The organism is Streptomyces sp. NPDC045967, assembly GCF_056430495.1.
The window spans coordinates 513,852-741,609 of the sequence record NZ_JBWKLE010000002.1 but is presented as its reverse complement, the minus strand read 5'-3'; the positions used below and the strand labels follow the sequence as shown (position 1 = coordinate 741,609).

187 protein-coding genes and 6 pseudogenes (2 of these 193 only partly in view) are annotated in these 227,758 nt (G+C 74.5%); 82 read left to right on the top strand and 111 right to left on the bottom strand.

Annotated elements, in window-relative coordinates:
* Nucleotides 1-264, bottom strand: partial view of a carbohydrate ABC transporter permease gene (locus AC07FY_RS06860; RefSeq protein WP_479001620.1) — the start only. Its footprint begins 585 nt before the window's first position; only the first 264 of its 849 coding nucleotides appear in the window; its start codon is at nt 262-264; its stop codon lies off the left edge, out of view.
* Between the two features lie 254 nt (nt 265-518).
* Nucleotides 519-1,838: an ABC transporter substrate-binding protein gene (locus tag AC07FY_RS06855; protein ID WP_479001481.1), complete on the bottom strand. Its 1,320-nt coding sequence runs from the start codon at nt 1,836-1,838 to the stop codon at nt 519-521.
* 322 nt (nt 1,839-2,160) lie between these two features.
* Here AC07FY_RS06855 and AC07FY_RS06850 point away from each other — a divergent pair, with 322 nt between their 5' ends.
* Nucleotides 2,161-2,664, top strand: coding sequence for a hypothetical protein (locus AC07FY_RS06850; RefSeq protein ID WP_479001478.1), 504 nt, complete (start codon nt 2,161-2,163; stop codon nt 2,662-2,664).
* A gap of 310 nt (nt 2,665-2,974) precedes the next feature.
* On the opposite strand, the gene AC07FY_RS06845 is transcribed toward AC07FY_RS06850, so the two are convergent.
* Both AC07FY_RS06845 and AC07FY_RS06840 read right to left on the bottom strand, forming a co-directional pair.
* Nucleotides 2,975-3,265, bottom strand: a complete 291-nt coding sequence (locus tag AC07FY_RS06845; protein WP_479001475.1) for a hypothetical protein — start codon at nt 3,263-3,265, stop codon at nt 2,975-2,977.
* A 313-nt stretch (nt 3,266-3,578) separates the two neighbouring features.
* Nucleotides 3,579-3,989, bottom strand: coding sequence for a rodlin (locus AC07FY_RS06840; protein ID WP_479001472.1), 411 nt, complete (start codon nt 3,987-3,989; stop codon nt 3,579-3,581).
* Between the two features lie 124 nt (nt 3,990-4,113).
* On the opposite strand from AC07FY_RS06840, the gene AC07FY_RS06835 reads away from it, so the two are divergent.
* Together AC07FY_RS06835 and AC07FY_RS06830 are read left to right on the top strand one after the other, a co-directional pair.
* Complete coding sequence (locus AC07FY_RS06835; RefSeq protein WP_479001469.1) at nt 4,114-5,643, top strand: AMP-binding protein; 1,530 nt, start codon at nt 4,114-4,116, stop codon at nt 5,641-5,643.
* A 9-nt stretch (nt 5,644-5,652) separates the two neighbouring features.
* Nucleotides 5,653-6,075 (top strand): hypothetical protein, encoded by a 423-nt coding sequence (locus AC07FY_RS06830; protein ID WP_479001467.1) that lies wholly within the window; start codon nt 5,653-5,655, stop codon nt 6,073-6,075.
* A 32-nt stretch (nt 6,076-6,107) separates the two neighbouring features.
* Here AC07FY_RS06830 and AC07FY_RS06825 read toward each other — a convergent pair whose 3' ends face one another.
* Entirely contained in the window at nt 6,108-6,287 is a 180-nt protein-coding gene (locus AC07FY_RS06825; protein ID WP_479001465.1) for a hypothetical protein, read from the bottom strand.
* Nucleotides 6,288-6,366: 79 nt separating this feature from the next.
* On the bottom strand, nt 6,367-6,789 hold the full coding sequence (locus tag AC07FY_RS06820) for a YciI family protein (RefSeq protein ID WP_479001462.1): 423 nt from the start codon (nt 6,787-6,789) through the stop codon (nt 6,367-6,369).
* Between the two features lie 124 nt (nt 6,790-6,913).
* Here AC07FY_RS06820 and AC07FY_RS06815 point away from each other — a divergent pair, with 124 nt between their 5' ends.
* A complete protein-coding gene (locus tag AC07FY_RS06815) occupies nt 6,914-7,345 on the top strand; it encodes a GNAT family N-acetyltransferase (protein WP_479001459.1) in 432 nt (143 codons plus the stop codon).
* A 128-nt stretch (nt 7,346-7,473) separates the two neighbouring features.
* Nucleotides 7,474-8,211, top strand: coding sequence for a hypothetical protein (locus AC07FY_RS06810; RefSeq protein ID WP_479001456.1), 738 nt, complete (start codon nt 7,474-7,476; stop codon nt 8,209-8,211).
* Here the strand turns inward: AC07FY_RS06810 and AC07FY_RS06805 are convergent.
* A complete protein-coding gene (locus AC07FY_RS06805) occupies nt 8,147-8,857 on the bottom strand; it encodes a lysophospholipid acyltransferase family protein (protein WP_479001453.1) in 711 nt (236 codons plus the stop codon). The genes AC07FY_RS06810 and AC07FY_RS06805 overlap by 65 nt on opposite strands.
* A 256-nt stretch (nt 8,858-9,113) precedes the next feature.
* Between AC07FY_RS06805 and AC07FY_RS06800 the strand changes: the two are divergent.
* The 3 genes and pseudogenes from AC07FY_RS06800 to AC07FY_RS06790 form a co-directional block, all read left to right on the top strand.
* Nucleotides 9,114-11,567: pseudogene (locus AC07FY_RS06800) on the top strand (discoidin domain-containing protein); the annotation flags it as partial.
* Entirely contained in the window at nt 11,541-12,017 is a 477-nt protein-coding gene (locus AC07FY_RS06795) for a discoidin domain-containing protein (RefSeq protein WP_479001617.1), read from the top strand. The pseudogene AC07FY_RS06800 and the gene AC07FY_RS06795, both read left to right, overlap by 27 nt.
* Nucleotides 12,018-12,176: 159 nt before the next feature.
* The gene (locus AC07FY_RS06790) at nt 12,177-14,648 is read left to right on the top strand and encodes a D-alanyl-D-alanine carboxypeptidase family protein (protein ID WP_479001450.1); all 2,472 of its coding nucleotides are present in this window, start codon (nt 12,177-12,179) and stop codon (nt 14,646-14,648) included.
* 104 nt (nt 14,649-14,752) lie between these two features.
* On the opposite strand, the gene AC07FY_RS06785 is transcribed toward AC07FY_RS06790, so the two are convergent.
* The 4 genes from AC07FY_RS06785 to AC07FY_RS06770 form a co-directional block, all read right to left on the bottom strand.
* Nucleotides 14,753-15,547, bottom strand: coding sequence for a hypothetical protein (locus tag AC07FY_RS06785; protein ID WP_479001447.1), 795 nt, complete (start codon nt 15,545-15,547; stop codon nt 14,753-14,755).
* On the bottom strand, nt 15,547-16,824 hold the full coding sequence (locus AC07FY_RS06780; protein WP_479001444.1) for a VWA domain-containing protein: 1,278 nt from the start codon (nt 16,822-16,824) through the stop codon (nt 15,547-15,549). The genes AC07FY_RS06785 and AC07FY_RS06780 overlap by 1 nt, the downstream gene beginning before the upstream one ends.
* 69 nt (nt 16,825-16,893) lie before the next feature.
* A complete protein-coding gene (locus AC07FY_RS06775; RefSeq protein WP_479001441.1) occupies nt 16,894-18,525 on the bottom strand; it encodes an FAD-dependent monooxygenase in 1,632 nt (543 codons plus the stop codon).
* A gap of 131 nt (nt 18,526-18,656) precedes the next feature.
* On the bottom strand, nt 18,657-19,067 hold the full coding sequence (locus tag AC07FY_RS06770; protein WP_479001439.1) for an organic hydroperoxide resistance protein: 411 nt from the start codon (nt 19,065-19,067) through the stop codon (nt 18,657-18,659).
* A 125-nt stretch (nt 19,068-19,192) separates the two neighbouring features.
* Here AC07FY_RS06770 and AC07FY_RS06765 point away from each other — a divergent pair, with 125 nt between their 5' ends.
* Together AC07FY_RS06765 and AC07FY_RS06760 are read left to right on the top strand one after the other, a co-directional pair.
* On the top strand, nt 19,193-19,669 hold the full coding sequence (locus AC07FY_RS06765) for a MarR family winged helix-turn-helix transcriptional regulator (protein WP_479001436.1): 477 nt from the start codon (nt 19,193-19,195) through the stop codon (nt 19,667-19,669).
* Between the two features lie 48 nt (nt 19,670-19,717).
* Complete coding sequence (locus AC07FY_RS06760) at nt 19,718-20,755, top strand: PHP domain-containing protein (RefSeq protein ID WP_479001433.1); 1,038 nt, start codon at nt 19,718-19,720, stop codon at nt 20,753-20,755.
* On the opposite strand, the gene AC07FY_RS06755 is transcribed toward AC07FY_RS06760, so the two are convergent.
* Nucleotides 20,742-21,665, bottom strand: coding sequence for a UbiA family prenyltransferase (locus AC07FY_RS06755; RefSeq protein ID WP_479001431.1), 924 nt, complete (start codon nt 21,663-21,665; stop codon nt 20,742-20,744). The two genes, AC07FY_RS06760 and AC07FY_RS06755, sit on opposite strands and share 14 nt — an antisense overlap.
* A gap of 76 nt (nt 21,666-21,741) precedes the next feature.
* Here AC07FY_RS06755 and AC07FY_RS06750 point away from each other — a divergent pair, with 76 nt between their 5' ends.
* From AC07FY_RS06750 to AC07FY_RS06740, 3 genes are all read left to right on the top strand, one after another.
* Nucleotides 21,742-22,803: a type III polyketide synthase gene (locus tag AC07FY_RS06750; protein ID WP_479001428.1), complete on the top strand. Its 1,062-nt coding sequence runs from the start codon at nt 21,742-21,744 to the stop codon at nt 22,801-22,803.
* A gap of 68 nt (nt 22,804-22,871) precedes the next feature.
* On the top strand, nt 22,872-23,426 hold the full coding sequence (locus AC07FY_RS06745) for an isoprenylcysteine carboxyl methyltransferase family protein (protein ID WP_479001614.1): 555 nt from the start codon (nt 22,872-22,874) through the stop codon (nt 23,424-23,426).
* Nucleotides 23,423-24,448, top strand: coding sequence for an NAD(P)/FAD-dependent oxidoreductase (locus AC07FY_RS06740; protein ID WP_479001425.1), 1,026 nt, complete (start codon nt 23,423-23,425; stop codon nt 24,446-24,448). Before AC07FY_RS06745 ends, AC07FY_RS06740 begins: the two co-directional genes overlap by 4 nt.
* A 64-nt stretch (nt 24,449-24,512) precedes the next feature.
* On the opposite strand, the gene AC07FY_RS06735 is transcribed toward AC07FY_RS06740, so the two are convergent.
* Nucleotides 24,513-25,535, bottom strand: coding sequence for a hypothetical protein (locus AC07FY_RS06735; RefSeq protein ID WP_479001422.1), 1,023 nt, complete (start codon nt 25,533-25,535; stop codon nt 24,513-24,515).
* 397 nt (nt 25,536-25,932) lie between these two features.
* Between AC07FY_RS06735 and AC07FY_RS06730 the strand changes: the two are divergent.
* Nucleotides 25,933-26,440: pseudogene (locus tag AC07FY_RS06730) on the top strand (carboxylesterase family protein).
* Nucleotides 26,437-26,910, top strand: a pseudogene (locus AC07FY_RS06725) (HAD domain-containing protein); the annotation flags it as partial. The pseudogenes AC07FY_RS06730 and AC07FY_RS06725, both read left to right, overlap by 4 nt.
* Nucleotides 26,911-26,912: 2 nt before the next feature.
* On the opposite strand, the gene AC07FY_RS06720 reads toward AC07FY_RS06725, so the two are convergent.
* The 5 genes from AC07FY_RS06720 to AC07FY_RS06700 form a co-directional block, all read right to left on the bottom strand.
* Nucleotides 26,913-28,772, bottom strand: coding sequence for a hypothetical protein (locus AC07FY_RS06720; RefSeq protein ID WP_479001419.1), 1,860 nt, complete (start codon nt 28,770-28,772; stop codon nt 26,913-26,915).
* Nucleotides 28,769-32,548 carry a DUF5682 family protein gene (locus AC07FY_RS06715; RefSeq protein ID WP_479001416.1) on the bottom strand — a complete coding sequence of 1,260 codons (3,780 nt, stop codon included), beginning with the start codon at nt 32,546-32,548 and terminating at the stop codon, nt 28,769-28,771. Before AC07FY_RS06715 ends, AC07FY_RS06720 begins: the two co-directional genes overlap by 4 nt.
* Entirely contained in the window at nt 32,545-33,699 is a 1,155-nt protein-coding gene (locus AC07FY_RS06710) for an ATP-binding protein (protein WP_479001413.1), read from the bottom strand. Before AC07FY_RS06710 ends, AC07FY_RS06715 begins: the two co-directional genes overlap by 4 nt.
* A 530-nt stretch (nt 33,700-34,229) precedes the next feature.
* The gene (locus AC07FY_RS06705) at nt 34,230-39,227 is read right to left on the bottom strand and encodes a DNA-binding protein (protein ID WP_479001410.1); all 4,998 of its coding nucleotides are present in this window, start codon (nt 39,225-39,227) and stop codon (nt 34,230-34,232) included.
* Nucleotides 39,224-40,090, bottom strand: coding sequence for a DUF4132 domain-containing protein (locus AC07FY_RS06700; protein WP_479001408.1), 867 nt, complete (start codon nt 40,088-40,090; stop codon nt 39,224-39,226). The genes AC07FY_RS06705 and AC07FY_RS06700 overlap by 4 nt, the downstream gene beginning before the upstream one ends.
* Before the next feature lie 199 nt (nt 40,091-40,289).
* Between AC07FY_RS06700 and AC07FY_RS06695 the strand changes: the two genes are divergently transcribed.
* A complete protein-coding gene (locus AC07FY_RS06695) occupies nt 40,290-41,021 on the top strand; it encodes a GmrSD restriction endonuclease domain-containing protein (RefSeq protein ID WP_479001405.1) in 732 nt (243 codons plus the stop codon).
* On the top strand, nt 41,018-41,308 hold the full coding sequence (locus tag AC07FY_RS06690) for a hypothetical protein (protein WP_479001612.1): 291 nt from the start codon (nt 41,018-41,020) through the stop codon (nt 41,306-41,308). Before AC07FY_RS06695 ends, AC07FY_RS06690 begins: the two co-directional genes overlap by 4 nt.
* Before the next feature lie 43 nt (nt 41,309-41,351).
* Here AC07FY_RS06690 and AC07FY_RS06685 read toward each other — a convergent pair whose 3' ends face one another.
* A complete protein-coding gene (locus AC07FY_RS06685) occupies nt 41,352-41,885 on the bottom strand; it encodes a GNAT family N-acetyltransferase (protein ID WP_479001402.1) in 534 nt (177 codons plus the stop codon).
* A gap of 264 nt (nt 41,886-42,149) precedes the next feature.
* Between AC07FY_RS06685 and AC07FY_RS06680 the strand changes: the two genes are divergently transcribed.
* Nucleotides 42,150-42,896: a VOC family protein gene (locus AC07FY_RS06680; protein WP_479001609.1), complete on the top strand. Its 747-nt coding sequence runs from the start codon at nt 42,150-42,152 to the stop codon at nt 42,894-42,896.
* A gap of 31 nt (nt 42,897-42,927) precedes the next feature.
* Here AC07FY_RS06680 and AC07FY_RS06675 read toward each other — a convergent pair whose 3' ends face one another.
* The gene (locus tag AC07FY_RS06675) at nt 42,928-43,770 is read right to left on the bottom strand and encodes a class II glutamine amidotransferase (RefSeq protein WP_479001399.1); all 843 of its coding nucleotides are present in this window, start codon (nt 43,768-43,770) and stop codon (nt 42,928-42,930) included.
* A 167-nt stretch (nt 43,771-43,937) separates the two neighbouring features.
* On the opposite strand from AC07FY_RS06675, the gene AC07FY_RS06670 reads away from it, so the two are divergent.
* The gene (locus AC07FY_RS06670; protein WP_479001396.1) at nt 43,938-44,126 is read left to right on the top strand and encodes a DUF6381 family protein; all 189 of its coding nucleotides are present in this window, start codon (nt 43,938-43,940) and stop codon (nt 44,124-44,126) included.
* 145 nt (nt 44,127-44,271) lie between these two features.
* On the top strand, nt 44,272-45,129 hold the full coding sequence (locus tag AC07FY_RS06665) for a DUF1206 domain-containing protein (protein ID WP_479001393.1): 858 nt from the start codon (nt 44,272-44,274) through the stop codon (nt 45,127-45,129).
* Between the two features lie 20 nt (nt 45,130-45,149).
* On the opposite strand, the gene AC07FY_RS06660 is transcribed toward AC07FY_RS06665, so the two are convergent.
* Entirely contained in the window at nt 45,150-46,514 is a 1,365-nt protein-coding gene (locus AC07FY_RS06660; protein ID WP_479001390.1) for a M64 family metallopeptidase, read from the bottom strand.
* Between the two features lie 138 nt (nt 46,515-46,652).
* Here AC07FY_RS06660 and AC07FY_RS06655 point away from each other — a divergent pair, with 138 nt between their 5' ends.
* Nucleotides 46,653-48,032, top strand: a complete 1,380-nt coding sequence (locus AC07FY_RS06655; RefSeq protein WP_479001387.1) for a helix-turn-helix domain-containing protein — start codon at nt 46,653-46,655, stop codon at nt 48,030-48,032.
* Here AC07FY_RS06655 and AC07FY_RS06650 read toward each other — a convergent pair.
* Entirely contained in the window at nt 47,995-49,506 is a 1,512-nt protein-coding gene (locus AC07FY_RS06650; protein ID WP_479001384.1) for an MFS transporter, read from the bottom strand. The two genes, AC07FY_RS06655 and AC07FY_RS06650, sit on opposite strands and share 38 nt — an antisense overlap.
* Nucleotides 49,507-49,705: 199 nt before the next feature.
* On the opposite strand from AC07FY_RS06650, the gene AC07FY_RS06645 reads away from it, so the two are divergent.
* Nucleotides 49,706-50,206, top strand: a complete 501-nt coding sequence (locus AC07FY_RS06645) for a DUF6328 family protein (RefSeq protein ID WP_479001381.1) — start codon at nt 49,706-49,708, stop codon at nt 50,204-50,206.
* Between the two features lie 75 nt (nt 50,207-50,281).
* On the opposite strand, the gene AC07FY_RS06640 is transcribed toward AC07FY_RS06645, so the two are convergent.
* The 6 genes and pseudogenes from AC07FY_RS06640 to AC07FY_RS06615 form a co-directional block, all read right to left on the bottom strand.
* Nucleotides 50,282-50,533 carry a DUF6158 family protein gene (locus AC07FY_RS06640; RefSeq protein ID WP_479001378.1) on the bottom strand — a complete coding sequence of 84 codons (252 nt, stop codon included), beginning with the start codon at nt 50,531-50,533 and terminating at the stop codon, nt 50,282-50,284.
* Between the two features lie 217 nt (nt 50,534-50,750).
* Nucleotides 50,751-53,795: a TIM-barrel domain-containing protein gene (locus tag AC07FY_RS06635; RefSeq protein WP_479001374.1), complete on the bottom strand. Its 3,045-nt coding sequence runs from the start codon at nt 53,793-53,795 to the stop codon at nt 50,751-50,753.
* Nucleotides 53,796-53,960: 165 nt separating this feature from the next.
* Nucleotides 53,961-54,167, bottom strand: coding sequence for a hypothetical protein (locus AC07FY_RS06630; protein WP_479001371.1), 207 nt, complete (start codon nt 54,165-54,167; stop codon nt 53,961-53,963).
* A gap of 193 nt (nt 54,168-54,360) precedes the next feature.
* Nucleotides 54,361-54,816 (bottom strand): annotated as a pseudogene (locus tag AC07FY_RS06625) (glycine betaine ABC transporter substrate-binding protein); the annotation flags it as partial.
* A 4-nt stretch (nt 54,817-54,820) separates the two neighbouring features.
* A pseudogene (locus tag AC07FY_RS06620) lies at nt 54,821-54,988 on the bottom strand (glycine/betaine ABC transporter ATP-binding protein); the annotation flags it as partial.
* Between the two features lie 178 nt (nt 54,989-55,166).
* Nucleotides 55,167-56,153: a SigB/SigF/SigG family RNA polymerase sigma factor gene (locus AC07FY_RS06615; protein WP_479001368.1), complete on the bottom strand. Its 987-nt coding sequence runs from the start codon at nt 56,151-56,153 to the stop codon at nt 55,167-55,169.
* Between the two features lie 146 nt (nt 56,154-56,299).
* On the opposite strand from AC07FY_RS06615, the gene AC07FY_RS06610 reads away from it, so the two are divergent.
* Entirely contained in the window at nt 56,300-56,749 is a 450-nt protein-coding gene (locus AC07FY_RS06610; protein ID WP_479001365.1) for a MarR family transcriptional regulator, read from the top strand.
* Here AC07FY_RS06610 and AC07FY_RS06605 read toward each other — a convergent pair.
* Together AC07FY_RS06605 and AC07FY_RS06600 are read right to left on the bottom strand one after the other, a co-directional pair.
* Nucleotides 56,675-57,580: a GntR family transcriptional regulator gene (locus AC07FY_RS06605; protein ID WP_479001362.1), complete on the bottom strand. Its 906-nt coding sequence runs from the start codon at nt 57,578-57,580 to the stop codon at nt 56,675-56,677. The two genes, AC07FY_RS06610 and AC07FY_RS06605, sit on opposite strands and share 75 nt — an antisense overlap.
* Nucleotides 57,581-57,694: 114 nt before the next feature.
* Nucleotides 57,695-59,314, bottom strand: coding sequence for an IucA/IucC family protein (locus AC07FY_RS06600; RefSeq protein ID WP_479001359.1), 1,620 nt, complete (start codon nt 59,312-59,314; stop codon nt 57,695-57,697).
* Between the two features lie 119 nt (nt 59,315-59,433).
* Here AC07FY_RS06600 and AC07FY_RS06595 point away from each other — a divergent pair, with 119 nt between their 5' ends.
* The 4 genes from AC07FY_RS06595 (at nt 59,434) to AC07FY_RS06580 (ending at nt 65,146) form a co-directional block, all read left to right on the top strand.
* The gene (locus AC07FY_RS06595) at nt 59,434-60,954 is read left to right on the top strand and encodes an IucA/IucC family protein (protein WP_479001356.1); all 1,521 of its coding nucleotides are present in this window, start codon (nt 59,434-59,436) and stop codon (nt 60,952-60,954) included.
* An 88-nt stretch (nt 60,955-61,042) separates the two neighbouring features.
* On the top strand, nt 61,043-62,494 hold the full coding sequence (gene argG, locus AC07FY_RS06590; RefSeq protein WP_479001353.1) for an argininosuccinate synthase: 1,452 nt from the start codon (nt 61,043-61,045) through the stop codon (nt 62,492-62,494).
* Between the two features lie 151 nt (nt 62,495-62,645).
* Nucleotides 62,646-64,157: an FAD-binding oxidoreductase gene (locus AC07FY_RS06585; RefSeq protein WP_479001350.1), complete on the top strand. Its 1,512-nt coding sequence runs from the start codon at nt 62,646-62,648 to the stop codon at nt 64,155-64,157.
* 8 nt (nt 64,158-64,165) lie between these two features.
* Nucleotides 64,166-65,146 carry a serine protease family protein gene (locus AC07FY_RS06580; protein ID WP_479001347.1) on the top strand — a complete coding sequence of 327 codons (981 nt, stop codon included), beginning with the start codon at nt 64,166-64,168 and terminating at the stop codon, nt 65,144-65,146.
* Here the strand turns inward: AC07FY_RS06580 and AC07FY_RS06575 are convergent.
* On the bottom strand, nt 65,100-65,492 hold the full coding sequence (locus AC07FY_RS06575; RefSeq protein ID WP_479001344.1) for a hypothetical protein: 393 nt from the start codon (nt 65,490-65,492) through the stop codon (nt 65,100-65,102). The two genes, AC07FY_RS06580 and AC07FY_RS06575, sit on opposite strands and share 47 nt — an antisense overlap.
* A gap of 191 nt (nt 65,493-65,683) precedes the next feature.
* Between AC07FY_RS06575 and AC07FY_RS06570 the strand changes: the two genes are divergently transcribed.
* From AC07FY_RS06570 to AC07FY_RS06555, 4 genes are all read left to right on the top strand, one after another.
* The gene (locus tag AC07FY_RS06570) at nt 65,684-67,030 is read left to right on the top strand and encodes a sensor histidine kinase (protein ID WP_479001340.1); all 1,347 of its coding nucleotides are present in this window, start codon (nt 65,684-65,686) and stop codon (nt 67,028-67,030) included.
* Nucleotides 67,027-67,713: a response regulator gene (locus AC07FY_RS06565; protein ID WP_479001337.1), complete on the top strand. Its 687-nt coding sequence runs from the start codon at nt 67,027-67,029 to the stop codon at nt 67,711-67,713. Before AC07FY_RS06570 ends, AC07FY_RS06565 begins: the two co-directional genes overlap by 4 nt.
* A 160-nt stretch (nt 67,714-67,873) precedes the next feature.
* Nucleotides 67,874-68,917, top strand: a complete 1,044-nt coding sequence (locus tag AC07FY_RS06560) for an alpha/beta hydrolase (protein ID WP_479001334.1) — start codon at nt 67,874-67,876, stop codon at nt 68,915-68,917.
* Nucleotides 68,914-70,143: an acyltransferase family protein gene (locus tag AC07FY_RS06555; protein WP_479001331.1), complete on the top strand. Its 1,230-nt coding sequence runs from the start codon at nt 68,914-68,916 to the stop codon at nt 70,141-70,143. The genes AC07FY_RS06560 and AC07FY_RS06555 overlap by 4 nt, the downstream gene beginning before the upstream one ends.
* 73 nt (nt 70,144-70,216) lie before the next feature.
* Here AC07FY_RS06555 and AC07FY_RS06550 read toward each other — a convergent pair whose 3' ends face one another.
* A complete protein-coding gene (locus tag AC07FY_RS06550; protein ID WP_479001328.1) occupies nt 70,217-70,639 on the bottom strand; it encodes a DUF350 domain-containing protein in 423 nt (140 codons plus the stop codon).
* Between the two features lie 216 nt (nt 70,640-70,855).
* On the opposite strand from AC07FY_RS06550, the gene AC07FY_RS06545 reads away from it, so the two are divergent.
* Complete coding sequence (locus AC07FY_RS06545; RefSeq protein WP_479001325.1) at nt 70,856-72,769, top strand: ABC transporter ATP-binding protein; 1,914 nt, start codon at nt 70,856-70,858, stop codon at nt 72,767-72,769.
* Nucleotides 72,770-72,776: 7 nt separating this feature from the next.
* On the top strand, nt 72,777-73,154 hold the full coding sequence (locus AC07FY_RS06540; protein WP_479001323.1) for a VOC family protein: 378 nt from the start codon (nt 72,777-72,779) through the stop codon (nt 73,152-73,154).
* A 65-nt stretch (nt 73,155-73,219) separates the two neighbouring features.
* Here the strand turns inward: AC07FY_RS06540 and AC07FY_RS06535 are convergent, their stop codons facing one another.
* A complete protein-coding gene (locus AC07FY_RS06535; protein ID WP_479001320.1) occupies nt 73,220-73,567 on the bottom strand; it encodes a hypothetical protein in 348 nt (115 codons plus the stop codon).
* Nucleotides 73,568-73,773: 206 nt separating this feature from the next.
* Between AC07FY_RS06535 and AC07FY_RS06530 the strand changes: the two genes are divergently transcribed.
* Nucleotides 73,774-74,280, top strand: a complete 507-nt coding sequence (locus AC07FY_RS06530) for a gluconokinase (RefSeq protein ID WP_479001318.1) — start codon at nt 73,774-73,776, stop codon at nt 74,278-74,280.
* Between the two features lie 49 nt (nt 74,281-74,329).
* On the opposite strand, the gene AC07FY_RS06525 is transcribed toward AC07FY_RS06530, so the two are convergent.
* The 3 genes from AC07FY_RS06525 to AC07FY_RS06515 form a co-directional block, all read right to left on the bottom strand.
* Nucleotides 74,330-75,316: a hypothetical protein gene (locus AC07FY_RS06525; protein ID WP_479001315.1), complete on the bottom strand. Its 987-nt coding sequence runs from the start codon at nt 75,314-75,316 to the stop codon at nt 74,330-74,332.
* A 106-nt stretch (nt 75,317-75,422) separates the two neighbouring features.
* Nucleotides 75,423-76,193: a serine hydrolase domain-containing protein gene (locus tag AC07FY_RS06520; RefSeq protein ID WP_479001312.1), complete on the bottom strand. Its 771-nt coding sequence runs from the start codon at nt 76,191-76,193 to the stop codon at nt 75,423-75,425.
* 148 nt (nt 76,194-76,341) lie between these two features.
* Entirely contained in the window at nt 76,342-79,902 is a 3,561-nt protein-coding gene (locus tag AC07FY_RS06515; RefSeq protein WP_479001309.1) for a S8 family serine peptidase, read from the bottom strand.
* Nucleotides 79,903-80,108: 206 nt separating this feature from the next.
* Here AC07FY_RS06515 and AC07FY_RS06510 point away from each other — a divergent pair, with 206 nt between their 5' ends.
* Both AC07FY_RS06510 and AC07FY_RS06505 read left to right on the top strand, forming a co-directional pair.
* Complete coding sequence (locus AC07FY_RS06510) at nt 80,109-81,608, top strand: MFS transporter (RefSeq protein ID WP_479001306.1); 1,500 nt, start codon at nt 80,109-80,111, stop codon at nt 81,606-81,608.
* 159 nt (nt 81,609-81,767) lie between these two features.
* Nucleotides 81,768-83,414, top strand: a complete 1,647-nt coding sequence (locus AC07FY_RS06505) for a GMC oxidoreductase (protein ID WP_479001303.1) — start codon at nt 81,768-81,770, stop codon at nt 83,412-83,414.
* Between the two features lie 68 nt (nt 83,415-83,482).
* On the opposite strand, the gene AC07FY_RS06500 is transcribed toward AC07FY_RS06505, so the two are convergent.
* The 5 genes from AC07FY_RS06500 to AC07FY_RS06480 form a co-directional block, all read right to left on the bottom strand.
* Nucleotides 83,483-83,962, bottom strand: a complete 480-nt coding sequence (locus AC07FY_RS06500) for a carboxymuconolactone decarboxylase family protein (protein ID WP_479001301.1) — start codon at nt 83,960-83,962, stop codon at nt 83,483-83,485.
* Entirely contained in the window at nt 83,959-85,041 is a 1,083-nt protein-coding gene (locus tag AC07FY_RS06495) for an NAD(P)H-dependent amine dehydrogenase family protein (protein ID WP_479001298.1), read from the bottom strand. Before AC07FY_RS06495 ends, AC07FY_RS06500 begins: the two co-directional genes overlap by 4 nt.
* A gap of 84 nt (nt 85,042-85,125) precedes the next feature.
* Nucleotides 85,126-85,284 carry a DUF6126 family protein gene (locus AC07FY_RS06490; protein WP_479001295.1) on the bottom strand — a complete coding sequence of 53 codons (159 nt, stop codon included), beginning with the start codon at nt 85,282-85,284 and terminating at the stop codon, nt 85,126-85,128.
* A gap of 14 nt (nt 85,285-85,298) precedes the next feature.
* Nucleotides 85,299-85,922 carry a helix-turn-helix domain-containing protein gene (locus tag AC07FY_RS06485; protein ID WP_479001292.1) on the bottom strand — a complete coding sequence of 208 codons (624 nt, stop codon included), beginning with the start codon at nt 85,920-85,922 and terminating at the stop codon, nt 85,299-85,301.
* A gap of 93 nt (nt 85,923-86,015) precedes the next feature.
* Nucleotides 86,016-87,551, bottom strand: coding sequence for an ATP-dependent DNA ligase (locus AC07FY_RS06480; protein WP_479001289.1), 1,536 nt, complete (start codon nt 87,549-87,551; stop codon nt 86,016-86,018).
* Between the two features lie 172 nt (nt 87,552-87,723).
* Between AC07FY_RS06480 and AC07FY_RS06475 the strand changes: the two genes are divergently transcribed.
* Both AC07FY_RS06475 and AC07FY_RS06470 read left to right on the top strand, forming a co-directional pair.
* Nucleotides 87,724-90,441 (top strand): alpha/beta fold hydrolase, encoded by a 2,718-nt coding sequence (locus AC07FY_RS06475; RefSeq protein ID WP_479001286.1) that lies wholly within the window; start codon nt 87,724-87,726, stop codon nt 90,439-90,441.
* Nucleotides 90,438-91,301: an ABC transporter permease gene (locus AC07FY_RS06470; protein WP_479001283.1), complete on the top strand. Its 864-nt coding sequence runs from the start codon at nt 90,438-90,440 to the stop codon at nt 91,299-91,301. The genes AC07FY_RS06475 and AC07FY_RS06470 overlap by 4 nt, the downstream gene beginning before the upstream one ends.
* Before the next feature lie 183 nt (nt 91,302-91,484).
* On the opposite strand, the gene AC07FY_RS06465 is transcribed toward AC07FY_RS06470, so the two are convergent.
* The 4 genes from AC07FY_RS06465 to AC07FY_RS06450 all read right to left on the bottom strand — a co-directional run bounded on the left by AC07FY_RS06465 (nt 91,485) and on the right by AC07FY_RS06450 (nt 96,594).
* Nucleotides 91,485-92,435, bottom strand: a complete 951-nt coding sequence (locus tag AC07FY_RS06465; RefSeq protein WP_479001280.1) for an aldo/keto reductase — start codon at nt 92,433-92,435, stop codon at nt 91,485-91,487.
* Nucleotides 92,436-92,531: 96 nt separating this feature from the next.
* Nucleotides 92,532-93,689: a galactokinase gene (gene galK, locus AC07FY_RS06460; RefSeq protein WP_479001277.1), complete on the bottom strand. Its 1,158-nt coding sequence runs from the start codon at nt 93,687-93,689 to the stop codon at nt 92,532-92,534.
* Nucleotides 93,686-94,783 carry a galactose-1-phosphate uridylyltransferase gene (galT, locus tag AC07FY_RS06455; protein WP_479001274.1) on the bottom strand — a complete coding sequence of 366 codons (1,098 nt, stop codon included), beginning with the start codon at nt 94,781-94,783 and terminating at the stop codon, nt 93,686-93,688. Before galT ends, galK begins: the two co-directional genes overlap by 4 nt.
* A 14-nt stretch (nt 94,784-94,797) precedes the next feature.
* On the bottom strand, nt 94,798-96,594 hold the full coding sequence (locus AC07FY_RS06450) for a glycoside hydrolase family 35 protein (RefSeq protein WP_479001272.1): 1,797 nt from the start codon (nt 96,592-96,594) through the stop codon (nt 94,798-94,800).
* Between the two features lie 166 nt (nt 96,595-96,760).
* On the opposite strand from AC07FY_RS06450, the gene AC07FY_RS06445 reads away from it, so the two are divergent.
* A complete protein-coding gene (locus AC07FY_RS06445) occupies nt 96,761-97,996 on the top strand; it encodes a LacI family DNA-binding transcriptional regulator (protein ID WP_479001269.1) in 1,236 nt (411 codons plus the stop codon).
* Nucleotides 97,997-98,282: 286 nt separating this feature from the next.
* Here AC07FY_RS06445 and AC07FY_RS06440 read toward each other — a convergent pair whose 3' ends face one another.
* Complete coding sequence (locus tag AC07FY_RS06440) at nt 98,283-99,101, bottom strand: sugar phosphate isomerase/epimerase family protein (protein WP_479001266.1); 819 nt, start codon at nt 99,099-99,101, stop codon at nt 98,283-98,285.
* Entirely contained in the window at nt 99,098-100,231 is a 1,134-nt protein-coding gene (locus AC07FY_RS06435) for a LacI family DNA-binding transcriptional regulator (protein ID WP_479001263.1), read from the bottom strand. Before AC07FY_RS06435 ends, AC07FY_RS06440 begins: the two co-directional genes overlap by 4 nt.
* A 222-nt stretch (nt 100,232-100,453) precedes the next feature.
* Here AC07FY_RS06435 and AC07FY_RS06430 point away from each other — a divergent pair, with 222 nt between their 5' ends.
* The 7 genes from AC07FY_RS06430 (at nt 100,454) to AC07FY_RS06400 (ending at nt 108,058) form a co-directional block, all read left to right on the top strand.
* A complete protein-coding gene (locus AC07FY_RS06430; protein ID WP_479001606.1) occupies nt 100,454-101,578 on the top strand; it encodes a Gfo/Idh/MocA family protein in 1,125 nt (374 codons plus the stop codon).
* Nucleotides 101,575-102,732 carry a dihydrodipicolinate synthase family protein gene (locus AC07FY_RS06425; protein ID WP_479001260.1) on the top strand — a complete coding sequence of 386 codons (1,158 nt, stop codon included), beginning with the start codon at nt 101,575-101,577 and terminating at the stop codon, nt 102,730-102,732. Before AC07FY_RS06430 ends, AC07FY_RS06425 begins: the two co-directional genes overlap by 4 nt.
* Complete coding sequence (locus AC07FY_RS06420) at nt 102,729-103,586, top strand: sugar phosphate isomerase/epimerase family protein (protein ID WP_479001257.1); 858 nt, start codon at nt 102,729-102,731, stop codon at nt 103,584-103,586. Before AC07FY_RS06425 ends, AC07FY_RS06420 begins: the two co-directional genes overlap by 4 nt.
* A 541-nt stretch (nt 103,587-104,127) precedes the next feature.
* Nucleotides 104,128-104,526: a VOC family protein gene (locus AC07FY_RS06415; RefSeq protein WP_479001255.1), complete on the top strand. Its 399-nt coding sequence runs from the start codon at nt 104,128-104,130 to the stop codon at nt 104,524-104,526.
* A 166-nt stretch (nt 104,527-104,692) separates the two neighbouring features.
* On the top strand, nt 104,693-105,253 hold the full coding sequence (locus AC07FY_RS06410; RefSeq protein ID WP_479001252.1) for a DUF4352 domain-containing protein: 561 nt from the start codon (nt 104,693-104,695) through the stop codon (nt 105,251-105,253).
* A gap of 310 nt (nt 105,254-105,563) precedes the next feature.
* A complete protein-coding gene (locus tag AC07FY_RS06405) occupies nt 105,564-106,898 on the top strand; it encodes a glycoside hydrolase family 18 protein (protein ID WP_479001249.1) in 1,335 nt (444 codons plus the stop codon).
* A 269-nt stretch (nt 106,899-107,167) separates the two neighbouring features.
* A complete protein-coding gene (locus AC07FY_RS06400; RefSeq protein ID WP_479001246.1) occupies nt 107,168-108,058 on the top strand; it encodes an aldo/keto reductase in 891 nt (296 codons plus the stop codon).
* Here the strand turns inward: AC07FY_RS06400 and AC07FY_RS06395 are convergent.
* Both AC07FY_RS06395 and AC07FY_RS06390 read right to left on the bottom strand, forming a co-directional pair.
* Nucleotides 108,021-109,031 (bottom strand): PfkB family carbohydrate kinase, encoded by a 1,011-nt coding sequence (locus AC07FY_RS06395; RefSeq protein WP_479001243.1) that lies wholly within the window; start codon nt 109,029-109,031, stop codon nt 108,021-108,023. The two genes, AC07FY_RS06400 and AC07FY_RS06395, sit on opposite strands and share 38 nt — an antisense overlap.
* Nucleotides 109,028-109,678, bottom strand: a complete 651-nt coding sequence (locus tag AC07FY_RS06390; RefSeq protein WP_479001240.1) for a bifunctional 4-hydroxy-2-oxoglutarate aldolase/2-dehydro-3-deoxy-phosphogluconate aldolase — start codon at nt 109,676-109,678, stop codon at nt 109,028-109,030. The genes AC07FY_RS06395 and AC07FY_RS06390 overlap by 4 nt, the downstream gene beginning before the upstream one ends.
* 88 nt (nt 109,679-109,766) lie before the next feature.
* On the opposite strand from AC07FY_RS06390, the gene AC07FY_RS06385 reads away from it, so the two are divergent.
* Together AC07FY_RS06385 and AC07FY_RS06380 are read left to right on the top strand one after the other, a co-directional pair.
* Entirely contained in the window at nt 109,767-110,561 is a 795-nt protein-coding gene (locus AC07FY_RS06385; protein WP_479001237.1) for an IclR family transcriptional regulator, read from the top strand.
* A gap of 139 nt (nt 110,562-110,700) precedes the next feature.
* On the top strand, nt 110,701-112,350 hold the full coding sequence (locus AC07FY_RS06380) for a sigma-70 family RNA polymerase sigma factor (RefSeq protein WP_479001234.1): 1,650 nt from the start codon (nt 110,701-110,703) through the stop codon (nt 112,348-112,350).
* A gap of 18 nt (nt 112,351-112,368) precedes the next feature.
* On the opposite strand, the gene AC07FY_RS06375 is transcribed toward AC07FY_RS06380, so the two are convergent.
* Complete coding sequence (locus tag AC07FY_RS06375) at nt 112,369-113,223, bottom strand: RNA polymerase sigma-70 factor (RefSeq protein WP_479001231.1); 855 nt, start codon at nt 113,221-113,223, stop codon at nt 112,369-112,371.
* 142 nt (nt 113,224-113,365) lie between these two features.
* On the opposite strand from AC07FY_RS06375, the gene AC07FY_RS06370 reads away from it, so the two are divergent.
* Nucleotides 113,366-115,807, top strand: coding sequence for a helicase associated domain-containing protein (locus AC07FY_RS06370; protein ID WP_479001228.1), 2,442 nt, complete (start codon nt 113,366-113,368; stop codon nt 115,805-115,807).
* 37 nt (nt 115,808-115,844) lie between these two features.
* Here the strand turns inward: AC07FY_RS06370 and gad are convergent, their stop codons facing one another.
* Nucleotides 115,845-117,236: a glutamate decarboxylase gene (gene gad / locus AC07FY_RS06365; RefSeq protein WP_479001225.1), complete on the bottom strand. Its 1,392-nt coding sequence runs from the start codon at nt 117,234-117,236 to the stop codon at nt 115,845-115,847.
* Nucleotides 117,237-117,500: 264 nt separating this feature from the next.
* Here gad and melC1 point away from each other — a divergent pair, with 264 nt between their 5' ends.
* Nucleotides 117,501-117,908, top strand: coding sequence for an apotyrosinase chaperone MelC1 (gene melC1, locus AC07FY_RS06360; protein ID WP_479001223.1), 408 nt, complete (start codon nt 117,501-117,503; stop codon nt 117,906-117,908).
* Entirely contained in the window at nt 117,905-118,753 is an 849-nt protein-coding gene (gene melC2, locus AC07FY_RS06355) for a tyrosinase MelC2 (protein WP_479001220.1), read from the top strand. The genes melC1 and melC2 overlap by 4 nt, the downstream gene beginning before the upstream one ends.
* On the opposite strand, the gene AC07FY_RS06350 is transcribed toward melC2, so the two are convergent.
* Both AC07FY_RS06350 and AC07FY_RS06345 read right to left on the bottom strand, forming a co-directional pair.
* Nucleotides 118,708-119,412 carry a response regulator gene (locus AC07FY_RS06350; protein WP_479001217.1) on the bottom strand — a complete coding sequence of 235 codons (705 nt, stop codon included), beginning with the start codon at nt 119,410-119,412 and terminating at the stop codon, nt 118,708-118,710. The two genes, melC2 and AC07FY_RS06350, sit on opposite strands and share 46 nt — an antisense overlap.
* Nucleotides 119,409-121,022 carry a sensor histidine kinase gene (locus AC07FY_RS06345; protein ID WP_479001215.1) on the bottom strand — a complete coding sequence of 538 codons (1,614 nt, stop codon included), beginning with the start codon at nt 121,020-121,022 and terminating at the stop codon, nt 119,409-119,411. Before AC07FY_RS06345 ends, AC07FY_RS06350 begins: the two co-directional genes overlap by 4 nt.
* 106 nt (nt 121,023-121,128) lie before the next feature.
* On the opposite strand from AC07FY_RS06345, the gene AC07FY_RS06340 reads away from it, so the two are divergent.
* Both AC07FY_RS06340 and AC07FY_RS06335 read left to right on the top strand, forming a co-directional pair.
* Nucleotides 121,129-122,484 carry a cation:dicarboxylate symporter family transporter gene (locus AC07FY_RS06340; RefSeq protein WP_479001212.1) on the top strand — a complete coding sequence of 452 codons (1,356 nt, stop codon included), beginning with the start codon at nt 121,129-121,131 and terminating at the stop codon, nt 122,482-122,484.
* Between the two features lie 264 nt (nt 122,485-122,748).
* The gene (locus AC07FY_RS06335) at nt 122,749-124,524 is read left to right on the top strand and encodes a S8 family peptidase (RefSeq protein WP_479001209.1); all 1,776 of its coding nucleotides are present in this window, start codon (nt 122,749-122,751) and stop codon (nt 124,522-124,524) included.
* A gap of 72 nt (nt 124,525-124,596) precedes the next feature.
* Here AC07FY_RS06335 and AC07FY_RS06330 read toward each other — a convergent pair whose 3' ends face one another.
* Nucleotides 124,597-125,277: a (2Fe-2S)-binding protein gene (locus AC07FY_RS06330; protein ID WP_479001206.1), complete on the bottom strand. Its 681-nt coding sequence runs from the start codon at nt 125,275-125,277 to the stop codon at nt 124,597-124,599.
* Nucleotides 125,278-125,655: 378 nt separating this feature from the next.
* Between AC07FY_RS06330 and AC07FY_RS06325 the strand changes: the two genes are divergently transcribed.
* A complete protein-coding gene (locus AC07FY_RS06325) occupies nt 125,656-126,342 on the top strand; it encodes a GNAT family N-acetyltransferase (RefSeq protein ID WP_479001204.1) in 687 nt (228 codons plus the stop codon).
* A 69-nt stretch (nt 126,343-126,411) separates the two neighbouring features.
* Here the strand turns inward: AC07FY_RS06325 and AC07FY_RS06320 are convergent, their stop codons facing one another.
* Complete coding sequence (locus tag AC07FY_RS06320; RefSeq protein WP_479001201.1) at nt 126,412-127,437, bottom strand: TolB family protein; 1,026 nt, start codon at nt 127,435-127,437, stop codon at nt 126,412-126,414.
* 248 nt (nt 127,438-127,685) lie between these two features.
* On the opposite strand from AC07FY_RS06320, the gene AC07FY_RS06315 reads away from it, so the two are divergent.
* Nucleotides 127,686-128,957 carry an alpha/beta hydrolase gene (locus AC07FY_RS06315; protein ID WP_479001198.1) on the top strand — a complete coding sequence of 424 codons (1,272 nt, stop codon included), beginning with the start codon at nt 127,686-127,688 and terminating at the stop codon, nt 128,955-128,957.
* Here the strand turns inward: AC07FY_RS06315 and AC07FY_RS06310 are convergent.
* Nucleotides 128,935-130,419, bottom strand: coding sequence for a carboxylesterase/lipase family protein (locus AC07FY_RS06310; protein WP_479001195.1), 1,485 nt, complete (start codon nt 130,417-130,419; stop codon nt 128,935-128,937). The two genes, AC07FY_RS06315 and AC07FY_RS06310, sit on opposite strands and share 23 nt — an antisense overlap.
* A gap of 198 nt (nt 130,420-130,617) precedes the next feature.
* Here AC07FY_RS06310 and AC07FY_RS06305 point away from each other — a divergent pair, with 198 nt between their 5' ends.
* A complete protein-coding gene (locus AC07FY_RS06305) occupies nt 130,618-130,902 on the top strand; it encodes a chaplin (RefSeq protein ID WP_479001192.1) in 285 nt (94 codons plus the stop codon).
* Nucleotides 130,903-131,022: 120 nt separating this feature from the next.
* Here AC07FY_RS06305 and AC07FY_RS06300 read toward each other — a convergent pair whose 3' ends face one another.
* From AC07FY_RS06300 to AC07FY_RS06280, 5 genes are all read right to left on the bottom strand, one after another.
* On the bottom strand, nt 131,023-131,886 hold the full coding sequence (locus tag AC07FY_RS06300; protein ID WP_479001189.1) for a tyrosinase family protein: 864 nt from the start codon (nt 131,884-131,886) through the stop codon (nt 131,023-131,025).
* A gap of 15 nt (nt 131,887-131,901) precedes the next feature.
* The gene (locus AC07FY_RS06295; protein ID WP_479001186.1) at nt 131,902-132,267 is read right to left on the bottom strand and encodes a tyrosinase family oxidase copper chaperone; all 366 of its coding nucleotides are present in this window, start codon (nt 132,265-132,267) and stop codon (nt 131,902-131,904) included.
* A gap of 276 nt (nt 132,268-132,543) precedes the next feature.
* Nucleotides 132,544-133,677 (bottom strand): acyl-CoA dehydrogenase family protein, encoded by a 1,134-nt coding sequence (locus AC07FY_RS06290; protein WP_479001183.1) that lies wholly within the window; start codon nt 133,675-133,677, stop codon nt 132,544-132,546.
* Complete coding sequence (locus AC07FY_RS06285; protein ID WP_479001180.1) at nt 133,674-134,867, bottom strand: acyl-CoA dehydrogenase family protein; 1,194 nt, start codon at nt 134,865-134,867, stop codon at nt 133,674-133,676. Before AC07FY_RS06285 ends, AC07FY_RS06290 begins: the two co-directional genes overlap by 4 nt.
* The gene (locus tag AC07FY_RS06280) at nt 134,864-135,841 is read right to left on the bottom strand and encodes an NADPH:quinone oxidoreductase family protein (RefSeq protein WP_479001177.1); all 978 of its coding nucleotides are present in this window, start codon (nt 135,839-135,841) and stop codon (nt 134,864-134,866) included. The genes AC07FY_RS06285 and AC07FY_RS06280 overlap by 4 nt, the downstream gene beginning before the upstream one ends.
* A 188-nt stretch (nt 135,842-136,029) precedes the next feature.
* Between AC07FY_RS06280 and AC07FY_RS06275 the strand changes: the two genes are divergently transcribed.
* Both AC07FY_RS06275 and AC07FY_RS06270 read left to right on the top strand, forming a co-directional pair.
* Entirely contained in the window at nt 136,030-137,181 is a 1,152-nt protein-coding gene (locus AC07FY_RS06275; protein WP_479001175.1) for a hypothetical protein, read from the top strand.
* Between the two features lie 50 nt (nt 137,182-137,231).
* Nucleotides 137,232-138,176 (top strand): SDR family oxidoreductase, encoded by a 945-nt coding sequence (locus tag AC07FY_RS06270; RefSeq protein WP_479001172.1) that lies wholly within the window; start codon nt 137,232-137,234, stop codon nt 138,174-138,176.
* Here the strand turns inward: AC07FY_RS06270 and AC07FY_RS06265 are convergent.
* The 4 genes from AC07FY_RS06265 to AC07FY_RS06250 form a co-directional block, all read right to left on the bottom strand.
* Nucleotides 138,173-139,009, bottom strand: a complete 837-nt coding sequence (locus tag AC07FY_RS06265) for an enoyl-CoA hydratase/isomerase family protein (RefSeq protein WP_479001169.1) — start codon at nt 139,007-139,009, stop codon at nt 138,173-138,175. The genes AC07FY_RS06270 and AC07FY_RS06265 overlap by 4 nt on opposite strands.
* A gap of 56 nt (nt 139,010-139,065) precedes the next feature.
* Nucleotides 139,066-139,830 carry a PIG-L deacetylase family protein gene (locus AC07FY_RS06260; protein ID WP_479001166.1) on the bottom strand — a complete coding sequence of 255 codons (765 nt, stop codon included), beginning with the start codon at nt 139,828-139,830 and terminating at the stop codon, nt 139,066-139,068.
* A 55-nt stretch (nt 139,831-139,885) separates the two neighbouring features.
* The gene (locus tag AC07FY_RS06255; protein ID WP_479001603.1) at nt 139,886-141,190 is read right to left on the bottom strand and encodes an alpha/beta fold hydrolase; all 1,305 of its coding nucleotides are present in this window, start codon (nt 141,188-141,190) and stop codon (nt 139,886-139,888) included.
* A gap of 142 nt (nt 141,191-141,332) precedes the next feature.
* The gene (locus AC07FY_RS06250) at nt 141,333-142,421 is read right to left on the bottom strand and encodes an S-(hydroxymethyl)mycothiol dehydrogenase (protein WP_479001163.1); all 1,089 of its coding nucleotides are present in this window, start codon (nt 142,419-142,421) and stop codon (nt 141,333-141,335) included.
* A gap of 141 nt (nt 142,422-142,562) precedes the next feature.
* On the opposite strand from AC07FY_RS06250, the gene AC07FY_RS06245 reads away from it, so the two are divergent.
* Nucleotides 142,563-142,853 carry a hypothetical protein gene (locus tag AC07FY_RS06245; protein ID WP_479001161.1) on the top strand — a complete coding sequence of 97 codons (291 nt, stop codon included), beginning with the start codon at nt 142,563-142,565 and terminating at the stop codon, nt 142,851-142,853.
* Nucleotides 142,854-143,112: 259 nt separating this feature from the next.
* Complete coding sequence (locus AC07FY_RS06240) at nt 143,113-143,817, top strand: transglycosylase SLT domain-containing protein (protein ID WP_479001158.1); 705 nt, start codon at nt 143,113-143,115, stop codon at nt 143,815-143,817.
* Here AC07FY_RS06240 and AC07FY_RS06235 read toward each other — a convergent pair.
* The 6 genes and pseudogenes from AC07FY_RS06235 to AC07FY_RS06210 form a co-directional block, all read right to left on the bottom strand.
* Nucleotides 143,811-144,749 (bottom strand): squalene/phytoene synthase family protein, encoded by a 939-nt coding sequence (locus AC07FY_RS06235; protein ID WP_479001155.1) that lies wholly within the window; start codon nt 144,747-144,749, stop codon nt 143,811-143,813. The genes AC07FY_RS06240 and AC07FY_RS06235 overlap by 7 nt on opposite strands.
* 89 nt (nt 144,750-144,838) lie before the next feature.
* Nucleotides 144,839-146,494, bottom strand: coding sequence for a serine/threonine-protein kinase (locus AC07FY_RS06230; protein WP_479001152.1), 1,656 nt, complete (start codon nt 146,492-146,494; stop codon nt 144,839-144,841).
* Nucleotides 146,495-146,521: 27 nt separating this feature from the next.
* Nucleotides 146,522-148,303 (bottom strand): peptide-N4-asparagine amidase, encoded by a 1,782-nt coding sequence (locus AC07FY_RS06225; protein ID WP_479001149.1) that lies wholly within the window; start codon nt 148,301-148,303, stop codon nt 146,522-146,524.
* Between the two features lie 194 nt (nt 148,304-148,497).
* Nucleotides 148,498-148,764, bottom strand: a complete 267-nt coding sequence (locus AC07FY_RS06220; RefSeq protein WP_479001146.1) for a GlsB/YeaQ/YmgE family stress response membrane protein — start codon at nt 148,762-148,764, stop codon at nt 148,498-148,500.
* Between the two features lie 100 nt (nt 148,765-148,864).
* Nucleotides 148,865-149,815 (bottom strand): hypothetical protein, encoded by a 951-nt coding sequence (locus AC07FY_RS06215; protein WP_479001144.1) that lies wholly within the window; start codon nt 149,813-149,815, stop codon nt 148,865-148,867.
* Nucleotides 149,812-150,614: pseudogene (locus tag AC07FY_RS06210) on the bottom strand (phosphatase PAP2 family protein). The gene AC07FY_RS06215 and the pseudogene AC07FY_RS06210 overlap by 4 nt, the downstream one beginning before the upstream one ends.
* Nucleotides 150,615-150,763: 149 nt before the next feature.
* Between AC07FY_RS06210 and AC07FY_RS06205 the strand changes: the two are divergent.
* The gene (locus tag AC07FY_RS06205) at nt 150,764-151,396 is read left to right on the top strand and encodes a TetR/AcrR family transcriptional regulator (RefSeq protein ID WP_479001141.1); all 633 of its coding nucleotides are present in this window, start codon (nt 150,764-150,766) and stop codon (nt 151,394-151,396) included.
* A 130-nt stretch (nt 151,397-151,526) separates the two neighbouring features.
* On the opposite strand, the gene AC07FY_RS06200 is transcribed toward AC07FY_RS06205, so the two are convergent.
* Together AC07FY_RS06200 and AC07FY_RS06195 are read right to left on the bottom strand one after the other, a co-directional pair.
* Entirely contained in the window at nt 151,527-152,063 is a 537-nt protein-coding gene (locus AC07FY_RS06200; protein ID WP_479001138.1) for a TerD family protein, read from the bottom strand.
* Between the two features lie 145 nt (nt 152,064-152,208).
* Entirely contained in the window at nt 152,209-153,309 is a 1,101-nt protein-coding gene (locus tag AC07FY_RS06195; protein WP_479001135.1) for a hypothetical protein, read from the bottom strand.
* A gap of 209 nt (nt 153,310-153,518) precedes the next feature.
* On the opposite strand from AC07FY_RS06195, the gene AC07FY_RS06190 reads away from it, so the two are divergent.
* Nucleotides 153,519-154,334 (top strand): glutamate ABC transporter substrate-binding protein, encoded by an 816-nt coding sequence (locus AC07FY_RS06190; protein ID WP_479001132.1) that lies wholly within the window; start codon nt 153,519-153,521, stop codon nt 154,332-154,334.
* Between the two features lie 66 nt (nt 154,335-154,400).
* Here AC07FY_RS06190 and AC07FY_RS06185 read toward each other — a convergent pair whose 3' ends face one another.
* Nucleotides 154,401-154,967: a DJ-1/PfpI family protein gene (locus AC07FY_RS06185; protein ID WP_479001129.1), complete on the bottom strand. Its 567-nt coding sequence runs from the start codon at nt 154,965-154,967 to the stop codon at nt 154,401-154,403.
* A gap of 223 nt (nt 154,968-155,190) precedes the next feature.
* On the opposite strand from AC07FY_RS06185, the gene AC07FY_RS06180 reads away from it, so the two are divergent.
* The gene (locus tag AC07FY_RS06180) at nt 155,191-156,006 is read left to right on the top strand and encodes an endonuclease I family protein (RefSeq protein WP_479001126.1); all 816 of its coding nucleotides are present in this window, start codon (nt 155,191-155,193) and stop codon (nt 156,004-156,006) included.
* 81 nt (nt 156,007-156,087) lie between these two features.
* Here AC07FY_RS06180 and AC07FY_RS06175 read toward each other — a convergent pair whose 3' ends face one another.
* Nucleotides 156,088-157,152: an alkene reductase gene (locus AC07FY_RS06175; RefSeq protein ID WP_479001123.1), complete on the bottom strand. Its 1,065-nt coding sequence runs from the start codon at nt 157,150-157,152 to the stop codon at nt 156,088-156,090.
* Nucleotides 157,153-157,288: 136 nt separating this feature from the next.
* On the opposite strand from AC07FY_RS06175, the gene AC07FY_RS06170 reads away from it, so the two are divergent.
* Nucleotides 157,289-157,810: a MarR family winged helix-turn-helix transcriptional regulator gene (locus AC07FY_RS06170; RefSeq protein WP_479001120.1), complete on the top strand. Its 522-nt coding sequence runs from the start codon at nt 157,289-157,291 to the stop codon at nt 157,808-157,810.
* Nucleotides 157,811-157,859: 49 nt separating this feature from the next.
* Here AC07FY_RS06170 and AC07FY_RS06165 read toward each other — a convergent pair whose 3' ends face one another.
* The 3 genes from AC07FY_RS06165 to AC07FY_RS06155 form a co-directional block, all read right to left on the bottom strand.
* A complete protein-coding gene (locus tag AC07FY_RS06165) occupies nt 157,860-159,458 on the bottom strand; it encodes a beta-N-acetylhexosaminidase (protein WP_479001117.1) in 1,599 nt (532 codons plus the stop codon).
* A gap of 120 nt (nt 159,459-159,578) precedes the next feature.
* Nucleotides 159,579-160,016, bottom strand: a complete 438-nt coding sequence (locus AC07FY_RS06160) for a GlcG/HbpS family heme-binding protein (protein WP_479001114.1) — start codon at nt 160,014-160,016, stop codon at nt 159,579-159,581.
* Nucleotides 160,017-160,060: 44 nt separating this feature from the next.
* Complete coding sequence (locus tag AC07FY_RS06155) at nt 160,061-161,293, bottom strand: MFS transporter (RefSeq protein WP_479001111.1); 1,233 nt, start codon at nt 161,291-161,293, stop codon at nt 160,061-160,063.
* 191 nt (nt 161,294-161,484) lie between these two features.
* On the opposite strand from AC07FY_RS06155, the gene AC07FY_RS06150 reads away from it, so the two are divergent.
* On the top strand, nt 161,485-161,937 hold the full coding sequence (locus tag AC07FY_RS06150) for a MarR family winged helix-turn-helix transcriptional regulator (RefSeq protein WP_479001108.1): 453 nt from the start codon (nt 161,485-161,487) through the stop codon (nt 161,935-161,937).
* 251 nt (nt 161,938-162,188) lie between these two features.
* Here AC07FY_RS06150 and AC07FY_RS06145 read toward each other — a convergent pair whose 3' ends face one another.
* From AC07FY_RS06145 to pdxR, 4 genes are read right to left on the bottom strand one after another with little or no spacing between them, the layout of a single operon-like run.
* Entirely contained in the window at nt 162,189-162,728 is a 540-nt protein-coding gene (locus AC07FY_RS06145; RefSeq protein ID WP_479001105.1) for a hypothetical protein, read from the bottom strand.
* Nucleotides 162,725-163,417, bottom strand: a complete 693-nt coding sequence (locus AC07FY_RS06140) for an RNA polymerase sigma factor (RefSeq protein ID WP_479001103.1) — start codon at nt 163,415-163,417, stop codon at nt 162,725-162,727. Before AC07FY_RS06140 ends, AC07FY_RS06145 begins: the two co-directional genes overlap by 4 nt.
* 8 nt (nt 163,418-163,425) lie before the next feature.
* Complete coding sequence (locus tag AC07FY_RS06135; RefSeq protein WP_479001100.1) at nt 163,426-163,890, bottom strand: LAETG motif-containing sortase-dependent surface protein; 465 nt, start codon at nt 163,888-163,890, stop codon at nt 163,426-163,428.
* A 53-nt stretch (nt 163,891-163,943) separates the two neighbouring features.
* Entirely contained in the window at nt 163,944-165,500 is a 1,557-nt protein-coding gene (pdxR, locus tag AC07FY_RS06130; protein ID WP_479001098.1) for a MocR-like pyridoxine biosynthesis transcription factor PdxR, read from the bottom strand.
* Here pdxR and AC07FY_RS06125 point away from each other — a divergent pair.
* Nucleotides 165,499-166,470 carry an EamA family transporter gene (locus tag AC07FY_RS06125; protein ID WP_479001095.1) on the top strand — a complete coding sequence of 324 codons (972 nt, stop codon included), beginning with the start codon at nt 165,499-165,501 and terminating at the stop codon, nt 166,468-166,470. The genes pdxR and AC07FY_RS06125 overlap by 2 nt on opposite strands.
* Here AC07FY_RS06125 and AC07FY_RS06120 read toward each other — a convergent pair.
* Nucleotides 166,467-166,841, bottom strand: coding sequence for a YbjQ family protein (locus AC07FY_RS06120; RefSeq protein ID WP_479001093.1), 375 nt, complete (start codon nt 166,839-166,841; stop codon nt 166,467-166,469). The genes AC07FY_RS06125 and AC07FY_RS06120 overlap by 4 nt on opposite strands.
* A 212-nt stretch (nt 166,842-167,053) precedes the next feature.
* On the opposite strand from AC07FY_RS06120, the gene AC07FY_RS06115 reads away from it, so the two are divergent.
* Nucleotides 167,054-167,548: an SH3 domain-containing protein gene (locus tag AC07FY_RS06115; protein WP_479001091.1), complete on the top strand. Its 495-nt coding sequence runs from the start codon at nt 167,054-167,056 to the stop codon at nt 167,546-167,548.
* A gap of 15 nt (nt 167,549-167,563) precedes the next feature.
* On the opposite strand, the gene AC07FY_RS06110 is transcribed toward AC07FY_RS06115, so the two are convergent.
* The 4 genes from AC07FY_RS06110 to AC07FY_RS06095 form a co-directional block, all read right to left on the bottom strand.
* A complete protein-coding gene (locus tag AC07FY_RS06110; protein WP_479001088.1) occupies nt 167,564-167,920 on the bottom strand; it encodes an NTP pyrophosphohydrolase in 357 nt (118 codons plus the stop codon).
* A 9-nt stretch (nt 167,921-167,929) separates the two neighbouring features.
* Entirely contained in the window at nt 167,930-170,212 is a 2,283-nt protein-coding gene (locus AC07FY_RS06105) for a phosphatase domain-containing protein (RefSeq protein ID WP_479001086.1), read from the bottom strand.
* A 113-nt stretch (nt 170,213-170,325) separates the two neighbouring features.
* Nucleotides 170,326-170,760, bottom strand: a complete 435-nt coding sequence (locus tag AC07FY_RS06100) for a VOC family protein (protein ID WP_479001084.1) — start codon at nt 170,758-170,760, stop codon at nt 170,326-170,328.
* Between the two features lie 49 nt (nt 170,761-170,809).
* Nucleotides 170,810-171,760, bottom strand: a complete 951-nt coding sequence (locus tag AC07FY_RS06095; RefSeq protein WP_479001082.1) for an SLAC1 family transporter — start codon at nt 171,758-171,760, stop codon at nt 170,810-170,812.
* Between the two features lie 243 nt (nt 171,761-172,003).
* Here AC07FY_RS06095 and AC07FY_RS06090 point away from each other — a divergent pair, with 243 nt between their 5' ends.
* The gene (locus AC07FY_RS06090) at nt 172,004-172,456 is read left to right on the top strand and encodes a DoxX family protein (protein ID WP_479001080.1); all 453 of its coding nucleotides are present in this window, start codon (nt 172,004-172,006) and stop codon (nt 172,454-172,456) included.
* A gap of 21 nt (nt 172,457-172,477) precedes the next feature.
* Complete coding sequence (locus AC07FY_RS06085; RefSeq protein ID WP_479001077.1) at nt 172,478-173,074, top strand: YdeI/OmpD-associated family protein; 597 nt, start codon at nt 172,478-172,480, stop codon at nt 173,072-173,074.
* A 69-nt stretch (nt 173,075-173,143) separates the two neighbouring features.
* On the opposite strand, the gene AC07FY_RS06080 is transcribed toward AC07FY_RS06085, so the two are convergent.
* A complete protein-coding gene (locus AC07FY_RS06080; protein WP_479001074.1) occupies nt 173,144-173,542 on the bottom strand; it encodes a DUF5997 family protein in 399 nt (132 codons plus the stop codon).
* A gap of 57 nt (nt 173,543-173,599) precedes the next feature.
* Here AC07FY_RS06080 and AC07FY_RS06075 point away from each other — a divergent pair, with 57 nt between their 5' ends.
* The 3 genes from AC07FY_RS06075 (at nt 173,600) to AC07FY_RS06065 (ending at nt 176,527) form a co-directional block, all read left to right on the top strand.
* Entirely contained in the window at nt 173,600-174,406 is an 807-nt protein-coding gene (locus tag AC07FY_RS06075) for a LysR substrate-binding domain-containing protein (protein ID WP_479001071.1), read from the top strand.
* 117 nt (nt 174,407-174,523) lie between these two features.
* Nucleotides 174,524-174,895, top strand: coding sequence for a VOC family protein (locus AC07FY_RS06070; RefSeq protein ID WP_479001068.1), 372 nt, complete (start codon nt 174,524-174,526; stop codon nt 174,893-174,895).
* A 138-nt stretch (nt 174,896-175,033) separates the two neighbouring features.
* Nucleotides 175,034-176,527: a cellulose binding domain-containing protein gene (locus AC07FY_RS06065; RefSeq protein ID WP_479001065.1), complete on the top strand. Its 1,494-nt coding sequence runs from the start codon at nt 175,034-175,036 to the stop codon at nt 176,525-176,527.
* Nucleotides 176,528-176,537: 10 nt separating this feature from the next.
* Here AC07FY_RS06065 and AC07FY_RS06060 read toward each other — a convergent pair whose 3' ends face one another.
* Nucleotides 176,538-177,185, bottom strand: a complete 648-nt coding sequence (locus AC07FY_RS06060) for a hypothetical protein (protein WP_479001062.1) — start codon at nt 177,183-177,185, stop codon at nt 176,538-176,540.
* Nucleotides 177,186-177,357: 172 nt separating this feature from the next.
* Here AC07FY_RS06060 and AC07FY_RS06055 point away from each other — a divergent pair, with 172 nt between their 5' ends.
* Nucleotides 177,358-177,816, top strand: a complete 459-nt coding sequence (locus tag AC07FY_RS06055) for an ATP-binding protein (protein ID WP_479001059.1) — start codon at nt 177,358-177,360, stop codon at nt 177,814-177,816.
* Nucleotides 177,817-177,962: 146 nt separating this feature from the next.
* Nucleotides 177,963-179,195 (top strand): serine hydrolase domain-containing protein, encoded by a 1,233-nt coding sequence (locus tag AC07FY_RS06050; RefSeq protein WP_479001056.1) that lies wholly within the window; start codon nt 177,963-177,965, stop codon nt 179,193-179,195.
* Nucleotides 179,196-179,323: 128 nt separating this feature from the next.
* Here the strand turns inward: AC07FY_RS06050 and AC07FY_RS06045 are convergent, their stop codons facing one another.
* The 3 genes from AC07FY_RS06045 to AC07FY_RS06035 all read right to left on the bottom strand — a co-directional run bounded on the left by AC07FY_RS06045 (nt 179,324) and on the right by AC07FY_RS06035 (nt 181,755).
* On the bottom strand, nt 179,324-179,986 hold the full coding sequence (locus AC07FY_RS06045) for a DUF305 domain-containing protein (protein ID WP_479001054.1): 663 nt from the start codon (nt 179,984-179,986) through the stop codon (nt 179,324-179,326).
* A gap of 74 nt (nt 179,987-180,060) precedes the next feature.
* Nucleotides 180,061-180,468 carry a DUF6153 family protein gene (locus tag AC07FY_RS06040; protein ID WP_479001051.1) on the bottom strand — a complete coding sequence of 136 codons (408 nt, stop codon included), beginning with the start codon at nt 180,466-180,468 and terminating at the stop codon, nt 180,061-180,063.
* Nucleotides 180,469-180,603: 135 nt separating this feature from the next.
* A complete protein-coding gene (locus AC07FY_RS06035; protein ID WP_479001048.1) occupies nt 180,604-181,755 on the bottom strand; it encodes a carboxylate-amine ligase in 1,152 nt (383 codons plus the stop codon).
* 217 nt (nt 181,756-181,972) lie between these two features.
* Between AC07FY_RS06035 and AC07FY_RS06030 the strand changes: the two genes are divergently transcribed.
* The 3 genes from AC07FY_RS06030 to AC07FY_RS06020 all read left to right on the top strand — a co-directional run bounded on the left by AC07FY_RS06030 (nt 181,973) and on the right by AC07FY_RS06020 (nt 186,784).
* Entirely contained in the window at nt 181,973-182,773 is an 801-nt protein-coding gene (locus tag AC07FY_RS06030) for a hypothetical protein (RefSeq protein ID WP_479001045.1), read from the top strand.
* 107 nt (nt 182,774-182,880) lie between these two features.
* Complete coding sequence (locus AC07FY_RS06025; RefSeq protein ID WP_479001043.1) at nt 182,881-184,137, top strand: Gfo/Idh/MocA family protein; 1,257 nt, start codon at nt 182,881-182,883, stop codon at nt 184,135-184,137.
* 235 nt (nt 184,138-184,372) lie between these two features.
* Nucleotides 184,373-186,784, top strand: a complete 2,412-nt coding sequence (locus AC07FY_RS06020; RefSeq protein WP_479001041.1) for a polysaccharide lyase 8 family protein — start codon at nt 184,373-184,375, stop codon at nt 186,782-186,784.
* A gap of 21 nt (nt 186,785-186,805) precedes the next feature.
* On the opposite strand, the gene AC07FY_RS06015 is transcribed toward AC07FY_RS06020, so the two are convergent.
* Nucleotides 186,806-188,791, bottom strand: coding sequence for a heavy metal translocating P-type ATPase (locus AC07FY_RS06015; protein ID WP_479001039.1), 1,986 nt, complete (start codon nt 188,789-188,791; stop codon nt 186,806-186,808).
* A 96-nt stretch (nt 188,792-188,887) separates the two neighbouring features.
* On the opposite strand from AC07FY_RS06015, the gene AC07FY_RS06010 reads away from it, so the two are divergent.
* Nucleotides 188,888-189,259 (top strand): ArsR/SmtB family transcription factor, encoded by a 372-nt coding sequence (locus AC07FY_RS06010; protein WP_479001600.1) that lies wholly within the window; start codon nt 188,888-188,890, stop codon nt 189,257-189,259.
* On the opposite strand, the gene AC07FY_RS06005 is transcribed toward AC07FY_RS06010, so the two are convergent.
* On the bottom strand, nt 189,160-190,710 hold the full coding sequence (locus tag AC07FY_RS06005; RefSeq protein WP_479001036.1) for an MFS transporter: 1,551 nt from the start codon (nt 190,708-190,710) through the stop codon (nt 189,160-189,162). The two genes, AC07FY_RS06010 and AC07FY_RS06005, sit on opposite strands and share 100 nt — an antisense overlap.
* Nucleotides 190,711-190,802: 92 nt before the next feature.
* Nucleotides 190,803-191,447, bottom strand: a complete 645-nt coding sequence (locus AC07FY_RS06000) for a TetR/AcrR family transcriptional regulator (RefSeq protein WP_479001033.1) — start codon at nt 191,445-191,447, stop codon at nt 190,803-190,805.
* Nucleotides 191,448-191,509: 62 nt separating this feature from the next.
* On the opposite strand from AC07FY_RS06000, the gene AC07FY_RS05995 reads away from it, so the two are divergent.
* Nucleotides 191,510-193,126 (top strand): FAD-binding oxidoreductase, encoded by a 1,617-nt coding sequence (locus AC07FY_RS05995; protein WP_479001030.1) that lies wholly within the window; start codon nt 191,510-191,512, stop codon nt 193,124-193,126.
* Nucleotides 193,127-193,148: 22 nt separating this feature from the next.
* Here the strand turns inward: AC07FY_RS05995 and AC07FY_RS05990 are convergent, their stop codons facing one another.
* Both AC07FY_RS05990 and AC07FY_RS05985 read right to left on the bottom strand, forming a co-directional pair.
* A complete protein-coding gene (locus AC07FY_RS05990) occupies nt 193,149-193,715 on the bottom strand; it encodes a tetratricopeptide repeat protein (protein WP_479001027.1) in 567 nt (188 codons plus the stop codon).
* Nucleotides 193,619-194,074, bottom strand: coding sequence for a hypothetical protein (locus AC07FY_RS05985; protein WP_479001025.1), 456 nt, complete (start codon nt 194,072-194,074; stop codon nt 193,619-193,621). Before AC07FY_RS05985 ends, AC07FY_RS05990 begins: the two co-directional genes overlap by 97 nt.
* Before the next feature lie 499 nt (nt 194,075-194,573).
* On the opposite strand from AC07FY_RS05985, the gene AC07FY_RS05980 reads away from it, so the two are divergent.
* Nucleotides 194,574-195,248 (top strand): Crp/Fnr family transcriptional regulator, encoded by a 675-nt coding sequence (locus AC07FY_RS05980; RefSeq protein ID WP_479001024.1) that lies wholly within the window; start codon nt 194,574-194,576, stop codon nt 195,246-195,248.
* An 83-nt stretch (nt 195,249-195,331) separates the two neighbouring features.
* Here AC07FY_RS05980 and AC07FY_RS05975 read toward each other — a convergent pair whose 3' ends face one another.
* Genes AC07FY_RS05975 through AC07FY_RS05965 form a run of 3 tightly spaced genes read right to left on the bottom strand, consistent with a single transcriptional unit; the run spans nt 195,332 to nt 200,423 of the window.
* Nucleotides 195,332-197,848, bottom strand: coding sequence for an ABC transporter ATP-binding protein/permease (locus tag AC07FY_RS05975; protein ID WP_479001022.1), 2,517 nt, complete (start codon nt 197,846-197,848; stop codon nt 195,332-195,334).
* Nucleotides 197,845-198,846 carry an ABC transporter permease gene (locus AC07FY_RS05970; protein ID WP_479001019.1) on the bottom strand — a complete coding sequence of 334 codons (1,002 nt, stop codon included), beginning with the start codon at nt 198,844-198,846 and terminating at the stop codon, nt 197,845-197,847. Before AC07FY_RS05970 ends, AC07FY_RS05975 begins: the two co-directional genes overlap by 4 nt.
* Nucleotides 198,843-200,423, bottom strand: coding sequence for an ABC transporter substrate-binding protein (locus AC07FY_RS05965; protein ID WP_479001016.1), 1,581 nt, complete (start codon nt 200,421-200,423; stop codon nt 198,843-198,845). The genes AC07FY_RS05970 and AC07FY_RS05965 overlap by 4 nt, the downstream gene beginning before the upstream one ends.
* A gap of 161 nt (nt 200,424-200,584) precedes the next feature.
* Here AC07FY_RS05965 and AC07FY_RS05960 point away from each other — a divergent pair, with 161 nt between their 5' ends.
* Together AC07FY_RS05960 and AC07FY_RS05955 are read left to right on the top strand one after the other, a co-directional pair.
* A complete protein-coding gene (locus AC07FY_RS05960) occupies nt 200,585-201,301 on the top strand; it encodes a PIG-L deacetylase family protein (protein ID WP_479001013.1) in 717 nt (238 codons plus the stop codon).
* An 81-nt stretch (nt 201,302-201,382) separates the two neighbouring features.
* Entirely contained in the window at nt 201,383-201,766 is a 384-nt protein-coding gene (locus tag AC07FY_RS05955) for a VOC family protein (RefSeq protein WP_479001010.1), read from the top strand.
* A gap of 154 nt (nt 201,767-201,920) precedes the next feature.
* On the opposite strand, the gene AC07FY_RS05950 is transcribed toward AC07FY_RS05955, so the two are convergent.
* From AC07FY_RS05950 to AC07FY_RS05900, 11 genes are all read right to left on the bottom strand, one after another.
* Nucleotides 201,921-203,156 (bottom strand): cytochrome P450, encoded by a 1,236-nt coding sequence (locus AC07FY_RS05950; protein ID WP_479001007.1) that lies wholly within the window; start codon nt 203,154-203,156, stop codon nt 201,921-201,923.
* Nucleotides 203,157-203,289: 133 nt separating this feature from the next.
* Entirely contained in the window at nt 203,290-204,486 is a 1,197-nt protein-coding gene (locus AC07FY_RS05945) for a cytochrome P450 (RefSeq protein WP_479001005.1), read from the bottom strand.
* A 119-nt stretch (nt 204,487-204,605) separates the two neighbouring features.
* Nucleotides 204,606-205,004 carry a DUF3224 domain-containing protein gene (locus AC07FY_RS05940; protein WP_479001002.1) on the bottom strand — a complete coding sequence of 133 codons (399 nt, stop codon included), beginning with the start codon at nt 205,002-205,004 and terminating at the stop codon, nt 204,606-204,608.
* A gap of 46 nt (nt 205,005-205,050) precedes the next feature.
* Complete coding sequence (locus AC07FY_RS05935) at nt 205,051-205,464, bottom strand: nuclear transport factor 2 family protein (RefSeq protein ID WP_479000999.1); 414 nt, start codon at nt 205,462-205,464, stop codon at nt 205,051-205,053.
* A 60-nt stretch (nt 205,465-205,524) separates the two neighbouring features.
* A complete protein-coding gene (locus AC07FY_RS05930; RefSeq protein ID WP_479000996.1) occupies nt 205,525-206,283 on the bottom strand; it encodes a thioesterase II family protein in 759 nt (252 codons plus the stop codon).
* Nucleotides 206,284-206,306: 23 nt separating this feature from the next.
* On the bottom strand, nt 206,307-207,575 hold the full coding sequence (locus AC07FY_RS05925) for a beta-ketoacyl synthase N-terminal-like domain-containing protein (protein ID WP_479000993.1): 1,269 nt from the start codon (nt 207,573-207,575) through the stop codon (nt 206,307-206,309).
* Nucleotides 207,572-207,832 carry a phosphopantetheine-binding protein gene (locus AC07FY_RS05920; protein WP_479000990.1) on the bottom strand — a complete coding sequence of 87 codons (261 nt, stop codon included), beginning with the start codon at nt 207,830-207,832 and terminating at the stop codon, nt 207,572-207,574. Before AC07FY_RS05920 ends, AC07FY_RS05925 begins: the two co-directional genes overlap by 4 nt.
* A 22-nt stretch (nt 207,833-207,854) precedes the next feature.
* Nucleotides 207,855-209,084: a hydroxymethylglutaryl-CoA synthase family protein gene (locus AC07FY_RS05915; RefSeq protein ID WP_479000988.1), complete on the bottom strand. Its 1,230-nt coding sequence runs from the start codon at nt 209,082-209,084 to the stop codon at nt 207,855-207,857.
* A complete protein-coding gene (locus AC07FY_RS05910; protein WP_479000985.1) occupies nt 209,081-209,431 on the bottom strand; it encodes an acyl carrier protein in 351 nt (116 codons plus the stop codon). Before AC07FY_RS05910 ends, AC07FY_RS05915 begins: the two co-directional genes overlap by 4 nt.
* A complete protein-coding gene (locus AC07FY_RS05905; RefSeq protein WP_479000982.1) occupies nt 209,428-210,453 on the bottom strand; it encodes an LnmK family bifunctional acyltransferase/decarboxylase in 1,026 nt (341 codons plus the stop codon). The genes AC07FY_RS05910 and AC07FY_RS05905 overlap by 4 nt, the downstream gene beginning before the upstream one ends.
* On the bottom strand, nt 210,450-227,758 hold the 3' portion of the coding sequence (locus tag AC07FY_RS05900) for an SDR family NAD(P)-dependent oxidoreductase (protein WP_479000979.1). 3,256 nt of this gene lie beyond the right edge of the window; the window shows 17,309 of its 20,565 coding nt (coding positions 3,257-20,565); the start codon falls outside the window, past its right edge — the gene reads right to left on this strand; it ends in the stop codon at nt 210,450-210,452. Before AC07FY_RS05900 ends, AC07FY_RS05905 begins: the two co-directional genes overlap by 4 nt.

Genomic DNA, 227,758 nt, shown 5'->3' with positions numbered 1-227,758 from the left:
GGCCGAGTCGATGAGCAGGGCAAGGACCAGGGCCCCGCCGATCATGACGGGGATGTAGAGGGCGCAGTACACGGTGATGTGCAGGAAGCCCGCCTGCAGGGCGGGGGCGGTCAGGGCGCGGACGTAGTTGCCGAGGCCGCTGAAGTGGGTCTGGGTTCCGCCGAAGCCGAGGCCGGAGGACTGCTCGCGGTAGAGGCTCAGGTAGGCCGCATATCCGATGGGCGCGACCATGACGGCGAGGAAGAGCAGGACGAAGGGTCCGATGAGCAGGGCCGCGGCGGTGCGTTGGCCGCGCCTGCTCCGGCCGGGGCGCCGCGTGCTGGTGGAACGCCGCGTGCTGCCGGGGTGCCGCGTACTGCTCGGGTGCCGCGTGCTGCTGGGGGCGGGCGGTGCTGTCACCGGGGCACCTCCTGGGCTGGGGACGGACGGGGCGGGTCGGGGGCGTGGGCGGTGCGCGGGCGGGTCCCGGCGGCGGGCCGCGCTGTGTGGCGCGGACGCGGAGGGGCCGGGCCGGCGGGCTACTTCGCGAGCTTCAGACCGCGGTCGGCGATCAGCTTCTCGGCCGTGGCCTGCGCCGTGTCGAAGGCGGCGGCGAAGTTGCCGTCCCGGGCCCTGGCGAGGGCGGCGACGAGCTCGACCGAGGTCGCGTTGTGGACCGGACTCCAGACCCAGCCGGTGGCGATGCGCGGGACCTGCTCGGAGGCGGTGGCGTAGATGTCCTGACCGCCGAAGAACGTGGTGTCGAAGGATGCCTTGGCGCTCTCGCGGAGCGCCTCGCCGGCGGGCAGGGCGCTGGAGGTGCCCGTGCTCAGCCGCGCCTTGACGGCCTCGGGGCTGGTGGTGGCCCACGTGATGAACTCGGCGGCGGCCTCGGCCCGCCTGCTGTCCTTGATGATGGCGAAGGACGAGCCGCCCACCATGCCGATCCTGCCGTCACCCCAGCCGGGAAGGGCGACGGAGGCCCACCTGCCCTCCTGCTCGGCCTGCTCTGTCTTCAGGCCGCCCGCGCTCCAGGAGGCGCCGAGGCGGGTGTACACCTTGTTCTCGGCGGCCGCCTTGGTCGACTCCGGGCTCCACGCCTTGTGGTGGAAGACGAGGTCGTTCCTGACCAGGTCGCCCCAGTACTCGGCGACCTTCTTGGTGGCGGCGTCGTTGATGTTCACCTTCCACGCGTCGCCCTCGGTGCCGTACCACTTGGCGCCCGCCTGCTGGGCCAGACCCGCCCAGGTCGCCGCCTCGTCCCCCCAGAACGAGGTGATGCGCGCCTGCGGGTCCACCCTCTTGATCTCCTCGGCGGCCGTTCTGAACTCCGCCCAGGTCGTGGGCACGGGGATCTTGTGCTGTTCGAAGAGGTCCTTGCGGTAGTAGAGCATCTGCGGGCCCACGTCGAAGGGCGCGGCCCACTGCTTGCCGCCGAGGGTGACCAGGGCCCGCACCTGCTCCGGCTGCTTCTTGACGGTGGGTCCGAGGAGCTTGGAGGAGTCGGCGAGCAGCCCCTGGGTGACGAGGTCGGGGACGGCCTGGTACTCGACGTTCATCACGTCGGGGCCGTTGCCCGCCTTCACGGCGGCGGCCAGCTTGTCGTAACCGCCGGCCTGGCCGGCGGGCACCTCGGCGAACGTGACCTTGACGGTGTCGTGACTGGCGTTGAAGGCCTCCGCCGTCTGCTTCGTGCCAGGCATCCAGGACCAGTAGGTGATCTCCACCGGCCGGGCGGCGGTGCCGCCGGCCGTGGCCTTTCCGGAATCCCCGCCCCCGCAGGCGGTGGCCAGAAGCCCCAGGGCGGTGAGGGACGCGGTGGCGGCGGCTGCGCGGAACGAACGTGAAGTGCGCGTCATGGCACGGCTCCTACGAGGCGTCGTACGGAAAGGAGTGGGGCGAACGGGCACCATCGTTTGTCCGAAACCGATCACAGTCAAGGGTGAACGCACACAACAATCAGGCAGCGAGGCCGTTTTGAGGCAACACCGATCGATACGCTCAATACGTTCACCCCAAGGAGCTCCATGCAGCCGCAAGGGCGGCTTCGAGCCAGTCGTTGAGCTGCACCTGACAATTCAAGGTCCCTGTGCCACGCTCCGTGGCGCACTCCCGCGAGGCCCCCGGGGCTTCGCATCCCCCCTCGCATCACCCCACAAGGACGTGGCAAGGAGGAGCGACATGAGGCACATCCCCATGCTCACCGCACTCGCCGCACTGGCGGTCTCGGCAACCGTCGCCGGTGCCCCGGCGTCGGTCGCGGCAGGACCCACCGCCGACCAGAAGGCGGACGGCGTCATCGTGGTCGCCGGCAACACCTGCACCTGGACCAACGCGAGCACCAGCGCCGTCCCGCCGAGCGCCCTCACCGTCGACCGCACGACGATCAACGCCCCCGGCGGCAATCTCGCCTGCAGCGGCGGCATCACCGCCACCCTCAACAACAACCCCGCCTTCACCTTCGACGACGCCGGTGCGGTGGCGAGGACCGACGCCATCGACATCACGGGCAGGCAGAGCTTCATCTCCTGCCGGTACAAGGCGACGAACCTGGTGTGGGACCGCGACGGGACCACCCGCAAGTACATCAACCGGGCCTTCACCGCCGGCAAGACCTCGGGCAGCTTCCTGTGTCCGGGCTCGGTCACCACCCCGGCCGGGGACGCCTCCATGCTGTTCCACTGAGCGCGGGCCGCCCCCCGGGCCGTGCCCCGTCCGGCGCGCCTGCCAGACGGGGCGCGGCCCCCTCGGCCTCCACGGCCGGCGACCGCCCCACCTCCCACGGCAGCCTGCCCACCGTCATCTCCGGCACCGACGTGCCGTCCACGGTGGTCCGCCCCGGCCGGCACTGCTAGGTTGTGAGCTTCCCCAGCGCCGACGCCGCCGGCTGGGCCCACCGGAGTCGGTGATCCGGAGCCTGATCGAGTACGCGGGCCGGTGCGCGCCGACTACGGGGTGTCCGCCGACGGCTCCTGAAAGGCTGCGCCGGCGGGTTTCACTGCCGTCGGCCCGCCGCGCCCGTTCCGCTTTCCGGCGCGATCAGGGCCGTCAGCCCCGGGTCGAGTTCGGATCCGTCGACCAGGACGGCCTCGACCGTGCGGGTGTCCGGGTCGATATCGGCCTCCATCCCCTCCCCGACGTAGCGCGGGTAGCCGGAGGCACCCGTCCTGCCGGTCGCCTCGACCACCGCCGAGCGCAGGGGGTGGTCGGCCTGGGGGGCTCCGGTCCGGTTCTTGACGTGCTCGGGTACCAACAGGATCTCGAAGCGGTGCGGCTCGGTGGTCATGGCCCGACGCTAGACACCGGGGCTCCGGGCATGCAAGAACCCGCGGGCTCCGCGGGGAGCACGGCGGGCAAATGTCACGAGGTCGGCTCTGTGGGGGGCCGGACGGCCGCTTCCCGCACGTCCCGTTCACGCCGCAGAGCCTCTCGCCGGCCCGGCGAGAGGCTCTGAGACGTGAGGACCGGTGCCCGCCCCGGGCGGCCTCGGGGCCGCGGGGGCGCCTGCGCGGGAGTGGATCCGCCGATCCGGAGGCGCAAGCCGGGGCCCCGTGGGCACTCGCGCGGGCGTCCGGGGCCCCGACTCGAAAGGGGGAGCGTCAGCTGCCGGCCGACAGGTTGCCCGACAGGATCGGGATGTTGCTGAGGATGTGCGAGAGCGGCTCGTCACCCTTGGCCTGGGTGGAGTTCTCGGTGCACTGCTGGTTCATCGGGTTGGACAGGACGTTGATGTCCTGGACGCCGACGTTGACGAGCGCGACCAGCGACTGGGCGTTGACCTTCACCGGCAGGCCGATGCAGGGCTTGTTCAGGGTGCCCTGGACCAGGCCGAGCTGCGGGCTCAGGTCACCGTGGGTCTTCTGGTTGCCGTAGACCTGCGAAGCACCGTTGCCGTTGACCGTGTTGATGCCGTTGTCGTTGCCAATGGCCATGGCCGGGGCGGCCAGAGCGGCGCCCGCACCGACGATGGAGGCGGTGGCGGCGGCGGTGGCCATAATCTTCTTGATCATCAGAGGTCCTTATGTTGCACGAGTGCACGGTGGTGAGCGCCTTGATCAACGGCCGGCCGGGCCGCTGGTTGCGGGAGTTCACCCGAACAGCCCCCTGGAGGGGGCCGGAGAGGCAGGTCGCGCGGTGGCCGCACGGTACGTCACGGAACTGACAGGCGCGTTGGAGCGGTACGCGGACCGTCCCGCCATCGGAGCCGGGCCCCTGGTCCTGTCCGGCGCGGACGTCCTGCGGGAGACCCACCGGCTGGCCGGGGTGCTCGCGGAGGAGGGGATCGGCCGCGGATCCGGGCTGGCCTGCGTGGCGGGCCGCAACCGGCCCGAGGTCCTGCTGGTGCGGCTGGCCGCGCACGTTCTCGGGGCGCGGCTGACCCAGGTCGTCACCGGGCCCGCGCTGTACGGACTGGAGTTCATCCTGCGCGACTGCCGGCCGGACCTGGTGCTGCACGACACCCCGGTACCCGCCACGGGCACGCCCCGGCTGGACCTGGAGGAGGTGCTGCGCCGCGCCGCCGGCCGGGATCCCGCGCCGGTGGAGATCCGCGCGAGGGAGGAGGACGTGGCCCGGGTGACCTACACCGGCGGTACGACCGGCCTGCCCAAGGGGGTGGCCTCCACCTTCGGGGCGATGGCCGCGCGCAACACCGTACGGCCGCCCGACTGGGCGGATCCCGTCTACCTGTCGGTCACCTCGCTGGCGCAGCGCTCCGGCGGGCGGTCCCTGGAGCAACTGCGGGCAGGGGGGCGGGTGGAGGTCCTGGACCCGTTCACACCGGGGCAGTTCGCCGCGGCCTGCCGGCGGCTGGGACGGGTGTCGACCTACCTGACGACCTCGATGGTGTACCGGCTGCTGGACGACCCGGAAACCGCCGCGGGCGTGCCGGGTCTGGAGGCGGTCTCGTACGGGGACTCGCCCGTCCTGCCCGCGCGGCTGCGGGAGGCGGTGACCCGCTGGGGCGGCCGCTGGCAGCAGGGCTACGGCATGAACGAGGCGGCGGTGATCTGCCGTCTCACGCCCGCGGACCACATCGCGGCGGTGGACACCCGCCCCGAGCTCCTCGCCTCGGTGGGGCGGCCGGTGGCCGGAGTGGAGATCGAGGTGCGCGACGCGGACGGCGCCGCGGTGCCCGCCGGGCGGACGGGTGAGGTGTGGATGCGCTCGGGGGCGATGATGGCCGGCTACTGGGGCCGGCCCGATCTGACGGCCTCGGCGCTGCGCGGGGGATGGCTGCGCACCGGGGACCTCGGCCACCTCGGCGACGACGGCTACCTCTACCTGGACGACCGGGTGAAGGACGTGGTGATGGTGGACGGGGACAACGTGTACTGCGTGCCGGTGGAGGCCGCGCTCGCCCGGCATCCCGCGGTGGCCGAGGCGGTCGTGGTCGGGCGGCACAGCAACCTGACCGGCGAGGAGGTGTGCGCCTTCCTGGTGCCCGCGCCGGGGTGCACACCCGGCGCCGGAATCGCGGACGAAGCCTGTGACCTGGTGGAACGGGCCCTGTCCCGGGCACACCGGCCCACCGCGGTGTTCTGGGAGCGGGCGATCCCGCTCACCGGGCGCGGCAAGCCGGACAAACGGCGGCTCCGGGAGCGCGCGGCGGGCGCGGGCGGCGGGCCGGACGCACCCGTAGGCCGGGAGGGCGGCGGTTGTTAGGCTCCGCGCATGACGGCTCCGTGGCATGTCCTCATCGAGGAGGACACCCGTGAGACTCGGCGCGCCGACGGCGTCGAGCTGAGACTGCACCGCTGGATGCTGGTGGCCTCGCACCCGGTCGCCGGCGGGGAGGCGCAGGCCCACGCCGCGGCCGAGGACGCCGCACTGCACTACCTGCCGGCGGTCCTGGTGCGCCATGCCCGGCCGGGTGACACGCCGGCCCGCCGGGTCTTCCTCACCGCCGACGGTGCCTGGCTGGTGTGGCTCAGGCAGCACCACCGGGAATGCCACTTCCGGGTGACCGCCGCCCGCCTCGTCCACACCCGGGAGGAGGCACAGGCTCCGCCGAAGACCTTCAAGGAGAAGGTCCGCCACGCTCTTCTGGAAGGCCCGCAGCCTCCTGCGGCGAGCCCGTGGCCGCCCCAGGACTAGCGGGCGGCTTCTGCGGTGCGGCGGGGGCCGGATCAGGCTGCGGGGACGACCGACGCGCGTATCGCCGAGGCCCACTCCGCGAGCAGCGTGGCGTGCCGCACGCGCTCGGTGTCGGAGAGCCTGCCTTCGGCGCGGGCGAAGAGTCCGCGGATGTCGGCGTTGATCTCGGCGAGGGGGCGTTCGGCGGCGGGTTCGGCAGGGGTCGGGCTCACATGATCAAGAGTAGGCGGTGCCACGGACAACGGTGACCGCCGTCCGGCATCCGGACGGCGGTGTCGGCGGTGTCCGCGATCAGGCCGGGGCGTCCTGCCGCGGGACCTCGCCCACCGGGTGGACGATGACGGGATAGTTCGGCGCGCCCTCCGGCATCGGGCAGGCGTGGGCCCGCGCCGCGATCTCGGCCGCCCGGTCGAAATCGGCCACGTCGACCACCCAGTACCCGGCGAGCACCGCACTCGTCTCCCCGTACGGCACGTCGGACACGTGCGGTGTGCCGTCGGCTCCGGCGGTGACCAGACGGGCCCGGCGCGGTTCGGCGAGTCCCTCGGCCTCGACCCACTCGCCCGCCGCGACGAGTTCCGCGTTCAGTGCTCCCATGTGCGCGACCATCGCCTCCAGGTCGGCCGCGGACCAGGCGGGCCCGTCCCCGCCGCCCCGGCCGGCCATGGCGTCGTAGTCGGCCTGCTTGCCCAGGAGCATCAGCATGTACTTCATGGGGTGCCACTCCTCACGCCCGCCGGCAGCGGTCAGTCCCATTCCGACACATCGGCGGTGATGGCGCCAGGCGGCACTCCGTCCCGGCCCACCCCGGGGTCTCGTCTCGCCGTACCCTGACCCCATGAAGATCATCGACCTGGAGCCGGGCGACTCCCGACTGACCGACGACCTGCTGCCCGTCCTGCGCGAACTGCGCCCCCACCTGACCGAGGACCTGTTCCGCTCGGTCCTGGCGGAGGGGCAGGGCCAGGGGCTGCGGTTCAGTGCGGCCTACGACGAGGACGGCGTGTGCGTCGGCGCGGCCGGCTGGCGGATCGTCGCGAACACCTACCTGGTCCGCAAGCTCTACGTCGACGACCTGGTCACCGCATCGACCGCCCGCTCCACGGGCGTGGGTCACGCGCTCCTCGGCCACCTCGAGGAGCGGGCCAGGGCCGCCGCCTGCACCACGCTCGCCCTGGACTCCGGTACCCAGCGGACCGACGCCCACCGCTTCTACTTCCGCGAGCGGATGGCCGTGACCGCCTTCAGCTTCGAAAAGCCCCTCACGTGACCGGACCGGCTGCGATCCGCCGGATCCCGTGACCGAACCGTCTCCGCTCCGATGCCCGAGCGGCCTCGTCAGCGCGGCGCGTGCTTGTTAGGTTCTGGCCTCCGCCCATCCGAGGAGAACCGATTCGCATGCCCCCTTCCGTCGAACGCCGCCGGGCCCTCACCGCCGCGGCCGCGGCCGCGGCGCTGCTGGCGAGCCTGACCGGCCTGACCGGATGCGGGGACAAGGACGAGAGGGTGCCGACGGCCGCCTCCCTCTCCGGGACCGCCACCACCCCGGCGGCCGCGCAGACGGCCGCGACTCCGGCGGCCGCTTCCGCCGCGCCCGCCTCCCCTTCGGTCCCGGGAGCCCCCTCCCCGTCCGCGCCGCCCGCCCCGGCCCCGCCGGCGGCCGCGCCGCGCACCACGCCGCCGGCGGCCCCGACCCGCCTGCGGGCGGCGGTCGAGACCCGGGGCGGCGGCCTCGCGCTCGTGCGCGGTGGCGCGGCGCAGGAGTTCACCGTCACCTTGCGGAACGGCAACTCCGCCGGGTACCGGCACCTGCTGGTCGCCGTGCAGATGGAGTTCCTCGTCGGCGAGGCGGGTGACCTGCCGGTCAGCGGGCCGGGCTTCCTGCTGGAGCGCCTCGACCCGGCCTCGGGAACCTGGCGTCCCGCCGCGCTGCGCGTCGCCAACGACCACAAGCCCGCGTCCGCCTTCACCGGTGGGGCCCCGCTCGCCCGCGACGGCGTACGCGTCGAGCGCTACCGGATGCGGGCGACGGCGGGCGGTCCCACGGGCAGCAGCCCCCTCGTCGTGTCCTTCATCGACACCGACGCCGACCGGGAGGCCGCGGCCCACGTGGTTCTGGCGCACACCACCCGCTGACGGGCTCCCCCAGGGCGAGCACCGCGGTGCGCCATGCGGCCGTGACCGCCTCACGAGCCCGCTCCGTCGCCTCGGGCACCCGGTCGGGCAGGTGGAGCGGCGAGCCGATGTGCACGTGCAGACCTGGCCTGCGCAGCGGCGCGGTCAGGGCACCGGCGAGCTGCTTGGCACGGCCGCCGGAGCACAGCCGGCGCGCACCGGCCTGACCCACGGGCACGACCGGCGCGCCGGTCGCCGCGGCGAGCCGGGCCAGGCCGGTGCGGAAGGGCCCCGGGGCGCTCTCCCCCGCGTCACGGCGGCCGGGCAGACCGCCCTCTCCGTAGAGCAGCACGTCGCGGCCCGCCGCGAGGGCGGTGGCCGCGGCGTCGAGGGAGTCGGCGGCGCGGCGGGTGCCGCGGTGGACGGCGATGTGCCCTTCGCGGCGCAGCGCGGTCCCGAGCAGCGGTACCCGCCACAGACCGCCGGTGGCGAGGATGACCGGCTCGATCCCGTACCGGCGGAGCGCGGCGACCACCACCGCGGGATCGGCGAGCGAGGTGTGGTTGGCGACGAGGATGCTGCCCCCGGCGGGCCGCGTCGCGGGGTCGGCGGTGACCGTCAGGGAGCCGAAGGCGGGGACGACGGCGGCGGCGAATCGGCTGAGCATGGGACGACCCCGTTCGGATGGCGCGGTGGTGGTGTGCTCATCGTGGGCGGCCCGGGCGGCGCGGTCATGAGTAGCCGTACTCACCCGGCGTAGGCACGCCACCCCCGCTCCCCGTCCCGACTCCTTCGCAGATTTATTGCGAGCTAGCGTCGATTTTTTGCGTACCTTCATGGACTTCCTTCGGGCGGAGTCCTAGCCTCCTGCGTTGAGCCGCCTCCCCCGACCCGCCGATCGAGCCGCAAGGACGTGCCTGCCCATGTCCCAGACGCCACACAGCCCCCACCCCGGTGCCGGACAGGTCCGACGGATCAGACGGCGCGGCGCCGCCGTCTTCCTGGCCATGACCCTGACCGCCACCGCCGCGCTGACCGCCCTGGCCCTCGGCGGCGCGCCCGCCGCGTACGCCGCGGGCGTGCCCGCCCCCTCGCCGATCGGCATACCGGGCCGCGGCGCGGACGTGCCGTTCACCGAACTGGAGGCCGAGTACGCGCAGTCCAACGGCACGCTGATCGGCCCGGACCGGCACTACGGCCGTCTGCCCTCGGAGGCCTCCGGGCGGCAGGCGGTGACCCTGAACGCCGCCGGGCAGTACGTGGAGTTCACTCTCACCGAACCCGCCAACGCGATGTCCCTGCGCTACAGCCTGCCCGACACGGCCGACGGGAAGGGACGCGACGCCACCATGGACGTGCGGGTGGACGGCCAGTCGGTCCGGACCCTGCCGGTGACCTCCAAGTACAGCTGGTACTACGGGGGCTACCCCTTCAACAACAACCCCGGCGACACCAACCCCCACCACTTCTACGACGAGTCGCGGACCCTGCTCGGTGCCACCTATCCGGCCGGATCGAAGGTCCGCGTGCAGGTGACCTCGACCGCGCAGTCGCCCAGTTTCACCCTCGACCTCGCCGACTTCGAGCTCGTCGCGCCGGCCGCGGGCAAGCCGGCCGGAGCCCTCGACGCCGTCGCGGACTTCGGCGCGGACCCCACCGGGGCCACCGACTCCACCGCCAGGATGCAGGCCGCGGTCGACGCCGGGCGGGCGCAGGGCAGGACGGTGTTCGTGCCGCCCGGTAGCTACACGCTCCACGACCACGTGGTCGTGGACGGGGTCACCGTGCAGGGCGCGGGTCCCTGGTACACGGTCTTCGGCGGACGCGATCCCGTGCACCGCAACCGGGCGGCCGGCTTCTACGGCAAGTACGTCCCGGGCGGGGGCTACACCGGCCCGGTGCGGCCGCACGAGGCGAACGGGCCGAGCAGGAACGTCACGCTGAAGGACTTCGCGATCATCGGTGACATCCGGGAGCGGATCGACGACGACCAGGTCAACGCCATCGGCGGGGCGATGTCCGACTCGACCGTGGACAACCTCTGGGTGCAGCACGTCAAGGTTGCCGCGTGGATGGACGGTCCGATGGACCGCTTCACCATCAAGAACAGCCGCTTCCTCGACATGACGGCCGACGGCGTCAACTTCCACACCGGTGTCACGCGTTCCCGCGTCACCGACACGTTCGTGCGCAACGCCGGTGATGACGGGCTGGCCTCCTGGCCGCAGGACAAGCCCAACGTCGACATCAGCTTCGACCACAACACGGTGGTCCTGCCGATCCTGGCCAACAACATCGTCACGTACGGCGGCCGGGACTTCACCATCTCGGACAACGTCATGTCCGACACCGTCACCAACGGCGGAGGACTGCACATCGCCAACCGCTACCCGGGGGTCAGTTCGGGGAAGGGCACCGCGGTCGCGGGCACCGTCACCGCCGCCCGCAACACCCTGATACGGACCGGGAACAGCGACTTCAACTGGAACTTCGGGGTCGGGGCGATCTGGTTCTCCGGCCTCAACGAGCCGGTGCGGGGCGCGGCCATCAACATCTCCGATACCGAGGTGCTGGACTCCTCCTACGCCGCGGTCCACGCGATCGAGGGCGCCGTGAGCGGGGTCAGCCTCACGAACGTCACGATCGACGGCGCCGGGACGTACGCCGTCCAGGCGCAGTCCGCCATGGCCATGAAGCTCACAGGCGTCACGGCGCGGCACATCGCGCAGGCCGCGACCCCGATCCACAACTGCGTCGGCGCCGGCCTCCAGATCACCGACGGCGGCGGCAACTCCGGCTGGAACACCGGCCAGACCTGCTCCGGCACCTGGCCGGCGCCGGTGTGGACCAACGGCGGCGTCCCCGGCGGGGGAGGCACCGCACCGCCTACCACGCCGCCGACGACTCCCCCCACCACCCCGCCGACCACTCCCCCGACAACCCCGCCCACCACCCCGCCCCACGGCAACCTGGCGCAGGGCCGGCCCGCCACCGCCTCCTCCTCGGTCCCGTCGTACGGCGCCGCCAATGCGGTGGACGGCAACCCGTCGACCTATTGGGAGAGCAACGGAAACGCCTTTCCGCAGACCCTCACCGTCGACCTCGGCGAGGCGAAGACGGTCGGCAAGGTCACGCTGGGACTCCCGCCCTCGGCGGACTGGGCCCGGCGGACCCAGACCCTGTCGGTGCTCGGCTCGACTGACGGCGCCACCTGGTCCACGCTGACGGGTGCCTCGGGCGTCACCTTCGACCCGGCCTCCGGCAACAGGGCGACGCTGACCTTCGAGGCGGCCGCGGCGCGCCACGTCCGGGTTCAAGTCACCGGGAACACCGGCTGGCCGGCGGGTCAGGTGGCGGAGTTCGAGGTCTACGCCGCCTCCAGTGATCCGACGGCTCCGCCCAGCCCTCCGGCGGGCGGCAACCTCGCCCTGGGGCGAGCCGCTGCGGCCACCGGACACAGCCAGGGTTACGTGGCCGCCCACGCCACGGACGGGCAGGCGGGCACCTACTGGGAGAGCGTCAACCACGCCTTCCCGCAGTCCCTGACCGTGGACCTCGGCGCGCAGCGGACGGTGGGCCGGCTCGTCCTGCGGCTTCCCGCCGCGTGGGGCACCCGTACCCAGACCTTCTCCGTGCTCGGTTCGGCCGACGGCGCCGGGTGGTCCGCCCTGAAGGCAACGGCCCCGTACGTGTTCACCGAGGGGGTCAACACCGTCACCCTCCCGCTGCCGCCGGGGAGCGGCGTGCGCCATCTGCGGCTGGTGTTCACGGCCAACACGGGCTGGCCGGCGGGCCAGGTGGCGGAACTGGAGGCGTACTCCTCGTAGCCCCCGGCCCAATATGACCATACGGTCACAGCCTGCGGACCGTGGAACGTGTCGGCCGCCCCGGACATCTAGCAGGTCGGGGCGGCTCCACGGAGGGCCGCACCGGACGTATCGGCACGACCGGCGGCAGCCGGGTACGAGGGGCAAGGCGGGGCTGGGATGAAGGCGACGACGGTGGCGGGCGGTTCCCCGGACGAAACGGAGACCGAGGAGACGGGCCCCCCGGCACCGGACCCCGCCCCGACCGCTCCGACCAAGGCCGCACCCGAGGCCGAAGCCGGACCCGAGGCCGAGGCTGCGCCCGAAGGCGAGGCCGAGGCCGCGCCCGGAGCGGAGGCCGAGCCCGCACCGACCAAGGCCGAAGCCGGACCTGACGCCGCGGCCGACGCCGCGCCGAAGGCCGAAGCCGTGCCTGCCGAAGCGGGGGACGAAGCCGATACCGGACCCGGGGACACAGCGGAGGCCGAGGCCGAAGCCGAAGCCGCTCACGCACCCGAGGCCGAAGCGAACTCCGAGGCCGGTGACCGGGGGGTATCCGAAGGTTCTGCGAAGGGCGCGGCCGGGCCGGGAGCCGACCCAGCGGCGCGGGCCGAAGTCGAACGGGCGGCGGAAGCCCGCGCCCCTGAAGCTGATGCCGCCCCCGGAACCAGTGCCACCGCCGGTGCCGCGCCCACGCCCGAGGCGGATGCCCCCGAGACCGACGGCGATCAGCCCGCGGCCCGTCCCGGAGCGAAGGCCGCCTCTGGTGCGGGCAGCACTCAGGGGGCACCCCGGTCAGGCGTCCCGTCCGCAGCGGCAGCCGCAGAGGGGCCCCGGGCGGAGTCCGCCCCCAACGTTGCGGGCAGCCCCGCCGCGCCCCGTACCACGCCCGAACCGGCGCCCGCGAGCCCGGGCAAGCCGGGACCGGTCGAGGTGGAGGTCGCGCCCGCGGCCGAGGCCGCAGGCCCGAAGACCTCCGAGCCCGGCAGGGCCAAGACCCGAGCCGAGGCCGAGGCCGAGGCCGAGGCCAACACCGAGACCAAGACCGAAGCCAACGCCGAGACCAAGGCCAAGGCCAAGGCCAAGACCGAAGCCGAGGCCGAGACCAAGACCAAGACCCAACCCGAGGCCGACGCCGAAACCGACGTCCAGACCGAGGCCGTCGGTACGGGGAGTTCCGCGGCCCGACCGGTGCCCTCCTGGGCGCGGCCCGCCGACGGCGACTCCGAGCGGACGAGCAGGTTCGTCGCGCTCAAGCCGCTGGACGCGCCCGCACCCCCGCCGGCCCCGGCCCCGGCCCGCGCGGGCGCCACCGGGACCGCCGGCGCCACCTCCCCCACCGCCCCGGCTCCGGCGGCCCCCGTCCCCTTGGAACTGCTCGCCGAGCTCACCAACACCCCGCAGCCGCCGCGGACCCCGCGCCGCCGCGCCCTGCGGCGCTTCACGGTGTGGACCCCCGTCGTCCTGCTCCTCGCCGGCGGATTCGTCGGCGCCCAGTTGCTGCGTCCCCTGCCGGCCCCAGAGATCGTCGCGACCGCGACCGGGCACACGGTGGCCGGGCAGTTGTCCATCCCCTGGCCCGCCAAGGGCCAGGGGGCGATCCGCGTCCCCGGCTCCGGCGACATCGGCACCTTCGGCGAGCAGAGACCCGTCCCGACCGCCAGCGTCGCGAAGGTGATGACCGCCTACGTCATCCTCAAGGGCCACCCGCTGAAGAAGAACGACCCCGGCCCCGCGATCAAGGTCGACGCGAAGACCGTGGCGGACGGCACCTCCGAGCACGAGTCCCGCATCGTCGGCCTCACCGCCGGAACCGAGTTCAGCCAGCAGGACATGCTCAAGATGCTGATGATCCCCTCCGGCAACAACGTCGCCCGCCTGCTGGCGCGCTGGGACACGGGCAGCGACTCCGAGGCCGCGTTCGTCGAGAAGATGAACGCCGCCGCCCGGGAACTCGGCATGGCGGACACGGTCTACACCGACCCCAGCGGACTCGACGCCGGCACCGTCAGCACCGCCACCGACCAGCTCAAGCTCGCCGAGGCCGTCATGAAGGACGAGGCGTTCCGCGCGATCGTGGCCCTGCCCAGTGCGCCCGTCAAGGGGCTGGCGGAACCGCTCGTCAACAACAACGACCTGCTCAACAGCAGCATCAGGGGAATCAAGACCGGTTCCAGCACGCCCGCGGGCGGGGCCCTGATGTGGGCGGCGTACAAGTCGGTCGGCGACGAGACCCCGCTGATCATCGGCACACTGATGGACCAGCGTGCGGACGGCCCGGATCCGGACGCCTTGCGGAGCCTGGCCCTGGTGAAGACGAACAGCAAGAAGATCATCGAGGCGGTGCGGACGGCGCTCGCGTCGGCTCCCGTCGTCCGCAAGGGCGACACCGTCGGGTACGTCGACGACGGACTCGGCGGACGTACGCCGCTGGTGGCCGCCAAGGACCTCAACGTGGTCGGCGTGCCGGGCCAGCAGCTGAAGCTCACCCTCACGCCCGGCGCCTCGCCGCTTCCGCACGCCGCCGCGGCCGGCTCCGAGGTGGCCGTCCTGACGGCGGGCGACGGTGAGGGGGCCAAGAGCGTGCCGGTGGCGGTCGGGAGCGTCCTCGCCGAGCCTTCGTTCACGACCAGGCTGACCCGCCTCGGCTGACCCGGCCCTCCCGCCGGTGAGCGAACCGGGAGGCAGCGGTGGACGGCCGCGGCCCCGGGGTGGTTCCCGGGGCCGCGGCCGTCCGCCGTACCGGTACGGCGGGGTCAGGTGCGGGGCGGCACCCGGGAGGGGCGGCCGGAGCCGCGCGTGAGGGTGTAGCCGAAGACGCCCGCGAGGGCGGCGAGCACTCCGCCCGCCGCGGTCCACATCCAGCGGTCCGACCACCAGCCGCCGGACCAGCCGCCCTCCGGCTCGCGCAGCGAGCCCGTCACGGTGGCGGGGACCAGCGGTGCGGCAAGGGCACCGTCCACGGCGTGGGCGCCGCCGGCCTCCTCGACCGCGGCCTCCACGGCGGCACGGATCGGCAGGCCGAGGTCCTCCTCCGGCACGTCCACGACGGTCAGGCGTACGTAGTAGCTGCCCGGCAGCGGGTCGTTGGCCCATTGCTCGGCTCCGGCCCGCACCGTGCGCAGGGTGCAGGACAGTTCCACGGTGGCCGCTTCGCGGGCCGCCGCCCGGGTCTGCGTGCCGTAGGTGCACGCCTGGCGGCGGCGCAGGCCGTCGTAGACGTCGAGTTGCCAGGTCGAGGCGCCGTGCCGGCCCTTGGCCTCGGGCAGGGTGACCGCCGCCTTCACCGTCACGCGCTGCCGGGCGTCGACGGGCAGGACCCAGTAGAGGTAGTCGCCGGTGGACGCGGCGGCCGTCGCCTTCTGGCCCGGACGGAACGCCGCCGCCGTGCGGAAGCCGGTGCCCGCCTCGGTCGGGGCGGCCGCTTCGCCGGCGGACGTCGAGCGGGGGGCGGGGCTCGCCGAGGGGGTGTCGGCCAGGGCGGTCCCCGCCACGGCGAGGGCGGCGGCCGCGGCCAGCAGGCCGGCGGTCAGGGTGCGTACGGTCCGCATCAGTTGGTCCTCCAGACGGAGATGCGCCAGCGCGAGATCCAGCCCCAGAGCACACCGGCGGCCAGACCGGCCAGGGCCAGGACGGCCAGCAGCCACCAGCCGCGGCCCAGGCCGAACGCGGCGGCGTCGGACGCCCCAGCGGGGCCGTCCACGACGTCGATGGTCAGCTCGACGGGCATGCCGGGGGCGGTCTTGACGGAGGCGGGGGCGGAGAAGGAGTTGCTGACCTGCAGGCAGACGGTCTCCGGTGCCTCCTCGGCGGCGTCGTCCGCTCCGTCGACCCCGGCCTTCGGGTAGCGCAGGCCGGTCGACAGGACGTCCGTCCGGCCGTCGCCCGCCTCCGAGCCCCGTACGATCTCGCGGCCGTGCACGGTGGTGGCGCGCAGCAGGAGGCCGTAGTCGTTGTGCACGGCGCGGTCGGCGCCGATGCTGACCGAGGCGCGCAGTTCCTGGCCGGGGCGGACGTCGACCCGGTACCAGCGGTGCTCGCCGAAGGTCTCGCGGTCGCTGTAGAGGCCGGGCTTGAGCTGCGGGGCGTCCGCGCACTGCTTCGCGCCTTCGGTGGCGACCGGGTTGACGACGGGTTCGGCCGCCCGGTCGACGAGTTGCCTGACCCTGCTGGAGAGTTCGGCGGTGTGCTGCACGGAGGTGTACGTGCCGCCCGTCGCCTCGGCGATGCAGGTGAGCTGGGCGCGGATCTTGGCGTCCGGGACCAGGCCCAGGGTGTCGATCACCAGGTGGATGCCCTTGGCGGCGATGTCGCGGGCGACCTCGCACGGGTCGAGCGGTGCGCAGGTGTCCTCGCCATCGGTGATGAGCACGATGCGCTTGGTGCCGTTTCCGCCGTCGAGGTCCTGGGCCGCGGCGAGCAGGGCGGGGCCGATCGGGGTCCAGCCGGTGGGGGCGAGGGTCGCCACGGCGGTCTTGGCCTCGGTCCGGTCCAGCGGCCCGACCGGGTACAGCTGCTGGGTGTCCTTGCAGCCGAGGGCCTTGTCCTCGCCGGGGTAGGTGGCGCCCAAGGTGCGTATGCCGAGGCGCACTTCCTCGGGGACCCCGTCGATGACCTCGTTGAAGGCCTGCTTCGCGGCCGCCATCCGGGTCTGGCCGTCGATGTCGTTCGCCCGCATGGAGCCGCTGACGTCGAGGACGAGATCGACCTTGGGGGGTTCCTTCGCCGTCGGCCCGTCGGCGGCGGTGGCGCTCGCCGGGAGGAGCCCGACGGCCAGCGCGGCGAGCAGTCCGCACGCCCGGGCCGCAAGCCGTTTTCTTGTGATCATCGCCGGATCGTAGTGAGGTTCTCCCGGCATTCCAAAACGCGTCGTCGGAGCAGGTCTTGAGGCCGCGGGTCACCGCTCGGGGGCGGTGGCGAAGGTGGTGGCGAGGTGGGCTGCCAGGGCCGCCGGGTCCGGTGGGGCGAGGCGGGCGGCGAGGTGACCGTCCGGGCGGACGACGAAGGCCGTCGGGCCGTCCGGCGCGTAGAGGCGGGCGAACTCCCCATCGCTGTCGCGGTACTCGGGCAGCCCGGTCGTCCCGGCCGGGGCGCCGGGTTCGAGGATCACGCAGGTTTCCATGGCGTCGTCCGTGGATTGCCTTGCGGTGCGGGCGAGTTCAGCGGCCCGTGGATCGTCGCCGTACAGGAGCAGCACGTGGTCGCGGTCGCGCAGCAGGTCGAGGAGACGGAGCGGGTAGGCGGCGATCTCGCCGCGGAGGCCGCCGCAGTCCGGTGCCCGGTCGCCCGGCCGGGGGCCCGGCCCCTCGCCGGGCGGGTCCACGATCGGGCCGCCCCGGTAGGTGACGAGCAGTTGGGCCTCGCGCAGCATGACGGTGCGCGGGTCGTCGGGGTCGGCCTGGATGCCCGCCTCTGCGTGCCGCACGGTGCGGCCGACGACCTCCTCCCCGACCGGCCGGCGTTCGGCGTCGTAGCTGTCCAGCAGGCCGGGGTGGGCGCGGCCGCCGACCGCGAGGGCGAGTTTCCAGGCCAGGTTCCAGGCATCCTGGATACCGGTGTTCATGCCCTGGGCGCCGGTCGGCGGGTGGATGTGCGCCGCGTCCCCGGCGACGAAGACCCGGCCGTCGGAGTACCGGTCCACGATCCGGTGGCTGATGCGGAACACCGAGGCCCAGCGGATGCCGGAGGCGGTGGCGGGCCGCGGTGACAGCCGGTCCAGGACGGTCTGGATGTCGGGGAGCGCGGGGGCCCGGCCGGTCTGCAGACCGTGGGCGACCGTGTCGGGGCCGGCGTCGGCCTGCTGCGCGGCGGAGAGTTCGGGCGGGACCATCATCGAGACGCGGTACCGGCCGCGACCGGGCAGCGGGATGGCCACCAGCACGTCGTCGACCGCCCCGGCGGCGTCGCGGTGCATCGACCGGACGGCGTACGGGTGCGGGAGGTCCCAGTCGACCGCCACGTCGGCGAGCATGAACTCCTCGGGGAAGGCGCGGCCTTCGTAGCTGAGCCCGAGGCCTTTACGGACGGCGCTGTGCGCGCCGTCGCAGCCGACGAGGAAGCGGGTCCGCAGCTCTTCCTCGGAGCCGGAGGGGGTGCGCAGCCTGCTGGTGACGCCGTTGGCGTCCTGCGCGAACGACATCAGCTCGGTGCCCCGCTCGACGGCGGTCCCGAAGCGGGCGAGGAACCCGTCGAGGATGCGTTCGGTCTCGTACTGCGGCAGTGCCGCGAATCCGTACGGGACTTCGGGCGGCAGCGCGAATTCGATGCGGGGCTGTTCGACGCCGTCCAGGTACGCCAGCTGGCCGCGCATGGGGACGGCCGCGTCCAGGGCGGCGCGGACGAGCCCCATGCGGTCCCACAGTTCGAGGGTGCGCGGCTGGATGCCGACGGCCTTGGCGAAGGGGAGCCGGGCGGGCAGCCGGTCGACGATCCGGCAGGAGACGCCGCGCCGGCGCAGCTCGACGGCGGCGGTCAGCCCGACCGGGCCTGCGCCCACGACCAGTACGTCTGTGGAGAAGGTGTGCGCCACGGGCGCCTCCCGGCGTACGACCGCCCCGGTGCGGGGCGGTGCCCCTCCATGGTCGCCGTACGCCGGCGGACCGGCATCTCCGGCCGCGGCCGAAGGGGCCGGCCGGACGGCTCCCCGGCCGGACGATCCGACTACTCGATCACGAGCTCGACGTCGATGTTGCCGCGCGTGGCGCGGGAGTACGGGCAGACCTCGTGCGCCTGCTTGACCAGGAGGGCGCCGGTCTCGCCCGCCAGGGACTCGGGGAGCTCGACCCGCAGGACCGCGGCCAGGCCGAAGCCGGCGCCGTCCTTGCCGATGGAGACCTCCGCCGTGACCGACACCTCACTGGTGTCGACCTTGGCCTGGCGGCCGACCAGGCCGAGCGCACTGGCGAAGCACGCGGCGTACCCGGCGGCGAAGAGCTGCTCGGGGTTGGTGCCCTCTCCGTTGCCGCCGAGCGCCGGCGGCATGGCGAGGGCGAGGTCGAGCCGGCCGTCGGAGCTGACGGTGCGGCCCTCGCGGCCGTTGGCGGTGGCGACAGCGGTGTACAGCGCGTCCATCGGAGTTCCTCTCGCGGAAGTGGTCCTGCGGCGGCCGGTGGCCGACCGCGCTCCACCATTAGAGCACGCAATTCAGTTGTGCACAATTAAATGCCTCGCCGAGGTTGCCCCGGTACACTGGCGCCATGACCGAGCAGCCGACCGCCCTCTCCTCCGACCAGGACTTCCTCCGTCTGGACGGCCAGATCTGCTTCGCGCTGAACGCCGCGAGCCGCGCCTTCGGCGGCCTGTACCGCGTCGTCCTGAAGGACCTGGGCCTGACCTACCCGCAGTACCTGGTGATGCTCGTGCTGTGGGAGCACGGCGAGCTGCCGGTCAAGGAGATCGGCCGGCACCTGCGGCTGGACTCCGGGACGCTGTCCCCGCTGCTCAAGCGACTGGAAGCGGCCGGCCTGGTGCGCCGCGAGCGCAGCACCGAGGACGAGCGGTCCGTGCACGCCCGGCTGACGGACGAGGGGGCCGCGCTGCGCGGGCGCGCCGTGGAGGTCCCGCGCCGGATCGCCGCCGCGACGGGCTTCGAGCTGACCGAGATCGTCGAGCTCCAGACCCGCCTGAACCGCCTCACGGCCGCGCTCGACGCCGCCGCCCCGCAGGAGGCGTGAGCGGGCGAACCGCCGGACACTGGGTTCCGGAAAGGCAGGAGGTGCCCGATGGACCCGGTGGCGGCGCTGGACCGGATCGCCTTCCTGCTCGAACGCGCCCAGGAGCCCACCTACCGGGTGCGGGCCTTCCGTACGGCCGCGGACGTGGTCGGCCGCCTGGGTGAGCGCGAGACGGCCGAACGGGCGGCGGCCGGCTCCCTGGAAGCGGTCAAGGGCATCGGGCCCAAGACCGCCCAGGTGGTACGGGAAGCGCTCGGCGGAACGGTCCCCGCCTACCTGCGGAAACTCGAGGACGAGGCCGCCGCGCTCCCCGAGGGCCCGCCCGCCTCGCCCGCCGCCACCGCGCTGCGGGCCGCCCTGCGCGGAGACTGCCACGTGCACTCCGACTGGTCCGACGGAGGCAGCCCGATCGAGGCGATGGGGCGGGCCGCGGCCTCGCTCGGCCACGAGTACGCCGTGCTGACCGACCACTCGCCGCGGCTGACGATCGCCCGCGGGCTCTCCCCGGAGCGGCTGCGCGAACAGCTGCGGGTGGTCGCGGAGCTCAACGAAACCTGGGCGCCGTTCAGGCTGCTGACCGGCATCGAGTGCGACATCCTCGACGACGGCTCGCTGGACCAGGAGCCGGAGCTGCTCGACCGGCTCGACCTCGTCGTCGGCTCCGTCCACTCGAAGCTGCGGATGGACGCTCCCGCCATGACCCGGCGGATGGTCGCCGCCGTGCGCAACCCCTTGATGGACGTCCTGGGCCACTGCACGGGCCGGCTGGTGACCGGCCGGACCAGGCCGCCGTCCCGGTTCGACGCCGAGGCCGTCTTCGCGGCCTGCGCGGAATCCGGTACCGCCGTGGAGATCAACAGCCGGCCCGAGCGGCTGGATCCGCCGCGGGACCTGCTGCGCCTGGCCGTCGCCGCCGGGACCTCCTTCGCGATCGACACCGACGCCCACGCGCCCGGCCAGCTGGACTGGCAGATGCTCGGCTGCGAGCGGGCCGCGGAGTGCGGAGTGCCGGTCGGGCACGTGATCAACACCTGGCCGGTCGAGCAGCTGCTGGACTGGACCCGTAGCCGTACTAGGCCGACCTGAGCTGGACCACCAGCAGAACCGCGTCGGCTCCCGCCACGCTCAGCACGGCCAGGAAGGGGAGCCGGCCGGCGGGGCGCCGGGACGCCAGGAGCAGCGCCGCCGCCGTCCCCGCCAGCAGGACCCAGCCGTAGCCCGTCACCGGCCCGGGCGGCCCCGCGACCAGGGCGACGGCCGAGCCGAGGACCAGGAGCGCGGCGAGCGCGGCCGAGCGCCGGGCCCCGAGCCGCTGCGGCAGGCCCGCCACCCCGGTGGACAGGTCACCGGCGATGTCCGGCAGCACGTTGGCGAAGTGCGCGCCCGCCCCCAGCAGGCCCGCCGCCGCGGTGAGCCAGGGCGGCGGCCACGGCGTGCCGGGCAGACCCAGGGTGACGAAGGCGGGCAGCAGGCCGAAGGCCAGGGCGTACGGCAGCCAGGACACGACCGTGCCCTTGAGCCGCAGGTTGTACCCCCAGGCGGCCGCCACCGCGGCGAGGTGCACCGTCCCGGCGAGCAGCCCTCCGGCGAGCGACAGCGGGACGCAGACCAGCAGCGCCAAGGCCGCCGCCCAGGACACTGCGGCAGGTCGCACCGAGCCCGCGACCAGCGGTTTGTCCCGCCGCCCCACGCTCCGGTCGCGCCGCAGGTCGGCCCGGTCGTTGCTCCACCCGACCGAGAGCTGGCCCGCGGCGACCGCGCCCAAGGCCGCGGCCCCTCCCGTGAGGCCGCGCCCGGCGGCGGTGGCGAGCGCAGCGGTGACGAGGGTGACGGCCGCCGCCGGGAGGGGGTGGCAGGCAGCCAGCAGCCCCGCGGCCGCACCGCCGCGCAGGCGTCGTACGGGCGTGTCGGTCGCGGCCCGTGCGGCGGCGGTCTCCCCGGCATCGGTCTCCAGGGGGGCGGGGGCGGCTCCGTGGGGCGTGGTTCGCGGGGGCACGGTGACACGGTATGCCGCGCCGCGCCCGGTTCGCCTCATTCGTAATGATGTGTCAGTTGTTTCCTATGGTGAACGAATGACGCGTGTCCTGGCAGTGAGCAGCGTGTTCCCTCCCCACCTCCATACGCAGGCCGAGATCACGGACGCACTGGCCCGCTTCCTGCCGCCGGGCCCCGAGACCGCCCTGCTGCGCCGCGTGCACGCGTCGGTGCGCGTCGACAGCCGCCATCTCGCGCTCCCGCTGGAGCGGTACGGACCCTCGAACGACTTCGGCACGACCAACGCCCTGTTCCTCGAAGCGGCCTTGGAACTCGGCGGCCGGGCCCTCGCCCTCGCCCTCGAAGGTGCGGGGTTGCCGGCTCCGGAGATCGACCTGGTCATGTCGACCACGGTGACCGGGCTCGCGACGCCCTCGCTGGAGGCCCGCCTCGCCGCAGGCGCCGGACTGCGCCCCGACGTGCGGCGGGTCCCGCTCTTCGGCCTCGGCTGCGCGGCGGGCGCGGCCGGTATCGGCCACCTCCACGACCACCTGACGGGCCGACCGGGGCACGCGGCCGTGCTGCTCTCCACCGAACTGTGCTCGCTCACCCTCCAGTCCACGGACCCCTCGACGGCGAACCTGGTGGCGGGGGCCCTGTTCGGCGACGGGGCGGGTGCGCTCGTCGCGGTGGGCCGCGAGCACCCCCTGTACTCCGCGGGCGCCGGGCCGTCGGTGGTGGCCGCGCGCAGCCGCCTCTACCCGGGGACGGAGCACCTGCTCGGCTGGGACATCGGCCACTGGGGCATGCGCATGGTGCTCGGCCGCGAACTGCCGGACCTGGTACGGCTGCACGTGGCCGAGGAGGTGGAGACCTTCCTCGCCGCTCACGACCTCAAGCCCTCGGACGTCGACGCCTGGGTCTGCCATCCGGGCGGCCCGAAGATCCTCGACGCGCTGGCCGAGGCCCTCGCCCTGCCCGCGTCCGCCTTCGCGGCGAGCCACCGCTCGCTGGCCGCCGTCGGCAACCTCTCCTCCGCGTCGGTCCTGCACATCCTGGGCGGCATCCAGAGCGCGGGGCCGCCGCCGCCCGGATCGGTCGGGCTGATGCTGGCCTTCGGGCCGGGCTTCGCCTCCGAACTCGTCCTCCTCCGCTGGTGATCCCCGCCGCGGCTCCCCCGACACCCCCACTCTCCCTGGCTGGTGACTCCATGGCCCTCGCTCCGTCCATGATCTGGTACCTGCTGCTCATCGCCCTCGTCGCGGCCGAGCGGCTCGCCGAACTCGCCACGGCCCGCCGCCACGCGGCGTGGAGCCTGGCCCGCGGCGGCCGCGAGTACGGCCGTGGCCACTACCCCGTGATGGTCACCCTGCACACCGCCCTGCTGGTGGGCTGCGTGGTGGAACCCCTGGCCGCCGGGCGCCCCTTCCTGCCCGTGCTCGGCTGGACGGCGCTGGCCGTGGCCCTGGCGGCGCAAGCCCTGCGCTGGTGGTGCATCGCGACCCTCGGACCGCGCTGGAACACCCGGGTGCTGGTCGTGCCCGGCCTTCCGCTGGTGGCGGCCGGGCCGTACCGGTGGATGCGCCACCCCAACTACGCGGCGGTGGTCGCCGAGGGTGTCGCGCTCCCGCTCGTGCACGGCGCCTGGCTGACCGCCGGCGTCTTCACCGCGCTCAACCTGCTGCTCCTGCGCGTGCGCATCGGCTGCGAGGACGCGGCGCTCACGGACGGCGGACGGCTGCGCGCCCCCGCCTCCGTGCCCGCGGCCGGCTCCCCTTCGTGATCGACCTGCTGATCGCGGGCGGCGGCCCGGCCGGTCTGGCCACGGCCATCCACGGGGCGCTGGCGGGCCTCGAGGTGGTGGTCGTCGAACCGCGGCCCACCCCCGTGGACAAGGCGTGCGGGGAGGGCCTGATGCCGGGGGCCGTCGCCCGGCTGCGGGAACTGGGCGTGGCCCCGCCCGGGCAGCCGTTCCACGGCATCCGCTACGTGGACGGCGTCAGCGGACGGCACGCGGACGGACGGTTCGACTCCGGCCCCGGCCTCGGTGTCCGGCGCACCGTCCTCCAGGCGGCGCTGGCGCGGCGCGCCGCGGAGCTGGGCGTACGGGTGGTCCGCCGCCGCGTCGAGGCCGTCGGCCAGGGCCCGGACGGCGTCAGCGCGGCCGGGTTCACCGCCCGCTACCTCGTCGCCGCGGACGGCCTGCACTCGCCGGTCCGGCGCGCGCTCGGCCTGTCGGCGCCGCCCGCGCCCGGCCGCCCCGCACGCTACGGGCTGCGCCGCCACTACGGCGTCGAACCGTGGAACGACCTCGTCGAGGTGCACTGGGCGGCGCACTGCGAGGCCTACGTCACCCCGCTCGGGCCCCACCGGATCGGCGTGGCCGTGCTGACCACCGAGCAGGCGCCCTACGACGTACAGCTCGCCCGGTTCCCGCTGCTGGCGGCGAAGCTGCCGGCGTCGCCCGCGGCGCCGGTGCGCGGAGCCGGGCCGCTCCGGCAGGGGGCCAGGGTCCGGGTGGCGGGGCGCGTGCTGTTCGTCGGGGACGCGGCCGGGTACGTGGACGCGCTGACCGGCGAGGGCCTGACCCTGGCGGTGACGGCGGCGGGTGAACTGGTGCGCTGTGTCCGGGCGGGGCGGCCGCAGGCGTACGAACAGGCCTGGCGGGAGCTGTCGCGCAGCTACCGCGCGCTCACCGAGTCCCTGCTCTGGGCACGCCACCGGCCGCCGCTCGCCCGCCGGATCGTCCCGCTGGCGGCCCGGCTCCCGCGGGTGTTCACCCGGGCCGTGAACCTCCTGGCGTGACCGCCCGACGGCGAACGGCACCCCGTGCCGGTACGCACGGGGTGCCGCTGTCCTGCGCGCGGGATCAGGCCGCGCCCTCCCGGCGGTTCGCCAGCGCCACTCCCGCGAGGACGGCGCCGGCGGCCGCGCTGAGCATCACGATGCTGCCCGCCCAGCCGACGGTCCCGCCGACGGCTCCGGCCAGGGGGTCGAAGGCCGTGACGCCCGCGCACACGTGCAGGGCGACGACGCCGAGGGCCGTGACCGCGGCCGCCCGCCACACCGGCGCGGTGTCCCGCACCGCCAGCAGCACGCCGAAGCCGATGCACAGCACCGCGACGAGCAGGGGCAGGAGGTCCAGGGGCCTCGCCGATCCCAGGGCCGCCAGATCCGCCGGCAGGTGCGGCGCGGCGGTGACCAGCAGGGCGGTCGCCACCGGCCAGCGCAGCACGTGCCGCAGGGCCGCAGGTCCGGAGCGGGCCGGTCGCGGCCGGGCCGGGTCGCGACGGTCCGGCCGGGCGCGCCGGCTCGGCTGCGCGTCCGGGGCGTCGCGCCGCTCCCGGTGCGGCGGTGCGTACGTCCCCGGGGCGTGCTGCGCCTCCGCGGGCTCGGCCCGCGCGGACGGCTCCCGGGCGTACGCCTCCTGCGCGGTCCCGGGCGGTCCCGACGGCTCGGGCGGCACCGGGCCGGGCGCGTCGGACGCCTGGGACGGTGGGGGCTGCCCCGCTTGGTCGGCCTCCTCGGTGCCGAGGATGCCGGCCAGCAGGGCCACCTCCTCGATGGGCCGTCCGACTGCGGCGGCGCGCAGCGTGATGGCCGCCGCATCCCCCTCGTGCGGGCTTTCGCCGAGCAGGGCGACCATCTCCCGCACTTCGTGCACGGGGCGGGCCACCGCGGCCGTACGCAGCGCCTCGTGTCCCGGATCGGACTGTCCGCTGTCCTTGAGGAGGCTCACCAGTGCGGTGACCTCGGCCAGGGGACGGCAGGTGGCCGCCGTGTTCAGCAGGGTGCGCACCGGCTCGGGGTCGGGGGCGTCCGTCCGGGTGGTCTCGGGGATCTCCCGGGGGTCTTCCGGGTCGGTCGCCGGGAGGGTGATGGGGTCATTCATGGAAAGCTCCGTTCGCCGACACGCGGGTCTACACATCGCGCGCCGGTCATCGTGCGTCGTGGGAAGCGCACGCTTTGTTACATTGACGACCGGATCCGCCCACTGCGCCATTCGGGGCGGGCAAACGGGGGTGGGGCCGGAGGTACAGCCGCCGTCCGGGGCGAGGCTGACGCGTGCTCGATGTGCGGAGGTTCCGGCGCCGGTGCGCCCCGCCGCTGGGGGTCGACGCTGTCGGCCGTGCTCGTCGCGGCGGGCGCGGCGCCGGGGCCGCAGCGGCCGGGTCCCGAGCGCCCCGTCCTGGCGCGACCGACCGACCCGCGTCTGGTGGGTCCGACAGACACGCGCCTGGTAGGGCTGACGGACCCGCGCCCTGCGGGGCCGACCGCCTCCCGCCCCGGTGGGGCCGACCGACCCGCGCCCGTGGGGGCCGACGGGCCCGCGGCCCGTCGCGGACACCGGCCGGGGACGGGTGCGGGACGTCGACCACGGCACCCACCGCTCCTTCGGGGGCTTCCCGTACGCCGCTCCCCCGACGGGCGCACTGCGCTGGCGGCTTCCGCAGCCGGTGCCCCGGTGGGCGGGCGTGCGCGACGCGGGTGCGCCCGGGGCGCGCTGTGTGCAGCTGCCCGCGCGGGCCCGGCGGGCCGAGCGGTTCCGAGGACTGCCCGTACCTGAACGTCACCGCCCCGTCGGGCGCTCCCGCCCACGCCCCGGCCGGGCGGCCCGTCATGGTCTGGTTCCACGGCGGGGGCTCCTTGACCCGGCCCCGCCCGGACCCCACCCGATCGACGCCCGAACCGCCCACCGCTGCTCCCTGTGGGACACCCACTGGCCCCACCCGGCCCGTCGCGGCTGACGCCGCGGAAACCGGACGCGGCCGGAGCGGCGTTACGGTGCTGTCATGACCCCTCCGGCCGAACTCCCCCTGCTCTTCCTCGATGTCGACGGACCCCTCATCCCGTTCGGGGCGGGCCCCTATCCGGAAGGGGACGCGGCCAACCCCCTGCTCGCCAGGATCGACCGCACGCTCGGACCCCGTCTCGCCGCCCTGCCCTGCCGACTGGTGTGGGCCACGACCTGGATGGCCGAGGCCAACGCGTGCGTGGCGCCGCGGCTCGGGCTGTCGGAGCTGCCGGTGGTGGAGTGGCCCGAGCCCTGCGAGGAGGACGGGCGGGGCGGGCTCCACTGGAAGACACCGACGCTCGTCGGCCTCGCCGCAGGGCGGCCGTTCATCTGGGTCGACGACGAGATCACCGACGCCGACCGGGCCTGGGTGGCCGCCTGCCATCCGGGCCGGGCCCTGCTGCACCGGGTGGATCCCGGCCGGGGGATCGGGGCGGCGGACCTCCGTGTGATCGGCGGGTGGCTGGGGGCGGGTCAGGGGGGTGGGGCGGAGGTCCAGGACGTGGTGATCAAGGAGCGTTCGGCTGCTGCGAGGTGGGCGGCCGCGGACAGCCAGGCGTGGGCGTAGGCCTCCGCTGAGGGGTCGGCCAGGCGGCCGAAGGCGTCGCGGGGGCGGCGGTCCGCCTCGGCGGCGAGGGCCGCGGCCAGATCCGCCGCGCCGGTGAGTCCGGCCCGGCGCAAGGCTCCGTACCCGGCGAGGGGTTCACCGCCCCGGGCCGCCTCGGCCACCGCTCGGCGACCGCCCGCGACCCCGCTCTCCAGGAGCCGGCGTACCCGCCACAGCGGCGAGTCGGCCAGCGGGTCCGGGCCGGCGGCGGCCGGCTCGGGAGCGGGGCCGGTGTCGGCCCGGGGCGGGAAGTGGACGCCCTGGAGCCGGTCGTAGCCGAGGTCGGCGCGGCCCAGCCACTCCTCCGGCAGCCGCAGGGTGTACTCCTCGCCCGGCACCGGACCGACCGCCAGGGGGCTCAAGGTCGCGGCCCGGTCCAGGTCGGGGCGCCCGAGCACGCGCAGCCGCAGACCGGGGTACGAACCGAGGCGCCGCAGGTTCTCCGTGTGCGCCAGCTCGGGGTGGGGGTGGGCGGGGCGCAGCCGCAGCAGGGGCGCACCCGGCCGCAGTTCCCGTACCAGGAGGTGGTCCCCGGCCGGCCCGACGACGGCGACCTCGCAGCCGAGCAGGGCCGGTTCGGCGCCCTCCGGATCCGCGGGCCGGTCGGCGACCGCCTCGGCGGCCGGCCGGGCGAAGAGCGCCGCGGCCGGCTCCTCGGTCCACGCGATGCCGCGCAGCGGGGTCGCCCTGACCCCGCGTCCGGCACCGAGCCGTCCCTCCGGGGAGACGGTCGCGCCGACGATCCGCAGGCCGCCGCGCGCCAGCCCGGCGTGGTCGAGGACGGCTCCGCCGAGCGCGACGGATGCCGACCCCGCGCCGCGGGCCCGGGCGAGGCCGCCGGGGCGCACGTCGGCGAGCGAGTAGGCGGCGCCGTCGGGCGCCAGCAGGTGGGTGACCACGCCCCCGTACCCGGTCGCCGAGAGGACCGGCTCCCGGCACAGGCCGTACACCTGGAGGCTTCCCCCGGACGCGTAGGTGCGACGGGACGTACCGGTCAGGGCGGCGTCCGCCCGACCGGCGGCCAGGAGCGCTGCGGTGCGCAGGAGTTCGCGGAAGGCGTCGGTCAGCGCCCCGAGCCGCTGCCCGGCCTGCTGGCCCCGGGCGGCGCGCAGGCCCCGCACGACGCGCAGCGCGGCCGCCTCGGCGCGGGGCAGGCCGGCGAGTCGCGCGGTGTGCGCGGCGCGCAGCAACTCCGCCTGCACGACGGTGCCTGCGGCGGTCACCCCGGCGGCGAGGGCATCGGCGGCGGCCCGCCAGAGCCCGGCCGCGGCGCGCAGCTGTGCCGCGGTGAGGGCGGGGGCCGGGGCCGGGGAGAGGTCTGCGGCCGGGACCGGGGCCGGATCCAGCTCCGGGGTCGGGTTCGGGGTCCGGGCCGGAGCCGGATCCGCGGCCGGGGCCCGGCCCTCGGCCGCGGACGGCGGTTCGTACGGGGCCGGATCCGTCAAGGGGGCCGCGGCCAGGGCGGCGGCGCGGTGGAGGCAGCGGGGCGACAGCAGGCAGGTGCAGACCGCCTGTCCGGGTTCGGTCACGGCCCCGCGCGGACCGGGCCGCAGGGTGACGACCGCGTCCTCCCCGAAGGCGAGTACGACGCCGCCGTCCGCCCCGCCGTCGGCCGGCGCCGGGCATCCCGCGGTGGCGGCGTCCAGCTTCTTGCGCAGCCGGGCGCTGAGCTGCTCGACGGCTTCGGCCAGCACCTCGGGTGCGACGGGTGGCAGTGCGGTGGTCAACGGGGTTCTCCACGGAGTCGGTCGCCCACCCAGCGGGCGAGGGCGAGCGGGCTGAGGGCGGCCACCGGCATCCCGGCCGCGACGAGTTGCCGGGCCACCGGGACGGAGTACCGGGGCGTGCCCGTGTCGTCGAGCGCGGCGCAGCCGAGCAGGTGGGCGCCGGAGGCGGCCAGCGCGCGGACCTCGCCGAGCAGGCCGCCGATCGGGGCGCCCTCCTCGAAGTCGCTGACCACGACGACGAGGGTGCGGCTGGGCACGGTCATCAGCGTGCGGGCGTGGGCGAGTGCGGCGGCGATGTGGGTACCGCCGCCGACGCGGACCTCCAGCAGCAGCGAGAGCGGATCCTCGACCCGGTCGGTGAGGTCCACGACCTGGGTGGAGAAGGCGAGGAAATGGGTCGACAGGGTCGGGACGCCGCCCAGCACCGCCGCGGTCAGCGCCGACCAGATGACGGAGGCCTCCATCGAGCCGGACACGTCGACGACGAGGATCAGCCGCCAGTCGCTCTCACGGCTGGTCCGGGTACGGAACACGGGCCGTTCCGGGACCACGACCATGCTGCCGTCGGGCTTGCGCCGGGTGTGCGCGAGGTTGGCTCGCAGGGTGCGGGCCAGGTCCAGTCTGCCGCCGGGGCGGCGGGTCGGGCGGGGGGTGGCGAGGCCGGAGAGGGCCGGGCGCAGCCGGGTGGCGAGTTCCTTGGCCAGTTCGTCGACCAGCCGCCTGACCAGCGGCCGCAGCCGGGCGAGCTGGGCTTCGGGCATGCCGCCGGCGAGCGACAGGACGGCGCCCAGCAGTTCCACGGAGGGCCGCACGGACCCCGGATCGAGCTGGGCGAGTACGTCGGTGCGGCCCGCTTCGGCCGCCCCGCCCAGCACTTCTTCCCGCACCTCGGCGCCGAACAGCGCCTCCAGTTCCCGCGACCACTCCCGGGCGGTGGGGAAGGACGCCTCCTGGCCGCCGCCCCGACCGCCCGGTCCTCCCCCGCCGTCGAGGCGGTCGGCGGAGCCCTCGCCGCGGCCGGCGCCGTAGAGCTCGTCGAGGGCGTGGGCGTAGCGGCGGGCCCCGGCGGGGAGCCGGTCGCGCTCGCGGCCGAGCAGCAACCGCCAGCGGTCGGCGGGGGCGAGCCGCGGGGCGGTCCCGGCGGGCGGGCGGAGGCCCCGGACCCCGGCTGCCGCCGGCTGCGCGCCCGGGCCCTCGGCCTCGGCCGATGCCCGAGCCCGGGCGAGGGCTTTCGTCCCGGCCGGTGGGGACGCCTGCGGTCGCGGGAGCTCCTCCAGCGCGGCGAGTCCGGCGGCGTCGGCGGCAGCCCACAGGGCGAGCAGCGCGGGTGGTGCGTCCAGCGCGAGGTCGACCCGGTCGCCGAGCCGCTCGGCGACGGTGTCCAGCAGGCGGTCGCGGGCGGCGGGCGACAGGGTGTCGAAGCCCCCGCGCAGGGCGGGGAGACGGTCGAGGAACTCCTGGTCGCCGAGGTGCTCGACCCGGTCGAGGAGCGGGGTGAGCGCGGCCGGCGAGGACTGCAGGAGCGGTCCTGCGGCGGTGAGCACCCCGCTGAGCCGCCGGGTCAGGGCCCGGCGCCCGTCGGGTGCGGTCGCCGCGTCGATCCAGCCGGCGGCGCGCTCGCCGAGCCGGGCGGCCGGATCGAGGTCGAGCAGCACCCGTACGGCCAGGGCCGCTCCCTGGATCAGCGGGGATGCGGCAGCCGCCAGGTCCGCCAGGGCCTCGTCGGTGCGCAGGCCCAGGTGCCGGGCGGCGGCCCGGTCGGCGAGGGCCACCAGGGCCGCGGCGTCGGCGGTGTCCTCGCTGCCGGCGAGGCCGGGCAGGGACCGTACGGCCGCTTCGAGGAGATCGCCGGTGAGCGCGGCGGCCGCGGCGCGCGACACATCGCCCGTGCCGGGCAGATGGCCGCGCCGCAGGGCCTCCAGGAGGTCGAGGGCGTCGAGGAGTTCGGGCAGGGTGGCCGTCTGCGGCAGGACCGTGGCCGCTTCCTCCAGGCGTACGTCGACCAGCTCGGGCAGATCGCAGCGCGCGGCCGCGGCCAGCCCCGCGAGGATCTGCGCCGGGGTCGGTCCGCCGTCGGCGGCGGCGCGGCGTGCCGTGTCGCGGAGCGTCCCTGCGGCGGCCTGGGCGGCGGTGACGCCGCGGACACCGGCGAGGTCGAGGCGGGCCGGGACCGCGGGCGTCCAGGCCGGCCGCCACTTGGTGCCGAGGGCGGTGCCGTCGCCGGTGGTCGCGACGCTGAGGGGCTCGCCGTAGGAGGCTCCGCACACCAGGAGCCGCTGGAGGAGGATCTCGCGGCGGCTGTCGAGGGCGGAGCGCAGCGGGTCGAGCCGGACCTCGCGGGGGGCGGGGTCGTCGGGGCGGGGCAGCCCCAGCTCCGACAGCTCGGCCTCGACGGAGGGGCCGAGGCCGGAGCGGGGGGCGTGCGGGGTGATCCGGCCGCGCCCGGTGCCGACGAGGACCGCTTCGAGGGCGCGGGCCAGCGCCCGGCCGCGGCCGAGCGGTTCGCCCTGCCCGAGCACGGTGGTGACGGCTTCGAGCAGTTCGCCCCGGCCCGGCGCGGGCAGCCCGCGCAGGACGGCCAGGTCGCAGGCGAGCCGCAGGGTTTCGGCCGCCTCACCGGTCCCTGCGGTGTGGCCGGCCCGGCGCAGCTCCCGGCAGATCCCGGTGACGGCGACGGAGGCCGCCTCCCGGAGCAGGCGGGGGTCGCCGCCCGCGGCCAGGACGGCCTGCTGCCAGAGGGGGTCCCGGATCCCGGCGGGGTAGCCGGAGCGGGAGTCGAGCAGGTCGAACGAGTAGGGCACGAGCGAGGTGACGGCCTGCGCCGCGTCCTGCCGGTCGGCCCCCGCCCGGCCCCGGCGCCCCTCCCCTCCCCCGGCGGCCCGCCCGGTGTGCGGCGGGGTCGTCGGGGACGTGCCGGTACCCGCCGGCGGGGCCGGTGCCGCGGTGGCGGCCGGAGCGCCCGCGCTGGGGATGCCGAGGAGGGCCGGTGCGTGGAAGGCGCCGATCACGGCGGCCACGCGGTGGCCCGCGGCGAGGGCGCCCGCGATCACCTCGCGCATGTGGGCCTCGCGGGCGAGGTCGGTCGCCGGGACGGTGGCGGCGGCGTCCGTACGCAGTGCCCAACCGACCCCGAGGGCGGCCCGGCGTACGGCCTCCGGGGAGCAGCCGGGTGCGAGGACCTCGACGGCCCGGTCCCAGGTGTCCTCCCCGTCCCGGCCGGTCCCGGCGGCGGCGAGCGCGTCGGCGAAGGTGCGTCCGCGCGGGGCTGCCGCAGCCGCGGCCCCGTCCGCGCCCTGGTCCGCGTCCTGTGCCGGGTTCTGTGCCGGGTCCTGGTCCTGGTCCGGCGCGGAATCCGGTGCCGCGGTGGGCGGCAGGGCGGACGCGTCCGGCACCGTCCAGCCGCCGGCGGACAGGGGCAGGTCGCAGCACAGGACGGCCGCCCCGCGCGCGGCGGCCCAGCGGATCGCGGCCAGTTCCGGGGAGAAATCGGCGAAGGGGTAGAAGGCCAGGCGGCCGTCCCGGCCCGTCCCCGCCAACGCGACGGGGGCGACGGTCTCCGGATCGGCGAGGTGCTCCAGCCAGGGCTGGAAGTCCGCCGGGAGCTCCACGCACACCACGTCCGCGCCGGAGGCGTCCAGCAGGTCGGGGACGAGCGCCGCCAGCGCGGGGCTGTGGTGGCGCACGCCGAGCAGGTACGGCTCGCGGGACGCGGCGAGCGCCTCGACGGCCGTACGCGGCTCGGCCGGGGTCCGCGCCGGTGTGAGCGCCGGGGTCACCGCAGGCTCCCGCGCAGGTCCCACAGGCGCCGCCACATCGCCGAGCCGTCCTCGGCCCGGCGCCGGACCGGACCGTCCCAGTACCCCAGCAGCCGTCCGTGGTCGGCCGGATCGTCCTTGCGTACGACGCCCAGCAAGTGCCCCGGCAGCAGGTCCAGTACGTCCCCACCCGGCAGGTACGCGGCCGCGACCCCCAGCGAGGCCGCCACCTGCACGGCTTCGGCCGTGGACATGACCGTGCCGGGGCGCTCCACGTCCCAGCCCTCGGCGGAGCGTCCCGAGCGCAGGTCGCGGAAGACGGTGACGAGCGCGTCGAGCACGGCGTCGTCGACGCCGAAGGCGGCGCCGGCCCGCTGGACGGCGGCGACCGCCTGGCGGCGGATCAAGGTGGCTTCCGCGTCCGCGTCCGCGATGGGCGCGACCGTCTCGAAGTTGAAGCGCCGCTTGAGGGCCGCGGACATCTCGGAGACACCGCGGTCGCGCAGGTTGGCGGTGGCGATGACGGTGAAGCCGGGGGCCGCGGAGACCACCGCGTCCTCGGTGGCGGTGAGTTCGGGCACGGTCACCCGCCGGTCGGACAGGATGGACACGAGCGCGTCCTGGACCTCCGGCAGGCAGCGGGTGATCTCCTCTACGCGGACCACCCTGCCGGTCCGCATGGCGGAGAGGACCGGCGAGTCGACCAGGGCGCCGGCGCTCGGCCCCTGAGCGAGCAGCAGCGCGTAGTTCCAGCCGTACCGGAAGGCGTCCTCGGTGGTGCCGGCCGTGCCCTGGACGGTGAGGGAGCTGGTGCCGCAGACGGCCGCGGCCAGCAGTTCGCTGAGCATGGACTTGGCCGTGCCGGGCTCGCCGGTGAGCAGCAGGCCGCGTTCCCCGGCGAGGGTGACGACGCAGCGTTCCACCAGGGCACGTTCGCCGACGAACTTGGGCGCGATGACGCGCTTGGCCCCGCCCTGCGGGGAGACCAGTTCGGCGCCGTCGCTGCCGCAGACGAAGGTGACGACGGCGCGCGGGGTCAGTGCCCAGCCGGGCGGGCGGGGGCCGGGGTCGTGGGCGGCGAGGAAGGCGAGTTCGGCGGCGTACCGCTCCTCGGCGGGCTGGACCTGCCGGTCGGGCGTGGCCGCCGCGGCGGCCTGATCGGTGAGCGTCATCGGGGTACTCCTGGGTGGTGCGGAAAGGGGTGGGACGAAGGTGGGGACGGGGAACGAGGTGCGGGACGGGACGGCGCGGGACGGCGCGGGACGGTGCGGGACGGCACGGGACGGTGAGGGAGCGGGCAGCACGCACGGGGTGCGAGCCGGGGCGGAGCGGAACCGGTGGGAGCGGGCAGGGCGGACGGGACCCGGCCCCCCCCCTCGCCCCGACCCCCTCGCCCTGCCCCGCGTGCGGCGCACGAAGGGCGGGGCGAAGGGCCGGCGGCGGACCGCGCCGCCGGGACGGCGAGGCGGGCAGGCGTTCCCTGCCGGGATCCCTGCATCCCGACCGGCCCAGGTCCCGACCGAGCAGCCGGAGCCGGGGGCCGCTCGGCTCGTCCCGAACGAGCCGGCCCGCTCTGGACGCCCGGACCGGGCAAGCCCGAGCCCAGCCCACCCGTCCCCGCCCCGTCCCCCTCGGGCCGGCCCGAACCGAACCGAGCCGCACCGCGCCGGCCCCGGCTCCGTCAACCGCGTGCCCGCCGCCGTCACGTCCTGCGGGCGCGCCCCCGCGTCCGCTTCACCTTGAGCTCCTCGAAACGCGGGGCGTCGCCCTCGCGTACCCGCTGCCAGGCCCTGCGGTAGAGGTCGGCGGCGGGTTCGGCGGGCACGAGCGGGCCCAGCAGGCGGTGCCCGTACATCGGCAGCTTCCACTGCTCCACCGGCAGCACCGGGGAGGCCAGGTCGGCCCACCCGCCCGGCAGGAACAGCGAGCGCCCGGCCCGGCTCCGCCCTGCCGTCACCACCAGGTCGGTGGCGCCCAGTTCGGCGCGGGCGGCCTTGAGGCGGGCCGGCTTCCAGCCGGTCCAGCGGGCGGTGTGGCGGTCGGTGGGGTCCGGCATGGCGAGCAGCATCAGGTACAAGGCGGCCGCGTCGGCGCCGAGTCCGTGTTCCGCGGCGGCCTCCGCCACCAGGTCGGGGACCGAGCGGGCGGGGTCCTGCGGCCACCAGGTGCCGTCCTTGTCGACGTCACCCGCCGCCGGGGCGCCCGGGTCGGCGAGCAGGGCGGCGAAGCGGGGGTCGTGGGCCGCCCGCAGGGCCGTCTCGGTCGCGGAGGCCCCCCGGCCGTCGCCGCGCAGGACCGCCAGGTACGGGTCGGAGCCGGTGGAGTCCAGCAGGGCCGGGCGCAGGGCGGGGCGGGGCCGGTTGTCGTGGGTGGCCATCACCACCGCGCCGTACCGCTCGAAGCCCTCACCGGTCTCGGTCGGTGTGCCCGCCGCCTTCCGGAAGTCGGCGAGGTCGGTGTAGTGCCCGCTCTCGATCAGCAGTTCGGGGGCGGCGAGCCGCTGCCGTACGGCCGTGAGTGCGGGCGGCAGCGCCGTTCGTACGGGGTCGCCCGCGGGCAGCCGGTGGGCGAGCCAGGCCATCGCGCCCAGGGCGGAGGTCAGGACGGCCGCGGTGAACGGGCGGGTGGCCGGCTCGCGGGGTTCCGCGTGGTCGCCCCGGACCGTCCACGGCACGTCGACGGAGAGTTCCGGGGCGGCGGACGGATCGAGGAGGGCCGACAGGGCGTGCGGCACGGCCCATCCGGTGCGCAGGACCCGCGCGCCCTCGGCGAGGAGCCAGTCGGGCACCGGTGTGCGCCGGCCGACGTGCCGGTTCCACACCGCGGCGGCGGCAGCGGCGTCGGGGCCCTCGGTCCACAGCAGGGCCGGGTCGCGGGGCAGCAGCGCGGCGACGACCGCCCGCCGCACCACGAGGTCGAGGCCCTTGAGCTCGTCGCGGGCGTGGGCGGCTTCGGCGGCCTTGACGCCGAGGAGGGTGCGCTGCTCGGGGGTGAGGAAGTGCTGCCCCCAGCTGTCGACGGAGGGCAGCCCGGCGATGACCAGCCGGGCCAGTGCGGCGGGGACGCCGGTGAGCCGGGCGAACTCCTCCGCGGCGTGCGGGTGGAAGGGCGCGGGGCCGCGGTCGGCGGCTTCGGCGAGGAAGCGGGCCAGCCAGTCGCCGCCGCGCTCCGGGTCGCCCGGCAGCGCGGCGCCGCGCAGGGTGTAGGGCCCGGGGACGGTGAAGCGGCCGGCCGGGTCGTGCAGCAGGGCGCCGAACTCGTGGCCGTCGGGGACGGCTGCGCTGTACTCGGTCGTGGCGAGGACGGCTCCGCCACCGAGCGGCAGCACGGCACGTCCGTGCAGGTTGCGCTCGGCTCCGGCGGGGGTGTTCAGGTGGCGCTGGTCGAGGTGGACGACGACCCGGCGCCAGCGGGCGGCGGATCCCTCCGCGGAGGCCAGGCCCAGCGCGTCGATCTCGCGGAGCAGGCTGACGAGTGCGGCGCGCTCCTCGTCGGTGGCGCCCGCGGCGACCGCGCGGTAGGCGACGGCGGCGGGCTGGTCGAGCAGCGGTGTCCACGCCAGCGCGGAGTAGGGCAGGGCCGGCACGTCGAAGTGCAGCCTGCCGGGCACCGCGGCCGCCGCGGTGTCGGCGCGGGCGGCCGCGAGCCCGCGCAGGAAGCGGTGGGCGACGTCGGCGTCGGCGCCGCCGCGGTAGTAGGTGCTGCCCGTGAGCCCGCTCAGCGCCTGGTCGATCAGCTGGTCGGTGGGCCCCTGGGGAGCGGTTTCCGCGGCCCCGGCGTCCTGGCTGAGGCGGGCGGCGACCGCGTCCAGGGCCTTCTGCTGGACGAGGGTGAAGCGCAGGACCTCGACGACCCCGCCGACCAGCTCGGGCGCGGTGATCCGGGGCAGGGCCGCGGTCACCAGGGCGGGCAGCTCGTCGGCCGTCCGGGCCGCGGCGGCCGACTTCAGCAGGGCGGCGACGGTCTCCCGGTCGGCGGCGCGCAGCGCGGCGGAGCCTTCGGTGTCGCGCGGGCGCAGGGCGTACCAGTGGGAGAGCGGCGGGAGGTCCACGCTGGCGGTGGCGTAGGGGACCCGCCGCTCGCCGTCGCGCGACGTGGCGGTGACCACCCCGTCGGGGTCGGTGATGCTCACCTGGCGGTAGCCGCTCGACAGGGCGCGCGGCCGGTCGTCGCCGGGGAAGGCGAGCGCCGCGAGCGGGGCGTAGGCCCCTTCGGGGACGGTGACGGTGCGTCCGCCGGTGTCGGTTCCCCGCCAGCCCTGGCCGGGAACGCGGGCGGTGCGCCAGCCGAGCAGGCCGCCGACGGGTTCGCCGAGCGCCGAGTCCGGCACGGTGGGCGCGGGCCGCAGCCAGCCGGCGGAGCCGGCCCGCGCCGGGTCCCCGCCGGAGGAGGTGTCGGCGAGGAAGGTGGGCAGGGAGAACCGGCCGAGGTCCCCGGTGGCGGGGTCGTACTCGCGCCAGCCGCGCTCGGTGGCCTGGTCCCGGTACTGCCACACCCAGTAGGAGGTGCCGTCGGACAGCAGTGGCCGCTCCTCGGGCAGTCTGGTGTCGCCCCGGTGCAGGATGCCGCCGCCGGTGGCGCGGCCGCCGTTCGGGAGCGGCAGGCTGAGGTGCTCGGAGCGCAGCTGCCCGTACCGGCGGTCGGTGTCCAGGGTCAGGACGGTGCCGGGCGAGGTGTGCCAGTAGCCCTGCGTCTCGTCCGAGGCCCAGGAGTTCCAGAAGACCAGCAGTTCGCCGTCGACGTAGTGGAATCCGTGGCGGTAGTGGGAGCCGCTGGGGATCCGCAGGTCGTGGGTGAGGACGGTGGAGTCGGCGTCGATGACGCGGACCTGCGTGGAGTTGGCGACGATCAGGTGGGGCCACGCCTCGACGACGGTCAGGCCGCGGCGGTCCTGGGCGGGGGCCAGTTCGCGGACGGCGTTCTCCCAGGAGGGCCAGGCCAGTTCTTCGAAGAGTCCGCCGCGCAGGGTGCGGGCGAGGGTTTCGGCGAGGTCGGCGGCGGCCGCCTCGGCGACTTCCCCGGGGGCGAGTTCGAGTGCCTCGACGGGCAGCCAGGTCAGCCGCTGGATGGCGTCGGGGACTCCGGGCAGCCCGGCGGCGGTGGACGCGCGGGCGACCGAGCGCACCCACTCGGTGAGCAGCGGGCGGCCGCCGGGCGCGGCGGCGACCCGGCGGATGATGTCCTCACCGCCTTCGCCGATGCCGTCCAGTGCCCGGTGGAACGCCGGGTGGAACCGTTCGTCGGCGGCGAGGGCGAGCAGGTCGCGGCGCTGGTCGGCGCGGGCCCAGTCCGCCAGGTTCAGCCGGCTGTGGCGGTGCCGGCCGTGCTCCGTCCCGGGGTCGGCGACGGGCACGCGGAGGGTGAGCAGCAGGTCGAGGAGGTCGGCGTCCTGCACTCCGACGCGCAGGCCGGCCTCGCGGCCGGGCCGGGCGAGTTCGGTGCGCAGCTGCGGCGCGCAGCGCTCGACCAGGTCGAGGAGTACGGGCGGGGTGGTGCGCCGGCCCCAGCCGGTGTGGCGGGCCTGGTGGAAGCGCTCCAGCCAGCCGGCGGTGCCGTCGGCGCAGCGCTGGTCGGCGGGGACGTCCTCGGATTCCAGCCCGGCGGTGGCACCGGACTCCTCCAGGACGTCCAACCACAGGCCGGTGAGCTCGACGCTGTCGCCGCCGCCGGGCGGGGTCAGCCCGAGGAGCGTGCCGCGTACGGAGGGCACGCGCCGGGCGAGTGCGACCAGGGCGGCCCGGTGCGCCTTCCACCAGCCGAGCGGGGCGCGCAGGGTGGCGGGGAGCGGGAGCAGTTCGGCGAGGTAGTCCTGCTCCGGCTCGGTGCCGGTGAGGCCCGCCGCGCGGGCGAGGCGGCGCAGCTCGGTGGCGGCCTGCGCGGAGGGCGGCAGCCCTCCGGCGGTGCGCCGCACGCACAGCCGGCGGAAACGCCGGTGGGCCTCGGCGGGGCTGACGCGCAGGGCGAGTTCCTTGCCGTAGCCGGTGAGCACCTTCACGGGGAGCGCGCCGGCCAGGGCGAATTCGAGGAAGACGGCGTCGAGGCGGTCCTCGTCGACGGCGAGGCCGTGCTGGGTCTCGGCGGTGCGGGCACGGCCGAACAGCTGGGCGGCGTAGGTGGGGTTCTCGACGGCGAGGAACGTGCGGGCGGCCTGTTCGAGGAAGACGGGAAGGAAGTGCGGCACGGCGGCGGCGAGCCGGCCGGCCAGTTCGTTGCAGGCGTCGAGCGCCGCCTTGGGCTTCGTCTTGGCCTGGCGGCCGATGCGATCCAGTTCGGGCACGACGGCGAGGGCGTGGTGGCCGTCCTCGGGGTGGTGGACCAGGACCCATTCGGGGAAGCCGAGGGCCTGGCGGTGGCCGAGGCCGACGACGGGCGGGTCGGTCCGTTCGGGTACCAGGCCCAGGAACCCGGCGGCGAGGTCCTCGGCGGCGCCGAGGTCGGCGGCGGCGAGCCGGACGACGACGCGGTCCTCACCGAGGGCGGGGTGGCGGTAGGAGCGCGCGGTCAGGTCGACGGCGGTGGGTCCCGCGTCGGGCGTGCCGAGCGGCAGCACGGCGCCGGCCCGCAGGAGCAGCTCGGCCTCGCTCACGAACGCGCCGCCCTTCCCGCTGCCGGTGCCGGTGCCGGTGGTGCCCGCGTCGGGGGTGCCCCCCGTGCCGGTGTTCGTGCCGGCGTTCGTGCCGGTGTTGTCGGTGGTGCTCATGCGTCCCCGCCCTCCTCGATCTTGCGCCCGGCGTACAGCGCCGCGGCCATCCGCATCCCCTCGGACCAGGCGACCGGTCCGACCTCGGCCGGGCGCACGGTCCGGCCCTCCCCGTCGTGCCAGGTCAGCGCGCCGGTGCTGGTTTCCGCGTCGTAGTACGGCTCCCCGATCCACACCGCCGCCTCCGTGGCCCGGCCGGTGTCGCGGACCTTGCAGGTGGCGTAGCCGCCGGAGACCCGGTAGCCCAGGCCCGTCGCCCGCGCGGCGAGGCTGAACCGGGTGGGGAAGACCCCGCCCGCGTAGTCCTTCACCTCGGTGGCGGTGGCGGTGAGCCCGGCGGGCTTCTGCCAGGTGGCCCGGTGGATCTGCTCCACCCGCTGCACGATGCCCAGGTCGGCCGCGAAGTCCCGTACGTCGTCCAGGTCCGGCAGCAGTACGGGGTGCGGCAGGGTCACCGTGCGCGGCGACAGCCGGACGGTCTCGCCGTCGAGGTCGACCACCTTGAGCTCACCGGACTCCGTGGCACCCCGCAGGAATCCCACCTCGTCCGGATCGTCTCCCACGACGGCCAGATCCCGCAGGGCACCGCGCCAGGCCTCGTCGCGCCAGACACGGGCCAGCAGTGCGGCCGGTACGGGCAGTGAGGACACCATCCAGCTGTCGACCTGTGCGACGCAGGCCGCCTCGTGCCGGTCCAGCCATGCGGCGAGCCGCCGCAACCGGTCCACCTCCGGATGGTCCTTCAGTGCCCTGGGGAGGCTCTTCAACTGCCGCCCCGCGGACCGGCCGGAGGCGGACCGCGCCGCCACCCGGCCTTCCACGAGGGCGATCTCGTACCCCTCGCCCGCTGCCACCCATGCCATCAGCCCGTGTCCTCCACCCGTCCGGCCCCTGTCCGCGCAGCCCGGACAGGGGGGTCGGAACCCCCCTGAGCTGCGGTATGCGGGGAGACTAGCGAGCGCCACTGACAACGCACGCCGGAGGGTGCCCGCCCGGTTCTTCGTCCGGTTCTGGGTAGGGTTCGAAAGGAATTGACACGCAGTCGGGCGGAGGGCGGGTTCCATGGTGCGTCAGATACGGGTTCCCGGTGCGGCGCTGGCGGCCGCGCTGCTGCTGGCCCTGGCCGGCTGCTCCGGGGCGGGCGGGCCGGGCGCCGGCAAGGGCACCGGCCCGGATCCGGGTGCCTCGGCGCCGCACACCGCGCCGCCGGGGGCGGGCGGCGGACCCGCCGGCGGGGACGTACTGCCCGGCCTGGTCCCGACGGCCGTGGCCCGCACGCAGTTGGCCGCTCTGAAGGTGGCACCGGTCGGCACGATGGCCGGGTACAGCCGGGCGAAGTTCGCGCACTGGGCGCAGCAGGGCGACAAGTGCGACACCCGCGAGGTGGTGCTCGAGCGCGACGGCTCCGACGTGAAGCGGGACGCCGAATGCCGGGCCGTCTCCGGTTCGTGGAAGAGCCTCTACGACGGGAAGTCCGTCACGGACGCGGCCGCGATGGACATCGACCACATGGTGCCCCTCGCCGAGGGCTGGCGCTCCGGCGCGGCCGGCTGGGACGCCGCCCGCCGCAAGGCGTTCGCCAACGACCTGACGCACCCCCAGCTGATCGCCGTGACCGCCTCCTCGAACCGCGCGAAGGGCGACCAGAGCCCCGACCTGTGGCAGCCGCCGGACAAGTCCAGCTGGTGCCAGTACGGGCGGGCCTGGACCACCGTCAAGTCGGCCTACGGGCTGACCGTCACCGAACCGGAGAAGAAGATGCTGACCACCATGCTGGACACGTGCGCATCATGAGCGGGCGGGAGCAGTGGCAGGACGAGGTCCTCGCCGGGCCGGGCGGCGCGATGACCGACGAGGTCGGCGTCATCACCGGCCCGCTCACCCTGCGGACCACGGCGCTGGCCGGGGGGCTCGCCGGGTTCGAGGTGCAGTACAAGGACGCCGACGAGTGGTACACGCTCACCGGCAGTCCGCTGCCCCACCACGGCGACCCGGCCGCGCTGCACGCGGCGGCCCTCGACGCGGTCCGCGCGGGCGGCGCGGCGCAGGCCCCGGGCAGCGGCGCGGACCGGGAGGCGTAGAGCCGTGGACGGGGAGACGTAGAACGGGTCGGCCCCTCCGGGCTCAGGCCTCGTACTCGGTGAGGTCGATGGCGTGGACCCTCAGGAGGTGGCCGTGCTCGGGGTGCGAGGTGTCGCGTTCCGCGACCATCCCGAGCTTGCGGATCACGTTCTCGGACTCCTCGTTGCCGGCCCGGTTCACGGCGACGACGCGGTCCAGCCCCCGGTCCTGCAGGGCGTACTCCAAGGTCGCGTGGGCGGCTTCGGAGGCGTAGCCCTGGCCCCAGTACTGCCGGCCGAGCCGCCAGGTGATCTCCACGGCCGGCAGGATCTCGGGCAGGTACTCGGGCACCGAGAGGCCGACGACGCCGATGAGCTCACCGGATCCGAGCAGCTCGACGGCGAAGAGGCCGAAGCCCTCCTCGTCCCACTCCTCCTCCCAGCGCTCGATGTCCTCGGCGGTCTCCTCGAGGTCGCGGACCGAGCCGTCGCCGATCCAGCGCATCACCTCCGGGTCCCCGTTGATCTCGGAGAGGGGGACGAGGTCGTCGTCGGTCCAGCGGCGCAGGATGAGGCGGGGGGTCAGGATCTCGGTCATGCGGCCCATCCTGCCCAACGCCGCCGGTCAGCGGTAATCGGGTCCCGGCCGGTGCGGGCGTCCTGCCGGTTCTTGGCCGTGGCCGGGCGGCTCCCGGCGGCCGATGCCGGTCCCGCCCGCGTGGATCCTCCCGAAAGGGACCAGAATGGGACGGATGGAGCGGGTGGGGACGGGCGCGGTGCGGCCCGGGAGCCTCGAGGGACGGAGCGAGCGGTGGAGATATCGACCAGGGAGGTCTTCGGGGCGCCCTGCTGGGTGAGCCTGATGGCCCGCGACCTCGGCACGGCGCAGCGCTTCTACGGCGCGGTCGTGGGCTGGACCTTCCGCCGGGCCCGGCTCGGCGACGCCTTCTCGGTCGCCGAGCTGGACCGCGTGCCGGTGGCGGGCATCGGGGCCCTCGCCTCCGACCTGGCGGTCGCGGTGGCGTGGACCCCGTACTTCGCCGTGGACGACGCCGATGCGGCGGCGGCCCGCATCCGCGAGCGCAGCGGCACCATCGCGGTGGGGCCGGTCTCCTTCGCCACCGGTGGCCGGGCGGCCCTGGCGGCCGATCCCGACGGCGCCGTCTTCGGTATCTGGGAGGGTGCGGTGTCGGCCCACTGGCGGGTGGGCAAGGGCCGGGCGCCGGCCTGGCTGGAGCTGCGCACCCGCAACGCCTTCGACTCGGCGATCTTCTACGGGGCGGTGCTGGAGTGGGCCACCGGGCGCGCCGGCTGCTGCGAGGTGTCCTACGAGGAGGACCAGGTGGTGCTGCGGCAGGGCGAGGAGCCGGTGGCGCGCCTGAACAGCGGGCCGGTCGAGCCGGCCGCCTACTCCTCGCACACCCGCCCGCGCTGGCACGTCCACTTCCGGGTGCCCCGGCTGGGGCCGGCCGTCGGGGCCGCCGTGGAGCTGGGCGGGGTCACGGTCTCGGAGGTCATGTCGAACGCGACCGACCGGTGGGTGGCGCTGCGCGACCCGGACGGCGCCCTGTTCACCCTCACGGCCGCGCTGGCCGCGGATCCGGCCTGATCCGGGGGCGAAGCCGAGCCGGGGGCGAAGCCTAGAATTCGGGCACGAAGGGCAGGTAGTCGACGCCGGGGGCGGCGGGGATCACCGCGTAGCTCGCCTCCGGCAGCTCGTTCCACACGCCGGGGAGGTCGCCCAGCGGCTCGGACACCACCAGCCGCGTCTCGTCGGACACGTCCGCGAGGAACGGCAGCTCGGGGTGGAGGTGGCGGACGGTCTCGGCGGCGCTGCTGTAGAACAGCGACCTGGACTTGCCCTCGCTCGCGTAGCGGAACGCCCAGAGTCGCTCGCCGTCGCTGACGGCCACGGTCATCTGGAGCGGGTCGGCCACTCCGTGCTCCTTGCCGAGCCGTTCCACCAGGCCGACCATGCGGGCGACGGCGCCGGGCACGTCCTGGTCGAGACCGTAGGTGACCGCCAGGTAGAACATCACCTCGGAGTCGGTGGAGCCCTCGATGCAGGGGAAGAGGGCCGGGTCCACGGCCATGCAGAGGTCGCGCCGGAGCCGGTGGAAGTCGGCGATCGCCCCGTTGTGCATCCACAGCCAGCGGCCGTGCCGGAAGGGGTGGCAGTTGGTCTGCTGGATGGCGGATCCGGTGGAGGCCCGGACGTGCGCGAAGAACAGGGGGGAGCGGACGTGTCCGGCCAGCTCGCGCAGGTTGCGGTTGTTCCAGGCCGGCGCGGTGTCCTTGAAGACGGCGGGCGTGCCGTCACCGGTGCCGTCCGCGCTGTACCAGCCGACGCCGAACCCGTCACCGTTGGTCGACTCGACACCCATGCGCGCGTAGAGGCTCTGGTTGATGAGCGAGTGCTCCGGACGGTAGAGCACGGCGTCGAGCACGAGGGGTGAACCCGAGTAGGCGAGCCAGCGGCACATGAACACCATCCCCTTGTCAGCTGGTCCGAGCCTAAGCCTGCCGGGAGGGTACGGCGCGTCCGGCCGTCCGGAAGGGTCACGCTCGGTGACGGTCCGAGATGCGGGCGTGCGGTACTGCTGCTTCGCTGGATCCGCCCCGCTCTCCCCCACCGTACCAAGGAGCGATCATGAGCCTTTCAGGCGAGTCCAGCGGCCGGACCCAGCAGATGCGTGCCAAGGCGCAGGAACTGAACGACGCGGCCGACCGCTCGCAGGATCCCGAGGAGCGCCAGCGGCTGCGCGACAAGGCCCGCCGTCTGCAGGAGCAGAGCGAGCGGGAGGGCCGGATGGACGACCGGGGCATGGACCCGATGTAGTCCGCCCGGTCCACTTCCGCATTCCGGCCGGTGCCGCCGCGTTCCCCCTCGCGGCGGCACCGGCCGGTTCGCTGCCCGAGGGGCGGCACGGTGCGCGCGCCGCGGCCCGCAGCATGGTTCGGCCCGCCTCGGGTAGCCGGGGGGCATGACGGTTGTCGAGGGTACACACGAGGGTGGCGGGCGCCGGAATGCTGGGCGCGAGGGCGTTCGTACCGCGTCGGAGGGCGGCACGGGACGCGAGGTGGTGGCCAAGTGCGGGCTTGTGGCGCGCGGCGTGCTGTACGTGCTCATCGGTGTGCTCGCCCTGCGGATGGCGTTCGGTCTGGGCGGGCAGGAGGCGGACCGCACGGGCGCGCTCCAGGAGCTGACCCGGCATCCCATGGGCGGCTTCCTGGTGTGGGCCGTCGGGATCGGGCTGGTGTGCATGATGCTGTGGCGGCTGTCGGAGGCGGTGTTCGGCGCCGCCGGTCCGGACGGCGGCAAGGCGGGGAAGCGGCTGGCGTCGGCGGCGCGGGCGGTGTTCTACGGAGTGGTCGCCTTCTCTGTGCTGTCGTTCGCCTCCGGGTCCGGCGGCGGGCAGTCCGGCGATGAGCAGTCGCGGGACATGACGGCGAAGGTCATGGAGCTGCCGGGCGGTCCGTGGTGGGTCGGCGCGGCCGGTGCGGCGATAGCCGTCGGGGGCGCGGTCATCGCCGTGAAGGCGGCCATGCGCAGCTTCCTCAAGCACCTGAAGACGGGCCGGATGTCCCCGGGGGTCCGCAAGGCGGTCGAGTTCCTCGGTGTCGGCGGCGGCGTGGCGCGCGGTGCGGTGTTCGCCGCGGCGGGCGCCTTCGTGGTGTACGCGGCCGTGCAGTTCGACCCGGCGGAGGCGAAGGGTGTCGACGACACCCTCCGCGCGTTCACCCAGACCCCGGCGGGACCGTGGCTGCTCGTGGCGGTCGCCGCCGGGCTCATGCTGTTCGGGCTGTTCTCCTGGGCGATGGCGGTCTACCGCCGGGTCTGAGGGACCGGGCCGCGCAGGAGTCAGAGCCGGACCGTCCACTGCGCCGTGGACCGCAGCGTGCGGGCGGTCTGCGGATCGCGTACCGACGGGGTGCGGTCCTCGGCGGTGACCTGGAGCCGGTGGGAGCGCAGGTCGAACAGCCACAGCTCGGCGACCGCGACCTCGGTGCGGCCTTCGAACCCCTGCAGCTCCCTGCCGTCGAGGTACCAGCGGACGACGAGCTGACGGTCGTCCGGTCCGGCGAGCCGGGGCACCGACACCCGCGCCGTGTCCCGGGCCCGCAGGGTCCGGTCGGTGGGGGTGAGGGGCGTGACGGTCCGCGCGTGCCGGTGGAACCCGCCGATCATCGCCTCGACGCCGGGCAGGTTGAACGGCTTGCCCAGCACCCGCATGATCGAGTTGTCCGTGGGCCGGTACAGCCCGGTGGCGAAGTAGCCGCCGCCCTCGAACGCGCCGACCGGACCGCCGTCCGGGGAGGTCTCGCCGAGCCAGCGGTACCACTTGGCCCGCCGGGCGGCCATCCGGTCCGCGGGCAGGGCGGAGCTGTTGGACTCGGTGGGTTCCGGGCCGGTGTACTTCTCGTACTCCGGGACGCCGGGGTAGAAGTACTCGTCGGCCAGCTTGCCCAGCGAGTGGCCGGTCTCGTGGATGGCCACCTGACCCGACTTCGGATGGCCCGCCGAGGCGGTCGATATCCCCTCGTAGCCGAGGGTGGCGCTCGGTTCGTTGTAGCCCGCTCCGCCGTACTTGGCGCTGTTGGCGAGCACGATGACCAGGTCGGCCTCCGGCGCCTTCGCCACGTACGCGTCGACCGCGGGCTGGTCCACGCACAGCAGCCGTTCGATCTCCTCGCACCAGAAGTACGAACCGAGGGCGGTGTCGCGGACGGTGGCGGGGGTGGGGTCGCCGGTGACTCCGGACTCCCGGGAGACCGCGTCCACCGTCCACACGTTGAACAGGTTGCGGTAGGTGGTGTACGGCTCGACGGCCGTCACCTCGTCCCACTTCTGCCGGGCGTCGGACCGGAACCGCTCCAGCTCGGCGGAGGTGTAGCCGTCACCGATGACGACCACGTCGAGGCGGTCGCCGGTGGGGCCGTTGTCGATCATCTTGACGACCTGTCCGTCGGCCTCCCGCTCGGCCGCGGAGAGCCCGCCCGCTCCCTTCTCCCGGGCTCCGGCGGCCGGTACGAGGACGTGGCCGGATCCGGCGTCGCCGCCGTGCTCCGGCCCCGGTATCTCGACCTCGACCCCGGCCCCGGACCCGGCCGGCGGCCGGCCGGCCGCCCCCGCCGGCGCGGCCGGCACCAGAACGGCGGCCGCGCAGACCGCGGCGAGAGCGGCGCGCAGCGCCGGGACCCTGATCCGGCCTCTGACTGGACGCATGAAGTCCTCCCCCTGGAAAGGAAGTTAAGCAAGGAGTTAAGTCTGCTGAACCGGTTGCTTAAACTAGGTGGCGCGCGGGGCGTGCGCAATGACCTGATCCCCCTGAATACTGGGGAGTTCGAGCTACAGGGGGATTCCATGGACGAACCGGCCCGCATCGGCAGCAGGGTGCAGCGGATGCGCACCGAACGGGGCCTGACGCAGCGGCAGCTGGCGGAGCCGAGCTACACCCCCGCCTACATCTCGACGCTGGAGTCGGGGCGGGTGCGCCCGTCGGAGGCCGCGCTGCGCTTCCTCGCCGGACGGTTGGGCACCTCGTACGAGGAACTGGCCACCGGCCGCCCCGCGCACCTGGCCACCGAGCTGCGGCTGGCCCTCGCCGACGCGCAGCAGACGCTCGCCACCGGTGCGGCCGACGAGGCTGCCGCACGCTACCGGCGCCTGCTCGACGAGGCGCGCGAGTTCGCGCTTCTCCCCGAGCAGGCGGAGGCGCTGCTCGGCCTGGGCGACTGCGCCCTGGAGTCGGGGGAACTGTCCGCGGCGATCGGTCACTTCGAGGCGGCCGAACGCCTGCTGGCCGACGAGCCGCTCCCCCGCCGGGCCCGCCCCGTCCGCGGCCGCGCCGTCGCTCACCTGCTCGCGGGAGAGCTGCGCTACGCCTGCTACCTGCTGGAGTCCGCCATCGACGAGCTGGTCGGGAGCGGGCTGGCCGACCCGGAGGCGCTGGTCCTGCTGTACGCCGCGGTGATCGGGCCGTACATCGACATGGGCGCCCACGCCCGCGCCGCGCACGCCGCCGAGCTCGCCCTCGCACTGGCCCCGCAGGTCAGTGATCCGGCCCTGGTGGCGGGGATGCACCGGCAGGTGGCCCGGACGTTCCTGGCCGAGGGCCGGGTGGCCGACGCCGATGCCTCGCTCGCCAAGGCCCAGGCGATCTACGGGCAGCTGCGGCTGCGGACCGACCTGGCGCACTGCCACTGGATGCGCGGGTACGTCCAGGCACAGAACGGCGAACTCGACGCGGCGGAACGGGAGTTGCGGACGGCGCGGGAAATGCTGGCCGCCCGGCGCGCCGCCCTGTACACGGCACAGGTGGAGGTGGAGCTGGCGGACGTGCTGCGCCGGCTGGGCCGCTCCGGGGAAGCCGCGGAGCTGCTCTCGAGCCTGCTGGAACTGGGAGACAGCCACGGCGCCGTGCACGCCGGTGGCGCGCACCGGCTGCTCGGCCTGATGGCCGAGGAGCGCGGCGACCCCGAGACGGCCGAGGAGCACTACGTGCAGGCGCTGGCGCTACTGGAGCGCAGCGGGGCCAGCGGTGACCTGGCGGACCTGTGCCGAATGCTGGGCGATCTGCTGCGCCGGACGGGCCGGACCGAGGCCGCTCTCGACGTCTACCGCACGGGACTCGGGCACCGGGCCGCGCCGGGCACCACCACGCTGGGCCCGGCGCCCGCCCCGCCCGTCTTCGGATCGGTCCGGATCAGTGGTTCTCGGTGGGCCGCAGATCGCGCGGAATGAGCGCCCAGGTCGTGGCCGCCGCGGCGACGGCCAGGCACCCGGCCATCAGGAAGGCGGGGGTGATGGCGAGGGTGTAGGCGTGCGAGGCGGTGTCGGTCAGGGCCTGGCCGACGGCGCCGCCGAGCGACTCGGCGACGTGCGCGGCCTCACCCACGGAGTCCCTGACCGCGGCGGCGCTCGGCCCGTCGAGGTCCAGCGCGGGCAGGTTGCCCCGGTAGAGCGCGGCCGCGGTCGAGCCGAGGACGGCCACGCCCATGGCCGAGCCCAGCTCGTAGCAGGTCTCCTCGATGGCGGCGGCGCTGGAGACCTGGTCGGCGGGCGCTGAGGAGATCAGCGTGACCGAGGCGACGGTGGTGGCGGTGCCGGCGCCCAGGCCCATGACGGTCAGGGCGGCCGCGAAGGCCGGATATCCGAGATCGGTGAACTGCTGGAGGATCCACGGCAGCGCCATGCCGCCGGCCAGGACGACCAGGGCCGCACCCAGCACGTGCCGGATGGCGAAGCGCCGCATGAGGGCCGGGGCGACCAGGGAGGCGCAGATCAGGGCGACCGGGGCGGGCAGCAGTCGAAGGCCGGCCTCCAGCGGGGAGTAGCCCTGGCCGTACTGGAACCACTGGGTGACCAGGAAAAGGACCGCGCCGATGCCCACCATGGGCAGGAAGATGGCGGTGGCCGCGACGCTGAACGCGGGCTTGGCGAACAGCCTCACCTGGAGCAGCGGGTGGTCCCGCCGCAGCTGGCGGCGGACGAAGACGGTCAGCGCGACGGCGGCCACGGCGAGCAGGGCCCAGGGCAGCGGGTCGGTGGCGCCGCTCTTGCCGAGCTGCTTGACGCCGCCCGCGAGGGCCAGCATGCCGACGATGGACTGGCCGACACCCCACCAGTCCCAGGCTCCGCTGCCGCGCGGCGAGCGGGACTCGGGGAGGTGGCGCAGGCCGGCGGCGACGATGAGGGCGGCGACGGGCAGGTTGAGCAGGAACGCGGAATGCCAGCCGTGGTCCTGCACGAGCAGTCCGCCGACCACCGGGCCGACGGCCATGCCGCCGCCGAACACGGCCGCCCAGACGGCGAGGGCGAAGGCCCGCTCCCGGGCGTCGGTGAAGACGCTGCGCAGGATCGACAGGGTCGCGGGCATGATGGCAGCGCCGCCGACGCCGAGGAGGGCGCGGGCCGCGATGACGTGCCATGCCTCGGTGGCGAAGACGGCCGTGAGCGAGGCCAGCGCGAAGATGCCGAAGCCCGCCATGAGCAGCCGCTTGCGCCCCCAGCGGTCGCCGAGCGCCCCCGCGGTGACCAGCAGGCCGGACAGCGCGAGCGCGTAGACGTCGATGATCCACAGCTGCTGGACGGCGCTGGGCCGGAGGTCGCCCACGAGGGAGGGGAAGGCCACGTTGAGGATCGTGGTGTCCATGGAGATCAGCAGGAGGCTGCCGGAGAGGATCGCCAGGACGATCCACCGGCGGCGGTCGGGCACGGCGGGTTGCATGAGGTTCCGTTCGGGATGGTGCGCGGTGCGGGGGCGGATCGGACGATCAACAAAATGAGCCCCTTACGCCTCGAACGATACAAAGATGTCTCACTCGAGGCAACTTTGATCCATTCCGCGCCGACGGAACTGCCGTTCGCCGGCCACGGAGAGACGATGGGAAGGAGGGGCACCACCGGGAGGCGGCATGCGCGAGCGAAGAGACGACGCCGTACGGGGTGACGGACGCGACGAGAGCGAGGAGGAACGCGCCGACCGCCGGTGGCAGGAACTGGTGCAGGAGATCCGGGTCGCCCAGACGGGCGTGCAGATCCTCTTCGGCTTCCTGCTGACCGTCGTCTTCACCCCCCATTTCCAGGGGCTCTCCCAGACCGACAAGACGATCTACATCGTGACCGTCGTCCTGGGTTCCCTGTCCACGGGCGCCCTCATCGGGCCCGTCGCCTTCCACCGCATCGTCGCGGGCCGGCGGATCAAGCCCCAGGCCGTCGTCTGGGCCTCACGGCTCACGTTCACCGGCATCGTGCTGCTGCTGGCCACCCTCACCGCCGCGCTCCTGCTGGTGCTGCGCGTGGCGACGCGCGACGCGTACGTCCCCTGGCTGGTCGGGGGCGTGCTGGCCTGGTACCTGCTGTGCTGGTTCGCCCTGCCGCTGTGGGCCCGCATGCGCTACACGCGCATGGACTGACCCCGCGCCGCCCGGCTCCCACGGCCCCGTCCCGTCGGCCCTCACGACGCGCCGCGCGCCGTGGGGACCGGGCGGCTACTGCTGATCCTGTTCGGTACCGCGGGCCCGGGCCCCCGTGCGGGTGCGGCCGGCGGTCTGCGCCCGCTGCGGGTGGCGGCGTACGTACTCGTGCTCCAGCTCGTTCATCCGCTGCGTGTGGGTGACCAGGGCGTCGTCCGACCCGTGCAGCAGCGTCTCGTGACGCGTGCGGTGAATGGCCTCCAGCTCCTTGAGCAAGCGGCCCTCCTCCAGATTCCGCGCCGCCGGACCGCCGTCGTGCTCCGTCATGGCACGCACACCTCCTCCGCGCTCGCTCCGGACCTCGCAGAAACGGACCTGCGCTTCCCATCATCTCCTGCCCGGCCCGGGTCAGCAGATGCGCGGCGGCTGCTCTGCGATCGGCAGGCACCGCCCTGCTGCCTCTCACCCGGCGACCCGAGCTCGCCGCGGCGATCGGTGCCGGGCCGAGGGCGTCGTCCACGCGGGGCTCCGGGCCGGTGGCACGTCAGGGGGTGCGGGTCCGGCGTCGGTCCGGGCCTCCGTGGCAGGTGTAGAGGGTGGGTGCGGTGCCGGGTGCGGTCGAGCTGTGCGGCGGGTCCGTGCAGCCGGCGGAGGCCGCGTGGACGAGGGTGGCGCCGGCGGGCGGCGGAGCCGGGCGTCCGGTGAGGGTGATCTCGGCGGCGCTGGTCCACGGGCCGCGTCCCCCCGCCTCGGTGAGCGCCTTCAGCCTGACGTAGCGGCCGCTCTTCGCGGCCAGGGCGGCTCTCTTGGCGGTCGCGGTGTCGGCGAAGGAGCCGCTCGCCACGGGTGGGCCCCAGTCGGCGGTGGTGTCGGAGACGTAGACCTCGTAGTCGCCGACGCGGCCGTTGGCCCCGCCGTCCTGGCGGGGCAGGTAGCCGAGGCCGTCCACCGCGTAGCGGGCGCCGAGGTCGAGCTGGATCTCGTGCGGGAGCGCGGCCGGCTTCCCGGAGGACCAGGCGGTGTGCCACATCGTGGCGGGGTCGCCGTCGAACGCGCGCACGGCGGCGCCGTTCTCGGCGGCGGTCTCCTGGCTGTCGGCCGAGACCAGGGACCAGCCCGACGGGGAAAGGGGGCCGGAGGCGGGCAGGGCTCCGGCCGCCGGGACGGTGGTGCCCGCGGCCGAGACGCTGAACGGGCCCGACTTCGTGCCCGCCTTGACCCACAGGACTCCGGAGCGGTCCGCCGGGTCGAAGAACCAGCCCGAGGCGGCCGCGTCGTAGGCCGCCTTCGAGGCCAGCCGGGGCAGGGCGGCGCCGTCCGACGTGAGGGCGGTGGGGGCCGAGGCCACATGGAGGCTGAACTCGTACCCCCGCGAGGCCGGTTTGCCGGTGTAGTCGCCGGTGGGGGCCCCGACGGAGACGGTCACCGTCCCGGAACCCGAGGCAGGTGCGGTGACGTCGACCCGCTGGCGGGCGTAGGCGCCGGAGAGGTGGGCCCGGGTGCGGCCGTCGTCCTCGTAGAGGCTGAAGGAGGAGGCGCCGCGTGGGTGGATGTCGTAGGTGAGGGTGGAGACGGGCTTCTCGCCCGTGTAGTTCATCTGCGGCCACATCGGCACGACGGCGCCGCCCTTGACGAAGAGCGGCAGGGTGTCGAGCGGGGCCCGGTAGCCGTTCAGCCACCCCGGACCCGCGTAGGTGCGGCCGGTCCAGTAGTCGGTCCAGGTGCCCGCGGGCAGGTAGATGCCGTCGCGGACGGAGGTGTCGGAGACGACCGGTGCGACGAGGAGGGAGTCACCGGCCATGAACTGGCCGCTGGTGAGGTTCCCGCGGGCCACCGGGTCGTCGGGGTACTCGAGGACCATCGCCCGGGTGCTGGGCACCCCGGTCTCGTGCGCGGTCCTGCTCATCGTGTAGAGGTACGGCATCAGCCGCATCTTGAGCTGGAGGTACCGGCGGTTGATGGAGCGGTACGGCTCCGCGAAACGCCAGGGCTGCTTGTCCTGGTAGCCGGCCGAGGGATTGGTCGCGCCCCACCCGGACATGGTCATGAAGGCGGGGGTGAAGGCCTTCCACTGGAGGTCGCGGGTGTACGTCTCGGGGCTGCCGCCGAAGATGCCGTCGACGTCGCCGGCGGCGTAGTTCAGGGCCGACAGGCCGGCGCCGGTGAGGGCGGGGACGTGCCAGCGCATGTCGTCCCAGGTGCCGTGGGTGTCGCCGGTCCACACGACGGCGTTGCGCTGGGTGCCGGCCCAGCCGTCGACGGTCCAGACGTAGCGTCGGGCGTCGGAGTTCTTCTCGATCCCCTCGACCGCCTGCCGCACTCCGTCGAAGGCGTACTTGTAGCCGCTGCCGATCCACGCCACGTCCGTCTTCACACCGCGGCTGCCGGCGTTGCCGACCTCATCGGCGATGGAACCCAGGCCGGTGGAGGTCCACAGCCCGGTCTGGAACCCCTTGCTCCGCAGCGCGTCCACGGTGGACTTCAGCGGCGCGGCGTAGCCGCAGCCGTAGCCGTCGTTGGGCAGGAACCACCCCGAGGGCATGTCGGCGGCGCGGGCGTCGGCCGCGTACCCCACCACGTCCGGGGTGGTCTGGTGGCGCAGCCGGTCGTGAGCGCCCTGGTAGTCGGGGTTCGAGGCGTTGAAGCAGTCGGCGTTGCCCAGTTCGAAGCCCCACATCGGTGCCAGGAACGGTTTGCCGCTGACGTCGGTGTACGCGTCGAGCACGGACTTGAGCGAGTCGCCGGTGAAGTACCAGGCGTCGAAGCGCTTCTCGTCGTGGCTGAGGGCGGTGGGGGCGGTGAAGGCGTAGGAGCCGGGTGCCCAGGTGTTGCGCATGACGCCGTAGCCGTTGGTCGACATGTAGAAGGGCGCCGGGCTGGCGTTGTCGTTCTCGCGCCACCTGTTGTCGACCGCGACGGGCACCGTCTTGCCGCGCAGCGCCCATTCGCCCAGGCGCAGACCGGTGCCGTAGAACTGCTCGTCGGCGCCGCGGGCGAGGTACTGGGTGGTCCGGGTGCCGGTCCAGCTGGTGGGCCGGGCCTCCTGCCAGACCGGGGTCGTGTTGTCGGCCCGGTAGACGGAGAACCGCAGCGGTGACTTGCCGACCCTGATGGACAGGGCTCCGGTGGTGATCCGGTAGTACGCGCCCGCGTCGCTCCAGCCCGTCGCGACCGGGCCGAAGTCGGTGGTGGGCGCGAGGTCGGCGCCGGCCGGGTCGTCGGTGAAGGCCCCGTCGGGTGCGAGCCAGAGGCGGAAGATGTCGGCGCGGGCGACGACCACCCGGGCCTTGGCGCCGCTGGACGCGGTGATGGTGAAGGTGTTGCCGCTCCGACTGAAGCCGGTGACGTCGCCGGCCGTGGCCGCGGCCCCGCCGGGGACCGCTGCGGCGGGCGGGGCCATCGGCCCGGCGGCGGCCAGTCCTGCCACGGCGAGCAGGCCCGCGACCAGGGCCGCCCGGGTGCGGCGGAGCCGGGGCGCGGCGCCGGCTCGCGCCCTCGCGCCCGCTCTCGGCCCCGTCCCGCGCCGGGTCCCGGCCCTGGTGCTGATCCTGGTCCTGGTCCTGCTCCTGTGGATGCCTGGCAGTCTCATGGGGCAGCTCCTCGTGCGGTCCGGATGCGCGGACACACCTCTTTGGCATGCACCTGGCAAGATAGCGCTCGACGGAGCCCCTATGAAGGATGATGCTCGAAATCATCTCCGTGCACGCATCTTTGAACACGAAGGCGGAAGGCCATCAGCCCATGGGGCTCGGCGTCAGAGGGCGACCACCAGCACGGGCGGGACCGGTGTGGACCACTGGTGACCGCACGGCTCGAAGACCAGCACCACCGGACGGCCCGGCCGCTGGCGCCAGGAGATGCGTTCCGGCGCGCCCTCGCACACCGGGCAGCAGGGCAGCGGACCGGGTGCCGGAGGGAGCGCAGGGGCGGTCGCGAGCGGCGTGGGGTGCGGATCGCGCATGGGGGCTCCCTGGTCGTGCGGCTGTACCGAACGCACTGTGCCATGGAGGGGCCCCGCTTCGCACGGGCGGATCATCCAGTGTTCTGGCTGGTCAGAGGTGTGGTCACCAGGAGGATTCCGGTCTTCTTGCGGGCACTTGGTGACCAACCGCCCGCCCCGGGGCCGCAGGGAGCGGGCCCCGGGGCACACACGCTCAGGCCGGCAGGGCGACCTCGGGGTGCTCGGCCAGCCAGGCCCGGACCGCCTGCTGCTCCTTGCCCTTGCCGGTGTCCTGGATCTCCGCCTCCAGGCCGGTCAGCTGCTGCTCGGTGAGCTTGAAGGAGCTCAGCCAGCGGGCCACCTCCGGCTCGTCGGCGGCGAAGCCCTTGCGGGCCAGGGTGTGGATGCCGTCGCCCTTGCCCCAGGCCCCCTTCGGGTCCTCCAGCTTGGTCAGCTCGTACGTGGAGTACGCCCAGTGCGGGGACCACAGCACGGTCACCACGGGCTCCTTCTTCTCGTAGGCGCGCTTGAGCTCGGCGAGCATGCCGGGCGTGGAGCCGTCGACGACCTGGTACTCGCCCTCCAGGCCGTACTCCGCGAGCACCTTGTCCTTGAGGATCGACATGGCTCCGGCGCTCGGCTCGATGCCGATGACGCGCCCCTTGAACTGCGCGGGGCTCGACGCGGAAGGAGGCGTCGATCACCGCGGCCGTCGTGCCGTCGGCGCGCAGCTCCTCGCGGTCGGCGCCGTCGCGGAGCGCACGGACCCCCGCCGCCTCCTGGTCGAGGTGTCTGCCGAACACCTTGTAGACGTGCTCGGCCTGGAGCGTGGACACATGCACCTCGCGGGTCGTACCGGTGGCGGCGCGCGCCGGCCTCCCGGCCGGCGGGCCGCGGAGCGGGGCGGGATCTGCCCGCGTGCGCCATGCCCCCCGGCGCGCCGTGCGCCGGAGGGCATGGTTCCGCTCCAGGCCACCGAATTCCCGGCAGTCACCTACGCAAACGCAAAGGTGATCCAGTTCATGACTGCGGTGCGGTCGGCGCCTTCGGTCCGTCTTCGAGCATCGAGTCGCGCAGGTGACCGAGGACCCGGTTCAGCACCCGCGAGACCTGCATCTGGGAGATCCCGAGTTCGGCCCCGATCTGGGCCTGGGTCAGCTCCTGGCCGAACCGCATCCGCAGCATCCGGCGCTCGCGCTCGCCGAGCCGCTCCAGCAGCGGTGCCAGGGTCTGGATGTCCTCGACCAGCTCCATGGCCGGCTCCTCCTCGCCGATGACCTCGGCGAGGCTGTGCCCCTCGGGCTGACCGCCGCCGTACTCGTACGCGGTGGCCTGCGGGGCGTCCAGCGAGCCGCTGGTGTGGGCGTTGGCGGCGAACAGCCCCTCGACGACCTCTTCCTCCGAGAGGCCGAGACGGTCGGCGAGGTCCGCCACGGTCGGCGAGCGGTCGAGCTCGCTCGTCAGCGACTCCTTCGCCTTCGCGATGTCGATGCGCAGCTCCTGGAGGCGGCGCGGGACGCGGACCGCCCAGGAGGTGTCGCGGAAGTGCCGCTTGATCTCGCCCGTGATGTACGGCATGGCAAGGGTCGAGAACTCGTTCTCGCGGGCCGGGTCGAACCGGTCGATGGCCTTGATCAGGCCGATGGTGCCCACCTGGACGATGTCCTCGACGTCGCAGCCCTCACCGCGGTGCCGGAAACGGCGAACGGCGTACTGGACGAGCGAGGCGTTCATCTCGATGAGGGTGTTGCGGACGTACTGGTACTCCGGGGTGCCCTCGGAGAGCGTGCGCAGCCGCTGGAAGAAGACCTTGGAGAGCTCCCTCGCGTCCGCGGGGGCCATCTCCCGGGGGTCGTCGATCCGCGGCACCCCGGCGCTGCGGGCGGCCGAATCGGCTGCCCGGCGGGGGCTCGGGACGGCGGCCGGGGAGGTCGCGGCGTGCGGGGCTGCGGCGGGGGCGCCGCCGGGGACGGCGCCGGTGTGGGCGTACGGGGCAGGGACCGGCATGGGGGTTCGCTCCTTGGGCTGGTCGGCTTGCGGCGCGGGACCTTGACTGCCGTAGATGGTGTACCGCTTCTCGTCTCACGTCAAGAATTACCGGAAAAGCATTTCACGTCTTGCGTCACATGAATCACTCATCGCATCATGGCGGCATGGGCAGTACGTCTCAGCGCAATAACTGGACATTCCTGACGAACCACGCCCGTGTTCTGGTGACCATCGCCCGGGACCCGGCCGTCCGGCTCAGGGATGTCGCCCTGGTGTGCGGGCTGACCGAACGGACGGTGCAGACGATCGTCACCGACCTGGAGGCGGACGGGTACCTGCGGCGCGTCCGCGACGGCCGGCGCAACCGGTACGAGATCTCCCCCGGCGCGGTCTTCCACCACCCGGCCGAGGCCGGCGTCCAGGTGGCCGGACTGCTCGCCCTGCTGACGGGCGCCGCCCTCGACCCGGCAGCCCCGGGCGCCGACCGGGCGGGCTCCGCCGCCGACGAACCCCCGGCGCCGCCCCGGTCCGCCGCCCCGCTACGTGACGCGGAAGCCGGGGACCGGACGGGCGAGGTGATCACGGCGGTCCTGCCGGCCCGTGCCGTCGGGTAGGTCGCGGTGGAAGGTCAGCCGGTCCCAGGTGGGGAAGTCCAGGTCGGTGACGGCGAGCAGCCGGCCCGAGGTGTCGTGCAGGGTGCGGCGCATCGCCAGGCCGCAGCTGCGGGCGGCGCCCGGCGGCTGGGTGACGCGGGTCATCGTCAGCGTCTCGGTGACCCGGCCGTCCTCCTCGGCCCGGGCGAGCCAGCCGTGCAGGGGGGTCAGGTCCTCGTCGCGCACCGCCGCCCGCCGGTCGCGGTAGGCGGCCAGCTCGGGGCTCCGCTCGACGGCCTCCCGGCTGAGGTAGGTGACGGCGTGCCGCAGGGTCTCGCCCGCCGGACCGCGCTCGCGGCAGTGCAGGACCAGGGTCGGCTCGCCGCCGTTCATGCCGAGCAGCGCGGCGAGCGAGGGCGGCACGGTGACCAGCGTGAGCCAGTGGTGGGTGCGCACGGGCGCGGGAGCACGCCCCGCCGCCGGTCCGGCCGCGCGCACCACTGAGGACGACCCCGGCGACGCGGGCCCCGCCGCGGCGGGCCGCGCAGAGGCGGACCCCGGCGCGGTGGAGCCGCGCACGGCGGATCCCGGCGCCGTCGCGGCCGGTTCCGCGGCCGCGACCGCGCGCGTGCCCCGGCGGCCGGTGACGACGAGCCCCTCCTCGCGCAGGTGCTGGAGCGCGGCCCGGATGGTCTGCCGGTTCACCTGGTAGCGCTCCGCCAGGCTGCGCTCCGAGGGCAGTCTGCCGCCGGGGGCGTGGGCGGCGCGTTCGAGTTCGTCCCGCAGCGCTGCGGCGATGCGCTGGTACTTGGGCATGGCGGCCGGGCCGCCGCCCCGCGAAGGGGAGGGCATGGCTTCTCCTCTGACGGGTGGTCAAGGACTGCGCGTTCTGCCCGACCAACCTAGCATTGGTCTATACCTTTGGGTGCCGCGAGATCGGGTACCACCTGCACCTTGGCCGGTTCCCTACCCCCGCAGCGGGTTGGCGAGCGGCAGGTACCGTGCGTCCGCACCGTCCGCACGGGTCCAGCGCAGCAGCAGGTTGGTCTTGGCCGGCAGTGCGGCGCCGGTGAGCAGGGCCGCGATCTCGGGGAGCCCGCGTTCGGCGTCGTAGCGCAGGAACTCCTCGCGGACCGCCGGCCACACGAGCGCGGAGATGTCCGGATGCCGTTCACCCAGCGCCCCGGCGATCTCCGCCAGGTGATTGACCACCAGGCAGTAGACCAGGCGCTGCCAGGCGGCCCCCCGCTCGAGGTCGGGCAGCAGCTTGACGCCCTCCGCGTCGCGGAACAGGGCCTGGACCGGCATGCCCGCCGCGTCCACGGCGACCAGCGTGTTCTGCAGGTGCGCCTCCAGCACGATGCCGTGGCGGGCGAACAACTCCAGTACCGGGGGCACCACCTGGCGCAGGTACGCCCGCCACCAGCCGGCCGGGTCGGCGGTGAGCGCGAGCGGACTGCCCGGGTAGCCCTCGGCGAGGGCGGCCGCCAGCAGCGGAGTGGCGCCGGGCACCAGGTGCCCGAACGCCCCGTGTCCCCCGCTGCCGCCGCGTCCCCCCTGTCCGCCGCGTCCCTCGCTTCCCGCGCGGCTCTCGCGCCGGCCGAAGCCGTCGCGGACCAGGACGGCGAGTTCCTCGAAGGCGAAGCCCGCGGTGCGATAGCCGCGGTCGGCGAGCCAGGCGGCGCCCGAGCCAGTCCGGCGCAGCGCGGCGAAGCCCGCTTCGACCGCCGCGTCGGTGCGCCGCAGCTTCAGCAGGTCGTGGCGCCACAGCCGGCGCACGTCGTTGGTGATCCGCACGTCGAGGCTGAACTTCACGAAGAGGTCGGCTCCGGCCCCGGGGGCGTACAGGGTCCGGATCGAGGCGGTGGGCCAGGCGGGCAGGCGGCTCTCGCCGAGCCGGAGCAGCCGCCCGTCGGCGAAGGCCGCGCGCACCGGGGACCGGGAGCCCACCAGGTCCAGCTGCCAGGGGTGGGCCGGCAGCAGCCGGTAGCCGGCCGGCGGGCGGGGCCCGCCGAGGATGTCGGCGAGGGAGTCGATCGCCGCGGCCGCCGCCTCCCCGCCCTCCTCGACGGCCTGGTCCTCACGCAGGCCCAGGAAGGCGAGCGGGAAGCGGGCGTGGGCCTCCGGCGCGTACGGCAGCCAGCTCGCGGCCGGGGCGCCGCCCCGGGCCTTGGGCGCCGGGTGGTGCGGGTGGCCCATGACCAGGGACTGCTCGGAGAGGAGGTAGGGGTCGGCCGGCGGCTCGGCGGCGGAGCGGGCGGCCAGCAGCGCGGCGACGGCATCGCGGCTGTCGTTGATCTCGATCGGCAGCTCGTCGTTCGAGGCGCCGGTGTAGCGGCCCAGTTCGTCGGAGGTGAGCTTGACCAGTTCGGCGTGGCTGAGCGGATGCCAGCCGTCCGGGGTGCGCAGTTCCGGGCGCCCGGGTCGGCGCAGGCCCCGTACCCGCAGGAGGCGGCCGCTGCCCTGGAGCCGGTGGACCCCCGCGCCGTGGCCGTCGGCCGGCTCGGCGGCCTCCCGGAGCAGGCAGTTCAGGAGGGGGGTGGCCGCGTAGGCGTCGGCGGCGGTGTTGGGGTCCACTGGTTCCATTCGGTCCTGTCCGGTGCGCCGGGGGTCCGTGCGAGCGCCCACCGGTCGTGATCATCAGTATCCGCGATGATGACGTGATCATCCTGACAAGCGACACCCAGACGTGCGGAGCTCCCGGCATGTACTTTCCCGCATCCCCCGCCGAAGAGGCGGTCGCAGCAGAGCTGACCTCGGTGCGCCCGGCGCTCGAGCCGGCGTACACCGCCGCGCTGGGCGGGGCGCGGGCCGCCGTGCTGACCCGGTTGTGGCGGGCCCTGGCCTTCGAACCCCTGCCGTGGGTGGTGGGGCGGGAGCGGACCGCCGACGGTCTGGCGCTGCTGCTGGCCGGGGGCGCCCGCCTGGAGGGCCCGGCGCCGGACGCCTACGCCACCACCGCGTACGTGCGGGAGGTGCTGCTCGACGGCAAACCCCACCGGCGGCCCGCCGGGCTGATGGCCGCACTGGGCGTGCCGCACGGTGAGGCGTTCGCCGCCGAACTGGACGGGAGCACGGCCTCCCTCGCGCTCTCCCGGGCCGGGCAGCCCGCCGCGGACGCGGACGACCCCGCCCCGCGCACCACCGACGAGTGGGAACAGCGCGTGGTCGACGGACACCCCTACCACCCGAACTGCCGGTCCCGTCCCGGCTTCTCGGTGGCCGAGCAGCTGGCGTACGCGCCCGAGCACCGGCCGGTGGTGCGGCTCGGGCTGACCGCCGTACCGGCCGGGGAGTGCCTGGTCACCGGCGACTGGCCGGCGCGGCTGCGGGACGGCGAGCGGATCCTGGTCCCGGTGCATCCGTGGCAGGCCGAGCACGTGCTGGCGCACCGGCGCACGCGGGCCGGGTTCGCGGCGCGTCCGTTGATGGCGCTGCGGACGCTCGCCCCGGTGGCGGGCGGAGCGCACGTCAAGACGGCGCTCAGCACCCGGCTGACCTCCTCCGTACGGGACATCTCCGGCTACTCGGTCGAGACGGCTGCGGCCGTGTCCGACTTCGCCCAGGCGCTGGCGGGGCGGCTCGACGGGCGGCTGCACGTGACCCGCACGCTGGGCGCGCTCTGCGCGCACGGCTCCGACCTCGCGGCCGTCCTGCGCGAGCCGCCGGAGGTGTACGCGGACGCCGCCGCCGGTGAACGGGTGCTGCCGGTGGCCGGGCTGGCCTGGTTCCCCCCGGCGCGCTCGGCGTCCTGGTTGGCGGAGTTCGCCCGTCTCGTGCTGTCGGTGTGCCTGCGCGTGCTGGAGCTGGGCGTGGCGCTGGAGGCCCACGGCCAGAACCTGCTGGTCGTGGTCTCGGCCTCCGGCGCCCCCGTGCGCCTGGTCTACCGCGACCTCGCCGACATCCGGATCAGCCCCGCCCGGCTGGTCCGGCACGGGCTGCCGGTTCCGCCCCTGTCCGGGCGGCTGATCACCGACGACGTGACCCTCCTGCGGCGCAAGCTGTTCGGCTCCGTGCTGACCGGGGCGCTGGGCGCGGCGGCGGGCTCGGCCGGGGCGTTCGCCGGGGCCTTCGCCACCGCCGCGGCCGGGCTGCCCCGCACCCCCGACACCGAGGCGCTGCTGACCGGAACACTGCCCACCAAGGCGCTCACCCTGATGCGGCTGAGCCCGGACGTGCCGGGCGACCAGTGGGCGGAGCTGCCCAATCCGCTGACGGAGGGGTGAGGGCCGGAGGCGGCCGCGCCGGGGGGACACGCATCCCGGAAGGGGGGCCGACGTTGCATGATCATGCAGGATGACGCATACTCTTCCTATGTCAAAGGTTCTCACCTCCCTGCCCACCGGCGAACGCGTCGGCATCGCCTTCTCCGGCGGCCTCGACACCTCCGTCGCGGTCGCGTGGATGCGCGACAAGGGTGCCGTCCCGTGCACCTACACCGCCGACATCGGCCAGTACGACGAGCCCGACATCGCGTCGGTGCCCGGCCGTGCGACGGCGTACGGCGCCGAGATCGCGCGCCTGGTCGACTGCCGTGCCGCGCTGGTCGAGGAGGGCCTGGCCGCACTCACCTGCGGCGCGTTCCACATCCGCTCGGGCGGGCGCGCGTACTTCAACACGACGCCGCTGGGCCGCGCCGTCACCGGCACGCTGCTGGTCCGGGCGATGCTCGAGGACGACGTGCAGATCTGGGGTGACGGGTCCACCTTCAAGGGCAACGACATCGAGCGGTTCTACCGCTACGGCCTGCTCGCCAACCCGCACCTGCGCATCTACAAGCCGTGGCTCGACGCCGACTTCGTCACCGAGCTCGGCGGCCGCAAGGAGATGTCGGAGTGGCTGCTCGCCCACGACCTCCCCTACCGCGACAGCACCGAGAAGGCCTACTCCACCGACGCCAACATCTGGGGCGCCACCCACGAGGCGAAGACCCTGGAGCACCTCGACACGGGCGTCGAGACCGTCGAGCCGATCATGGGCGTACGGTTCTGGGACCCGTCGGTCGAGATCGCGGCCGAGGACGTGACCATCGGCTTCGACCAGGGCCGCCCGGTGACGATCAACGGCAAGGAGTTCGCCTCCCCCGTCGAGCTGGTCATGGAGGCGAACGCCATCGGCGGCCGCCACGGCCTGGGCATGTCGGACCAGATCGAGAACCGCATCATCGAGGCGAAGAGCCGCGGCATCTACGAGGCCCCGGGCATGGCCCTGCTGCACGCCGCCTACGAGCGCCTGGTCAACGCCATCCACAACGAGGACACCCTCGCGCAGTACCACAACGAGGGCCGGCGCCTCGGCCGCCTGATGTACGAGGGCCGCTGGCTCGACCCGCAGGCGCTGATGATCCGCGAGTCGCTGCAGCGCTGGGTCGGCGCGGCCGTCACCGGCGAGGTGACCCTGCGGCTGCGCCGCGGCGAGGACTACTCGCTCCTCGACACCACCGGACCGGCGTTCAGCTACCACCCGGACAAGCTGTCCATGGAGCGCACCGAGGACTCGGCGTTCGGCCCGGTGGACCGGATCGGCCAGCTCACCATGCGCAACCTCGACATCGCCGACTCCCGCGCCAAGCTGGAGCAGTACGCGGCTCTCGGCATCGTCGGCAACACGCACGAGACCCTCATCGGGGCAGCCCAGGCCGCCTCGACGGGGCTGATCGGTGCGATGCCGGAAGGCGGCGCCGACGTCATCGCCTCGCGCGGCCGCGCCGAGGGCGACGACGAGCAGATGCTCGACCGCGCCGCGATGGAGTTCGGCACCGACTGACCGGCAGCGGGCAAGGCCCGCCCCGTACGGCCCGCGGCCGGCCGGTACCCGCCCCGGCGGTACCGGCCGGCCGTGGGCCGTTCGGGGGTCAGCCCGGTGTGTGGGGGCCCGCCTGCACGCCGATCGGGCCGGGCGGTGGCAGGAAGGGGGGATGACCCTCCGTCGGCGCCAGGTCCTGGGCAGCGCGGCCGCGGCCGTCCTCGCCTCCGTGGGGGCGCGCGGCCGGGGCCCCGACTTCGCCGCGCTCGCCCGCGGGATCGAGGGACGCCTGGTGCTCCCGGGCGACCGGGAGTACCAGGAGGCGCGGCAGCAGTTCCAGCCCCGCTACGACACGGTGGCCCCGCGCGCGGTGGCGTATCCCGCGCACGCGGACGACGTGGCCGCCTGCCTGGACTTCGCCCGGCGCACGGCCATGCCGGTCGTCGCCCGGGGCGGCGGGCACGGCTATGCGGGCTGGTCCACCCGCACGGGCGCGCTGGTCGTCGACGTCGGCGCCATGGCCGGGACGGAAATCGACGGGGACGGCGTCCGGGTCGGCGCGGGGGCCAGGCTCGGGGACGTGAACGCGGCGCTCGCCGCGCGCGGGCTCGCCGTCCCGACGGGGCTGTGCCCCTCCGTCGGCATCGCCGGCCTCACCCTCGGCGGCGGCCTGGGCCTGGCCTCCCGGGCGTACGGCGCCACCTGCGACCGGCTCACCTCCGCCGAGGTGGTCACGCCCGACGGGGCCGTCCGCGAGGTCTCCACCGACCGGGACCCGGAGCTGTTCTGGGCGCTGCGCGGCGGTGGGGGCGGCAACTTCGGGGTGGTCACCGCCTTCCGGCTGCGCACCCACCCGGCGGGTGACTGCGCCTTCGCCGAACTGCACTGGTCGGCCGCCGACTCGGCGGCCGTCCTGCACGGTTGGCAGCGCTGGCTGGCCGGACTCCCCGATCCGCTGTGGTCCCAGGTGGAGTTCACGGTCGGGGCGGGGTCCGCCGTGCCGCCCCCGGCGGTCCGGGTGGTCTCCCTGGACGGCCGCACCGAGCTGGACCGGCAGCTGACCCGCCTGGTGGACCTGGTCGGCCGGCCGGAGCGGGACGCCTGGAGCGTCGTACGGAGCTACGGGGACACCGTGCGGACCCTGTCGGGGTGCCTGGAGCGGAGCGCGGCGCAGTGCCGGCTGCCGGGGACGCTGCCCGGCCGGGACCCGGGGGGCCTGCTGGGCCGGGACTCCTACGCGGCGCGCTCCGACTTCTGGTCGGGCGCCGGTCTGCCGGACGCCGCGGTGGGCGCGGTACTGGCCGCGCTGCGGTGCCACGGGACCGCGGTCCCGCCCGGCGGCGTCGGCGTGGTGCAGTTCGACGGGGTGTGCGGCGGCGCGTTGAACCGGACCGGGGCCTTCGACACCGCCTTCGTCCACCGCGACAGCGCCTTCCTCGGCCAGTACCTCGCCTCCTGGCCGCGGTCCGCCCCGGCCGCCGACGTGGCCCGGCACCAGGCGTGGCTCGACGGCCTCTGGCAGGACCTGCGCCCCTGGGCGAGCGGCCGGGCCTACCAGAACTACGCCGATCCGCGGCTCGACGGCTGGCGCGAGGCCTACTACGGGCCGAACCTCCCCCGGCTGCAGGGCGTCCGCCGCGCCTACGACCCCGACCGGTTGTTCCGCTTCCCCCAGGCGCTCTAGGAGACCGCATGCGACGTACCTTGACGATGGCGGCGGCGGTCGCCGCCCTGCTGCTGCCGGCCGGGCCGCTGCCCGGCACGGGCGGCGCCGCGCAGGCGGCGCCGGGCCGGTGGTCCGCCCGGGAGGCGCAGGCCTTCTGGACCGCGGAGCGGATGGCCTCCGCCGTCCCGCTGCCCTCGGCGGAGCCCGCGCCGCTGTCCGCCGAGGGGGACGGCCCGCCGCCGGACCCGCGGATCCCGCCCGTGCGCAGGCCGGCTGCCGCGACGCCGGGCGTCGGGCAGAACTTCGACGGCATCCCGGTCGTCGGCCGGATGTTCGTGGTCAAGGGCGCCGGGTCCTACTTCTGCACCGCGAGCGTGGTCGCCTCCCCCGGGCGCGATCTTGTGCTCAGCGCGGCGCACTGCCTGCTCGGCGCGGACACCCGGCGGGTGGCGTTCGTACCGCGGTACACGCGGGCGAACCCCCAGCCGTACGGGATGTTCCCCGTGCTGCGGGACGGCGACGGGCGCTCCCTGATCTGGATCGACCCGCGCTACCGGTCCCGGGGCGCCGACCGCGCGGCCTCGCTGGACGTGGCCTTCGCCCGGGTGGGACCGAACTCCGCCGGGGTCCCCGTGCAGGAGGTCGTGGGCGGCAACCGCCTCGTCACGGGCGCTCGTTACGCGCATCCTCGGGTCACGCTGATCGGCCATCCGGCCTCGGCGGCCCGCCCGCGGCGGTGCGTCAACCGGACGACGAAGTTCACCAGCCGGGACCCGGGGATCCCCGGCTCGTTCCTGCGGATCGACTGCACCGGCTACCCCGGCGGCACCAGCGGCGGCCCGTTCCTGCTCCGCTACGACTCCCGCACCGGGACCGGCGACGTGATCGGGGTGATCGGCGGCTGGAAGACCGGCGGGGACACCGCCGACACCTCGTACAGCTCCTACTTCGGGGCGGACGTCAGGAAGTTGTACGAGAAGGCGGTTGCCGGGGCGCCGGCGGGGTGAGCGCCCGCACCCGGCGCGTCCGGCGCGGGTTGCCGACCGAGCGCGGGGTCGCCGGGAGGCCGGCCGCGGTCAGCGGATCGGCGGGCGCGAGGCCGAGCCGGCGGCGCAGGTCGGCCAGGGCGGCGTGGACGGGGGCGAGCACCACCTCGGCCCCGGGGTCGATGTGGGCGAGGGCGCGGGCGGTGGTCTCGATGGCCTCGGCTGCGTCCTCGGCGGCGGTACGGCTCCACCCGCCGGGCACGCCGGTCCGCCAGGGCGCGACGGTGTCGTAGAGGTGGCAGGCGGCATCGGCCACGGCGTCGGCCCGTTCCCCGACGCCCGGCGCCGCGATGGTCGGCAGTTCCATGCCGGGACAACGAGCAGGGTCCTCGCGGGGGTACGAGTGGATGCTCCCGAGCGCCACGGCGGGGGGCGGGGCGGAGCCGGCCGCTCGGGTCGCGAGCCGCGCGCACCGCGGGCGGCGGGGCCCGTCCGGCGGGCCGGCAGGCCGGCGGGCGGCCCGTCCCCGGGTCCGGTGGGGCATAGGCTGGTCGGATCATGAGCGACAGAGCCCGCTTCCGGCTGCCCGGCCGTGGCCCCGAACGCGCCCGCACCGTGCCCTCCTCCCCCGCCCACCGGGTGTCCGGGGGGCGGGGGGCCGTCGTGCTGCGCTCGCCCGCCCGGCCGGGCGAGCCCCTGTTCGCGCAGGCGCCCCGGGGCTGGCAGCGGATGCTGCCGTTCGTCGTGGCCGGGGTCTTCGTGGTGACCCTGCTGCCGGTGACCATCACCGTGCTGGCCAACGCGTACGGACTGGGCGGCGGCTGGTCGGGCGCGCTCGGCGTGGCGCAGACCGTGCCGCTGCTGCTCGCCGTGACCCGTCCCCTGGCCGCCTGGGCCCTGATCCTGTTCTCCGACACGGTCGGCGCGGTGCTGCTGATCCACGCGGACCTGACGGGGACGCAGGCCTGGCCGTGGCCGCCGATGACCATCGTCGGCTACCTGCTGCTGATGGCCTGCCTCGGGCTGCGCGAATCCATCCGGACCCTGGTCGGGGTGTGGCTGGCCACCGGCGCGGTCGGGGCGGTGCTGGGCTTCTTCGCGCCGACGGGCTCGACGAACACCGCAGCGCTGATGTTCGTACTCGGCGGGGTGGTGCTGGCCCTGACCGGCGCGCTGCGCGGGCTCGGCGACGCGCGGCAGCGGATCGCCGAGCAGGAGAGCATCAGTGACGCGGAGCGGGCCCGGCGCACGCTGCTCGAGGAACGGGCGAGGATCGCACGGGAACTGCACGACGTGGTGGCCCACCACATGTCGGTGATCACCGTGCAGGCCGATTCCGCGCCCTACCGGCTGCCGGGCATGGCGGAGCCGGTGCGGGAGGAGTTCGCGGCGATCGCCGCCAGTGCCCGGGAGTCGCTGGGCGAGATGCGGCGGCTGCTGACCGTGCTGCGCGGGGACGGCACGGAGCGGGCCGAGGCGGAGAAGGCGCCGCAGCCGGGGATCGACCGGATCCAGCAGCTGGTGGAGGCGACCGTACGGGCCGGGCAGCCCGTGGAGTTGTCGCTGGCCGCGGACGCGGCCGGGGCGGCCCCGCCCGCCGTGGACCTGTCGGTGTACCGGATCGTGCAGGAGGCGCTCGCCAACGTGGTCCGGCACGCGCCGGGGGCGGCCGCCCGGGTCTCGGTGGGCGTCGACCAGGAGGAGGTGCTGGTGCTCGTGGTCAACGGCCCGGCCCCTGGCGCCGTGGTGGCGCTGGAGAGTTCCGGCACCGGCCACGGGCTGGTGGGGATGCGGGAGCGCGTACGGTTGACCGGCGGGACGCTGGACACCGGCCCGCTGCCCGACGGCGGCTTCCGGGTCGCCGCCCGACTGCCCCTGAACACCCCGGACGAGGAACCCAGTTGACCATCCGAGTGATCATCGTCGACGACCAGGCCATGGTGCGGGCGGGATTCGCCGCGCTGCTGTCGGCTCAGGCCGACATCGACGTGGTGGGCGAGGCGCCCGACGGCCGGCAGGGGGTGGCGGTCTCCCGCTCCACGCACCCCGACGTGGTGCTGATGGACGTCCGGATGCCGGAGATGGACGGGCTGACGGCGGCCCGGGAACTCCTCGATCCCCCGCCCGGGGTGGTGCACCTGCCGAAGGTGCTGATGCTGACGACCTTCGACATCGACGACTACGTGTACGAGGCGCTGCGCGCGGGAGCCTCGGGGTTCCTGCTGAAGGACGCGCCGCCGGCCGACCTGATCGCGGCCGTCCGGATCGTGGCCGGAGGCGAGGCGCTGCTGGCCCCCTCGGTGACGCGGCGGCTGATCGCCGACTTCGTGGAGCGGCGCCCGGCGCCGCGCAAGGATCCGTCACTGCGGCTGAACGGCCTCACGCCCCGGGAGACCGAGGTGCTGGAACTGATCGCGCGCGGGCTGTCGAACCAGGAGATCGCGGGCCACCTCGTGCTGGCGGAGCAGACGGTCAAGACGCACATCGGACGGGTGCTGGCCAAGCTCGGCCTGCGCGACCGGGCGCAGGCCGTGATCTTCGCGTACGAGTCGGGCGTGGTGCGACCGGGCGACACCGCCTCCGCCTGACGGCCGCGCGCGGGGCCGCCGAGCGCGCGGGGCCGTGCGGCGGCCCTGCTCTCCTCCACCCCCTACCGGGGTATGACACCCGACTTGGCTCTCCGGTCCGACGTGCGGTGCGGTACCTCCTTCCTACCTTCTGCCTCGACACGAGGAGAGGAGAAGGGGCATGCGCCGCTTCGCAAGGACGATGGTCGCGGCCGCGCTGGCGGTCGCCGTCGTCGGGGGGACCGCGGGCTGGGCGTCCGGTGGCACGCAGCGGGTGGTCAGCGGGCCGCCGCCCGGGACCGCCGCCTGGCGGGCCGATGCGGTGTCCGGCCGGGCGCTGCCCGATCCGGCGACCGCGGCACCCGGTGAGGTGGCCCGGTTCTTCGCGGGGCTGGACGAGGCCGAGCGCCGGCGGCTCGTCCGGTCCCACCCCCTGGTGGTGGGGAACCTGGACGGCGTTCCCCCGCCCTTGCGGTACGAGGCCAACCGGCTCGCGATCGCCGCCTCGGGTGAGGCCCGCTACGCCCCGCTCGGCGCGCCGGACCGGCAGATCCTGGCCTTCGACCCGCGCGACCGGGGCCAGCTCGCGGAGGTGTTCGGGGACCTGGAGCACGCCGCGCACGTCTCGGTGGTCGTGCCCGGCTCGGACAACGACGCCACCCGCCACGACGCCCCGCGGGGGCGGGCGAGCGGCCCGGCCGGGATGGCCCGGGCGCTGCGCGAGGCGGCGGGCGCCTCCACGGCCGTCATCGCCTGGGTCGGCTACACCACGCCGGTCGGGGTCGGCCTGGACGCGGCCGAGGGCCGGCTGGCCGAGGCGGGGGCGGTCCGCCTCGCCCGTCTCACGGCCGGCCTCGACGCGGTCGGTGCGCCCGATCCAGCGCTCTTCTGCCACAGTTACGGCTCCGTGGTCTGCGGGCTGGCGGCCCGGCACACGGACGCCGCCGACATCGTCGCCTTCGGCTCCCCCGGCATGCGCGCCGCCACCGCCGCCGGGCTGCGCACCGGAGCCCGGGTGTGGGTGGCCCGCGGACCCTCCGACTGGATCGCCGACGTGCCGAACGTCGCGTTCGCGGGGCTCGGCCACGGCGCCGATCCCACCTCCGCGGCCTTCGGCGCCCGCGCGGTGCCGGCCACCGATGTGCGGGGCCACACCGGCTACTTCGCCCCGGGGACCCGCTCCCTGGCGGCGTTCGCCGCGATCGCCGCGGGAGAGGGACAATGACGGCGCGGCGGTCGCTCGCCGCAGTGCGGCGGACCGCCGACGGGATCGAGCGGCGCACCCCGGCCGATCGGGACCGTGCGGTCGACGGGCTGCGCGCCCTGGCGCTGCTGGCCGTGCCGACGGGCCACTGGCTGCTCGGCGGGTTCACCCTCGACGCCGGCGGCGGCCTGCACAACGCCAGTCCGCTGACGTCCTTCGGCGCGCTGGCCCCGGCGAGTTGGGTGCTCCAGATGCTGGGCATCTTCTTCCTGGTCGGCGGCTACGCCTCGGCGCTGTCCTTCCGGCGCCGGCCGGGCTCGACGGCCGCGTGGCTGAAGGGGCGGATCGTACGGCTGGGACGGCCGGTACTCGGGGTCACGGCGGTGTGGGCGCTGGCCGCTCCCGTGCTGTACGCGGCCGGGGTGCCGGAGGTGACGCTGCGGACGGCGGCGACGCTGGTGGTCCAGCCGCTGTGGTTCGTCGGGGTGTACGTGGTGATCACGGCGCTGACCCCGTACTGCGTGCGGGCGGCGCACCGGTTCGGCGGCTGGGCGGCGGCTCCGCTGCTCGTCTCGGTCGCCGTGGTGGACTTCCTGCGCTACGGACCGCCCGCGGACTCGGTGCCCGGATGGGTGGCGCTGGTCAGCATCCTGCCGGGCTGGCTGTTCGCCTACCAGCTCGGTGTCGGCTGGGGGGAGGGGCGGATCGGCCGGCGCGGGGGCGTCCTGCTGCTGGCGGGCGGGACGCTGCTGTTCGCGGCGCTGCTGGCGTTCTTCCACTACCCGGCGTCGATGGTGGGCGTGCCGGGTGCGGCGCGGAGCAACTCGCACCCGCCGTCGCTTCTCGTACTGGCCCTGGCGGCGGCCCAGTCGGGAGCGGCGGTCCTGCTGCGGGACCGGCTGGCGCGGCTGCTGGCCCGGCCGGCCCTGTGGGCGCCGGTGGTCGTGGTCAACCTGTGCGCCATGACGATCCTGTGCTGGCACCAGACGGCCATGCTGGCCGCGGCCGTCCCCGGTTCGTTCCTGGGTGGGCTGGCGGGGCTGACGACGGCGCCGGACAGTCCGGGCTGGATCGCGGCGCGGCTCGCGTGGATGCCGGTGTTCGCGGTGCTGCTGGTCGTCATCGCCCGGTACGCGAAGCGGTTCGAGGGTCCGGCGCCGCAGGGGCGCGGCGCCCCGGCGGTGCGCCGGGCCGTGGCGGGGCTGCTGGCGGCGGGGTTCGCGGTGTTCGCGCTGGGGCTGGCGTGAGCGCGGCCGGTGCGCGGTGATACGACGAGAGCGCCGCCCCCGGTGGGGAGCGGCGCTCTGGGTCGTGCCGGGGTCAGGCGATCGAGGCCGCCACGATCGCGGCGACGGCGAGGTTGCAGGAGGCGGTGACCCAGACCGCGGGGTGCGGCTCCGGGTCGACGACGATCTCCCCGAGCTTGCCCGGGGTGACCAGGTCGAGCACCAGGAACGCCACCGCCATCAGGACCAGGCCGAGCACGCCGAAGGCCGCGGTGGACAGCAGGCCCTTGCCGAAGTCGTCGTAGGTGGTCCAGATCGAGGTGAACACGATGCCGCCGATGCCGAGGAGCGCCGAGCTCAGCAGGAGGGCGGCATTGCGGTTGCGCTCCTCCCAGATCTGCTTCGGCAGCTTCCCGGGCGTCAGCACGTCCACCAGGACGATGCCGAGGATCAGCAGCACCAGGCCGAGGGCGCCGAAGGCGCTGGTACGGCCAAGTCCGTTGATGATGTCGCTCATTGAGAAGCCTGTCTCCGCGTGGGTGGGAAAAAATGAGTGCCGTGGGGAGGCCGAATCTATCGCACGGCCCCCACGCCGACCATGGGGAGGTCGGTAATCGGCAGAGGTCAGGGGGGCGCGGACGGAACCGCACCCCTCGAGGCCCGGTCGACCCGCGTCGGAGCGCAAGCCCGCTGCCTTGACCTCGACTTAGGTTGAGGTCATAGCGTTCCGGCCATGGACATGGAAGTCACCGCCTGGACCTCGCTGCACAGCGCGATCAACGCCCAGCAGGACCGTCGCCCCGTCTCCAGGGCGAGCCTGCGCCGGGTCGCCTCGTTCGCCCGCCCGCACCGGCGCGGGCTCACTCTCTTCCTCCTGCTCAGCATCGTCACGGCGCTCCTGGCGGTGGCGACCCCGGTGCTCGCCAGTCAGATCGTCGACGCCATCGTCGGCGGCCGCGACAGAGGGACCGTCACCCGGCTCGCCCTGCTCATCGCCCTGATCGCGGTGGCCGAGGCGGGCCTGGGCCTGCTGACCCGCCGGCTCTCCGCCACCCTGGGCGAGGGGCTGATCCTCGATCTGCGCACCGCGGTTTTCGACCACGTGCAGCGGATGCCGGTGGCCTTCTTCACCCGTACCAGGACCGGGGCCCTGGTCAGCCGCCTCAACAACGACGTGATCGGCGCCCAGCGGGCGTTCAGCAACACCCTGTCCGGGGTGGTGGCCAACACGGTGACGCTGCTGCTGACCCTCGCCGTGATGCTGAGCATCTCCTGGCAGATCACCCTGCTGGCGCTCGTACTGCTGCCGGTGTTCGTCCTGCCCGCGCGCCGGATGGGTGCGCGGATGGCGGCCATGCAACGGGAGGCCGCGGCGCTGAACGCGGCGATGGGGACCCAGATGACCGAGCGGTTCTCGGCTCCGGGCGCGACGCTGGTCAAGCTGTTCGGGCGGCCGGCCGACGAGTCCGCGGAGTTCGCGGCCCGCGCCGCACGCGTACGGGACATCGGGATCCGCACCGCGATGGCCCAGTCCGCCTTCATCACCGCCCTCACCCTCGTCTCGGCGCTGGCCCTCGCCCTGGTCTACGGGCTGGGCGGTTACTACGCCCTGCGCGGGACGCTGGACGCCGGCTCCGTCGTGGCCCTCGCCCTGCTCCTGACCCGGCTCTACGCGCCGCTGACCGCGCTCGCCGGGGCCCGCGTCGAGGTGATGAGCGCGCTGGTGAGCTTCGAGCGCGTCTTCGAGATCCTCGACCTCGAGCCGCTCATCGCGCAGAAGCCGGACGCCCGGACGGTGCCGGACGGGCCGGTGTCCGTGGAGTTCGACCGCGTCTCCTTCGCCTACCCCTCGGCCGACAAGGTCTCGCTGGCCTCCCTGGAAGAGGTCGCCGGCCTCGACACGCGGGGCGGCACGCAGGTCCTGCACGAGGTCTCCTTCCGCGCCGAACCCGGCCGGATGATCGCCCTGGTCGGCTCGTCCGGCGCCGGCAAGTCGACAATCGCCCAGCTGCTCCCCCGGCTGTACGACGCCGACGCGGGCGCGGTCCGCCTCGGCGGGGTCGATGTACGGGACCTCACGGCCGACTCGATCCGCGAGACGCTCGGCATGGTCACCCAGGACGGGCACCTCTTCCACGAGTCGGTACGGGCCAACCTGCTGCTGGCGCGGCCGGAAGCCTCCGAGGAGGAGATCTGGGAGGCCCTTCGCCGCTCCCGCCTGGACGGCCTGGTCGCCTCCCTGCCCGACGGGTTGGACACGGTGGTCGGGGAGCGCGGCTACCGCCTGTCGGGCGGGGAACGGCAACGGCTGACCATCGCGCGGCTGCTGCTGGCCCGGCAGCGGGTGGTCATCCTCGACGAGGCCACCGCGCACCTGGACTCCACCTCGGAGGCGGCGGTGCAGGAGGCGTTGGGCGAGGCCCTGGCGGGCCGGACGGCGGTGGTGATCGCGCACCGGCTGTCGACCGTGCAGGCGGCCGACCTGATCCTGGTGGTCGAGGACGGCCGGATCGTGGAGCGCGGCACGCACACCGAACTCCTGGCGGCGGGCGGCCGGTACGAGGAGCTGTACCGCACCCAGTTCGCGGCGTCGGACACGCCCGCCGAGGTGGCACCGGGCGGCGCGGCGACGGCCTCTGGAGCATGATGCCGCCATGGACATCAAACTTGAGCTGGTCGCCGTGCCCGTGACCGATGTCGACCGGGCCAAAGCCTTCTACGAGAAGATCGGCTTCCACGCCGACCACGACCACACCGTCAGCGAGGACGTCCGCTTCGTGCAGCTGACCCCGCCGGGTTCGGCCTGTTCGATCGCGATCGGCACGGGGCTGACCCGGATGACGCCGGGTTCCCTGGACAACCTGCAGGTCGTCGTCACCGACATCGAGGAGGCGTACGAGGACCTGCGCGGCCGGGGTGTCGAGGTGACGGAGATCCAGGACCTGCCGTGGGGCTCGTTCGTCTACTTCTCCGACCCCGACGGGAACGGCTGGGCGGTCCAGCAGACGACACCGCGCGGGGCGGCGCGGTAACCGGACGGGAGCGGGGCGACGGCGACGGCGGACGGACCGCCCGCCGTCGCCCCGTTGCCGCCGGGTCAGCCCTCCACGGCCACGGCGTGGTGGTCGAGTTCCCAGGCGTGGTGCTTGAACTCGTGGCGGAACGCGGCGTGGTCCTCCCACTGGCGGGCGATCCCGCGCAGTACGTCCCAGTGGTGCTCCACCGACTGGTCGATGACGCGCCGCGTGGCCGGGTCGGCCGACTCCCGCTGCGCGATGAGGCCCTTGACGGCGGCGGCCTCGAGCACGGCGTTGCGCAGCGCGCGCAGCGCACGGGAGGTGTCGTCCATCCCGAAGCCGTACTCGCTGCCCGTCTCCGCATCGAAGAGCGGGGTCAGCCGCGCCTCGATGAAGGCGGTGATCCGCTCGAAGTGCTGCGCGTCCATCGGGACTCCCTCTCCTGCCGGATCCCCCGCGGGCATCCGGCGTCTTCCGGTGCTTGTGCTGCTCGGAGCCATTATCCGGCAGGGGTCCGCCCTCGCGGGACGACCGATGGCGCGACGTTTCCCCCGGTCCCCGTGGACACGCGGCATCCCATGGGCTTCAGTGGTCCCCGCACGGACCGATGCCGACGAGGACAGCGAGGTACGACGTGAGCCCCCAGCGCGTGGTGGTGGTGATGGGCGTGTCCGGTACGGGCAAGACGACCGTGGGCCGGTTGCTCGCGGAGGCCCTCGGCCTTCCCTATGCCGAGGGCGACGCGTTCCACTCCGCGGCCAACGTCGCCAAGATGGCGGCCGGGACCCCGCTGGACGACGCCGACCGGTGGCCGTGGCTGGACGCCGTCGGCGATTGGATGGGAGACCGGGCCGGCCACGGCGGGGGCGTGGTCGCGGCCTCGGCCCTCAAGCGCTCCTACCGCGACCGGCTGCGCGCCGCGGCCCCCGGGGCGGTCTTCGTCCACCTCACCGCTGAACGTGCGCTGATCGAGCGGCGGATGGCGGCCCGCACCGGCCACTTCATGCCCGCGGTGCTGCTGGATTCGCAGTTCGCCACCCTGGAGCCCCTCCAGGACGACGAGCTCGGCCTCGCCGTCGAGGTGTCCGGTTCCCCCGAAGAGATCACCGGACGGGCGCTGGCCGCGCTGCGCCGGCTCTAGGTCCTGTCGTCACAGGCTCGCCTGACCGGCGCCACTGTGACGACAGGGCCTAGTTCGGCAGGCGTTCCTCGCCGAGCTGGGCCGCCGCCAGCGTGAAGCCGTCCGCGGCGGTGGCGCAGCGGCCCGCGAGGGCGGCGACCTCCGCGCGCAGGGCGTCGCGCCGCGGGGCCCGCCAGACGGGCGCCGCCGTCGTCGCGCGCAGCCGCACCGCGTGCGAGCGCAGCGCCGTGGCGTGGCCGCGCAGGCTGGCGGGCCGGTGCGGTTGCCGGTAGGGGTCCGGTCCAGGCGGCGGGACCGCCCGCAGCCGCCGGGGTGCGGGGCCGGGCGGCTGCGCCGGGTCCCCGTCCGCCCCCGCCCCCGGACCGTCCCCGGCGGGCAGGCCGGGCCCGCGGTCGCAGAACGCCCGCACGGCGGCGCCCAGTCCGAGGAGCGGCGCGGCGGGGACGGCCCGGCCGGTGGCGACCTGCCAGCCCGCGTGGTCGTTGAAGGGGTTGGCGTCGGTCAGGGCGTGCCAGGCCAGGATGTCGGCGAAGGCCGGGGTCAGCAGTGCGAAGGCGTGCTCGGCGCCCCGGTCCCGCATGATCCGCCGGAAGAGGCCGGCGGCCTCGGCCTGGCGGCCGTCGGCGACCGCGCCCAGTACCGCCGCGGCGCCCGGGTCCCGCAGGAGTTCGGGGCGACGGGCCTCGGCCGCCCCGATCCGGGCCTTGAGCCCGCAGACGGCGACGCTGACGGCGAGGCTCTCCCGGCCCGTCAGTGCCCCGGCCAGCCGCCCGGCCCGGGCCGCCACCCCCCGGCCGCGGGGCGCCCAGCCGAGGCCCGCCGGGTCGCTGAGCGTCCGCAGGAGCGTGCGCCAGCCGCGCCGGCGCGGGCCGCCCCGGGTGAGGGCGGTGGCGGGCAGGCGGGCGCCGAGGGCGAGCCCGGAGGCGTAGCCCGCGGCCTCGGCGACCGCGTCGGCGGCCTCGGCGAGTTCACGGCAGAGGTCGTCGAGCCGGTCGATGTCCGTGGCGTCGAGCGCGGAGATCACGGCGTCGGGCATGGGGTCCTCGGGTGGTGAGCGGCGGTGACATCGGCTTCACCGTACGTCGCTCCCGCCCACCCCGCGCTCCGAGCGCCGCGCGACGGCCGATGCCGAGGGCACGCCCTCACGGGCAGGCGAAGGCCGCGTCCCGGAACGCCGTGCGCAGGCCGGGGTGCCCGCCGGGCGGGTGGGCCGGCAGGATCAGTGCCCAGCGGTGCCGGGCCGGGCGGAGCCATACGGCCGGGCCGGTGACGGCCGGGCCGGGATGTCCCCAGACGCCCTGCGGCGCCGGGTGCCACAGGAGGCCGCGGGCGGGCGTCAGTTCACCGGTACGGATGCGCAGGGACTCGGCCGTCCAGGCGTGGGCCACACCCGTCGGGCCGTCCGTGTCCGCGGGGGCCGCCAGGCGGCTCAGGAAGCGGACGAGATCGGCGAGCGGCGCGCGGAGGGTGCCGTCCGCGAAGCGGGTGCCGGTCATGCCCAGGGGGTGCCAGACGCGGGTCGCGGCGAGTTCGGCGAGCGGGCCGCCCGCGAGGTGCTCGGCGAGACGGGTGAGCGCGGCGGCCCCGTCGGCGTGGGTGAGCAGGTGGTGGGCGGTGGTGCCGGCCGGGGACCAGGCGGCGGCTTCGTCGCCGTAGGCGGCGAGCGGCGTGTGCAGCCGGAGCGCGCCCTCCTCCACCAGGCTGCCGAGGACGGGCCAGAGGGCGAGGACGGCGGCGAGGTCGCCGACGTCGAGGGCGGCGCCGTCACAAGCGTGGGAGGCCGCGTGGACGCCGTCGGGACCGCCGACGGCCCAGACCGCCCCGGGGTCGGCGGAGCCCACGAGGGCCCGGAGGGCCTCGGCTGGGGCCTGGTCGCTGCCACTGCCTCTGTCACTGTCGCTCAGGAGCGTCATGGTCGGTCACGCTAGCCGGGCCGGTACTGCCCCGCCCCGCGCGCCGGTCGCGGAGTCGGGCTCCCCCACCCGAATGCCCGCTCGCCGACCGGTCTCCCGCGTGAGGGGCGGGGCGCCCGGGAGCGCCCCGCCCCGCACGGTGGTGCGGTCAGCTCTGGTCGGGCCGGTCGGTCACCCGGAGCGTGTTGAGCAGGGGCTTGCCGAATCCGCTGTGCGTGACGAAGCGGATGTTGAGCACCCCGTCCGTCACCTGGACGGTGTAGGTCCGGGTCAGGGCGGTGTACGTGCCCGCCTCCAGGGCGATGTCCAGCGAGGGCAGGATCTGCCGCCCCTCGGCCAGGACGTCGAACACGCGCTTGTCGGGCCGGGTGGAGGAGAGCTCGGCGAAGCCCAGCTCCACCGTGTACGTCCCGTTCGGGACGTGGTCGAAGCGGTACTCGTACATGCCCTCCCGCGCGTTGCGGAACAGCCGCTGGTCCTGCGTCGCGGCGATGGTGCGGCTGGTGCTCCGGGTGGAGCTGCTGCCCTGGTAGCCGTAGGAGCCCGCGGTGTACTTGCGGTCCGGGGACCAGCCGTCGCCCAGCGCGTCGGTGCTCGCGGAGTCCGCGCCCGCGTCCAGGGCGACCTGGTAGCGCGGCACGACGACCTTGACCGGGAGGGTCAGGACCGGGGCCCGGCCACTGGCCGAGGTGATCTTCAACTGGGCGGTCAGGACCGTGCCCGGCGCCAGCCCCGCGGTGTCCACCGCGAGGGTGAGCGGAATGCGGGCGCCCGTCGGGAGGTCTCCGCCGCCCGGTGCGGCCGTCAGCCAGGCCGCGTCCTCGGTGACCGTGAAGGCCGTGCCGAGGCCCGGGTTGCTCAGCTCCAGGGTCCGGGTCCGCCGCTGGTCCGCCGGGACGACCACCTCCACGGCGGGCTGCGAAACCGTCACCCGGCCGGTCCGCAGCGACTGCGTCACGGTCGTGACGTCGGCCGCCTTCACGTCGGCGGTCGTCTGCGCGGACTCGTACTGCGGCGCGGAGAGGGTGACGGTCCGCGGGCCGGACGGGCTCTGGACCACATACCCGCCGTCCGCCGCCGTGGTGGCCGAGACGGCCGACTCGCCGGTTCCGACGGTCACCGTGGCTCCCGCCACGCCGGCTCCGTCGTTGGCGTCGAGCACGCGGCCCGCCACCACACCGCTCCGGGTGGTGCGGAAGGCGATGCCGAGGCCGTCGGTGATGACCGGCGTGTTGAAGGAGTACCGGAAGGCGTCGGTGCCGGCGGCGTTCTCGACGCCGACCGTGGCCGTGGAACCGCCCTTGATGCCTGCTCCGCCCGTGCCCTTGTAGGCGTAGGAGACGCTGCCGTCCTCGCCGATGGAGGCCGAGAAGGAGAACGTGTCGGCCTGGGCCGACCAGTGGGACACCTCGCGCCACTCGATCACGAAGCTGCGGTGCGGGGCGGTGCCGGTGACGGCCGTGAAGACACCGGAGCCGGAGCCCGCGGCGCCGACGACCAGGTCGTCCCAGAAGGGGTAGAGGGCCGCGTTCGGGGTGGCCGTGCTCGGCAGGTCGCCGTTGATGTCGGCGGTGTTGTTGCCGCCGAAGCTGACCGTGCCGTTGGTGCCGATCCATGCCTGCCCGTACGTCGTGCCGTAGAGCGGCAGCGGGAAGGGCAGGTCGACGCGCTCGGTGGTGTTGTCGCCGGTCAAGGCGAGCCGGTTGCCGCCCGCGGGGTACGGGCGGTCGTTCGCGGCGGTGCAGGCGTAGCCGTAGCCGTCGGTCCGCTCGGGCAGGTTCACCGTGACCGCGGCGTCGCCGGCGACGGTGACCCGGGCGGAGCCGCCGGTGACGCAGCGGGACGGGTGGGTGGCGCGTACCTCGTAGGTGCCGTGGGGCAGGGTGACCTCGAAACGGCCCTGCGCGTCGGTGGTCGCGGTCACCGGGGTGTCCGCGATGCTGACGGAGGCCCCCGCGGCCGGTCCCGCAGCGGCGGTCACGGTGCCGGTGAGCGTGCCGGAGGCGGCCTGGACGAGGGTGAAGTCTCCCGTGGCCGTGGCGTTCTCGGTGACCGTGGCGGTGGCGCTCTGCGGGCCGTATCCGAACTTCGCGGCGCTCAGGGCGTATTCGCCCACCGAGAGGGTGGCGAAGCGGTAGGTGCCGTCGGCCGCGGTGGTCGTCGTGCGGTCGATCGGTCCGTCGGCGGTGACCGTGGCGCCCGCGACCGGCGCGCCCCCGGAGCGGACGGTGCCGGCGAGCGCGCCGATCGCGCCGCGCGGGGCGGCGTTCAGGGCGGCGAGCGCGTCGAGCCTGCCCTCGCCGAAGACGTTGTTGTCGGCGGCGCTGCCGCCGCACTGGGCGCTGTCGGTGTCCTGGGCGGTGCCGTCGAGCAGCGCCTCGGTCTGTGCGACGTCGCCTTCGAGGGCGGGCGCCGCGGACCAGAGCAGGGCGACGGTGGCCGCGGTGTGCGGTGAGGCCATGGAGGTGCCGGAGAAGGCCTCGTAGCCGCCGCCGGGGACGGAGGAGCGCACGTTCACGCCCGGAGCGGCGATGTTCGGCTTGATCAGGCCGGCCGGGCCGGCTCCGCGCGAGGAGAACGAGGCGATCGCGCCGTTGACGTCGAAGGCGCCGGAGCTGTAGGAGCTGCCGTAGTCGCCGGGTGAGCCGCTGGTGTTGCAGCCCGGTCCGGAGTTGCCGCCCGAGAAGGCCGGGAAGATGCCGGCGGCCCGCCAGGTGTCGACGATCTCCTGGTACCAGGTGTCGCCGCCCGGACCGCCCCAGGAGTTGTTGACGACGTGCGGGGCGAGGTCGGGCCGCGGGTTCTGGCCGTTCGCGTCGGTCGGGGCGACGATCCACTGGCCGGAGGCGAGCAGGGATGCCTCGGAGCAGGAGCCGGACTCGCAGCCCTTGGCGGCGATCCACCGGGCGCCCGGGGCGACACCGATCTTGTTGGTTCCGCCGTCGTCGCCGACCATCGTGCCCATCGTGTGGGTGCCGTGGTCGTTGTTGTCGCAGGGTGCGGCCCCGGCGCAGATCCCCGCGGGGTCGAACCAGTTGTAGGCGTGGGTGTAGGTGCCGTCCGCGTTCTTGCCCCGGTAGCTGCCGTTCACGGCGGGGTGGGTGTGGTCCACCCCGCTGTCGATGTTGGCGACGACGATGCCTTCGCCGCGCACTCCGGCCTGCTCCCACACCTGCGGGGCCTTGACCCGGTCGATGTTCCACTCGACCGCGTCGGCGACGGTCCGCTCGCGGGTACCCGCGGCGGCCTTCGGCAGCTCGACCTCGTCGTCGGCGTCGATCCTGGAGACCTCGGGCCGCTGGGCGAGCGCTCCGGCGAGCTTGGCGCCGCCGACGACGCGGACGGCGTTCACGATCCAGTACGAGGTGTACTCGGCCTTGGCGCCCTCGACGGCCTTGACCACCCCGGCCTGGCTGCGTGCGGCGTGGTCCTTCTTGGTCCGCAGCACGGTCTCGGCCTTGGCCGCGCGGGTCGGTTGCCGGCTCGCGGCGGTGAGGTCGGCGGCACTGTCGAGGTAGACCCAGAAGACGGCCTTGTCGGAGCCGTCGAGCTGGGCGCGGAGCTCGGGTTCGATCTTCCGTTCGGCCGCGCCGGGGGCGGGGCCCGGGTCCGGCGCCGCCGCGGCGACGCCCGCGCCGAGGGGGAGGAGCAGGATCGAGGTGAGGGCGGCGAGCGCCGCTCGTAAGGAACGCCTGTTGCGTGGGACCACGTGTCGTCTCCTCGTACGCCGTGTGCAGGTTGTGCGGGCAGAGGGTGCGTGATGTGCCTGATGTGCGCGGGTCATGGTGAAACGGCGACATGTTCATTACAAGAGGGCCTATTGAGCCGCTTTGCCGCCGGATGCCCGGCGGGGAAGCGGCGCCCCGCACCGCGCGTCCGCTGGCCCCCGGCCTCCGGCGGGGCCAGCCTTGACCCATGACCACACCCGCCACGCCGGCCGTGCCCGGTGTCCCGCTCGCGTCCGCGCGGGGCCGCTGGATCCTGTTCACCACGGTGCTCGGGTCGAGCATGGCCCTGCTCGACTCGACGGTGGTCAACGTCGCGCTGCCCCGCATCGGACAGGATCTCGACGCCGACCTCGCCGTCCTGCAGTGGACGGTCAACGCCTATCTGCTGACCCTGGCCGGGCTGATCCTGGTCGGCGGGGCGCTCGGTGACCGCTTCGGACGCCGGCGGGTCTTCGTGCTCGGAGTGGTGTGGTTCGCGGTGGGCTCGCTGCTGTGCGGCCTTGCGCCGAACGCCGGGGTGCTGGTGGCCGCCCGGGCCCTGCAGGGCGTCGGAGGAGCCCTGCTGACACCCGGCTCGCTCGCCCTGATCCAGGGCTCGATCCGGGCGGCGGACCGCGGCCGGGCCGTCGGGCTCTGGTCGGGGCTGGGCGGGGTGGGGGCGGCCGTCGGGCCGTTCGTCGGCGGCTGGCTGGTGGACGGGCCCGGGTGGCGCTGGGTGTTCCTGCTGAACGTGCCGCTGGCCGCGCTGTGTGTCCCGGTGGCGCTGCGGCACGTACCGGAGTCGCGCGATCCGCAGGCGCACGGGCGGTTCGACGTGGTCGGCGCGCTGCTCGGTGCGGCTTCCCTCGCGCTGCTCACCTACGCGCTGATCGAGGCGCGGACCGCCGGCGCGCCGGTGATCGCCGCGGCGGTGGGCGGCGTCCTGCTGGCCGGGGCGTTCGTGTCCGTGGAGCGGCGGCGGGCCGATCCGATGGTGCCGCCGGAGATCTTCGCCTCGCGCCAGTTCACGGCCGTCAACCTGGTCACGCTGTGCGTGTACGCGGCGTTCAGCGGGTTCTTCTTCTTCGTCGTGCTCCAGCTCCAGGTGGTGTCGGGGTACTCCGCGCTGGCGGCGGGCGCCGCCCTGCTGCCCACGACCGCGCTGATGCTGCTGCTGTCCGCCCGGTCCGGGGAGGTCGGGGAGCGGATCGGGCCCCGCATCCCCCTCACCGTGGGCCCCCTGCTGTGCGCGGCCGGGACGCTGCTGATGCTGCGGGTGGGTCCGGGCGCCTCGTACGCGGCCGACGTGCTGCCCGCGATGCTGGTGATGGGCGCGGGCATGGTGACCCTGGTGGCCCCGCTGACGGCGACGGTGCTGGCCGCGGTGGACCCGGGCCGGGCGGGGCTGGCGAGCGGCATCAACAACGCCGCGGCGCGGGTGGCCGGCCTGCTGGCGGTGGCCGCGCTCCCGCTGCTGGCCGGAATGGGTCCCGAGGCCTACCGCTCGGCGGACCAGTTCGACGCGGCTTTCGGCCGCGCCATGGCGTGGTGCGCCGGGTTGCTGGCGGCCGGGGCAGCGGTGGCCTGGACGACCGTACGGGCCCCCGCGGCCGGTGCGGCGCACCCGCAGTGCCGCATCCAGTGCGCGGTGGACGCCCCACCGCTCGAGTCCCCGCGCAGGGCGGAGTCGGGCCCCCGGGACGCGTGACGGCACGTGCCGGAGCCCGACGGCCGATGCGGGGCGGCGGCAGCTGCGTGATCTGCGCCGGGCTGCGGTGGCCGGAATGTTACCCCGAGGTATCTAGTGACTTCACACGCACCTGGCAGTAGAACTCGTTCCCATTCAGCCGAGAGTGAGGAACGTCACATGCCCGACAATGGCGTGCCCGGTAACGGTTCCAACGGATTCTCCCGTCGCGGGTTCCTTGCGAGAACGGGTTCTATTCTGGGGGCCGTGGCCCTCTCCGCACAGGTCACTTCCGCGCAGGCCGCGCAGACGGTCCCCACCGCCGCCGGCCTCGACGACGGAGCCCGCGTCCCGGTCCTGGTCATCGGCACCGGCTACGGCGGATCCGTCGCCGCCCTGCGCCTGGCCCAGGCGGGCGTGAACGTCCACATGGTGGAGATGGGCATGGCCTGGGACACCCCGGGCACCGACGGCAAGATCTTCGCCCACACCACCAACCCCGACTACCGCTCCTACTGGCTGCGCACCCGGACCAAGGCGCCGCTCAGCAACTTCCTCGGGTTCCCCATCGACAAGAACGTCCCCAGGTACACGGGCATCCTCGACGCCGAGGAGATGGGCGGCATCATCGTCTACCAGGGCCGCGGAGTCGGCGGCGGATCGCTGGTCAACGGCGGCATGGCCGTCACGCCCAAGCGGGAGAACTTCAGTTCCGTGCTGCCCTCGGTCAACGCCGACGAGATGTACGCCACCTACTACCCGCGCGCCAACGCGAACCTGGGCGTCGGCCTCATCGACCCGGCGTGGTTCGACACCGTCGCCTGCTACCAGTACGCCCGCGTCGGCCGCAAGCACGCCCAGCGCTCCGGATTCCCCTTCGTCTTCGTCCCCGACGTGTACGACTGGGACTACATGAAGAAGGAGGCGGCCGGCACCGTCCCCAAGTCCGCGGTGGACGGCGAGATCCTCTACGGCAACAACCACGGCAAGAAGTCGCTCCAGCAGACCTACATCGCGGCCGCCCGGGCCACCGGCCGGGTCTCCATCTCCCCGCTGCACCAGGTCACCTCGGTCGCCCCCGGCTCCGGCGGCGGCTACACCGTCACCATCGACCAGCTGAACACCGACGGCACCGTCACCGCCACCAAGACCGTCACCTCCGACCGGGTGTTCTTCGCGGCCGGCAGCGTCGGCACCAGCAAGCTCCTCGTCAAGCTGAAGGCCACCGGCGTCCTGCCGAACCTGAACGGCGAGATCGGCAAGGGCTGGGGCGACAACGGCAACGTCATGTGCGGCCGGGCCAACCACATGTGGGACGCGACCGGCAAGGTGCAGGCATCCATCCCCTGCGGCGGGATCGACAACTGGAACGCGGGCGGCGCGTTCGCCGAGGTCGCCCCGCTCCCGACGGGGATCGAGACGTACGCCTCGTTCTACCTCTCCATCACCAAGAACCCCCACCGCGCCCAGTTCTCCTGGAACGCGGCGGCGGGCAAGGTCGAACTCAACTGGCAGACGGCCTGGAAGCAGCCGTCCATCGACATGGCCAAGACCATCTTCGACAAGATCAACTCGAAGGAGGGGACGATCTATCGGACCGACCTGTTCGGCACGCACAAGGTCTGGGGCGACCACCTCACCTACCACCCGCTCGGCGGCGCCGTGCTGGACAAGGCCACCGACAACTACGGCCGGCTGCACGGCTACACCGGCCTGTACGTGATCGACGGCGCGCTGATCCCCGGCAACACCAGCGTCAACCCGTTCGTCACCATCACGGCCCTGGCCGAACGGAACATCGAGAAGATCATCGCCACCGACCTCTAGGGCCCAGCCCGGCCGCCGCACACGACAACCGGGGCCGACCGGACGAACCGAGCGGCCCCGGACCCGTGTCAGTGGCCCGGCAGCATGCAGACGCTGTCGAGGCCGAGCACGTGGTTGAGCCGGCCGAAGACCAGCCAGGACCCGATGCTCATCGTCAGCTCCACGATCTCCAGCTGGGTGTAGTGCGCGTTCATCCGCTCCCAGAATCCGTCGTCGAGTCCGTGGTGGTCCAGGGTGAACCGCTCGGCGTACTCCGCCGCCATCCGGGTGCGCTCGTCGAAGCGGTCCGTGGTCCGCCACTCGGTGACGGCGTCGGAGAACTCCTCCTCGACCTTCTCCCCCTTCAGTTCGGTGCGCCAGTCCAGGCAGAAGACGCAGCCGTTGATCTGCGCGACCCGCAGCCGGGCGGCCTCGAACTCGCGCAGCCCCAGCGTGGTGTGGGCGTACACGGACAGCGAGAAGTTGGCGGCGGCCATGCCGATGCCGGGGACCAGGTCGCCCCACACGTACTCGATCGGGTGCTGGCCTTCGGGGATGTCGATCCTCATGACTGCTTCCTTCCGAGTTTGCCGATGGCGGGGCGCAGCGGGACGTCCAGGGCGTCGTAGAGCCCGGGCCCGGCCCCGGTGAGCCAGTCGATGGCGCCCACCAGGCGCCCGACGGCGGTGGCGTTGCCGCCCGCCGAGCGGTTCTCGCCCTCGTCGGTGGCCTCGACGGTCACCTCGATGCGCGGGCGGCCCTCGATGACGACGCGGTGCGCGCCGTCGCCGCCGTCGGGCGGGGTGGGCCAGTCCGGGGCGCACGAGGCGTGGATGCGGGTGACGTGCTCGATGACGATGCGGGCCTCGCCTTCGACGATGCCCTGGACCTCGAAGCGGACGGCGCCCTGGGTGCCGGCCTCGAACGCGCCCATGGTGCGGGTGGTGACGGTGGTGTCGAGGGCCCGCCGGTCCACCGTCTCGCGGATCTCGTCCAGTTCCACGCCGAGGGCCCGGGCCATCATGCGTATCTGACCGCCCCACACCATGGAGGGGACGGAGGGCAGGAGCATCATCGGTTGGTAGTCCATGGGCTGTCCCATGCCGACGAGGTGGCGGACGGAGTCCGGCTGGTCGTAGGTGGAGTAGTCGAAGATCTCCTGGCAGCGGATGGCGTCGATCGTCGTGCCGAGGCCGCTGAGCAGGAGCGGGAGGACGTCGTTGCCCCAGCCGGGGTCGACGCCGGAGGCGAAGAACGCGCCGCCGCCCTCCGCTATCGCGGCCAGCACCGGATCGCGGAACTCGGGCGGTGCGCTGCGGTGGTCGTAGAGCGGGTACAGCGCGGGGCTGACGACGACCGCGCCGCAGCGGATCGCCCGGGTGATGTCGGCGAGGGCGTCGTCGGGGCGGACGTCGCCGGACGCGGCGTAGACCACGGCCGCGGGGCGGGCCGCCAGTACGGCTTCGATGTCGTCGGTGGCCTCGACCCCCAACCGGTGGTCGAGCCCGCCGAGTTCACCCGCGTCGCGGCCGACCTTGGCCGGATCGTGGACGATGACTGCGGAGAGGTTCAGCGCGGGATGGGCCTCGACGGCGCGGATGGCCAGACGGCCGACGTTGCCGGTACCCCAGACAACCGTGGGAATCATGCGCGGAGGGTAGCCACAGGACCTGCACGTTTCCATAGCCGTGCGGCGCCGGTCGTGCGGCCGGGGGCGCCGCGGCCGGCGCTGTCACTGGTTCTGGGCGCCCAGGACGAAGAGGAGGTAGACGAAGAAGGCGAAGAGGTGGCCCACGAACAAGTAGGCGACCAGCCGGATGACGAGACCGCGCGGGAACTTCCGCTCGATGCGCGCCCGCACGGTGGGGACGGGCTCGGGTACCTGATCCATGGGTGGCTCCTCGGCTATCGGTGGTGCGCGGTGGCGGCTGCGCCCAGGCACAGCCCGGCGAGGCTGCTCTGCAGCAGGGTGTGGACGAACAGCAGGTCGGCGCCGCCGGGGTCGGCGCCCGCGATGCGGTGCGGGGTGGAGGAGTCGAAGTGCGCGCTGTCGCCCGGGTCCAGGAGGTACTCGGCCTCCCCCAGGTGCAGCCGCAGCCGGCCGCCCAGGACGTACAGCCATTCCTCGCCCGGGTGGACGCGGACCAGCTCGCCCGGGCCCGGGCCGCGCGGGACGTGCACGCGCAGGGCCTGCATCCCCCGCCCGGAGCCGCCCGCCTGCCAGTAGGTCCATCCGTCGGCCTCGCGGGCGCCCGGACCGCCGGCCCGTACGATGGGGTCGGCGACGGCCGGTGTCTCGCCGAGCAGCTCCGAGACCGTCGTACCGTAGGTCCGGGCGAGTGCGAGCAGCAGCGGCAGTGAGGGCTGGCGGCGGCCGGTTTCCAGGCGGGACAGGTGGGCGGGCGAGAGCCCGGCCCGCGCGGCGGCGGCTTCCAGCGTGAGGCCGGCGCGCCGGCGCAGGTCACGCAGTTGCGGGGCGACCGCGGGCAGCTCGTCGCGCGTGTCCTCGGAGGTCGGACCGGGGTTCATGCCTCGATTGAGCCAGAGTCTTGCCTGGGTGGCAATCCACTTTGCCTCTGAGGCAAAACCCTGGCGGGGAGCGCCGTGCCCCGCGGTCGCCGGTCACCCCGCGCTTCCCGTCGCCAGGACGGTCTCGACCGTGTCGGCCTGCTCCGCGGTCTTGTCCGGGCGGTGGCGCAGCACCCGCGCGAAGCGGAGCGCGACGCCGGCCGGATAGCGGGAGGAGCGCTGCAGGCCGTCGTAGGCGATCTCCACGACGAGTTCCGGCCGCACCCGGACGGTGAAGCCGTCGTCCGAGATGGCGAGGGCGCCGAGGGCGGCGGTCTGCCAGCGCAGCATCTCGTCGGTGAGGCCCTTGAAGGTCTTGCCGAGCATGGCGAAGGTGCCGTCGGCGGCCCGCGCGCCCAGATGCAGGTTCGACAGCAGCCCGGTGCGCCGCCCGTGGCCCCATTCGGCGGCGAGGACGACCAGATCGAGGGTGTGCACCGGTTTCACCTTGAGCCAGTTCTTGCCGCGCCGGCCTGCCGCGTAGGCGGAGTCGAGGGACTTGACCACCACTCCCTCGTGGCCGCGTCGCAGGGTCTCGGCCCAGAACTCCTGCGCCTGCCCGCCCTGCGCCGTCGGGTCCTCGACCGCCAGGCGCCGTACCCGTGCGTTCTCGGGCACCAGGGCGGCGAGGGCCTCGTACCGCTCGCGGACCGGGCGGTCGAGCAGGACCTCCGCCCCGGCCACCAGCACGTCGAAGAAGTAGGGGTCGACGGCGAGGGTGCGCCGGGCCGCCTCCACGTCGATGCGGGAACCGACCCGGCTCGCGATCTCCTGGAAGGGGACCGGGCGGCCGTCCGCGGCTCGGCCGATGACCTCTCCGTCGAGGATGAACCGCTCCCCCGGCAGGGACCGGGCCAGCTCGGCCACCTCGGGCAGCCGGCCGGTGATCTCGTCCAGGGAGCGCGTGTAGATCCGCACCTCGTCCCCCTCCCGGTGGACCTGGACCCGGATCCCGTCGAGCTTCTCCTCCACCGCGCAGGGCCCGAGGGCGGCCACCGCCTCGCCGACGGACTTCGCGGTGCCCGCCAGCATGGGCTGTACGGGCTGTCCGACCCGCAGGGTGAAACCGGCGAGCGCCGCCGCGCCGCCGGCCAGCACGGCCGCCGCGACCCGCGGCAGCGAGCCGTCCAGCATCACCGCCCGGCGCAGGTCGGCGGCCGGGACCGCGGCGGCGGCGGCCACGCCCTCCAGTGCCACCGCGTCGAGCGCTCCCTGGCGCACCTCCCCCGACAGCAGGCTGCGCAGGAACCGCTGCTCGGGCTCGGTGGCCGCGCCCAGCAGCCCGTCGAGGATCCGGCGGCGCCCCGCTTGGGAACCGGCGCCCGCGACGGCGGCCAGCTCGGTGACGGCCGCGTCCACGGCCCGCACGGTCAGCGAGGGCTCCCGCGCGGGCGGCACGTCCTGCCCGAGGGCGCGCCAGCCGATGCCCGGCCGTCCCTGCGGGAGGCGCCCGGCGAGGTACGAGATCACCAGCGCGGCCTCCTCCGGGGGCGCGGCGGCGAACAATTCCGCGAGCAGGGCGGACTTCCGGGACCGGGCGGAGGTCTCGGCGACCTCCCGGGACACGCGTGCGACGTCGGCCAGCAGCATGCGGTCATCCTCCCGCCCGGAGGCACACCCCGCAGGTCGGGATCCGGCCGGGATCGGTCCGCCCGTGTACCGCGGGCGCGGTACACGGGGCGCCCGGCGTACTCCTGCGGGAGGTGGGGACATCCCCCCGGGGACGCTCGGGCACCGGGCGGCGGGCGTCTAGGGTTCCCCTATGAAGCTCCGACTGCCCAGGCGCCGCCGGGCCCGCCTGCTCGCCGGCGCCGCCGCGCTCGCCGTCGTCGCGGGCGCCGGGTCCTCGCTCGTGTCGGCCGCGGCCGGGGACGCCCCGGGCGTGCACCGCGAGGACCGCGTGGTGGACATGCCCGGCGCCGCGATCGACACCTCGTACTTCACCGCGGGCGGCGGCTCCGACGCCGGTGTGGCGAGGAAGCGTCCCGCCGTGCTCCTGGGCCACGGTTTCGGCGGCAGCAAGGACGACGTGCGCGCCCAGGCGGAACGGCTGGCCCGGAACGGGTACGCCGTCCTCACCTGGTCGGCGCGCGGCTTCGGCCGCTCCGGCGGCAGCATCGGGCTGAACGACCCCGAGTACGAGGTCAAGGACGTGTCCCGGCTCATCGACTGGCTCGCCACCCGGCCCGAGGTGCGGCTCGACGCGGAGGGCGACCCGCGCGTCGGGATGGCCGGGGCCTCCTACGGCGGGGCGGTCGCGCTGCTCGCCGCCGGCTACGACCGGCGGGTGGACGCCATCGCCCCGCAGATCACCTACTGGAACCTGGCCGATTCGCTCTTCCCGAACGGGGTCTTCAAAAAGCTCTGGGCCGGGATGTTCTTCACCACCGGCTCCGCGGGCGGCCTGCAGCCCGCTCCGCGCGGCGCGCAGACGGCCGGTCCGCCCGCCGCGCCCGGCTGTGGGCGGTTCCAGCCCGAGCTATGCGCGATGTACGAGCGGGTCGCGGTGGCCGGGAAGCCCGATGCGGAGGCACGGGCCCTGCTGGAGCAGCGCAGCCCCTCGGCCGTCGGCGCCCGGATCAAGGTGCCGACCCTGGTCGTCCAGGGCCAGGACGACTCCCTCTTCCCGCTGGACCAGGCCGATGCCATGGCCAAGGCCATCGCGGCGAACGGCGCGCCCGTCGCCGTGGACTGGGCGTCGGGCGGGCACGACGGCGGTGCTCGCGAAGCCGACCGGACCGAGGCCCGGACGGCGGCCTGGTTCGACCGCCACCTCAAGGACGACGAGGGCGCCGGCACCGGGCCGGTCTTCCGCGTCTCGCGCTCCGGCGGCATCGACTCGACCGACGGGCAGGTGCAGCTGCGCGGCGCGAGCGGTGAGCGGTACCCGGGTCTGGCGTCGGATGCGCGGGAGTTCGACCTGACCGCGGGCGAGCAGAGCTTCGCCAACCCGGCCGGCGGCGCACCTCCCGCGCTGTCCTCCCTCCCGGGCATCGGCGGGCAGCTCGCCTCCTTCGGCGCCGGGCTCGCCCTGGACTTCCCCGGGCAGCACGCCCGGTTCGAGTCGCAGCCCCTGGCCGAGGAGGTACGGATCACCGGGGCCCCGGCCGTCACCCTCACGGTGAGGTCGACGGCCGCGGACGGCTCGGCCGTGCTCTTCGGCAAGGTGTACGACGTGGGCCCGGACGGCCGCCAGCAGGTGCTGCCGAGCCAACTGGTCGCTCCCTTCCGCGTGGAGGACGCGCAGCGGGGCGCCACCGTCGAGGTGCGGCTCCCGGCGATCGACCACGCCGTCGAGGCCGGGCACCGGCTGCGGCTGGTGGTCGCCGCGACGGACCTCGGCTACGCCTCACCGGCCGCCCCGGCCACCTACACGGTCTCGGCGCAGGGCCCGCTGGCCGTGCCCGTCGCCCCCGACGTGCGGACCGCCACGGCCGCACTCCCCGCCTGGACCTGGGGGCTGCCCCTCGGCGCGGCGGCACTGGCCGCGGCGCTGCTGGGGATCCGCCGGAAAGGCCGGGCGGGCGCGGGGGGCCGGGGTGCGCAGCCCGACCCCGCGTCGGCCGACGTACCGCTGGAGATCACCGGGCTGACCAAGCGGTATGCGAAGGCCGAGGACCGCTACGCGGTGCGCGACCTGTCGTTCCGCGTGGAGAAGGGGCAGGTGCTGGGGCTGCTCGGGCCCAACGGCGCCGGCAAGACCACCACCTTGCGCATGCTGATGGGGCTGATCTCGCCGGACGCCGGGGAGATCCGGGTGTTCGGCCACGCGGTGCGGGCCGGTGCGCCGGTGCTCTCCCGGGTCGGGGCGTTCGTGGAGGGAGCGGGCTTCCTGCCCCACCTGACCGGCCGCGCGAACCTGGAGCTGTACTGGCGGGCGACCGGCCGCCCCGCCGAGGACGCGCACCTGGCCGAAGCCCTGGAGATCGCCGGGCTCGGCGACGCGCTGGAGCGCGCGGTGCGCACGTACTCACAGGGCATGCGGCAGCGGCTGGCGATCGCCCAGGCCATGCTCGGGCTGCCCGACCTGCTGATCCTCGACGAGCCGACGAACGGGCTGGACCCGCCGCAGATCCGCGAGATGCGGGACGTGATGATCCGCTATGCGGCGGCCGGGCGGACCGTCATCGTCTCCAGCCACCTGCTGTCCGAGGTGGAGCAGTCCTGCACGCACCTGGTGGTCATGGACCGCGGCCGGCTGGTGCAGGCGGGAGAGGTCTCGGAGATCACCGGCGGCGGGCACACCCTGCTGGTGTCGCTGGCGGGACCGGTGGACGGCACGGCCGTCGAGAAGGTGGCGGCGCTGGAGGGAGTGGGCTCCGTGGTGGCCGCCGACGACGGGCTGCTGGTACGGCTCGACGGCGCGACGGCCGCCGGGCTCATCGCCGAACTCGTACGGCTGGAGGTGCCGGTCAGTGGAGTGGGCCCGCACCGGCGACTGGAGGACGCGTTCCTCACCCTGATCGGAGGTTCGGCGTGAGCGCCGTACAGGAGGTGGCCCCGGGCTACCGGGCCGGGCGGACGCTGCCGCTGCGCGTCGAGGCGCTGCGCCAGTGGCGCAGGCGGCGGACGTTGGTGATGTTCGGGGTGCTGGCCGCGCTGCCGTTCGTCATGCTCGTCGCCTTCGCGGTGGGCGGCGGACCGGACGGCCCGGACGGGGGCGGCGGCCGGGTCACGCTGATCGACACGGCGACGGCGTCCGGGGCGAACTTCGCGGCGACCTGCCTGTTCGTCTCGGCGGGCTTCCTGCTGGTGGTGCCGGTGGCGCTGTTCTGCGGGGACACGGTGGCCTCGGAGGCGAGCTGGTCCTCACTGCGCTACCTGCTGGCCTCACCGGTCCCCCGGTCGCGCCTGCTGTGGAGCAAGCTCGTGGTAGCGCTCGGATTCAGCCTGGCGGCGATGGTGCTGCTGCCGGTGGTGGCGCTGGCGGCGGGGACGGCCGCCTACGGGTGGGGGCCGCTGAAGATCCCGACGGGCGGGGCGCTGGCCGCCGGGGACACCGTGCCGCGGCTCGCGCTGGCGGTCGCCTTCGTCTTCGTGTCGCAACTGGTCACCGCGGGGCTGGCGTTCTGGCTGTCCACGCGGACGGACGCGCCGCTCGGCGCGGTGGGCGGCGCGGTCGGGCTGACGATCGTCGGGAACGTGCTCGACGCGGTCACGGCGCTCGGCTCCTGGCGCGAGTTCCTGCCGGCGCACTGGCAGTTCGCCTGGGCGGACGCCTTGCAGCCGCAGCTGGAATGGGGCGGGATGATCAAGGGCACGGCGGTGTCGGTGTCGTACGCGCTGGTGCTGTTCGCCCTCGCCTTCCGGGGGTTCGCCCGCAAGGACATCACCTCCTGAGCGGCGAACCCCCGCGGGTCGAGCGCGACGGCAGACGGCGACACACAGCGGCACGCGGCTGCCGGAATGGATCGGGCGGCAGGCCGGGGCGGGACCGGCCCCGGACACGGCCCGGGGCGGGCGCGGCAGCCGGACGGCGGCCCTGAGGACGGGAAGGCGGCCGTCAGGCCGGGACGGCGGCCCTCAGGACGGGACGCCCGGTGCCACGGCGTCGATCTCGGCGAGCAGCCCGGCGTCCAGCGGACGGTCGGCGACGGCCGCGTTGGCGCGCACCTGTTCGGGGGAGGTGGCGCCGGCGATGACGGAGGCGCAGCCGGGCTGGGCCGCGAGCCAGCCGATCGCCAGCTCCAGGACCGTGCGGTCGTGCTTCTCGGCCAGCGCCGCCAGCCCTTCCACCACGTCGAGCCGTTCGTCGGTGAGGTAGGCGTCGCGGCCGTCGAGGCGGGAACCGGCCGGGACGGGCGCGCCGCGGCGGATCTTGCCGGTGAGCAGGCCGTTGGCGAGGGGGAAGTAGGGCAGCACCCCGACGCCGTAGTGCCGGGCCGCCGGGACGAGCTCGCGCTCGGCCGAACGCTCCAGCAGCGACCATTCGTTCTGCGCGGAGACGAAGGGCACCGAACCGGTCTCCCGGGCGGCGTGGGCGGCCTCGGCGAGCTGCCAACCGGTGAGGTTGGAGTGGCCGATGTAGCGCACCTTGCCCTCGGCGACGAGCTCGCTGAGCGCGGCGAGGGTCTCCGCGATCGGAGTGGCCGGGTCGGGGCTGTGCAGCTGGTAGAGGTCGATGTGGTCGGTGCGCAGGCGGCGCAGGGACTCCTCCAGGGCCCGGCGGATGTATGCCCGGCCGCCGCGCGCCCCGGCGGCGAGCCCGTACTTCATGTCCATGCCCGCGTACCCGAACTTGGTGGCGAGGACCACCTGGTCCCGGCGGCCCTTGAGGGCCTGACCGAGGTGGGTCTCGGAGCCGCCGAGGCCGCCGTAGATGTCGGCCGTGTCGAGCAGGGTGATGCCCGCGTCGAGTGCGGCGTCGACGACGGCCCGGGTGGCCTGGGCGTCGAGGCGGCCGCCGAAGTTGTTGCAGCCGAGCCCGACGGCGGAGACCTGAAGACCCGAACTGCCCAGGGGGAGATAGCGCATGCGTTGCGTGCCTTCCGCACTCGTGCGATGCCTGATCGGCCGTCGAACCAGTCTAGAAGAGGCCGGCCGGCCCCCTCGGTCGGCCGGCGGCCGCCGTCAGCGCAGGCGGGCTGCTCCCGCCGAGGGGGCCGCTGCCGTGACGCGGGGCGGGCGGTGGCCCGCCCGGCGGAAGGCGTCCGTCACGGCCCGGGTCACCGCGGGTTCGGCGGCCGCGTCGATCAGGGCCAGGGCGCAGCCGCCGAAGCCGCCGCCGGTCATCCGGGCCCCGTAGGCCCCCGCCGCGTCGGCCGCGGCCACCGCCAGGTCGAGTTCCGGGCAGGAGACCTCGTAGTCGTCGCGCAGCGAGACGTGCCCCTCGGTCAGCAGCGGGCCCGTCTCGCGCAGCCGCCCGGCGCGCAGCAACCCCTCGATCCGCAGCACCCGCTCGTTCTCGGTGACGACGTGCCGGACGCGGCGGCGCGCCACCGGATCGCCGAGGCGGGCCAGCGCCCGGTCGAGGTCGTCGTACGGAAGGTCCCGGAGGGCCGGTACGCCAAGGGCCTCGGCCGCCCGGCGGCAGGAGGCCAGCCGCTGGGCGTACGCCCCGTCCGCCAGGGCGTGGGTGACGCGGGTGTCGACGACCAGGAGGCGCAGGCCCTCGGCCGCGCAGTCGAACGGGATGGGGCGCTGGTCGAGACTGCGGGTGTCCAGGAGCAGGGCGTGGCCCTCGGTCGCGCACGCCGAGGCCATCTGGTCCATCACCCCGCAGGGAACGCCGACGTACGCGTTCTCGGCGCGCCGGGCGAGCGCGGCCAGTTCGGGCCGGGTGAGCCGGAGTCCGTACAGGTCGGCCAGGGCCAGCGCGGTGGCGACTTCCAGGGCCGCGGACGAGGACAGGCCGGCCCCGGTCGGCACGTCGGACCGGATGTGCAGATCGGCGCCCCCGACCGGAAGGCCGGCGTCCCGCAGGGCCCAGAAGACCCCGGCCGGGTAGGCGGCCCAGCTCGCGGCGCCCTGCGGCCGGTGCGCCGGATCGAGGGCGGCGAGGTCGAGGGTCACGGCGCCGCCCGGGGCGTCGGCGGAGTGCAGCCTGAGGACCCCGTCCGCGCGCGCGGCCGCGGCCACCTCGGTGCGCTGCGGGAGGGCGAAGGGCAGTGCGAAGCCGTCGTTGTAGTCGGTGTGCTCGCCGATCAGGTTGACCCGGCCCGGCGCCGCCCACACTCCGTCGGGCGGGTGACCGTACAACTCCTGGAACTCGTGTGCCGTGGCGTTCACGGGGTCGCCACCTCCCGCAGGCGTGCGGCGGCGTCCTCCGGCCGGACGTCGTTCATGTAGGCCTCCATCCCCGATTCGGTGCCGGCGAGGTATTTCAGCTTGTCCGCGGTGCGACGCACCGTGAACAGCTCCAGGTGCAGCGCGAAGTCCTCACGCCCCGCGTCCCGCTCGTGCCCCTGGTTCCCCTGCTGTCCCTCGCCCCGCTCGTGTCCCCCGCCGACCGGCGCCTGGTGCCAGGCGGAGATGTAGGGGGTGGGGTCGGTCCGGCCGAAGAGCCGGTCGAAGCGGCGCAGGAGTTCGAGGTAGATCCGGGGGAACTCGGCGCGCGCCGCGTCACCCAGCGCGGGCAGGTCGGGGACCCGGCGGTGCGGGTAGAGGTGCACCTCATACGGCCAGCGCGCCGCGTAGGGCACGAAGGCGGTCCAGTGCTCCCCCGCGAGGACGACCCGGGCGCCGTCGGCGCGCTCGGCGGCCAGCACCTCCTCGAAGAGGTTCCCGCCGGTGCGCGCCCGGTGGGCGGCGACATGGCCGAGCATCCGGGTGGTGCGCGGGGTGACGAAGGGGAAGGCGTAGATCTGGCCGTGCGGATGGGCCAGGGTCACGCCGATCTCGGTGCCCCGGTTCTCGAAGCAGTAGACCTGGCGGACGCCCTCGCGTGCGGAGAGCTCCGCGGTGCGGTCGGTCCAGGCGGCCAGCACCAGCGCGGCCCGCTCCTCGTCGAGCTGGGCGAAGGACGTCCGGTGGTCGGGGGTGAAGCAGATGACCTCGCACCGGCCGGTGTCTCCGGCGAGCGAGGGGAAGCGGTTCTCGAAGACGGCCACCTCGTAGTCGGGGGCCGGGATCTCGCTCGCGCGTCCTTCGGTGGAGGGGCACAGCGGGCAGGCGTCGGCGGGCGGGTGGTAGGTGCGGTCCTGGCGGTGCGAGGCGATGACGACGCTGTCGCCGAGCAGCGGGTCGCGCCGCACCTCCGAGCTGCCCGGGGTGGCCGCCCCTCCGAGGGGGCGGGTGTCGGGGAAGACGCGGGCCGCGCCGTCCCCGGTGTCGTAGTAGAGGATTTCGCGGCCGTCGGCCAGGCGGGTGCTGGTGCGCTTCACGTGGGGATCCTCTCCTACTGGAGGGTGACGACGGTATGGCGGCCGAGCTCGGGGCGGTCGCGCAGCGGTAGTTCGGTGCCGGGGTGCTCCAGTTCCAGGACGACGATCTTGTTGCCGTCCGCGCTCCACAGCGGGCCGGGGGCGTAGAGCGTGCGCTGGGGGCCGCGCGGGGTGTCGTAGTGGCCGAGGAGGAAGCCGTTGAGCCAGACCAGGCCGGTCCCCCAGCCGGACAGGTCCACGAAGGCGTCGGCCGGTGGTCCGGTGAGGTCGTGCAGGAAGCGGTGGAAGACGGGTCGACCGTCCTCGGGCGCGTCGGGCGCCGTGGCGGCGAACCGCAGTCCGGTCAGGTCCGTGAGCGGGAGCGGGCGTATCTCCCACTCGAACAGCTGCTGGTGGCCGTGGCGCACGCCGCGCCAGATGCCCTTGCGGTCGTCGAGGAGCGGGCCGTAGTTGACCCGGCCCTGCGCCCTGACCAGGACGTCGAGGACCACCCCGGCCTCCCCGACGGGCAGGTCCAGCCCTTCGTCGGGCGCGTTGCGGTCGAGTATCCCGAGCGGCCTTCCGTCGGCGAAGACGTACGCGCGGTCGCCGAGGCCGTCGATCTTCACCGGCATGGCGGGGCGGGGGCCGGTCACCGTGGTCCGGTAGTGGATCATGCCGTGGCTCTGGCCGAGGCGTTCCATGGGCTCGGGGGCCGGGCGCAGGAGGGGCGGGCCGGCAAGCCGGTCGAGTGCGGTCAGCAGCGGCGCGCTTCCCGCGGGGGTGGCGAGGGCGGGGGTGATGCGGGGCGGCGGCTCGGGCAGGGGCGGGTCGGGCAGCGGCACGTACCTGCTGATGACCTCGCGGAACGCGTGGAACTTGGGAGTGAGTTCACCGGCCTCGCCGATGGGTGCGTCGTAGTCGTAGCTGGTCACGGTGGGCTCGTACCCGGCCTCCCCGGGACGGGAACCGGTGTGGTTGGCCCCCGCCCAGAAGCCGAAGTTGGTGCCGCCGTGGGCCATGTAGAGGTTGACGGACGCGCCGGTGGCGAGGAGTTCGTCGAGGGACGCGGCGGCGTCCTCGACGGCGCGGACGTGGTGGTCCTCGCCCCAGTGGTCGAACCAGCCGATCCAGAACTCCATCGCGGCGAGCGGCCCGGTCTTCTGGTAGCGGCGCAGGGTTTGGAGCCGTTCGGCGGGCCGGGCGCCGAAGGTGGCGGTGGCCAGCCGGCCGGGGAGCATGCCGCCCTGGAGCATGGCGTCCTCGGGGCCGTCGGCCGTGAACAGCAGGCAGTCCACGCCCCGTTCGACCAGGGCCCGCTCGACGTGGGCGCGGTAGCGGCTGTCGTCGCCGTACGAGCCGTACTCGTTCTCGATCTGCACGGCGACGACCGGACCGCCGCGGCTCGCCAGGAGGGGCAGCAGCTCGGGCACGACCAGGTCGAACCAGCCGTCCACCTCGGCCTCGAACCGCGGGTCGGAGCAGCGCAGGTGGAGGCCGTCGACGGCGAGGAGGCGGGCGGGCAGGCCGCCGAAGTCCCACTCGGCGCAGATGTAGGGGCCGGGGCGGACGATGGCGTCGAGGCCGAGCTCCTGGGCGGTGCGCAGGAAGCGGCCGAGGTCGCGCCAACCGGAGAAGTCGGCCTTGCCGGGGGCGGTCTCGTGGAAGTTCCAGGGGACGTAGGTGTCCACGGTGTTCACGCCCATCGCGCGCAGCCGCTTCAGCCGGTCCTCCCACAGGCCCGGGTGGACCCGGAAGTAGTGCAGGGCCCCCGAGACGATGCGATGGGGGCGGCCTGCGCGCCGGAATCCGTCCTGGTCGTGCGTGAGCATGCGCTGACTCCCGGGAGAGGGTCGTGATGCCGTCAGGGGCGGGACCCCGCCGAATATATGAACGCTCCGACCGCATCGTCAATGCGAGTTGATCGAGGTCGATCGAATCGATCACTTCAAGTGCCTATGATGGCGCGGACGGAACGGCAGACCGCGGGGGGACCCCTTGAGACCACACGTAGACCAGCGTCAGGCCCAGGTGCTCGCGCTCGTACGGGCGCGGGGCAGTGTGCGCGTCGCGGAACTGGCCCGGGAGCTCGGCGTCTCCCCCGTCACCCTGCGGCGGGACATCGAGGCGATGGCGGCGCGCGGCGAGATCCTGCGGATGCACGGGGTGATCAGCCGACTGGAGCCAGGATCGGTGCCGGCGGGGGGTGGACCGGGGGGTGGAGCCGGTGCCTGGGCGGGCGACGCGGCGGGGTTGGGCGCGGCGGGGAGTGGACTGGGCGGCGAGTGGGGCGGTGGGCCGGGGAGCGCGAGAGCCGGGGGTCCGGCTTCCGCGTGGGCCGCCTCCGGCCAGGCGGCTTTCGCCGGGGGCGGCGAGGGGCTCGTGATCGGGATGGTGGTGCCCACCACCGAGTACTACTACGCCGACGTCGTACGCGGCGCCCGCGCCGCCGTGGAAGCGCGCGGAGCACGGCTGACGGTGGGGCTGACCCGCTACCTGCCGGGCGAGGACCGGACCCAGGCGGACCGCCTGCTGTCCACCGGCGCTCACGGGCTGCTGCTCACCCCCAACTGGGAGGCCGGGTCGCCCGGTCCCGGGGAGGGTGATTGGACGGTGGAACTCCCCGTCCCCACCGTCCTGGTGGAGCGGTGGGCCCCGCCGGGGCACCCGGCGGCGGCGCTGGACCGGGTGGCCTCCGACCACGCGCACGGCGCGGCCCAGGCGGTGCAGCACCTCGTCGGGCAGGGGCACCGGCGGATCGCCCTGGCCAGCCGGACCACCCCGACGACGGCGCGACTGCGCGCCGGCTACGAGGCCGCCGTGACCGCGCTCGGACTGGAGCCTGCCCCACCGTGGCCTCAGACGGGACCGAGCCCACTCTCGGAAGCGGACGCCTTCGCCCGGACCTTGGACTACCTGTGCGACGCGGTGACGGCGCACGGCGTGACGGCGGCCCTGATCCACAGCGACACGGACGCCATCATGCTGATCCCGCGACTCCAGGCACGGGGGGTGCGGGTCCCCGAGGACCTGGCGGTGATCACCTACGACGACGAGGTCGCCGGCATGGCCGACGTACCGCTGTCGGCGGTGGCCCCGGCCAAACGCGAGGTGGGCGGCCGCGCGGCCGACCTACTCCTGAACCGCCTCCTGCCCCTTGGCTCGGACGAACACCCGGAGGCCGGCCCCCGCCAACACCTGGAACTCCTGCCCCGCCTCACGATCCGCCCCTAACCACCGCCCTCACAGCCCTCCTCCCCCACCGGGACGCCAACCCCTCCCCGATCCACCCCCTTCGGTTGAAACACCGCCAGTCCAACGCGCCCCGCTCACGACCACGGCCACGGCGCGATACCCCTTGGCGGCGACCGAACCACCCCGCCGGCGCCCCGCTCCCAACGAGGCTGACTTACGGGCTGGACTGGACGAACTCGCCCGGATGGGCGAAGTGCGCGCCCTCCACCCCCACCCGCCGCCCCCACAGCGGGACCCGCTCCCATGCAAACCGCCCGGCGCAGCCCTATCCCGTCGATCTGCCCGCAGCGGCTGTCGTCGACAGCTGCTCCAAGTACTCGCGCCCCCTGGCGAGCAGCCCGGGCAGTTCGGGAGCCTCTGGGTACCAGCGCTTCTCGTACTCCCAGCAGAGCCAGCCGCCACCGGCTGAGGCGGCTGCCGCCTGGGACACCGCCTCGGCCAGCGGCAGCACTCCGGCGCCGAGGGCGAGCGGGGTGAGCGCCTGCGCCGAAGCCACGTCTTTCACCTGTGTGTAGCCCAGGTGCGCGGCGAGGGCCTGTCGCGACCGCTCCGGGGCCTCACCCCCGAGCCAGGTGTGCAGGACGTCCCACAGTGCGCCCGCCCCCGAGTGGGCGACCCGGTCCAGGATCCGGGCGGTGGCGGCCCCGGTGCGGTGGGAGTCGTGGGTCTCCAGCAGGATCCGCACGCCATACCGCTGGGCGAACGGCGCCGCGGCACCCAGCCTGCGCACGGCGTTGGCATCGGCGACCGCCCCGGGCAGACCGCGGCCGCCCGGGAAGACCCGTATGCAGGGGGCTTCGAGGTCGGCGGCGAGCCGGACCAGCGCCCGCAGTTCGGCCAGGACCGGCTCGTCGGCACCGGCCGCGGCCACTCGGGTGTAACCCGCGACTCCGAGGACGGCGACCCCGGCGCCAGTGAGGGTGCGCAGACCGGCGGCGCGTTCGGTCGACGGGCTGTCGAGGTGCAGGGTTTCCTCGGGGTGGGCGCGCAACTCCAGGCCGTCGAAGCCGTGGTCGGCCGCGAGGGCGGCACTGCGGTCAAGAGGAGTCCCGGGCAGACCGAGGGTCGAGAAGGCGTACTTCACGGCCCACCCCCTTGTGCGCTGGCCGATCCAGGGGAAGCCCGCCCGGTATGAGCTATGCGAGTGGGAGCCGGGCCGGTGGAGGCGCGGACCATCAGCTCGGTGGGCAGTCTGCTGATTCCGCCGGGGGGCAGCGGTCGGCGGCCGGTGACCAGGTGGGCGGCGAGCACGCCCGCCTCGCGCAGGGGTACGCGGACGGTGGTGAGGGCGGGGGCGGTGTCCGCACAAAAGGGGAGGTCGTCGAAACCGGCAACCGACACGTCCTCGGGTATGCGCAGCCCGGATTCCCGCAGGGCGGCGGCGACCCCGGTGGCGACGGTGTCGTTGGCCGCCGCGACCGCCGTGAAGGGCTTTCCCCGGCGCAGTAGTTCGCGGGCCGCGTCATAGCCTGCGGAGCGCGTGAAGGCGGCGTGCACGGTCAGGTCGGCGCACACCTCGGGTAGGCCGGGTTCGTGCCGCCGCAGAGCCGCTCGGTGCCCGTCGAGCCGCTCACGGGTGGTGCTCAGACCGGGCGGGCCGGCGACGGAGGCGATGCGTCGGTGCCCGAGGCCCAACAAGTGCTCGGCCAGGCGGAAGGCGCCGCCGTGGTCGTCGAACGTCACGGTGGCGACGGGCAGTCCGTCCGGTGCGTTGGCGGGCAGGGGCAGCGGGGGCCGCCCACACAGGACCACGGGCGCGCCGGTCGCGGCGATCCGGGCCACGCGGGCGGCGAGTGCGCGGGTGTGGTCGGGGTCTTGGGAGGCGCCGCCGGTGAGGACGACCCCGCCGGCCCGTTGGCCTTCCAGCAGGGCGAGGTAGGCCAGTTCTGCCGCCGGATCCCCTTCCGTGTTGCAGACGACCGCGAGGCGCCGGACGTCGCCTCCGCCGGTGGGTGCGAGTGCGCCTTGCAGGGAACCGGCGAGGATCCCGAAGAAGCTGTCCGCCACATCGTGGACCAGCACTCCGACGAGGTCGGAGGTGGCGGCCGCGAGCGCGCGGGCCGGCCCGTTCGCGACATAGCCGAGTTCCTCCACGGCCCGCTCCACCCGGGTGCGGGTGCCTCCTGCCACTGGGTATCCGCCGTTGAGCACACGCGAGACCGTGGCGGGCGACACCCCCGCCCGCGCCGCGACTTCGGCCAGAGTCACCGCCATAACCGCACCGCCCCCTTCCTACCTCGTCCCGGACCATCGTCGCATCCGGTGTGTGGATCTCTATGGTGCCTCGAAAAGGAAAGCGCTTTCTATCACCCGTACGAGTGTTGCACCGGAGGTCGAGACGCCCGTAGCGTGGCTGCAGTGAAAGCGCTTTCTATCGTTTTCCGCTTTCCATCAACGGGGGAGGACACTGTGGACCGCAGGGCCATCAAGATCGCCATGAACGGCGTGACCGGGCGCATGGGGTACCGACAGCACCTGGTCAGGTCGCTGTTGGCCCTGCGCGAGCAGGGAGGACTCCCGCTCGGAAACGGCACGACGCTGTGGCCGGAGCCGGTGCTCGTGGGGCGCAGGGAGCCCGCCCTGCGAGAGATCGCCGAACGGCACGGCTTGAAGCACGTCAGTACCGACCTGGAGGAGGTACTGGCCGACCCCGAGGTCGAGATCTACTTCGACGCCCAGGTCACCAGCGCCCGCGAGGGAGCGGTCCGGCAGGCCATAGCGGCCGGAAAGCACGTCTACTGCGAGAAGCCGACGGCCCTGACCTTCCAGTCCTCACTCGAGCTGGCGCGGCTCGCCGCGGCCGCCGGCATCAAGCACGGGGTGGTCCAGGACAAACTGTTCCTCCCCGGGCTGATGAAATTGAGACGGCTCATCGAGGGCGGCTTCTTCGGCAAGATCCTCTCCGTCCGCGGGGAATTCGGCTACTGGGTCTTCGAGGGCGACTGGCAACCCGCGCAGCGACCCTCGTGGAACTACCGCGCGCAGGACGGTGGGGGCATCATCGCCGACATGTTCCCGCACTGGGAGTACCTGCTCCACGAGCTGTTCGGCCGGGTCAGTACGGTGCAGGCGCTCACCCGGACGCACATAGGCCGTAGATGGGACGAGGCGGGTAAGCCGTATGAGGCGACGGCCGACGACGCGGCATACGCGATGTTCGAGCTGGAGGGCGGCGCGGTCGCCCAGATCAACTCCTCCTGGGCGGTCCGGGTGCACCGGGACGAACTGGTGGAGTTCCAAGTGGACGGTACGCACGGATCGGCCGTCGCCGGGCTGCGGGACTGCCGCATCCAACACCGCGGGGCGACACCCAAGCCGGTGTGGAACCCGGACCTGCCTCAGACCGAGCCCTTCCGCTCCCAATGGCAGGAGGTACCGGACATCGCGCCCACCGAGAACGGCTTCAAAGCCCAGTGGGAGCTCTTCCTGCGTCATGTGGTCCTCGACGAGCCCTGGCGGTGGGACCTGCTGGCCGGGGCGCGCGGAGTGCAGCTCGCCGATCTCGGCCTGCGCTCCTCGGCGGAGGGCCGCCGGCTGCCGGTGCCGGAGGTGACCCTGTGAGCATCCGGCTGCCTTCGGTTGACGGTGGACACCGCTTGTACCGGCCGAACACCGAACCCTTCGCACCGCTCAGCTGCAACCCCGCCCAGAGCCGCACGTTCTACGCCGCCGCGCACGTCGTCGCCACCCCGGGGATCCGGCCGGGCGCGGCGGGATCCGGCGTGGACTGGGACGCGACGCTGGCCTTTCGGTACCGGCTGTGGTCCCAGGGCCTCGGGGTGGCCGAAGCCATGGACACGGCGCAGCGCGGCATGGGCCTCGACTGGCCGGCCGCGGCGGAGCTGATACGACGTTCGGCGGCCGCGGCCAAGGTCGTCGGCGGCCGCATCGTCTGCGGGGCGGGCACCGACCAGCTCCCGGCGGACGGGGCGCATGCACCCGCGTCCGTCACCGCCGCCTACGAGGAACAGCTCGCACATGTCGAGGCGTGCGGGGCGGACGCCGTACTGATGGCTTCGCGGGCGCTGGCGGCGACGGCCCGCGGTCCCGAGGACTACCTGGAGGTGTACGGGGACCTGCTCCGGCAGAGTGCGCGGCCGGTCGTACTGCACTGGCTGGGACCGATGTTCGATCCGGCGCTGGGGGGCTATTGGGGCCATCAAGACCTCGATGCGGCCACAGAGGTCTTCCTGGATGTCATCGCCAGCTGTCCGGAGAAGGTGGACGGCATCAAGGTCTCCTTGCTGGACGCGGAGAGGGAGGTGGGCATCCGTCGGCGGCTGCCGGCCGGAGTGCGCTGTTACACGGGGGACGACTACCACTACCCGGAACTCATAGCGGGCGACGGGGAGCGGGCCAGCGACGCGCTGCTCGGCATCTTCGACCCGATCGCCCCCATAGCGGCGCGGGCGGGTCTGGCCCTGGACCGGGGAGACGCGGCGGGGTTCCGGGAGTTGCTGGATCCGACGGTCCCGCTGGCCAGGCACTTGTTCGCGCCACCGACCCGCTACTACAAGACCGGGGTGGTCCTCCTGGCGTGGCTGGCCGGCTACCAGGAGGAGTTCAGGATGGTCGGCGGGCTGGAGACTGCGCGGTCCCTGCCTCATCTGGCGATGGCGTACGAGTTGGCTGACGGGCTGGGGCTGTTCCCGGATCCCGAGCGTGCCGAAGACCGGATGCGGGGACTGCTCGCGGCACACGGGGTGGCGTCGTGAAGCCGGCGGGGGCGCCGGGGCCGGTCGCGGCGCCGGTGCGGTTCAGCCTCAACCAGGAGACGATCCGCCAGTGGTCCGTGCCGGAGTTGGTCGCCGGGTGCATGGCGGCCGGAGTGGGCGCGGTCGGACTGTGGCGGGAACCGGTGCGGGCGTTCGGAGTGCGGGAGACGGCGAAGCTGGTCGCCGGTGCGGGGCTCGGTGTCAGCTCGCTCTGCCGGGGCGGGTTCTTCACCGCAGCCGACTCCGCCGGACGGGCTGCCGCACTCGACGACAACCGCCGGGCCGTGGAGGAGGCGGCCGAACTGGGCGCGGACACACTGGTGCTGGTGTCGGGCGGCTTGCCCGCGGGCGACCGGGACCTGGTGGGCGCGCGCGGGCGGATCGCCACGATCCTCGAAGAGCTCGTTCCCTGGGCCGCCGCGCACGGGATACGCCTGGGAATCGAGCCGCTGCATCCGATGTTCGCCTCGGACCGGTGCGTGGTTTCCACTCTGGGCCAAGCCCTGGAACTGGCCGAGCCGTTCCCGGCGGACCGGGTGGGGGTGGTCGCCGACTCGTACCACCTGTGGTGGGACGAGCGGCTCCCCGCGGATCTGCGCCGGGCGGGCGAGGGCGGGCGGATCGCGTCCGTGCAGGTGGCCGACTGGGTGACTCCGCTTCCCGAAGGGGTTCTGCTGGGGCGCGGGCAGCTGGGGGACGGTTCCATCGACCTACGATGCTTTCGCCGGCTGGCGGAGGCGGCCGGGTACCGGGGGCCGGTGGAAGTGGAGATATTCAGCCCGGAGCTGTGGGCCCGGGACGGCACGGAGGTTCTGAGGGAGGTGATCGACCGCTATCGCGAGCACGTGGAATGAGGATCGGTCGGGGACGGGCAAGGCCCGGGCGGACGAGCAACCGGCAGCGGGCCGGACGACAGCGGACAAGGCCGGGGGCGGACAACCGTCGGTGGGCCGGTCGGGGGCCGGCAAGGCCCAGTTGGTAAGTAGTCGGCAGCGGACCGGTCGATGGCCAGCGGGGCTAGGGGCGGACAGCCGTCGGTGGTCGGTCGGCGACGGGCAAGGCCCGGACGGGTGAGTAGCCAGCAGCGGCGCGCGGGGCACTGGCGGGCAGGCAGCGAGCCCGTCGGCGGCAGGTCTCAGGGGCGGGCAGTGGGCCGGTGCCCGACGGGCAGTCGGCGGCGGGCAAGCTCGTGGTGGTGTGCGGGCGGAAGTGAGGGCGCGCCGGTCAGTTGTCTGGAGCCCGTGGGCGTTCCCACCTGTCCCGCTGGCCTGGCCGGAAGGCGGTGGACTTCGGTCGGTAGGAGTGGCTAGCATCCTGGGCGCGGCATCGCGTGTCGGTCACCGGCTGGGTGAGGCATGGAGGTCGCCGCGAAGTGCCTTTCGGAGGCATGCACAGATGTCAGTCGCACTGAACCACACGATCATCCACTCCCGTGACAACCGGGAGTCCGCCGCTTTCCTGGCGCACGTCCTCGGCTTGAGCGTCGGGGCCGAGTGGGGCCCCTTCGTCCCCGTCGAGACCGCCAACGGCGTCACCCTGGACTTCGCGACCATCCCGGCCGAGTCCATCACCCCGCAGCATTACGCGTTCCTGATCTCCGAAGAGGAGTTCGACGTGGCCTTCGAGCGGATCCAGGTCGCGGGCGTCGCGTACTACGCAGATCCGCACGGCAAGCTCCCGAGCGAGATCAACCACAACGACGGGGGCCGCGGCGTGTACTTCACCGACCCCGCCGGACACGGGATGGAGATCATCACCCGCCCGTACGGGTACCAGGAGGGCGGGGCCGCGTAGCCCCGGGCAGGTCGCACGTCGTCCGGTGCGGTGCGGTGCGGTTCGGTCGTTCCGGGGCGGCGGCGCGGGATCGGGTCCTGCGCCGCTGTCCCAGCCGTCTCCTCGTTGCGGAGCAGCCCTCTCGCGAGCGGTGTGGGGGTGGCGGGGCTCCGGCACGGGGAGGATCGTGGACAGGGTGATCGGTGGATCGGCAGATGCCCGCCTGCCCCGGCGTCGCCTTCGGCCTCGGGCTGGGCTCCGTCTGCGCGGCGCGGCCGCCGCGCTGACGCTGGCGGTCTGCGGGACGGCGCTGCTGGGCGCGGCGTCCGGCGGCTCCGGCGAGACCGTCTCCCTCGCCGGGAACGAACCGGGCCAGCGCCTCGACGTCACTCTGGTCCACGTGGTGGATCCCGCGAGCCCCGCCGACGCGGAGCAGGGTCCGGCGCCCGACGCGTCCACCCGGCTGCTGGCCGTCCGGTTCCGGCTGGTGAACACCGGGAGCGCCGACTACAAGGACTCCCCCGCCCCCGCCGCGCACCTGCTCGACACGGCCGGGAAGCGGTTCTCCGGCCTCAACAGCCCCACGACGGCCGGGGAGTCCTTCCCGGACGCCGTCACCCTGCGGCCGGGCGGCTCGGCCGAGGGTCTCGTCACCTTCCGGCTGCCTCAGGACGCCACGCCCGCGGCGGTCCAGTTCGCCTTGAACGGTGGCCTCGCCGACGACGTCGGCCAGTGGAGCCTCCCCTAGCGACCCGTGGGGCCCGCCCCGGCCCGGTCGGGTCCGCACCGACCCACCCATCCCGCTCCGACCCGCTCCGACCCGCTCCGACCCACCCGTCCCGCTCCGACCCGCCCGACCCGCCCGACCCGCCCGACTGGCCCGAGGAGCCTTGAGTAGCGCGAGGAGCCGCCCGCGCCGCCCGCGGCGGGAGTCGTCTTCCCGCGAGTTTCCACGACCCCCTTGACCCGCCTGGTCCAGACCAATAGTTTCCGGCATGCACCGCGCACGCGCTCACTCCCCACTCCCGCTCCCGCTCCCGCTCCCGCAAAGGAAGCCCATGCGCCGCAGCATGCTCGGCAGGCTGGCCGTCGCCGCCTGCTCCCTCTCCCTGCTGACCGCCTTCGCGCCTGCTGCCGGCGCCGCGCAGGAGGGAGCAGCGGGCGGCCACCACCGCTCGTACAAGAAGGTCGGCTACTTCACCCAATGGGGCGTCTACGGGCGGGACTTCCAGGTTCAGGACCTGGAGGCGAACGGTTCCGCCGGCAAGCTGACCCACATCAACTACGCCTTCGGCAACGTCAGCGCCGACGGCAAGTGCTTCACCGGCAACGTACCCGGCGAGGCCGACGCCTGGGCCGACTACGTCCGCCCGCTCGACGCCGAGAACTCCGTGGACGGGGTCGCCGACACCTGGGAGCAGCCGCTCGCCGGCAACTTCAACCAGCTCCGCGAACTCAAGGCCAAGCACCCCGGCCTGAAGGTGCTGATCTCGCTAGGTGGTTGGAGCTGGTCCACGCACTTCTCGGACGCCGCGCTGACCCCGGCCTCCCGCAAGGCGTTCGTCGAGTCGTGCATCGACCTCTACATCAAGGGCAACCTGCCGCAGGACGGCACCCGCGGCGGCGCGGGCGCGGCGGCCGGGGTGTTCGACGGGATCGACCTCGACTGGGAGTGGCCGGGTTCGGCCGGGGACTCGGACACGAAGTTCCGGCCCGAGGACAAGCGGAACTTCACGGAGCTGGTCAGAGAGTTCCGCACGCAGCTGGATGCGTACGGACGCAGTCAGAAGCGGAAATCACCGTACGAGCTGACGGCCTTCGTCCCGACCGCACCCGCGAAGATCGACGCCGGGTTCGACGTCCGCCGGATCATGCGCGACCTGGACTTCGTGAACCTCCAGGGCTACGACTTCCACGTCTCCGGGGAACCGACCACGGCCCAGCAGTCCGCGCTCTACGCCCGTGGGGACTTCAGCGTGGACGGCACGGTCGACGCCTGGCGCGAACGCGGTGCGCCCGCGCACAAGCTGGTGATGGGCATGCCGTTCTACGGACAGGGCTGGACGGGGGTCAGCGGCGGCGGCGACGGCATGGGGCAGCCCGCCACCGGGCCGGCGCCGGCCACTTGGGCGGCGGGGTACGAGGACTACAAGGCCCTGAAGAAGCTGGCCGATTCCGGTGCCTACCAGGTCCACCGGGATCGGCGCGGCGGGCACGCCTGGCTCTTCGACGGGACCACCCTGTGGACGTACGACGATCCGCAGGTGCTGCGCGCCAAGACCGGCTACGTCCGTGCACACGGGCTCGGCGGTGCGATGTTCTGGTCCCTGGATGCCGACACCGCCGACGGCGAGCTGATGACGGCCGTGGACCGGGGCCTGAACGGCCGCTGACCCACCCGACCCCGCGCAGGACCTCTCTCATCCCGCGCGGACCACTGACCCGCTCGCGCAGGACCACCGACCGGCGCCGCCGGGCCGCGACTTCGGATCCGGCCCGGCGGCGTCCTCCATGCCCGCGCAGGACACCCGCGCCGCAACGGACAACCGGCAACGGGCAACGAGCAACGAGCAACGAGCAACGGGCAACGAGCAACCGGCAACCGGCAACCGGCAACCGGCAACGGACGCAGGCGGCTCACCAGGGCGGTTACCCTGCGCGGATGACCTCAGAAACGATCACCGCGGACTCGGCGGGGACATGGCGGCTCGGGGACCTCACCGTCAACCGGCTCGGCTTCGGCGCCATGCGGCTCACCCACCTCGCCGACGGCTCCCCCAGCGACCGCGAGCGGGTGACCGGCGTGCTGCGGCGGGCCGTGGAGCTGGGGGTCGACCACATCGACACCGCCGCCTTCTACTTCTCCCCGCTGCGCTCCGCCAACGAGCTGATCAACCGCGCCCTGGCCCCCTACGCCGACGACCTGGTCATCACGACCAAGGTCGGGCCGGGCCGGGACGCGGCCGGGCAGTGGTGGTGGGCGCGGCCCGAGCAGTTGCGGAACCAGGTGGAGGAGAACCTGCGCCAGTTGGGCCGAGACCACCTCGACGTGGTCAACCTGCGCGTCCAGCGCCGCGAGACGACCGGGTCGATCGCCGAGCACTTCGGCGCGCTCGCCGAGCTCCGCACCGCCGGTCTCATCCGCCACCTGGGCATCTCCAACGCCCGCCCCGACCACCTCGCCGAGGCGCAGGCCATCGCGCCGGTGGTGTGCGTGCAGAACCCGTACGGGATCGGTTCCGCCGCCGAGGACCACGCCTTCCTCGACGCCTGCGGGCGGCAGGGCATCGCGTTCGTGCCGTTCTTCGCGATCGCCGGCTCCGGCAAGGAGGCGGGGGCCGAGGCGGCGGCCGAGGACCGTCCCGAGGTACGCGCCCTGGCCGAGGCCCACGGGGTGTCGGCGGCCCAGGTGCGCCTGGCCTGGACGCTGAGCCGCGGCCCGCACGTCCTGGCGATCCCCGGCACGGGCAACCCCGACCACCTCGTCGAGAACGTCGCCGCCGGTTCACTGCGCCTCACCCCCGAGGAGGTCGCGGTCCTGGGCGCCCTGTGAGCCGGCGGTGCCGCGCTGCCAGCGCCGCCGTCTCCGCGAAGGCGGGGACGCGCCCGGTGCCGCCGCGACCCGACACCGACAGCGAGGCGGCCGCGGCGGCGTGGGCCACGGCGTCCACGAGCCCGTCCCCGAGGGCGAGCCGGGCGGTGGCGGTGCCGGTGAAGCAGTCCCCGGCCCCGGTCGCGTCCACGGGAGCCGGGTTCACCGGCACCGGCTGGGAGCGGGCGGGCCCCGCGCCGTCGTCCAGCAGCAGCCGTCCCGCTCCCGACGTGACCACGACCGCAGCGGCGCCGAGCGCGCGGCAGCGGGCGGCGGCCGTGCCCGGATCGTCGGTGCCCACCAGGGCGAGGGCGTCGGCGGGGCAGGAGGTCTTCAGCAAGCCGGTCAGCGGGGCGATCCGGGCGAGCAGCTCCCGGGCGCCGGCCGGGCCGGTGAGCCGGGGGCGGTAGTTGGGGTCGTAGGAGAGGTGGCCGCCTGAGCTGTGCACGAGGCGCGCGGCGGCCAGCACGGCGTCGCGGCTGCTCGGTGAGAGGGCAGCCGTGATGCCGCTGGTGATCAGTGCGGTGGAGGCGGTGAGCAGCTCGCGCCAGGAGGCGATGTGGGAGGGTGCGAGGGTGGAACCGGCACTGTGGGCACGCCAGTAGACGAACTCCCGGTCACCGTCGGTGTCGGCGGACAGCAGGTAGGCGCCGTTGGGTCGCGGGGCGCGGCGGACGTGGGAGACGTCCACGCCGAGGCCGGCGGCACGGCGCAGCAGGGGGGTGCTCAGTTCGTCGTCGCCGACGACGGCGAGCAGGGCGGTCCGGGCGCCGGCAGCCGCGGCGGCGGCCGCCGCGTTCAGCGCGTCCCCCGAGTAGGAGATGCGGGCCGGGGTGCCGTCGGCGACCTCGCTCAGCGCGGCTCCGGCGTGGATCTCGACGAGCACCTCGCCGAGCACGAGGACGTCGTACGCCGTGACGGGCCGACCGGTCACGGCCGGGGCCGCCGGTCCGCGCAGTCGCCGCGGCCGCAGCAGGGAGCGGCCAGTGCGGCGAAGGCGGCGGCCAGTTCGGTCGGGTCCTCCGGCAGACCGTCGCCGATGCCGACGGCCGCGGCCCCGGCGGCCAGCCAGTCGGGGACCTCGGCGGGCCGGATGCCTCCGGTGGGGACGATCAGGCCCGCGGGCAGCACGGCCTTGAGGGAGCGGATGAACCCGGGACCGCCGACGTGGGCGGGGAACACCTTGGCGGCGCCCCGGGCCCGGACCGCGGCGGCGATCTCGCCGGGGGTGAACCCGCCCTCGATGAAGGCGGCTCCACGACGGGCGGCGACTTCGCGCACCTCCGGGGCGGGATGCGGGGAGACCAGGAAGCCGGCCCCCGCGTCGAGGGCGGCTTCGGCCTGTCCGGCGGTGGTCACGGTGCCCACGCCGACGAGGGCGGGGCGGCCGTGGGCGTCGGTCAGGCGGGCGGTGCGGGTGACGGCGGATGCCCAGCCGGGGGTGGAGGTGGTCAGTTCGACGGCGCGGCATCCGGCGGCGAGCAGGGTGGTGGTGCGCCGGACGGCTTCGTCGGAATCGGCGTCGCGCAGCACCGGCAGTACGCGCTGCGCGGCGATCACCGCGTAGGGATGGCAGGACAAGGGATCCTCCCGGTTGTTCCACGTAGCGGAACGACGTATCGTGTGACCGAACCACGTGGTCTAGACCCTACACAGCCGGGAAGTTGGCGTGTCAACGGACGGGACCCAGAAGGACTCAGCCGGCCCTCGCGGGGGGCGGACCTCCGCCGCGGGATCGGCGCTGGAGAAGTCCCTGCGCATCCTGGAGGCGGTGGCCGCGCCCGGCGGCCCGCACCGGCTCGCGGAGGTGACGGCGGCGGCCGCCGTACCCAAGTCCAGCACCTTCCGGATCCTCGCCTCGCTGGCCGAACAGGGCTTCGTACGGCAGGCGGACGACGGCCGGTACGGGGCCGGGCCGCGGCTGCGCGCCCTGTCCGCCCTGGTCGGCGCAGGAGAGCCGGAGAGCATCGGGCGGATCCTGCAGGAGCTGGGTCAGGCGGTCGGCGGGCAGACCGTCCATCTGGCCCTGCACAGCGGGCAGACGGTCACCTACGTCCGGAAACTGGAGGGCGAGCAGCCCTTCCGGACGGCCTCCCGGGTCGGCATGCGCATGCCGCTGCACACCACCGCGATCGGCAAGAGCGTGCTGGCCCACCTGCCCGAGGAGGAGGTGCGGGAGCTGCTCGCGGCCACCGGGCTGCCGCCGCGCACCGCGCGGACGGTCACCAGTGCCCGGGAGCTGTACGCGCAACTCGCGGAGGCCCGCGTCCGGGGCTTCGCCCTGGACGACGAGGAGAACGAGCCCACCATCCGCTGCATCGGCGCACCCGTCCTCGGGTCGGACGGGCGGCCGGTCGGCGGGGTCAGCATCACCACCGTCACCTTCCTGGTCTCCCGCGAGGAGATGGAGGGGTACGCGCCCGCCCTGCGCACGGCGGCCGAGGCACTGGCTCCGCTGCTGTGAGCAGCCGTACGGCGCCGCGCCCTTCCGCCCGCGGCGGATACCGGGAAATCTTCTTCCCGATAACCGTTATCGAGGACCCTCTCGACGGTCTCCCAGGCATCGGGCATCATCGACCGCCGGTACGGACAGGGAACATCACATGAGCACTCAGCACACGGCAGCGCTGGTGGCAGCGGCTCGCACGGGCGATCCCCGCGCGCAGGACGAACTCGTCGGCACCCACCTGCCGCTCGTGTACAACATCGTCGGCCGGGCCCTGAACGGGTCCTGTGACGTGGACGACGTGGTGCAGGACACGATGCTGCGGGCCCTCGATGGCCTGGGCGGCCTGCGCGCCGACGACAGCTTCCGCTCCTGGCTGGTGGCCATCGCGATGAACCGCGTACGGGCGTACTGGCAGGCCCGGCAGAGCGGTTACGGCGAGAGCACCCTGGAGGCGGCCGGCGAGCTCGCCGACCCGGGGGCCGACTTCGTGGACCTGACCGTCGCCCGCCTCCACCTGGCGGGCCAGCGCCGCGAGACGGCCCGCGCCACGCGCTGGCTGGAGCCCGACGACCGGGCCCTGCTCTCCCTGTGGTGGTTGGAGTGCGCCGGGGAGCTCACCCGGGCGGAGGTGGCCACCGCGTTGGAGCTCTCCGCGCAGCACACGGCGGTACGGGTGCAGCGGATGAAGGCCCAGCTGGAGGCGGCCCGCGTGGTGGAGCGCGCCCTGGACGCCCAGCCGCGGTGCGAGGAGCTGCGGACGCTGGTCGCGGGTTGGGACGGCCGGCCCTCGGCGCTGTGGCGCAAGCGAATAGCCCGCCACGCACGGGAGTGCGTGCGCTGCTCCGGCCTGTGGAACGGGCTGGTGCCGGCGGAGGGGCTACTGGCCGGATTGGCCCTGGTGCCCGTCTCGGCGGCCCTGCTGGCGGGTGTCCGGGCGGCCTCCGCGGCCGGTTTCGACCCGGTGGCCGCCGCCTTCGCCGCCGGCGACGGCACGGCGGCGGGCCTGGCGGACACGGCGGCCCTCAGCCACCTCGCGCCCGACGTGGCGACGGCGGGCGGCGGGCGGGGTCTGGCGCGCAAGCGCCGGCAGAACCGCCGCATGGTGATCGGCAGCGCGGTGCTCGCCGCCTGCGTCGCGGGCGGCGGCGCGGTCTACCTGGCCACGCTCCCCGGTTCCGGCGGCACGAAGACGGCTGACGCGGCCGCCCCGGTCCCGCCGGCCGCGCTCTCGGCCCCCGCGTCCGCGCTGCCCTCCGAGTCGCCGTCGCCGTCCGCCTCCGCGTCCCCTTCCGCCTCCGCGTCGCCCTCCCCCTCGCCGTCGGCCTCCGCCTCGCCGAGCGCGGCCGCCAGCCCGAGCCCCACCCCGACGCCCAGCCGCAGCAACTCTCCCAGCCCGAAGCCCCCGGCGCCGGCCCCGGCACCGCCGGGCGTGGCGGGGCAGGTCGTGGCCCTGGTCAACTCCGAGCGTGCGGCGGCGGGTTGCGGTCCGCTGAAGGAGGACGCGCAACTGCGCGCGGCCGCCCAGAACCACTCCGTCGACATGGCGCGGCGGGACTTCTTCTCCCACACGAGCCCCGACGGGACGGACCCGGGCCAGCGCACCACCGCCGCCGGATACCGCTGGTCGACCTACGGGGAGAACATCGCGAAGGGCCAGCAGACGGCCCAGTCGGTCATGGACGCGTGGATGAAGAGCCCGGGGCACCGCGCGAACATCCTCAACTGCTCGTTCAAGGACATCGGCGTCGGCGTCCACCAGGGCGCGGGCGGCCCCTGGTGGACGCAGAACTTCGGGGCGAGGTAGCCCGCGGGCCGGGGCCGTTCAGGGCTGGACGCCGCGCAGCTTGTGCGGGTTGACCACGACGCGCAGCGCGGTGATCCGGCCTTCGGCCGCCTCGAAGGTGGCCGCTCCGACGGTGACGCCGCCTCTGACCATGAGCAGTCCCGGCTCGCCGTTGATCGCGGCGATGCGCGTCTCGACGCCCCGCGCCTCGGGTTTGGCGAGGACGCCCAGGAGCCAGCGGGCGACGTGGTCGGGGCCGTGCAGGGGGCGGCGGGCGGCCGTGACGACGCCGCCGCCGTCCGACCAGGACACCACGTCGGGGGCGAGGAGCTCGAGCACCTCGCGCAGGTCGCCGCCCGCGCAGGCGGCGAGGAACTTCTCGGCGACCGCACGCTGTTCGGACGCGTCGGCCGTGAACCGGGGGCGGCGGGCCCGTACGTGCTCGCGTGCCCGGTGCGCGGACTGGCGGACGGCGGCCTCCGACTTCCCGACGGCCTCGGCGATCTCCGCGTACGCGTAGCCGAACACCTCGCGGAGCAGGAACACCGCGCGTTCGACCGGGGTGAGGGTCTGCAGCACGACCAGGACCGCCATCGAGACGGTGTCGGCCAGTTCGGCCTCCTCGGCGACGTCGGGCGAGGTCAGGAGGGGTTCGGGGAGCCAGGGACCGACGTACGCCTCGCGGACGGCCCGGGCCGAGGTCAGCCGGTTCAGGCTCAGGTTGGTGACGGTGCGCACCAGGTAGGCCCGCGGGTGCTCGACGGACGCGCGGTCCGTCCGGTGCCAGGCGAGCCAGGCATCCTGCACGATGTCCTCGGCGTCGGCGACGCTGCCGAGCATCCGGTAGGCGGCGGCGAACAGCAGTCGCCGGTTGTCCTCGAACATGTCGGTCATGGGCTCACCGTCGCATCCGGCCGCCAGATGATCAACGCGGCCCGGGCAGCCCGTTCCGCGAGGCGTGCCCGCCGTGCGTCAAAAAAGGGGCAGGATAGGAGCTGGCGGAGAAGCGGCTGATCACAAGGGTGGAGCAGGGCACATGGCGAGGAAGGAACTGCGTCCGCACCAGCGCGAGGCCGTCGACGCCGTGCTGCGGGCGCTGGCGGTTCCGCCCGGCGGCCGGGTGCCCGAGCGCGGGCTGCGCACCCAGGTGATCATGGCGACGGGCTCCGGCAAGTCCCTGGTCGCGGTCCGCTCGGCGGAGGAGCTGCGGGCCGGCCGGGTGCTGGTGCTCGTGCCCTCCCTCGACCTGCTGGTGCAGACCGCGGCCGCCTGGCGGGAGGGCGGCCGCACCGGGCGGTCGCTGGGCGTGTGCTCCCTGCGCGCCGACGACGCGGGGATGCCGACGACGACCGACGCGGCCGAACTGGCGCACTGGGCGGGCCCGTCGGCGGGCCGGGTGACGGTGTTCGCCACCTACGCCTCGCTGGGCCTCGGCACCATCGAGCGCGCGCACCACGCCGGCCTGCCCGGCTGGGACCTCGTCGTGGTCGACGAGGCGCACCGGACCTCCGGGCGGATCGGCAAGCCCTGGGCGGTGGTGCACGACAACACCCGGGTCCCCGCCGTGCGGCGGCTGTACCTGACGGCCACGCCCCGCGTCTGGCAGGACGGCGAGGAGGACGGGGCCGGCGCCCGCGGGGAGGCGCGGGCCGGGGCCGCCCCGGAGGGCCGCGCCGGCGGGCCGCGGCGCGGCGAGCTGGTGGCGTCCATGGAGGACGATCCGCAGGGGCCCTTCGGCGCGCGCTGCCACACCCTCACCCTGTCCGAGGCGATCGACCGCGGGATCTGCGCCCCCTACCGGGTGGTGTGCGTGGACGTCACCGATCCGCAGTTCCGGGCGGCGGTGCTGCTGGGCCCGGGCGGCCGCTCGGACGCGGTGCGCGGCGCCCGGATGGCCGCCCTGCAGACAGCGCTGGTGAAGGCGGCCGCCCAGGAGGGGTTCCGGCGCACGCTCGTCTTCCACCACCTGACCCGGGAGGCCGAGGCCTTCGCGGCGGGCCTCCCGGAGGTCGCCGGGCGGCTGCGGGCCGACGCCGGACGGGGCCGCGGCGGCGGCGGCCCGGAGTACCCCCGTACCGTCTGGGCCGACTGGCTGTCGGGGCAGCACTCCGCCGCGCACCGGCGGCGGGTCCTGGACACCTTCGCCGACGGCCGGATCGCGGACAAGGCGTTCCTCGGCAGTGTGCGGGTGCTCGGCGAGGGCGTGGACACCAAGGAGTGCGACTCCGTCTACTGGGCCGACGTACGGGGCTCCATGCCGGACCTGGTGCAGGCCGTCGGGCGGGCGCTGCGGATCCGCCCCGGGGAGGGGAAGGTCGCCTCCCTGGTGGTGCCCGTGCTGCTCGAGCCGGGGGAGACGCCGCAGGCGATGCTCACCTCGCGCGCGTACGGCGACCTCGCGCGCCTGCTGGAGGCGCTGCGCGCACACGACTCGCGGCTGGTGGAGTCACTGGCCCAGCCGCAGGCGCCGAGCCGGACCCCGGCCACGGCGGCGGGATCCGGCGCACAGGCGCTGCTGAGCTTCTCCACCCCCCGGGATCCCGCGCTGCTGGCCGCGTTCGTGACGCTGCGCGTGCTGCACCCGGAGCACGCGCACTGGCGGCGCGGGGTCGAAGCGGCCCGGATCTACGCCGCCACGGCCGGGGACCTCAAGGTGCCGTTCGGTTTCAAGGTGCCGGAGGGGGACGCGGCGTGGCCGCCGGGGCTGGCCCGGTTCCCGCTCGGCCAGTGGATCGCGGACGCGCGGCGCACCCACCGCCGGGGTGCGCTCGGCCGGGAGCGGGTGGCTGCGCTCGACGGGCTGGGCATGGTGTGGAGCCATGTCGACGTGGCCTTCGAGGAGGGCCTGGCGGCGGCCGCCGGCTGGGCGGCGGAACACGGCCACCTGCTTCCACCGGTGGACGCGACGTGGCGCGGGGCCCCGGTCGGGGTGTGGGTGAAGAACCAGCGTGCGGCGGCCCGCCGCACGGGGGCGGGGGGCCTGTCGCAGGAGCGGCGCGAAGCGCTCGACGCGGTGGACCCCTCCTGGTGTCCCGCCTGGGAGATCTCCTGGCAGCGCGCCTTCCACCTGACGCGGGTCCACCTGGACGCGGGCGGCCGGCTTCCCCTGGCCCCCGGCGAACTGGTGGTCCAGGGCGAGGACCTGGGTGGGTGGGTGCGCGGCCAGCGGCTGCACTGGGAGGGGCTGTCCTGGGCCCAGCGCTGGCTCCTGGAGCACGCCCTGGGGGTCACCCCGGCGACGGCGGCGGAGCGCCCGCCGCCGCGCCGCAGCCACGCCGCCGCCTGGGCGGCGCAGCTGGAGGCCGCGCGCCGGTTCCGGGACCGCGAGGGTCATCTCCGGGTGCCCCGCACGCACGTGGAGCGCGTCGGGGACCAGGAGTTGCGCCTGGGCTCGTGGATCGCCAACCAGCGCTCGCGTGCCGACACCCTCACCCCGGAGCGTGTCGAGGCCCTGGAGGCCCTGGGCATGCGCTGGTAGGCGCGGCCCGCCCGCGCCCGTCCTGCCGCAGCACCCTTCAGTGGTGGAAGCCGGAACGCGGCGCCGCGGCGGGCTCGTGCGGCGGTGCGGCCTGGAGGTGTTCCACGGCGCGGCGCAGGTCGGCGGCGAGCAGGGCGATCTGGTCGCGGGTCACCCCGTGCCGGACGAGCACCCGCTGGATGACGGTGTCGTCCCGGTCGGCGGGCAGCGGGTAGGAGGGCACCTGCCAGCCGCGCATCCGCAGCCGGTCGGAGAGGTCGTAGAGGCTGAACCCCGCTCCGGCCGGGTCGGCGAGGGTGTAGGAGACGGCGGGCAGGGCGCCGCGGCCGTCGTAGAGGAGGGTGAAGGGACCCATCGCGGCGATCTCCGCGGCCAGGTACTGCGCGGTGTCGGCGCATGCCTGCTGCACGCGCCGGTAGCCGCCCCGGCCCAGCCGCAGGAAGAGGTAGTACTGGGCGATGACCTCGCCGCCGGGGCGGGAGAAGTTGAGGGCGAAGGTCGGCATGTCGCCGCCGAGGTAGTCCACGTCGAAGACGAGCTCCGCCGGGAGCAGGTCGGCGGTGCGCCAGACGATCCAGCCGACTCCGAGGGGCGCGAGTCCGTACTTGTGGCCCGAGGTGTTGACGGAGGCGACGCGCGGCAGTCGGAAGTCCCAGACCACGTCGGGGTGGAGGAAGGGGGCGACGAAGGCGCCGCTCGCGCCGTCCACGTGGATGGGGACGTCCCAGCCGTGCTCGGCCTGGATGCGGTCGAGTTCGGCGGCGATCGCCTCGACGGGCTCGTAGTCGCAGGTGTAGGTGACGCCGAGGATGGCGACGACGCCGATGGTGTTCTCGTCGACGTACGCGGCGAGCTGGTGGGGCCGCAGACCGGTGGCTCCCGGTTCCAGGGGGACCTGGCGCAGCTCGACGTCGAAGTAGCGGGCGAACTTCTCCCAGCAGACCTGGACCGGGCCGCAGACCAGGTTGGGGCGGTCCACGGGGAGGCCCTGGGCGCTGCGGCGGGCGCGCCAGCGCCACTTGAGGGCGAGTCCGCCGAGCATCGCCGCCTCGCTGGAACCGGTGGTGGAGCAGCCGGCGGCGGTGTCGCCGGCCGGGGCGTTCCACAGGTCGGCCAGGATGTTGACGCAGCGGGCCTCGATCTCGGCGGTCTGCGGGTACTCGTCCTTGTCGATCATGTTCTTGTCGAGGCAGTCGTTCATCAGGCGGTGGACGCCGTCGTCGGACCAGGTGGTGCAGAAGGTGGCCAGGTTCTGGGCGGCGTTCCCGTCCAACAGCAGTTCGTTGCGGAGGAGTTCGTAGACGACCTCGGTGGGCGAGTGGTCTTCGGGCATGCGGTACTTCGGGAGGACCTGGCCGCTCAGCGCGGACGCGAACACGTCCGTGTCGGCGTCGGCGGCGTGCGCGTCCTTCGTCTGATGAAGAGCCATGTCGGCACTATAGGCGAATAAGGGACATATCCCCCTGAGGTTCACACTCCAGTTCCAGCCGACTCCAGACTGTGACCCCCTCCATAGCCGCCCGGTCGAGCCGGAGGAATTACTGCCGAGTAGCATCAGCACCGAAGATCTTCCCGCCCGGATCCCCGACGCGGCCCCGATTCGAAAGATCGTGCAATTCGTTCTATACGAAACTTGTCCGATGATGTCCGGATAGCGGTCAACTGCCCTGGCCTGCCTGGTAGTTCTTCGGCCATGAACAAGATCACCCGTCGGCAGGCCTTGGGCACCACTGCCGGCGCACTCACCGTCCTCGGGCTGGCCGGCGCCACCGCGCGCGCCGCCACCACCGATTCCCGCACCGCATCCCGTACCGCCGCCGGCGCCGCCGGCCCGGTCGACGAGGTGTACCAGGGCCGCCGCATCCGGATAACCCCCGCCACGGGGGGCGGCCACCACGGCGGCCACCACTCCCCCGGCCTGCCGACCGTCCGGATAGACGGACGCGAACTGCACGTGATGCGGAACGCCGACGGCACCTGGATCAGCGTGATCAACCACTACGAGACGTTCTCCGACCCCCTCTCGCTGGCCCGCGCCGCCGTGCGCGAGCTCCAGGGCGCCGCACTCGCCCCGTTCGCCCCCATGGGAGGCACGGCATGACCGTCCGCAAGAACCAGGCCGCGCTCACCCCCGAGGAGAAGCGCGCCTTCACCAACGCGCTGCTGGAGCTGAAGCGCACCGGCCGGTACGACCGCTTCGTCACCACCCACAACGGCTTCATCATGAGCGACACCGACGGAGGCGACCGGGTCGGGCACCGCTCCCCCTCCTTCCTGCCCTGGCACCGCCGGTTTCTGCTGGAGTTCGAGGCCGCTCTCCAGGAAGTGGATGCGAACGTCACGCTCCCGTACTGGGACTGGACCGTCGACCGCACCGCCCGCTCCTCCCTCTGGGCCGCCGACTTCCTCGGCGGCACCGGCCGGGCCCGCGACGGCCAGGTCCTCGACGGGCCCTTCGCCCATGCGACGGGCAGATGGAACATAGGCGTCCGCGTGGACGGGCGCGCCTACCTGCGCCGGGCCCTCGGGCAGGGCACCGCCGAGCTGCCGACCAAGGCCGAGGTGGACGCGGTACTCGCCATGCCGGTGTACGACGCGGCCCCGTGGAACAGTTCCTCCAGCGGCTTCCGCAACAACCTGGAGGGCTGGCGGGGCGCCAACCTGCACAACCGGGTGCACGTGTGGGTCGGCGGCCAGATGGCCACCGGGGTCTCGCCCAACGACCCGGTGTTCTGGATGCACCACGCTTTCGTGGACAAGCTGTGGGCCGACTGGCAGGCCCGCCACCCGCAGGCGGGCTACCTGCCGGCGGCCGGCACGCCGAACGTCGTGGACCTGCACGACACGATGCGGCCGTGGAACGACGTGACCCCGGCGGACATGCTCGACCACCGGAAGTTCTACACCTTCGACACGGAGCCGGCCGCCGCCGCCAGCCAGCGGTAGTGCAGTTCGGGGCGGCCGACCTGACCGTACCGGGGCGTGCGGTCCGCGCGGCCGGTGTCCACCAGGTGCTCCAGGTAGCGGCGGGCGGTGATCCGCGAGATGCCCGCCGCCTCGGCCGCCCCCGCAGCGGTCAGCCCCTCGGGGGCCGACCGCAGCAGCGCGGCGACCCGGTCCAGGGTCGGCGCGCTCAGCCCCTTGGGGAGTTCGGCCGGGCGCGGCGCGCGCAGGGCGGCCATCGCCCGGTCGACGTCGTCCTGGCCGGCCGCCTCGCCCGCCGTCGCGCGGAACTCGGCGTAGCGCAGGAGCCGTTCGCGCAGGGTCGGGAAGGCGAACGGCTTCAGCACGTACTGGACCACGCCGAGGGAGACGCTCTCGCGGACCACGGCCAGGTCCCGCGCCGAGGTCACCACGATCACGTCGACGGGATGCCCGGCGGCCCGCAGCCCGCGGGCGAAGCGCAGCCCGTGCCCGTCGGGCAGGGTGAGGTCCAGGAGCAGCAGGTCGATCCGGGTCCGTTCCAGGACCCGGGTGGCCTCGGCGAGCGAGTGCACGGCGGCGACCGCGGTGAAACCGGGGACCCGGCCGACGTAGAGGGCGTGCGCGTCGGCGGCGACCGGGTCGTCCTCGACGATCAGGACCCGCACCTCGGGCGCGCTCACGCCGGCCCGCCCGCGGCGGCGGCCGGAACGGGCGCGGGCAGCCGTACGGTGAACTCCGCGCCGCCCGAGGCGCCGGGGGCGGCCTCCGCCGTACCCCCGTGGCGCTGCGCCACCTGCCGGACGAGCGCCAGGCCCAGGCCACGGCCCTCGCCCTTGCCGGACCAGCCGCGCCGGAACACGTCCACCCCCTCCGGGAGGCCGGGCCCGCTGTCCGCGACCCGCAGCAGGATCCCCTCCCCGTCGCGGCGCACGGTGACCGCGATCCGGCCCCCCGGGACGCCGGTCAGCGCGTCCATGGCGTTGTCCACGAGATTGCCGACCACGGTGACCAGGTCCCGGGCCGGCGGGGTGGCGGGCCCCGTGTCGACGGCCGTGCTGTCGGGGGTGACCACCAACTCGACGCCCCGCTCGTGGGCCTGGGCCGCCTTGCCGAGGAGCAGCGCCACGAGCACCGGCTCCCCGACGGCCGTGACCACCTCGTCGGTCAGGGCCTGCGCCAGTTCCAGCTCCGCGGTCGCGAACTCCACCGCCTCCTCCGCCCGGCCGAGCTCGATGAGCGAGACCACGGTGTGCAGCCGGTTCGCCGCCTCGTGCGCCTGAGACCGCAGCGCCTGGGTGAAGCCGCGTTCGTGGTCCAACTCACCGGTCAGCGCCTGGAGTTCGGTGTGGTCGCGCAGGGTGACCACGGTGCCCCGGCGGCCGCCGCCCGCGACGGGCGAGCTGTTGACGACGAGCACCCGGTCGGCGGTGAGGTGCACCTCGTCCACCCTGGGCCGGTCGGCGAGCAGTGCTCCGGTGAGGGGTGCGGGCAGCCCGAGGTCCGCCACCCCGGTGCCGGTCGCCACCTCCCGCAGCCCCAGCAGTTCGCGTCCCGCGTCGTTGATCAGGGTGATGCGCCGCCGCCCGTCGAGCATCAGCAGGCCCTCGCGCACGCCGTGCAGGGCCGCCTGGTGGTAGTCGTACATCCGGCTGAGTTCGGCCGCGTTCATCCCGTGGGTGTGGCGGCGCAGCCGGGCGTTGACGACGTACGTGCCCGCGCCGCCGAGGGCGAGGGCCGCGGCCGCCACCCACACCAGGGCGGCGAGTTGCTCGGCGAGACGCGCGCTGATCGCCCGGACGGTGATGCCCGCGCTGACCATGCCGACCACGCGGCCGTCGTCCGTGAGCGGGGTGACCACCCGGATCGAGGGTCCGAGGGTGCCGGTGTAGGTCTCGCTGAAGGTCTCCCCGCCCAGGGCGGCGACGGTGTTGCCCAGGTAGGGCTCGCCGATCCGGCGCGGGTCGGGGTGGGTCCAGCGCCGCCCGGCCGGATCCATGATCGTGACGAAGTCCACGCCGGAGTCGACGCGCACCCGTTCCGCGTAGGGCTGGAGGCGGGCCGCGGGATCGCCGCCGCGCGCGGCCTCCCGTACGGCCTCCAGGACCGACGGGGAGTCGGCGACCGCGCGGGCCACCGCCCCGGCCTGGCGGCGGGCGGCGTCCTCGGCCTGGCCGCGCGCGGTGGCGTAGGCGAAGACGGCGCAGCCGGCCACGACCAGGGCGACGAGCAGCACCTGCATCGCGAAGAGCTGGCCGGCGAGGCTGCGCGGCGGCCGGGGCAAACGGAACATGGCGCTCAGTGTGCACCGGCCCGTGAACTCAATGAACGCAAGGGTGACCGGGGTCACAGCGGTCGGTCATGGTCCTCCCGGAACGTATTCACCACCAGGAGGCACCGTGGCCGCCACGCGCGACAGAACGCACTACCTGTACATCGCGGTGATCGCCGCGGTGCTGCTCGGCATCGCCGTCGGCTTCGCCGCACCCGGCGTGGCCGTGGAGCTCAAGCCGCTGGGCACCGGCTTCGTCAACCTCATCAAGATGATGATCTCGCCCGTGATCTTCTGCACGATCGTGCTGGGCATCGGCTCGGTCCGCAAGGCCGCCAAGGTGGGCGCGGTGGGCGGGCTCGCCCTCGGCTACTTCATGGTGATGTCCACCGTGGCCCTCGCCATCGGCCTCGTCGTGGGGAACCTGCTGGACCCGGGCAGCGGCCTGCACCTGACCGAGGCGGCCAAGCAGGCCGGCGAGGCACAGGCGAAGGCGGGCGGGGCCGAGAGCACCCCGGAGTTCCTGCTCGGAATCATCCCCACCACCCTGGTGTCCGCCTTCACCGGCGGCGAGGTGCTCCAGACCCTGCTGGTGGCGCTGCTGTCCGGCTTCGCGCTCCAGGCCATGGGCGCGGCGGGCGAACCGGTGCTGCGCGGGATCGGGCACGTGCAGAAGCTCGTGTTCCGGATCCTCGCGATGATCATGTGGGCAGCCCCGGTGGGCGCCTTCGGCGCGATCGCGGCGGTGGTCGGGGCGACCGGCATCGACGCGCTCAAGTCCCTGGCCGTCATCATGATCGGCTTCTACGCGACCTGCCTGATCTTCGTCTTCGCGGTGCTCGGCACACTGCTGCGGGTGTGCACCGGGGTCAGCGTGTTCTCCCTGCTGCGCTATCTCGGCCGCGAGTTCCTGCTGATCCTGTCCACGTCCTCCTCGGAGTCGGCGCTGCCGCGGCTCATCGCCAAGATGGAGCACCTCGGGGTCTCCCGGCCGGTCACCGGCATCACGGTGCCGACCGGGTACTCCTTCAACCTGGACGGGACCGCGATCTACCTGACCATGGCCTCCCTCTTCGTCGCGGAGGCGATGGGACAGCCGCTCGCGCTCGGCGAGCAGATCTCCCTGCTGCTGTTCATGGTCATCGCCTCGAAGGGCGCGGCCGGGGTGACCGGAGCGGGCCTGGCCACGCTCGCCGGCGGACTGCAGTCGCACCGGCCGGAACTGGTGGACGGGGTCGGCCTCATCGTCGGCATCGACCGGTTCATGAGCGAGGCGCGGGCGCTGACCAACTTCGCCGGAAACGCGGTCGCGACGGTGCTCATCGGCACCTGGACCAAGGAGTTCGACCGCGGGCGGGCCGCCGAGGTGCTCGCCGGCCGGCTGCCGTTCGACGAGACCACGCTCATCGACGACGGTCCGCACGAGCCGGCGGGCACCGTCCCGCCCCAGCCCGAAGTCGCCAAGGACGGCGTACCGGTCTAGCCGGTGGGCCCTCGCGGGCCGGCCGGGCAGGGCTCGCCCCCACGGTGCCCAGCCCGGTCGGTCCCGACACCTCCCGGTAGGGGCGGTTTTCAGCCATGGGCCGGAGAACGCGCCTGCGGTAAAAGGTACTTCCATACCGGGGCACCCGTCTGACATCTTGCGTCCACCACTCGTTTCGTACGGCCCGGTAGGCGTCATCCGCCCGCCGGGCCATCGGAGGACGCATTGATACCCCACATATCCAGCCGACCTCGACGTACCCTCGTGCTGGCCGCCACCCTCGGCGCCGCACTGGTCCTCGGGACCCCCGCCGCGCTCGCCGGCACGGACCCCGTCAACCCGTCCGGCTCCGCTTCCGCCCCGGCGGCAGCGGCGGCTCCCCAGGCCGCGGCCCCGACGTCCCAGAGTGCGACCTGGGTTGCCGGCACCCGCGCCTACTTCGTGATCACCACGCCCGGTGACACCTCCGCGGTGCGCGCCGCGGTCGCCTCCAAGGGCGGCTCGGTCTTCGCGTCCTACGACGCCATCGGCGTCATCGTCGCCCACTCGGCCTCCGGCTCCTTCGCCACCGCCATGCGCGCGGTGAGCGGTGTCCAGCAGGTCGGCGCCACCCGCACCTCCGACGTGCCGGCGGACGCCTACAACCCGACGCTGCCCGCCAACCCGGCGCAGTCCACCACCCCGGCGGGCGAGCCGGTCCGCGCCGACATGACACAGATCAAGGCCGACCAGGCCTGGGCCGTCACCACCGGCTCCGCCACCGTCAAGGTCGGCATCCTGGACACCGGTGTGGACGACCAGCACCAGGACCTGGCGCCGAACTTCAACGCCGCGGACTCCGCGTCCTGCGCCTACGGCAAGGCCGACACCCGCGCCGGCGCCTGGCGCGACGTCGGCACCCACGGCACGCACGTGGCCGGAACGGTCGCCGCGGCCAAGAACGGCAAGGGCGTCATCGGCGTGGCCCCGGGCGTGAAGATCTCCTCGGTGCGCATCGCCGAGCCGGGTTCCTCGCTGTTCTTCCCCGAGAACACCGTCTGCGGCTTCATGTGGGCGGGCGACCACGGCTTCAAGGTCACCAACAACAGCTACTACACGGACCCGTGGCAGTTCAACTGCCCGGACAACGCCGACCAGGCCGCGATCATCGAGGGCGTCAAGCGCGCCCAGGAGTACGCCGAGGGCAAGGGCTCGCTCCAGGTCGCGGCGGCCGGCAACTCCAACATCGACCTGGCCAACAAGACGACCGACACCGAGAGCCCGAACGACTCGACGCCGGTCACCCGCACCATCACCAACGCCTGCCTCGACATCCCGACCGAGCTCCCGGGCGTGGTCACGGTCTCGGCGATGGGCACCACCGCGAAGGCCTCGTACTCCAACTACGGCCTGAACGTCGTCGACGTGACGGCCCCCGGCGGCGACGCGACCGGCATCTACAGCACGCTGCCGGGCGGCAAGTACGGCAGCATGAGCGGCACCTCGATGGCCTCCCCGCACGTGGCCGGTGTGGCCGCGCTGCTGGCGAGCACCAACCCGGGCATCACCCCGGCGCAGCTGCGCGACAAGCTGGCCGTCCAGGCCAACGACGTCGCCTGCCCGTCGGACAGCCGCTGCAAGGGCACCACGACGAAGAACGGCTTCTTCGGCGAGGGCCAGGTCGACGCGCTCAAGGCCGTCGGCAGCACCCCGCCGCCCGGCAAGTTCTTCGAGAACACCGGGGACTTCGCCATCGGCGACAACACCACGGTGGAGAGCCCGGTCACCGTCAGCGGGGTGACGGGCAACGCCCCGGCCACCCTCAAGGTGGGCGTGAACATCGTGCACACCTACATCGGCGACCTCAAGGTCGACCTGATCGCGCCCGACGGCACCGCCTACACCCTGCACAACCGCAGCGGCTCCGGCACGGACAACATCAACCAGACCTACACCGTCAACGCCTCCTCGGAGGTCGCGAACGGGACCTGGAAGCTCCGGGTGAACGACAACGCGGGCGGCGACGTCGGCAGGATCGACGCCTGGAACCTCACCTTCTAGTTCCGGCCCGCGGCGCCGGCCGCCGCAGCCACGGGGCCCCCGGGAGCACGCGCTCCCGGGGGCCCTCGCCGTTCACCGGGTCCGCAGCACGCAGTCCCCGCACAAGCCGCCGCCGGGCACCCGGTAGTAGAGGCAGCAGCTGCGCCGTGCGAAGGCCACCCCGAGCCCCTCCTCGTGGACGAAGGCGCCGGTCCCGGCGAGGGCCCCGCCCTCGGCGAGCAGCGCCCCCGCCAGTTCCACGGCCGCACCGCCGGGCACCCGGTCGAGCAGCACCCGCAGGGCGCCCACCAGCCCGGACGCGGCGTTGCCCCGCAGCACCTTGGGCGACACCCCGAACCGTTCCCGGAGCGCGGCGTCGAGCAGCTCGAGGTGGCCGAGCACGTTCTCGCCGAGCGCCCGCGCCGGCAGCTCCCCCGGCTCGGGCAGCCACAGCTCCAGCGAGCCGCCCGCGGGCAGCCGCCACCACACCCGGTCGGCGGCGAGGTCCGGCACCCGCCCCGCCAGCGCCGCGCAGCCCAGGGCCACCGACCAGAGCCGTGCGGCGATGCCGAACTGCGCGGTCGAAGCCGCGACCCGCCCCGGCCCGCTGCGGCTGCGCCGCCCCACCTCCGCGACGTAGGGCGCGAGCTGCTCCCCGTACAGCACGGTCAGCGGCCGGAAGCCGGGCCCGGCCGGCGGCTCCTTCCCGTACGCCACGGTGAAGAAGGGCCCCACGGCTCCCAGTCGCCCCAGTACGTCGTCCACGCCGGTCACCGTACCGGCCGCCGGACGGAGGGCACCACGACGGGCGGCACGGACGGCGGTCCGGACGGGCACGCCGCCCGCGCGGACGGCCGTCCGGGCGGGGACGGCGCCCCGGCCGGTCCAGCCCCGCCCGACCGGTCCCTCCCCCCTCGGCGACCACCTGTTCGACGCCCCGGACGGGCCCGGCGACCCGGGTGGCCGCGCCGTCGAAAAAGACCTGCGCGCCATTGCCGAACGGGGGGTTCATGAGAGGACTTCGAGGGGCTACATTGAGCCACCCGCGTTCACCTGACAGCCCGTTGCCTTTCACCCGTGTTTTGCACGGGGGGCGACGTCAGAAACGCAGACTGTGCAACCACCCCACCGCCCAGAAGGACCGAAGGCTCCGTGCCCGTACCCGTACTCCTCGCCGGCCGCACCGTGCGGCTCGAGCCCCTCGCACCCCACCACGCCGAGGCCCTGGCCGTGGCCGGTGCCGAGGATCGTACGACTTACGCCTTCACCCCCGTACCCCACGGGGTCCAGGCGTCCCACGAGTACATCGACCGCGCCCTCGCCGATCAGGCGGCGGGCCGGTCGCTCCCGTTCGCGGTGGTCAGAGCCAGGGACGGGCGGGTCGTCGGCTCGACCCGGTTCCTGGACCTCGACTACTGGCAGGGCCCCCTGGTGTGGCCCGCCGTACCCGGCGTCCCCTTCGGTGATCCGGCGACGGCGATCCCCGATGCCGCCGAGATCGGCAACACCTGGCTGTCCCCGGGCGCCCAGGGCACCGGCATCAACACCGAGGCGAAGCTGCTCATGCTCCGCCACGCCTTCGAGACCTGGGGCGTGCGGCGGATCTCCCTGCGCGCGGACGCCCGCAACGGCCGCTCGCGGGCCGCGATGGAACGGCTCGGCCTCACCTGCGAGGGCGTCCGCCGGGCCCATTCGCGGGGGCTCGACGGGGCGGTCCGCAGTACGGCCTTCTACTCGGTCCTCGACGAGGAGTGGCCGGCCGTGCGCTCGGTCATCGAGCTGAGGCTGTCGGCCGGTGCGCAGCGCAAGCGGCGCCGCCGCACGCTGGTCCCCGCCTGAACCTCCCGCCCCGGCAGCCCCGTCCGGCGTCACGCTCCCGCACCGGCCCTTCCCCGCGCCTTCCCCGGTTCATCCGAGGAAGGCCGGGGCGAGGGCCGATGCCATGAGCCGGGCGGGCGCGCCGCTCCCGTCGGCCGGTACGGAGTGGAGGTCGGCCCCGAAGTCCCCCGGCAGCGAGTAGACGACCGTGCGGTCGTCCGTCCACACCACCTGGTCGTCCACGCTGCGCTCCTCCGCCAGGGCGGTCTCGGTGCCGGAGGCCAGGTCCAGGACGTGCAGCCGCCACGGCGCCTCGGCCGGCAGGCCCGCCACCCGCTTCTTGAAGGCCACCCGCGTCCCGTCGGGCGACAGGGAGGGGCACTCGACGTTCTCGCGCAGCGCGGTCACGGTGCGCGCCGCCAGGTCCCCGCGCACGAGGTGGGTGCGGCCCGCCGTGCCCAGGGTGGCGTAGAAGGTCCGCTCGTCCGCGGTGAAGGTGACTCCCCAGAAGTTCACGTCGGCGCTGCGGTACGGCTTGCCGTCCTTGAGGACCGTGAAGTCCTCGAGGGAGGACTCGAGCCGCCCGGTGCGCAGGTCGAGCACCGAGGTCCGGGTGGAGAAGTCGGTTCCGGCGTACGAGTCCCCGCCGACGAAGACCGTCCAGGCGGCGAGCCGGCCGCCCGGCGAGACGCGGGCGCGGGTGGGGATGCCGCTCACCGCGTGCGCGGACACCTCCCGGAGGCGGGCGTCGAGGACGACGGCCCGGTAGCGCTCCGGGACTGCGCCGCGGTCGGCCTGGAGGCAGATCCCGGTACCGCCCGCCGTGTGGAAGCGCAGGCAGGTCACCCCCGCGACGGTGCGGTCGCCCTCCGGAGCGCCCGCCGCGACGGTGGCGAGCTCGTCGCGGTGCGGCCCCCAGGCCATGTTGCGGAAGACGATCCGCGGGCCGCCGGCCGGGGCCAGGGAGACCGTGCCGCGGGCGACCCGTGGGCCGTCCGCCCGGGTCCGGTCCTTCTCCCCCGCCTCGGCGGAGGCCCGCACCAGAGCCGTCACGGCCACGGCGGCGAGCAGGACGACGGCGGCGGCCAGGATCAGGATCCGGCGCTGGAGGCTCACGGCGGCTTCTCCTCTCGCGGGGCGGGGGCACCTTACCCAGGGGCGTGCGCAGGGGCCAGACCCGTCGGGTGAACGGACCGGGAACGTCAGCGGGCTGCCGGGCCGTCGGGCAACGGCCGGCTCCGGAGAATCCCAAGAGAAGGAAAAATCCGGAACCCTGGCATGATTTCGTTCATCCTTCGAACGGAAGGACCACGCACGCCAGACCACCGCCCCTCGGGGCAGCACCAGCCGGAGAGCCACCGCACATGTCGTACGCACCCGACGGGCCGCAGTACCAGCCGCCGTACCGGCCGGAGGGCCAGAACCCGCAGCAGCCCCACGGCGACCCGCACGGGCGGCAGCCGTACGGGCAGGAACCGTACGGACAGCAGCAGTACGGGCAGGAACCGTACGGGCAGCGGCCCCCCAGTGGCCAGGAGCCGTACGAGCCCTACGGGCAGGAGCCCGAACCGGCCCCGCGGCGCCGCTCCCGCACCCGGCGCTGGGTGGTCGCGGGCGTGTCCGTCCTCGCGCTGGCGGGCATCGCGGCCGGCGTGATGAACCACTACGAGATACCCCCGTTCACCGACAAGGGCGCGGCCGTCTCCTTCGGGACCCCCTCCGGCGCCGCCGGCGGCAAGAACGCGGCCCCGCCCGCGCCGGACTCCAAGATGCTGATGCCCACCGGGCCCAGGGCCGAGTTCAAGAACTCGATGACCCTGCCCGACGGGACACACGTGGCGGTCACCACCCTGGACGGCAAGAAGTCGGGCTTCAAGGGCAAGGTGTGGGTCTGGGCGCCCAAGGAGTACGACGACCCCGAGTTCGCCAAGAGCGGCTTCCCCGTCATGATCGCCCTGCCGGGCGGCGCCGGGTACCCGAGCAACTACTGGATGGGCACCGACCTCGGTCTCCAGACCAGCATCGCCAAGTGGTACGCGGAGGGGAAGAGCAAACCCTTCATCCTGGCCATGCCGGTGCTCAACCCGGGCCCGGACGACAAGGGCGTCTACTGGGACGGCTCCGACATCCCCGGCCAGCCCAAGATGGGCACGTGGCTGACCGAGGACGTCCCGGATCTGGTGAGGGCGAACTTCCGGACCGTGAAGTCCCGTGACGGCTGGGCCTTCATGGGCTCCTCCACCGGCGGTTTCGCGGGCCTGAAGGCCGTGCTCAAGCACCCGGACAAGTTCAAGGCCGTCATCGCCTCCGGCCCGGACATCGTCCCGGACTCCTCCCTGTGGAAGGGCCACGACAAGGAGAAGGCCGAGAACAACCCGGAGGTGCTGGCGAAGCAGCTCATCGACAGCAAGGGTCCGGACGTCTACCTCGCCTTCCAGGTCGGCGACAGCGAGAACAACAAGAAGACGCTGCCGGACGTCCAGAAGTTCATCGCCACCTTCGGCAACAAGGGTCCGGTGCACACCGAGCTGAGGATCATCAAGGGCGGCCAGCACAACGCCAAGACCTACGTCCCCAACATGGGCGAGGGGCCGATCCAGTACATCAGCAAGGTCATGGAAGGACCCGTCGAGTAAGGTCCGACGGCGGCCGGGCCTCCAGCCCGCCCCGCTGCGCCGTTCCCGCCTCCGGCCCGCCGAACACCTTCGGCGGGCCGGAGCCGTCCCAGGGTGCCCAGCCGGGATCGCCGGTCGTCGCGAAGCGCACCCAGGCCGCGTGCATCTCGTCGGCCAGCGCCTGCGGGGCGTCCGGGCCGGCGAGCCGGGCCGCCTCCGGCGTGTGCAGGGTGTCGAACACGAAGCCCAGTTCCAGCGCGTGGCAGGAGCCCAGTCCCGGCACGCCCGAGCGCCAGGCGAACTCGTAGAGGAAGCTCGGAGCCGCCCGCCGCGCGCCGGCGAGCCGGCGCAGGGGGTCGCGCAGCAGCAGGTCGGTGAGCAGCTGTCCCGCGAGGTCGCCGGGGCCGGCTCCGGGCAGCGCGGCGCGCAGCACCCGTACGGCGTCCCGGTCCTTGCCGCTGCGCCGGCGGGCCAGGGCCACGGCGAGCGGGCCCAGCCGGTCCAGCAGTCCCAGGGTGCCCGTCGGGGCCAGCCAGAGCCGGTACTCCTCGGCGGTCCAGCCCAGCAGCAGCGGTACGTCCGTGGCCCGGGCCGCGTCGAGCGGATCCGCGGGCAGGGTGTCCGGGTCGGTCACCAGGCCGAAGGCCGGCCCCCCGGCCAAGGGGCCCGACCGGCGCAGCACGGCGGCCTGGGCCGCGAGCAGGGCGGGCAGGGCGGTGGCGCCGAAGGCGGCGGCGGTGGGGGCCGTCTTCAGCAGCGAGGCCATCCGCCGGACCACGGTGCGCACCCGGTCGCGGTGCAGCGTCTCGGGAGCGCCGCTCTGCAGCACCGCGCGGGCGAAGAGCCCGGCGGCCCCGGGGGCGGCGAGCAGGGCGCCGGTGCTGATGGCTCCGGCGGACTCGCCGAAGACGGTGACGCGGGCCGGGTCGCCGCCGAAGGCCGTGATGTTGTCCCGGACCCACTCCAGGGCGGCGATCTGGTCCAGCAGGCCCCGGTTGGCGGGGGCGTCGGGGAAGAGCCCGTAGCCGAGGACACCGAGGCGGTAGTTCAGGGAGACGAGGACGACCCCGTCGCGGGCGAAGGCCGAGCCGTCGTAGACGGGGACGGCCGAGGAGCCCCGGGTCAGCGCCCCGCCGTGGATCCACACCATGACGGGGAGCCGCGCCCCGGGCGCCGGGTCGGGGGTCCACACGTTGACGCTCAGGCAGCCCTCGCCGGGGACGTCCGGGTCGGCGAGCAGCGCGGCGAACCTCGGCGGGTAGGGGACCTTCGGCGCGGTGGGGCCGTAGGCTCCGGCGTCGCGCACGCCGTCCCAGGGCTCCGGGGGTGCGGGCGCCGCGAAGCGCAGGGCGCCGACGGGCGGGGCGGCGTAGGGGACGCCGCGGAAGACGGCGGTCCCGTACGGCCCCGTACGGCCCTCTACCACGCCGTGCGCGGTCCGGGCCCGGGGACGGCCGCCGGTGTCGCCGTCCGCTGTGCTCATCTCGTCCTCCCTGGCTGACGCCCCGCGCACGCGCGCGGTGCGCGCACGGTCGCACGGCGGCCCCGCGGGTGACAAGCCGTGGCGGTGACCTCACCAAGTAGGCCCAGCGACCGTGACCCCCCGCCCCTCCCGGCGTTGTATGCCATGTCAAACGCCGCACACACCCTGCGGTGCCCTGTTTCTCATGAGGAGATCTTGATGTCGCGTATCGCGAAGGCATTCGCCGTCACCGCTGTCACCGGTAGCGTCGTGGCCGCCGGAGCGGGTCTGGCCGTCGCCGATGCCGGAGCGCACGGTGCGGCGGTCGGCTCCCCCGGCGTCCTGTCGGGCAACCTGGTCCAGGTTCCGGTTCACGTCCCGGTCAACGTCTGCGGCAACACCGTCAACGTGATCGCCCTGCTGAACCCGGCGTTCGGCAACACCTGCGTGAACGCCTCGGGCGGCGGCGCCGAGCACCACACCGAGGACGGCTACGGCCACTGATCACGTGACCGTCCGATCGTCTGATCGACGGTCCCTGAGGAAGGGCCCCCGCCGTGCGGCGGGGGCCCTTCCCGTGTGCCGTCTCCCGCCGCCCGCGCGCGGCGGATCATCGCGGGCGGGTCATTCGTAGCGGTAGAGACGCTGGTGGCTGAGCATCTGACGGGGGGTGACGTCCCACGGCGGCATCGGCTCGTCGAGGGCGATCACCCGTCCGCGCTGGAGGTCGCCGAGCGGGAGCGGCGCGGCGGGCAGGTAGCCGGAGCCCGGGTGCTTCTGCTGCCAGCGGTCCCAGACCAGGTCCACGAAGGCGTGGTGCAGCCAGAACGCCGGGTCGTTGGGCGCGGTGCCGCCCGTCATGTGACCGCCGATCCACTGGTGCACCTTGTTGTGGTTGCGCCAGCGCTCGCTCCTGGGGGCGGCCCACCCCTCGAGCTTGTTGCGGAACCCGCCCGCGGTGGCGGTGGAGTCCCAGGGCGACACGTCGTAGACCGGGTCGTCGAGGGCCCACTGCAGTTCGGCCGCGGTGGGCAGGGTGATCGGGTTCTGCGGGCGTCCGAGGTTGCGGGTGAGGAAGCGGGCCTCCGAGACCCCGACGGTGACCGTCCAGTTGCCCTTGTCGTAGGCGAACGGTCCCGTCATCACCCGGCGGTCCGCCGCACGGCCGGTGCCGCCCAGGAAGTCGTCGGCCCAGAGCGAGGAGACGGGGCTGCGGTCGGTGGTCCAGTCCCAGTACGGAAGGGACACGCCCGGGTCCACGGCCCGCAGCTGCCTCTCGAACTCCAGCAGGTAGTAGCGGTGCCAGGGGAAGAACGACGGGGACATGTGCCCGACGCGGAGTCTGCGTTCACGGTCGGGCACGAAGTAGGTGCCGTGGGTGCGGACGAAGGAGTCGTAGACGCCGCTGCGCTTGAGTTCCAGTACGGCCGCCGTGAAGCGCTTCTTCTGGGCGCTGGTCAGGTTCTTCTGGTTCTGCCGGATGTACACCGCGGGTTCCTCCCGTCAGCCGTGGTGCGGGGCGGACGCCGACGCGAGGTGGGCGGTGCCCAGTTCGTCGACGGCGGCACGGGCCAGTTCCAGCGGTGTCCCGAAGGACTGGAAGTGGTTGACCCCGCTCAGGTAACTGCCGTCGGCCCGGCGCATGACGTGCAGGGGGCGCCCGTCGATGCGGATTCCGGCCCTGTCGACGGCGATGTGCCGGCCCCGGTACGTCTCCTCCGCGAGCGGCGCCGGGGTGAGGGTCTGCCGGGGCCGGCGGGCCCGCAGGACCGGGGCGAGCGCCGCCGCGGTCCCGGCGAGCACGGCCGCGGTGAAGGCCGTACGGAACAGGGCGCGGCGGGTGGGAACTGCGGCGGGTACTGCGGACATGCGGTCTCCCTCGCTCGGTGGCCGGCGGCTACGGGTCTAACGCGGCGCGGCGGGCGAGGTCACCGGCTGGCGGCGGGCGGACCGGGACCGGTCCGCCGCGCGCTGGAGCCGGGGCGGGTGCGGGCTGCGCCAGGGGGCGGCCACACGCGGGGAAGGGACGGGACCGGCCGTCCGGGCGGGGGGCTCCGCCATCCGGACGGTACGCAGCGCCGCGAGCGGGTGCCCGGCCGGGTGGGACCGGGCACCCGCTCGGGCGGTCGGGGCGTACGCCGCCCGTCAGGGTGCCGGGAGTTCCGCGAACTCGGCGACCAGGCCGCGGTGGTGGCCGGCCGTGCCGAGGGCCAGGGAGTCGGCCTTGGCCCGCTTGAGGTAGAGGTGGGCCGGGTGCTCCCAGGTCATGCCGATGCCGCCGTGCAGCTGCACGCACTCCTCCGCGGCCCGGACGGCCACGCCCGAGCAGTAGGCCTGGGCCACGGCGACCGTGAGCGGCGCGTCGGGGGACTGGGTGGCCAGTGCGTCGGCCGCCGCGCGGGCCGCCGCCCGGGCCGAGGCCACGTCGAGCCAGAGACGTGCGAGCCGGTGCTTGAGGGCCTGGAAGGAGCCGACGGGCCGGTTGAACTGGTGGCGGACCTTGAGGTATCCGACGGTCTGCGCCAGGCACCACTCGGCGATCCCCAGCTGCTCGGAGGCGAGCAGTCCGGCCCCGGAGAGCAGGGCGCCGGCGACGGCCGCCCGGGCCGTGGCCGCGTCGGCGAGCCGGGCGCCGGCCGCCGCGTCGAGGGTGACGGCGGCCAGCGGCCGGGTCAGGTCGAGCGGTACCTGCGGGTCGAGCCGTGCCGAGGCGGCGGGGACGGCGTACAGCCCGGTGTCGGCGAGCACCAGCAGGACATCGGCGGCCACCGCGTCCGCGACGGAGGTGACCGTACCGGTCAGGGTCCCGCCGCCGGAGTCCCGGACGGCGGCAGGGAGCGGCGCGCCGGGGGCGAGGGTGAGCGGCACGGCCGGTACGCACACCTGCCGCCCCGAGGCCAGCTCCCGCAGCAGCGGGGCGGCGTCCTCGGTGTCGCAGCCGAGCAGGATCTCGGTGGCGAGCACCGCGCTCGTCAGGTAGGGGGCGGGGGTCACGGCCCGGCCGAGCTCCTCCAGGACCACGGCCGCCTCCCGGTGGCTCGCGCCCTGGCCGCCGAGCTTCTCCGGTACCAGGAGACCGGCAGCGCCGATCCCGGCGGCGAGGGTGCGCCACAGGGCGGGGTCGTGGGGCTGGTCGGTCTCGATCCGGGCCAGGACGCCCGCCGCTGTGCCGCGGGCCTCGAGGAGGGACCGTACGGCGGTGCGCAGTTCGTCTTCGGTCTTTGAGTAGAGCAGGTCCGTCGGGGCCGACGGCGTCGCGGGGGTCGGGGGTGTCGTCATCGGGCGAGGTCCTTCCAGGCGAGGTCCTTGTCGTCGCGCGGTTCGGGCGGCAGGCCCAGGACGCGTTCGGCGACGATGTTGAGGAGGACTTCGCTGGTGCCGCCCTCGATGCTGTTGCCCTTGGCGCGCAGGTAGCGGTAGCCGGCGTCGCGGCCGGTGAAGTCGACCAGTTCGGGACGGCGCATGGTCCAGTCCTCGTAGGACAGGCCCTCCTCGGCGAGGAGTTCGACCTCCAGTGCGCTGATCTCCTGGTTGAGGCGGGCGAAGGTGAGCTTCATCCCGGACCCCTCGGGGCCGGGCTGGCCGACGGTGAGCTGCTGGCGCAGCCGTTCGCCGGTGAGGCGGGCGACCTCGGCCTCCACCCACAGCTCCAGCAGCCGCTGGTGCAGGGCGTGGGTGCGCAGCTCCGGGCGTTCGCGCCAGGCGGCGGCGACCGGCGCGATCATGCCGCCCTCGCGCGGGATGCGCATGCCGCCGATGGAGACGCGCTCGTTCATCAGGGTGGTCCGGGCCACGGCCCAGCCGTCGCCGACAGCGCCGAGGCGGTGGGCGTCGGGGATGCGCACGCCGGTGAGGAAGACCTCGTTGAACTCGGCCTCGCCGGTGATCTGGCGCAGCGGCCTGACCTCGACGCCGGGGTCGTGCATGTCGCACAGGAAGTAGGTGATGCCGCGGTGCTTGGGCTGGGCCGGGTCGGTGCGGGCGATCAGGATGGCCCAGCGGGCGGTGTGGGCACTGGAGGTCCACACCTTCTGGCCGTCGACCACCCACTCTCCGGCTTCCTCGTCGAGGACGGCCCGGGTGGCGAGCGCGGCGAGGTCGGACCCGGCGCCGGGCTCGCTGAAGAGCTGGCACCAGACCTCCTCGCCGACCCACAGGGGGCGCAGGAAGCGCCGCTTCTGCTCCTCGGTGCCGTACGCGAGGATCGTGGGCGCGGCCATGCCGAGGCCGATGCCGATCCGGCGCGGGTCGTTGTCGGGGGCTCCGGCGGCCTCCAGTTCGGCGTCGACGACGGCCTGGAGGGAACGGGGCGCGCCGAGGCCGCCCAGACCTTCGGGGTAGTGGACCCAGGCCAGTCCGGCGTCGAAGCGGGCGCGCAGGAAGTCCGTACGGGAGGTGGCCCGCGGCGGGTGGGCGGCGAGGAGGTCCCTGACGCGGGCGAGCAGCTGCTCGGCGGTGGTCGAGGTCATCGCGAGGCACCCCGCTCGCGGGGAAGGGCCAGGACCACCCGGCCGGTCGTGGTCCCGTCGGCGAGGCGCTGCACGGCGTCGGCGACGGCCGGGAGCGCCACGGTCTCGCTCACCAGGGGCTTGACGGCGCCTGCGGCGGCGAGGCGGGTGAGTTCGGTGTGGCAGGCGGTGATCGCGGCCGGGTCCTTGGCGGCGTACAGCCCCCAGTGCAGGCCGAGGATCGCGTAGTTCTTGATGAGGGCGTGGTTCAGGGCGGGCGCGGGCACGGTGCCGCTGGCGAAGCCGACGACGACGATCCGGCCCTCGAAGGCCACGCACTTGGCGGAGGCGGTGTAGGAGCCGCCGCCGACGGGGTCGTAGACGACGTCGGCCCCGCGGCCGCCGGTGAACTCCTTCACCCCGGCGACGACGTCCTCGGCCGTGCGGTCGAGGACCAGGTCGCAGCCGAGTTCCTCGGCGGTGCGCACCTTGGCCTTCCCGCCGACGACCCCGATGACGGTGGCGCCGGCGGCCTTGCCGAGCTGCACGGCCGCGCTGCCGACCCCGCCGGAGGCGGCGTGGACGAGCAGGGTCTCGCCCGGCTGGAGGCGCGCCCGGCGGTGCAGTCCGAACCAGCCCGTCTGGTAGCCGATGTGCAGGGCCGCCGCCTGGGCGTCGTCGAGGCTCTCGGGGGCCGCGAGCAGGGCCTCTTCGGGCGCGACGACGTATTCGGCGAAGCCGCCGTGGGGCAGGCTCGGGGTGGCGATGACGCGGCGGCCGTCGTCCGTCAGGCCGCAGACCTCGACGCCGGGGGTGAAGGGCAGGGGCGGGCGGATCTGGTACTGGCCGCGGACGAGGAGCGCGTCGGGGAAGTTGAGGTTCGCCGCGAGCACCCTCAATCTCACCTCGCCCTCGCCGGGGACCGGTTCGGGGACCTCCTCGAGGCGCATGGCCTCTCGGGGCTCTCCCAGGGTGTGTACTCGCCATGCCTGCATCCGGGGCCTCCAGCCGCCGTCGAGGAACCACGCTCGCGGGCATACTAAGCGGTCGCTTGCCTTTCTGGGAACCTCGAGCGGCCGCGGAACCCCCGAGGAATCCAGGAGACCCGGCCCCGGCCGCCCGCCTACGATCAACCGGCACGCGCCGTACGGCACATGACACGCTCATCAGGGGGACCGTTTCCATGAACAGAAGCCGCACCAGGGGTATCACGTCCGCAGCCGCGGCCGCAGCCGTCCTCGCGGGGCTCGTCACCGCCGCGGGACCGGCCGCGGCGGCCGGGACGGCGTGCACGCCCTCCCTCACCGTCCTGCCGTCGCTGACGGGCGGCCCGGCGGGCTCCGTGCGGGACTTCGGCCCGGACGGGCTGGCCGTGGGCTCCAGCGCCGGGCTGCCGGCGTACTGGACCGCGGACGGCCGGGTGCACGCGGTGCCGATGCCCGAGGGCTTCCAGGAGGGCACGGTCACGGCCGTGAACGGCAGGGGCCTGATGGTGGGCACCGTCCGCAGCACCGCGCAGGACCGCCCCGGAGCCGTCTTCACCTACCGGCTCGGCGCCGAGTCGGTCCGGCTGCTCACCGCCACGTCCGCGCGCTCCGGCGGGGGCGACGTCAACGACGCGGGCCGCGTCGTCGCCGTGGACGACGGCGTCGCCAAGGAGTGGGTGGACGGGGCGGTGGTGCGCGAACTGCCCCTCCCCGCCGACGCGCACCCGGGCACCGTCATCGGCTCGGTGAACGGCATCAACAAGCGCGGTGACATCCTCGGCACCGCCCACGCGGACTACTACGACCAGGACAACGACCAGATGGTCAGCAGGACCTTCCCCGTGGTCTGGCCCGCCGGCGGCTACCCCACCGCCGCCCTGCCGGTGTGGAACGACGGCGACCCGACCATCGGCACGCACGCGACCGGCATCGACGACAAGGGGCGCGTCGTCGGCTACGAGAAGCAGAGCCACCGGGACTGGCAGGAGCGCAAGGCCGCCGTCTGGAAGCGGCCGTACGACGCCCTGCCGGCCGGCCCCGGCCCGGTCGCCGGCTACCAGCACCTCACGCTGGACGCCATCAGCCCGACGACGAACGCGGCGGTCGGCACGGCCGTGACCTTCGTGGAGGGCTACGCGAGCCGCACGCAGGCCGCGTACTGGCCCGGGACCGGTCCGGCCAAGGCGCTCCCCTTCCCGGCGGGCGCCACGCAGGACGCGCGCAGCGAGGCCCTCGCGGTCGCGGACGACGACCGGGTCGGCGGAAGCTACTGGGCCTGGGACGGCGTCGGATCGGGCGCCGTGGTGTGGAGCTGCGCGAGCGGGCAGGCGTACGTGCCGCAGAGCTGATCTTCGTCCGGGGTCTGGTGGTCTCGGCGTCCGCGCGCTATCGATGCCCCATGACGGACGACACCCGGACCCCCGAGGACACCCGGCGCGGCCTGCCCGCGCCGCCGCCGCTCGGCGCCGCCGCCCTGCCCGCCGGTACGTACGCCGGGCAGGTGGTCCTCGTGACCGGCGGCGGCACCGGGCTGGGCAGGGCCATCGCCGCCGAGTTCGCCCGGCTCGGGGCGGATCTGGTGATCGCGAGCCGCCGGGTCGAGCAGCTGAAGGCGGCGCGGGAGGAGCTGGCGGCCGTCCCCGGCGCGGGCCGGGTGACGGCCGCCGTGTGCGACATACGGGACCCCGAGCGCGTGGCGGACGTCTTCGACGCGGCCGAGGCCGCCGTCGGGCTGCCGGACGTGCTGGTCAACAACGCGGCGGCCAACTTCCCCTCCCCCGCGGAGGACCTGTCGCCGAACGCCTGGCGGGCGGTCGTGGACATCACGCTGACCGGTACCTGGTTCATGACGCGGGAGTTCGCCCGCCGCCACCTCGCCGCGCGCACCCCCGGGTCGGTTCTGAACATCGGCGCCTCCTACGCCTGGACGGGCGGACCGGGCTTCGCGCACAGCGCGGCGGCCAAGGCGGGGGTGAAGAACCTGGTGGAGACCCTCGCCGTCGAGTGGGGCCCCTACGGCATCCAGGTCAACGGCCTGGTGCCGGGGCTGTTCCCGCACGCCGACATGACCGGGGACGTCCGCGGCGGCCTGGACCGGGCGGCACCCGACGGCAAGGGCGGGCGGCAGCCGGCCCTGCGGGTGGGCGAGCCCCGGGAGCTGGGCTGGGCCGCGACCTTCCTGGCCTCGCCGTACGCGCGTTTCGTCACCGGCCACACCCTGGTGGTCGACGGCGCGAACTGGCAGCGCCGGGCCCTGGTCAACCCCGAGGTGGTACCGGTGCGCGAGCAACTGGGACGGGGGCCGTTCGAACCCGCCACCCGGCATCCGCAGGGCACCGGCTAGCCCCCGGTGAAGCGCGGGGGGCGGCCGGTGGCCTGGGCGGTGTAGCCCTCGCGGCAGTCCTCCGAGGTGAGGGTCAGGGCGGCCGTCATCGCCACGCGGTCGAGGGCGGCGGGCAGGGCGGCGTCCGCGTAGGCGTCGACCGCGCGCTTGATGCCCTGGACCGCGAGGGGGGCGTTCGCCGCGATCTCCGCCGCCAGGCCGCGCGCCGTGGCGTCCAGTTCAGGTGCGGGCACGAGGAGTTGGACCAGGTTCAGGCGGTGCGCGGTCGCGGCGTCGATACGGCGGCCCGTCAGGGCCAGGTATTTGGCCCAGCCCGCGCCCGCCTCGCGGGCGATGCGGAGGTCGCCGCCCGCGTCCACGGCCACCCCCAACCGGGCTTCGGGAAGGGCGAAGACGGCGTCCTCGGCCGCCACCCGGATGTCGGCCATCAGGGCCAGTTCGAAGCCGAAGCCGAGGCAGTACCCCTGGACGGCGGCGACCACCGGCTGCGGGAGGCGGGCGAGGACCGCGAACCGCTCGTGGACCCAGCGGATGCCCTCGTAGTAGGCGCGCGTGCGCTCGGCCGCCGAACCGCCCGTGATCGCGCCGCCCGGGGCCGTCACGTCGATGCCGGCGCAGAAGGCCCGGCCCTCGGCCCGCAGCAGGACCGCGCGGACGGCGGGGTCGAAGCGGATCCGGTCCGCCAGCAGCCCCAGCTGGCGGCTGGACTCCCAGCTCCAGCCGTTGAGCTTGTCCGGCCGGCACAGGGTGAGGACGGCGAGGCCGTCGACCGGCGCCTCCAGCCGGATCCGCTCCTCCCCCTCAGCGATCTCCGTGGAGACGGTGTCGATCACGCTTGCACCCCCGTAGAAAATATGACGGATCGTCAGATCAGCCTAGGGGCGCTCGGTCAGCGGGGGAAGACCTCGAACGGGACCGCCGGGCGGCCGCCGAACCGGGCCGCCGACTGCTGGACGTTGCCGGTGAGGAAGGTGCGGACGTACTCCTGCGGGTCCTGGTCGGTGAGCACCTCGATGTACGCCCGGTGCTCCAGCAGCGAGGCGATCGCCCGCTCCAGGCCGGGAGAGGCGTCGGCCGCGTGCGTCGGCGTGGTGGTGCCCGCCACGGCCACCCAGCGCACCCCGTTCCACGGCTCCAGTCCCTGCTCGGCGAGGAGTTCGGGGAAGATCCACCGGTTCCCGGCGTCACCGGCCGCGTCCAGGACGGCCCGGCCGACGGCTTTGTGGTCGGGGGTGTTCCAGTAGCCCCCGCCCTGCGCACCGCCCCACGTGTCGCGGTGGTTGAGCGTGACCACCAGCTCCGGGCGGTGGCGGCGGATGGCCGCCGCGATGTCCCGCCGCAGGTCGAGGCCGTACTCGATGACGCCGTCGCGGTAGTCGAGGAACTCCACCTGCGACACGCCGACGACGGCCGCGCTCGCCCGCTGCTCGGCTTCGCGCAGCGGGGCGCACTCGGCGGGGGCGAGGGTGTCGATGCCCGCCTCGCCGCGGGTGGCGAGCAGGTAGACGACCTCGCGGCCCCCGTCGGTCCAGTCCGCCACCGCCGCCGCGCAGCCGTACTCGAGGTCGTCCGGGTGGGCGACGACGGCCAGGGCGCGCTGCCAGTCGGTGGGCATGGGCTGCAAGGGCTCGGATTGATCACGCTGTTCGGTCATGCGTGGCACGATAGACGAGCGGACCGGCGCGGACCCGGCACCCGGCGCGGCCCGGTCACACCTCCCCGCGCACCAGGGACAGCAGCCGGTCCAGGACGCGCGGGCCGCCCGCGCGGACGCCGTCGTGCTCGAACTCGTCCGTCACATACGTCCGCAGGCCGCCCACGGTGCGGGCGGTCTCCAGGGAGTGCGCGGTGTCCACGTACATGTCGTCGTGGTAGACGGCGGCAGCCACCGGCACCTCGTTGGCGGCGAGCCGGTCCGGGTCGTAGAGGGGCTCCCAGCCGGTACGGGCGGCCAGGAGTTCGGCGGTCTCGCGCAGGGGGGCGAGCGCGGGATCCACCGTGAAGTGCCAGGGGTGGATCGTCTCGCCGGTGAACAGGACGGGCTCGTCGCCCGCGAGGGCCTTCGCGGCGTCGAAGCGGGGGTGCCGTGCGCGCACCCGCTCGGCGGCCCAGGCGGTGGGCACGGCCGGGTCCTGGGCGTAGATCGCCTCGTGCACCAGCGCGTAGAGGGGGTGCCCGGCGAAGGAGAGCAGCGCCTGGGCGGCCTCCAGGAAGGCGTCGGAGAGCGCGGGACCGGCGGGGGTGCGCACGAAGGCGTCCTCCAGCAGGTAGTGCAGCTGGTGACTGCCGTCGCCGGAGCCGAGGGCCATGCCGAGGGACTGGAATGCCTCGACGGTCAGGCGGTAGCCGCCGGGGAGGTCGGCCGGGCGCTCGGCGAGGTGGGCCGCGATCCGGCGGGCGCGCTCCACGTCCATCGGGTAACGGCGGTAGTGGGCCAGGTTCTTGCGCTCGATGCGGGGGAAGGCGGCCTCGTACACCTCGTCGGCGGTGGCCCTCAGGGCGGGCAGGCCGCCGGTGATCAGCGCGGCCGTGAGCCCTTCGGGTGCGGTGGAGAGGTAGTGGGTGGCGCAGAACCCGCCGAAGCTCTGACCGAGCACGGTCCAGGGGGCGCCGCCCGTCAGGGCGCGGCGGATGTGTTCGGCGTCGCGCACGATCGAGTCGGCGCGGAAGTGCGCGAGGTGGGCGGCCTGCTGCTCGGGGCCGCCGCGCGACGGAAGCGTCTGCCGGTTCACCGGGGTGGAGCGCCCTGTGCCGCGCTGGTCGAGCAGGAGGACGCGGTAGTCGGCCAGGGCCCGCTCCAGCCATGCCTGCCGGCCGATGAAGCGCCGGGCCCCGAAGCCCGGTCCGCCCTCCAGGTAGAGCAGCCACGGCAGGGCCTGCGGGTCCTTGCCGGCGGCGACGACCTCGCGGGCGTACAGCTCGATCTGCTCGCCGTCCGGGCGCGCGTGGTCCAGCGGAACGGTGAACCGGTGGTCGGTGAGGACCGTTCCGGGCTGGCGGTAGCGGTACTCGATGGTCACGGAAGGTCCCCCTGGGGTGCGGATGCGGGAGCGGGCGGGCCGGCCCGCGGCCCCCGGCCGCGTCGCGGCGGGGGCACGGGACCGGCACGGAGGGCGTACCGGCGCGTCGGGGCGGGGCCCGGCGCGGACCCGGGGCTTACGGGAACTCGACCACCGAGCGGAGGACCTCGCCGCGCTCCATGCGGGCGAAGGCGTCCTCGACGGCCTCCAGCGCGATGGTCTCGGAGACGAAGGCGTCCAGGTCGAGCCGGCCCTGCAGGTAGAGGTCGATGAGGAGCGGGAAGTCCCGCTCGGGCAGGCAGTCCCCGTACCAGGAGGACTTCAGGGATCCGCCGCGGCCGAAGACGTCCAGCAGCGGGAGTTCGAGGCGCATCTCCGGGGTCGGGACGCCGACCAGGACCACGGTGCCGGCCAGGTCGCGGGCGTAGAACGCCTGCCGGTAGGTCTCGGGGCGGCCCACGGCGTCGATGACCACGTCCGCGCCGTTGCCGCCGGTCAGGCCCTGCACCGCCTTGACCACGTCCTCCTCCCGGCCGTTGACGGTGTGGGTGGCGCCCAGGCCGCGCGCCCACTCCAGCTTCCGGTCGTCCAGGTCCACCGCAATGATCTTCGAGGCGCCCGCCAGCCGGGCACCGGCGACGGCCGCGTTGCCCACTCCCCCGCAGCCGATGACGGCGACGGAGTCGCCGCGGCCGACGTTGCCGGTGTTCAGGGCGGCGCCGAGGCCGGCCATCACGCCGCAGCCGAGGAGCCCGGCCGCCGCCGGGGCTGCGGCCGGGTCCACCTTGGTGCACTGTCCGGCCGCGACCAGGGTCTTCTCGGCGAAGGCGCCGATCCCGAGCGCCGGCGAGAGCGGGGTGCCGTCCTCCAGGGTCATGCGCTGGGTCGCGTTGTGCGTGGCGAAGCAGTACCAGGGCCGGCCGCGTTTGCAGGCCCGGCAGGTCCCGCACACCGCACGCCAGTTGAGGACGACGAAGTCGCCGGGGGCCACCGAGGTGACGTCGGGGCCGACCGACTCCACGATCCCGGCGGCCTCGTGGCCGAGCAGGAAGGGGAACTCGTCGTTGATGCCGCCCTCGCGGTAGTGCAGGTCGGTGTGGCAGACCCCGCAGGCCTGGACCCGGACGAGCGCCTCGCCCGGCCCGGGGTCGGGCACGAGGATCGTCGTCGTCTCCACCGGTGCGCCCTTGCTCCGGGCGATGACCCCTCGTACGCGATGCGTCACGTCGTAACCCCGTTCTGCTCTCGTCGGTTCCCGGTCAGAACGTACACGGGCACCGCTCGGCCGGGGAGCCGCCTCACTCCGGGGCGCGAGAACCAGCCGGCTCGGGAGGTACGCACGCGCGCGGGGCGCCAGGACCGCGCCTTGGCCGTCCTCGCGGGTGGCGGCGGGGAAGGCACCGATGCGCAGGGCTCCGGCCCGCCCGCCGCGCGCCTCGGCGCGATCGGACTCGGCCTGTTCCAGCCGCTCCGGGACGGCTTCGGCGTGGCCCACCAGGTGCCGGCCGGGGTGCGCTTCGTCGATCACCTCTTCACCCGGTCGAAAACATCCGCGATGGGCGATTCGCCTGCAACGCGCATGTCGCCCGAATCCGGCCTGCCGAGAGTGGACTTGCCCGTTTTACTCCAGGGATGCGCGCGGCGTCGCGGCCCGTGATGTGAGTCACGCGGAACGCAGCAACATCAATAACCGCGAAAAGCCATTCCCTTTTCCCGGAAAGAAAGTTGGGAAATGCACGAAGCGCCCGGCAAGGTCATTTAGCGAGCAGAGGGCAGGAAGTCGATCTACGGGTGGAATGCGGGCCTTGTTCCAGCCCGGCGAACTCGCCTACGGTCACCCTCATTCCCGGCGGTCCCGCTCCCCAAACCGGCCACCTCCGGGGCCTCTCCGTCCCCCCCACGTGAGGAAATGCGCCATGCCCGCAAAGGGAAAGCACCGCCGGCCGAAGCAGCACCCGATCACCCGCAAGCTGGCTCTCGCCGGCACGGGCGGCGCGGCGCTCGCCCTTCCCCTGGTCAGCACGACCACCGCCGGAGCGGTCGAGGTCACCGGTCTTCCCACGGCGCCTGCCGCGGTCACGGCCGCCGCGACCGCGACTTCCGCGTCCTATTCCGTGGTCGCCGGCGACACGCTTTCCAAGATCGCCTCGCAGCATTCCGTGAGCGGTGGCTGGCAGCAGTTGTACGCGGCGAACAAGAGCGTCGTCGGCGCCGACCCCTCGATCATTCGGCCCGGTCTCAAACTGACCCTCGGAGCCAAGGCCAAGACCGCCGCCGCGGCCCCCGCGTCCACCGGTTACGCGAACAATCTCGACGGGTGGATCCGCGAGTCCCTCTCCGTCATGGCGAAGCACGGCATTCCCGGGACCTACAACGGAATCCACCGCAATGTGATGCGTGAATCCTCGGGCAATCCCAAGGCGATCAACCTCTGGGACATCAACGCCCGCAACGGGATCCCGTCCAAGGGTCTGCTCCAGGTCATCGACCCGACGTTCAAGGCCTACCACGTGCCCGGCACCTCGCTGGACTCCTACGACCCCGTCGCGAACATCACGGCCGCCTGCAACTACGCGGCTGCCCGCTACGGTTCCATCGACAACGTGAACGGACCCTACTGACAGGCCGGTTGACAGTCCCGCCGGCGGATCCGCCGGCGGCCGGCCCGGGCTCGGAGCAGGGTGCGCAAGGGCGCCACGAGCCCGTAGCCGACGTCTGTGCGCAGGGCCGCGGCACCCGCGCGCTCGACGGCCGCGAGCTGGTGCGCCATCAGCTCCGCCATCACCCCGGTCACCGGGCGCAAGCCCGGTTCGACGAGGTCGAGGATGCCTCCGGTGGCGTCGAGGGCGGCGCGGGCGCGGCGAGTCTCCGCCGCGAGGAGCGCCCGCACGGCGGGGGTGTCGCGGGCCCGTTCGAGATCGGCCCGGCTCACGGCGTGCTCGTCGAGGCGGGCTCGGGGGATGCACAGCCGGCCCTGCGCCAGGTCCCCGGCTAGGTCCGCGAGGAAGTCCACCCGCTGGGCGGCGTCGGTGAACCGACGCCAGCCCGCCGCCTGTTCGGCGTCGGGACCGCCCTGGTACTGCAGGCCGGTGAAGACCATCACGCCCGGCCACGCGTAGGCGTCGAGATAGTCCTGGAAGTCCTCCTCGGCGCCGAAGCCGTCGAAACCCGCCTCCGCGGTGGCGGCGCCCTCGAGGAACCGGGTGACCCAGTGGGCGGGCAGGGCGCGGAAGTCCACGGCGTGCGCGTAGGCGCGCAGCACCGGCTCCGGGCTGTCCCCGGTCTTCAGGGCGGCTTCGACGCGCCCGGCCAGGGCTGCCAGGTTCGCGGCGCGCTCGGCCGGCGTGCCGGTCTCGGCGACGTCGTCCACCAGGTTCATGAAGGCGAGTCCGGCGGCGAGCCAGGGCACCAGGGGTGGCGCGGCGAGCAGCCGCAGCGCCAGGTAGGGGGCGGGCTCGCGGCGCAGCACGCGGCGGGCGGCGTGGGTGTAGTCGTCCCGCAGGCGGGTGCCGCAGATCCCGGCGGCCGTCAGGGTGGTGCGCCAGGTCGGCATGGTGCTCGGGCTCCTCGCAGGTCTCTCCGCGGTCGTAACGGGGACCAGGATCGCAGGGCGCCGGCCGGGAAAGCCGCCCCCGGCCCGCGTCAGGAGCGGTAGACCTTCCTGACCTTCCCGTCCGTGCCGGCCAGGACGTAGCCGCCCTGGCCGTACTCGTCGCTCAGGTAGGGGCGCATGGACGGGCTCTGGTCCATCATCCAGGGCTCGACGATCACGTAGCGGGAGGTCGGGTTCGCCACGCCCAGATCCTTCTCGGCCTGCTCCAGGAGGGCGGGCAGCGTGTCCCACTCGACCTTCGCCATGTCGATGAGCGGCACACGGTCCTTGACCGTCCCGGCGGGGCCGGTGCGGGTGACCCCGCCGTCGCGGTACTGCCAGGAGTCGACCGTCTTGGCTCCGGGGGCGGTGGGGACGGCGGCGATGACGTAGGAGTCGTAGATCCGCAGGTTCACGAAGGTGGTGGTGCCGGTCTGCTCCTTCAGGGCCTCCAGGGCGGTCCGGATGCTGCCCGGGGTGAGCAGGCTGCTCTCCGCCGGGGCGCCCTTCTTCGCGCTCGCCGCGGGGCCCGGGGTCGAGGGCGCGGCGGAGCCGTGGCCGGCGGGCGGGGTCGCCCCGGCGCTGCCGGCGGACGGGGCGGCCTTCGCGGCGCCGCCCGGACCGGCGCCGTCCGGAAGCCACTTGACGAGGCCGACCGTCCCGGCCACCAGGAGTACCGCGAGCGCGGCACCGAGCAGGACCGGTCGCCGGCGCGGCGCCGCCGGCGGGAGGGGCGCGGTGGCCGCGTACGGATGGGGCACCGGCCCGAACGGCGGAGGGGTGGGCGGCCCGTACCGCCCCACGGCCGGGGGCGCCGCCGGTGCCGTCGGCGCCGCCGACGGCGTGGCGAGGGCGGTGCCCGCGTCCCGGAGCAGCCGGTCCAGCTCCGCCGCGTCGGGCCGCGCGGCCGGATCCCGTACGAGCAGCCGCTGCAGTACGGGCGCCAGCGGGCCGGAGCGCACGGGCGCCGGGATCGGCTCGTCGAGCACGGCCACGACGGTGGCCAGGCTGGAGGCGCGGCGCAGGGGGTGGGCGCCTTCCGCGGCCACGTAGAGCACCATGCCGAGGGACCACAGGTCGGAGGCGGCCAGCCCCTCCTCCCCGCGGACCCGCTCGGGTGCGATGTACTCGGGCGAACCGATCAGGACGCCCGTGGAGGTGAGGCCGGTCGACCCGTGCAGGGCGGCGATGCCGAAGTCGGTGAGCACCGCCGAGCCGTCGGGCCGCAGCAGTACGTTGGCCGGTTTCACATCGCGGTGCAGGACCCCTTCGGCGTGCGCGGCGCGCAGCGCGGACAGCAGGTCGCGGCCGAGCCGGAGCACGTCCGCCACGGGCAGCGGCCCGGATGCCAGCCGGTCGTGCAGGGATCCGCCCCGGACCAGTTCCATCACGATCCACGGGTGACCGCCCGGACCGTCCGGGCGGTCGGCGGGCTCGACGATGTGGTGGATCGTCACCACGTGCGGGTGCGCGAGCCGGGCCAGGGCGCGGGCCTCGCGCACGGCCCGCTCGCGCAGTTGGTCGGCGAGTCCGGGCTGGGCGGCGGCCGTGGCCGGGTCCGGCGGGCGCACCTCCTTGAGGGCGACCTCGCGGTGCAGTGCGATGTCGCGGGCGCGCCAGACCGTGCCCATGCCGCCGCTTCCCAGGGGCGCGACGAGCTCGAAGCGCCCGTCGATCAGCCGTCTGCCGGGCTCACTGGTGTCCATGGCCGGTCATGTTAGGGGGCGGCGGTGTCAGCAGCGTCGGCGGTCCACCGTGAGGGTGCCCTGCACGGCCGTGACCGTCCGGTCGTGGCACCCGCCGGAGCCGGACAGGCGGGAGCGAGCGGTGGTGGTGGCGACGGCGTGCCGCTGGTCGCGCGGAACGTTCGCAGTGTAGGTGGCGGCGCCCGTGTAGCGGTCGTCACGCCGGGAGACCTCGGTCGGCCGGCCCCCGCGCAGCGTGGCGGTGTCGGCGCGGTCGCCGAGCGAAAGGACCGTGCGCAGCCGGTCGTCGGCGCCGAGGACGGTCTCGCCGTCCATGGTGTGGGTGCGGTGGGTGCGGGTGGCCGCGGTCCCCCGGGTGACGGTCTCCTCGTCGGTCCAGGAGGCGGTGAGCGCGTCGCGGCTCTCGCCGTCGGTCCAGCGGTGGACGGAGGTGTGGTGCACGGCGCGGGTGACGGTGGTGGGGACCCGCCCGTGGGAGGTGTCGAGGTGTCCGGCGACGGTCAGCCGGTGGCTCCCCTCGTTGTCGAGCCGGTGTGCACCGCCCGGTGCGGCGGGGGTCCAGCGGGAGGAGCGGGCGGGGACGCCCTCCTCGTGCCGGGTCAGGGCGCCGGTGACGACCTTCCGCGCCTCGTCCTGCCACAGCAGCAGGTTCGTGGGGGTGCTCCAGCCGCTCTGTCCGGCCGGCACCCCGGCGACGGTCACCTCGATGCGGTGGGGGCGGCCGTCGTTGAGGAGGGCCGCGAAGGGGGTCAGGTCGTAGGTGAGCGGCTGGACGTCGAAGGCACGGGGGCCGGGGGTGACGTACCAGAGGAAGGGGTTGGACCAGCCGCCGGTCCAGACGGTCGGGAAGGGGGCCGCGATGCCGGCGAGCCGTCCGTCCACGGAGACGCGGACCTCGCGGTGGGGGCCGTCGGCGGCCTTGCAGGAGTACGGCGCCGCGTCCGGGACGGTCAGGTACCAGTACTCCTCGCAGCCACCGCCCGAGCCGGTGGCGTACACCTCGGCGAGGAGGCGCTCCGTGTTGCGCGGGGTGGTGACCTCCGGGGTGGCCAGGGGCAGCACGCGGTCGGGGGTGGCGGCGGGACCGGTGCCGCCCTCGGCCGCGTAGAAGGTGAGGGTGACGTGGACGTCGATGACGCCGGTGTAGGTGGCGTCGACGACGTTGCCGATGAGCATCTCGACGGGCTGGGGGCGGGCGAGGGTGTCCCGGTAGCGGGTGACGTCCTTCTCGACCGACCAGGCGATCCCGTCGGGTGACGGCTGGGGGGTGGAGGTGCGCAGGATCTCGACGCCGCCGAGGGAGAGGTGGCCGAGCCGGTCGTACTGGCGGCCCTTGACCTTGCCGTCGAGGCGGAGGACCACCGCGGCCCACTGGTCGGCACCGCAGCCCGCGGGCGGCGTGTAACTGCCCCGGTAGGGGGTGAAGTCCCGGAACCGCGCCGCGGCGAGGCTCATTTCACAGGACCGGGTGCCGGGCCGGGCGACCGGTGGGGCGGGGGTGAGGGGGTCGTGCCAGTCGCTGCCGAACTCGGCCGGCGGCGAGTCGCCTCCCGGCGGGGGGACGGGGGCGGGGGCCGGGGCCGGGCCCAGGGCCGGGGCAGGTGCCGGGACGGGGGCGGGTGCCGGGACGGGGGCGGAGGCCGGCACGGAGGCGGAGGCCGGCACGGAGGCCGGGGGTTGCACGGCGGCGGAGGCCGAGTCAGGGGCCGGTGCCGGGACGGCGGCGTTCGCGGGCCCCGTGGCGCCGGCCAGGGTCGCCGCGGCGAGGGCCAGCGCACCGAGCAGTCCCGTGATCCTGTGTCGTGTCATGGGCCCGCAGTGAAACCGCCCCCTCCGGCGGACGCCAGGGCGGGCCCGCCACCCCTGGCCGAAAATCGCCGCCCGCCGGGCCGGAGCGAACGGGATGACCGAGCACAGTCGCCCCGCCGGGGGGGGCGATCAGGTGCGCGCGGGGACGGGTCGGCCGGGATGCAGTCGGCCGGGCGGACTCCGTCGCCCGGGGCTCAGTCGCGGGAGTTGCCGAACAGGAGGCGGTAGCCGATCAGCAGCACCAGCGAGCCCGCGATGGCGGAGCCCCAGGTGGCCGGGTCGAAGAACCGGGTGTCGATCGGGCGGTCCAGGAACCTCGCGGAGAGCCAGCCGCCGATGAAGGCGCCGGCCACCCCGATCAGGGTGGTGCCGATCACGCCGCCCGGGTCCCGCCCGGGCAGCAGGACCTTGGCGATGGCCCCGGCCAGCAGTCCCAGGATGATCCAGCCGATGATCCCCATGTCCGCGCACTCCGTTTCGGTGTTCCCCCGGTCCCGTTCCGGTCGGGGTTCCGGTGGTTCTCCGTGGAGGACGCGGCCCGGGGCGCATCGGTTCTGCGGTTCAGCGGTGGTGTGCCGCCGTGAGCGCCCCCAGCGGCGCCGCCGGAGCGGTGGCAGCCCGGCCGGACGGCGCACCGGTGGTCGGTGCGGAAACCGGGGCCTCGGGCGGCCCGGAAGCCGGGGCGGGAAGCGGGCCGGGCCGCGTACGCGTCAGGAGCAGGACCCCGCGCGCGGCGGCCGCGGCACCCGCCACGGCCAGCAGCACCCCCACCGCGCCGCCCTGGAGGCGTTCGCCGAGCAGGACCATCCCGATGGCGGCCGCGGCCAGCGGGTTGGCCAGGTTGACCACGGCGAGCGGGGCGCCGAGCCCGCCCCGGTAGGCCCGCTGCGACAGGAGCATCCCGCCGACGGCGAACACCACCACGAGCAGGGCAACGGCGACGACCCGGACGCTGAACAGGGGTCCGCCGCGGCCGCCCGCCACGGCCACCGTCTGGGTCAGCGCCGAGGCGGCCGCGGAGGCCAGCCCGGAGGCCGTGGCGTGCCGCAGCCCGGAGCGCGGGTCCTTGGCGGCGGTCAGCAGCAGGATCACCCCGGCCGTCGCGCCGGAGACGGCGAACGCCTCGGCGAGGGTGAGCGTGTCGTCGGGGGCCGGCCCCGAGGCGGGGAGCAGCAGCAGGCCGAGCCCCGCCACGGTGGCCAGGGTGCCCCGCCATTCGCCGGCCGCCACCCGGCGGCCCGATCGGCGCGCGCCCAGCGGGACGGCGGCGACCAGGGTCAGGGCGCCGAGCGGCTGGACGAGCGTGAGCGGCCCGTAGCGCAGGGCCGCGGCGTGCAGCAGGGCGGCGGCGGCATTCAGTCCGGCCGACCACCACCAGGCGCCGTTGCCGAGCAGGGCCCGGGCGCTGCGGGCGGCCCCGGCGCGGGCGAGCCGCTCCTGGGCCACGGCGGCGGCCGCGTAGGCCACGGCGGAGGCGAGGCAGAGGCAGACGGCGAGGGCGGTGGCGTTCACCGTTCGGCTCCGACCGGCGCGGCCTGGGTGCTCCGCGGGTGCGGCAGCCGTGGCAGGGCCGCGCCGGCGGCAGCCCGGGGGCGCGGGACCAGCAGCAGGGCCGCCCCGAGGAGCACGCCCGCCACGACGCGTCGAGCCAGTAGTGGTTGGCGGTGCCGACGACCACGTAGAGGGTCAGCGCCGGGTGCAGCAGCCACAGGGCCCGCCACCGGCCGGAGGTGGCGGCGATCATTCCGACGGCGAGCATCAGGGCCCAGCCGACGTGCAGGGAGGGCATCGCCGCGAACTGGTTGGCCAGGGTGTCGGTGGCCGGGGCGGCCCCGTAGACGCTGGGTCCGTAGACCCGTCCGGTGTCGACCAGGTGCGCGGCGGCGAGCATCCGCGGGGGCGCGAGCGGGAAGCTCAGGTGCAGGGCGAGAGCGGCTGCGGTGAGGACCGCGAGCACGCGGCGGGCCCACAGGTAGTGGTCGGGCCTGCGTACGTAGAGCCAGATCAGGAAGAGCGCGGTGGCCGGGAAGTGGACGGCCGCGTAGTAGGTGTTGGCCGTGTGGACGAGCGGGTCGCCGCCGTGCAGCAGCAGCCGCTGCACCGCGCCCTCGCCCGGCAGCCGCAGGGCGCGCTCGGCGTCCCAGATCCACGCCGCGTTGCGGAAGGCGTCCCCGGTGCGTCCGGTCGAGAGCGTCCGGCCCGCCTTGTAGACGGTGAACAGCACCGCGACGAGCAGCAGCTCGCGCAGGAGACGGCGGCGCGCGGCCTTCCGGCCGGCCGCCGTCGCGGCGGGTGTGGAGTGGGAGGTCATCCCCCGGCCCTTCTTCCTCTTGCGCGCACGATCGACACGCCAGTGTATCGATACATTCGCGTATCGATACGATGGTGTACCGATACGCTCGCGTTCCCGTACACTCACACTGGAACCACCGCCGAGGCGCCCCCGAGGAGCCGCCCCCCATGACGTCGACGCCGCCCGCCGCGCGCCGCTCCAAGATCACTCCGGAGCGGGAGCAGGAGTTCTTCGACGCCGTCCTGGACCAGTTGCGCGAGCACGGCTACGAGGCCCTGACCATGGAGGGCGTCGCCGCACGGGCCAGCTGCGGCAAGTCCACGCTCTACCGGCAGTGGAAGACGAAGCCGAAGCTCGTCGCCGCCGCACTGCGCGCGAACCGGCAGGGCACCCTCGCCGCGGTGGACACCGGGACACTGGCGGGCGACCTGCGTGCGGCGGCCCGGATCGCGGCCTGCACCTCCGGGCGCGACACCCGGCTCATGCAGGCCCTCGGGCACGCGGTGCTCAGCGACGGCGAGCTGCAGGCGGCCCTGCGCGAGGCTCTGGTCGAGCCGGAACTGGCCGCGTTCGCGGTGATGGTGGAGCGGGCGGTGACGCGCGGCGAGGTGACCGCGGACCATCCGGCCGTGGAATTCCTTCCCGCGCAGCTGATGGGCGTGCTGCGGATCCGGCCGGTGCTCGAAGGGCGCGACGCCGACGCCGACTACCTGCTCAGGTTCGTCGACGCGGTCATGCTCCCCTCCCTCGGCCTCACGGCCCCCGGGCCCCCTGAACCGGCGGGTCGCCGTCCTCGATGACCGGACGGCGATGCGCCCGCGCTGCCACGTGGGGACGGCGGCAGCGCGTCATCCGGGCCGGGCGGCGGTCACTCACCCGATGAGCGACCGCCGTCCGGCCCGTGTGGTCCACCGGTGCGTGACGCAACCGTCAGCGGAGGGCGCCCATCGTACGGGCGAACTCCTCGGGATCGGCTTCGAAGCCCCGCAGGCGGGAGTCGAGGGACCAGGCCCCCGAGTCGTCGCGGGTGAACTCTGCGACCGTCGCCGCGGTGGCGGAGGAAACCTCGCCGAAGTCGCCCTCGGCCAGGTCGGTGTAGCCCTCGCGGATGCGCAGACCCGTCCCGGAGACGTCGGCGAACGTCGTGGGACGCTGCCCGGGAGCGGTGTCCTGGATGACCACCCCGACCACCACGCGGCGCAGGTCCGGTGCCATCCGGTCGAGTTCCAGGGTCATCACCTCGTCGAAGCCGAAGCCCTGGCCCGTGTGGCTGTCCCGGTTCAGCGTGATGGTGCCGTCGGGTGACCGGCTGCCGAAGTGGACGAGGTGGACGGGCACCCCGTGCAGGTCCGCGGCGCCGTAGACCGCCGCGACGAGGTCGAGGTCGTGGGCGGGCGTTCCGGCCGGGCTGGGGTCCCACCGCAGCGCGACCTCGACCTTGGACAGGCCCTTGCGTATACCGGTCACCGAACTCCCCCTTCGCTCACAGGTGTTGCCCGGCCATGCTGCCACGTGCCGCCCGCCGCGGCCCGGACGACCGTACGTTCCCGGCCAGCGCCCGGCGCCGGGGCCGACACGCGCTCGTCTGCGGCGCCCCCGCCCCCCGGGACGCCTACCAGGTGCCGTCCTGCACGGGCTTGCCCGGCCTGGGGGCGTTCCCCAGGGGCGCGACCTGCCCGGGGCCCGGCTCCACCCACGGTTCGTGGTCGTCCCCGAGCCACTCGCCCACCGGCTTGACCCCGGCCAGCGGGCCGGAGGGGGCGAGGTCGGCGCCGGACTCGTCGTAGTAGTCGAACCAGGGCAGCCCGGCCTGGGTGTAGGCGGCCCGGTCCACCGGTGAGGGCGGCGCCTCCTCCCCGGTGATGCGGCGCCAGGCGGGCGGGGTCACCAGGTGGACGAAGACCCGCGCCGCCGGCTCCGGCGCCCAGGCGGACAGCGGCCGGTCGTCGCGGTAGACCTCCTGCCGCATGGAACCCCCGACGCCGAGCCCCATGGCCGGAGCCGCGGGAGCCGTGCCCCGGGCCGGGGCCGCCCCCGGTGCGGCCATCGCGGCCGGCGGTGCCATCGCGGCCGGCGGTGCCATCGGCGCGGACCCGCCGTAGCCGGCGAAGCCGCCGGGGGCGGCCGGTCCCGCCGCGAACCGGGCCGCGGGCCTGCGGGCCTCCCGTTGGGCCCGGCGCCATGCGGCCAAGGCCGCCTCCCCCAGCGGGAATGCCTGGAGCTGCACCCCGCCGGTGGTCTCCTCGCCGGTGACCTGGCCCTCGACGGTGGCGCCGAGCCCGAGCGGTACGGCGACGAACTGGCGCACCGTCCCGTCGCCCGAGTTGATCCCGTCCAGCCAGGGCTGACGGGGCAGGACCACGTAGTTCTGCGGGTCGCGGGCCAGCCGGCCGGTCCAGCGCTCCCCCGATACCGCGCACACCTTGCCGACCCCGACCTGGAGCGCGGCCGGCTCGGCGCTCCGGCCGAAGCTCAGCCACATCGCCTCGCGCAGGTACACCGGCAGCATCACGCCGCCCTTCGCCAGCCACTCCGCCGGCGCCGTCCGCGGATAGTCCTCGACGCGCCGCAGCGGGAACTCCCCCAGCCCCGGCGGCAGGGCGTGCGTGCCCGATTCCGGGAGCCGCAAGGTCCGGATGAAGCGGATCTGCACCCCTTCGCCCAGATGCAGCGCATTGCCGTCGACCCTTACCGAACCTGTCACCCTGCCCACCCTTTCTCCCGCCCCGGCGCGGAACCGCCACAGGATCTGCGGCCACACCGGATCGTTATGCTCAAGTTTTGCTCAGATGTAGTGACGCTGCGCCTGTCGCCTTCCTAGCTTCCTCGTACACGTGTCGTGACGTCCCCCCACGTCCCCGCGGTTCCACGCGCCCCAGCGACCCTGGCGGCCGTCCCGCGTTTCGAGGAAAGAGTGCAGCAATGAAGGTTCCCCAGGCCGGCGCGGTCGCCGCGGTGATCGCCCTTGCCCTGACCACCTCCGGCTGCGGCGACGGCGGCGACGAGGCCGAGGGGACCCTGGCCGTGGGCATCAAGTTCGACCAGCCCGGCATCGGGCTGCGCGAACCCGGCGGGACCTTCTCCGGCTTCGACGTGGACGTCGCCACCTACGTGGCCGGGCAGCTCGGCTACACACCGGACCGGATCGAGTTCAAGCAGGTCTACAGCAACGACCGCGAACTGCTGCTCCAGTACAACGAGGTGGAGTTCGTCGCCGCGAGCTATTCGATCAACGACAAGCGCAAGGAGAAGGTCGACTTCGCCGGCCCGTACTTCGTGGCCCACCAGGACCTTCTGGTCCGCGCCTCCGACACCTCCATCACCAAGGCGGAGGACCTCAACAACAAGCGGCTCTGCTCGGTGACCGGCTCCACCTCGGCCGAGAACATCAGGAAGGGCCTTGCCCCCAAGGCGAGCGTGCTGGAGCTGCCCGGATACTCGGAGTGCCTGGTCGCCCTCCAGGACAACATCGTCGACGCCATGACCACGGACAACTCCATCCTGGCCGGATACGCGGCCAAGAAGGGCAACGAGGGCAAGTTCAAGCTGACGGGCCAAAGCCTCAGCAACGAGAACTACGGCATCGGCGTCAAGAAGGGCGACAAGGAGCTGCAGAGCAAGATCAACGCCGCTCTGAAGAAGATGGTCGAGGACGGCTCCTGGGAAGCCGCCGTCAAGAAGAACTTCGGCCCCGAGTACAAGTACGAGCCGGCCCCCCCGATCACGCCCGGCAGCTGACGACCGCTCCGGCCGGGGCCCTTCCCGGCCGGAGGCGGCCGCGCCGCACCCCGGGCGCCGCGACCGTCAGACCCCCGGCGCCTTGGCGCGCAGCACCGTCAGGAACTCCCGCATCCAGCCCGGGTGGTCGGGCCACGCCCGCGCCGAGACCAGGGTGCCGTCGACCACGGTCTCGGCGTCCTCGAACGCCGCCCCGGCCGCCGTCATGTCCGGCTCCAGCGCCGGGTACGCCGTCACCCGGCGGCCCGCCAGGCCACCGGCCGCTGCCGTGATCAGCGGGCCGTGGCAGATCTGGGCGATCGGCTTGTCGGACTCGGCGAAGGCGGCCAGGATGCGCCGCACCTCGGGGTCGTTGCGCAGGTACTCCGGCGCCCGGCCGCCGGGGACGACCACGGCGGCGTAGTCCTCGGTGACCACGTCGGCGAAGGCCAGGTCGGCCGGCCAGGTGTAGCCGGGCTTCTCGGTGTAGGTGTCGAAGCCGTCCTCGAAGTCGTGGACCACGAAGCGCAGTTTCTTCACCGCGGGCGCGGCGATGTGGACCTCGTACCCCTCCTCGCGCAGCCTCTGGTAGGGGTACATGACCTCCAGCGATTCCGCCGCGTCACCGGTCACGATCAGGATCTTCACTGCCATCGGCTGCTCCAGGGAAGGGCACTTCGCGGTCGTATGGGACCCCTGGGTGGGGCCAGGGCTACCCTGCCCGCCGCGCGCGAACGGCACACCCGCCGAGGTCCTCCCTTCCGACACGTGGTTTTTACCTGTAGGGCACATGACAATGTGAGCCTCGCACTGCCACCCGATGCCCCGCCCATTCCCCAGGCGGGGACGGTGCTTGTGGAGAGGTGTCCCCCACGTCATGAAGATCTCTCGCCTGACCCCCTGGGCCGCCGGCCTCGCGGCGGCCGCCCTGTTCGCCGTGCCGGCCGCCGCCTCAGCCGGTCAGCAGCGGACGGCGGACGCGCGGCCCGCGGCAGCCGCCGGCCAGGACTACGCCGACTACTACGCCGCCGCCCAGGGCAAGACCGGCGCGGCCCTGAAGACCGCCCTGCACGACATCGTCAAGAACCAGTCCACCGTGTCCTATGACGGCGTGTGGAACGCCCTGAAGGCCACCGACCAGGATCCGGCGAACCCGAACAACGTCATCCTCGTCTACTCGGGGCGCTCGCAGTCGAAGTCCACCAACGGCGGTGGGGCGAACGACTGGAACCGCGAGCACGTCTGGGCCAAGAGCCACGGCGACTTCGGCACCGCGACCGGCCCCGGCACCGACCTGCACCACCTGCGCCCCGAGGACGTCACCGTCAACAGCACCCGGGGCAACAAGGACTTCGACCGGGGCGGCAGCCCCGTCGGCGAGGCCCCCGGCAGCCTCACCGACGCCGACTCCTTCGAGCCGCGCGACGCGGTCAAGGGCGACGTGGCGCGGATGCTGCTCTACATGGCCGTCCGCTACGACGGCGGCGACGGTTTCGCCGATCTGGAACTGAACGACCGGGTGGGCAACGGCTCCGCCCCCGCCCACGGCCGGATCAGCGTGCTCAAGCAGTGGCACCAGATGGACCCGCCGGACGCCTTCGAACAGCGCCGCAACCAGGTCATATTCGAGGTCTACCAGCACAACCGGAACCCGTTCATCGACCACCCGGAGTGGGTCGCCGCCATCTGGTGACCGCGCCGCCGCGCGCCCGCGGCCCACGGCGGCGGGCCCGGGGCGGCGGGCCCGGGGCGGCGGGCCCGGGGCGGCGGGCCCTCACAGGGCCGGGTAGTCCGTGTACCCGCGGGCGTCGCCACCGAAGAAGGTTGCGGGGTCGGGGGTGTTGTAGGGGCCCTCGGTACGCAGCCGCGCCGGCAGGTCGGGGTTGGCCAGGAAGAGGGCGCCGAAGGCGAGCAGGTCGGCGGTGCCGTCCTCGACGAGCGCGAGCGCCCGGTGGTCGGTGGGGCCCTCCGTCGCGGGGTTCAGCACGAGCGGGCCGGAGAACTGCTTGCGCAGCGCCAGCGTGGTCTCCCGGGCCTCCGGACCGTGCTCGAGGACGTGCAGGTAGGCCAGCCCGAGGCCGTCGATCTCCTTGACCAGGGCCTCGTAGGCGGGCTGCGGGTCGGGCTCGGAGATGCCGTTGTACGGGTTCCCGGGCGAGATGCGCAGCGCGGTGCGGTCGGCGCCGATCGCGGCGGCGACCGCCTTGACCGCCTCCACGGCGAAGCGGATGCGGTTCTCGGTGCTGCCGCCCCACTCGTCGGTGCGCAGGTTCGAGCCGGGGGCCAGGAACTGATGGATGAGGTAGCCGTTGGCGCCGTGGAGCTCGACACCGTCGAAACCGGCCTCCACGGCGCCCCGCGCGGCCTCGGCGAAGTCGGCGAGGGTCGCGCGCACCTCGGCGCCGGTCAGCTCGTGCGGGGTCACGAAGTCCTTGAGGCCCTCCGCGGTGAAGACCTGGCCCTCGGCCGCCACGGCGGAGGGTGCGACGGGCACCAGCCCGTCGGGCAGCAGGCTCGGGTGGCCGATGCGGCCGGAGTGCATGAGCTGGGCGAAGATCCGCCCGCCCGCGGCGTGTACCGCGTCGGTGACGCCGCGCCAGGCCGCGACCTGCTCGGCGGTGTGCAGGCCGGGGGTGAAGGGGTAGCCCTGCCCGACGGCGGAGGGCTGGATCCCCTCGCTGATGATCAGCCCGGCGGAGGCGCGCTGGGCGTAGTACTCGGCGACCAGACCGGTCGCGATCCCGCCCTCGGCCGCGCGGCTGCGGGTCATGGGCGCCAGGGCGATGCGGTTGGGGAGGAGTCCGCCGCCGATGGTCACGGGGTCGAATGCGCTGGTCATGGCTGCCTCGCAGGATATTGATTGGTCGGCCAATTAATGGCCCGTGGAGGCAGCGTACCGCATTACTTGGCCGACCAAGGTAAAATCGGCGGGGCGGGTAGGATCTCCTGTCCGACACGAGAAGAGGACCGCCGCCATGACCGCGCACACAGCCGGGGAACCACGCACCGCACCCGTCTGCCCGGTGCCCGGGGCCGTCCTGGACGGCCCGGTCAGCCACGCCATCAGCCGCGTTGCCCGCCTCCACCGGATCGCCGCGGGCCGCGCACTACGGGACCTGGGGCTGCACCCCGGTCAGGAGTTCCTGATGATGCACCTGTGGGACAGCGGGGCCGTGCGCCAGTCCGAGCTGATCAAGGCGGTGGGTCTCGACCCGTCGACCGTGACCAAGATGCTCCAGCGCCTCGAGCAGGCCGGACACGTGCGGCGGCGGCCCGATCCGGCCGACCGCCGCGCCTCCCTGGTGGAGGCCACGGAGACCAGTTGCGGGCTGCTCGCCCGGGTGCGCAGGGCCTGGGGCGAACTGGAACGCCAGACGCTGGCCGGCCTGGACGCGTCCGAGAGCGCGGAGCTGACCCGGCTCCTGGGCAAGGTCGAGAGCACGCTCTGCGCGGAACTCGCCGGAAGCGGCGAAGAAGCCTGCGACTCCGGCTGCTGAGCGGGGCGGATCCGCCGGGCCGGCGTACCGCCGCGACACGGGCCCCGGGTCAGGGCGCGTCCAGGCGGTCGGCCAGGCTCTTGAAACCGGTCCACGGCAGGGTGGGCGTGCGGGCGTCCCACACCTTCTGGGAGAGCGCGGCCAGCGGCAGCCGTATGCCGGCCGCCACCTGGTCCTGGGTCTGGGCTTTCGACAGGTCGGCCCAGACGGCGAGCCGCCCGCCGAGGATCTGGTCCCCGTACCGCGCCGGGACGGGGGTGCTCCCGCGCAGGACCAGCGGGGTCCACTGCTCGTATATGCGCTGGCCGGTGGGATAGGTGAACTGGTTCGGCTCCCCCAGCACGTAGTAGAGGTACTCGTCGTTGAGGTTCACGACCTTGCGTCCCTCGCGGAGGTACTCCAGCGGCGGGCGGGCGCCGATCTCCTTGCCGGTCCAGTACTCGACCTGGATGTCGTCGGCCGCCTTCGCCGTCCCGCCCGCGAAGAAGCCGTCGTTCCACGCTTTGAGCGCCTTGCCCGACGGACGCACCGTCTGCGCCCGGTCGTTGAGCCAGCCCGTGGCCAGGTCCTGCACCCGGGCCGTCGGCCCGTACCGCTCCCGCGCCGCCGCGGCGAGCCGGGGGAAGGACGCCTCCGGGTCGCGCACCACCAGCGCCTGGTACTCGTCGGCGCCCAGGTGCCAGGCCCCGCCGGGGAACAGCGGCCGGTACTCGCGCAGCAGGTCGTCGACGAGCTTCGCGGACGCGGGGTTCGCTATGTCCACCGCCCCCTTGACCGCCCTGCCGCGTACGTCGCGCAGCTGGAGTTCGGGGTGCGCGCGCAGCACGGCACCGAGGTGTCCGGGCGAGTCGATCTCCGGGACGACCGTGATGTGCAGGCGGGCGGCGAGCTCGGTGAGGGAGCGCACCTGGGCCTTGGTGAGGTGCGGGGTGGAGACGATCTCGGGATGGCTGTCGGACTCGATGCGGAAGGCCTGGTCGTCGGAGAGGTGCAGGCCGAGCTGGTTGAGCTTCATGTCGGCCATCTCGCGCAGCCGGTCCTCGATCCAGTCGGGCGTGAAGTGCTTGCGCGCGATGTCGAGGTTGAGGCCGCGCTGCGGCTCGGCAGGGCCGTCGCGCACGGTGCCCTCGGGAGCGGAACCGGCGCCGCGCACGGCCTGCTTGAGGGTGCGGGTGCCGTAGAAGACACCTGCCTGGTCGGGGCCGGTGATGCGCACCCGGCCGTCCTTGACGTCCATGGTGTACGACTCGGCCGGGCCGGAACCCCCTGCTCCCAGGGACAGGTGCACGTCGCCCGGGCCCGGCTCCGGGGATTCGGCGTACCCCAGGCCCAGTTCACCGGCGAGCAGCCTGCCCTCGTCGGCCAGCGCGGCCTTGTCCTGCGGTGCGACGACCACCTGCGCCCGGGGGTCGGGTTTCCATCCGGGCCCCCTGGCCGGCACGTGCTCGCGTACGGCGGGGATGGTGCGCGGGGCGGTGGACAGGGCGTAGGAGGGTGACGGGGCGGCCGCGCTCGGCTCCGGAGAGGGGGCCGAGGAGCCGGGGGTGCTCGGGGCGGCCGAGGGCGCCGAACCGCGGGTCCCGTCGGACGCGGCCGTGCAGCCCGGGACGGACAGCACGACCAGTGCGGCGACCGTGGCCGTCGCCATGCCGTGGCCTTTCACATCGAACCTCGGATTCCGGATCGCCTGCGCCGCGCACCGGGTCGCGCGGCCCGTGTCCCCCGTACCAACCTGGCACGGGGGACACGGGGGCGCGACCCGGCGGTCTCAGACCAGGGCGTCGAGGGCGGCGGCGGCGAAGCCGTGGTCCTGCTCGGGCGCACCGCCGCCGACGCCGATGGCGCCGATGAGGCGGCCGTCGCGGTGGACGGGCAGCCCGCCCGCGATGAACAGCAGCGGCCGGTCGAGGGCGGTGGGCAGGGTGTGGAAGGGGGCCCCGGGCTGTACTGCCGCGACCAGGTCGGCGGTGGGCGCGTCGAGCTGGAGCGCCGTGAAGGCCTTGCGGGTGCTGGTCTCACCGGAGATCAGCACGGCGCGGTCGTCACGGCGGAAGGCGAGCAGGTGGCCGCCGGCGTCGAGGACGGTGACGCTGACCGCGGCCCCCGCCGCTTCGGCGGCGGCCGTGGCGGCCGCGACGAGCAGCTCGGCGTCCTGGGTGGTCAGCGGGGCGACGGCGGCGCGGGGGGCGGTGGTGGCGCTGGACATGGGGGACTCTCCTGCGGGGTGCGGGATACGGGAACGGGGGTCGATCAGCGGTGGGCGGGGACGGCGGCGGGTGCGTCGGGGGCCGCGGTAGCGGCCGCGACCAGTCGGCCGCCGGAGGTCGCGCCGCCCGCGGTGCGGCGCTCCAGGGCGCCGGAGACCAGGGCGAGCACCAGGGCGGAGGCGGCGAGGGCCGCGCCGACCCAGTTCGGGGCGGTCCAGCCGAGACCGGCTGCGATCACCAGGCCGCCGAGCCAGGCGGCCAGGGCGTTGCCCAGGTTGAAGGCGCCGATGTTGACGGCGGACGCCAGGGTCGGTGCGCCCGCGGCCTGGTCGAGGACCCGCTTCTGCAGCGGGGGCACGGTCGCGAAGCCGAGGGCGCCGATCAGCACGACGGTGACGGCGGCGCCCGCCTTGCTGTGGGCGGTGAGCGTGAAGAGGGCCAGGGTGACGGCGAGCGCTCCCAGGGAGACGTACAGCATCGGCATCAGCGCACGGTCCGCGTACCGGCCGCCGATGAGGTTGCCCGCGACCATGCCGAGGCCGAAGAGGACGAGGAGCCAGGTCACCGAGGAGTCGGCGAAGCCCGCCACGTCGGTCATCATCGGGGTGATGTAGGTGATCGCCGCGAACACGCCGCCGAAGCCGAGCACGGTCATCGCCATCGCGAGCAGCACCTGTACGTTGCGGAAGGCGGCCAGCTCGCCGCGGATCCGTACGCCGCCTTCGGGGCGGGGCAGTTCGGGGACCAGGCGGGCGATGCCGAGCAGGCCGAGGACGCCGAGCCCCGCGACGATCAGGAAGGTGACGCGCCAGCCGAGGGTCTGGCCGACGAGGGTGCCGAGCGGGACGCCCACCACGTTGGCCACGGTCAGGCCGGTGAACATCATGGCGATCGCTCCGGCCTTCTTCTCCGGGGCGACGAGTTCGGCCGCGACGACCGCGCCGATGCCGAAGAAGGCTCCGTGGGCGAGCGAGGCGACGACGCGGCCGGTGAGCATGATCCCGAAGGCGGGGGCGAGCGCGGAGAGCACGTTGCCCGCGATGAACAGGCCCATGAGCAGCATCAGCATCCGCTTGCGGGGGATCCGGGTGCCGAGCACGGTCATCAGCGGTGCGCCGAGGACCACGCCGAGGGCGTAGCCGGTGACCAGGAAGCCCGCGGTGGGGATCGATACGCCGTAGTCGGTGGCGACCTCGGGCAGCAGACCCATGATCACGAACTCGGTGGTGCCGATCCCGAAGGCCCCGATGGCGAGTGCGAGGAGGGCGAGAGGCATGAGGGAGGTGTCCTTCAGCGGGGAGGTTGTGGTGCGGAGGCGGCGGGGGCGGCCCGCCCGGGGCGACACGTTGCTGTCGCCGCTTACGTGCGTCCACATTAATTGCAGACGCGGGATAATTGCAAGCGCGGGCTATTGCGCCGGTGTCCTATCCTGGGATCACCCGCGGTACCGCTTCGAAGGAGGAGCCCATGACGGCCACGGACAGCGCGCTCACCGCCCTCTCGCAGGGCTGGTGCGCCCTCTCCCTCCTGCACGGGCGGATCGAGTCGCACATCGAGCGCGCCCTGCAGGCGGGGCACGGCCTGAGCGTGCGGGAGTTCTCGCTGCTCGACGTCCTGAGCCGGCAGCACGACGGCCCCGGCGGCCACCTGCGCATGCACCAGGTCGCCGACTCGGTACTGCTCAGCCAGAGTGCGACGACCCGCCTGGTCAGCCGGCTGGAGGACCGCGGTCTGCTCAGCCGCTACCTCTGCGACACCGACCGGCGGGGCATCTACACCGATGTGAGCGAGGCGGGCCTGGCCCTGCTGGCCGCCGCCCGGCCGACGAACGACACCGCCCTGCGCGAGGCGCTGGACGAGGCCGCCCGTAACCCGCAACTGGCCCCGCTGGTCGCGGTGGTGGAGAACACCGGCCCCTAGGTCCTGTCGCCGAAGCGGCGCCGGTCAGGCCCGCGGCGTCCGGTGCCGTGCATCGCACGGCGGAGGGGCGCCCGTTCACTGGACGCACTCGGGCGCCCCGACCACGCGGCGAGGTGCGGTGCCGGGCGTCGCGGGCCGGGCGCGACTTCGACGACAGGACCTGGGTGCGTCTCGTGGATCGGGCCGGGTCGGCGACCCGGCATGATCCGGCAGGCACGGCCCAGGGCCCGGCTTGATCCGAAGGACACGCCCTAAGGCCGGGACGCGCTCGCCGAGGGGGAGGTGGGGACCGAGGGGGAGCTCGTGGGCCGGGCCGCCGAGGGGGCCGGGGACTGCGAGGGCGGAGTGGGGCTGCCCGTCGGCTCCGCCGCTGCCGAAGAGCGCGGGGCCCCCGGGCTCGGGCTCGGCGCGGAGCTCGGCCACAGGCCCGGGGGCGGACTCACGGAAGGGCTCATGGACGGGGTCGGCGCCAGCGTGGGCGTCGGTGTCGGCGTCGGTGTGCGGGGCCCGATCTCGGGCGGGGCCGCGGGTGGAACCGGCCGGACCGGGGCGGGGTCGGGAGCGAGCACGAGGTAGCCCGCCACGGCCGCCACCGCGGCGGCCAGCCCCGCCAGCCCGGCCAGGGGCGGCCGCAGCCCGCGCAGCCGCAGCACCGGAAGGCGACGCGCCCGCGGCCCCGGCGGGTCGGCCGGGCGCAGCGCGCGGACCGTGACCCCGGCCGCCCGGGCGTCCAGGGCTTCCCGCAGTCTGCGCTCGACGGGGCGTTCGCCCGGGGGTTCGCCGTACGTCATACCCGTCCCTCCAGGATCCGTTCCAGGGCGTCCAGGGCCCGGCTCGCGTTCGACTTCACCGCTCCCCGGCTGATCCCGAGGGTGCTCGCGATCTCCGCCTCGCTGAGGTCCGCCCAGTACCGCAGCACCAGCACTTGGCGCCGGCGCGGGGTCAACCGGCCGAGGGCGGCGAGGACCTCGCGGTGCGCCTCGTCCAGGACCACATGTGCCTCAGCGGACGGTACGTCGGGCGGGGCGGGCGGTGTCCAGGCCCGGACGGTCCGCCGCCGGCGCAGGACCGAGCGCGAGGTGTTGACCACGGCGGTGCGCAGGTAGCCGAGTGCGTTGTCCACCTCGGTCACCTCCTCGCCGTGGCGGCGGTACAGGGCCGTGAAGGCGTCCTGGACCACGTCCTCCGCGGTGGCCAGGTCGTCGACGAGGAGCACCGCGAGCCGGACCATCCGCAGCCGGTGCGCGTGGTAGAGCGCCGTGACGGTGGGCGGCGGGTCCTCCGGGCCGGCGGCGGCCTCCTCGCGGTACGGCGTGGCGTACGGCACGCCGCCGTACGGCCTGCCGCCGGAGGGGAGGCGGTACGCGGAAGGCTCCGCCGCCGGGGCGGCGCGGTCGCGGCGCAGGAACGACCACGGGCCCCGCCACGCCCGGCTGGAACCGGGCGTGAGGGGGCCGACGGATGGTGCGAGGTGGAGCACGGGGATCCTCAGCAGTTGGCGCGGCGCCGCACGGCGTACAGGGTCCCGGCGCCGGCGGCGATCAGGACGGCGGCTCCGGCCCCCAGTGCGGTGGTGGTCGCGGAGGAGCCGGTTTGGGCCAGCTCGGAGCCGGCAGGCGAGACCACGGGACGCGGGGCGTCGCTCGCGGCGTCCGGGGCCGAACCGCCGGCGCCCGCGGGGGCGGCGCTCGGCGACGCGCTCGGCTGGTCGCCACCCGGCTCGCTGACCGACGGACGCGGCGGCACCCCGGTGGCGGCCGCCTTCGGCGCGGCGCTCGGCGCGGTGCTCGACGCAGCACTCGGCGAGGCGCTCGAAGCGGCGGCGGGCGCCGGCGCGGACGAGGCGGAGCCCCCCGCTGCCGCCGCCGGACCGGCGAGGGCGACGACCGCCCCCGCCGCCGCCGCGGTGGCGGCTGCCCGGCGCAGGATACGGGGGACACGCTTCAGGTTCATCACGGTGGTTCTCCACGGTCGGGTCGAGGGGCAGGGCGCGGTTTCCGCACCCTTCACCCCCGCACGACGCGCGACCTCCCGGGAGGTTGCCGCCGCTCGCCGGAAATTTTCCGCAGGGCCCTGCCGAGCACCGCGACCCCCTCCTCGATCTCGCCCGCCGACCCGGCCGCGTAGCCCAGGACCAGGCCCGGCGGTCCCTGGCCGACGCGGTGCCACGACAGCGGGTGGGCCTTGACCCCGAGGTCCAGGGCCGCCGCGGCCAGGTCGGTGTCCGCGAACGCGGCGCCGTCGAAGGTGACCATCAGGTGCAGCCCCGCTGCCGCGCCGTGCACCCGAGCCCCCGGCAGCCGCCCCGCGACGGCCCGGAGCATGGCGTCACGGCGGCGCCGGTGGCGGCGCCGGACGAAGCGCAGGTGCCGCTCCAGCTCACCGGAGTCCATCAGCCGGGCGAGGACCAGCTGGGCGAGGACCGGGTTGCCGAGGTCGGCGTACCGCTTGGCGGTGGTCACCGCCCCGGCCAGGCGCCGCGGGACCAGGAGCCAGCCGAGGCGCAGCGCCGGCGCGAGGAGTTTGGACACGCTCCCGGCATAGCAGACGCCCTCCGGCAGGAGTGCGCGCAGGGCGGGGACGGGGGCCCGGTCGTAGCGGTGCTCGGCGTCGTAGTCGTCCTCGATCACCAGTCCCCCGTCGGCCGCCCAGCGGAGCAGGTCCCGGCGCCGCTCGCCGTCCAGTACGACCCCGGTCGGGAACTGGTGGGCGGGGGTGAGCAGGACCGCCCCGGCTCCGCTCGCCCGTAGTGCGGCCACGTCGAGCCCGAGCTCGTCCACCGGTACCGGAACGGGCTCCAGCCGCCCGTACTCCAGTTGCCGGCGGGCGCCGAGGGAGCCGGGGTCCTCCACCGCGATGCGGCGCGTGCCGGTCTCGTGCAGGACCCGCGCCAGCAGTCCGAGGGCCTGGGCGACCCCCGCGACGACCACCACCTCCTCCGGGTCGGCACGGATCCCCCGGTTGCGGGCGAGCCAGCCGGCGACCGCCGTGCGCAGCGCGGGGGCGCCCCGCGCGTCGCCGTATCCGAAGTCCGCCGGGGTCAGGCCGGCGAGCACCCGGCGCTCGGCCTGGAGCCAGGCGGTACGGGGGAAGGCGGTCAGGTCGGGGACGCCGGGCGAGAGGTCGATCCGGCAGGGCACGGCCCGCAGGGCGTCGACCGGCTCGTCGCGTACGGGAGGTGCGGCGGGCGCGGGCGTGGAGGCGGCGGGCGCGGGCGGGAGGGCGGGCGCGGGAGGCGGCGGGGCGGCGACGACCACCGTGCCGCCCCGACCGCGGCCGGAGACCTGCCCGGTCTCCGCGAGCCGCTGGTACGCCTCGGTGACCAGTCCCCGGGAGACGCGGAGCTCGGCGGCCAGCACCCGGCTCGCCGGGAGCCTGCTGCCCACCGGCAGGGTGCCGTCGGCGATGGCAGCGCGCAGCCGGCCCACCAGCCAGTCGGTGCGGCCGCCCGGCGGAGCCTCGCCGACATCGAGCTGGAGGAAGTCCGATCCGCTTGTGGACCCCTGGTTCGCGCCTTCTATGGACCTGCTCACCGGACCATTGTGGCGCGAGGCTGAGGGCATGAAGAACATGAGAGCCACCCGGCCGTCCAGGACCCTGCGCCAGCTGGCACCCGGCATCGCCGGGATGGCGCTGGTGGGGAGCAGCGTCACCGTGTCCCGCACCCTCGTCGACGCCCCGCTGTTCACCGTCCAGGCCGTCCGGTACGCGGCCGCCGCCCTGCTGCTGTTCGCCTTGGCCCGCGCCGCCCGCGTGCCGCTGCCGCGGCCGCGCGGCCGGGAGTGGCTGTGGCTGGCCGGGGTCGCGTCGAGCGGGCTGGTGCTGTTCAACGTGGCCGTCGTCCGCGGGGTCGCCCATGCCGAGCCGGCCGTCATCGCCGTCGCGGTGGCCTCCGTACCGATCCTGCTGGCGCTGCTGGGCCCGCTCCTGGAGGGCGGGCGGCCCAGTCGCCATGTGCTGCTGGCGGCGCCGGTGGTGGTGGCCGGGGCGGTGCTGGTGGAGGGGACGGGCCGGACGGACGCCGCCGGGATCGCCTGGGCGGCCCTCGCGCTGGCCTGCGAGGCCGGCTTCACGCTGCTCGCCGTGCCGGTGCTGCGCAGGCACGGCCCGTGGGGGGTGTCCGTGCACGCGGTGTGGATGGGCGCGGTGATGCTGGCGGTCCTCGCGGTGTGCTTCGAGCGGCCCGCCGAGCTGCGGACGCTGGGCGCGGCCCAGTGGGCGGCCGCCGCCTACCTCGCGGTCCTGGTGACGGCGGTGGCGTTCCTGCTCTGGTACCGCACGGTGGCCGCCGTGGGATCCGGCCGCGCCGGGCTGCTGACGGGCGTCGCGCCGCTCGCCGCGGCGGGCACCGGGATCCTCACGGGCGGCGGGGCGCCGCAGGCGGCGGTGTGGCTGGGGCTGGCGGTGGTCGTCGCCGGGCTGGCGGCGGGCCTTCGACCGCCGGCCCGGCGCCCGGCCGCGCCCCGGCCCGGCCCGGCGGTGGGTCGGCGGCCGGAACTCCCGGCGCGGGCCCACTCGACCGGCACGCCCTAAGCGGAGGCGGGGACCAGGACGACGGCGGTGCCGTACGCGCATACCTCGGTGCCGACGTCGGCGGCTTCGGAGACGTCGAAGCGCATCATCAGGACGGCGTTCGCACCGCGTGCCTTCGCCTGGTCGATGAGCCGTTGCATGGCCTGGTTGCGGGTCTCCACCAGGGTCTTGGTCAGCCCCTTCAGCTCTCCGCCGATCATCGACTTCAGGCCCGCGCCGATCTGGCTGCCCAGGTGCCGGGAGCGCACGGTGAGCCCGAAGACCTCCCCGATGACCTTCTCGACCCGGTAGCCCGGGACATCGTTGGTGGTCACGACGAGCACACCGGTCTGCTCGGCGCCGGGCCCGCCGCCGTAGTCTTCGATACCCATGGCCCCCACTCTCGCCGGGCCCGCCACCGCCCGCATCCGGAGCACGTCATGTCCGCACGAGAGGGGAGCACATTGGGCATTTCGGGCTAAAGCGCGGTGAGCCAACGCCAGGAACCGCGCCGCCGTCGCCATAGTCGTCCCTGGCAACCGCCCGGTTGCCGCCCCGCGCCGCTGCCGCGGCCGGGCGGATGACTTCGTAGAGGAGCCGGCTCATGCTGAAGCCCACCAGGACCATCCTCGCTCTGGCCGCCGGAAGCCTGGTGCTCGGCCTGGTCGGGGCCGGGACCTCCGTCGCGGACGGGCAACCGGTGAACGAGACCGCGTCGCAGCAGACCGCGGCCGCGGGCATGCGGCACACGATCGGCAGGGTGGTCTCCCGGGGCCCGCTGAAGGTCCGCAGCCAGCCCAGCACCCGCGCCCGGATCGTCGGCCAGGTCTACCCCGACCGCACGGTCGAGATCCGGTGCAAGAAGTACGGCGAGTCGGTCGACGGCAACCGCGTCTGGTACCGCCTGTACAGCCAGAACGGCAACAACCAGAACGGCAATGGCAACAACGGGAACAACGGCGACAACGGGAACGTCACCTGGCCCACGGGCCCGAACGCGAGCGGCAGCGGTGTGAGCGAAAACAAGGCCGCCAGCACCCAGCGCTGGGTCGCGGCCCGCTACGTCCAGAACCTCGGCACGGTGCGCTTCTGCCGCTGATCCCGCGGGGGCGGGTCAGCGGTCCGGGCGTACGGCGCGCGGCCCCACGCAGCGCGCCCCGTACGCCCGGACCCGCTCGCGCAGCGCCCGGTCGGCCGTGACCACCACGCAGCCGCGGTCCGCATGGGCCGCGGCCAGCTGCACGATGCGGTCGTCACCGCTCCCGGGCGCCGGGTCCACCCGTACGCCGGGAACGGACGCGACGCCCCGGGCGGCCCCTTCGACGACGAGGATGACCTCCTCCTCGTCCTCCTCCTCCCGTGCGGCCAGCAGGTCGCGCAGCCGTTCGGCCGCGGCGCGCCGGTCCCGCCACCAGCCGTCCGGTACGGAGCCGACGACGTTCGCGCCGTCCACGATCAGCACGTGCCCCATCGGACCGCCCTAGAAGTCGCCGTAGTTGACCTGCCAGGTGGGCAGGCCCATCCGGCGCCAGACCGCGACCACCCGGTCGCGGTCGTCGAGCGAGACGCGGACCGCGTACCGGTCGCGCACGTGCGCGTCGAAGAGTTCCGCCTTCACCACGTCGTCGCGGCGCGTGTCCCCAGCCGCACGCATCCACAGCTCGTCGTAGGGGACCCGGTGCCGCCGCAGCCAGGACTCGGTCTGCGGGCGGTGTTCCTCGCTCCGCCCCGACAGCAGCACGATCACGTCGCCGTCGGCCCGCCGGAAGGCGTCCAGGGCGCGCCGGACCGGCTCGTTGAGCAGGTCGAGCTCGCAGCGCGAGAAGTCGTACGGGCCGCGGTCTCCGGTCAGCGCGAGCGTCCCGTCGATGTCGCACATCACCGCGGCGGGCAGGGCCGGGTCGGCCACGTACTCGCGCACCGGCGGTACGGCCACCTCGCCCGACGTGCCGTTCAGCCACTGCGCCGTGAGCCGCCAGCCGCCCTTGCGGGCCTGGCGGTGCTTGTCGGCGAGGATCCGGATGATCTCCTCGCCGACCTGCTTCTCCCGCGCGGCGTCCCGGCGCAGGCACTCCTCCAGGGGCACGTCGGTGAAATCGTGCACGACGAAGGTGGCCAGGCCGCCGACCGCCGCCTTGAGCCGCTTCGGGATGTGCTTGGTGAGGTGGGTGTTGTCGACGACCACGTCGAATCCGCCGTCGACGGCCGCACGTACCGCCGCGTCCTGGACGGCCAGCACGGTCTGCTCGTGGCTGTGCGAGCGGCCCCGCCCGGGGTCCGGCAGGTCGAGCATGCTCCGCAGGTCGTCCAGGTTGACGCGGCGCATCCGGCCGTCGGACTGCGCCTGGAGGGCGCGGGCGGCGGTGGTCTTGCCGGAGGCGGGCAGCCCCGTCATGACGTGGACGACGGGCAGCCGGGGCTCCGGCGCGGCGGGGTCCGCCGGACGGGCCGGGGCCGTGGCCCGGGCCGGGGCGGGCGCCGTGGCCCGGGCCGGGGCGGGAACGCGCGGCGGCGCGGCGGCCCGCGTCCCCTCGGGCGGGGCTTCGGACACCGTCTGGTCCTCCTCGTCGGTGGCGTAGGGGTCGCCGGCCTCCGGCCGCACGTGACGCCACGTGGTGAGCTCGGTCGGGCGGCCGTCGAGCCGCAGGAACATCGCGGCGCGCAGCCCCCGGTCGCCGAGCTCGCGGACGGCGCGCGCGAAGGCGCCCCGGTCCGCGCCCAGGTGGGCGAGTCCGGCGTAGGCCTCGTCGATGGCCCGCTCGTGGCGCGCGGCCTCGCCCTCGAGGCGTTCGATCACCTCGCGGACCCAGGCGTCGAACTCGTCGGGCACCTGCTCCAGCAGGGCGTCGAGCGGCTTGCCGCCCGCGGCCGCGATCTCGGCCGGCGAGCAGTTGAGGCCCTGGGCGAGCTGCCGGGCGGGCAGGGCGGAGAACCGCTGGATGCCGTGGCCGCGCCAGATGTCCCGCTCCGTGACGCCGGTGAGCACCTTGTGGAGCCGTACGTACTCGGACAGCTTGGCCTTGGCGCGGACGCCCGAGGCGAAGCGCAGCACGAAGCCCTCCGCGTCGGTACCGGTGACGGGCGCCCCGTCGGGCAGCGTTCCGGACCGGGTCAGCGCGATCAGCTCGTCCAGGGGCATCGCGGGCCACACGGTGACGACGGAGCCGATGCCCTCCCAGTGGGTGGCGGCTTCGGCCAGCGGGACCTCGGTGCCGACCGCGTCGAACGCGGCGAGCAGGACCAGGTCGCGGCGGCCCCGGTAGTCGACGACGATGCGGTTCTGCGGGTACAGGATCTCGGCGAGGTAGGTGGTACCGGGACGCAGACCCGCGGTGTTCCTGCCGTCGAGGAGGCGCTGGGCCCAGGTGGACTGGGCGCTGGCGAACGAGCCCTTGGAGGCGACCCGCCAGCGGCCCGCGTAGTGGAAGACCACGGCGAGGCTGCCGTCGACCTTCTCGTACACCTCGAACGGCTCGTCCGGCAGGGCGGGCGCGTAGGGCCGGCCCGCCTCGTGCTCGCCGACGTTGTAGAACTTCGGCAGCGGCAGGGCGACGACGGCGCCGGTGGTGTCCTCGACGACGAGTCCGCGGCAGCGCGTGGTGACCTGGTTCCACACCTGCTCGTACTGGGCCGTCCGGGTGTAGGTGTAGAGGGACAGCGGCAGTTCGGGGTGCGTCTTGCGGGTCACGTACCCGGCGTCGATCGCGTCCGCCAGCGCCTGGGCGGGCATCAGGTCGTGCAGAGTCAGGCGGTCCTGGCTCATGGGTTCCTCCCGGTTCGAGATGGTCGATTCTCGCGTGCGGGAGGGTCGGACCGGTAGTGATTATGCCTGGTCGCGGCGGTGGTGGGGAGCGCGTTCAGCGGCGCCCCGCCACATCAGTGGCTGATGCACAGCTCGTTGCCCTGGGGGTCGGTGAGGGTGGTCCACACCGAGGGCCCCTGCCGGCCGTCGTGGAGGAAGGTCGCCCCTTTGGCGAGCAGCCGGTCGACCACGCCCTTCGGGTCGTCGGATCCGGTGCGGACGTCGAGGTGGACGCGGTTCTTGACGGTCTTGGGCTCGGGGACGAGCTGGAAGAGGATCCGCGGGGCGCCCTCGAGACCGTCGGGGTGGCGGATCGCGGCGCCCGTCTTCCATACGAGGGTGCCGCGGTGGGTGGTGGTGTCGTCCTCGCTCGCGTGGCCCGCGGCGATCAGGCCGCGGATGAAGTCCTCGTCGCTCGGCTCCACTTCCCAGCCGAGGGCGTCGGCCCACCAGTCCGCGAGCGGGTGCGGGTCGTGGGAGTCGATGGTCAGCTGGAAGGTGTAGGCCATGCCCGGACCTTACTGAGCCCGGCCCGGAACCGCCACGGACGGCCGCGGCTCAACCGGGGCGGCCGGCGGGCCGGCGGGCGGTGAGGAACGCCGCGGCGCAGGTCAGCAGGCAGGCGCCGACCGCGATCCAGAGCAGGGCCTCGCCCAGCGGGCGCAGCCACGGCAGTCCGGCCGGTTCCGCCGCGGAGAGGCAGGCGGTGGCCGTCATGCCGAGGGGGAAGACGGTGGCCCAGCGCCGGATGTCGTACTGGTGGCGGGGGTGGCGCAGTTCTGCGCCGAGGAGGACGGCGTACCAGAGGAGGGAGACGGTCAGCGCCGTCAGGGCGACGGTGAGCAGGGCCGTGTGCGCCGCCCCCGTCCACAGGGGCGAGGCCGCCAGCTTGCAGCCAGCCAGCGCGCAGATGGACAGCGCGCCGCCCGCCACCCAGTGGTCGCCGGCGCCGCCGGTGACCTCGTGGAGGTCGAAGCGGACCAAGGCCGCGCCGTAGAGGAGCAACCCGAGGCAGAAGGCGGCGAGCGCCGCCCCGGCCAGCCAGTCGTGGTGGCCGGTGGCGGCCAGGGTGGCCGCGAGCACGGCGAGCCCCTCGGTGGCGACGCAGACGAGGAAGGCAACCCCGCCCATGCGGCGGCGCCAGTGCAGGACGACGGCCGCCAGCAGTCCGGGCCACAGGACCGCCGCCAGTGCGAGCAGCGCGGCGGCCGTGCGCTGCCATCCGAGGGTCGACAGCCGGGTGCCGAGCACGGTGGTGGCGGCGACCGCGGTGAGCGCGGCGGGGGTGTCGGCCTCGGCCCGGAACCGGCCGCGGTCGGTGAGCAGGCGGCCAGCGAAGTCGGCGGCGAGAATCAGCCACAGGGCCGCGGACAGGGCCAGCGCCACCAGCGAGAGCGTCTCGTGCCCGGTCAGGTGCAGTGCGACGGAGAGGATGCCGACGGCCATGACGGCGGCTCCCGCCGCCGGCGGAAGACCGGTCCACCAGCCGCGATCGGGCAGAGGGCTCATCCCTCCAGCGGACCCCACCGTCGGGCGGGCCGCCAGTGGACGCCGCTGCGGGCCCCGCTGCGCGCCGCCGCCGTGCTCACGCGCCCGCGGGGTAGCGTCGCACCCGCTCGACCGGTGGCCGGAACTCGATCTTGTCAGCGCAGTTAGGCATACCTAACCTGTGCCACACCCGCGTGGGCGGTTCCGCTACCCCGCTCACGGCCTCCCGCTTCGGAACCGTCCCCGCCGAAGGAGCCCCCCCGCATGACCCCCCTTCTCGACAGGAACCAGCCGTACGCCCTCGCCCTGTTCCGCGTCGTCACGGGACTGCTGTTCGCCTCGCACGGCGCCGCCTCCCTGTTCGGCGTCCTCGGCGGCGCACACGGCGGCGGCACGGTCCCGGTCGGCTCCTGGCCGGGCTGGTACGCCGCGGTCATCCAACTGGCCGGCGGAGTCCTGGTCCTGGTGGGCCTCGGCACCCGCGGCGCGGCCTTCGTCGCCTCCGGCTCGATGGCGTACGCCTACTTCACCGCCCACCAGCCCGAGGCCCTGTGGCCGCTGCAGAACGGCGGCGAGCTCTCGGCCCTGTTCTGCTGGGCCTTCCTGCTGCTGGTGTTCACCGGCCCGGGCGCCCTCGCCCTGGACGGCCTGCTCGCCTCCCGGCCCCCGGCCGGCCGGAACCGGGACGAACGCAGCCCGGAGGCCGTGGCCGCCTGAGGCACGGACTAGCGTGGACCCATGGACGAGCTCGACGGCGTGGAGATCATCGCCTTCCCGGACGCGGATGCGTTCGAAGGCTGGCTGGCCGCCCACCACACGCGGCACGAGGGCGTGTGGGTCAAGGTGGCGAAGAAGAAGTCGGGCATCGCGTCGGTGACCGACGACGAGCTCGTCGACACCGGTCTGTGCTACGGCTGGATCTCCGGGCAGCGCCGGGCCCTCGACGCGACCCACTACCTGCAGAAGTACGTGCCGCGCCGGCCGCGGAGCCTGTGGTCGCAGGTGAACGTGGACAAGGTCGCGGTGCTGACCGCCACCGGGCGGATGCGCGAGCCGGGGTTGGCCGAGGTGCGCAGGGCCCAGGCCGACGGACGGTGGGCCGGTGCCTACGCGTCGCAGAAGACGGCGGAGGTACCGGCCGAACTGACGGCCGCGCTCGACGCGGACCCCGCGGCCCGCGAGGCGTTCGAGGCCCTCGACCGGACCGGCCGCTACCTGGTGGCGCTGCCCCTGCTCCAGGCGCTGACCCCGCAGAGCCGGCAGGCCCGCCTGGAGCGGGCCGTGCGCATGCTGGCGACCGGCGAGGACCCGGGACCGGAAGAGCGGCGGGACTGACCACGGTGGGCAGGCCGCGGGCCCGGCGTTCCCGAGGGGGCCGGGCCCTGCGACCTGGGGCGTGCGCGGTCAGGAACCGGCGTTCTTCGCCGCCTGCTCGGCCTGCTTCTCCTTGATCCGGACCGCCTCCTTGCGGACCTCCGCCTGGGTGGCGCGCTCGCGCTGGAGCCACTCGGGGGATTCCTGCTTCAGGGCTTCGATCTGCTCGGTGGTGAGCGGCTCGGTGACCCCACCGCGGGCGAGACCGGCGATGGAGACGCCCAGCTTCGCCGCGACCACGGGACGGGGGTGCGGGCCGTTGCGCCGCAGCTCCACCAGCCACGCGGGCGGGTCGGTCTGGAGGGCGTTCAGTTCGGCGCGCGAGACGACACCCTCCTGGAACTCTGCGGGGGTGGCCTCGAGGTACACACCCAGCTTCTTCGCCGCGGTCGCGGGCTTCATCGTCTGGGTGCTCTGGTGGGACGTCATGTGCCAAGGGTATCGAGCATGTGCGCTACCTCCGACCACGACCGGTAACCTGGCGGGGTGACAGGCTCGGAAGTACCCCATGCGTTCCGGCTCGCCTACGTCCCCGGGGTGACGCCCACCAAGTGGATCCGGATCTGGAACGAGCGACTGCCCGACGTCCCCCTGACCCTCGTCCCGGTGTCCCCGGCGGAGGCGTTCGGCGTGCTGCGCGACCGTGCCGCCGACGCCGGCTTCGTGCGGCTCCCGGTGGACCGGGACGACCTCAGCGCGATCCCCCTCTACACGGAGACCACGGTCGTCGTGATCCCCAAGGATCACCTGGTGGCGGCGGTCGAGGAGGTCTCCACGGCGGATCTGGCCGAGGAGATCGTGCTGCACCCGCTCGACGACACCCTCGCCTGGGAGCGGCTGCCCGGGCAGCCCGCGATCGAGCGGCCCGAGACGACCGGGGACGCGATCGAGCTGGTGGCGGCCGGAGTGGGCGTGCTCGTCGTCCCCCAGTCGCTGGCGCGCCTGCACCACCGCAAGGACCTCACCTACCGGCCGGTCACCGACGCCCCGGAATCGCGCGTGGCGCTGTCGTGGCCGCAGGAGGAGACCACCGATCTGGTGGAGCAGTTCATCGGCATCGTCCGCGGGCGGACCGTGAACAGCACCCGGGGCCGCCCGGCGGACGCCGCGCAACCGAAGGCCACCGCGAAGGCGAAGGCCAAGGCGAAGGCGAAGCGTCCGGAGGCGGGCGGCGGCGGCTCGCCCCGCAAGACCGCGACGGGCAAGTCGGCCGGCCGCAGCCCGAAGGGCGGCAAGGGCGGCCAAGGGAGCGGCAGGAGCGGCCAGGGCGGCAAGCCGCGCCGCCGCTCGTAGGCCGGCTCCCGCGGCTCACGGGCCGGTCCGAGCGTCGCCGCCACGGCGCGGACGCGGTTCCCCGGCGGCGGCGGTCGAGCGGTTTCCGCGCCGGGGCGCGTTTGCGAGAATCCGATCATGCTGAGCATCGGAACGATCGTGATGGGCGCCGCGGACGTACGCAGGGCGGCGGAGTTCTGGGCCCGGGCGCTCGGGTACGTCCCGCGCGACGGTGAGGTGTCGGACGACTGGACCGTCCTGGTCCCGGCCGACGGCGCCGGGCCGGGCCTGGCTCTCGGTCGCAGCGTCTCCCCCGTCCAGGAGCGGCCCCGGGTGCACCTGGACCTGTACGCGGCGGACGCGGCGGAGCAGGAGGCGGAGGCGGCACGCCTGGTGTCCCTCGGGGCCCGGCGCGTCGACTGGGACTCCTACCCCGAGGATCCCGACTTCGTCGTCCTGGCCGATCCGGAGGGCAACCGGTTCTGCGTCATCGACACCAGCCACGGCTGAGGCTTAACACCTGCCGATCGCTCCCTTAAGCGGAACCTAAGACTCTCCCCCGCCGCCCCGGAACGAACGAATGTCCGTTTCGGGGCGGCTAGCGTGCTGCCGCACCCAACTCCCCGGTAACACAGAGGCAGGCACGCGATGAGCAGGACAGTCGGACACCGCCGCAGGACGAGCCGTACGGCCAGGATCACGGGAGCGGTCGTGGCGGCCGCGGTGATCGGCGGCGCGGCCTTCGCGTTCACCGGAACCGCCCAGGCCGGCTCCGTCGGGGCCGTGTACACCAAGTCCAGTTCCTGGACGGGCGGTTACACGGGCCAGTACGTCATCACGAACGATTCCGGGCAGCCGCGGTCGGACTGGACGCTCCAGTTCGACCTGCCGGCGGGCGTGCGGATCGACTCGCTCTGGAACGGCTCCCACACGGTCGACGGGCAGCGCGTCACGGTCAAGCCGGCCGACTGGAACCGGCAGTTGGCGGCCGGGGCCTCCGTCACCGTCGGCTTCGTGACGAGTGGGCCGGGCACCCCGGGCGACCCGACCGGCTGCCGCATCGACGGGCTCAAGTGCTCGGTGGACCAGGGCGCGACGACCGGCCCGGACGGACGCCCCACCGCCCGTCCCAGCTCCGCCCCGACGGCCGCACCCACCGCCACGGCGGCCCCCACCACGGTCCCGACCGCGACCGCCCAGCCGACCCGGCCCGTGCCGCCGGCCCCCACCGCGACCGGCCCGGCCACCGCCGGCGCCCGGTTCGCGCCATACGTCGACACCTCCCTCCACCCCGCCTACGACCTGCTGGACACCGCCGCCAGGACGGGGGTGAAGGAGTTCCACCTGGCCTTCATCACCTCCGGCGGCGGCTGCGCACCGCTGTGGGGTGGCGTCACGGACCTCGCCAGCGACAAGGTCGCCGCGCAGATAGGCGCCCTGCGGGCCGGGGGCGGGGACGTCCGGGTGTCGTTCGGCGGGGCCGCCGGGCACGAGTTGGCCCTGAACTGCGCCACGGTGGACGATCTCGCCGCCGCCTACGGGAAGGTCGTCGACCACTACCGGCTCACCAAGGTCGACTTCGACATCGAGGGCGCGGCCCTGCCGGACACCGCGGCCAACGCCCGCCGCGCCCAGGCCATCGCCCGGCTGCAGAAGTCCCACCCCGGCCTGGACGTCGCGTTCACCCTGCCCGTGATGCCCGAGGGGCTGACCCAGCCGGGCGTGGCGCTGCTGGCCGACGCGAAGAAGAACGGCGTGCGGATCGACGCCGTCAACATCATGGCGATGGACTACGGGCCCGCCTACAGCGGCGACATGGGGGGCTATGCCATCCAGGCCGCCACGGCCACGCAGGCGCAGATCAAGGGTGTGCTCGGGCTGTCCGACGCGGCCGCCTGGAAGGCGGTCGCCGTCACACCCATGATCGGCGTCAACGACGTGGCGAGCGAGGTCTTCACCGTCGCCGACGCCTCCCAGCTGGTGGAGTTCGCGGCGTCGAAGGGGATCGGCCGGCTCGCGATGTGGTCCTCGACGCGCGACCGGCAGTGCCCGGCCGGCGCCGTCGGCCATGCGGAGCCCACGTGCAGTTCGGTCCTGCAGGAGCCGCTCGCCTTCACCAAGGCGTTCGCGGCGTTCCGATAACCGGCCGGCCCTACACCAGGATGCCCGCGCGCGCGGCCAGGGCGAGTGCCACCTCGGGCCGCGGCGCGGGCCCCCGCACAGCGCGGGCCGGTGCCAGCAGCGCGGTGACGGCGGCCTCGTCGGCCTTGCCGTCCCGCGCCGTCCGTGCGAACCGCTCGACGGCCTCGGTCAGGCTCTCCCGCCGCTCGTACGGAACGTCGCGCTCGTCCACGGCCAGTCGGACGAACTCCTCGTGCGAGCCGGCCCAGGGTGCGGCGCCGTCCAGCCCGTCCTCGGGCAGTTCCTCCGGGTAGGGGATGCGGTGCCACGCGTCGTCCTGCCACCAGTAGACGAATCCGAGGAGATTGCCCTCGGCGTCCTCGCGCAGGAGGTCCCACGGCAGCCAGTCGGGGCCGCCCTCGAGGAAGTCGACCTGCCGGCCGCCGACATGAGTGTGGCTGCCGTCCGGGTCCTGACCGCAGAGGACCGCGTGCTCCGCGTCGAGCACGGTCAGCCGCCACCAGCCGCCGGCCCCCGTCGTGTGGCACCACACGCCGTCGCCGTCGACGGCGTACTCGGTCCTGTCGGAGCAGGCGGCGTCGAGCAGGGCCAGCGTCACCGCCCTGGCGAGGAGCAGTTCGGGGCGGTCCAGGTCCTCGGGCCGGCTGGGCTGGTGCATGGCGTGGGTTCCCTCCCCTGTACGGCCGGCGCTGCGCCGGTCCTGCGTGCGGACCAGCCTCGCACAGGCCGATTCGGCCGAATTGCCGATGTCCTGCAGACGCCGAAGCGGGAGCCTGAGACGTGGCAATTCACTTCATTTCCGATATTTCCTTTCGGATAGGAGCTGCTCCGTGCTCGTCGTCAGCGAACTCCTGGGCAACGCCGTCCGCCATACGCAGGTCGGCGGCTGGCGGCTGCGCATGGCCTGCCGGCGGCCGGAGGAGCTGGTGGTCGAGGTCCACGACCACAGCAGCGCCCGCCCCGTCCCCCGCCCGGGGGACCCGGACAACGGCGGCGGGTTCGACTGGGGCATCGCGCGGCAACTGACCTCGTCCCTCACGGTCGTTCCCCACCGGACCGGCAAGTCGGTGCGAGCCGTCTGGCAGCGCGCGGCACCCGGACACGGCAAGCCCGTGCCCGGCGGACCGGGCCGCGGCGCGCGGGCGATCGGCACACCGGGCAGCGGCCCGCGGGCGATCGGCACACCGGCGGTCGGCGCACCCGCCCGCGGATGCCGCGCCCTCGGCAGTCCGGCCCTCGCCCGCCCGACCCTCGGCGCCCCGGCCCTCGGCAGTCCGGCGCCCCGCTGACCTGGGGCAGGAGCGGTCCACCGGCACGAGGCGCCGCTGAACTCCGCCCCCGCCCCGTCCCCCGCACCCCCTCGCACCCGTTGAGCGGTCGGGCGCGCGCCGCAGACCGCGCGTCGCCGACCACTTCCGACCCATGCGAGGAACGAATGACCCTGCCCCTGACCCGACGGGTGGCGCTCGGTGCCGCCCTGCTGGCCGCGCTGGCCGGGGTGGCGCCGGCGACCGCCGCGCACGCCGCACAGGCACCCGCCGCGCGCGCGGCCGAATCACCCGCCGACCTCCAGGCCCTGGTCCGGGCCCTGCGCCGGACGACCGACGCCGGCGCGCCCGGGGCCATGGCCCGGATCGCGGGCCCCGGCGGGGTCCACTCCCGGGCGGTGGGCGTACGCGACCGGGCCACCGGCGCGGCCATGGACACCCGCTCCCGGTTCCGCGTCGGCAGCGTCACCAAGACGTTCTCCGCCGTCGTGCTGCTGCAGCTCGTCGCCGAGGAGAAGCTCGGTCTGGACGACCCGGTCAACCGCCACCTGCCCGGCCTGCTGCCCGACGACCGGATCACCGTGCGCCACCTGCTGAGCCACCGCAGCGGGCTGGCCGACTACACGGACGCCATGTTCGCGCGGACCGTGCCGGGTTTCGAGGCCGTGCGCACCAGGGTCTTCGGCTACCGGGAGCTGGTCGGCCTGTCGCTCGAGGACCCGCGGACCACCCCGCCCGGCGCTGCCTACGCGTACTCGAACACCAATTTCGTGGTCGTCGGCATGCTCATCGAGAAGGTCACCGGGCACGGGGTGGGCGAGGAGTACGAGCGCCGCGTGATCAGGCCGCTGGGTCTGCGCGACACCTCCTACGTCCACCCGCGGACGCGCATCGAAGGACGGCACGCACGCGGCTACCTCCACCCCGACGAGGAGGGAGGGCCGCTGGTCGACTCCACCGAGCAGACCGTCTCCTGGGCGCAGTCCGCCGGGGCGGTGATCTCCGACGCGGCCGATCTGAACACCTTCACCTCGGCGCTGCTCGGGGGCCGGCTGCTGAAGCCGCGGATGCTGGCCGCCATGCTGGAGATGACCCCCACCGACGCGGCGGGCACCCGTTTCTACGGGCTGGGCCTGCGCCGCTACGACCTGTCCTGCGGCACGTCGGTGTACGGCCACACCGGCACCGTGCAGGGCTTCTACACCTACGCGTTCGCCACCCGTGACGGCCGCCGCAGCCTCACCGCCATGGCGAACACCTCGAACCGGGGCGCCGCGAACACGGCGCTGGGCGGGACCCTGGAGGCCGCGTTCTGCGGCAAGCGGTCCGCCGCGGCCACGGCGCGCGACTTCGCGCTCGCCCCGGCGGAGGTGGACCTGCCGGAGCGGCACGCGCGCTGAGTGCGTCCGCCGGTACTCCGTCCGGGGGGAGTCCCCGGACGGAGCCCCGTGGATCAGGGCGGGAAGCGGACCCGCCCAGCGGGCCGGCGGGTCAGGCGGCGGCGGATCAGGCCAACGGCCCGACCGGTTCAGCTCGTGCCGAGGAGCCCCTTCATCGTGGCGATCTCGGCCGACTGGGAGCTGATGACGGCCTCGGCCATCGTCTTCGCCCCGGGGAAGGCGCCTTGCGCCTGTTCCTCCTTCGCCATCGCGACGGCGCCTTCGTGGTGCTTGATCATCAGCTCCAGGAACGCGGTGTCGAAGGCCTTTCCGGAGGACTTGCCGAGCCGGTCCATCTCCTCGGCGGTCATCATGCCGCCACCGCCGGCGCCGTGCGCGGAGTGATCGGCCGCGCCCTCGGCGGGCACCTGCTCGCCCCACGCGGTCAGCCACCCGGACAGGGTCCTGATCTCCGGGTCCTGCGCCTTCTTGATCGCCTCGGCCAGCTTCCCCACCTGGGCGGAACCGGCCCGCGTGGCCGCGAGGCCCGCCATCTCGACGGCCTGGCGGTGGTGGGGGATCATCCCCTGGGCGAAGAAGACGTCGGCCGCGTTGTGCTGTCCCTGCGCGGTGGAGGCCGAGACGGAGGGCGACGGGGCCTGCGCCGGGGACGTGGACGGGCCGGAATGGCCCGAGTGGCCGGCGGTGGCGCCCTCGTCGGCGGCGCCGCAGGCGGCGAGGGCGAGCGCGGCCGCGACGGCGGTGGCCGCGACGGCGAGGTTGCGGCGGAACGGGGAACGGTTCGTGCTCATGGTGGTGCGACTCCTTGACGCGTGAGGACAGGGCGGAGCGCGGCGCCCCCCGGGGGGCCGCCGTGCGGGCCGCTCTAGATGCGCAGGAGTTGCAGTTCCGCGAGGTCCGGCGGGGCGCGTCCGGTCGTCGTCGGCGGCGACCAGGGGGCGGCTGACGCCGCGGGCCCGGGCGCACCCGGGAGGGCGGCGACGAGCGCGGGCGGGACGTAGGGGGTGCCGATCCCGGTCGCGGCGCAGGTGGCGTCCGCGTGGTGGAGGCGGCCGTGACCGCCGGCGTCGTCGGAGCAGTCCCCACCCTGCTGCTGGTGGCCGGACCCGTGCCCCGCGACGGGGAGCGCGTACGCCGTCCCCACCGGCGGGACGCCCGGCACCGCGGTGCCGAGCCCGTGCATGGCCAGCACACCCGCCAACACGGCGAGCACCAGCAGCAGGCGGCCGGGCCCGACGGGGCGGCGGCGCCACGGCTGCGGGGCGGCGATCATGCGGTCATCCTACGATCCCGGCACGCCCGCGGCCCGCGGCATCACTTCCCGGCGCGTCCCGCTCCCTGCCGGGGGACCATCCTGCGCCGCAGGACCACCAGCGCATGGCCGACTGCGCAGGACGGACCCGCCGGGTCACCGGGCGAGCGCCACACCGTCTTGCGGGTGGAGGCCCGGGATGGTGGCGGCCGCCAGGTCGTCCACCACGGCCCGCAGGCTGCCGGTGCGCCGGTAGACCTCGCGCTGGCGCTCCGCGCCCGTACCGCGCCTGCACAGCTCGCCGAAGAGCCACTCGGCCTCCGCGAGGTCGCCCGTCGCCGCCAGGCCCGGCTCGGCGCGCCGCAGCAGCGCGGCGGTCAGGGCGCGGGCGGGCAGGGTGTCGCCGGTGAGCGGGTCGAGCCCGTCGCCCTGGTGGCCGTGGCGTGCCGCGAGCCGGTGGGCCGCCCGCAGCCGGGCCGCCGGTACGTCGGGCGGGGGGCTGCCGTCCGCCTCGGCCGTCAGCGTCGTGCACAGGCCCCGGACCAGCAGGGCGAGCAGCACGGTGGTGTCGAGGTCGGCACTGACGTCGGCGACCCTGACCTCGAGCGTGGGCACGTGCTCGGACGGGCGGGCGTACCAGTAGATCATTCCCCGGTCGAGGATGACGCCTCCCGTGACCAGGGCGTCCACCGTGCTCTCGTAGCCATCCGGGTCCAGCAGCGGCGCGGGCCCCACCGTCGGCCAGCGGCTGTACTCCACCGAGCGCCAGCCGGCGAAGCCGCTCTCCGCGCCCCCGGAGAACGGCGAGTTCGCCGCGAGCGCCTGGAGCGCGGGCAGATAGGGGCGTACGCGGTTGGCCAGGTCCAGCGCCTGGGTGTGGTCGAGGGTGCCGATGTGGACGTGGCAGCCGCAGACCGCACCGAGCCGGCCGTCGACGATCCCGGGGTAGGCACCGGCCATGCGCCGGTAGCGCGGGCGGTCGGTCACCGGTACGGGAGCGTCGGGCGGCACCACGGCCGTGCCGGTCCCCACCAGCAGGCACCCCGCCTCCCGTGCGGCGCGGCCTGCGGTGGCCCGCAGGGCGGCCAGTTGCTCGCGCAGGTCGGCCGCGGTGGCCGCCGGTTGGGTGCAGACCTCCAGCTGGGAGGTGTAGAACTCCGTCTGTGCCTGGCCCCCCAGCTCAGGAACGAGCGTCCTGAGTACGCGGGGCGCCCGGGGCACCGGCGCCCGGGTCCGGACGTCCACGAGGAAGAACTCCTCCTCGACTCCCATGGTGAGCACGGCGTACCCGCTTCCGTCGTCGGACAAGCGACCGCGGCACCCGCGCCCGTCCGGCTTCCGCGCTTCTCGCAGCCCGGCCGCCGTCGTGGGAGGCGTGTGCCCACTTCAGTCTGCTCCCTCCTCGGCCCGCGAGCGCTCCCAGGCGCCTGACCATCTGCTTTCACGGAAAGTGACTCCGGTTGTCACCATCAGGCACCACCCCTGCCCTGCGGGGCCGCCGGGCGGTTCGCGTAGCGTTCGGCGGATGACCACTCCACCGCCGCAGCCGCCTTCCGGCCCGTACGGACCTCCCCCGCACCAGCAGCCGTATCCCCTGCCGCACCAGCACGCACAGGCGTATCCGCCGCAGTACCCCCACCCGTACCCGGGCCCGCCGCCCTACCCGCCGCCGCCCCGCCGGAACCGGACCGGCCTGGTCGTCGGGATCGTCGCGGCCTCGCTGGCCGGGCTCGGCATCCTGGCGTTCGCGGTGAGCCGGATCGCCGGGGCCGGGGCCCTGGCGGACGGGTCGGGATTCCCCGAGGCCGAGTACCGGCTCACCGTGCCGCAGACCCTGCTCGGCGGCGAGTACGAACTGGTCCAGGACCTGTCCCGGTCCGAGGGCGCGGCAGCGCTCGAGGGCACCTACGATCCGAAGATCCGCAACCCGGAGCCGGCGGTCGGCCAGTACGGCGCCGAGTCCCGCGAGGGCACCGGCGCGCTCGTCTTCTCGGGGCTGTACGGGCAGTTCAAGGATCCGGCGTCGGCCCGCGACAAGATGCTGTCCGGCGCCGCGGACGCCAAGGGGGCGACCCTGGCGGTCCCCGCCCGGGAGATCACCCCGGCCGGTTCCGGGATCACCGTCTCCTGCCAGGTGCTGACGATGACCCAGGAGGGAGTCCGCAGCACCCTGCCGATGTGTGCCTGGGCGGACGGGAACACCGGCGCCTCGGTCGGCTTCGTCACTCCGGACACCGTGACGCAGGACCCGTCGGCCGTGGACCTGTCCAAGGTCGCCGTGAACACCCTGAAGGTGCGTACGGAGACCAGGCAGCCACTCCACTGATCCGGCCCGGTACGGCAGCGCGGACCGGAGCAGGGGCTCTTGTTCCGGCTCGGCGGGGTCGCTAGCCTCGCGCCCCAGACATCGCCTACGCACGGGAAGCGGGACCGATGCCCGTCGGAGTCACCCTCGCCGTCGTCGGTGCCGGGGACCGCGGAGCGGCGCACGCGGCTTGGGCGCTGGCCCATCCGGAGCGCGCCACGGTGGTGGCGGTCGCCGAGCCGCGTGCCGCGCGGCGGGAGCGGATCGCGGCCGGGCACGGGCTGGACTCCGGGGCGGCGGTGGCCGACTGGCGGACGCTGGCGGCCCGCGGCCGGGTGGCGGACGCGGTGCTGATCTGCACGCTGGACCGCGAACACCTCGAGCCGGTCCTGGCGTTCGCCGCGCTCGGCTACCACATCATGCTCGAGAAGCCGATGGCGGCGACGGAGGAGGAGTGCCGGCGCATCGTGGCCGCCGTCGAGGAGGCCGGAGTGGTCCTCTCCGTCGGCCACGTCCTGCGGTACACCCCCTACACGCGGGCACTGAAGCACGTACTGGACTCCGGGCGGATCGGTGACGTCGTCAGCGTGCAGCACCTGGAGCCGGTCGGGTTCTGGCACCAGGCCCACTCCTTCGTGCGCGGCAACTGGCGCCGGGAGGACGAGGCCACCTCCATGCTGATGGCGAAGTCCTGCCACGACCTGGACTGGCTGCAGTACGTGCTCGGCCGGCCGCCCGTCCGCGTCTCCAGCTTCGGTCGCCTCTCGCACTTCCGGCCCGAGCACCGGCCCGCGGGGGCCGCCGACCGGTGTCCTGACTGCGCGGTGGAGGACAGCTGCCCCTACTCCGCGGGCCGCGAGTACGGCGCCCGGCTCGCCCAGGGGCGGCACGGCTGGCCGCTGAGCGTGGTGATCGAGGAGTTCACCCCGGGGGCGCTGGAGGCCGCGCTGCGCGAGGGGCCGTACGGACGCTGCGTGTACGCCTGTGACAACGACGTCGTCGACCACCAGGTGGTCGCCATGGAGTTCGACTCCGGGGCCACGGCCACGTTCACGATGACCGCCTTCACCGAGCACGCGGACCGCCAGACCCGCATCTTCGGCACGCGCGGGGAACTGAGGGGAGACGGCCGGCAGGTGCGGCTCTACGACTTCCTGACCCGGCGCGAGGAGGTCGTCGCGATCGGTCCGGAGGGCGCGGGGGACGCCGCCGGCGGCCACGGGGGCGGCGACGCGGGGCTGATGGACGCGTTCGTGTCCGCCGTCGCCACCGGAGACCGCAGCCGGGTGCGGTCCGGTCCGCGGGAGTCCCTCACCAGCCATCTGACCGTGCTGGCCGCCGAACGGGCCCGGCGCGAGGGCATCGTGGTGGACATCCCGGTGTGAGCGTCCCGATCGATCGCTCCACACGATCGCCGGAACCGCTGAACGATCCATCGTCACGCACCTCTTGAACGCTCTTTCGCACGCGTGCTACAAAACCGGACAGCGGGCGCCCCCTCCCACCCCGCCCCCTCGTGACGCCGCCCGCCGCCGAGCGGACGCCTCCCGCCGCGCGCCGACGCGCGCACGGCACGGTCCACCGGACGGCGGGCCCGCCGCGCCCCGTTCTGGAGGCTCCATGTCCAGTCCATGGTCCCGCCGTTCCTTCCTGCTGGCCGGAATGTCCTCGGCCGGCGCCCTCGCGGCGACCGGCGCCGCATCCGCCTCTGCCGCTGGCGCCGCCCCCGCCCCCGCCGCGGCCGATGAGTTCGACACCCTCCGCCTCAGGTGGCGGGCCCTGCTGCTGGGCAGCGGATTCGATCCGGCGGCCGAGCCGTTCGCCGGCAAGCTCGCCCTGCTGGGCACGCGGGCCGCCGAACACCGCGCGGCGATGGCTGCCGTCAGCGGCTCGCTCTGGCCGGACCTGCCGCTGACCCTCTCCAGTTCGATCACCGGCAGCTACGCCCGGCTGGCCACCATGACCCAGGCGTACGCCCAACCGGCCACGGGCCTGACCGGCGACGCCGGGCTCGCCGCCGAGATCGACACCGGCTTGGACCACCTCCACCGGGAGGTCTACAACCCGGCGACGAGCCCCTTCGGCAACTGGTGGGACTTCCGGATCGGTTCCCCCCAGCTCCTGCTGGACATCAGCGCGATCCTCCACGACCGGCTCTCCGCCGGCCGCCTCGCGGACCACCTCGCGGCCGTCGACCGTTTCGTGCCCGACTCCTCGGTCGCCGCCTACACCGGCACCAGCACCGGCGCCAACCGGGTGGACCTGTGCCGCTCGCTCGCCCTGCGCGGCATCCTCGGCAGGGACACGGCCAAGGTCGCGCTGGCCCGCGACGCCCTCTCCCCGGTGTTCCCCCTCGTCACCCGCGGCGACGGCTTCTACGCGGACGGCTCCTTCGTCCAGCACACCCACCTCGCCTACACCGGCTCCTACGGCGCGGTCCTGCTGGGCGGCCTGGCCGCGCTCTTCTCCCTCCTGGGCGGCTCCAGTTGGGCGGTCACCGACCCGCGGCGGCAGCTGGTCCTCGACTCGGTGGAGAAGTCCTACGCGCCGTTCCTGTTCAACGGCCTGATGATGGACGCCGTGTCGGGGCGGGCCACCAGCCGGGGCAACCCGCGGACCACCGCGCACGGCGTCCAGGGCGGCGACCACGGCCGCGGCCACGACGTGCTCGCCTCCATCACCCTGCTGGGCTCCGCCGCGAGCGCCGCGGAGAACCGGCGCTGGCGCGCACGCGTGAAGGGCTGGATGCGGCGGGACTACTACAGCCCGGTCCTCGGCGACACCGATCTCGGCGTCGCGGCGCTGGCCAGACTCAAGGCCGTGCAGGACGACGGCTCCGTCACCCCCGCCGCCGAGCCCCCGGGCCACCGGCTGTTCCCGGCCATGGACCGGGCCGTGCACCGCCGGCCCGGCTGGGCCGCCTCGATCAGCATGGCCTCGAAGCGGATGGGCTTCTACGAGACGGGGAACGGGGAGAACCTGCGCGGCTGGCACGCCGGGGCCGGGATGCTCCAGTGGTGGGGCGACACCTATGCCAACGGGCAGTACACCGACGCGTTCTGGCCGACCGTGGATCCGTACCGGCTGCCCGGGACCACCGTCTCGCGGAAGGTGCTCGCCGACGCCGAGGGGGGCGCCTGGGGGCTGCCGAGGCCGGACGTCAGCTGGGTCGGGGGCGCCACGGACGGCGAGTTCGCCGCGATAGGCCAGTTCCTGCGCGGGCTCTCCAGCACCCTGTACGCGAAGAAGTCCTGGTTCTGCCTGGCCGATGCGGTCGTCTGCCTGGCGGGCGCCGTGCGGTGCGCCGACGGCGCGGCGGTCGAGACGGTGGTGGACAACCGCAACCTGGGGGCCGCCGGGACCCACGCCCTCACGGTGGACGGAGCGGTCCAGCCGGCCGCACTCGGCTGGTCGGGGACGCTCACCGGTGCCCGTTGGGCGCAGATCGCGGGGCACGGCGGATACGTGTTCCCCGGCGGGGCCACGGTGAGGGCGCGGCGCGAGGCCCGCACCGGCTCCTGGCGCGACATCAACACCGGCGGCACCGCGGACCCGGTCACCCGCCGGTACCTGACCCTCTGGTTCGACCACGGCGTCGACCCGGAGGGCGCCGCCTGCTCCTACCTCCTGATGCCGGGCGCCGGTACGGCCGCCACCGCCGCCCGGGCCGCCGACAGCGGCTGGCTGACGGTCCTGGCCAACGGCAACGACCAGCAGGGCGTCCGGGTCCCCTCGCTCGGTGTCACCGCCGTCAACTTCTGGAACGCCGGAACGGTCGGCGCCCTGCGCGCGGACAGGCCGGCCTGCGTCCTGGTGCGGGAGCACGGCGACGGCACGGCCACCGTCTGCGTCTGCGACCCGATGCGCATGCAGACGGGGCTCACCGTGACGTGGAACCGCCCGGTCGCGGCCGTGCTGTCCCAGCCGGCCACGGTCACCTCGGCCGCCACCGGCTCCGCGCTCACCCTCACCTTCGCGGACCTCACCGGGCAGGCCGGGGCCACGCAGGTGGTGCGGGTGGAGCTGACCTGAGCGAGCACCCGGTCGTTCGCGTCAGGCCGCCCCCGCGGCCCGGGTCCACGCGGCGTCGCGCAGCAGCCGCAGGCCGTTGAGCCCGACGATGACGGTCGAGCCCTCGTGGCCCAGTACGCCCAGGGGCAGCGGCAGATGCCCGGCCAGGTCCCAGACGACCAGGACGGAGATGAACAGGGCGGCGACGACCAGGTTCTGCGCCACCAGGCGGCGCGCGGCGCGGGACAGTGCGATGACGGCCGGTACGGCGGCCAGTTCGTCGCGGACGACGACCGCGTCCGCGGTTTCCAGGGCGAGGTCGGATCCGGCGCGGCCCATGGCGACGCCGGTGTGCGCGGCGGCCAGCGCCGGGGCGTCGTTGACGCCGTCGCCGACGACCAGCACCCGGCGTCCGGCCGCCTCCTGCTCCCGGACGGCGGCGACCTTGTCCTGCGGCAGCAGGCCGGCCCGGACGTCGGTGATGCCGGTCTCCGCGGCGAGGCGGTCCGCGGCACGGGGATTGTCACCGGTCAGCAGCATCGGCGCGGTGCCGGTGAGCGCGTGCAGGGCCGTGACGGCGGCGGCGGCGCCGGGGCGCAGCCGGTCGGCGAGGCCGAGCACGCCGACGGGGGTCCCGTCGCGCAGCACGACGACCGCGGTGCGGCCGCCGTCCTCCACCTCGCGCACGGCCTCGGCCGCGGAGGCGGATGCGGCGCCGGGCCGGGAGGCGTCCAGGAGCCGGGCCGGGGCGCCGGCCTCGATGCGGTTCCCCCGTACGGTGGCCGCCACTCCCCGTCCGGGGACGGAGGTGAATTCCGTGGCGGCGGCGGTCGGCAGGCGCCGGGCGCGGGCCTCGGCGGTGACGGCGCGGGCGAGGGGGTGTTCGCTGGGGCGCTCGGCGGCGGCCGCCAGGGCCAGCAGGGCGTCCTCGGTCAGTCCGGCGCCGGGCAGCGGGTGGACGTCGGTGACGCGGGGGGTGCCTTCGGTCAGGGTGCCGGTCTTGTCGAGTGCGACGGCGTCGACCTGTCCGAGGCGTTCCATCACCACGGCGGACTTCACCAGGACGCCGTGGCGCCCGGCGTTGGCGATGGCCGACAGCAGGGGCGGCATGGTGGCCAGCACCACGGCGCACGGCGAGGCGACGATCATGAAGGTCATGGCCCGCAGCAGGGCGCCGGTGAGGTCGGCGCCGAAGGCGAGCGGGACCAGGAACACCGCCAGGGTGGCGGCGACCATGCCGATCGAGTAGCGCTGCTCGACCTTCTCGATGAACAGCTGGGTGGGCGCCTTGGTCCGGGACGCCTCCTCGACCAGGGCGACGATCCGGGCGATCACCGAGTCGGAGGCGTCGCGCTCCACGGCCACGCGCAGCGCCCCGGTGCCGTTGAGGGTGCCGGCGAACACCTCGTCTCCGGTCTCCTTCAGCGCCGGCAGGGGCTCGCCGGTGATGGTGGCCTGGTCGACCTCGCTGGCGCCGTCCAGGACCCGGCCGTCGGCGCCGATCCGCTCCCCGGGCCGGATCAGGACGGTGTCCCCGACCCGGAGGTCACCGGTGGCGACGGTCTCCTCGCGGCCGTCGCCGGTCAGCCGGGTGGCGGTGGCGGGTGCGAGGTCGAGCAGGCCGCGCACCGCGTCCTGGGTACGGGCGGTGGCCAGCGCCTCCAGAGCGCCGGAGGTGGCGAAGATGACGATCAGGAGGGCGCCGTCCATCACCTGTCCGATCGAGGCCGCGCCGAGCGCGGCGACGATCATCAGCAGGTCGACGTCCAGGGTCTTGTCCCGCAGGGCCTGCAGGCCGTCCCGGGCCGGCTCCCAGCCGCCGGTGGCGTACGCGGCGGCGTAGAGCGGGCCCCATGTCCAGGCCGGGGCGCCGGCCAACTGGAGGGGCAGCGCGGCCAGGAAGAGCAGCAGGGCCGCCCCGGCCCAGCGTGCCTCCGGCAGTGCGGACGCCCTCGTACGGCGCCGGGGAGCCGCCGGGGCGGCGGTCGGCGGCTCTCGCCGGGGGCGCTGGAGCAGGACTGGAGGCATGGCGGGGCAACCCTTCGCGGGCCGGGGGACGTCGGCCATTCCACCATACATGAACATCTGAACATGTCTTCAGGTGTCATCGGTAGGATGGCCGCCATGGGCCACGGAACGGACGCCAAGAACACCGCCACGACGCGTGAACGCCTGGACGCCGTCGGCACGGCCGACGTGGCGGCGACCCTCCAGGCCCTGGCGACGCCCTCGCGGCTGCACATCCTCGCCCGCCTCCAGGAGGGCCCCTGCGCGGTGGGCGACCTGGCCGAGGCGGTGGGGATGGAGCCGTCGGCCTGCTCCCACCAGCTGCGCCTGCTGCGCAACCTCGGCCTGGTCGCCGGTGAGCGGCGGGGCCGCTCCATCGTCTACTCGCTCTACGACCACCACGTCGCCGAACTCCTCGACCAGGCCCTCTTCCACGTCGAACACCTGCGCCTGGGCCTGCACGACCGGGTTGCCGCGGAAGCACCCTGAGCCGCCGCACTCCTCCCCGGCCGCGCGTCGCCCGCGGTGCGGCCGGTGGTGAGGGCGACGGCGAGCGCGAGGAGGACCAGGACCCCCGCCACGGCGAAGGTGATCCGCATGCCGGTGACGACGGCTGCGGGGGCCGCGGTGGTCACGTCGCCGGACGCCGACGCGAGGGCGAACACGGCGCCCATGACGGAGGCGCCGGTGACGAGGCCGAGGTTGCGCGACAGGTTGAGCAGCGCGGAGACCACGCCCCGCCGGTCCGCGGGGACGTCCGCCATGACGCCGGTGTTGTTGGCCGTCTGGAACACGGCGTATCCGGCCGTGAGGACGACCATCGGCGCCAGGTATCCGGCGAGGCCGCAGCGCGCCGGGAGGATCGCCGGCGCGGCGGCTCCGGCCGCCATGGCCAGGAGCCCGGCGGCGGTCGTGCGGGGTGCGCCGAAGCGGTCCGTGAGGCGGCCCGCCGGTACACCGGTCAGGGCGGCGGCGAGGGGGCCGGCCGAGAGGGCGAGCCCGACGAGGGCCTCGCCGAGCCCGAGGCCGTGCGCGAGGTGGAAGGGCCCGACCACCAGGGTCGTCATCATCACCGTGGAGACGAGCGCGCTCGTGGCGAGGCTCCCGCGCAGCCGCGGCTCGCGGAGCGTCCGCAGCCGGATCAGCGGGGCCGCGGCCCGTGCCTCGACGCGTACGAAGAGGACGGCTCCGCAGGCGGCGGCCGCGAGCAGCACGGCGACCGGCACGGCGGACCCGCCGCGGCCCGAGGTCACGGCCAGCGCGTACGCCGCGAGCGTCAACGCGAGCAGCGTGGTGCCGAGATGGTCGAAGGGGGCCCGGCCCGCGGCCCGCGGGGGCCGGTCGGCGGGCAGGTGGCGGTGGACGAGCGACAGGGCCAGCAGGCCCAGCGGCACGTTCACGAGGAAGATCGCCGGCCAGCCGGGTCCGGCGACCAGGACGCCGCCCAGTGAGGGGCCGAGCGCGGTGCCGGCCGCGGACATCGTGCCCAGCAGGCCCATGGCCCGACCGGTCTTCGCGCGGGGGACGGTCTCGCCCACGAAGGCCAGGGTGAGGGCCGTCATCACGGCCGCTCCGGCGCCTTGCGCCGCGCGGGCGGCGACCAGCAGCCACAGCGTGGGGGCGAGGGCGCAGAGCGCGGAGGCCGCCGTGAACAGGAGGATGCCGGAGAGGAGCAGCCTCCGGCGGCCGAGGAGGTCACCGAGCCGTCCGGCGCCGACGATCAGGGTGGTGACGGCGAGCAGATAGGCGAGGACGACCCACTGCACCTCGGGGAAGGAGGCACCGAAGGCCCGTGCCAGGGCCGGCAGGCCCGCGCCCGCGATGCTCGTGCCGAGCGAGGGCAGCAGGACGGAGAGCGAGAGGGCGGCGAGCGCGGGGCGCACCCCGCGTCCGTGCTCGGGCAGGCGGGTTGACGATACGGCGACATGATGGGTGCTCATGTCCGGGAGCGTGCGCGGGCGCCTGCGACACCGGCAAACATTTTTGCCGTTTCGACAACGGGCCGCACTCTCCCGCGCGGTGGTTCAGCGGTTCAGCCGTCTGCCGGCGTGAGGGTGGCGGCGGCCGCGAAGAGCCGGGCGCAGCGTCGGGTCATCGCCGCCGGGGTCTGCTCCGGGTGCTTGACCCACCAGCGGACCAGAGTGGCGACGAGGTCCCGCCAGACGTACGTGAGGGCGTCGGCGTCGAGCGGGTCGGTGGAGCCGGCCGCGCGCAGCAGGTCGGCGGTGCCCCCGGCCGCGAGGGCGTCGATGACGGCCCAGTAGGCCGAGGCCCGGCGCGCGGCCTCGCCGCCGGGCGGCAGGGAGGTGTCGTAGAGCACGAACCACTCCTCGCGCCGCCCCTCGAGCGCCGTGAAGAGGCCGTCGAGCACGCGCAGGGGCGTGTGCGGGGTGGTCCCGCCGGGGCCGATCGCCGTACGGATGGCGTCCAGGAGCCGGTCGCCGACGGGGACCAGGCAGGCGATGTACAGGTCCTCCTTCGTCCCGAAGTACTGGTGGAGCAGCGTCTTGGTGACGCCGACGCGCGCCGCGATCGCGGGGAGGGAGGCGGCCGCGTAGCCGCGGGCGCCGAACTCCTCCGTGGCGGCCTCCAGCATCTGCCGGCGGCGGTGGTGGCGGGGGACTCCCTTGGTGCCGGCCTTGGAGGGGGCTGCCGGGGAGACGGAAGGGGTTGCCATACGGCGATATTATCAGTAGGTAATTTACCTATAGGTAAGTTACCCGGATCCCAGGAGCCTCCATGACCGGCACCACCCCGCAGCCGTCGTCCCGCACCCGCTCCTGGTGGGGCTGGGGCTGGAGGGACGCGCACCCCGGCGACGCGGAGTGCGCCGCGATGGGCGCCCTGCTGCCCGGCACCCTCAGCCGTCCGCTCCCCGTCCCGCGCGTCCGGGACCTGGGCATCGCCGACCCCGCGGTCGCACCCCCCGCGAGCCTCGCCCGGCTGGTCTCCGCCGACCCGGAGGACCGCGCCTCGCACGCCATGGGGAAGGCGTACCGGGACGTCGTACGGGCGCTGCGCGGGCGCCCGGGCCGAGTGCCGGACCTCGTCGCCCGGCCGACGGACGAGCAGGCGGTGGCCGACCTGCTGGACTGGGCCGGCGAACGGCAGGTGGCCGTCGTCCCGTACGGCGGCGGGTCCTCGGTGACCGGCGGCGTGGAGTACCGCGGCGACGCCCACCGGGCGGTGATGTCCCTCGACCTGACCTCCATGGGGCGGGTCCTGGAGGTCGACGCCGAGGGCCGGGCCGCACGCATCCAGGCCGGGGCCCTGGGGCCCGGCCTGGAGGACCAGCTGCGGCCGCACGGCCTCACGCTGCGGCACTTTCCGCAGAGCTTCGAGTTCTCCACCCTGGGCGGCTGGCTCGCCACCCGGGCCGGTGGCCACTACGCCACCGGCCGCACCCACATCGACGACTTCGTGCAGTCCCTGCGCGTGGTCACCCCGGCCGGTACCAGTGACTCCTGGCGGCTGCCCGCCTCCGGGGCCGGGCCCTCCCCCGACCGCCTGTTCCTGGGCTCCGAGGGCGCCCTCGGCGTCATCACCGAGGCGTGGGTCCGCCTGCAGGAACGGCCCCGCCACAAGGCGTCCGCCGCGGTCGCGTTCACCGGGTTCCACGGCGCCCTGCGAGCGGTGCGCGCTCTCGCGCAGTCCGACCTGTCCCCCGCCAACTGCCGCCTCCTGGACGCCGGTGAGGCCGCCCTCTCGGGCGCCGCCGAGGACGGCAGCGCCGTGCTGGTGCTGGGGTTCGAGTCCGCGGACGAGCCGGTGACCGCCCGCCTGGAGCGGGCCGTCGCGCTGGCCCGCTCCCACGGCGGCCGGTGCGACGCGGCCGACCGCGCGCGGCAGGCCGGGACCGGCGCGCAGGGCGCCGACTCGGCCGTCGGCGCCTGGCGTTCGGCCTTCCTGCGCATGCCGTATCTGCGGGACGGGCTGGTCCGGATGGGCGCCGTGGCGGAGACCTTCGAGACGGCGGCCACCTGGGACCGGATCCCGGGCCTGATCGACGCGGTGCGCGCCGAGGTCGGCGCGGCGGCGCTCGAGGCGACCGGCCACCCCGCGACCGTCAACTGCCGCCTCACGCACGTCTACCCGGACGGAGCGGCGCCCTACTTCACCGTGCTCGCCGCGGGCCGCGCCGGGGACGAGGTCGCCCTTTGGGACGAGCTCAAGGCCGTCGCGGGCGAGGTCCTGTACCGGCACCGGGCCACCATCACCCACCACCACGCCGTCGGCCGCGACCACCGCCCGGGTTACGACCGCCAGCGGCCCGAGCCGTTCGCGCTGGCGCTGAAGGCCGCCAAGGTGGCGCTCGACCCCCACGGCATCCTCAACCCCGGCGTGCTCGTGGACTGACCGGGCCCGCGGGCCGGCGCGATCAGCGGGCCCCCGGAGCCGGGCGCCCGAGGACGGCCCCGCCGGCCGCGCGGTGCTCGGCGGCGGCGGCCGGGTCCGTCCCGTCGAGCAGGAGCGCGATCCCCTCGTGGGCCTGCGCCTCCTCGTGGCGGTAGCCCAGCCGGGGGGCCAGTTCCAGCGCCTGCCGGTGCAGCCGCAGGGCCTCCTCGGGCAGTCCCGCCGGCCGGCAGGTTTCGGCGTAGGCACTGAGGAAGCGGACCTTCCAGTGCTCCTCGAACAGCTCCTCCAGCAGCGCGAACGCCTCGCGGTGGCTGGCCAGCGCCTCCTCGTAGCGGCCCATCCGCCGCAGGGCGACCCCCAGGCAATTGAGGCACCACGCCTCGTTGTTCATGTGCCCGTCCTCGCGGGCCAGCGCCAGCGCCCGGCGCAGGTGCCCCGCCGCTTCCTCGGGCGCCTCGTCGGCGAGGGCCAGGCCGAGGGTGATCCGGGCGGTCAGCGCCGGCGGCCACGCGGGATCCTGCGCGTACGGGGCCTCCAGCACCTCGCGGGCCCGCCGCGCCGCCTGCTCCCGCCGGCCCAGCTGCAGCATCGCCCAGGCTCCGCGGCGGCCGCGTGGGCGGCCCCGGCCGGACAGTCCGCCCGCGCGTACAGGGCGCCCGCCAGCCCGAAGAGTCGGAGCGGCTCCTCGGCATCGCCCCCGTCCCAGCGCAGGTAGCCGCGGCGCAGGGCCAGCTCCGCCTCGGCGCGGACGTCCCCCGTCTCGGACAACCGCAGGGCGGCCGCGTCGTAGGCGGCCGCGGCCTCCGCCGGCCGGCCCGCGTCGTAGCGGGCGAAACCGAGGTCGCTGTAGGCCTCGGCGCGCGCGCCGCCAAGGCGGCCGAGGAGGTTCGGCACCCGGTACACGACGCTCGGTTTCAGCGACAAGGCGGAACTCGACGACGGCAGCATGTGGGCGACCTCCTACGCCCTGACGGAGCCGGCCATCGCCGACGAGGCGAGGATCGCCGCGCTCGTGAGGCAGGCGGCGGGCTGAGCGGCGGGCCGCCGCGACGCGTCACGGCATCATGATCGGGAATTGAGTTCGTGCATTTATGCGGCCGTCTCCCGGACCCGCCGAAGAGCTCCGGCACACCGTGCGTGCGGGCGCGATCCAGCGCCCGCGCGCGACCCGGGGGCGCCTTTACCCACATTTTCCCTGGAAGCCTTAAATCCGGTTGTCCACCTCTCCCTACCGGTCCGGCTCGACGGGGCAAAGTACGTACCAGAACTCTTGAGCGACACTCTGTCAGGACTGTGAGAACTCTTGACAGTCCGATCGTTTTTGGACAATTATTGCAACTCATTGCCGCAACCGGAGGGGGGAGGGGGGGTTCCGGCATTTGAGTCCCGCCTTCAATGCTCGCGATCCCTCCAGATCATCATGAGCCTGCCCACTGCCATCAGCCCGATGAAATTCACGGACCGGGTCGTCGAATCGCTCCGACCGATCGCGCACACACTGCCGACCGTCACGATCCCCCGGGGTAGCCACATCTACAACTGCACCGAAAGCGACCAGAGCCTCTACCTGGTGAAATCGGGCCAGGTCAAGACTGTGATCGTGACGTCCACGGGGAAGCGATGTTTACTCGACCTGTACATCGCGGGGGAAATCTTCGGAGAGCTGTGCATGTCGCAGATCAGTCGGGTCGAAACGGCCGTGGCCATGGCGGACACGGAGCTGACGAAAATTCCGTACGGCAAGTTCTTCGAAATGCTGGCGACGGCACACCTCCTCGAGGAATTCGCGGAACACCTCGCGAGTCGACTCTCGGAACGCCAGCGAGTCATCGTCGATCTCGTCACCCTGGAAAGCGAATTGCGACTCGCGGCCCGGCTGCTCCAGCTTTCGCACCGCTTCGGGCAGTCACACCATCGGGGGCTGAAGATCGCCGCCCGACTCACGCAGGAAGAACTCGCGGAAATGGTGGGGACCACGCGGTCGAGAGTCGGGTATTTCCTCAAGCGGTTCCGTGAGGCAGGGCTCCTGGAATCCAGCAGCGGCTGGATCACCATACGAGACGAAGCCAACCTCGCCGGTTACATCGAGGCCCGCCTGGGCCTGAGCGGCGCGGCCGCGTAGGACGGACCCCCGGCGCCGGAGCGGCCTCGGCGCCGCGAGCGGCCACCGCACCGGCCCAGCCGGTGCGGTGGCCGCTCCCATCCTCAGAGGACCCGGGCGGGCGGGAGGTGGCGCAGCCGTCCGTCGGCGACCTCGGCGACGCGTCCGCCGATCCGTTCCACCACCAGCCGGTCGTGCGTGACCACCACCAGCGCCACGCCCAGTTCCCGGCACAGCCCGTCGAGCAGCCCGAGGACCGCGAGAGCGGTCGTCCGGTCGAGGGCGCTGGTGATCTCATCGCACAGCAGGACGTCCGGGCGGGCGGCCAGCGCCCTGGCCAGCGCGACCCGTTGCCGCTCGCCGCCGGACAGCGCGGCCGGCCGCCGGCCCAGGTGCTCCGCCCCCAGGCCGACCCGCTCGACCAGGGCCAGGGTCTCCTCCTCCACCCGGTCAGCCGGTACGAGAGCGAACTGGCGCAGCGGGCGTCCGACGATCCTGGCCACGCTCTGCCGGGGGTTGAGCGAGTCGTACGGGTTCTGCGGAACGAGCTGCAGGAGCCTGCGCTGGAGCGGGCTCCGCCGGGCCACCTGCCCCGCCAGCACCTCTCCGGCCAGCCTGACCTCCCCCTCCGTCGGCGCCAGCAGCCCGGTGACCGCCCTCAGCAGCGTGCTCTTGCCGCTGCCGGAGGTTCCCACGATGCAGAGGCGGCCTCCCGCGGGGACGGCGAGCGTCACGTCGGAAAGGATCCGGCCCGCGCCGGGGCGCTCCGCGCCGAGCCCGACGACGGACAGCGGCGCCACCGCGTCCCCCGCGTCCACGGCGCCCACCGCGGCGGCCACGGCCGCCGTGTCCGCCTCCCGCGGCCCCTCCGCCTCCCCCGCCCGGTCCGGTCCGCCGGGCCACGGCGCCTGCGGGTCGGCGCCCGCCGCGGGGGCCTCGGCCAGCAGTTTCTCCGGGCGTCCCGAGCGCAGGATCCGGCCGCCGCCCATCACCACGACGGTGTCCGCCGCCCGCGCGACCGCGTCGAGGTCGTGCGAGATGAGCAGGACGGCGGTGCCCGCCTCGCGGCACAGGGCGACGACCTCCATCACGAGCCGGGCGGTGTTCTCCGGGTCGAGTGCGCTGGTCGGCTCGTCGAGGACCAGCAGCCGCGGCTCGCGTGCCAACGCCACCGCGATCGACAGCCGTTGGAGCTGGCCGCCGGACAGTTGGTGGGGTTTGCGGGCCAGGAACGCGGGGTCGTCGGGCAGCGCCACGCGGCGCAGCGCCGACCTGGCCCGCTCCAGCCGTTCCCCGGCCGGTACGCCCACGGCGCGCAGCTGCTCGCCGATCTGCTCGGCGACCTTCAGGTTCGCGGGCAGGGAGGTCCGCGGGTCCTGGGCGACGTAGGCGACGGTGCGGGCCCTCAGCCGTGCGAGCTCGCGGCGGCCGAGGCCGTCCAGGGAGGTGCCGAAGAGCCGGGTGGTGCCGCGGGTGCGTTCCAGGCCGGGGTTGTGGTGGCCCAGCAGGGCCAGCGCGGTACTGGTCTTCCCACTGCCGGAGTCGCCGATCAGGGCGACCACCGTGGCGGCGGGGACCGTGAGGTCCACACCCCGGACGATCTCCCGGCCGGTGGCGCTCGCCCGCAGGCGCAGCCCCCGTACGGCCGCGGCCGTGTCCGGTCCCTCCTCGGGCCGGTCCCCGGCGGCGGCCTCGTGCTTCGCGCGCAGTACGTCCGGGGTCGCCGGCCCGCCGTCCCGGGGCGCCGGGACGTTTGCGCGGCGCGGCGTCGCCTCGGCCAGGCCGAGGCTGTCGGAGAGCCTGCCGATCGTGAGCAGCAGGGCGAGCAGGAGGGCAGCGGGCGCCAGTACGGCCATCGGCTGGAGGGTCAGGCCACCCTGGTTCTCCATGATCATCAACCCCCAGTCGGGGGTGGGCGGTTGGGCGCCGAGGCCGAGGAACCCGGCGGTGGCGACCGCGTAGGCGGTTCCGGCGAAGCGGACGCTGGCGTCCGCGGCGAGCGTCCGCACCAGGTTGGGGAACACCTCGCGGGCCAGGATCGCCGCGGTGGTCTCGCCCCGCGCGAGGGCCACTTCCACGTAGTCGTGGGCCAGGATCTGGGTGGTGGTGGCGCGGACGATCCGGGTGATGTCCGGCAGCATCACGGCGACCACGGAGATGGCGACGCCGAGCAGCCCCGGCCCGGTGCCGGTGGCGATCACCGCGATCAGCACCAGGGGCGGCAAGCCCATCAGCACGTCGGCGCAGCGCAGGATCAAGGTGGCGGCCCAGCCGCCGCGGTAGGCGGCGACCATGCCGGCCGTCACCCCGATGAGGTAGGCGACCAGCAGCACGCCGACGGACAGCAGGATCAGGGTCCGGCCGCCCGACAGTACCCGGCTGAGCACGTCCGCGCCCAGGTGGTCGGTGCCGAGCGGGGTGTCGGCGCTGCTCGGGGCATAGGGCATCCCGGCGCCGACCCGGGGATCCTTCGGGGCCAGCCACGGGCCGCACAGGGTCAGCGCCACGAGCACGCCGAAGAGGATCGCCGCGACCGGCCGCCGGCGGGCCGGGGCGGCCTGCGCGGGCTGACCGCCGGCCGGCGCCGGCGGTTCGGTGACCGGGGTGGAAACGAGGGTCACTGCGGGATCCTCCTCAGGGGGTCGAGGACCGTGCCGAGCACGTCTCCGAGCAGGTTGGCCAGGACGGTCACCAGCGCGACGAGCAGGGCGACCGCCTGCACGGTCGGCACGTCGCGGCCGGCCGATGCCTGCACCAGCACCGAGGCGATCCCGGGGAAGCCGAACAGGGTCTCGGCGACCAGGGCCCCGCCGACCAGCAGGGACAGGTAGCGCGCCAGCAGCGGGATCACCGGCGGGAGGGCGGCGGGCAGGACGTAGCGCAGGACCACCCGGTGCTCCGGAACGCCGTTGAGGCGGGCGGTGGTGACGGCGTCGCCCGCCGCGACCTCGACCACGCCGGCCCGCACCAGCCGGGCGTTGTGGGCCAGGCAGCCGACGAGCAGGGTGACCACCGGCAGCACCAGGATCTCCGGAGTGTCCAGCAGTCCCTGGCCCGGGCCGAGCAGGGACACCGCCGGCAGCAGGTCCAGCTCGACGGCGAGGACCAGCACCAGGATCGTGCCGGTGACGAACTCCGGCACCGACAGCAGGGTCAGGGTGGTCGTCGAGATCAGCCGGTCGGGCAGGCCGCCGGCGCGCAGGCCCGCCCAGATGCCCAGGCCGACGGCGAGCGGCACCAGCAGGGCGAGGGTCACGCCCGCCAGGGCCAGCGAGTTGCCGACCCGGTCTGCGATCAGTTCCGAGACCGGGCTGCCGGACACGTAGGAGGTGCCGAGGTCGCCGCGCAGGACGGCGAGCAGCCAGTCGCCGTACCGCACCAGCGCGGGCCGGTCCAGGCCCAGTTCGGCGCGTCGGGCGGCCACGCTCGCCGGGTCGGCGTCGGGCCCCAGCGACGCGGCGGCAGCGTCACCGGGTGCGGCCTCGGTGGCGGTGAAGACGATCGCGGAGACGGCCGCCAGCACCAGCACACCGGTGAGCAGCCGTCGGGCCAGGAGAGACCGCAGCGACCCCTGCCCGGAGCCAGGAGTCGCTGCGGCTGCGCGCACGGTGTCGGTCATCCCAGGAATGCGTCTCGGAAGCTCGGGAACGTCGGGTAGCCCAGCGATTTGACGCCGTGCACCTGCGGGGTGGCGGCGGCCAGGACCGGCGCCTTCGCCCAGACCAGGTCGCCGCCCTCCTCGTAGAGGTGCTGCTGGATGTCGGACATCGAGGTCCGGCGCTGCTCGTCGGAGACCGCGGAGCGGACCTTGGTGACCAGGTCGTCGATCTTCGGGCCCGCGACGCCGGTGAAGGGCAGCAGTGCGTCGGTGCCGTAGAAGAACAGCACGTCCAGGGGCAGCGGCCGGGGCTTGCGGTTGGCCGACTGGAACTTGGCGCCGATGAACACCTTGGGGTCGGCGAAGAAGTCCCCGGCCGGGACCTTGTCCAGGCCGATGGTGATGCCGGCCTTCTTGGCCTGCTCGGCGAGGACCGCGGCGCCCTCGGCCAGTCCGTACTCGTAGTCGCTGGTGCGGATGGTCAGCGAGAGGTTCTCGGCGCCCGCGTCCTTGAGGAGCTTCTTGGCCTTCTCCGGGTCGTACTGCCGCTGCGGCAGGTCCTGTGCGTAGTAGGGCAGGTACTTGCCGAACAGGTCGTTGCCGACCTCGCCGAAGCCGAGGGTGACGCGCTCGACCATCTGGTCGCGGTCGACGGCGTACTTGAGCGCCTGCGCGACCCGGGCGTCGGTGAACGGGTCCTGGCTGCGCTTGAGCATCGCGCCGAAGTTCGGCCACTCCCACTTGGGTGGGATGATCAACTGGACGGCCGCGTTGGAGCGTTCGGTCTTGCCCGCGACCAGGGAGATGCTCGCCGCGTACTCGACCTGGCCCGCCTTGAGGGCGTTGAGCCGGGCCGCGCCGTCCGCGATGGAGACGAGTTCGAGCTCGTCGAGGTACGGGCCCGCGCTGCCCCAGTAGTCGGGATTGCGCTTGAGCGTGGCGCCCTGGCCCACCCGGTGCTGCTGGAGGATGAAGGGGCCGCTGCCGGGGACGTTGGAGAAGTCCGTGGTGCCCGCCGGGATGATGAAGATGCCCTGGGTGAACACCAGGTCGAGGAAGCCGTGCGGCCGCTTCATCACGAGGACGGCCGTGAGCTCGTCCTTGCGGGAGGACTTGGCGAGGTCGAGATCGGCAAGCAGCGGGGCCTGGTTGGCCTTGGTGTCGACGTACGTGCGCAGCGTGAAGAGCACGTCGTCGATGGTGAGCGCGCGGCCGTCGGTGAACTTGACGCCGCTGCGCACCTTCAGCGTCCACTCGGTGCCGTCCGCGTTGGGCGTCAGGCTTTCGGCCAGCTGCATCTCCGTACGGCCCTCGGCGTCGAGGACGCACAGCTCGTCGTAGATCGCGCGGGCCCGTACGTAGTCGATCGGGGTGTTGGCGGCCTTCAGTACGTTGGCGGTCTCGTTGCTGCCCCCGATGAAGGCGGCGCGCAGCTTGCCGCCGCGCTTGGGCGCGACGGAGGGCTTGGCGTCCGCCACCGGGGCCTTCGCGTCCGAACCGCAGGCGGTCAGCAACCCCGCCCCTGCGGCGCCCACGGTGATGCCGGCCGCCGTCCGCAGCAGCGTCCGTCTCGACAGCGTGGGCCTTGAGTCCGTCATGGTTCCTCCTAGTTCGCTTTCTGCGCTGGGCCGGGCGCGCGAGGAAGGTATCCATGTCGAACGTCAGCCATCTGCGCCGGATTGAGCATGGGACCGGACGAACCGGGGGCACGCTCACTTCGGAGCAGACCTGCGCCGGACGGCGTGCGAGCCTGCGCCGCATGACGATTCAGCTTCAGGAGATGCCGACCGATTTCGACCGGGTGCTGTGCGTGGTCGCCCACCCCGACGACATGGAGTTCGGCGGTGCGGGCGCGGTGGCCGCGTGGACCGCGGCGGGCAAGCGGGTGGGTTACCTGCTGCTGACCCGAGGCGAGGCCGGGATCGACGGGATGGAGCCGTCGAAGGCGGCCCGGGTGCGGGAGGAGGAGCAGCGGCGCAGTGCGCGGATCGTGGGGGTGGACACGGTGGAGTTCCTGGACCATCCGGACGGCACGCTGGAGTACGGGCCGGCGCTGCGGCGGGACATCGCGGCGGCGATCCGCCGGCACCGGCCGGAGCTGGTGGTCGGCTACAACCACCGGGACGCCTCCTACACCCGCCGGTGGAACACCCCGGACCACCGCCACGCCGGCCGGGCGCTGCTCGACGCGGTGGGTGACGCGGGCAACCGGTGGATCTTCCCGGAGGCCGGGGAGGCGTGGGGCGGGGTGCGCTACGTCGCCATGGTGGGCTCCCCCGAACCGACCCACGCGGTGGACGTCACCGGCTCGGTGGACGCGGCGGTGGCCTCCCTGGAGGCGCACGAGGCCTATCTGGCGGGGCTGGGCGGGGGCGCCCCGGTCGATGTGCGGGCCCCGCTGACCGGGCTCTTCCGGGCGACGGGTGAGCGGTTCGGCGGCCGGATGTCGATCCCGTTCGAGCTCGTCGTGGGCTGAGCGGCGTCCGCCTTCGACGGACCGCCGCCGATGCGCAACTTTGGCCAGGCGGCGGAGGCGGAACTCCCTAGGCTTCCCGGCATGGCTGCTATCCCTTACACGAAGTACGAGGACGTCGCGCGCGCGCTGGAGTGGCTGACCGAGGCGTTCGGTTTCACCGAGCAACAGCGGTTCGCCCACCCCGACGGCCCGGTCTTCCACGCGGAGATGCTCACGCCCGCCGGCGACCCGGTCTACCTGGCCGGGCCCGGCGACGGCTACCGGTCGCCCGCCGCCACGGGCTACCGCAGCGCGATGGCGTCGGTGGACGTCGAGGACGTCGACGCCCAGTACAAGCGGGCCGAGGCGGCCGGCGCCAAGCTGGTCTTCCCTCCCACCGACACCCCGCAGGGCATGCGGGTCTGCAAGGTGGAGGACCACGAGGGGCACGAGTGGTTCTTCAGCCAGAAGCTCACCACCGCCTGAGGTCACCGGAGGGGGACCGACACGGGGAAGCGGGGGGGGGGGGGGCCCGGCCCCCCTCCCCCCTCCCCCCCCCCCCCCCCCCCCCCCCCCCCCCCCTCCCCCGTGCCCGCCCCGGCCCTCCGGCCTCCCCTGACCGGGGCGGCCGGGGCCGGTGTCACCAGGCGACCGGCAGGGCTTCCAGGCTGTGGATGACCACGTTGCGCTTCCACGGCAGTTCGCTCTCCGGCACGGCCAGCCGCAGGCCGGGGAAGCGCCGGATCAGCGTCGCGATGCCGATCTGCATCTCCAGGCGGGCGAGCTGGGCGCCCACGCAGTGGTGGATGCCGTGCCCGAAGCTGGTGTGCGAACCGGGCTTGCGGGTGATGTCGAAGGTGTCGGGGTCCTCCCAGACCCGCCCGTCGCGGTTGGCCGAGTTGGTGACGGCGATGACGCCGTCACCGGCCCTGATCAGCTCGCCGCCCACCTCGACGTCCTCGGTCGCGACCCGGATCAGTCCGCCGGCCGCGCCGCCGGGAATGTAGCGCAGCAGTTCTTCGACGGCGTCGCCGATCCGCTCGGGCTCGGCGCGCAGCAGCGCAAGTTGCTCGGGGTTGCGCAGCAGCACCAGGACGGCGTTGGCGAGCCGGTTCGCGGTGGTCTCGTAGCCCGCCACGATGAGCCCGCCGGCGAAGGAGATCAGTTCGCGTTCGGACAGCCGGTCGTCGTTGTCGCGGGCGGCGATCAGCACGCCGAGCAGGTCGTCGGCGGGGACCGCACGGCGCTCCTGCACCATCGCCGCCAGGTAGCCGATCAGGGCTTCGCGGGCGGCCACCGCCTCCTGCAGCGCGTCCGGGGAGGTCTTGAACATCAGGTCGGACCACGCGCGGAACCGGCCCTGGTCCGCGCGCGGTACGCCGAGCAGGTCACCGATGGTGATGATCGGCAGCGGTCCGGAGAGGGCGGCCACCACATCGCCGACGGGGCCCTCCTTCTCCATGGCGTCGAGCAGGTCGTCCACGGTGCGCTGGATGCCGGGGCGCATGGCCTCGATGCGGCGCACCGTGAAGGCCGGGGCGACGAGCTTGCGCAGCCGGGTGTGGTCGGGCGCGTCCTTGCTGACGATGGACTCGGGGTCGCCCTCGACGCCCGGCATGAAGCGGGGGGCTCCGGGGCGGGTGGCCGCCTGCCGACTGAACCGCGGGTCGCTGAAGACGGTACGGACGTCGTCGTAGCGGGTGACGATCCAGGCGGGGTCGCCGCTGGGCAGGGCGACGGGGCAGACCGGCTGCTCCTCGCGCAGGCGGGTGTACTCGGGCGACGGGTCGAGCGCGGACCGGATGGGGAACGGGAACGGGCAGCGCTCGACGCTCCCGTCGGTGGCGGTCGGTTGGTCTTCGGGCAGCCGGTTCACGCCGGCTCCTTTCTGGTACGCGGGTGGCCGGTACGCGGGAGCGTGCCGCGCCCGGGCTCGGTGGTCGAATCGGGGAGTCGGTGGTCGCGGGACGCCGCGGCCGGGCACGGGACGGGCCGGGGCGGGCGCCCGGTCACCAGGTGACCGGCAGCTCGTGGACGCCGTGCACGAACATGTCGGTGCGGAACGGGACGTCGTCCAGCGGGACGGCGAGCCGCAGGGTGGGGATCCGCGCGAAGAGGGTGGACCACAGGACCTGCAGCTGGAGCCGGGCCAGCAACTGGCCCAGGCACTGGTGCAGTCCGAAGCCGAAGCCGAGGTGCTCCCCTGCCTCCGGGCGGCCGAGGTCGAGCCGGTCGGGGTCGGGAAAGACCCGCTCGTCCCGGTTGGCGGAGGAGAGCACCACGACGACGCCCTCGCCGGCCCGGATGGTCCGGCCGCCGATCTCGACGTCCTCGGTCGCGGCGCGGCGCAGCCCGTAGTCGATGACGGTCTGGTGGCGCAGCAGCTCCTCGACCGCTCCGGGGACCAACCCGGGGTCCTTGACGAGCCCGGCGAGCTGCTCGGGGTGCTGGAGCAGCAGGAGGGTGCCGACGCCGATCTGGTTGGCGATGGTCTCGAATCCGGCGATCATCAGCAGGGTGGCGATGCCGACGAGTTCGTCGTGGGTGATGCCGTCCTGGCCGAGGCGGGCGGCGGCCCGGCCGAGCAGGTCGTCGGTCGGCGCGGCGGTCTTGTCGCGGACCAGCCGGTCCAGGTAGGCGCGCAGCTCGTCGCGGACGACCTGGCGGCGGGCGGGCGGTGCGGACTGGTCGCCGATGACCTGGGTGCAGTCCTGGAAGAACGCGCGGTCCCGGTAGGGCACTCCGAGCAGTTCGCAGATCACCAGGGTGGGCAGGGGCAGGGCGATCGCCTGGACCAGGTCCGCGGTGTTCCCGCCGTCGAGCATGGTGTCGACGAGCTCGTCGACGATGCCCTGGACCGCGGGACGCAGGGCCTCCAGGCGTTTCATCCGGAACTCGCCGACGATGGTGCGGCGCAGCCGGGAGTGGTCGGGCGGGTCCATCCGGATGAACGTCCCCGGGCCCGGCGGCCGGACGGTCATCCGGGCGGGGAACCCTTCCCGGGAGAAGTCCGAGCTGAAGCGGGGGTCGGCCAGGACGGCGCAGGCGTCGGCGTGCCCGGTGATCAGCCAGACCTCACTGCCGTCGAAGTCCAGGGTGGTGCGGAAGACCGGCTGCTCCGCCCGCAACTGCGGGTAGACGGGCGCCGGGTCGAGCGGGCAGGTGCGGGGCACGGGGTACGACGCGGGCGGGGTCGAGGCGTCCAAGGGGCGGGTCCTCCTCGTCCAACGGGGCGGCTGCCGGGCGGGGTCCGCCCGGCAGCCATCCTCATCGTCGGCCGCCCGGGAGTCTGCTCAACTTTGTGCTGGCGGGCCCGGCCCGAGGATCACGCGAGGTCGTAGTCCAGCGTGTACTCGGCGTTGCCGGCTTCCTCGTGGGTGGCGGTGAAGCCGCCGCTGCCGGTCAGGCCGACCAGCTCGCCCGTTCCGGAGCCCGGGACGACCGTCCACGTCACCACCGCGGCCGTATCGCCGAGTTCGCCGGTGTGCTGGAGCACGAAGCTGCCCGAGCGGCCGTCGAGCCGTCCGGTGATCTGCTCCAGCCCGACGAAGGTGGTGGAGGTGTCACTGCGGTAGAACATCACGTACTCCTGGACGCCCTGCCCCTCGATGGCGCCGGTGTAGGAGTACTCGATGGCTGAGCGGGTCAACTTGCGGCCGTCGGCCTGGGCGAACTCGTGCTCGTCCCAGCTCTTGAGGACGCGGGTGCCGGTGGCGTTGCTCATGTTCCGGATCTCTTCTCAGCAGAGGGTCATCGAACGCTTGGCGATGTCACGCGGAGGCGGCGTCGCCCGGGTCCCCAGCATGCCCGGAGACCTCGCGGCCCGCGAACCAGTCGCGCATTCCGCCCTCGATCCCGGCGACTTGGCGCCAGATCAGGCCGTCCTTGAGGACGTACGCGCCGAAGCCGAGTTCGCGTTCGCCGCGCACGCTCATCAGGGCGCGCATGAAGATGGTGTCGTCGGTGTGGGTGTACTCCAGCAGCTGCTCGTAGCGGGCCTGGATGTCCATGTAGCGGCCGAAGGTGTCGCCGATCTCCTCGATGCCGGTGAGGACGCCCTGGAAGCGCACCACGACGGCGTCGCGGTGGTAGGTCTCCATCAGTCCCTCGATGTCCTTGTTCTGCAGGCAGTCGATCTGTCGGACGAAGATCGGGTGGCAGCCCGAGAGGTCCAGCTTCTCCATGGTGTCTTCTCCTCGTGCGATCGGGTGGGGCAAGGGTGTTCGGTGGGCGGGTGCGCCGGGTCAGGTCCGGACGGGGAGCTCCAGCCGGCCGCGGATCAGGGCGAACAGGTCGCCCGGCGACCGCTTGAGGTAGAAGTGGTCGCCTTCCAGGACCGCCAGGTCGAACGCGCCGCGCGTGGTGTCGCGCCAGGCGGCCATCTCGTCCGCCTCGACCTCGGGGTCGGAGCGGCCCACCGCGGCGGACACGTCGCAGCCCAGCAGCCCGCCGGGCAGCGGGGTGTACGTCTCGTTCACCTCGAAGTCGGCCCGCAGGCCCGGGGTGAACGCGCTCAGCAGCTCGGGGTGGGCGAGCACCTCGGGCGGGGTGCCGCCCATGCGGGCGACGGCGGCGGTGAACTGCTCCGGCGGCAGGTCGTGCAGCCGGCCGCGGCGGGACGGCAGGTGCGGGGCCCGGCGGGCCGAGACGAACAGGTGGCGCGGTTCTCCCCAGCCGCGTGCCGCGAACTCCCGGGCCGCCTCGTAGGCGACGGCGGCCCCCAGGCTGTGCCCGAACAGGGCGTACGGCCGGTCGAGCAGCGGCAGCAGACCGTCGCACAGCGGGCCGATGATATCCGCCATGCGGCGCAGCGGCTGCTCCCTGGCCCGCGATTCCCGGCCCGGAAGCAGGATCGGCCGGATATCGACGTCCTCGCCGAACTCCCGCTGCCAGGAACGGAATCCGGCCGGTCCGCCGCCGGCGTGCGCGAAGCAGAACAGTCGTACCCCCGCGTCCGGGGCCCCGCGTGCCTCCGCCGTCCAGCGTGCCGTCACGGTGCTCACTCCCCTGTCCTCGGCCGGCCCGCTCACGCGGCCAGCAGGATGCTGGTGTCGATGCCCCCGAAGCCGAAGCCGTTCGAGAGCGCGTACGAGAAGTCCGCCGGCCGGGCCGTCCGGCCGACGAACCGCAGGGCCGGGTCGATCGGCCGGTGCAGGTTGACGTTGGGGTGGACGAAGCCGCCGCGCAGCTGCAGGACGGTCGCCACCGCCTCCACCACGCCGGCCGCGTAGAGGCAGTGCCCGGTGAGCGCCTTGGTGGCGTTGATCCACGGACCGTCGGGCCGGCCGCCGAAGACCCGCCGGAGCGCGGCCGCCTCGGTGCGGTCGCCGAGCGCGGAGCCGGTGCCGTGGGCGTTGACATACCCCACCGCCTCCGGCGGTACGCCGGCCATCCGCAGCGCCGCCGCCATGACCTGGCACTCGCCCCGCTCGTCCGGGTCGGCCTGGCTGTTGGCGTCCAGGGCGAGCCCGTAGCCCGCGATCCGGGCCAGGACGGGCGCGCCGCGGGCGCGGGCCGACTCCTCGGCCTCCAGCACCAGTGCCCCGCAGCCCTGGCCCGGGACGAACCCCGAGCGGTCCTGGTCGAACGGGCGGCAGACCTCCCCCGGCGCCAGTCCCGCCGGGCCCGGGGACATCGCGCCCAGGTTCGCCAGCGCCTGCCGCTCCAGCGCCGAGAGGTCGGCGAGGCCACCGACCACCAGGCAGGCGTCCACCGCACCGAGGGCGATCAGCCGGGCCGCCGTGATGATCCCGACGTTGCCGCTGGCGGAGGCGCCGCCGACCGTGCAGCCCTCGCCGGTGATGCCCAGGACCTGGCTGAGGATCCCGAGATGGTCGGTGTCGAGCAGGTGCAGGGCCGCCCGGGCCGGTACGTACGCGCCGCTGGCCGCGAGCTTCGGGTGCAGGCGTTCGGCGTACCCGGTGGTCAGGTTGTGCCCGGCCACCACCAGTCCGGTACGGCCGGGAGCCGGGCCGGCCTCGGCGCCGAGGCCGGCCTGGAGATGCGCCTGCACGGCGGTGGCCAGCGCGACCTGCACCCCGAACGGAGCCCGGCCCGCGGTGCGCACGGCCCCGGCCCGCAGTGCGGCGGGCAGGTCGGGGACGGCGTCCAGGGCCTCGCGCAGCCCGAAGTCCGCGAGGTCGGCCGAGACGGACTGCTCGTGCGGACCCGCCGCCGCCCGCCGGGTGATCCCGCTGCGTCCCGCCCGCAGGGCCTGCTCGAAGGCGTCCGCGCCGGCCGCGACCGCGGTGTGCACTCCCAGGCCCGTGACGACCACGGACGCGGCGGCGCTCACCGGCGGTGGGCCCGCATCAGGTCCACCAGGGCCCCGAGGTCAGGCAGGCCCTGCAACTCGGCCACCGGCACGTCCAGGCGCAGTTCCTCCAGGGTGAGGGTGACCACCTCGGCGCGGTCGATGCTGTTGCAGCCCAGGTCGGCCATCGAGACGTGCCGGGTGACGTCGGCGGGGTCGACCTCGGGGACGACCGCGACGATGTGGCGCCGCAGGGTGTCCAGGACCGTGTACGCGTCGTACGCGCCGTTCTCGTCCATCAGTGTCCTCTCGGGGTGCGGGTCAGCGCCACGCGTAGCGCCGGTGGTAGTCGTCGACGCCGGTGAGCACGAGCAGTTCGTGCGCCCGGTCGGCGTGGTCCAGGTAGTCGGACCAGTCCTCGGGCCGGACGCGGCGCTCGCGTTCGGGGACGAGGCAGGCCCGGGTCTCCTTCAGCAGCCGGGTGTACTCGTCGAAGCCGATGTCGCGGCGGGCGGCCAGCCGCTCGCCGATGCCCAGTGCGCCGAGCACCCGGCCGGAACCGGGGGTGATCACCCCGCTCAGGAACTCGGAGGCGCAGCCGGACCCGTAGGCGAACAGTCCGACCCGCTCGGGGCGGTCGCAGGGGGAGGTGTCGATGGTGGAGGCGAGCGCGAGGTAGAGGGAGCCGGAGCAGAGGTTGCCGACCACCCGGGGGTAGGCCAGCGAGGGCGCGACGCGGCGGGTGAAGTCGGCCTCGATCGCGGCGGGTCCGGCCTCGCCGTGTTCGCGCATCATCTTGCGGTGGCCGGCCCGGACCAGTCCCGCGAACGGGGTGTGCATCACCAGCCGGTCGAAGGTGGCCGCGAAGTCGGCGCCCTCCACCCGGTCGGCGTAGTCGGCGAAGCTGTGGGCGAGGCAGTCGAGGTACGCGAAGAGGGAGCGGTCGGCGTCGGCGATGTCGAGGGTGGGCAGCGGCCGGGCGGAGTCCAGGGTCTCGTAGCTGTACAGGCCGTAGGCTCCCGGGTCGATGGCCATGATCCGGGGGTCGTCACCGAGCAGGACGGCCGCCGCGCCGTGGCCGGTGGCGGCCTCCGCGTACTCGGCGTACTCGTCCACCACGGCCACGTCGGTGGCGATGACCAGCGCCTTGGCCCCCGGCGAGCGGCCGGAGGCCAGGTAGCCGGCGGCCAGCTGCACCGCACCGGTCGCCGCGTAGCACGCCTGCTTGGCCTCCAGCACCCGGCAGGTGCGGGACAGGCCGAGGTACTCGTGGACGTAGGACGCCACCGACTTGCTGTAGTCCACGCCGGACTCGGTGGAGGTGACGAGCAGTTCGATGCGGGCGCGTTCCCGTGGATCCAGCGCGTCGACGATCGCCTTGGCGCTGTTGACGGCGTTGGTCACCGGATCCTCGAACGGCAGCCCGACCGAACGGCGCTCCATCATCAGGTTGCCGAGCCGGGCGGGGTCCAGGCCCCTGCCCTCGAAGAGCGCGGGGAGGGCTATGCCGGCCAGGCCGGCGTACACGTTGAGCGCTTCGATCCCGATCACAGCGACCGCCCCCGCCGGCTCAGGTGGTCGATGAGGTGGGCGATGTCCGGGACGGCGCTGAAGTTCGACATCGGTTCGTCGATGCCCAGGCGCCGGGTGACGCCCAGGATGATCTCGACGCGGTCCACCGAGTCGGCGCCCAGGTCCCTCAGGTGCTTGTCCCCGGTGATCTCCTCCAGCGGCAGGGCCGGCAGGATGCCGCGGATCACCTCGCGCAGCGCCTGCTCGGCCCGGGCCCGCGCGACCCCGTCCGTCGCGCGCCCGGCGCCGCCGTGCGGTCCGTACGGGCCGCCCGGGTCGTGCCGGCCGCCGTCCACGCCGTCCACGCCGTCCTCCACGCTCGTCACCGTGCCTCCTCGGGGTCCCACAGCACCCGCTGGGTGCCGACGGCTATCAGGTCCGCGCTGTGCGCGTCGCGCACCACCACGTCGACGATCTCCTCACCGGCGTCGGCCCGCGCCGCCCGGACGGTGACACCGATCTCGAACTCGCTGTCGAGCTCGGCGTTCTTGACGTAGCACAGCTGCTGGTCGATGACGCGCCGGCGCAGGAACGCCCGGTCGCCGCGGCCCAGTCGGCGCCACTGCCGCAGCGCGGCCTGCTCGACGATGGAGAAGTAAGACGCGAAGTAGACGAGTCCGACCCCGTTCAGGTCGCGGGTGATGTCGATGCCGTACCGGGTGGTGAAGCCCTCGGCGACGGTGCGGTACTCCCCCGCCGGGTCCTCGCAGAAGGTGAGCAGGGACCGGGCGCGGCCGTAGACCGGACGCGGCGAGTACTCCTCGGGCAGGGCCGGCAGGCGGGTGTGGTGGAAGTCCGGCGGCGAGGCGGGTACCAGGCCCCGGTTGCTGTCGGCGTCGCGCCGGCTGACCCAGCGGTTGAAGTTCTCCACGTGCAGGCAGCCGGGGGCGGGACCGCGGTGGAAGGCGGCCGGGTCCCAGGGCTCGGGCGGGGAGTCGGCTGCGGCGGTCGAGGAGATCCGGTGGACGGTCAGCACCGACTCGCTGCCGAAGTCGAAGGAGCGGGACAGCACGTCCAGTTCGTCGCCGAAGCCGGGGCTGCGCAGGTGGAACTCCCGGCTGCCGCGCACCCGGTAGTAGAAGAAGGCGAGGTAGGCGGGGTCGCCCTCGGCGTTCTTGGCCGCGAGGACGTCGGTGCCGCTCAGGGCCGTCACCGTCTCCCAGGTCCAGTCGCCGATCTGGCCGAGGAACAGCGAGTTGTGGCCGCACATGGCGGGTGAGACGGTCACCCGGCGCCGGACGGTGCCGGCGTCGAGGACCTGGACGGCAGGGCTCGCCGCCGGTGGGGCGGGCCGGGTGGCCTCGGTCGCGGCGGTGGGCGTCGCCGCCGGAGTCGGGGCGGGCGTCATCGGGTGTCCTCCGGTCGGCCGGCCGCGTCGACGGCGTCGACCGCGGTCAGGAACTCCTCGAGCACCTCGTTGAAGCGCCCGGCGGCGGTGAGGCTGGGGAAGTGGCCCGCGTCCTCGAACTCGCGGTAGCGGACGTCGGGGAGCGTGCCGTGCAGCAGGTGGCCCGTCTTCAGCGGGACCACCGTGTCGTGCCTGCCGTGCACGACGAGCGACGGCACGGCCAGTCCGGCCAGCCGGGGCAGCAGGTTCGGTGAGGCGTCGAACTCGTCCAGGTAGCGCAGGCCGATCTGGGCGTTCAGGCTCTCGCAGCGCAGCAGCAGCTCCTCGTACCGCTGCCGGTGTGCGGCGATCGGCTCGGTGCCGGGCTCGACGAGCAGGCGGTCGAAGTCCTCCCGGGCGACGAGGGCGAGCCGGTTCATCTCGCCCTGCCGGTTGCCGACCTTGTAGGACCCTCCGATCAGCGTCAGCGAGGCGACCTCGCGCGGGTGGCGCAGCGCGAAGGACATCGCCGGCAGCGCCCCGAAGGAGGCGCCGCCGAGGTGGACGGGTCCCCGCACGTCCAGCGCGTCGAGCGTACGGCGCAGCAGGTCGGCCAGGCCCTCCACGGAGAGGTCGGCGGCGGCCGTCGTCGCTCCGACGCCCGAGTGGTGGACGGAGATCACCCGGTGGCGGTCGGCCAGTCCGGCGAACTGCGGGCCGAAGAATCCCGCGCCGATGTTGAAGGGGTGCAGCAGGACCAGGGGGCTGCCCTCGCCGGCGGTGAACACCTCCACGTCGCCCTCGCTGAGCTGGACCAGGTGCCTGCGGACGGCCGGCTGGTGCTCGCGCAGGACGGCGAGGTTCTCGTTCAGCGGCTGGTGGCCCTCGTCCATGGCGGCCCGTACGTCGGCGGGGATGGCGGCGGCGGGATGGTAGACAGCGGTCGCCGGGTGCTCGGCTGCGCTCCGCGCGTCGGCCGGTACGAGTTCCGGTGCCGGGGCGCCGTCGCGGTACAGGGCGGCCAGCCGTCGGCCGGCCTCCGCGGCCCGCTCGGTCCCGAGGCCGACCGGTACGGCCAGCCGGATCAGGGCGGCGGCGTCCGGTCCGGTGGCGAGGTGCGGCGCGGCCCGGACCCCGGTGTGGCGGTAGATCCAGGCCAGTTGGTCGGCCACCGGGTGGGCGGATCCCGCGGCTCCGGGCAGCCGGGCCGCTTCGAGCAGCACGCAGTGGCCGCCGGCCTCCCGCACCGGCAGTCCGGCGTCGGCGAGGACCCGCCGCAGGACCCGGACCGCCTCCATCCGCCCGGCGACCAGCGCGGCGGAGCGCTCCCGGTCGGCGAGGGCGGCGGCGATCAGCCGGCGCTGGGCGACGCCCGGCTCCCGGCCGCGCCGCATGACGTCCTCGTGCAGCAGGCCGGCCAGCACGGCGTCGTCGGTGGCCACGATCCCGCCGAGGTCGATGCCGTGGTCCTTGGACAGGCCGAGGGTGACGGCGGTGGCGAGGGCGAGGATCTCCTCGGCGACCTCCCACACCTTGCGGCCCCGCTCGCCCTCCTCGTGCTCGGCGACGAAGGCGGCGTTCTCCAGCAACCGGGTGGCGTCCAGGACGAGCGGCACCCCGTGGGCGTCCGCCACGGCCCGGACCCGGCGCAGGTTCGCCAGCGACAGCGGGAGCCCGCCCAGTGCGTTGGTGCTGGTCTCGACGCAGACGAAGGAGACCTTGCCGGGGTGCTCGGCGAGCGCGCGGTCGAGGTCCTCCGTGTCGAGGTCCGCGCGGAACGGCTGGGCTGCGGCCGCTGCGGCCGTGCGGACCACCAGCGGTGTGAAACCGTGCTCCACCTGGTTCAGCGCCCAGGTGGGGAAGAGCTCGTTCTGTACCACGAGCCCCCGGCGGCCGGGCCAGGCCCGGCAGAGCAGCGCCTCGGCGGTGCGGCCGCGCAGGGTGGGTACCACGTACCGGAAGGGCAGCAGGTCGGCCAGGTCGTCGGCCGGTCCGGGGCGGGCCTCGGCCCGCGTGCGCAGGGTGGCCAGGCCCTCGCCGACGTAGGCGGTGTCGAGCTCGGTCCACGAGTCGGTGACCAGGTCGAAGTCGGCCTCGCCGGAGGTCAGCAGCAGCGGGTTGTACCCGTGCGCCGCCAGTCGTCGCTCCCGGACGGAGACGGCCCGGGCGCCGGGGGCGTCCCGGAGGGGCTCCGCGACGGGCTCGGGCCTCGTGACCGGGGCCGGGGCCGCCGTGACCGGAACCGGGGCTGCGGCCGGGACCGGGGCTGCGGCCGGACGGGGTGGCCGCGGGGCCGGCCGGCGGAGGGCCGGGGCAGCGGTCGCGGGCCGGGCCGCGGACACCTCCGGGTTGGCGATCATCAAGATGAGCTCCCCGACATCGGTCGGTTCCCCCTCGGACGGCCGGCACAGGTAGACCGGCAGGTTCACGGGCCGGAACTTGTTCTTGAAGCGGAAGTTGCCTTCACCGGTGAACACCCCGGTGGACCGCAGTTCCGCCAGCGCCCGCTCGGCCACCGGGTCGGCGTTCTCCGAGGCGCACAGCCGCACACCCAGGCTCGCCCCGAAGCTGAACATGGTCACGCCCTCGGCGGCGAGCAGCTGCACGATGCGCACGATGGTGAACTCGAGCCCCCCCATGGGCGTCTGGTCGGAGTAGAACTCCAGATCGAGCAAGTACGCGTTCTCGGACGGGATGCGGGTGACGATGACGGCGCTGCGCAGTTCGTTCGCCGCGTACGTCAGGAACATCCGGTGGCGCTCCGCGAGCAGTCCGCGGCTGATCTCGTCGCGCACCGTGAACACGTACGGGTTGACCATGTCCTTGGTGGCGCACCACCCGTCGATGAGCCCGGCGATGGCGCCGTCGGTGGCGGGATCCGAACCGACGCGGTACTCGGACACCTCGGCTCCGGGCATCCGCTCGAAGCGCTGCACCATGTAGCGCAGCCGCCGCATCCGAGGGCCGGAGAGACCGAACTCCGCTATCGCCTCCATCCGCTGGACCACACCGAAGGGTGTGGCGGAGAAGGGGCGCCCGCCGGCCTCCTCGAGACGGATCATGGAGAGCAGGTTGGGCTTCAGGCCGTGGCGTTCCGCGTGCTCGGTGTACTCGGCGGTGAGCAGCGGCAGGTCGGCCTCCGAGCCGACGTAGCTCCAGGCCAGGAGGGAACCGTCCCGCTGGGAGAAGTTGAAGTAGGCGCTGCGGGCCGCACCGAGGAAGACCAGCGGAGCGATGTCCCGGCCGGGCAGACCGCCCTCCTTGGCGTGCCGCCGGTCGAGTTCCGCGATCACCGCGGCGATCTCCGGCCGGCCGGCCAGGTCGCGCTTGCGCACCACGGTGGGACCGGCGGCGGGTGCACCGGCCACGGGCGGCACGGCAGCCAGGTCGGGGGCGGGCGCGGATGCCGGTGCGGATGCGGGACCGGCCAGCGACTCCACCCCGTCGGCGCCGTGCGCCGCGGACAGGTGGTCCGCCAGCGCCTCCACCGTGGGGTGGTCGAACAGCAGCGACTTGCGCTGCGGCCCGAACCGCCGTTCCAGGGCGGCGACGACCCTCAGCATGTCGAAGGAGGTGAAGCCCTGGTCGGCGAAGTCCGTCCCGGCCTCCACCGGCCGCTCGGCCGTGGCCTCGATGAAGCGGGCGAGCTGCCGTGCCGTGCGGGGGGGACGGGAGGCCGACGGCTCGTCCGCGCGGACGAGCGGCGGTTCCTCGCGGGGCTCCCGGTCCGGCAGCCGCGTGGGTACGGGGGCCGGCCGGCCCCCGGCCGCCGCCGGGCGGTCGCCGAGCGCGGCGGCCACACAGGCGCTCAGCCGGTCGACCGAGTCCTGCTCGTAGAGCTCCACGGCCTTGAGGTCCAGACCGTATGCCTCGTTCAGCAGCCGGACCAGGTCCATCCGGAAGATCGAGTCCAGCCCCAGCTCCCCGAAGGGCTGATCGCCCGGCAGCTCTTCCTCCGGCGTCCCGAGGATGTCGGAGAGCAGCGAGGTGACGGTGCGGCGGACCTCCTCCAGCGGGGCATCGGCTCCGGCGGGAGCGACGGCGGACGCCGGCTGGATGTCGGGCGCCGGTTCGACGGCGGGGGTCGGCGGTGGGGCCACGGCCGGGGCCGGCCGGCGCGTCGGGGCGGTCGGTTCGGCCGGGGCGGCGGGTCCGCCCAGCGGGGCCAGCTTCACCCGTTCCCGGGACGGCGGGGGGCTTGAGGACGGTGACGCGTCGATGGTGGCCTCCAGGCTCGGTTGCGGTGCGTCGCCGGGTGCGAACCAGTGGCGGGTACCGGCGAAGGGAACGGCGGGCAGCGGGGTGCGGCGCGGCAGCGGCCCGGCCCACAGACGGCTCCAGTCGACCGCGGCGCCCTCGGTCCAGGCCCGGGCCAGCCCGTCCACGTCCGCGTGGTCCTGCCAGGCCGGGGTTCCCCGACGGGCGGTTCCGCGGTACGCCCCGGGCGGGCAGCCGCCCGCGGATGCCGCGCGCAGTGCGCGCACCAGTTCGGCGCGGTCCCGCACCACGAGCGCGAGGCGCTCGGGCCACTCCTCGCGTCCGGTCTGCACCGTACGGGCGACCGCCGCGAGGAGCGGCTCCCGCTGCTCGACGTGTTCGGCCATCAGACGTGCGTACGCCTCCAGTTGCGCGGCGGACGGCGCCGACAGCACCACGAGCCGCGGGCTGCCGTCGTCCGCGGCGGCGGGCTCGGGCGGGTGGGACTCCAGCACCACGTGGGCGTTGGTGCCGCCGAAACCGAACGAGCTGACCCCCGCCCGCCTGACCGGTACGCCGTCCGGACCGGGCAGCCCGTCCCACCGGGCCGGCCCGTCGACGATGCGCAGCGGTGTGCCGGCCAGCCGGATGTGCGGGTTGAGCCGGTCGAGGTGCAGGTGCCGCGGGAGCCGGCCGTGTTCCATGGCGAGCAGTACCTTGAGCACCCCGGCGATACCCGCCGCCGCCTCCAGGTGGCCGATGTTGGTCTTCACCGATCCGATCGCGATGTGCGGCCGGTCGGGCATCTCCCGGCCCCGGTCGGCGTACAGGGTCGCCAGGGCCTGCTTGACGCCCTCGATCTCCACCGGGTCGCCGAGGCTCGTGCCGGTGCCGTGCGCCTCCAGGTAGGACAGCAGGTCCGGGTCGGTACCGGCCGCGCGGTGCGCCCGTACCAGCACCCGCGCCTGCGCCTCGGGGTTGGGCGCGGTCAGCGAGGCGGCGCGGCCGCCGTGGCCGACCGCCGTTCCGGTGACCACCCCGTGGACGTGGTCCCCGTCGGCGAGCGCGCGGTCCAGCGGCTTGAGCAGGAGCACCGCGCACCCCTCGCCCCGGACGTAGCCGTCCGCGTCCGCGTCGAAGGTCTTGCAGCGGCCGTCCGCGCTGAGCATGCCGGACTGCTGGAAGGACTGGAACAGGGCCGGGCTGAGCAGCACGTTGACGCCGCCCACCAGGGCCTGCTCGCACTCCCCCGCCGCCAGTGCGCCGACCGCGCGGTGGATCGCCACCAGGGAACTCGAGCAGGCGGTGTCCACGGACTCGCTCGGACCGCGCAGGTCCATCAGGTAGGAGACCCGGTTGGCCAGGATGGCGTGCGCGACACCGCTCGCGCTGTGCGCCTCGACCGGGACGCCGTCCCTGCCGAGCAGGTCGGCGTAGTCGGAGGTGGAGACGCCGGCGAACAGGCCCGTCGCCGTACCGGCGAGGTCGGCGGGGCGGTGGCCCGCGTCCCAGACGGCCCGCCAGGCGGTTTCCAGGAACAGCCGCTGCTGGGGGTCCATCAGGGCCGCCTCGCGCGGTGCGATGCCGAAGAAGCGGGCGTCGAACCGGCTGACGTCGGCCAGGAAGCCGCCCCGGAACGCGGCGGCGCCGGGGGCCGCGGCGAGGTCCGTACGGTTCTGCGGCACCCCCGTCACCAGGTCGTGCCCGGCCAGGAGGTGGTCCCAGAACTCGGCGGCATCGGCGGAACCGGGCATCACCGCCGCCCTGCCGACCACCGCGACCGCGAACGGCCGGGGGACGGTCGCGGCGGCCGACACCACGGGCGCGGGTGCGGGTGCTTCAAGTGGTGCCGATGCCGGCTCGGGCTTCGGCTCGGGCTTCGGCTCCGGATCCGACGCGGCCTCGAGCTCTGATCTCGGCTCTGGGTCCGGTTCCGGCTCCGGGTCCGGGTCCGAGTGCGGGTCAGCGGTCCGGTCGGACCCGGCCGCGGGCCGGTGCCGCGACGACACTTCGGCGCAGTGGTGGCGGCCCAGGTGGGCGGCGAACGACGCCAGGTCGGGGCATTCGAAGAGCACGGTCGGCAGCAGGTCCAGCCCGTAGAACTCGTTCACCTGGTTGATCAGTTCGGTCAGCGTGATGGAGTCGAAGCCGAGTTCCAGCAGCTGGGCGTCCAGATCGACTTCCTCCGGAGCGACCAGCAGGAACGCGGCTGCCATCGCCCGCAGTTCGTGCTCCACGTCGGCCATCGGCGGCGCGGCGGCGGCCGGGCTCGCGGGCGCGGCGGGCGGCTCGGCCCGCCGGGCCGGGCGCTGCACGACCGTGACGCGTACCTCCTCGCCCCCCGCGGCCAGGTCGAGCGCCCGCAGCCCGTTGGTGGTGCTCATCGGCGCCATGTCCCACCGCCGCGCGAGGAGTTCGCGGGTGGCGGCGTCGACGCTCATGCCGCCCTCCTCCCAGAGCGGCCAGGCGATGGAGACGGTGCGCCCGGCGCGCAGGCCGGCCGCGTGCCGTTGGGCCCGCTGCTCGGCGAACTCGTCCAGGAAGGCGTTGGCGTAGGCGTAGTCGACCTGGCCGGGGTTTCCGCTGTAGGCGACCACGGAGGAGTAGAGGACGAAGAAGTCCAGCGGCTGGTCGGCCGTCGCCTCGTCGAGCGCGAGCACCCCGGCCGTCTTGGGAGCCAGCACGGCATCGAGGTCCGCCCGGCTCTTGGCCACCGCGCGGGAGTCGCGCGTGACTCCGGCCGCGTGCACGACACCGCGCAGCGGGCCGTACCGCGCCACGGCGTCGGTGACCAGCCGGTGTGTCCCGCCGGGATCCGTGATGTCGGCGGTCAGGTACCTGACGGTGCCGGGTCCCCGGTCCAGCTCCGCCACCAGCTCCTGCCGCCGTGCGTCGAGCGGGGAGCGGCCGACCAGGAGGACCGTCACCCTTGCACGTGAGGTCAGGTGGCGTGCGGTGTGCAGGCCGAGCGGACCGGCCCCGCCGGTGATCAGGTAGACGCCGTCGGGCCTCGGCCGCAGCTCGGCGGAGGCCGGCGGGGCGAAGTCCAGCAGCACTCTGACCTGCCGCTCCCCGGTGCGGTGGCGGACCTCGGCGGCAGCCCCCGGCCGGCACCCGGCCAACTCCGCGACCAGCCGGGCGGCCCGGTCGCGCGGCGGGGTCACCGCGTCGGCCCCCTCGAAGGCGACGCGGACGGCACCCAGGCGGCTGTGCTCCAGCGTCAGGCTGCGCAGCGCGGCGCCGACCGCCGCGTCGTAGGGGCGCGAGGAGGGGGTCGGGGCGGTGAATGCGTACACCACCCGCAGGTCCCTCGGGGAGCCGGGCCGGGCGAGCAGGGCGGTGGTGAGACCGACCAGCGAGTGGAATCCCCGGTCGAGGCTGCCGGGCAGGTCGTCGGCGCCCTGCCCGGCCGGGGTCTCCGGGGCGCAGAAGACCACCGCGTCGGGTTCGAGGCCGCGGGCGGCGAGGTCCGCGACCAGGCGCGTGCACTGGCCGCGGTCCGCGGGCGCCAGCCGGTAGCCGCCGTCCTCGGTACGGGCGAAGTCCGCGGCCCGGGTCAGGAGGACGGACCGCACTCCGGCTGCGGCGAGCCGCTCGGCCAGGGCCTCGGCCAGGCCCGGCTCCTCGGCGACGACCACGGCCAGGCGCGGCCCGGGAGCACCGGGCTCGGCCGCCGGCACCGACGCGCTTTCCCAGGCCGGACGGGCGAACCGGACCAGGGCCGGATCCGCCTCCGCCGCGGGGGCCGGGGCCGGGGCGGTGGCCGGGGCCGGGCCTTGGTCCGGCGGACCGGGCGGCGAAACCGGCACGCTGACCCGTCCGACGTGGTGCTCACCGCCGCGTGCGCCGTGCTGCTCGCCATCGCGTCCGGTGTGGCGCTCACCGTCGGGCGCGCTGTGTTGCTCGCCGTCGCGCCCGGTGTCCTGCGGGGCGTACGGTCCGGCCTCCGGCTCGGTGAGCCAGTAGCGGGCGCGGTCGAAGGGGTACGTCGGGAAGGCGGCGCGGCGCGGCCGGGGGCCGGACCACAGGCGCGGCCAGTCCACGACCGCACCGGCCGGCCAGGCCCGGGCCGCCTCCAGCCGGTCCTCGCCCGACCAGCGGGGCACGCCGGTACGGGCGGCGGTCCCGCTGTGGACGCCGGGGGCCTGCCGCCCCTCGGCGAAGGACCGCAGCGCCTCGGCGAGGCCGGAGAGGCTTCCGGCCACCACGGACAGCCGCTCGGCGTGCTCGCGGCGCCCGGTCTGGCTGGTCCAGGCGAGCGAACGCAGTGACGGGCCCGCGGCGCCGGCCGCGCCGGCCCGCTCGTCCAGGTACTCCGCGACCCGCCCGGCGAGCACGGTCAGCCGCTCCTTCGTCCGGGCGGACAGCAGGAACACCTCGGCGTGGCCCTCGGCTGCGGCCCCGGTGTCCGCCGGGGCGCCCGCGTCACCGTCGGCGCCGGCCCCCACGTACTCCTCCAGCACCAGGTGGACATTGGCTCCGCCCGCGCCGAACGAACTGACGCCCGCCGTGCGCGGGGACGCGGCCCGCCCCTCGGCGTCCGGCTCAGGCCGCGGCCACGGGACCGCCCGCGTCAGCGGACGGAACGGCGAGCCGGCGAAGTCGATCTTCGGATTGACGCGGTCCAGGTTGGCGCTCGGATACAACGTGCCGTCTCTGAGCTGGAGCAGGACCTTGGTCAGACCCGCGATGCCGGCCGCGCCTTCCAGGTGGCCGATGTTGGCCTTCACCGATCCGATCACCGCCGGCGGTACGGAACGCTCCGGGCCCTGTCGGTGACCCCGGGCCGCGCCGAACGCCTTCGTGAGCGCCGCGACCTCGATCGGGTCGCCCAGGGCGGTGCCGGTGCCGTGGGCCTCCACGTAACCGACGGCGCTCGGGTCGACCCCGGCTTCCTCCAGCGTCCGGGCCACCAGCGCGGCCTGGGCGTTGGGGTTGGGCACCGTGTATCCGCTGGTCTTGCCGCCCGCGTTGGCACGGCTCGCCTTGATGACGGCCCAGATCCGGTCGCCGTCGGCCCGCGCCTGTGCCAGCGGCTTCAGCAGGACGGCGCCCACGCCCTCGCCGGGGACGTAGCCGTCCGCGTCCGCGTCGAAGGTGCGGCAGGCGTCGCCGCTCGCCAGCATGCCGCGGGTGGACAGGGCCACCAGGTGCGCCGCGTGCAGGATGAGGTTGACCCCGCCCGCGATGGCCATGCGGCACTCTCCCCGGCGCAGGCTCTCGCAGGCCAGGTGGACGGCGGTGAGCGAGGACGAGCACGCCGAGTCGACGGCGAAGCTCGGCCCGGTCAGGTCGAAGACGTAGCTGGCCCGGTTGGCCACCGACCAGTACGCCGAGTGCGCGGTCCCGAACTCGCCCCGCGGCCAGCCGGAGGCCGCGGCGAGCTGGCCGTACGAGCCGTACATCAGGCCGGCGAAGACGCCGGTCTCCGGCACCCTGGTGTGCTCGCCGAGATAGCCGGTCTCCTCCAGGAGGTTCCAGCAGGTTTCCAGGAACAGCCGCTCCTGGGGGTCGATGGCGGCCGCTTCGCGCGGCAGGATGCCGAAGAGCCCGGGGTCGAATCCGTCGATGCCGTCGAGGAAGCCCGCCCACTTGCCGTAGCTGCGGTTCGGCCGGCCGCGCCGGGGATCGAAGTACGCGTGCAGGTCCCAGCGGTCCGCCGGCACCTCGGTCACGGAGTTGACGCCCGCGGCGAGGTTGCGGGCGAAGGCGTCGAGGTCGGGCGCACCGGGGTAGCGGCCGGTGACGCCGACGACGGCGATGTCGGATCGGTCGGCGGGGGGCCGGCTGCCGCCGGAGCCCGCGGGGTACGGCGCCGGGGCGGCCGATGGGGTCGGGGGGTTCGGCGGCCGGGTGCCGCGGGCCTCCGCGGGCGGGGGCGCGGTGTCGGGACCGGCGTCGGGCATCGCCGGGGGCTTCGGGGACGCCTGGGGCTGTCGGGGCGCCGCGGCCGCCTCCGGGGCCGCCGGGGGCTGCGGGGAGGCTTCCGGCTGCGTGAGGACGGCGGTGAGGCGTTCCCCCCGGACCTCGAGGAGGTGGGCGGCGAGCCGCTCGATCGTCGCGTGCTCGAAGAGGAGGGTCGCGGGGAGCTCTCCCAGGTCCGCGGAGAGCAGTTCGACGATCTCCGCCCCGAGGAGCGAGTCGACCCCGAAGTTCTCCAGCGTCTCCCGGTCGGTGAGTTCGTCCTCGCCGCACTTGAGGAGTCCGGCGAAGACGCGCTTGAGGTAGTCACGGGCCCGGCGCTCGAGGTCCGCGTCCGGCGCGGCCGCGGAGGCAGCGTCGGACGCCGCGCCGGACACGGCGACGGACACGGCGACGGGGCCGGTCGGGGCGTGCGCGGGGGACTCGACGGACGTGCCGGAGGTGGCGGACATGGCAGATGTGGCGGAGGTGGCGGAGGTGGCGGAGGTGGCGAACGTGGCGGAGGTGGCGAACGTGGCGGACGTGGTGGCGGGTCCGGGCGGCGCCGGAGCGGTGGTGAGCGGCATGCCGTGCTCGGCCAGGCGGGCCGGGTCGGCCTTGATGACCAGGACCTGCCCGGCGCCGCTGGAGAGCACCGTCCGCAGCGCCTCGACGCCCTCCGCCGGGTCGATCGAGCCGACGCCGAGGCCGGCGAACGAGCGGTGGTAGCGCTCGTCGGTCACCGCGCCGACGGTTCCCCAGAAGCCCCAGTTCACCACCGACACCGGGAAGGCGCGGCGCCCCCGGGCCTGCCAGGCGTGGGCGTCCTCCAGGGTCGCGGCCGCCGCGTAGTTGGCCTGTCCGGGCGAGGCGACGAAGGAGGCGGCGGAGGAGAACAGGACGCAGAAGTCGGGACGCTCGTCCGCGAGCGCGTCGAGGAGCACCTCGGTGCCGACCGCCTTCGCGGCGAGCACGCGCGTGAAGTCCGCCTCCGTCATCCGGGCGAGCGGTACGTCGCGCAGCTCGCCGGCGGCGTGCAGCACGCCGTGCAGGGCTCCGAAGACCTGCCGGGCCTGGGCCACCGCGGCCCGGACCGCGCCGGGATCGGTGACATCTCCGCGGACGTAGCGGACCTGCCCGCCGAGCCGGACGATCGCGTCCGTTCCGGCGCGCACGGCCGGGTCGTCGCCCGGCCTGCGGCCGAGCCACACCAGCCGGGCGCCGTGTACGGCCGCCAGGCGTTCGCTCACCGCCCGCCCCAGGCCGCCCGACCCGCCGATGACCAGGTACACGCCGCCGTCACGCAGGGCGGGACCGTCGGGCCGCCGCTCCGTGACGGGCTCGAAGCGGCGCAGGTACCGGCGCTCGCCGCGCAGGGCCACCACCGGGTGGCTGCCGTCCTCGGCGGCGATCCGGCGGGCGGCGCGGGCCGGGTCGGTCGCGGCGGCCTCCGGGTCGATGTCCACGCAGTCCACCCGCCAGAGCGGGTGCTCGGCCGCCACCGTCCGGGACAGGCCGACCAGGCCGGCGCCGTGGGACCGCGGCCGGTCCTCCCCGGTGACCGGCAGGACGCCGTGCACGACGAAGGTCGCCGTGAGCGGGCGGGCCGCCTGCCCGAACCGGAGCAGTTGCTTGAGCAGGTAGAAGACCGTCAGGGTGACCGGGTCGCCGGTGGGTGCGGTGTCGGCGAGTTCCGGTACGGCGCCCGCGCGGCCGGCGAGGACGTAGAGCACGTCGAACGGGCCGGGGGCCGGGGTCGCTCCGCCCAACGGGATGCGGACCACCTCGTCGTGGGCGTGCAGGCCGGCGAGGGCGTCGGCGAGCGGGCCGTCCCCTTCGGCGAAGGCGAGCGCGACCCTTCGGCCCTCGCCCCCGGGGGCGGTCCGGCCGCCGGGCGCGGAGTCCTCGTACCAGCTCGGGCGGCAGACGAGCAGCGGGTGGTCGGGCGCCGGTGCGGGGGCCGGTGCGGCGGGCGCTTCGCCCGGTGGCGCGGCTGCCGGTGCCCGGGCGGCGGACTCCTCGGACGCGACCGGGGTCGCCGGTGCGGGGGCCGCGGCCCAGTGGCGGGTGCGGGCGAACGGGTAGGTGGGCAGGGGGACGGTGCGGCGCCGGCGGCCCGCGTGCGCGGCGGCCCAGTCGACCTCGCGGCCCGCCAGGTAGTCCTCGGCGAGCTGCCGCAGCCGCTCGCCGTGACGGTCCGTGGCCGGCCGGCCCCCGGTGAGGAACTCCTCGGCCTGTGCGCGCAGTTCGGTGACGCTCCGCACCACGAAGGCGGCCCGCACGGGGAAGTGCGCGCGGGACACCGCGAGCGTCCGGGCGGTGTCCCCCAGGTCGTGCCGGTCCGTCAGCCGGCCGGCCAGTTGCCGCACGCGGTGGTTCAGTGCGACGGCCGTACGGGCCGAGAGGGGCAGTACGACGGCCTCCTCGGCGGGCGCGGGGAGGGACTCGGCGCGCGGCGGGGCCTCGGCCAGCACCACGTGCGCGTTGGTCCCGCTGAACCCGAAGCTGCTCACGGCCCCCACCCGCAGGCCGGACGGTCCGGGCTGCCAGGGCGTCGGAGCGGTGGCGACCCGGAACGGACCCCCATCGAAGTCGATCTTGGGGTTGGGCGTGGTGAAGTTCAGCGACGGGGGGATCTGCGCGGCGCGCAGACCGAGCACCACCTTGAGGAAGCCGGCGATGCCCGAAGCCAGCGTGGTGTGCCCGATGTTGGACTTGACCGAGCCCAGGTGGCAGGCGCCCGCCGCGCCCTGCCGGTCGCCGAACACCTGGGTGAGCGCCTTCACCTCGATCGGGTCCCCCAGCACCGTCCCGGTGCCGTGCGCCTCGACGTAGCCGACCTCGTCCGGGCTGAGCCCGGCCCGCTGGTAGACGTCCGCCAGCAGGGCCGCCTGGGAGTCGGCGCTGGGCGCGGTGATGCCGTTGGTCCGGCCGTCGCTGTTGGTTCCCGTGGCCTTGATCACCGCGTACACGGTGTCGCCGTCGGCCAGCGCGCGGTCCAGCGGCTTGAGCACCACCGCGCCGACGCCCTCGCCGAGCACGATGCCGTCGGCGGAGGCGTCGAAGGGCGCGCAGCGGCCGGTGGGCGACAGCATGCCCGTGCTGCTGGTCCAGACGTGCATCCGGGGGGTCAGCATCACCGCGACGCCGCCGGCGACGGCCGTCTCGCACTCGCCGGCCCGGAGGGCGGAGACGGCCTCGTGCACGGCCACCAGCGAGGAGGAGCAGGCCGTGTCGATCGCGACGGCCGGGCCGCCGAGGTTGAGGTGGTAGGCGATCCTGGCGGCCAGGATCGACGGGGAGTTGCCGAGGAACGCCTGGCCGGTGCCGTCCTGGCCGTTCGCCTCCAGCAGCCGCAAATAGTCCCCCGCACCGGAGCCGACGAACACCCCGCAGCTCGCCCGCTCGGGCCCGGGCACCGCGTAGCCCGCGTCCTCCAGGGCCGACCACGCCTCCTGGAGGAAGAGGCGCTGCTGCGGGTCCATCTGCTCGGCTTCCATGGGCGAGAGGTGGAAGAACGCGGCGTCGAACAGGTCCACGTCGTCGAGCAGCGCGGCCCACTTGCTGTAGGTACGGCCTTCGGCGCGGCGGTCGGGGTCGTAGTGCTCGGCGATGTCCCAGCGCTCGGGGGGGACTTCGCGGACGCTGCTGCGGCCGGCGAGCAGGTTGGACCAGAAGGCGGACAGGTCGGGCGCGTCGGGGAAGCGGCCGGACAGGCCGATGACGGCGATGTCGCCCGTGGCGGTCGCCGCGGGTTCGGGCGCGGCGGCCGGGCGGACCGGGGCGAGGGTCACCGGCCCGGGGCCGCCGTGGGCCCGGGGGCCCTCCTGCGCCCCACCCGGCCCGGCGGGCCGGATCGCGAGCGGCGGTGGTGAGCCGGCCGGCCGGGCCGGGGATGGCCCGTCCCCGGCCCGGCCGACCGGGGTCTGCGGACCCGCGGGCGCAGCCGTGGCGTCGGCGGGCGTGCCGGCTGGAGCCTCGTCGGCGGGCGCGGGCGCGGCTGCGGGTGCGGGTGGGGGCGCGGCGGCGGGTGCGGGTGCGGGTGCGGGTGCGGCGTACGGCAGGACGGCGGCGGCGTGGAGGGAGCGGGCGCGGGCGGATTCCGCGTCGACGAAGGCCGCCAGGCGGTCGAGGGTCGGGTGGTCGTAGACCGCCACCGAGTCGAGGTCGAGACCGAAGTGCTGATTGAGATCGCGGACGATCTCCACCGCACCGAGCGAGTCGACGCCCATCTCGCTGAAGGTGAGCTGGGGGTCGATCTCGTTCCGCTCGAGGTACAGGTGGCCGCACAGGGTTTCCATCACGACGCCGATGACGGCGTCCCGGTCCGGCCCCCCATCACCCGCCCGCGCCGGCCCGCCCTCTGCCGACGGGCCGACCGGCGGGGCCCCGGCGGAAGCCGGGACCACGGCCGGAACCGGAGCCGGGGCCGCCGCCGGAACCACGGCCGGAACCGGGTCCGCGGCGGCAGCCGCATCCGGAACCGGTGCCGCGGCCGGGGAAAGGGGCGGGCTGCCGGGCGTCGGACGGGCGTACGCGTCGAGCTTCGCCGTGTGCTCGTGGACCCGCGTCACCGAGTCCTGGCCGAGGACCACCCGGTGCAGGTCCGCCTCCCGGGCGACCACGGCGTGCAGTTCGCCCAGCGTGCGGTCGGCCAGTTCCCGCTTCAGGGCCCGGACCGGCAGGGCCGGCCGGGACGCGATCGTACGGGCCAGGTCGAGGGCGGCCGTCAGCACCTCCTCGCGCGGCAGGAACGTGACCTGCGCACCGCGCCGCTCCAGTTCCGCGCCGCTGAACGGCCGGCCGGTGTAGAACATCTCGGTCGCCAGTGACCGCCCGAACCTGCGCTCCAGGACGTACGTCGCACCCATGCCGGGCGTGAACCCGTACTTCAGGAAGCTCGCCGCGTACATCCCCTCGCGCGCCATGAGGACCATGTCGGCGTGCAGGCCGAACATCAGCCCGCCCCCGGACGCGTGCCCGGACAGCGCCGCGATCACCGGCCGGTCGCAGGACAGCAGCCCCTCGTAGAGGAAGGGCACGTCGGTGAAACTGCCCAAGCCCCCCGCGAGTTGCTCGAGCGCCTCCGGAGTGCCGCCCATGCTGAACGCGGGCCCCGCGCCCGTCAGGACCACCGCCTTGACGTTCCCGTCCGCGCTCAGCTCGGCGAAGGCGGCTTCCAGGCCGCGGACGGTCTCCTCGGTGAACATGTTGCTGCCGGTCCGCATGACGACCAGCGCGATGCCCGGGTCCAGGACGCGCAGTTCGACCGCCGGCCCGTCCTCGGGGAGCGGCGCCGCCTTCCGCTGCGCCGCGTACCGCCCGGGCGCCGCCCGGTCGGACCCGCTCGCCGGCTCCGCACCCGTCACCGGCTCCGCACCGCCCTCGGGCTCCGCGCCGCTCCCCGTACCCCGCACCCGGTCCGCCTCTCCCCCGCCGTCCTCGGCGGCGACCGGCCCCGAAGGCCCGCCCCGCCACTGTCCGAGCCAGCACCGCTCCTCGGAGAGCGGGTGCGTGGGCAGCGGGATCCGCCGCCCCGTGGGCCCGCCGTCCCGCCCGCGCACCCCGTGCAGTTCCTGCCAGCGCACCTCCGCGCCCGCCACCCAGGCGGCGGCCAGCTCCCTGAGCCGGCCCTCGCGGAACAACGTCGCGCACTCCTCCGCGGAAGGGCGCCCGGCTGCGTCGACCACCCCGGCCCCACCGGCTGTTGCCCGCTCGGCCGGTCCGCCCGTGACGTATCCGGCGCTCTCCGGGGCGCCCCCCGCCAGGAAGGCGTCGAGTGCTTCCCGGAGCCGGTCGAGCGCGTTGCCCCCGCCGTCCGCGACCACGGCCAGCCGGTACGGCCGTGCGGTACGGCCGACCTGCAAGGTGTGGGCGAGATCGGCCGGGTCGGGCCCGCTCCCCGCGGCCGGGCCGACGGCCGCGGCCAGCTTCGCGATCCGGCGCAGCGAGCCGTCGGGCGCGAGGACGTCCGGTGGTACCTCGAAGGCCAGTTCCTCGCCGATCCGCCGTGCCAGCTCCAGCAGGCTGGAGGGGTCCAGCCCGAGGTCGCCCAGCCAGGCGTCGGGGTCGACCTGGTCCTCCCTGACCCCGAGCAGTCCGGCGGCCAGCCGGACGAGCGCCCCGGTGCGGTCCGCGCCGTCCGGTCCCGGGCCGCCGGGCCCGGCATCGAGGTGGGCCCGTACGGAACGCGCGTACTCCCGCAGTGCGGCCTCGCCCGGCGCCGAGAGGACGAACAGCAGCGGGCCGTCCGTGTCGCGCGCCGGCCGCCGGACGTGTCCGTACTCCTCCACCACCAGGTGCGCGCCCGCGCCCCCGGCACCGAAGGCGCTGATCCCGGCCCGCCGGGGCGAGCCGTCGGCCGGGCGGACCCACTCCTCGCAGCGGCGCTGGACGCGCAGCGGCGAACCGGTCAGGTCCAGGTGCGGGTTGAGCTCACCGGAGTGCAACGAGGGGACGAGCCGGCCGTGCCGCAGTTGCAGCAGCACCTTGGTCAGGCCGGCGATCCCGGCGGCGCTCTCCAGGTGCCCGATGTTGGACTTGACCGATCCGACGGCGCAGCCGTCCGCCGCCGCACCGGTTCCGGCGAACGCCTGCCGGAGCCCTTCGATCTCCACCGGGTCGCCCAGCGAGGTGCCGGTGCCGTGCGCTTCGACGTAACCGATCGTCCGCGGGTCGACCCCGGAGCGGTCCAGTGCCGTACGGATCAGCGCCGCCTGCGAGTCGGGGCTCGGGACGGTGAAGCCGCTGGTGCGCCCGCTGTGGTTGACGGCCGACGCCCGGATGACCCCGTGGATGTGGTCGCCGTCAGCGAGGGCCCGGCGCAGTGGTTTGAGGAGCACCGCGCCCACGCCCTCGCCCGGCACGTAGCCGGTGGCGCCGGCTCCGAAGCTCCGGCAGCGGCCGTCGTCGGAGAGGAACTGCCCCTGGGCGAGCTGGAGGTACTTCTGCGGATGGACGGTGACGTTCACTCCGCCCGCCAGGGCCAGGCTGCTCTCTCCCCGGCGCAGGCTCTCCACCGCGAGGTGGACGGCGGTCAGCGAGGACGAGCAGGCGGTGTCCACGGCCATGCTCGGGCCGGTCAGGCCGAAGGCGTAGGAGACCCGGTTGGGGACGGCCGCGTGCATGGCGGTCGGAGCCACGCCCTGGTCCTGGAAGAGCTGGTAGTGGTTCCACATGACGCCGGCGAAGACACCGACCGTCTCGCCCGCGAGGGTAGGTGCCGGAC

Coding starts and splice junctions, on each gene's coding strand:
- AC07FY_RS06680 (WP_479001609.1), top strand. CDS start 42,150: ATGGCCCGCGACCTCGGCACGGCGCAGCGCTTCTACGGCGCGGTCGTG.
- AC07FY_RS06685 (WP_479001402.1), bottom strand. CDS start 41,885: ATGACCGAGATCCTGACCCCCCGCCTCATCCTGCGCCGCTGGACCGAC.
- AC07FY_RS06540 (WP_479001323.1), top strand. CDS start 72,777: ATGGACATCAAACTTGAGCTGGTCGCCGTGCCCGTGACCGATGTCGAC.
- AC07FY_RS06050 (WP_479001056.1), top strand. CDS start 177,963: ATGACCCTGCCCCTGACCCGACGGGTGGCGCTCGGTGCCGCCCTGCTG.
- AC07FY_RS06815 (WP_479001459.1), top strand. CDS start 6,914: ATGAAGATCATCGACCTGGAGCCGGGCGACTCCCGACTGACCGACGAC.
- AC07FY_RS06040 (WP_479001051.1), bottom strand. CDS start 180,468: ATGATCGCCGCCCCGCAGCCGTGGCGCCGCCGCCCCGTCGGGCCCGGC.
- AC07FY_RS06700 (WP_479001408.1), bottom strand. CDS start 40,090: ATGGCATGGGTGGCAGCGGGCGAGGGGTACGAGATCGCCCTCGTGGAA.
- AC07FY_RS06275 (WP_479001175.1), top strand. CDS start 136,030: ATGAACAGAAGCCGCACCAGGGGTATCACGTCCGCAGCCGCGGCCGCA.
- AC07FY_RS06780 (WP_479001444.1), bottom strand. CDS start 16,824: ATGATCACAAGAAAACGGCTTGCGGCCCGGGCGTGCGGACTGCTCGCC.
- AC07FY_RS06840 (WP_479001472.1), bottom strand. CDS start 3,989: ATGATCAAGAAGATTATGGCCACCGCCGCCGCCACCGCCTCCATCGTC.
- AC07FY_RS06465 (WP_479001280.1), bottom strand. CDS start 92,435: ATGCGCTATCTCCCCCTGGGCAGTTCGGGTCTTCAGGTCTCCGCCGTC.
- melC1 (WP_479001223.1), top strand. CDS start 117,501: ATGAACAAGATCACCCGTCGGCAGGCCTTGGGCACCACTGCCGGCGCA.
- AC07FY_RS06190 (WP_479001132.1), top strand. CDS start 153,519: ATGAAGGTTCCCCAGGCCGGCGCGGTCGCCGCGGTGATCGCCCTTGCC.
- AC07FY_RS06695 (WP_479001405.1), top strand. CDS start 40,290: ATGGTGCGTCAGATACGGGTTCCCGGTGCGGCGCTGGCGGCCGCGCTG.
- AC07FY_RS06660 (WP_479001390.1), bottom strand. CDS start 46,514: ATGCGTCCAGTCAGAGGCCGGATCAGGGTCCCGGCGCTGCGCGCCGCT.
- AC07FY_RS06115 (WP_479001091.1), top strand. CDS start 167,054: ATGCTGAAGCCCACCAGGACCATCCTCGCTCTGGCCGCCGGAAGCCTG.
- AC07FY_RS06585 (WP_479001350.1), top strand. CDS start 62,646: ATGACCCTCCGTCGGCGCCAGGTCCTGGGCAGCGCGGCCGCGGCCGTC.
- AC07FY_RS06690 (WP_479001612.1), top strand. CDS start 41,018: ATGAGCGGGCGGGAGCAGTGGCAGGACGAGGTCCTCGCCGGGCCGGGC.
- AC07FY_RS06550 (WP_479001328.1), bottom strand. CDS start 70,639: ATGAGCGACATCATCAACGGACTTGGCCGTACCAGCGCCTTCGGCGCC.
- AC07FY_RS06155 (WP_479001111.1), bottom strand. CDS start 161,293: ATGCCTCTCGCCCTCCTCGCACTCGCCATCGGGGCCTTCGGGATCGGC.
- AC07FY_RS06750 (WP_479001428.1), top strand. CDS start 21,742: ATGACGCGTGTCCTGGCAGTGAGCAGCGTGTTCCCTCCCCACCTCCAT.
- AC07FY_RS06820 (WP_479001462.1), bottom strand. CDS start 6,789: ATGAAGTACATGCTGATGCTCCTGGGCAAGCAGGCCGACTACGACGCC.
- AC07FY_RS06015 (WP_479001039.1), bottom strand. CDS start 188,791: ATGCCTCCAGTCCTGCTCCAGCGCCCCCGGCGAGAGCCGCCGACCGCC.
- AC07FY_RS06260 (WP_479001166.1), bottom strand. CDS start 139,830: ATGACCGAACAGCGTGATCAATCCGAGCCCTTGCAGCCCATGCCCACC.
- AC07FY_RS06175 (WP_479001123.1), bottom strand. CDS start 157,152: ATGACCAGCGCATTCGACCCCGTGACCATCGGCGGCGGACTCCTCCCC.
- AC07FY_RS05940 (WP_479001002.1), bottom strand. CDS start 205,004: ATGAGCAACGCCACCGGCACCCGCGTCCTCAAGAGCTGGGACGAGCAC.
- AC07FY_RS06435 (WP_479001263.1), bottom strand. CDS start 100,231: ATGGCGGTGACTCTGGCCGAAGTCGCGGCGCGGGCGGGGGTGTCGCCC.
- AC07FY_RS06535 (WP_479001320.1), bottom strand. CDS start 73,567: ATGGACGCGCAGCACTTCGAGCGGATCACCGCCTTCATCGAGGCGCGG.
- AC07FY_RS06415 (WP_479001255.1), top strand. CDS start 104,128: ATGTCAGTCGCACTGAACCACACGATCATCCACTCCCGTGACAACCGG.
- AC07FY_RS06520 (WP_479001312.1), bottom strand. CDS start 76,193: ATGACGCTCCTGAGCGACAGTGACAGAGGCAGTGGCAGCGACCAGGCC.
- AC07FY_RS06450 (WP_479001272.1), bottom strand. CDS start 96,594: ATGCTCACGCACGACCAGGACGGATTCCGGCGCGCAGGCCGCCCCCAT.
- AC07FY_RS06500 (WP_479001301.1), bottom strand. CDS start 83,962: ATGAGGATCGACATCCCCGAAGGCCAGCACCCGATCGAGTACGTGTGG.
- AC07FY_RS06270 (WP_479001172.1), top strand. CDS start 137,232: ATGACGGACGACACCCGGACCCCCGAGGACACCCGGCGCGGCCTGCCC.
- AC07FY_RS06830 (WP_479001467.1), top strand. CDS start 5,653: ATGACGGCTCCGTGGCATGTCCTCATCGAGGAGGACACCCGTGAGACT.
- AC07FY_RS06305 (WP_479001192.1), top strand. CDS start 130,618: ATGTCGCGTATCGCGAAGGCATTCGCCGTCACCGCTGTCACCGGTAGC.
- AC07FY_RS06280 (WP_479001177.1), bottom strand. CDS start 135,841: ATGCAGGCATGGCGAGTACACACCCTGGGAGAGCCCCGAGAGGCCATG.
- AC07FY_RS06430 (WP_479001606.1), top strand. CDS start 100,454: ATGAACGGCGTGACCGGGCGCATGGGGTACCGACAGCACCTGGTCAGG.
- AC07FY_RS06785 (WP_479001447.1), bottom strand. CDS start 15,547: ATGCGGACCGTACGCACCCTGACCGCCGGCCTGCTGGCCGCGGCCGCC.
- AC07FY_RS05935 (WP_479000999.1), bottom strand. CDS start 205,464: ATGGAGAAGCTGGACCTCTCGGGCTGCCACCCGATCTTCGTCCGACAG.
- AC07FY_RS06135 (WP_479001100.1), bottom strand. CDS start 163,890: ATGAACCTGAAGCGTGTCCCCCGTATCCTGCGCCGGGCAGCCGCCACC.
- AC07FY_RS06180 (WP_479001126.1), top strand. CDS start 155,191: ATGAAGATCTCTCGCCTGACCCCCTGGGCCGCCGGCCTCGCGGCGGCC.
- AC07FY_RS06110 (WP_479001088.1), bottom strand. CDS start 167,920: ATGGGGCACGTGCTGATCGTGGACGGCGCGAACGTCGTCGGCTCCGTA.
- AC07FY_RS06105 (WP_479001086.1), bottom strand. CDS start 170,212: ATGAGCCAGGACCGCCTGACTCTGCACGACCTGATGCCCGCCCAGGCG.
- AC07FY_RS06790 (WP_479001450.1), top strand. CDS start 12,177: ATGAAGGCGACGACGGTGGCGGGCGGTTCCCCGGACGAAACGGAGACC.
- AC07FY_RS06610 (WP_479001365.1), top strand. CDS start 56,300: ATGGGCAGTACGTCTCAGCGCAATAACTGGACATTCCTGACGAACCAC.
- AC07FY_RS06760 (WP_479001433.1), top strand. CDS start 19,718: ATGGACCCGGTGGCGGCGCTGGACCGGATCGCCTTCCTGCTCGAACGC.
- AC07FY_RS06555 (WP_479001331.1), top strand. CDS start 68,914: ATGACGGCGCGGCGGTCGCTCGCCGCAGTGCGGCGGACCGCCGACGGG.
- AC07FY_RS06000 (WP_479001033.1), bottom strand. CDS start 191,447: ATGGCAACCCCTTCCGTCTCCCCGGCAGCCCCCTCCAAGGCCGGCACC.
- AC07FY_RS06560 (WP_479001334.1), top strand. CDS start 67,874: ATGCGCCGCTTCGCAAGGACGATGGTCGCGGCCGCGCTGGCGGTCGCC.
- AC07FY_RS06710 (WP_479001413.1), bottom strand. CDS start 33,699: ATGACGCTCACCGATCAGGCCGCCGCGGCGGCCACGCCCGACCGGCAG.
- AC07FY_RS05920 (WP_479000990.1), bottom strand. CDS start 207,832: ATGGACGAGAACGGCGCGTACGACGCGTACACGGTCCTGGACACCCTG.
- AC07FY_RS06170 (WP_479001120.1), top strand. CDS start 157,289: ATGACCGCGCACACAGCCGGGGAACCACGCACCGCACCCGTCTGCCCG.
- AC07FY_RS06400 (WP_479001246.1), top strand. CDS start 107,168: ATGACCTCAGAAACGATCACCGCGGACTCGGCGGGGACATGGCGGCTC.
- AC07FY_RS06025 (WP_479001043.1), top strand. CDS start 182,881: ATGCCCGTCGGAGTCACCCTCGCCGTCGTCGGTGCCGGGGACCGCGGA.
- AC07FY_RS06580 (WP_479001347.1), top strand. CDS start 64,166: ATGCGACGTACCTTGACGATGGCGGCGGCGGTCGCCGCCCTGCTGCTG.
- AC07FY_RS06665 (WP_479001393.1), top strand. CDS start 44,272: ATGACGGTTGTCGAGGGTACACACGAGGGTGGCGGGCGCCGGAATGCT.
- AC07FY_RS05960 (WP_479001013.1), top strand. CDS start 200,585: ATGACGATTCAGCTTCAGGAGATGCCGACCGATTTCGACCGGGTGCTG.
- AC07FY_RS05905 (WP_479000982.1), bottom strand. CDS start 210,453: ATGACGCCCGCCCCGACTCCGGCGGCGACGCCCACCGCCGCGACCGAG.
- AC07FY_RS06380 (WP_479001234.1), top strand. CDS start 110,701: ATGAGCACTCAGCACACGGCAGCGCTGGTGGCAGCGGCTCGCACGGGC.
- AC07FY_RS06160 (WP_479001114.1), bottom strand. CDS start 160,016: ATGTCCAGCGCCACCACCGCCCCCCGCGCCGCCGTCGCCCCGCTGACC.
- AC07FY_RS06310 (WP_479001195.1), bottom strand. CDS start 130,419: ATGAGCACAGCGGACGGCGACACCGGCGGCCGTCCCCGGGCCCGGACC.
- AC07FY_RS06205 (WP_479001141.1), top strand. CDS start 150,764: ATGACGTCGACGCCGCCCGCCGCGCGCCGCTCCAAGATCACTCCGGAG.
- AC07FY_RS06235 (WP_479001155.1), bottom strand. CDS start 144,749: ATGCCGACCTGGCGCACCACCCTGACGGCCGCCGGGATCTGCGGCACC.
- AC07FY_RS06285 (WP_479001180.1), bottom strand. CDS start 134,867: ATGACCTCGACCACCGCCGAGCAGCTGCTCGCCCGCGTCAGGGACCTC.
- AC07FY_RS05980 (WP_479001024.1), top strand. CDS start 194,574: ATGAAATTCACGGACCGGGTCGTCGAATCGCTCCGACCGATCGCGCAC.
- gad (WP_479001225.1), bottom strand. CDS start 117,236: ATGGCTCTTCATCAGACGAAGGACGCGCACGCCGCCGACGCCGACACG.
- AC07FY_RS06595 (WP_479001356.1), top strand. CDS start 59,434: ATGTACTTTCCCGCATCCCCCGCCGAAGAGGCGGTCGCAGCAGAGCTG.
- AC07FY_RS06045 (WP_479001054.1), bottom strand. CDS start 179,986: ATGAGCACGAACCGTTCCCCGTTCCGCCGCAACCTCGCCGTCGCGGCC.
- AC07FY_RS06705 (WP_479001410.1), bottom strand. CDS start 39,227: ATGAGCACCACCGACAACACCGGCACGAACGCCGGCACGAACACCGGC.
- AC07FY_RS05990 (WP_479001027.1), bottom strand. CDS start 193,715: ATGCTGCAGCTGGGCCGGCGGGAGCAGGCGGCGCGGCGGGCCCGCGAG.
- AC07FY_RS06475 (WP_479001286.1), top strand. CDS start 87,724: ATGAAGCTCCGACTGCCCAGGCGCCGCCGGGCCCGCCTGCTCGCCGGC.
- AC07FY_RS06525 (WP_479001315.1), bottom strand. CDS start 75,316: ATGCCCGACGCCGTGATCTCCGCGCTCGACGCCACGGACATCGACCGG.
- AC07FY_RS06095 (WP_479001082.1), bottom strand. CDS start 171,760: ATGAGCCCTCTGCCCGATCGCGGCTGGTGGACCGGTCTTCCGCCGGCG.
- AC07FY_RS06640 (WP_479001378.1), bottom strand. CDS start 50,533: ATGACGGAGCACGACGGCGGTCCGGCGGCGCGGAATCTGGAGGAGGGC.
- AC07FY_RS05995 (WP_479001030.1), top strand. CDS start 191,510: ATGACCGGCACCACCCCGCAGCCGTCGTCCCGCACCCGCTCCTGGTGG.
- AC07FY_RS06805 (WP_479001453.1), bottom strand. CDS start 8,857: ATGCTCAGCCGATTCGCCGCCGCCGTCGTCCCCGCCTTCGGCTCCCTG.
- AC07FY_RS05955 (WP_479001010.1), top strand. CDS start 201,383: ATGGCTGCTATCCCTTACACGAAGTACGAGGACGTCGCGCGCGCGCTG.
- AC07FY_RS06505 (WP_479001303.1), top strand. CDS start 81,768: ATGCCCGACAATGGCGTGCCCGGTAACGGTTCCAACGGATTCTCCCGT.
- AC07FY_RS06575 (WP_479001344.1), bottom strand. CDS start 65,492: ATGGAACTGCCGACCATCGCGGCGCCGGGCGTCGGGGAACGGGCCGAC.
- AC07FY_RS06545 (WP_479001325.1), top strand. CDS start 70,856: ATGGACATGGAAGTCACCGCCTGGACCTCGCTGCACAGCGCGATCAAC.
- AC07FY_RS06145 (WP_479001105.1), bottom strand. CDS start 162,728: ATGACGTACGGCGAACCCCCGGGCGAACGCCCCGTCGAGCGCAGACTG.
- AC07FY_RS06510 (WP_479001306.1), top strand. CDS start 80,109: ATGACCACACCCGCCACGCCGGCCGTGCCCGGTGTCCCGCTCGCGTCC.
- AC07FY_RS06125 (WP_479001095.1), top strand. CDS start 165,499: ATGAAGAACATGAGAGCCACCCGGCCGTCCAGGACCCTGCGCCAGCTG.
- AC07FY_RS06370 (WP_479001228.1), top strand. CDS start 113,366: ATGGCGAGGAAGGAACTGCGTCCGCACCAGCGCGAGGCCGTCGACGCC.
- AC07FY_RS06065 (WP_479001065.1), top strand. CDS start 175,034: ATGAGCAGGACAGTCGGACACCGCCGCAGGACGAGCCGTACGGCCAGG.
- AC07FY_RS06480 (WP_479001289.1), bottom strand. CDS start 87,551: ATGCTGCTGGCCGACGTCGCACGCGTGTCCCGGGAGGTCGCCGAGACC.
- AC07FY_RS05985 (WP_479001025.1), bottom strand. CDS start 194,074: ATGCTGCCGTCGTCGAGTTCCGCCTTGTCGCTGAAACCGAGCGTCGTG.
- AC07FY_RS06375 (WP_479001231.1), bottom strand. CDS start 113,223: ATGACCGACATGTTCGAGGACAACCGGCGACTGCTGTTCGCCGCCGCC.
- AC07FY_RS06655 (WP_479001387.1), top strand. CDS start 46,653: ATGGACGAACCGGCCCGCATCGGCAGCAGGGTGCAGCGGATGCGCACC.
- AC07FY_RS06770 (WP_479001439.1), bottom strand. CDS start 19,067: ATGGACGCGCTGTACACCGCTGTCGCCACCGCCAACGGCCGCGAGGGC.
- AC07FY_RS06600 (WP_479001359.1), bottom strand. CDS start 59,314: ATGGAACCAGTGGACCCCAACACCGCCGCCGACGCCTACGCGGCCACC.
- AC07FY_RS06185 (WP_479001129.1), bottom strand. CDS start 154,967: ATGGCAGTGAAGATCCTGATCGTGACCGGTGACGCGGCGGAATCGCTG.
- AC07FY_RS06845 (WP_479001475.1), bottom strand. CDS start 3,265: ATGACCACCGAGCCGCACCGCTTCGAGATCCTGTTGGTACCCGAGCAC.
- AC07FY_RS06240 (WP_479001158.1), top strand. CDS start 143,113: ATGCCCGCAAAGGGAAAGCACCGCCGGCCGAAGCAGCACCCGATCACC.
- AC07FY_RS06645 (WP_479001381.1), top strand. CDS start 49,706: ATGCGCGAGCGAAGAGACGACGCCGTACGGGGTGACGGACGCGACGAG.
- AC07FY_RS06230 (WP_479001152.1), bottom strand. CDS start 146,494: ATGGACACCAGTGAGCCCGGCAGACGGCTGATCGACGGGCGCTTCGAG.
- AC07FY_RS06495 (WP_479001298.1), bottom strand. CDS start 85,041: ATGATTCCCACGGTTGTCTGGGGTACCGGCAACGTCGGCCGTCTGGCC.
- AC07FY_RS06485 (WP_479001292.1), bottom strand. CDS start 85,922: ATGAACCCCGGTCCGACCTCCGAGGACACGCGCGACGAGCTGCCCGCG.
- AC07FY_RS06745 (WP_479001614.1), top strand. CDS start 22,872: ATGATCTGGTACCTGCTGCTCATCGCCCTCGTCGCGGCCGAGCGGCTC.
- AC07FY_RS06635 (WP_479001374.1), bottom strand. CDS start 53,795: ATGAGACTGCCAGGCATCCACAGGAGCAGGACCAGGACCAGGATCAGC.
- AC07FY_RS06570 (WP_479001340.1), top strand. CDS start 65,684: ATGAGCGACAGAGCCCGCTTCCGGCTGCCCGGCCGTGGCCCCGAACGC.
- AC07FY_RS06290 (WP_479001183.1), bottom strand. CDS start 133,677: ATGACGACACCCCCGACCCCCGCGACGCCGTCGGCCCCGACGGACCTG.
- AC07FY_RS06100 (WP_479001084.1), bottom strand. CDS start 170,760: ATGGCCTACACCTTCCAGCTGACCATCGACTCCCACGACCCGCACCCG.
- melC2 (WP_479001220.1), top strand. CDS start 117,905: ATGACCGTCCGCAAGAACCAGGCCGCGCTCACCCCCGAGGAGAAGCGC.
- AC07FY_RS06020 (WP_479001041.1), top strand. CDS start 184,373: ATGTCCAGTCCATGGTCCCGCCGTTCCTTCCTGCTGGCCGGAATGTCC.
- AC07FY_RS06090 (WP_479001080.1), top strand. CDS start 172,004: ATGACCCCCCTTCTCGACAGGAACCAGCCGTACGCCCTCGCCCTGTTC.
- AC07FY_RS06490 (WP_479001295.1), bottom strand. CDS start 85,284: ATGGATCAGGTACCCGAGCCCGTCCCCACCGTGCGGGCGCGCATCGAG.
- AC07FY_RS06810 (WP_479001456.1), top strand. CDS start 7,474: ATGCCCCCTTCCGTCGAACGCCGCCGGGCCCTCACCGCCGCGGCCGCG.
- AC07FY_RS06735 (WP_479001422.1), bottom strand. CDS start 25,535: ATGAATGACCCCATCACCCTCCCGGCGACCGACCCGGAAGACCCCCGG.
- AC07FY_RS06850 (WP_479001478.1), top strand. CDS start 2,161: ATGAGGCACATCCCCATGCTCACCGCACTCGCCGCACTGGCGGTCTCG.
- AC07FY_RS06030 (WP_479001045.1), top strand. CDS start 181,973: ATGACCACTCCACCGCCGCAGCCGCCTTCCGGCCCGTACGGACCTCCC.
- argG (WP_479001353.1), top strand. CDS start 61,043: ATGTCAAAGGTTCTCACCTCCCTGCCCACCGGCGAACGCGTCGGCATC.
- AC07FY_RS06615 (WP_479001368.1), bottom strand. CDS start 56,153: ATGCCGGTCCCTGCCCCGTACGCCCACACCGGCGCCGTCCCCGGCGGC.
- AC07FY_RS06150 (WP_479001108.1), top strand. CDS start 161,485: ATGACGGCCACGGACAGCGCGCTCACCGCCCTCTCGCAGGGCTGGTGC.
- AC07FY_RS06765 (WP_479001436.1), top strand. CDS start 19,193: ATGACCGAGCAGCCGACCGCCCTCTCCTCCGACCAGGACTTCCTCCGT.
- AC07FY_RS06080 (WP_479001074.1), bottom strand. CDS start 173,542: ATGACGTCCCACCAGAGCACCCAGACGATGAAGCCCGCGACCGCGGCG.
- AC07FY_RS06315 (WP_479001198.1), top strand. CDS start 127,686: ATGTCGTACGCACCCGACGGGCCGCAGTACCAGCCGCCGTACCGGCCG.
- AC07FY_RS06225 (WP_479001149.1), bottom strand. CDS start 148,303: ATGACACGACACAGGATCACGGGACTGCTCGGTGCGCTGGCCCTCGCC.
- AC07FY_RS06855 (WP_479001481.1), bottom strand. CDS start 1,838: ATGACGCGCACTTCACGTTCGTTCCGCGCAGCCGCCGCCACCGCGTCC.
- AC07FY_RS06605 (WP_479001362.1), bottom strand. CDS start 57,580: ATGCCCTCCCCTTCGCGGGGCGGCGGCCCGGCCGCCATGCCCAAGTAC.
- AC07FY_RS06070 (WP_479001068.1), top strand. CDS start 174,524: ATGCTGAGCATCGGAACGATCGTGATGGGCGCCGCGGACGTACGCAGG.
- AC07FY_RS05970 (WP_479001019.1), bottom strand. CDS start 198,846: ATGACCGACACCGTGCGCGCAGCCGCAGCGACTCCTGGCTCCGGGCAG.
- AC07FY_RS06120 (WP_479001093.1), bottom strand. CDS start 166,841: ATGGGTATCGAAGACTACGGCGGCGGGCCCGGCGCCGAGCAGACCGGT.
- AC07FY_RS06060 (WP_479001062.1), bottom strand. CDS start 177,185: ATGCACCAGCCCAGCCGGCCCGAGGACCTGGACCGCCCCGAACTGCTC.
- AC07FY_RS06220 (WP_479001146.1), bottom strand. CDS start 148,764: ATGGGGATCATCGGCTGGATCATCCTGGGACTGCTGGCCGGGGCCATC.
- AC07FY_RS06085 (WP_479001077.1), top strand. CDS start 172,478: ATGGACGAGCTCGACGGCGTGGAGATCATCGCCTTCCCGGACGCGGAT.
- AC07FY_RS06675 (WP_479001399.1), bottom strand. CDS start 43,770: ATGTGCCGCTGGCTCGCCTACTCGGGTTCACCCCTCGTGCTCGACGCC.
- AC07FY_RS06670 (WP_479001396.1), top strand. CDS start 43,938: ATGAGCCTTTCAGGCGAGTCCAGCGGCCGGACCCAGCAGATGCGTGCC.
- AC07FY_RS06630 (WP_479001371.1), bottom strand. CDS start 54,167: ATGCGCGATCCGCACCCCACGCCGCTCGCGACCGCCCCTGCGCTCCCT.
- AC07FY_RS05965 (WP_479001016.1), bottom strand. CDS start 200,423: ATGACGGACTCAAGGCCCACGCTGTCGAGACGGACGCTGCTGCGGACG.
- AC07FY_RS06405 (WP_479001249.1), top strand. CDS start 105,564: ATGCGCCGCAGCATGCTCGGCAGGCTGGCCGTCGCCGCCTGCTCCCTC.
- AC07FY_RS06165 (WP_479001117.1), bottom strand. CDS start 159,458: ATGGCGACGGCCACGGTCGCCGCACTGGTCGTGCTGTCCGTCCCGGGC.
- AC07FY_RS06005 (WP_479001036.1), bottom strand. CDS start 190,710: ATGAGCACCCATCATGTCGCCGTATCGTCAACCCGCCTGCCCGAGCAC.
- AC07FY_RS06345 (WP_479001215.1), bottom strand. CDS start 121,022: ATGTTCCGTTTGCCCCGGCCGCCGCGCAGCCTCGCCGGCCAGCTCTTC.
- pdxR (WP_479001098.1), bottom strand. CDS start 165,500: ATGCCCTCAGCCTCGCGCCACAATGGTCCGGTGAGCAGGTCCATAGAA.
- AC07FY_RS06010 (WP_479001600.1), top strand. CDS start 188,888: ATGGGCCACGGAACGGACGCCAAGAACACCGCCACGACGCGTGAACGC.
- AC07FY_RS06295 (WP_479001186.1), bottom strand. CDS start 132,267: ATGTCCGCAGTACCCGCCGCAGTTCCCACCCGCCGCGCCCTGTTCCGT.